The organism is Streptomyces sp. AB3(2024) (assembly GCF_041862025.1).
GTDB lineage: Bacteria > Actinomycetota > Actinomycetes > Streptomycetales > Streptomycetaceae > Streptomyces.
Window position 1 is genome coordinate 1 of record NZ_JBGWAB010000002.1, and the last position, 176,550, is coordinate 176,550.

The following is a 176,550-nucleotide window of genomic DNA, read 5'->3' on the forward strand; positions in this document are numbered from 1 at the left end:
GCCCGAGGCCTTGGTGTTGCGCTGGAAGATGCCGCCGTACCCGGCGAGCGCGGAGACGCCCTCCTGGATGCGGGCGCCCGCGCCGTCGTTGAGGGAGACCAGCGGGGCACCGGCCGCGATGGCCATGTCCATGATCTTGTGGATCTTCGTGGCGTGGGCCTCGCCCAGCGCGCCGCCGAAGATCCGGAAGTCGTGGGCGTAGACGAAGACCGTGCGGCCCTCGACGGTGCCCCAGCCGGTGATGACACCGTCGGTGTAGGGCTTCTTGGCCTCCAGGCCGAAGCCGGTGGCCCGGTGCCTGCGGAGCTGCTCGACCTCCTTGAAGGAACCCTCGTCGAGCAGGAGCGCGATGCGCTCGCGCGCGGTCAGCTTGCCCTTGGCGTGCTGCGCTTCGGTCGCCCGGTCGCTGGGGCCGCGCCGGGCGTCCTCGCGGAGGGAGTGCAGCTCGGCCACGCGCCCGCGGGCGTCCGTCGGCTCGCTCGGAGTCTGGTCCACAACGGTCATGTACCGACCTTACGAAGCCCGGCCATGAAAACCCTCCGTTGGTTCTACACAGTCTCGGGCCCCATCCGCTGTACGGGACGGACAGAACCTCCGAAGGATGTACGGACTCCCCCAGTGGGGACCGGCGCCCTTTGTGGGAGTCATACAAAACCACCCCCTTCGGCGGAAGGAAGTTGAAATTTGAACGGAATGGCCCTAGCCTCGCTCTAGTTGAAGTTTCAAGCATTTTCGTCGCAGAACCTTCCGAGGAGGAAGCCATGGGTCTCTTCACCCGCCGCAGCCAGACCACCCCCGTCGCCACCCTCGACGTGGACCCGGCGCTCGCCGCCCTCACCGGCGACTACACGATCGACCCCGCCCACAGCAGCATCGGCTTCACCGTGCGCCACGCCATGGTGACCAACGTCCGCGGCGGCTTCGCGGAGCACGAGGGCACGCTGCACCTCGACGGCGCGGACCCGTCCCGGTCCACGGCCGCCATCGACGTCACGATCGCCTCCGTCGACACCGGCATCGCCGACCGCGACGCGCACCTGCGGGGCGCCGACTTCTTCGACGCCGACCGCTTCCCCCTGATGCGCTTCCGCTCCACCTCGGCGCGGCGCGTCGGCGGCGACACGTACCGGATCAGCGGCGAGCTGACGATCAAGGACGTCACGCGCCCGCTCTCCATCGACCTGGAGTTCGCGGGCAGCGCGACCGACGTCTACGGCAACGAGCGCGTCGGCTTCGAGGGCTCGGCCGAGATCCTCCGCTCCGACTGGGGTCTGACCTGGAACGCGGCCCTGGAAGCCGGCGGCGTGATGGTCAGCGACAAGGTGAAGCTGACCTTCGACATCTCGGCGATCAAGCAGGCCTAGGCCCTGCCGGACGGCTCCGGACCAGGGGCGGCGGCTACCAGTCGCCCCCGCCACCGAAGTCGCCCCCGCCGTCGAACCCGCCCCCGCCACCGAAGTCGGACGGGTTGAAGTCCGCCCCGGAGACGTCGCCGCCCTCGAACCCGGAGCCCATGCCACCGCCGAAATCGGAGGCGTAGGCGGGAGAGGACATCATCGAACCGAGCATCGTGCCCATCAGCAGGCCGGGCAGGATGCCGCCGCCGAAGTAGCCGCCGGCCCAGGGACCGTACGCCGGGCCGGCGTCGTAGTACGGGCGCGGCCCGTGCTCGGTGTCGACGGTGCGGACGGCCGGGTCCAGGCCGTCGCGCAGCCGTACGGCGTCCGCCGCGCAGACCGGGACCGTACGCGGCGCCCCGCCGGCCGGCGCCCAGGCGGCGTCCTCCGTGCTGGGGCCGTGGCGCGGGTCGAAGAAGCAGGGCGAACGCCGCTCCGGCAGGGGCCGGCCCTGGCGGCGTGCGTCGAGGCGGGCCAGCGCGAAGCGGCCGTCCTCCAGCGCCTGGGTCACGCCCTGGACCTCCTCCGGGCGCTGCACGGAGGCCATGATCTGCTTGGCCTTCTCGTAGGAGTCCAGGCCCTGCTCGTAGTCCGCCCGCATCGCGTCGTCGGCGCCGGGCTCGCCCGGGTGGAAGTCGAGGCGGTCGAGCTCCTCGCCGAAGGCGGTGATGTCCTCGTCCACGACCACGCCCAGGCGGGCGATGGCCTCGCGGCGCGCCTCCTCCTTCTGCCGGCGGTTGCGCTTCACCAGCGCGTACGCACCGCCGCCGCCGACCAGCGCGACCGCGCCGAGTCCTATCAGCGCGCCGGTGGAGAAGCCGCCGTCCGCGGCGGCGCCGCCCCAGGACGCCGGGGCCGCGCCCTTGACCTGGGTGAGGGCCTGGTCGACGAAGTTGTTGAGCTGGGTGTTCGCGTCCACCGGGGTGCCGGTCTTGACGGCGCCGGTGAGGTTGCGGACGGCGTTGCCGGGCATCACCGTCCGGTCGGCGCCGGCGTTGAAGCCGTCGCCGAGGCGGACCGCGTACAGGCCGGTGATCCCGGTCTCGGCGCGGACGGCGCCGAGCACCTTGTCCTGCGGGAACTCGGCCGTGTTCGGGAGCACGGCGACGAACACCGGCTTGCCCGCGTCCTTGATCTTCTTCGCCAGCGCGTCGGCCTGGCTCTGGGACAGCTGCGCCCGCGCCCCGGGGTCGACGTAGACGGGCCCCTCCTTCAGGGCCTCGCCGACGGCGGAAACCCCGGTGGCCGCCGACGCCTGTGGGGCGACCGCGACAGCGGTCGCCGACAGGGCCAGCAGCAGGCCGGCCAGCAACGGTCGGAAGCGCACGGAAATCAGCCTGGTCCTCATGCCCAAGACGCTACCTGAACCGGATGTTTCCTGTGTGAGCTGGACATAAGGGAGCATCTACGACCCGGCATCCCGCCCCGGGGCGCCTACTCCGCCGGTTCGACGCCCGCGTGCAGGAGGCCGAAGGTGAAGGCGTCCTCCAGGGCCTGCCAGGACGCGGCGATCACGTTCTCGGCGACGCCGACCGTGGACCACTCCCGGGTGCCGTCCGTCGTGGAGATCAGGACGCGGGTCGTGGACTCCGTGCCGTGCTTGCCCTCCAGGATGCGGACCTTGTAGTCGATGAGCTCGAACTTGGCGAGCTGCGGGTAGAAGCGTTCGAGGGCCACGCGCAGGGCCCGGTCCAGGGCGTTGACGGGACCGTTGCCCTCCGCCGTGGCGACGATCCGCTCGCCCTTGGCCCACAGCTTGACGGTGGCCTCGTTGGCGTGGGTGCCGTCGGGGCGGTCCTCGACGATCGCGCGCCAGGACTCCGTACGGAAGTACTTGCGGGCCCGGCCCTCGACCTCGGCGCGCAGCAGCAGTTCGAAGGAGGCGTCGGCGGCCTCGTAGGTGTAGCCCTGGAGCTCCCGCTCCTTGACCCGCTCGACGACCCGGGAGATCAGCGCGCGGTCCCCTCCGAGGTCGACGCCGAGCTCCTTGCCCTTGAGCTCGATGGAGGCCCGGCCGGCCATGTCGGAGACCAGCATCCGCATGGTGTTGCCGACGCGCTCGGGATCGATGTGCTGGTAGAGGTCGGGGTCGACCTTGATGGCCGAGGCGTGCAGGCCCGCCTTGTGCGCGAAGGCGGAGACGCCCACGTAGGGCTGGTGCGTGGAGGGGGTGAGGTTGACGACCTCGGCGATGGCGTGCGAGATGCGGGTCATCTCGGCGAGGGCGCCCGCGGGGAGCACCTTGCGGCCGTACTTGATCTCCAGTGCGGCGACGACGGGGAAGAGGTTGGCGTTGCCGACGCGCTCGCCGTAGCCGTTCGCGGTGCACTGCACGTGCGTGGCGCCCGCGTCGACGGCGGCCAGGGTGTTGGCGACGGCGCAGCCGGTGTCGTCCTGGGCGTGGATGCCGAGGCGGGCCCCGGTGTCCGCGAGGACCGTCGCGACGACGGCGGTGATCTGGGCGGGGAGCATGCCGCCGTTGGTGTCGCAGAGGATCACGACGTCGGCGCCGGCCTCGTGCGCGGTGCGGACCACGGACTTGGCGTACTCGGCGTTGGCGCGGTAGCCGTCGAAGAAGTGCTCGCAGTCGACGAAGACGCGGCGGCCCTGGGCGACGAGGTGGGAGACGGTGTCCCGGACCATCTCCAGGTTCTCTTCGAGGGTGGTGCGCAGCGCGAGTTCGACGTGCCGGTCGTGGGACTTGGCGACCAGGGTGATCACCGGGGCGCCGGATTCCAGGAGGGCGCGGACCTGCGGGTCCGAGGCGGCGGAGCCGCCGGCCCGACGGGTGGCTCCGAAGGCGACGAGCTGGGCGTTCTTGAAGTCGATCTCGGCGCGGGCGCGGGCGAAGAACTCGGTGTCGCGGGGGTTGGCGCCGGGCCAGCCGCCCTCGATGAAGCCCACGCCGAAGTCGTCCAGGTGCCGTGCGATGGTCAGCTTGTCCGCGACCGTGAGGTTGATGCCCTCACGCTGGGCGCCGTCGCGCAGGGTGGTGTCGAAGACGTGGAAGCTGTCATCGAGGGCCGCTGTCGGCTCCGTCGCCTCTGTCGTCGTCATGCTGATCTGACTCCTGTCGGATGAGTGGTTCCGGAAGCCCGGGATCCACTGCCCCCATCATCGCGCGCTGCCGGCCCGGCGTGGTTTTGGAGCCGGGAAACGAAAAGACCCCTCGCGGGTGCGAGAGGTCTGCGCGCGGGTCTGGGGCACGGTGGCCGCTGCCGCGAAGGTCTTCCACGGTTTCAGCGGTCACAGAGGACCGGCGCGCTGCTGTCCATAATCATGAGCTGAGCAGGCACGCCCGCAGTGTGCCACACAGTCCGTCGCCCGTGGACGCCGGTCTCAGCATCCGGGCAGTCCCGTCCGGCAGCCGGGCCGGCCGCCCGGTCAGGCCTGCGCCACCAGGGCTTCCGCGAGGTACTCGGCCACGTGTCCGAGGATGTCCTCGCGCCCGATCCCCGGCAGGCCGACGGCCAGCTGGATGCTGAATCCGTCGAGCAGGGCCCGCAGGCGGGCCGCGACGCGCTCGGCGTCCACCGGGCGGAACTCGCCGCGCGAGATGCCCTCGGCGAGGAGGGCGACCAGGTCGCGGTGCCAGGCGCCCTCGATGGCGGCCTGCCGTTCGCGTTCCTGGGGCCCGGCGTTCTGGGAGCGGTTCCAGACCTCCAGCCACAGGGTCCAGTGCGGGTCCCGGGGGCCGTCGGGCACGTAGAGGTCCACGTAGGCCCCGATGCGGGCGCGTGCCGTGCCGGGACGGGACAGCAGGGCCCGCCGCTCGGTGCCCAGCGCCGCCTCGCTCCACTCCAGGGTCCGCAGCAGGAGCTCGTCCTTGCTGCCGAAGTAGTAGAGGAGGTGGCCGCTGCTCATCCCGACCTGGCGGCCGAGGCCGGCCATGGTCAGACCGTCCAGTCCGCGCTCGGCGATCGTGGCCATGGCGGCGACGAGTACGTCCTCGCGCGGGGGCGCGTTCTTGCGCGCCGCCCGTACCGGTACTCCACCCGCCACCATGGGCCACTCCTTCACGAGGTTCGCCTGCGGTCCGTGGGTCAGACCTTCGGCTGCTGCTGGGTGATGCAGTGGATACCGCCGCCCCCGGCGAAAATCGTACGTGCGTCAACGAGCGTCACGGTCCGCTCCGGGAACAGAGCGCGGAAGATTTCCGCGGCCTCCTCGTCACGCGGGTCGTCGAAGGAGCACAGCACCACGCCGCCGTTGCAGAGGTAGTGGTTGATGTACGAGTAGTCCACCCATTCCCCGTCCTCCTCCAGCACGGTCGGCGCGGGGATCTCCACGACCTCCAGCTGCCGGCCGCGGGCGTCGGTGGAGGCGCGCAGGATCGCGGCGATGGTCTTGCAGCGCTCGTGGTCCGGGTGGGCGGGGTCCGGCTGGGCGTGGACCATGACCACGCCGGGGCGGGCGAAGGCGGCGACGATGTCCACGTGGCCCTGGGTGCCGTAGGTGCCGTAGTCGCCGGCCAGGCCGTACGGGAGCCAGATGGCCTTGGTGGTGCCGAGGTGGGCGTGGATCTCGGCCTCGACCTGCTGGCGGGTCCAGCCGGGGTTGCGCCCCTCGCCGAGCTGCACGGTGTCGGTCAGGAGCACGGTGCCCTCGCCGTCGACGTGGATCGCGCCGCCCTCGTTGACCAGGCGGGTGCTGTACGTACGGGTGCCCGCGAGGTCGGAGACGTGCCGGGCGATCTTCTCGTCGTGGTCCCAGCGGGCCCACTCCTGGGCGCCCCAGCCGTTGAAGGTCCAGTCGACGGCCGCCAGCTCGCCGGCGTCGTTGGTGACGAAGGTCGGGCCGATGTCTCGCATCCAGGCGTCGTCGAGTTCCCGCTCGACCAGCTGGACGTCCTCGCCGACGATCGCGCGCGCCGAGTCGGCGTCGCCCGGGGAGACGACGAGGGTCACGGGCTCGTAGCAGCGCACCGCGCGGGCGACGGCGCCCCATGCCTCGCGGGCCTCGGCGAGCTCCCGCTCGTTGGTGAACGTGGGGTTGGGGCTGGGCCACGCCATCCAGGTGCGCTCGTGGGGGGTCCACTCGGCGGGCATCCGGAATCCGTCGGCGGTGGGCTTGTTCGTGGTCATGGCACGCGTCCTTACGGGCTTCACAGGAAGTACAGGCGGTTGAGGGAGACCGACTCGGCGGCTTCGGAGCGCAGCGGTTCTCCGTCGAGGGAGACCAGTCCGCTGCGCGCGTCCACATCGACCGCGCCCACCCGGGAGTTGAGGAGGAGGTCGCGGGGGCCGATGCCGCGGGTGCCGCGGACGGCGACCCGGCGGCGGCGGGTGGGCATCTCGTCGGAGCCGAGCGCAGCCGCCGCGGCGGAGACGAAGGCGACGGAGATGTCGGCGGCGGTGGCCCCGTAGGAGCCGAACTGCGGGCCGAGGACGAGAGGTTCGCAGGTGTCGGTGGCGGCGTTGGGGTCGCCGGTGACTCCGTACGCGGGGAAGCCGGACTTGAGGACCAGCTGGGGCTTGGCGCCGAAGAAGGCCGGGCGCCACAGGACGATGTCGGCGAGCTTGCCGATCTCGATGGAGCCGATCTCGTGGGCCAGGCCGTGGGCGATGGCCGGGTTGATGGTGAGCTTGGCCATGTAGCGCAGGACCCGGGCGTTGTCGTCGCCCTCGCCGTCGCCGTCCAGCGGACCGAGCTCGCCCTTCATCTTCGCGGCCATGGCGAAGGTGCGGCGGATCGTCTCGCCCGCGCGGCCCATGCCCTGGGCGTCGGAGGAGGTGATGCCGATCGCGCCCAGGTCGTGCAGGACGTCCTCGGCTCCCATGGTCCCGGCGCGGATGCGGTCGCGGGCCATGGCGGCGTCGCCGGGGAGGTCCGGCTTGAGGTCGTGGACGGAGACGATCATCCCGTAGTGCTCGGCGACGGCGTCCCGTCCGAAGGGCAGGGTCGGGTTGGTGGAGGAGCCGATGACGTTCGGCACGCCCGCCATCTTGAGCACGTTGGGGACGTGCCCGCCGCCGCAGCCCTCGATGTGGAAGGCGTGGATGGTCCGCCCGTCCAGGACGCGCAGGGTGTCCTCGACGGAGAGGCACTCGTTGAGGCCGTCGCTGTGCAGGGCCACCTGCACGTCGTGCTCCTCGGCCACCCGCAGCGCGGTGTCCAGCGCGCGGGTGTGCGCACCCATGTCCTCGTGGACCTTGAACCCGCACGCCCCGCCCTCGGCCAGCGCCTCGACCAGCGGAGCCGCGTCCGAGGAGGACCCGCGGGCCAGGAAGCCGATGTTGACGGGCCACGCGTCGAACGCGTTGAAGGCGTGCTTGAGCGCCCACGGGGAGTTGACGCCGACGCCCCAGACCGGGCCGAACTCCTGGCCGATGATCGTGGTGACACCCGCGGCGAGCGAGGCCTCCATGATGCGCGGGGAGAGCAGGTGGACGTGGGTGTCGACGGCTCCGGCGGTGGCGATCATGCCCTCGCCGGAGACGATGCTCGTGCCGGTGCCGACGACCACGTCGACCCCGTCGAGGGTGTCGGGGTTGCCGGCCCGGCCGATCGCGTGGATGCGGCCCTCGCGGATGCCGATGGACACCTTGCGGATGCCCAGCACCGCGTCGATCACGAGGACGTTGCTGATCACGACGTCACAGGTCTCGCGGACGGCGGCGGCCTTCAGGTGCAGGCCGTCACGGGCGGTCTTGCCGAAGCCGGCCAGGAACTCGTCACCCGGCCTCTGGGAGTCGGACTCCACCCGGACGGTCAGCCCCGAGTCGCCGAGCCGGACCCGGTCCCCGGCGCGGGGGCCGAAGACGGACGCGTACTCGTGCGGGTCGATGTGCCGGCTGCCGGGCGCGCAGTGCGCGCTGTGGTCGGTGTGGGGGGTCTGACGGCTCACGCCCGGTCTCCTTCCGGGGCGCCTCCGGCGGTGTCGGCCACGCCCAGGTAGCCGCAGGCAGCGGCCCGGCGCAGGGCCTCCGCCTTCGCGCCGGGGGCGTCCAGCGGGCCGTCGACCAGGCCCGCGAAACCGATCGCGATCCGGTCGCCGCCGATCGGGACCAGACCGACCTCGACCTCGCCGTGCGGGTCGAAGCGCACCGAGGACCCGGCCGGGACGCACAGCCGCATCCCGTAGGCCGCGGCGCGGTCGAAGTCGAGGCGCGGGTTGGCCTCGAAGAAGTGGAAGTGCGAGGTGACGCTCACCGGCACGGGGGCGGTGTTGCGCACCCGCAGGTGCAGGGCCGGCTCCGGCTGGGGGGCGCCGGGGCCCGGTACGACCGCGCCCGGGGCGTCCTCGCCGAGCGAGGCCGCGTCGCGGATCGGGGACGAGACCACCGCGAGGCGGGATCCGTCGTCGAAGACGGCCTCCACGTGCACCTCGGTGACCACGTCGGCCACGCCGGGCAGCACGTCGTCGGGGCCCAGGACGCTCCGGGCCTCCTCGATGGCCTCCGCCAGGCGCTTGCCGTCGCGCGCGGCCTCGCAGACCGTGTCCGCGACCAGCGCCGTCGCCTCGGGGACGTTGAGCCGCAGACCCCGGGCCCGCCGGGCCCTGGCCAGTTCCGCGGCGCTGCGCAGCAGCAGCCGATCGCGCTCCGTAGGGGTCAGCCGCACGCCGATCCACCACCTTTTGAGTCGATGGGTTAGAGCATCACTCTAACTCTTCATTTCCTCGCTGGGAATCATTGACCTGAGGGCAGGGCCTGAGTCACATTGAGTGTCGCTCAAACAATTGCGTGACCATCCCCCGCCCTGCCAAGGGAGTCCCCCCATGCCCATCGAACAGCGCGGAGTCGACACCATCCCGGAGGAGGAGCGGACGAGCGGTCCCCGTGACCTGATCTCGATCCTCCTCGGCTCCAACCTCTGCCTCGGTGTGATCGTCTTCGGCTGGCTGCCCCCGTCCTTCGGACTGGGGCTGTGGCCCTCGCTCACCGCCATCGTGACCGGCACCGTCGTCGGAATCGCGGTGACCGCGCCGCTGGCACTGGTGTCCCTGCGCACGGCGACGAACCTCTCCACCTCCAGCGGCGCCCAGTTCGGCGTCCGCGGGCGGCTCGTCGGCTCGATCGTGGGCCTGCTGCTCTCCCTCGGCTACACGGCGCTCACCCTGTGGATCGGCGGCGACGTGATGGCCGGCGTCCTGTCCCGGCTCATCGGGCTTCCGGACAACGGCGTCACGCGGGCCGCGATGTACGGCGTACTCGCCGCGTGTACCGTTGTCGGGGCCGTGTTCGGCTACCGGCTGCTGCTGCGCATGAGCAAGGTCCTGTCCATCGGCATGGTGGTCCTGCTGGCCATCGGCGTCTATGCCTACGCCCCCGACTTCACCACCGCCGCGCCGGAGGCCTCGTACCTCCTCGGCTCCTTCTGGCCGACCTGGCTGCTCGCCGCCGTCGCCGCCGGACTCAGCGGTCCCGTCGCCTTCATCACCCTCCTCGGCGACTACACCCGCTACGTCTCCCCCGCCAAGCACAACCCCCGCAAGGTGTTCTGGGCCACCGCCCTCGGCCTGCTGGTGGGCCTGCTCGTACCGCAGCTGTTCGGCACCTACACCGCGCTCGCCGCCAGGGCGGGCTCCACGGACTACGCCGGGCCGCTCGTCGCCGCCTCGCCGTTCTGGTACCTGCTCCCGCTGCTCGTCGCGGCCGCGGCGGGTTCCGTGGGCAACGCCGGACTGATGCTGTACTCCATGGGCCTCGACCTCGACGCGATCGTCCCCAAGGCCACCCGCACGAAGGCCACCGTGATCGCCGCCGCCGTCGCCACCGCCTTCGTCTTCGTCGGCTCCTTCGAGTGGAACGTGCAGTCCGCGATGACCTCCTTCGTCCTGCTGCTGACCGCCATCGGCACCCCGTGGGCCGTGATCACGCTGATCGGCTTCGTGCGCTGCCGCGGGCAGTACGACGCCGACGCCCTCCAGGTCTTCAACCGCCGTTCGGTGGGCGGGATCTACTGGTACCGCGGCGGCTGGAACCCGCGCGCCACCGCCTCCTGGGCGATCGGCGCCGGTGTCGGCCTGCTCGCCGTGAGCACCCCCTTCTACGAGGGCCCGCTGCTCGCCCTGACCGGCGGGGTGGACTGCTCCTTCATCTTCTCCGGCCTGGCCGGCGGCCTCGTCTACACGGCCCTGACCGCCCGCACCGCGCCCGCCGTCGCCCCCGCCCCGGCACCCGCCGTGGAGGAAGCGGCCACCGTGTGAGGCCCTCCCCCGCCGGACGTACGAAGGCCCGCGCCCCCGGATCGGGAGGCGCGGGCCTTCGTGCGCAACGGGTCCTTCGCGGTGCCTGGCCGTGCCTAGCCGAGCGGGTGCATCCAGCCGTGGGTGTCGGCGGTGCGGCCCGTCTGGAGGTCGAGGAGCGCCTTGCGGAGCTTCATGGTGACCTCGCCGGGCTCGCCGTCGCCCTGGGTCCAGTTGGCCCGCTCGGACTTGACCGAGCCGACCGGGGTGATGACGGCGGCGGTGCCGCAGGCGAACACCTCGGTGAGGGTGCCGTTCTCGTTGTCGCGCTTCCAGTCCTCGGTGGTGATGCGGCCCTCCTCGGCGGTGTAGCCGAGGTCGCGGGCGATGGTGAGGAGTGAGTCGCGGGTGATGCCCGGCAGGAGCGAGCCGGTCAGCTCCGGGGTGACGATGCGGTCCTCGTACACGAAGTACAGGTTCATGCCGCCCATCTCCTCGATCCAGCGGTGCTCGACGGCGTCCAGCCAGACGACCTGGTCGCAGCCGTGCGAGGCGGCCTGGGCCTGGGCGACGAGGGAGGCCGCGTAGTTGCCGCCGGTCTTGGCGGCGCCGGTGCCGCCCTTGACGGCGCGGACGTACTCCTCGGAGAGCCAGACGGAGACGGGCTTGACGCCACCGGGGAAGTACGCGCCGGCGGGCGAGGCGATGACCATGAAGAGGAACTCGTTGGCCGGGCGGACACCCAGGCCGACCTCGGACGCGAACATGAACGGCCGCAGGTACAGGGAGGCCTCGCCGGAGTCCGGCACCCAGGCGCTGTCCTGCTTGATGAGGGCGTCACAGGCCTCGATGAACAGCTCGGTCGGCAGCTCCGGCATCGCCATGCGCCGGGCGGAGGCCTGGAAGCGCTCGGCGTTGGCCCGGGGGCGGAAGGTGGCGACGGTGCCGTCGGGCTGCTTGTAGGCCTTGAGGCCCTCGAAGATCGTCTGCGCGTAGTGCAGGGTCATGTTCGCCGGGTCCATCGACAGCGGCGCGTAGGGGACCAGCTCGGCGTCGTGCCAGCCGCGGCCTTCCGTCCACTTGATCGTCACCATGTGATCGGTGAAGTGGCGGCCGAAGCCGGGGCTGGCCAGGATCGCCTCGCGCTCCGCGTCGGACAGCGGGTTCGAGGAGGGCTTGAGCTCGATCGTGGGCGTCGTCATGAGTGCTTGTCCTTCACCGTTGTGTATGGCGGACCGCGCTCATGCGTACCAGGACGTCCGAGCTTCCCCGTTTTCCGCGGCCTCGCGTTCGATTATCGCGCGCGAGGGGGCTCCGGTGAAACGGGGTGATTGCGGCCCAGGGGAGATGGTGGCACCCGGGGCCGCACAGGAGAAGCCGCCGGGTCCGGTGGTCGCGACCCTGCGGCTTCCTGAGGTGGAGCTGCCGGGTCAGCCGGCTACGCGTGCGGCGAGGGCGTCGCCGATCGCGTCGGTGGAGCGGAAGGTCCCGTCGCGCTCGGCCAGGTCGGCGGAGACGGCGTCCTCGATGCGGACGGCCTCGGCCTCGTGGCCGAGGTGGCGCAGCAGGAGGGCGACGGAGAGGATCGTCGCGGTCGGGTCGGCCTTGCCGGTGCCCGCGATGTCGGGGGCCGAGCCGTGGACGGGCTCGAACATCGACGGGAAGGCGCCGGTCGGGTTGATGTTCCCGGAGGCGGCCAGGCCGATCCCGCCGGTCACGGCGGCGGCCAGGTCGGTGAGGATGTCGCCGAAGAGGTTGTCCGTGACGATGACGTCGAAACGCTCGGGCTGCGTGACGAAGAAGATCGTCGCGGCGTCGACGTGCAGGTAGTCCGTGGTGACCTCGGGGTACTCCTGGCCCACCTTGTCGAAGATGTTCTTCCACATGTGGCCCGCGTACACGAGGACGTTGTTCTTGTGGACCAGCGTCAGCTTCTTGCGCGGGCGGGCATTGGCCCGCTCGTACGCGTCACGGACGACGCGCTCCACGCCGTACGCGGTGTTGATGCTGACCTCGGTGGCCACCTCGGCGGGGGTGCCGGTGCGCAGGCTGCCGCCGTTGCCGGTGTACGGGCCCTCGGTGCCCTCGCGGACCACGACGAAGTCGATCTCCGGACGGCCGGCGAGCGGGGTGGCCGTGTTGGGGAAGAGCTTCGAGGGGCGCAGGTTGATGAAGTGGTCGAAGGCGAAGCGGAGCTTCAGCAGCAGACCGCGCTCCAGGACGCCGGACGGGACCGAGGGGTCACCGATGGCTCCGAGCAGGATCGCGTCGTGGTGCTTGAGCGCTTCGAGCTCCGCGTCCGGGAGGGTCTCACCGGTGCGGTGCCAGCGCTGGGCGCCGAGGTCGTACTCCTTGGTCTCCAGCTTCGCATCCTGGGGCAGGACCGCGGTAAGGACCTTGAGGCCCTGAGCCACGACTTCCTGGCCGATGCCATCACCGGGGATCACTGCGAGATTGATGCTGGTCGACATGACGGAACCGTACTCCGTGTCCCAGCCCTCAGACATATCGCGTCCACCATGTGGACCAATGGTCCACCGTGGACGCGATGTGCCGCGGGCGGCCGGTGTGGCCGCGGGCCGGTGGGATCAGTGGGCGGGGTCCGCGGGCCCCTGGGATCAGTGGCCGGTCGAGCCGCCGTTGTCGCGGCGGTCCAGCGCGCGCTGGAGGGCGGCCGCGGCGTTCTTGCGGTCGGCGTCGGCCGGGGAGGAGTGGCGGACGCGACGGGTGGCGGCGGAGGTGGGGGTCATGGTGATCGACTCCTTGAGATCACGGCGTGGCGGGGCCACGGATGAGGGGTTCCTTCAAGGCGCCGGAAGAGGCGGGAAGCGGCGCGGCAGGGGTTGCCTGCCCAGGGGCGCGCGCTATCGACCGCCATTCGCTGGATCAGCGAGACGTTCGGCTTCTACAAAGCTAGGCCAGGTGCGGCTGTATGTCTCGGCAATTACTCGGACTTCCTACTATCTGAGACGCCCGAGCCCCCGGAAGACCCCTTCCGGAGGCTCCGCTCTCAGCCCCTGTCGGCCCTGAGTTCCCTGATCAGAGCCCTGACGGCGAGAGTCGACGCCAATTCCGGTGTGGTGACGTATCCCACGCATCTCACCGGCCCCTCAGGGCCCAATCCGGCGATCTCAACGGCGTCCGTGGCCTCGCGCAGCGACAGCTCCGGCAGGATCGCCATGCCCAGCCCCCGGCCGACCATGGTCAGCACCATGGCGTCGTCCTCGGCCTTCACGGTGGCCCGCGGGATCCAGTCCTGGGCCCGCCACCAGTTCCGGGTGTAGGAGCCGCAGTTCTCGTCCCAGTCCAGCAGCGGCAGCGCTTTCGGGTCGGGGTGCCCGAAGGGGTGGACGAGGGAGTAGGCCTCCCGGGTGAGCTCCCCGCTCAGCAGGCCGTCCGGCAGACCGGAAGGCAGCCCGGAAGGCTGACCGGTGGACGGCCCGGCGGACCCCCCGGCCGGCGGTACGTCGCCGGGCGCGCCCAGGGTCGCGATTGCGAGGTCCGCCCGCCCCGCCGCCACCTCCCCCGCGGTCCCGGCGCCGAGTTCGCGCACCACCCTGACCTCGGGCCGGATCCCGGGGTGCCGTGCGGTCAGCCGTTCCAGCGCGGGCGGCAGCAGGTGCAGGGCCGCGCTGCGGAAGGCGGCGATGCGCAGGACCCCGTCCGCCGCCGCCGGCCCGGCGGGGGCCCGGCCGGCGGCGCGGGCCTCCGCGCCCAGCACCTCGTAGAGCCGCAGGATGCGCCGGCCCAGCGCCACGGCCCGCTCCCCCGCCGGGGTGGGCGAGGCGCCGGTGCGCCCGCGGTCGAAGAGCACCGCGCCGACCTTGGCCTCGCTGCCGCGCACCGAGTGGGAGACGGCCGACTGGGTGATGCCGAGCCGGTTCGCGGCGGCGGAGAAGCCACCCGTCTCGGCGACGGCGACCAGCACCCTCAGTTCCTGCGGGGCGAGCTCGGTCACGGGGTTCCCACCTCGGCATATGAGCCGTGCTCATGGGTGCACGGCTTGCATGAGGCCAACCCCCTGCCCGGCCGCGGGATTCCTTCCTACGGTCGTCCCCATGACCACGCGCACCGCTTCCTCCGTCCACCTGACCGCCCGCCCCACCGGTTTCCCCTCCCCCTCCGGGTTCACCCACGTCTCCCATCCCGTTCCCGAACCCGCCCCGGGCACCGCACTGGTGGACAACCTGCTGCTGTCGGTGGACCCGTACCACCGGGGGATGATGGACGGGGGCGAGGGCGGCTTCGACCTCCACTCCCCCCTCGAAGGCCGCTCGGTGGGCCGGGTGACCGCCTCCCGCGATCCGGGCCTGGCCGAGGGCGACCTGGTCTTCCACCGCTCGGGCTGGCGCACCCACGCCCTGGTCACCCTGGGGGTGGACGGCACGCGCAAGCTGCGCGGCCACGCGGGCGTTCCCCTGGAGGCGTACCTGTCCGTCCTGGGCGGGACCGGCCTGACCGCGTACGCCGCGCTCACCCGGACGGCAGCCCTGCGCGAGGGCGAGGACCTCTTCGTCTCGGCCGCCGCGGGCGGGGTCGGCACGGCCACCGGGCACATCGCCCGGCTGCTCGGCGCCCGCCGGATCATCGGCAGCGCGGGCTCGGCGGCCAAGGTCCGCCACCTCACCGAGGTCCTCGGCTTCGACGCGGCCTTCGACTACCACGACGGGCCGGTCGGCGAGCAGCTGGCGAAGGCCGCCCCGGAGGGAATCGACGTCTACGTGGACAACGTGGGCGGAGACCACCTGGAGGGTGCGATCGATGTCCTGCGGGAGTACGGGCGGATCGCCTGGGTCGGCGGGATCTCGATGTACAACGGCGACCGTTCCCCCGCCGCACCCCGCAACCTCTTCGAGGTCGTACACAAGTCGCTTCGCCTGGAGGGGGTATTGGTTCGAAATCACACCAATCTGCAGGACGAGCTGGAGGACTTCCTGGTCCCCCACCTGCGCAGCGGGCGGGTGAGCACCGACACCACCGTTGTCCAGGGATTCGACCGGACCGTGGAGGCCTTCCTGGGCGTACTCCGTGGGGAGAACCTGGGCAAGATGCTGGTCCGTCTCAAGGACTGAATCCGGCCAGCCGGATGTTCACCGAGTTCTTACCGCAGGGATGTAGACCTTTGCAGGGGTTGCCGCCACGCTTGCCGTCAATGTGCCAGCGGGGCACTTGAGTTGGAGGCGAGCAACCAGTGACACCGATCAGCCGCAGAGGTTTCGTGGGAATCGGCGCCGGGCTCGTGGCAGGGGCGACCCTGCCCGCGATCACGCCGACGACGGCCGCCGCGGCCGCCGCGACCGGCACGATCACCGATGTGAAGCACGTGGTGATCCTGATGCAGGAGAACCGCAGCTTCGACCACTACTTCGGCAGGCTGAAGGGCGTCCGCGGCTTCGGCGACCGCGCCTCCGGCAACATCCCGGGCGGCTGGGGTACGTTCAACCAGCCCAACTGGGGCGGCCGCCAGTACCCGTGGAAGCTGTCCGCCACCCCGGCGGCCGGCGGCGCCGACGGCGAGACCCTGGCCCAGTGCACCGGCGACCTCCCGCACAGCTGGACCTCGCAGCACGCGGCCTGGAACAAGGGCCGGATGGACAACTGGGTCCTCGGCGTCGGCAAGACCCACACCCTCGGCTACCTGGACCGCGGGGACATCCCCTTCCACTACGGGCTCGCCGACAACTACACGATCTGCGACGCCTACTTCTGCTCCACTCTCAGCGCCACCGGCCCCAACCGCACCTTCCTGTGGAGCGGAAAGGTCGAGGCGGGCAGCAAGGACGGCGGCGAGGAGTCCGGGCTGACCTGGGAGACGTACGCGGAGGCCCTCCAGCGGGCCGGGATGACCTGGAAGGTCTACCAGAACGCGCAGGACAACTACGGGGACAACGGCCTCGCCTACTTCAAGCAGTTCACCGACGCCAAGCCCGGCGACCCGCTGTGGGACCGGGGCATGGCCTCGGTCCCCAAGGTCACCGGCTCCACCCCGGACGACATCGCCGCCGCCATCCGCGCCGACGTCGTCGCCGGCACCCTGCCGCAGGTTTCCTGGGTGGTGGCGAACGAGGCCTTCTCCGAGCACCCGTACGCCCCGCCCGGCGACGGCGCGCACTTCGTGGACCTGGTCTACAGGGCGCTCGCCGCGAACCCGGAGGTCTTCGACTCCACCGTCCTGTTCCTCAACTACGACGAGAACGACGGCTTCTTCGACCACGTTCCGCCGCCGGTCGCCCCGCCCGGCTCCGCCGGCGAGTACCTCGACGGCGTCCCGATCGGCCTCGGCTTCCGCGTCCCGATGCTCGTGATGTCGCCGTGGACCCGGGGCGGCTGGGTCAGCTCCGAGGTCTTCGACCACACCTCGGTGCTCCGTTTCATGGAGACCTGGACGACGGCCCTGGGCACTCCGGCCGCCTGTCCCAACATCAGCCCCTGGCGCCGCAAGGTGGTCGGCGACCTGACCGGCGTCTTCGACTTCGCGCACCCCGTCTACGGGGTCCCCTCGGGCCTGCCGTCGACCGCCAAGGTGATCGGGCAGGCGACCTGCGGCCCGCTGCCCAACCCGGCCCCCCAGGACAACTCCCTCCCGGCGCAGGAGCCCGGAACGCGCCCGGCGCGGGCGCTCCCGTACCAGGTCAACGGCAACCTGGACCGCTTCGAGTTCGGGACGGCCGGCCAGATCACGGCCTGGTTCTCGATGACCAACCAGGGCGCCCAGGCGAAGCAGGCGGCGCACTTCTCCATCCACCCGCACCAGTACCGGGACACCACCGCCTGGCAGTACACGGTCGACCCCGGCACCACCGCCGCGGACTGGTTCTCCATCGGCCTCGGCAGCGGATCCGGCAAGTACGACATCTCCATGTACGGGCCGAACCGCTTCCTGCGCCGCTTCATCGGCGACGCGACCAAGGTGGGCAAGTCCCTGGAGGTCGCCGCCCGCTTCGCGGTCGAGTCGGGCACCGGCAAGATGGCCATCTGGTTCAAGATGACGAACGCGTCCGCCTCGCCGGTCACCTTCACCGTCCGCTCGAACGCCTACCGCACGGACGGGCCGTGGACGTACACCGTCCCGGCGAACTCCTCGCGCGAGGACTTCTTCAACGCGGTCGCGTACAGCAAGGGCTGGTACGACTTCACGATCCTGGCGGACTCCGACGGCACCTGGTCGCGCCGCTACACCGGCCACATCGAGACGGGCGCCGCGAGCGTCTCCGGGTCCTAGCCGGGTCCTAGCCGGGTCTTGACCGGGCCCTGTCGGGTCTAGAGCACGTCGCCGTCGCGCCAGTCGAAGTCGAGCCGCCCGGCCGGGTCCAGCACGGCCCCGCCGGGCGGCGTCCACACGTACGTCGAGCCCTCCTCGTCGGGGAGCCGCACGGGGCCGTCCGGGCCGAGCACTCCGACGGGCCCGGGGTGGAGGCGCCAGCCGCGGCCCGCGTACAGGGCGGCCCCGGCCTCGGAGGCGGACAGGGCGCCGAGCACATGGGCCCGCCCGATCACCCCCTCCAGGCCGGCCATCACCGCCCCGCCCAGTCCGGCGCGGCGCAGACCGGGCCGTACCGCCACGGCCTCCACGTACCCGGTGCGCAGGGCGCGGCCCCGGTGCAGCACCCGGCGCTGGACGACGCTGCCGTGCGCGACGAGCTCCCCGTCCCGGTGGAGCAGGGCGTGCACGCCGCCGAGGGCGTGCTCGAAGTCCTCGTCGCCGAAGTCCCCCGCGAAGGCGACGTCGAGCAGCTCCCGGATCGCGCGCAGCTCCTCGGCGCGCAGTTCGGCGGTGTGGACGAGGCGTACGGTCACGGCGTCTCCAGCCAGTCGGTGTACCAGGTGCGGAAGTCGGGGGCGGCGGGGACGAATCCGCCCCAGTCCGGGTCCAGCCGCCACACCTGTCCGGCGTACGGGCCGTTCAGGACCAGCCTCAGGTACGTCCCGCAGCCCTCCTCGGCGAGGGTGAGCGTGCCCGCGGTCAGCTCCTCGGCCGCGCGGCCGAGGGGCCCGGTGCGCGGCGCGGCCGGCGGGAAGGGCGTCGCCGCACGGCCCGGCCGCCGGTCGTCCTTCCACTCCCCGTCCACCGCCCATTCCTCCCCGGCCGCCGCCTCCGGGCGCGGGGTGACCAGCGGCAGCAGCCCGTGGGCGGGCCCCGCCGGGGCGAGCGGGGCGGCCAGCGCGTACCGGTGCGTGCGCGCCCCGTGCCGGGTGTGCCCCGGGTCCAGCGCGGCCTTCTCCCGCAGCCGCTCCCGTACGGCGCGTGCGTCCCAGGTCTCCATCCGGGGACGGTATCAACGCCCCCGGAGCCTGCCGCGGAGCCGCCCCAGCTCGGCCCCGGTCAGGCCCGCCGCGCGCAGGTAGGCCTCCGCGTCCAGCCGGTGGGCGGCGTCGCGGGCGAGGGCGTGGGCGGTGGTGCCGAGTCCGGTGAGGTACTCCTCGATCCCGGTGGCGTCGTAGGGCCGGCCCTCGGCCGCGTACCGGGCGCGGACGCGCGGCTCGCTCAGCGCGTGGTCGTCGGCGATCTCCTCGGCGCTCGCGCCCGCGAGCCGCAGCAGGACGAGCGCGACGATCCCGGTGCGGTCGCGGCCCAGGCCGCAGTGGAAGACCACCGCGCCCGGCGGGGCGTCGGCGACGGCGCGCGCGACGGTGGCGACCCGGTCGGGGAAACGGTCCAGGAAAGGCCGGAAATACGCGGGGGTCGCGAAACCCGCAGTGCCCCACCACACGTCCCAGAAGTCCCGGTGCTCGATGCCGTCGAGCGGGATCGCCGACGTGTTGATCCCGGCCGGGCGGGGTACGTGGTCCACGCCCCGCTCATCGTCGTTGCGCAGGTCGATGACGGTCCGCACGCCGTGCGCAGCCAGGGTGGTCCAGCCCCGGGCGGTGAGCCCGTCGAGGCTGTCCGCCCGTACCAGGACCCCGGGTGGCAGGGCCCCGAGGCCGCCGAGGTCGCGGGCGTTGGAGCAGCCTTCCCACTCCACGAATCGACCGACGTTCGTCACGGTCATAGCCCCCCTGTCAGTACACATCGGACAGTCGTCAGGGACGCGACTCTGGCCTCAGGGGTTCCCTCCGCGTGAAGATCTGCCCATGTCGCCCCGTACCCAGCAGTGGACCCCGACCCATGGCCAGCCCTACCGGCCCGTCGCCTACCGTCCCGCGCGCATGCCGAGCGAGGAATCCCTCGCGCGCGCGGCGGAGCTGCGGGCCCGGATGGACGAGCGGCGCACCGTACGCCGCTTCTCCCCGGACCCGGTCCCCGACCGGGTCGTCCGCGACGCCGTCGCCTGCGCGGCCACCGCTCCCTCCGGGGCGCACCAGCAGCCGTGGACCTTCGTCCTGGTCAAGGACCCGGGGGTGCGCCGCCAGATCCGCGCCGCGGCCGAGCAGGAGGAGGAGATCTCCTACGACGGCCGCCTCGGCGACGAGTGGCTCGCCGCCCTGCGCCCGATCGGCACCGACGCGGTCAAGACCCACCTGACGGACGCCCCGGCGCTGATCGTGGTCTTCCAGCAGCGGTACTGGCTCGGCCCGGACGGCACGAAGCGCAAGCACTACTACGTCGACGAGTCGGTCGGCATCGCCGTCGGGATGCTCCTGTCCGCCCTGCACCTGTCCGGCCTGGCGGCCCTCATCCACACCCCGAGCCCGATGCGGTTCCTGGGCCACGTCCTGAACCGCCCGGAGAACGAGAAGGCCTTCGCGGTCATCCCGATCGGCTACCCGTCCGCCGACTGCGAGGTCCCGGACCTGATCCGCAAGTCCCTGGACCAGGTATTGGTGGAGGTCTAGCCGTCGCTGTCCGGCCCGGCGGGCGGTGGACCCGGCCGCCCGCCCAGTGCCTCCGCCAGCCGCATCCCGATCCGCACACGGTCCTCGGGCGTACCGGCGTCCATCGCGGCCCGCACGTGCCGCAGGATGAGCCAGTCCCGCACGACCTTGGCGACCCCGAGCACGGCCGCCGTCACGATCACTGCGGTCAGCATCACCGGTACCTCCGCTCGATCGACGCGGTGACCTCGGCGATCTCCCCGTCCCTGTGTACGAAGTCCATGCACCGAACGGTCACCTCCGCACCGCCGAGCCTGATCACGCCGGGACGGGCGGCCGGCCCACCCGGTTCGGGGTGCCCCCCTGCCTGGGGCTCGGCAAGACCGCTGCAGCGCAGCAACTGCTCCATCTCCGGGGCTCCAGGCGCGCAGCACCACTCCAGCACGAGGTCCTGGTACTGGTGGCGGTACGAGTTCACCCAGCCATGGGCGTTCCCCGTACGGTTGACCAACGCCGGACGGCGGAGCAGCCGGCTGAGCAGGTGGTCGCGGGAGGCAGGGTCCGGCCCGGCCATCGCGGTGCGCGTCCAGAGGTGAAGTTCCTCCAGCTCCGCAGGATGTGGCGCCCCGCCCGCGATGCGGCCCACGTACCGCAGCCCGTCGCCGTCGTCCGGAAGCCGCCAGGAGCTGGGGACGCCCCGAAGGCGGATGGTTCCGCCGCCGACGGCATCCCGCAGGGTCAGCCCCTCCGTGTCGGAGGTGACCCGCAGGCCGGGCACCCCGCGCAGGCCCCCGTACTCCTCGTCGAGGCGGGGCAGCAGCTCGGTGACGACCCCCCGGGCCATCCGCTCGTGGAGCCGGAGGGCGAGGCCGTCCGCCGACGGCACAGCGGCGACGACACCGAACACCGCCCCGTCGAGCTGTCCGTCGCGAAGGGCGTCGCCTGCGGTCAGCGTGACCATTGCTTCGAAGGCGCGCTGGGCCGAGTCGGCCGCGTCGGGCACCGGTCGGCGGCGGGTGATCAGGCCGGCTCCGGCCCAGCCGAGGCAGGTGCGGTGCGGCAGCCCGGTGGCTGCACGGCAGATGGACGCGGCACGGTGGTGATTGTCTGTACGCCTGGACATACGTCTCCCCGGGCGCCGGCCCCGGTACGGGCGCGTAGAGGTTGCGTATCTCCCAGCGGTCTGTCCCACCCCGTACGGGAACTCGTCAGAGCCCTTGGCTCCCTCGGGATACCGGGCCCGAGTGGCGGAGCTGGTCGCCGTACACGACAACTGTGTTCAGGCTAGCAGGAGTTGCCGAGGGGGGAAATGGATACCGCCCCCGCTCCGGACTTGGGGGTACCGGAGCGGGGGCGGGGTTCAGCGGGGGCGGGTCAGCCCATGTGGGGGTAGCCGTACTCGGTCGGCGGGACCAGGGTCTCCTTGATGGAGCGGGTCGAGGTCCAGCGCAGCAGGTTCGAGGCCGCGCCCGCCTTGTCGTTGGTGCCCGAGGCGCGGCCGCCGCCGAAGGGCTGCTGGCCGACGACGGCGCCGGTCGACTTGTCGTTGATGTAGAAGTTGCCCGCCGCGAAGCGGAGCTTCTCCATCGTGTCGGCGGCCGCGTAGCGGTCCTGCGCGATGACGGCGCCGGTCAGGGCGTACGCCGAGACGTTCTCCATCTGGGCGAGCATCTCGTCGTACTTGTCGTCCTCGTAGACGTGGATCGCGAGGATCGGGCCGAAGTACTCGGTCGTGAAGACCTCGTTCTCCGGGTCGGTGCACGCGATGACGGTCGGGCGGACGAAGTAGCCCTCGGCGTCGTCGTACGTGCCACCGGCGACGATCGTGCAGGTCGGGTCGGCCTTCGCACGGTCGATCGCGGCCTTGTTCTTCGCGAAGGAGCGCTCGTCGATGACCGCGCCGATGAAGTTGTCCAGGTCGCGGACGTCACCCATGGCGATGCCGTCGACCTCGGCCGCGAAGGCCTCCTTGAAGCCGTCGTTCCAGATGGAGGCCGGAACGTAGGCGCGCGAGGAGGCGGAGCACTTCTGGCCCTGGAACTCGAAGGAGCCGCGGGTCAGGGCGGTCTTCAGGATCGCGCGGTCCGCGGACGGGTGCGCGACGACGAAGTCCTTGCCGCCGGTCTCGCCGACCAGGCGCGGGTAGGAGCGGTACTTCTCGATGTTGTTGCCGACCGTCTTCCACAGGTACTGGAAGGTCTTGGTCGAGCCGGTGAAGTGGATGCCGGCCAGCTCCGGGTGGTTCAGGGCCACCTCGGAGACGGCGATGCCGTCGCCGGTCACCAGGTTGATGACGCCCTTGGGCAGGCCGGCCGCCTCCAGGAGCTCCATGAGGAGGACCGCGGAGTGGGTCTGCGTCGGGGACGGCTTCCAGACGACCACGTTGCCCATCAGGGCCGGGGCGGTCGGCAGGTTGCCGGCGATGGCCGTGAAGTTGAACGGCGTGATCGCGTAGACGAAGCCTTCGAGCGGGCGGTGGTCGCTGCGGTTCCACACGCCGGCGCTGTTCGCGGCGGGCTGCTCGGCGAGGATCTGCCGGGCGAAGTGGACGTTGAAGCGCCAGAAGTCGACGAGCTCGCACGGGGTGTCGATCTCGGCCTGCTGCGCCGTCTTGGACTGGCCCAGCATGGTGGAGGCGGCCAGCTTCTCGCGCCAGGGGCCGGCGAGCAGCTCGGCGGCGCGCAGGATGATCGCGGCGCGGTCGTCGAAGGACATCGCGCGCCAGGCCGGGGCGGCGGCCAGGGCGGCGTCGACGGCCTCCTGGGCGTCGGCCCCGGTGGCGTTGGCGTAGGTGCCGATGACGGACTTGTGGTCGTGCGGCTGGACGACGTCGAAGCGCTCGCCGCCGCCCATCCGCTTGACGCCGTCGATCGTCATGGGGAGGTCGATCGGGTTCTCGGACAGCTGCTTGAGCTGGAATTCGAGGCGCGTACGCTCCGGGCTGCCGGGGGCGTACGAGTGGACCGGCTCGTTGACCGGCGCGGGGACCTGGGTCACAGCATCCATGGGGCTGGTAACTCCTTGAGCTAGTGGGGTGCCTAGTTCTTGGTGATCATCGAGCGGAGGAAGAACAGCAGGTTGGCCGGCTTCTCCGCGAGGCGGCGCATGAAGTAGCCGTACCAGTCGGTGCCGTAGGCCGTGTAGACGCGCATCCGGTGGCCCTCGGCGGCCAGCCGCAGGTGCTCCTCGCTGCGGATGCCGTACAGCATCTGGAACTCGTACTCGTCCAGCTTGCGCCCTGCCTGGCGGGCCAGCTCCTGGCCGATGGCGATGAGACGCGGGTCGTGGGACCCGATCATCGGGTAGCCGTCGCCCTCCATCAGGATCTTCATGATCCGGACGTACGCCTTGTCGATCTCGGCCTTGTCCTGGTACGCGACCTCGGCCGGCTCCTTGTAGGCGCCCTTCACGATGCGGACGCGGCTGCCGGCGGCGGCCAGGCGGCGGGCGTCGGCCTCGGTGCGGAAGAGGTAGGCCTGGATCACGCAGCCGGTCCGCGGGAAGTCCCGGCGCAGCTCCTCGTGGATGGCGAACATCGAGTCGAGGGTGGTGTGGTCCTCGGCGTCCAGGGTCACGGTGGTGCCGATGGCCGCGGCGGCCTCGACGACCGGGCGGACGTTGGCGAGGGCCAGCTCGTGGCCGCCCTCCAGCGCCTGGCCGAACATGGACAGCTTGACGGACATCTCGACCGTCTCGCCCAGGCCCAGCGCGCCGAGGCGCTCGATGAGCTCCAGGTAGGCGTCGCGGGCGGCGTGGGACTGCTCCACGGCGGTGATGTCCTCACCGACGACGTCGAGGGTGATCTCCAGGCCGCGCTGCGTGAGGTCCTCGACGATCGGGATGACCTGGTCGACCGTCTCACCCGGGATGAAGCGGTTCACCACGGGCTTGGTCACGGGGGCGGCGGAGACGATTCGGCGCATCTTGTCGCTGCGCGAAGCGGCGAGGATCACGGGACCCAGCACGGGGCACCTCCAACGGGTGGCAGAAGCGGACTGCGGCCGCCGTGCGGGGTGGGCCGCGGCCGTAGGGAAAACGCAAGTAAAACCACCGTGAAACCTAAGGATCTCCACGATCCTCTGCCATCGACAGCTGTCACGCATCCGTGGTCCGGATGTCATACATCTGTCTGAAGAGCCGTGTGCGAGATGGGAGAATGGGCGCGTGAAGGGCGATTACCAGGACCTGGTCGACGAGATCTCGGCGCTGCTCGGCGCCCCGGCCACACTGGAGAACCGGGACTTCCGCCTCATCGCCTTCGGAGCCCACGACAGCGACGACGACCTCGTCATGGACCCCGTCCGCACCCGCTCGATCCTCACCCGGCAGTCCACGGCGGCCGTGCGGTCCTGGTTCGAGGCCTACGGGATCACCCGCGCGACCGGCCCCGTCCACATCCCGGCCGCCCCGGACGCGGGCGTCTTCCGCGGGCGGATCTGCCTGCCGGTGCGCTACCGGGGCATCGTGCAGGGCTACGTGTGGCTCCTCGACCAGGAGCCGGGCCCCGGGGCACAGGCGCTGGCCGCCGCGATGGAGGTGGCCGAGCGGATCGGGGTGCTGCTCGCCGAGGAGGCCAAGGCGGGCGCCGACCTGTCCCGGGAGTTCCTCGCGGTCCTCACCGCCGGGCGGGGCTGGCAGCAGGACATGGCGGTGGCCGCGCTGCGGGTGGCCCTGGGGCCGGGGGCCGAGGGACTGCACGCCGCCGTGTGCGTGGCGCCGTGGGCCGGGGAGGCTCCCGCGTCGGTGCCGGGGGCGGCGGCGGTGTGCGTCGTACCGGGTGACGCCGTCGGCGCGAACGGCGTGGCGGGTGCGTCCGGCGGGGGGCCCGGGGGCTCCGGGGGCGGGGCGCTCGCCGTCCTGCTCCGGCTGCGCTCGACGGACGCGCTGGCCCCGGCCCTGACCGCGGTGGGACGGCTGCTGCCGCGCCCCGGGGCGACGGGCACCGGCGCCGGGGCGGACGGCGCGCCGGGCCCCACCGCGGGCCTGTCCGACCCGGTCCGGACCCTCGCGGAGCTGCCCGCCGCCTGGGCACAGGCCACCGCCGCGGCCCGGACGGCCGCCGCCCGGCCACTGCCGGGGCCGGTGGCACAGTGGTCGGAGATCGGCCCGTACCGGATGCTGGCCGCCCTGGCGGCGGGCCCGGCGGACGACCCGGCGACCCGGACCCTGCTCGGCCCGGCCCACCGGGAACTGGCCCGTACCGCCGAGGTGTTCCTCGACTGCGCGGGCCAGGCGGGCCGTGCGGCGGCCGCGTTGGGCATCCACCGCCAGACCCTGTACTACCGGCTGGGCCGGGTGGAGCAGCTGACGGGGCTCGACCTGGACGACGGCGAGGACCGCCTGTTGCTCCACATGGCCCTCAAGGCCTCCCGACTGCACGGCTGACCGCCGGGAGCGGCGGAGACGGCGGGAGCGGCGGAGACGGCGGGAGCGGCGGAGACGGCGGGAGCGGCGGAGACGGCGGGAGCGGCGGAGACGGCGGGAGCGGCGGAGACGGCGGGAGCGGACGCAGGGGTTTGAGGGGCGCGCCCGAGGCCGCGTCGAGCAGCACCCGGGTCCCGAGGGGGCGGGTGAGGGTGACCGGGACCGTCTGCGACAGCTGGACCATCGGACACACGGCCTCCGGCTCCCCGGTCCGGCCCGGCAGCACCCGGCCGGTCAGGACCACCGTGTCCGCGTCCTCCAAGACGTCGACGGCGGCTCCCCCGTCGCAGGCCCCGTGGCCCGCGTCCGCGCTGAAGGCGGTGGCCCCCGGCCCGGCTCCGCGCTGCCCGGAGAGCGGGGCCGTGCCGGCTTCGAAGGGCTTCCGCGGGGCGAGCGGCACCCGGGGCGGGTCCTGCGGCAGCGTCGCGCGCCGACGAGCGGCGCCGCGTGGCCCTCCACCGTGAACAGCCAGGCGGGGACCCGCGCCGGGCCGCGGCTGGTGCGTACCCCGGTCTCGCCGAGGCGGACGCCCGTGACGGTCAGCGGCGGGGTGGGGCCGCGCCGTCGGGGATCCTGTCCACCGCGGCCGCCACCCCCGTCACCACGGCCCCGCGTCTCGCACCCGTCATGGGAACTCCCCCTCCAGCCGCTCCGGTTCGACTGCTGCGACGGTTGGACGTACGCGCCCGAGCGGCAGTTCCGGCTCCGGTCCGGCGCCGGCGCGTACCGGCCGGGGCCCTGCGGCGGGCGCCGCTCAGCCCTCGCCGCCCTCCGCCTCGGCCGTGACCCCCTCGGCCACCCGCCGCAGCCCCTCGGTGAACTCCTCCGCCGTGGCGGCGCTCGCCGGGTCGAACAGCCACTGGATCATCAGGCCGTTGAGCAGCGCCTGGTAGACGGTGCCGAGGGTGCGCTCGTCGCGCTCGGTCACCTCGTCCTCCGGGGTCCCGGTCAGCATCGAGATCAGGCCCCGGCGCCCCTCCCGCTGCGAGGCGCCGAGCATGGCCCGCAGCTCGGCGTGCCGGCCACGGCTCAGCGCGATCTCCAGGCTGGCCGCCCAGACGGGTGCGGTCTCCTCCTGCCGGTCCACGACCCCCTCCCACAGACCGTGCAGGCGCTCCAGCGAGCCTTCCGCACCGCCCAGGGCGCCCCCGAACCCCTCGCCCCATTCCTCCATCAGGGCGATGAAGGCCTGGGTGAGCAGGGCGTCTTTGGAGCCGTAGTGGTAGCCGATGGACGCCAGGTTGGTGCCGGAGGCGGTGACGATGTCGCGTGCGGTCGTCCGCACGAACCCCTTCTCGGCCAGGCACTTCTTCGCGCCTTCGAGCAGATCTTCGCGATGTCCCATGGCCTCACGGTAGCAAGACAACCGTCCTAGACATGAGTTCCATACATCCGTCATAGACAAGCGTTTATGACAGATGTACATTCCTTCTCATGACGAACCCCGCCGCTACTGCGCGCCTCGCCGGCCGCCGCGAATGGACCGCGTTCACGGTCCTGTTGCTGCCCCTGCTCCTGGTCTCGATGGACACCTCCGTCCTCTACTTCGCCATCCCGGCCATCACCCGGGAGCTCGACCCGAGCGCCACCCAGCAGCTGTGGATCTTCGACAGCTACGCCTTCGCCCTCGCCGGCCTGCTGATCACGATGGGCTCGCTCGGCGACCGGATCGGCCGCCGCAAGCTGCTGCTGATGGGGGCCGGCGCCTTCGGCCTCGCCTCCGTCGCCGCCGCCTACGCCACCAGCGCCGGGATGCTGATCGCGGCCCGCGTGCTCCTCGGCGTCGGCGGCGCGACCCTGATGCCCTCCACCCTGGCCCTCGTGCGCAACCTCTTCCGCGACGACAGGCAGCGCGGCAAGGCCATCGCCATCTGGTCCGGGGCCATGACCGGCGGCATCGCCCTGGGCTCGGTGCTCAGCGGCGTGATGCTGAACCACTTCTGGTGGGGCTCGGTCTTCCTGATCAACGTGCCGGCGATGCTGCTCCTGCTGGTCCTGGTACCGGTGCTGGTGCCGGAGTTCAAGGACCCGGCGCCCGGCCGCTTCGACCTGCTGGGCATCCCGCTGTCGACGGCCGCCGTCCTGCCGGTGGTCTACGGGCTCAAGGAGATCGCCGCCGAGGGCTTCGAACCCCTCTCCCTCGGCTGCCTGCTCGTCGGCCTGGCGTTCGGATACGCCTTCGTCCGCCGCCAGCGCCGCCACGAGGACGCGATGGTCTCGCGGGCGCTGTTCCGGGGGCGGGGCTTCGGGGCGGGCATCGGCCTGAACACCGTGGCCGCCTTCGCCATGATGGGCTCGGCCTACTTCACCACCCAGTACCTGCAGTCGGTGCTCGGCATGGGCACCCTGGAGGCGGCCCTGTGGAGCCTCGCGCCCTCCCTTTTCATCGGCGCCGCGGCCCCCGTCGGAGCGGCCCTGGCCCAGAAGACCGACCGGGCCCGCGTCATCGCCGGCGGCTTCGTCCTGGCCGCCGCCGGGTTCGGCCTGATCTCCCTGGTGGGCACCGACTCCCTGTGGCTGCTGCTGGCCGGTGCCGGGGTGCTGGCCTCCGGCATCGTGGTGGTGATGTCGCTGGTCTCCGACATGGCACTGGCCTCGGCCCCCGCCGAGAAGGCCGGCTCGGCCGCCTCGTTGCTGGAGACGGGCCAGGAGTTCGGCGGCGCCCTCGGCATGGCGCTGCTCGGCAGCCTCGGCACCGCCGTCTACCGCTCGGACCTGTCGGGCGCCGAACCCGCCGTCCGGGAGACCCTGGGCGGCGCGGTGGCCACCGCCGCGCAGACCGGCGGAGCGGCCGGTGCACAGCTGCTGGCCCTGGCCCGTGAGGCCTTCGTCCACGGAATGCAGTACGCGGCCTGGGGCGGTGCGGCGCTGCTCCTCGTGGCGGCGGCCGGCGCCCTGGCCCTGGCCCGGAGCGGGCGGGCCGCCGCCCCGGCCGCGGCGGAGCGGGCCGTCCCGGCCGCCGCGCCGACGGGCTGAGCCCCGTAGCGGCGGGAGAGAGGACGCGGAAGGGCCCGGGGAACACCCCGGGCCCTTCCGTATGCGGTGCGGCGGTCAGCCGAGGTTGACCGTACGGGCCGACGCGGCGCCGATCTCGGCGGAGATGGCCGCGAGGACGTCGACCGGGACCTCGGCGTCGACGGTGAGGACGACGAGCGCCTCGCCGCCCTCTTCGGCTCGGGCGACCTGCATGCCCGCGATGTTCAGACCGGCCTCGCCGAGCAGCTGCCCGACCTTGCCGACCACACCCGGGCGGTCGGTGTAGCGCAGCACGATCATGTGGTCGGCCAGGGCCAGGTCCACGTCGTACTCGCCCACGCCGACGATCTTCTGGAGGTGCTTGGGGCCGGCCAGGGTGCCGGAGACCGAAATCTCCTGACCGTCCGACAGGGTGCCGCGCACGGTCACCACGTTGCGGTGGTCCGGGGACTCCGAGCTGGTGGTCAGGCGGACCTCGACGCCGCGCTCCTGCGCGAACAGCGGGGCGTTGACGTAGGAGACCGTCTCGTCGACGACGTCCTCGAAGACACCCTTGAGCGCGGAGAGTTCGAGCACCTTGACGTCGTGCTGGGTGATCTCGCCGCAGACCTCGACATCGAGGCGGACCGCGACCTCGCCCGCGAGGGCGGTGAAGATGCGGCCGAGCTTCTCGGCGAGCGGCAGACCGGGACGGACGTCCTCGGCGATGACGCCGCCCTGGACGTTGACCGCGTCCGGCACGAGCTCGCCGGCGAGCGCGAGGCGCACCGACTTGGCGACCGAGATGCCGGCCTTCTCCTGGGCCTCGTCCGTGGAGGCGCCGAGGTGCGGGGTGCAGACGACCTGGTCGAGCTCGAAGAGCGGGGAGTCCGTGCAGGGCTCCTTCGCGTACACGTCGAGACCGGCGCCGGCGACGCGGCCCTCCTTGATGGCCGAGTACAGCGCGGCCTCGTCCACGATCCCGCCGCGGGCGGCGTTGACGATGCGGACGGACGGCTTCACCTTGTGCAGGGCCTCGTCCCCGATGAGACCGAGGGTCTCGGGGGTCTTGGGCAGGTGCACGGTGATGAAGTCGGCGACCTCCAGCAGCTCGTCCAGCGTCAGCATCTTGACGCCCATCTGGGCGGCGCGCGCGGGCTGCACGTAGGGGTCGTAGGCCGCGATCTTCATGCCGAAGGCGGACATGCGCTGGGCGACCAGGACGCCGATGCGGCCGAGGCCCACGACGCCGAGGGTCTTCTCGCTGAGCTCGACGCCCGTGTACTTGTTCCGCTTCCACTCGCCGTTCTTCAGGGCGGTGTTGGCCTGCGGGATGTTGCGGGCGGTGGCGACGAGCAGACCGCAGGCGAGCTCGGCGGCGGTGACGATGTTGGAGGTCGGGGCGTTCACGACCATCACGCCGGCCTTGGTGGCGGCGGATACGTCGACGTTGTCGAGACCGACACCGGCGCGCGCGACGACCTTCAGCTTCTTGGCGGCGGCGATCGCCTCGGCATCCACCTTGGTGGCGGAGCGGACGAGGATCGCGTCGACGTCGACGATCGCGGGGAGCAGCTCGGCGCGGTCGGCGCCGTTGACGTGCCGGATCTCGAAGTCCGGACCGAGCGCGTCCACCGTGGCGGGCGACAGCTCTTCGGCGATGAGTACGACAGGTTTCGAGCTCACGTGGGTCCTCACAAGTCCAGTGCGGACGGCCGTCCCGACGGCCGCAGGCGGTGGAGGGGGTAGCCGCGTGGAAGACGCACGACACTGTGGGCCTGACGCGTTGTGTTGTGCAGTGTAGTAGCGGATCCGAGCCGGAATTCCGCCTGTACGGAAGGATCACCCGTCCGAGATTGGCCGGGGTGGACAATCCGCGCTACACGAGGCCCACATTCCGGCCACCTCCACCCGTGGGGGCGGTGCGCGGCGAGGCCGGAACGACACGTCCCGGCCCCGCCGCGCACGAGATCAGCTCTCGTCGCTGTCGACCCAGCTCATCAGCTTGCGCAGCTTCTTGCCGGTGGTCTCCAGCAGGTGGGCCTCGTCCGCCTTCTTGTACTCGTTGTACTTCGGCAGACCCGCCTTGTACTCGGCCATCCAGGTGTTGGCGAACTCGCCGCTCTGGATCTCGGCCAGGACCTGCTTCATCTCGGCCTTGGTGGCGTCGGTGATGACGCGCGGGCCGGTGATGTAGTCGCCCCACTCGGCGGTCTCGGAGACCGACCAGCGCATCTTCTCCAGGCCGCCCTCGTACATGAGGTCCACGATGAGCTTCAGCTCGTGCAGGCACTCGAAGTACGCGATCTCCGGCTGGTAGCCGGCCTCGGTCAGGACCTCGAAACCGGCCTTGACCAGGGCGGAGGCGCCACCGCAGAGGACGGCCTGCTCACCGAACAGGTCGGTCTCGGTCTCCTCGGTGAAGGTAGTCTTGATGACGCCGGCGCGGGTGCCGCCGATGCCGGCCGCGTAGGACAGCGCCAGGTCGAAGGCCTTGCCGGTGGCGTCCTGCTCGACGGCGGCGATGCACGGAACGCCGCGGCCCTCCTCGTACTGACGGCGGACCAGGTGGCCCGGGCCCTTCGGGGCGACCAGGGCGACGTCGACGTTGGTGGGGGGCTTGATGAAGCCGTACCGGACGTTGAAGCCGTGGCCGAAGAAGAGCGCGTCGCCCTCCTTGAGGTGGTCCTTGATGGACTCCTCGTAGATCTCGGCCTGGAGCGGGTCCGGGGTCAGGATCATGATGACGTTCGCCCACTCGGCGGCCTCCGACACGGAGACGACCTTCAGACCCTGCTCCTCGGCCTTGGCCTTGGACTTCGAGCCCTCCTTGAGGCCGACGACGACGTCGACGCCGGAGTCACGGAGCGACAGCGCGTGGGCGTGGCCCTGGCTGCCGTAACCGATGACCGCGACCTTGCGGCCCTGGATGATGGACAGGTCGGCGTCGTTCTCGTAGAACAGCTCGGCCACTGGGATATCTCCTTGGTGCGCTGGTGTTGCTCCCACCGTACGGCGGGGAACGGAATCTGAGTTTGTCGGTCTCGCCATTCGAACCGGGGCATTCGCGCCCCGGAGCGCCGCGGTGGGCGGGCGACCGCGGCCGGGCTCTGGAGTCAGGAGCTGCGGTCAGGCACTGCGGTCGAGCGAGCGCAGGCTGCGGTCCGTGATGGACCGGCCGCCACGCCCTATGGCGATGGTGCCGGACTGCACGAGCTCCTTGATGCCGAAGGGCTCCAGCATCTTGAGCATGGCGCCCAGCTTGTCGGTGCCGCCGGTGGCCTCGATGGTGACGGCCTCCGGGGAGACGTCGACCGTCTTGGCGCGGAACAGCTGGACGATCTCGACGATCTGCGAGCGCGTCTCGTTGTCGGCGCGGACCTTCACCAGGACGAGTTCGCGCTCGATGGCATTGTGCGGCTCCAGCTCGACGATCTTGAGCACGTTGACCAGCTTGTTGAGCTGCTTGGTCACCTGCTCCAGCGGGAGGTCCTCCACGTTCACGACGATGGTGATGCGGGAGATGTCGGGGTGCTCGGTGACGCCGACCGCGAGGGAGTCGATGTTGAACCCGCGGCGGGAGAACAGCGCGGCGATCCGGGCGAGGATGCCGGGCGTGTTCTCGACCAGGACGGAGAGCGTGTGCTTGGACATGTGAGTCGTTCTCTCTCTCAGGCTCTCTCGGCTCAGTCGTCTTCGTTGTCGCCGAAGTCGGGGCGGACGCCCCGGGCTGCCATGACCTCGTCGTTGGAGGTGCCGGCGGCAACCATCGGCCACACCATGGCGTCCTCGTGGACGATGAAGTCGATCACGACCGGACGGTCGTTGATCGCGTTGGCCTCGGCGATGACCTTGTCCAGGTCGGCCGGGTCCTCGCAGCGCAGCGCGACGCAGCCCATGGCCTCGGACAGCTTGACGAAGTCCGGGACGCGGGTGCCCTTGCGGGGTGCGATGGACTCGCCGAGCTGGGATCCGACGGTGTCGTGGCCGGTCTCGTCCGCGTGCAGCACGGTGTTGGAGTACCGCTGGTTGTAGAACAGGGTCTGCCACTGGCGGACCATGCCCAGCGCACCGTTGTTGATGATCGCGACCTTGATCGGGATGTTGTTCAGCGCGCAGGTGACCAGTTCCTGATTGGTCATCTGGAAGCAGCCGTCGCCGTCGATCGCCCAGACGGTGCGCTCCGGCATGCCGACCTTCGCGCCCATCGCGGCCGGGACCGCGTAGCCCATGGTTCCGGCGCCGCCGGAGTTCAGCCAGGTGCGGGGCTCCTCGTACTTGACGAAGTGCGAGGCCCACATCTGGTGCTGGCCGACGCCCGCGGCGAAGATCGTGCTCGGCGGCGCGAGCGCGCCGATCCGCTCGATGACCTGCTGGGGGGACAGCATGCCGTCCTCGGGCAGGTCGTAGCCCAGCGGGTAGGTGTCGCGCCAGCGGTTGAGGTCCTTCCACCAGGCGGTGTAGTCGCCCGCGTTGCCCTCGGTGTGCTCGGCCTGGACGGCCTGGATCAGGTCGGCGATGACCTCGCGGGCGTCGCCGACGATCGGGACGTCGACCTCGCGGTTCTTGCCGATCTCCGCGGGGTCGATGTCCGCGTGGATGACCTTGGCGAACGGCGCGAAGCTGTCCAGCTTGCCGGTGACGCGGTCGTCGAAGCGGGTGCCGAGGGCGATCAGCAGGTCCGACTTCTGGAGCGCGGTGACGCCGGTGACGCTGCCGTGCATGCCCGGCATGCCGACGTGCAGCGGGTGGCTGTCGGGGAAGGAGCCGAGGGCCATCAGGGTGGTGCAGACCGGGACCCCGGTCAGCTCGGCGAGGACCTTCAGTTCGGCCGTGGCGCCGGACTTCATGACGCCGCCGCCGACGTACAGGACCGGGCGCTTGGCCTGACAGATGAGCTTGGCGGCCTCGCGGATCTGCTTGGCGTGCGGCTTGGTGACCGGCCGGTAGCCCGGCAGGTCCATGGACGGCGGCCAGGAGAAGGCGGTCTTCGCCTGGAGGGCGTCCTTGGCGATGTCCACCAGGACCGGGCCCGGACGGCCGCTGGCGGCGATGTGGAACGCCTCGGCGATCGTCCGCGGGATGTCCTCGGCCTTGGTGACCAGGAAGTTGTGCTTGGTGATCGGCATCGTGATGCCGACGATGTCCGCCTCCTGGAAGGCGTCCGTGCCGATCGCCTTGGAGGAGACCTGGCCGGTGATGGCGACGAGCGGGACGGAGTCCATGTGCGCGTCGGCGATCGGGGTGACCAGGTTGGTGGCACCCGGGCCCGAGGTGGCCATGCAGACGCCGACCTTGCCGGTGGCCTGCGCGTAGCCGGTGGCCGCGTGCCCGGCGCCCTGCTCGTGGCGGACCAGGATGTGACGGACCTTCTTGCTGTCCATCATCGGGTCGTACGCGGGGAGGATGGCGCCGCCCGGGATGCCGAAGACCGTGTCGCACCCCACCTCTTCGAGAGAGCGGATGAGGGACTGGGCGCCCGTGACGTGCTCAACTGCGGTGGGCTGGTGTCCACCCGTACGGGGCCGCGGCTGCGGATGGTGGGCCCCGGTGGCCTGCTCGGTCATCGGCATTCTCTTCTCGAAGCTGAGGGTTTTACGAGGGGCGGGGATCCCCCGGGTCAGGACCGGGGGCGTGTGCCAGTGCAACAAAAAACCCCTCGTGCCTGGTGGCAAGCGAGGGGAGCGCGTCGGTAGCGTTGAGCGGGGACATGGTGGTCCCAGCTTCAGCCGACGCGCTTTCCAAGTACGAGAATTCGGGTGCGCATGGCACTGACCCTCCCTCCGGCGGGAGGTCGATGTCAAGCGGGTGGGACGGGCGTCTCATTATTTGAGCCTCTACGGATGACCATCGAACCACCGGACGCGCCACCGGCCAAGGCCGGCTGGGCCGTACCGCCCGGTACTGGGAACGTACTCCTCACGAGCGCGCGCCGCAGCCTGTATTCGTCGAGTGGTCCGGAGAAGGCCGCTCCCTGGCCGTGGGTGCACCCCATGGCGCGCAGTGCCAGCACCTGCTCCGGCAGGTCCAGCCCGTCCGCCACGGACTGCATGCCCAGGTCATTTGCGATACGCAACAACCCTGCGGTGATCTTGTGCAGCCGGGCGGATTCGACCACCCCCTCGACCAGGCCCCGGTCGAGCTTGAGGAGGTCCACGGGAAGCCTGCGGAGGGCGCTGATGGCCGCGTAGCCGCTGCCGAAGCCGTCGAGGGCGATCCGGACGCCGAGCCGGTGCAGGGCCGTCAGGCGGCGCTCCAGCTCGTCGAAGGGCACTCTGGGGTCGGAGGCGGCCAGTTCCAGCACCAGCGCCCCGGAGGGCAGTCCGTGCCGGGCCAGCAGAGCCTCCACGGAACCGCGGGGCAGGGACCGGTCGAGCAGCCGCTGCGCGGTCATCCGTACGGCCACTGGTACGTCGTGTCCGGCCCGGTGACGCTCGGCGGCCCGCTCGACGGCCTCTTCCAGCAGCCAGCGGCCCAGTTCGGCGGTGCGCGCGGCGTCCTGCCCGGCGGCCCCCGCCTCACCGTGCTCGGCCACCCGGAGGAATTCGGCCGGGGTGAAGAGGATCCCCTGGGCGGACCGCCAGCGGGCCTGGGCGACCACCGCGGTGACCTCACCGGTGGCCAGCGAGACCACGGGCTGGTGCAACAGGGCGAACTCGCCCTCGTGGAGCGCGGTGCGCAGCCGGCCCGCCAGCTCGGCCTTGCGGACGACCTCGGCCTGCATTTGGGGGGCGTACAGCTCGACGCGGTCCTTCCCGCCGGCCTTGGCCCGGTACATCGCCAGATCCGCATTGCGCATCAGGTCCGAAGGGGTGATGCCGGGGTCGGCGAAGGCCACGCCGATGCTGGCGGCGACCCGGACCTCGCTGCCCGCGATGCTGTAGGGCTGGGAGAGGGTGCTGCGCAGCCGCTCGGCGATCTCGTGCACCTGGTACTCGCGGGCGCTGCGGTCGCGGCTGCCGTCGCCGAGGATCAGGGCGGCGAACTCGTCCCCGCCGAGCCGGGCGGCGGTGTCCCCCGCCCGGACGGCGTCCTGGAGGCGGTGGGCGGCCTCGACGAGCAGTTCGTCGCCGGCCTGGTGGCCGATGGTGTCGTTGACCGCCTTGAAGCCGTCGAGGTCGATGAAGAGCACGGCGGTGCTGTGGTCCCCGGCCCGGCGGCCGGTGAGCGCCTGGCGGACCCGGCGGGTGAACAGGGCCCGGTTGGGCAGGTCGGTGAGCGGGTCGTGCTCGGCGCTGTGCTGGAGCTGGGCCTGGAGGCGGACCCGCTCGGTGACGTCCCGGCTGTTGAGGATGAGCCCGCCCTGGTGCCGGTTGACGGTGGACTCCACGTTGAGCCATTCGCCGCTGCCCGATTCGAACCGGCACTCGATGCGGGTCGTGGGCTCCTCGGTGGGCGGTGCGGCCAGGAAGCGGCGCACCTCGTGGACCACGCGTCCGAGGTCGTCGGGATGGATCAGGCTGGCCAGCTCGCTGCCGATCAGCTCCTCCGCCTCACGGCCGTAGACCCCGGCCGCGGCGGGGCTGACGTAGCGCAGGGTGCCGGTGGGCGCGGCGATCATGATGACGTCGCTGGAGCCCTGGACCAGGGAGCGGAAGTGGTTCTCCTTCTGGGCCAGCTCCTGCGTGAGAGCGATGTTGTCGAGGAGCATGATGCCCTGGCGGATGACGAGGGCCAGGACCACGGTGCAGCCGGTGAAGACGACCATGCGGTCGACCTTCCGGCCGTCGACGACGTTGTAGAGGATCCCGAGGGTGCAGACGGCGGCGGCGAGGTAGGGGGTGAGGGCGGGCAGCGAGCCGGTGATGGGACGGCTGTGGGGCCGTTCCGGGCGCTGGGGCGCGGCCCGGTCGACGCCGTCGGGCCGACGGGCGCCCCAGGGCGCGTAGGCGAGCAGCAGGGAGCCGGCGAACCATCCGGCGTCGAGGATCTCGCCGGAGCGGTAGGTGGTGTTCAGCAGCGGCGAGGTGAACAGCGCGTCGCTCAGGACGGTCAGGGCGAGCGCCGCGATGGCCGTGTTGACGGCGGAGCGGTTGTTCGCGGAACGGCGGAAGTGCAGGACCAGGACCATCGAGACGAGCGCGATGTCCAGGAGCGGGTACGCGAGCGAGAGCGCGGCGCGCGGGACGCTGCCGGGCGCTCCGGACTGGGCGGTGCGCGCGGCGTTGGCGAGGGCCAGGCTCCACGACAGGGTCAGGAGCGAGCCGCCGATGAGCCAGGAGTCGAGTCCGAGACAGACCCAGCCGGCCCGGGTGACGGGGCGTTTGGCGAGGACGAGCAGGCCCACGATGGCGGGCGGGGCGAAGCAGAGGAAGGCGAAGTCGGCGAGGGAGGGCTCGGGGACCTTCTGGCCGAGGATGACCTCGTACCAGCCCCAGACGGCGTTCCCGAGGGCTCCCATGAGCGAGGAGAACGCGAACATCAGCCAGGCGGGGCGCTCACGCCGGTCGATCGTCCTGGCGTAGTGATAGCAGGAGACGGCGGCCAGTAACCCTGCCGTACTGAGTCCGAAGTCGCCCATGACCTTGGCGAGTTCCTCGGACCCCCAGCCGAGGGCGGCTCCCACGGCGTACCCGCCGCTGACCACCGCGAGGAGGAGCTGCGCCGCCAGGCCCCCACCGCCGCCCGCCACGGGCGGCCGGGTCAGCAGCGCCGCCCCCGGGGGGTTCACCGGTCCCCCTCGCCGGCTGGTTCCGGCGCGCCCCATCGTCGCCTCCGGCGGCTCTGCCGCATCGGATCCTTCGCCCATTGGCCGTGCATCGCCCGTCGCCCCCAAAGTGTCCGATCACTCCCCAGCGCCAGACGTACGTGGCGCAGCCCCTGGTTCCGGACGATACACCACTTTCGTCACTCAGCGACATAGTCTCTCTACTCTCCGTCACCACCAAGAGTGTTGTGGACACCCCGCGCATACGGGTGGTTGCGGACCGCGTACGGCGGGATCTAGTCCGTGACCAGGACGGTGTTGTCCACGGGCTCCCCGGCGGCGAACCGGGTGAGCTGGCGGGCGACCAGCCGCTTCGCCCTGGGTTCGAACGCCGAGCTGCTGCCGCCCACATGAGGGGTGATCAGAACGTTCGGGGCGTGCCAGAGCGGGTGGCCGGGCGGCAGCGGTTCGGGGTCCGTGACGTCGAGCGCTGCGCACAGCCGGCCGGGTCGCAGTTCCGCCAGGAGGGCCTCGGTGTCGACGACGGGGCCGCGCGCGACGTTCACGAGCAGGGCCCCGTCCTTCATCCGGGCGAGGAAGTCTGCGCCGGCCAGGCCCCGGGTGTCCTCGGTCAGCGGAGTGCACAGGATCACCACGTCCGCGTCCGGCAGCAGGCGGGGCAGGTCGGCGAGGGCGTGGACCGGGCCGTGCGGGGCGTCGCGGGCGGAGCGGGCCACACGGGTGACGGACCCGCATTCGAAGGGGAGCAGCCGGTCCTCGACGGCCGCGCCGATCGACCCGTAGCCGACGATCAGGACGGCCTTGTCGGCGAGGGCCCCGTAGAAGCCGCCGTGCCATTCCTCGCGGTCCTGGCCGCGCACCATGCCGGGGATGCCGCGCAGGGAGGCGAGGGTCAGGGTGAGGGCGAGCTCCGCGGTGCTCGCCTCGTGGACGCCGCGGGCGTTGCAGACCCGGACTCCGCGGGGCAGGCCGTCGAGGCCGCCGGCGAGGTGGTCGATGCCCGCGGTGAGCGTCTGGACGACCCTCAGGGCGGTCATCCCGGCGAGCGGGCGCAGGGTGACGGCCCGGGACTTCATGTACGGCGTGACGTAGAAGACACAGTCGGCGGGGTCGGCCGGGAACGATTCCTCACCGTCCCACCGTCGGTAGCGGAAGGAGGTGGGGAGACCCTCGATCTCCTCGGCGGGGAAGGGGAGCCAGACGTCCCCGGTCGCAGCAGTCATGATCACGAGGCTATGCGAAGGGAACTGGATCAAGCCGTTACTTTGAGGTCCGTACCGGGAGGGGGACGCAGGGGTGGAGCGCAGGGCGATCGGGGCCGGGCCGCTGACGGTCGGAGCCATCGGGCTCGGGTGCATGCCGATGAGCTGGGCCTACGCGCCTTCACGACGCCGCGGCGAGGAGTCACTGCGGACGGTGCACACGGCGCTGGACCTGGGGGCCAACCTCCTGGACACGGCTGACCTGTACGGGCCGTTCACCAACGAGCTGGTGGTCGGACGGGTGCTGCGGGAGCGGCGGGCCGAGGCCTTCGTGTCCGCCAAGGTGGGGCTGCGCGCCGGTGAGCAGCACGTGGTGGCCGACGGGCGGCCGGGGTACGTGCGCCGGGCGTGCGACGCCTCGCTGCGGCGGCTGCGGACCGACGTCATAGACCTGTACCAGTTGCACCGGGTGGATCCGGACGTGCCGGTGGAGGAGACCTGGGGCGCCATGGCGGAGCTGGTCGGCGCGGGGAAGGTGCGGGCGCTCGGGTTCTGCGCGCTGGGCGCGGGGGCCGGGCCGGGGGCCGGACGGCGCGGGGACCGGGGCTACCGGTCGACGGTGCGGCAGCTGGAGCGGGTCCAGCAGGTGTTCCCGGTGACCGCGGTACAGGCGGAGCTGTCGGTGTGGTCGCCGGAGGCCGCGTGGCAGCTGCTGCCGTGGTGCGCGGCGCGGGGCGTGGGGATGCTGGCGGCGATGCCGCTGGGGAGCGGGTTCCTGACCGGGACGCTGACGCCCGGGCAGGGGTTCGAGGACGCGGACGTGCGGGCGCGGCATCCCCGGTTCACGGCGCATGCCATGGCCTCGAACCAGGTGCTGGTGGCGGCGCTGCGGCGGGTGGCGCTGCGGCACGGACCGGAGGTCACGCCGGCGCAGGTGGCGTTGGCGTGGGTGCTGGCGCAGGGGCCGCACGTGGTGCCGGTGCCGGGGGCGGAGCGGGCGCGCTGGGCCGCGGAGAACGCCCGGGCGGCGGAGGTGCGGCTGACGGCCGGGGAACTGGCCGAGATCGCGGCGCTGCCGACGGCGGCGGGTGCCTGGGACTGAGCCGGGGAGCGGGCCGATCGGACGGCCCGGCCCGATCCCCCACAACCACTCGATCGGGTGTACGAGCGGTGGAACTTCCGGATGTGCCGGACCTGTTGAAAGGGATGGAAGGCGGGATCGGCGGACCGGAGGGGAGCGGGACCATGCGATACGGACGGAACCGGCGGGACGGGAGCGGGGCGTACGGGAGCGGGGCGCACGGGACCTCGGACGGCGGGATCGGAAAGACGGGGGACGGCGGGATCGGGGAGACGGGGGACGGCGGGGCGCGGGGCTCCGGTGCAGGGCGCCGCGCCGGATCGGGGCCGCGCGGGCGGGGCGTGCCGGTGGCACTCGCGCTGGCGGGGTGCGGGGTCTTGCTGACGGCCGGCTGTTCCTCCTCCGGCGGTGTGCCGGCGGGGGCGGGCGGCTCCCCGCCCGGGTCGCCGCCGGGGACGGCCTCGCCGGGGCCTTCGGGGACGGCGCGGGACCCGTGGGCACCCCCCGCCCGCGGCTCGGTGACGGTGTCGGGGGAGGTGGCCAAGGGCCTGGAGTCCCCCTGGGGAGTGGCCCCGCTGCCGGGCGGGGACCTGCTGGTCGCCTCCCGCGACAAGGGCACCATCAGCCGGGTCCGGACGGACACGGGGGCGGTGACGCAGATCGGCAGGGTGCCCGGGGTCGCGCCGGGCGGGGAGGGCGGGCTGCTGGGCCTGGCCCTGTCCCCCACGTTCGCCTCGGACCGGCTGGTGTACGCGTACTTCACGACCGAGTCCGACAACCGCATCGCCCGGATGCGGTACGACGAGCAGAGGCAGGCGGGGCAGCAGCTGGGCGCGCCCGACACGGTGCTGCGGGGCATCCCCAAGGGAGTCGTCCACAACGGCGGCCGGATCGCCTTCGGGCCCGACAGGATGCTCTACGCGGGCACCGGCGAGAGCGGGGACACGGCTCTGGCACAGGACAGGAAGTCGTTGGGCGGGAAGATCCTGCGGATGACCCCGGACGGACAGCCGGTGCACGGCAATCCGGAGGCCGATTCCGTCGTGTACTCGTACGGGCACCGCAATGTGCAGGGCCTCGCCTGGGACAAGGACAAACGGCTCTGGGCGGCCGAGTTCGGCCAGAACACCTGGGACGAGCTGAACCTGATCGAGCCGGGCGGCAACTACGGCTGGCCGGAGGTGGAGGGGAAGGCGGGCCGGGCGGGGTTCCGGGATCCGGTGGCGGTGTGGAAGCCGGACGAGGCGTCGCCGAGCGGGATCGCCTGGGCGCAGGGCTCGGTGTGGATGGCCGGGCTGAAGGGCGAGCGGCTGTGGCGGATCCCCTTGAAGGGTGCCGTGCCCGTGGCGGAGCCGGAGGCCTTCCTCCAGGGGAAGTACGGGCGGCTGCGGACGGTGGTGTCCCTGGGCGGGGACCGCTTGCTGCTGGTCACGAGCGAGACGGACGGGCGCGGGTCGCCGGAAGCGGGCGACGACAGGATGCTGACCCTGACGGTGCGGTGACCCGAGTGGCCCCGGAGGGGGGCGGAAAGGCACGGTGGGCACGGTGTTCAACGCGATCCAGGAGCTCTTCAACCCGGGTTCTCGGCATGTGCACGAGGAGCGCGAACGGCTGGAGCTGTCCCGGACCGACGTCGGTGACGGCGATCCGGGACGGGGCCCGATAGACCTCGACTCCGGCCGGGTGCTCATACGTCCGCGGGAGGACGGGCCGGAGGCGGACGCGGACGCGCCCTAGCCGCGGCCCGCCGAGGCGGCGGGTTCCGGCTCCACGGGGGTGAACAGGCGCAGCCTGTGGGCGAGTGCGGCGGCCTCGCCCCGGCCGGCGACGCCCAGCTTGGCCAGGATGTTCGAGACGTGCACGCTGGCGGTCTTCGGGGAGATGAAGAGTTCCTCGGCGATCTGCCGGTTGGTGCTCCCCGTGGCGACCAGGCGCAGGACGTCGCGCTCGCGGCTGGTCAGGCCGAGCGCTTCCAGGGGGTCGGCGGTGTCCCGGTCGGGCCGGTGCGGGCCGGTGTCGTCGGCGGTCAGCGGGAGCCGGGCGCGCTGGGCGAGCAGGGCCAGCTCCTCGCGGAGGCGGCGGGCGCCGAGCCGGTCGGCGGCGGCGTGCGCGTCGCGCAGCAGGTCGGCGGCCTCCTCCCGGTCGGTGCCGCGGGCCAGCATCGCCTCGGCGAGGCGGTGGCGGGCCCGGGCCAGCAGGTAGGGGCGCTGGAGGGGGCGGACGGCGGCCTCGACCGCGGTCCAGTCGGCGAGGGTGTCGCGGTCCTCGGCACGGAGCAGTTCGGCCCGCAGGTACTCCGCGTGGGCGGTCCACACGGGTGCCGGCGTGGGCAGGTCCTTGGCGCCGGTGCGGAGGGTCGTCAGGGCCGCCTCACGGCCCTCGTCGGCGGCGGGCAGGCCGCGGGCGTCGGCCTCGGCGGAGGCGGAGGCCAGCAGCAGCGGCCAGGCGTAGCGGTGCTGGCCGAGCGCGAACCCGAGGGTGACGGCCTCGGCGGTCTCGGCGCGGACGTCTGCGATCCGGCCTTCGCCCTCGGCGATGCCGATCGCCAGCCGGTAGAGCGGCAGCCGGTGCTGGGGCTGGGCGTCGTGGGTCCCGAAGTGGGTGTGGGCGGCGGCCAGCTGGTGGGCGGCCTCGGTCAGTTCGCCGCGGGCCAGGGCCAGGTGGACCAGGTGTGCGGCGGCGGTGCCGCGCGGGGGTGCGCCCTGGCCGTCGCGCAGGGTGCGGCGGGCCTCCGTGGCGGCCTCGTCCCACCGGCCGAGGCTGTACAGGCTCTCCGCCATGTTGCCGCGGAGCCAGGCTTCGGTGTCCAGGAGCCGGGATTTGGCGACGAGCCGGATTCCTTGTTCGGCCAGTTCCACCGCTTCCCGGGACCGGCCGAGTCCTTCGAGTTGAGAGCTGAGGTTGATGTGAGCACGACCGGCGAGCAGGGTGAATCCGAGTTCCGAGGCACGGAGCAGGACTTCGTGGATCTCGGCGAGTCCGGCGTCCGGGTCACCGGAGTCGGCGAGCAGGCTGCCGTGGGTGATCCGTGCGTTGAGCTCGGTCTCCTCGGCCCCGACCATCCGCGCGTACTCGACGGCGCGTTCGGCGGCGGCGAGGTTGGCGGGGCCGGGGTTGTGGAGCATGCCCCAGCCGGCGGCGCGGACCAGGACGTCGGCGTGCACCTGGGACGGGGGCAGCCCCTTGACCAGTTCCTGCGCCCTGGCGATCTCCTCCCAGCCGTCGCCCCGGGCGAGGTTGGCCACCAGCCGGGAGCGCTCGGTCCAGAACCAGGCGGCCCGCAGCGGGTCGGAGCCGTCCTCGTCGAGGATCCGCAGGGCGAGCTTGACGAGCTTCAGGGCGCGTTCGCGTTCGCCGCCGAACCGGGCGGCGACGGTGGCCTCGGCGAACAGGTCGAGGCGCTGGAGCGGAGTGGTCTCCGGGTCGCAGCCGCAGGGCGGGTACACGTCGGTGTAGTCCGCGGGGCGCAGTTCCTCCCGGACCTCTTCGGGGGTGCTCTCCCACAGTTCCATGGCTCGCTCCAGCAGGCTGAGCTGCTCGGAGTAGGCGTGCCGGCGGCGGGCGGTGACGGAGGCGGCGAGGACGGCGGGCAGGGCCTTGGCCGGGCTGTTCGCCGCGTACCAGTAGTTCGCCAGCCGGATGACCCGCTCCTCGGCGCGCACCAGGCTCTCGTCGGCCTCCATGGCCTCGGCGTAGCGCCGGTTGACGCGGGCGCGCTCGCCGGGGAGCAGGTCGTCGCTGACGGCCTCGCGGACGAGGGAGTGGCGGAAGCGGTAGCCGTCGCCGTCGGAGGTGGCGAGGAGGATGTTGGCGCCGACGGCCGCCCGCAGGGCCTCGATCAGTTCGTCCTCGCCGAGCTGGACCACGGCGCGCAGCAGGGCGTACTCGACGGTGGAGCCGCCCTCGGCGACGACGCGCACGACGCGCTGGGCGGCGTCGGGGAGGACCTCTACGCGCACGAGCAGCAGGTCGCGCAGGGATTCGGTGAGGCCGGTGCGGCAGCCGCTCTCACGGGAGGCGACGAGTTCCTCGACGAAGAAGGCGTTGCCGTCGGAGCGGTCGAAGACCGAGTCCACGAAGCTCTCTTCGGGCTGGGTGGCGAGGATCCCGGCGAGCTGGCGGCGGACCTCGGCCCGGTTGAAGCGGCGCAGTTCGATCCGCTGGACGGTGCGCAGCCGGTCGAGTTCGGCGAGGAGGGGGCGCAGCGGGTGGCGGCGGTGGATGTCGTCGGCCCGGTAGGTGGCGACGAGGACGAGACGTCCGCTGCCGAGGGTGCGCAGAAGGTAGGCGAGCAGGTGCCGGGTGGAGGTGTCGGCCCAGTGGAGGTCTTCGAGGACGAGGACGACGGTGCGGTGGGCGGCGAGGCGTTCCAGCATCCTGGCCGTCAGCTCGAAGAGCCGGGCGGTGCTCTCCTCGTCGTGCGGGCCGCGGGGGGTCTCGCCGAGTTCGGGGAGGATCCGGGCGAGTTCGTCCTCCTGGCCGGCGGCCGCGGCGGCAAGTTCGTCGGGCAGTTGGCGGAGCAGGGTGCGCAGGGCAGTCGAAAACGGGGCGAAGGGAAGGCCCTCCGCCCCGATCTCCACACAGCCTCCGACCGCCACCACGGCGCCGCGGCGGGCGGCCTCTCCGAGGAACTCCTCGGTCAGCCGGGTCTTGCCGACCCCGGCCTCTCCGCCGATGAGCAGGGCCTGCGGCTCCTGTTCGGCGGCGCGGGTCAGGGCGTCTACGAGTGCGGCCAGTTCGTCGGCTCGGCCGACGAACACCGGGCTGACGGATCTGGTTTCCACACCGCCGAGGATCGCACAGAGGTGCGGGTCGGCGGCACTGCTTATCGCTGCGCTCCTCATCACGCGTCAGCTCACCTGTTCCGCGACGCTGTTTACGCGGCGCGGGTGAAGAGGCTGCGGTGGCCTCTCGCCGACCTTTCGGATTCCTGGCCGCGGGAGGCGCGGTCGGCCTGCTTGGCCAGCTGGACCATCCGGAAGCGGTCGGCCTCGCGGATGAGGTCGGCGCGGCGGGCGGTGGCCATCTCGTACTCGAACATCTCGTACTCCCTTGTCGCGTTTCTCCGGCACCTCGTTCGGTGTGATCCAAGATTCGCTTCCCAGAGGGGTCCGCCGCATGGGGCTCATGCCGCATCTCTGCGGTGCGGGGGCCTTAGTACCGGACCCAGGATCCCCGAAGGAACTTAGGTCCGGCCTGAGTGGGAGTGGAGCGGGCGTAAGGCGGTGCCTACTGGGCGGCCGTCGGGAGGGCCACGAGGAGGTCGAAGTACATGAGGCCGAAGACCAGGACGCCGAGGACGCCGAGGGCGACGGCGGCCCAGGAGACGGAGCGGACCCACACCGGCAGCACCCGGCCGGGGGTGCCGAAGGCGGGGCGGGCGAGGACGAAGGCGGCGAGGAGGAGGGCGAGGGTGGACAGGACACCGTTGACGAGGGCGGTCATGTGCCAGGCGTCGCCGTACAGGGCGGCGATCTTCTCCTTGGCGGTGGTCGCGCTGACCGACTCGATCTGGCCGATGAGCGTCTGGCGTTCGGCGATCACGCGGGACACCCAGCTGCCGCTGAGGGCGACGAGCCCGAGGCCGGCGGCGACGATGGCGGAGGCCGCGGCCCCGACTCCGGAGCCCTGCCCGGAGTCCTCCCCGTCCTCCCCGTCCTCCCGGTCCGCCCCGTCCTCGTCGAACTCCTCGTCCGCGTCCCCGGCGGCCTCGGCGCCGCCCGGGGTTTCACCCTCGGCGGCGTCCCGTGCGGCGGACGCGGTGGTCGCGGCGGCGGGGGCGGCCTCGTCGGCCGCGGTGGTGGCGGCCGCGGTGTCCGGCGCCGCCTGCTCCTCGGCGGCGTCCGTCTCGGCGACGGTCGGGGCGAGGCTCTTCGTGGTGTCCATGGCGGGCACCGTAGGCGGCGTTTCTGAGAGGTTCCTGAGAGGGCTCACGGCACGGGCCGGCAGGCGGGCCGCGGGCTCGGTGGGACGCCCGCGGCCCCGGCGGCTAGACGGCGGGGCCGGCGGTCCATTCGTGGGCCAGGAGCGACCAGACCTCGGTGTCCTGGCGGACGCCGCGGTGCAGGTGGTTCTGCCGCATGACGCCCTCGCGGGTCATGCCGAGGCGTTCGGCGACCGCGATGCTCTTCTTGTTGCCGGTGGCGACGTGCCATTCCACTCGGTGCATGCCGCGCTCCCGAACGGCCCAGTCGATCAGGACCCGGCAGGCCTTGGTGACCAGGCCGCGGCCGGCCCCGGCGGGCTCCATCCAGCAGCCGACCTCGCAGTTGCCGGAGGCGGCGTCGAAGCTCGGGAAGAGGACCCCGCCGACGAGGGTGCCGTCCACGCGGATGCCGTACAGGCGGCGTCCGTCGGCGGCCGCGGACTCCGCGTTCGAGCCGAGCAGGCGGCGGGCGGATTCGAGGTCGGTGGCGCGGTCGGGGAAGCCGACGTACCGGCCGATGAACTCACGGCCGCGGTCGATGTGGGCCAGGAACTCCTCGGCGTGCCAGATCTCCAGCGGGAACAGCTGGGCGTCGTCGGCGAGGTCTATCGCGAACATGCGTGCTTCCTTGCGGCTCGTAACCGGTCAGCGGGAAAGGGGGGCCGAGGGCGCGTGGTCCGCGTTCGGCCGCTGCGTCGGAAGTGTCGCACGGGGGCGGCACTCCGGGGGTTCGATGCTGATGCGGGGCAGCCGGCGGTCCAGCCAGCGGGGTATCCACCAGTTCGCCCCGCCGAGCAGGTGCATGAGGGCGGGGACGAGCAGGGTGCGCAGGACGAAGGCGTCGAGCGCGACGGCGGCGGCGAGGGCGATGCCGAACATCGCGATGAGGCGGTCGCCGCTGAGTACGAACGCCAGGAAGACGGAGATCATGATGACGGCGGCGGAGTTGATCACCCGGCTGGTCTCGGCGAGTCCCACCCGGACGGCCCGCCGGTTGTCACCGGTCTCCAGCCATTCCTCGTACATCCGGCTGACCAGGAACACCTGGTAGTCCATGGAGAGCCCGAACAGCACCGACACCATGATCACCGGGAGGAAGGGCTCGATCGGGCCTGCGCTGCCGAGGCCCAGCAGCTCGCTCCCCCAGCCCCATTGGAAGATCACGACGACCACGCCGAAGGAGGAGGCGACGGCCGCGACGTTCATGGCGGCCGCCTTGAGCGGGATGCCGAGGGAACGGAAGGCCAGCAGCAGGAGCAGACAGCCCAGGGTGACGACCACCCCGACGAAGAGGGGCAGCTTCCCGACGATCACCCCGGCGAAGTCGTCGTAGCCGGCCGTCACCCCGCCGACGTGGGCCTCCATGGTGCTGCCCTGCCCGGCGCGCGGGATGACGTCCCGGCGCAGGGTGTCGACCAGCTCGCTCGTGGCCCTGGACTGCGGTGCGGACCGTGGTACGACCGTCAGGACGGCGGTGTCGCCGCTGCGGTTGAAGACGGCGGGACCGGCGGAGGCGACGTTCGCGGTGGCGCGCAGGGCCTCGGTCAGCCGGTCGACGGCGATGTGGTCGCCGGCCCCGTCGAGGCGGGCGACGATCGCGAGCGGGCCGTTCGTACCGGGCCCGAACCCCTCGGCCAGCAGGTCGTACGCCTTGCGGGTGGTGGATCCGGCCGGATTGTTGCCCTGGTCGGAGGTGCCGAGGTGGAGCGAGAGGGTGGGCAGCGCCAGCACCAGCATGACCAGCGTGGCGAGCAGGCCGAGCGGCTTGGGGTGGCGCTCCACGAAGGCGGACCAGCGGGCGGCGAATCCGGTGGGCGACTCCGGGCGGGGACCGTCGGCGGCGAGCTTGCGGCGTTCGCGGCGCGAGAGGGCCCGGGGGCCTATGTACGAGAGGAGGGCGGGCAGCAGGGTGACGGAGGCCGCCACCGTGAGGACCACGGTGAGGGAGGCCGCCAGCGCGACGCCGTCGAGGAAGTTCAGCCGCAGCACCAGCATGCCGAGCAGGGCTATGCAGACGGTGGCCCCGGCGAAGACGACGGCCCGGCCCGTGGTGGCGACGGCGTTCTCGGCGGCCTCGGCGACGGTGAGCCCGCGGGTCAGTCCCTTGCGGTGCCGGGTGACGATGAACAGGGCGTAGTCGATGCCGACGCCGAGGCCGACGAGGGTGCCCAGCATCGGCGCGAAGTCGGCGACGGGCATGGCGTGACCGAGGAGGGTGATCCCGAAGTAGGCGCTGCCGACGCTCACCAGGGCGGTCGCGATGGGCAGCAGGCTGGCGGCCAGGGAGCCGAAGGCGAGGAAGAGGACCGCGGCGGCGATGACGACGCCGATGACCTCGGCGAGGTGGGCGCCGGGCGCCTCGGTCAGCCCTATCGCGCGGCCGCCGAGTTCGACCTGGAGTCCGTCGGCCCGGGTGGCCGGGTCGCGGACCGTGTCCACGACCGCCTTGGCCTGGGAGCGGGGTACGGAGTCGGCCGGCCGGTCGAAGGTGACGACGGCGTAGGCGGTGCGGCCGTCGGGGCTGATCTGCGCGGCTCCTGCGGGGCCCGGCCCGTAGGGTCCGGCGACCGATCCGACGCCGGGCAGGGCGGCGACGGCGTCCAGGGCCCGGGTCATGCGCCGTTCGACGTCCGGGGTCCGCGCGCTCTGGTGGTCCGGGGTCCGCCACACGATGGTGTCGGTGTCACCGCCCCGGCCGTGGAAACCCTCCCGCAGGAGGGCGTTGGCCTTCGCGGATTCCGTCCCGGGAACCTCGTAGTCGTTGGAGAACGCGGTTCCGGCCGCGCCGGCCGCGGCGGCGGTGGCGCCGAGGGCGAGCAGCCAGATCAGGACGGTGACCAGTCGGTGCCGCATGCACCACCGTGCGATTGCTGCCAACGGACGTGCTCCCTGGTGGTTCGGATCTTCAGCGGGAGGCGGCCCGACGCAAAGAACGCTTGAACTCGTGAACTGCTGAACTTGTGAAAAGGCGGGGTGGTCTACACCTCAAAACGCCACGCTCTCAGCGTTCGGTGATCGTTGGCGCATTTCGTGTGCATCGTCACAGGCCGGCACGGGTACGGGGGACCTCCGTCAGGGGGCGGGCGGGACGGAAGGCGGGTCGGCGCGGTAGCCGGGGACCGAGGGCCAGCGCACGGTGAGGACCACCGCGTCCTCCTCGGCGTACCAGGAGTGGTCGACCCCGCGCCCCCACACCACGTAGTCCCCCTGCTCGGCGAGGACCACGGTCCGGCCGGGGAACTCCAGCCGGAACCGGCCGCTGATGAGGACCTGGAGCGCGGTGCGGTGTTCGCCGGTGACCCACCGGGAGCGTTCCTCGCCCTTGGGGTGGACGCCCCACTTGATCTCGACGTCCTCGCTGTGGCGGGGGTCGCCGGGCTCCTTGAAGTGGCCGAGGAGCCAGCCCCGGTCGGTGGCGGCGTCCGGCCCGGCCTTGCCCGTGTAGATCATGGTTTCGTCGTTCACGGGCCGAGGCTATTGCAGTTGTGGAAGCGGACCGACACCTGGTGAGCTGGCCCGATGACGATGGATCACGACGAACTGCTGAAGGTCCGCGACCGGTACGACGCGCAGATGCGGCGCGACACCGTGCCCGACGCCGCGAACGCGCGGGTGGAACGGGTGGGGGCGGTCGTCCGGCAGACCGTGCCGGGGCTCGGCTGGAACGGCGTGCTGTGGTCGGACCTCGACGCGGACACGGCGGACGCGGAGATCGCGGCTCAGGTGGCGTACTTCGGGGCGCGCGCGGACGCCGGGGGCGACGGGGAGTTCGAGTGGAAGCTCTACTCCCACGACCGGCCCGCCGACCTCGGGGACCGGCTGCGGGCGGCGGGCTTCGTACCGGAGCCGCCGGAGACCCTGCTGGTGGGCCGGTCCGATGAGCTCGCCGCACTGTCGGTGGAGCCGCCGGAGGGGATCACCCTCCGGGTGGTCACGGACGAGGCCGGGGTGGACCTGATGATGGAGGTCCACCGGCGGGCCTTCGGCAAGGAGCGGCCGCGGATCCGGGCGCAGATGCTGAGCCTGCTGCGGGACGAACCGGACACGATCGAGGCGGTCCTGGCGATGGCCGGCGACGTTCCGGTCAGCGCGGCCCGCATGGAGATGCGGCCCGGCTGCTCCTTCGCCGGCCTGTGGGGCGGCGGGACCGACCCGCAGTGGCGCGGGCGGGGCATCTACCGCCTGCTGGTGGCCCACCGGGCCCGCGTCGCGGCGGCCCGCGGCATCCCGTACCTCCAGGTGGACGCCTCGGACGACAGCCGCCCGATCCTGGTGCGCCTGGGCTTCGGGGTCCTGGGCGTCACGACCCCGTACATCCTGCGGCGCTGACGGGGGAACGGGATGACGGTGGGGACCGTCGCGAAGGTCCCGGACCGTCCCGGCCGGGGCCCACGACGGGCGCCCTCGGCCGGAATTCCCTTCCCCCGGTGGGGCCGAGGGGGCAGGATCGGGTGCATGGAACGCATCGGACCTCCCCTGACCGGGAACGAACGCGAGACGCTGCGCGCGTACCTCGACTTCCACCGGGCCACCCTCGCCTGGAAGTGCGAGGGCCTCACCGACGAGGAGCTGCGCCGCCCGACCTCCCCACCGTCCACCCTTTCGCTGCTCGGCCTCGTCCGGCACATGGCGGAGGTGGAGCGGCAGTGGTTCCGCCGCACGATCGGCGGGGCGGTCGTCCCGCACCTGTGGTCCGAGGAGCGCGACTTCCAGGCCGCCTACGACGCCTCCGGCTCGACCCGCGCCGAGGCGTTCGCCGCGTGGGAGGCGGAGGTCGAGCACTCCCGCGCCGTCGAGGCCGCCGCGGCGTCCCTGGACGTGACGGTGCACGTCCCGAAGTGGGAGGCGGACGCCTCGCTCCGGCTGGTGATGCTGCACATGATCCACGAGTACGCCCGCCACAACGGCCACGCGGACTTCCTCCGCGAGGCCATCGACGGCACCGTCGGGGCGTGAACGCCCGCGGCGCGGGCGCCCGGGGGGGCGGGCGCTCAGGCCGGGCGCCAGTAGCCCAGTCCGTGCACGCGCTGCTTCGGCAGGGCCAGGTCCTTGCGCAGGTACGCCGTCAGGGCGCGGGTGGTGGCGGTGTCGCAGGCCAGCCACACGTACGCCGAGGCCGGGTCCGGGCCGAGCAGCTCCGGCAGCTCGGCCCGGACCCGGTCGGCCAGGGCCGTGCCGCCGCGCGGCACCCGCCGGACCTCGCGCGGGGCCGCGCCGGCCCGTACGGGCAGCTCCGCGTCCGAGGGGTGCTGCGTCTCGAACCAGACGGTGGCCGGGGTCCTCGGGTACGCGTCCAGCAGGGAGTTGATCGCCGGCAGCGAGGCCGGGTCCCCTATCACGAGCAGCCGCTCCGGAGCGGGGACCGGTGCGTCGAAGCCCGTGCCCTGGACGGTGGCTTCGAGGGTGTCACCGGGCCGGGCCCCGCGCGCCCACCGGCTGGCGAGACCGTCGTGCAGGGCGAACTCGAAGGCGAAGGTCCCCGCGGCCGGATCGGGGTCGACCAGGGTGTAGGCCCGCTGGTGCGGCCTGCCGCCGCCCCCGAACCAGGCGCGGACCCACATCGTGGGGTGCGCGGAGCCCCCGACGGCCGCCAGCAGGCCGCCGTCGGTGAGGTGGACCCGGCGCACGTGCTCGGTGACCTCCTCCGCCCCGGTCACCGTGAACGTGAAGTCCTTGCCCCTCATGAGCTTGAGGACCACGCCCTCCCAGCCCTTGCCGACCGCCATGTCCGCCCCTCCCCCCAGCACCCTTATAGTTAGGGCAGCCTAACCTAAGACACTTGGGGAAGAGTGTGAGCAGTGTGACTACCGAGGCCTACGAGGTCTACCGCGACAGCTGGGGCATCCCCCACCTCCGCGCGTCCGACCCCCTCCGGCTCTCCTACGCCCAGGGCCGCGTCACGGCCGTGGACCGGGCCTGGCAGCTGGAGGTCGAGCGGCACCGCGCCCAGGGATCCAGCGCCGCGTTCCTAGGGCCCGACTGCGTCACCTGGGACCGGTTCGCCCGCCAGGCCCGCCTCGACGACACCGCCCGGCGCTGCCACGAGGCCCTCGACCCCGACACCGCGGCCTGGGTCGGCGCCTACGTCGACGGGGTCAACGCCGGCCTCGCCGAAGGCGCCGCCCGCGACGACCGGTTCGCGCGCGCCGCCCACACCCCCACCCCCTGGGAGCCCTGGGTTCCGCTCTCGATCTGGATCGGCACCCACATCCTCTTCGCGGGCTTCGCCACCAAGCTCTGGCGCGAGCGCGTGGCCCGCGTCCTGGGCCACGGGGCCACCACCCTCTTCGCGACGGACGGACCGGGCACCGCGGGCAGCAACGGCTGGCTGATCCCGGGCGAGCGGACCGCCACCGGCGCGGCGATCATCGCCGGCGACCCGCACCGGTTCATCGAGGACCCCGGTGTCTACCAGCAGATACGCCTGGCCTGCCCCGAGTACGACGTCCTCGGCCTGGCGGTCCCCGGCGTCCCCGGGCTCGGCCACTTCGGGCACACGGGCGGCGTCGCCTGGGCGATCACCAACGCCATGGCCGACTACCAGGACCTCTACGTCGAGCGGCTCAGGACCGCGGCCGACGGGGGCGGGGTGGAGGCCCTCGGCCCGGACGGCACCTGGGAGCCGGTGGCCCGGCACACGGAGACCGTCGCCGTGGCCGGGGGACCGGACGTGGAGGTCGAGGTCCTGGAGACCCGCCGCGGCCCGGTGATCATCCGCCCGGACGCCCCGGACGCCCCGGACGCCCCGGATAGCCCGGACAAACCGGACGCCCAGAACACCGCGGACGCCCCGAACACCACCGACACCACAGGAACCGCCGACGCCCCCCAGACCCTCTCCCTCCGCTACCCGCCCCGCGTCCGCGCGGACCTCGGCTTCGCCGCCCTGCCCGCGCTGCTCCGCGCCCGCACCGTCGCCGACGTCGACCGTGCCCTCGACGGCTGGGCCGAGCCCGTCAACGTCGTCCACGCCGCCGACACCGAGGGCGGCCTCCTGCACCGCGTCGCGGGCGCCGTCCCGCTGCGCGACCCCGCCAACCGGCTCCGCCCGGTGCCCGCCTGGGAGCCGCGGCACGCCTGGCGGGGCTGGACGCCCACCCCCGCCGAGCCGGTGCAGGGCTTCGCCGTCATGGCGAACGCACGCGGCATCGCCTCCCCCCTCGGCGTGGAGTTCGCGCCCCCGCACCGCGCCAACCGCATCCGCGCGCTGCTCAGCGGCTCGGCGGACTGGACGCCCGGCGCGATGGCCGACGTACACCGGGACACGCACCTCGCGTCGGCGGCGCCCCTGCTCGACCTGCTCCCCGCCCTCGACGGCCTCTCCCCCGCCGCCGACGGGCTCCGGGCCCGACTGCTCGCGTGGGACCGGCACATGGAGGCCGACAGCACCGACGCCACCGTCTTCTCGGCCCTGCGCACGGCGACCGTACGCCGTCTCGCGGCGGACCCGGTCTTGGCGGGCCTGGCCGGGGCCCCGGCCGGCCCGGACGTGTTCCACCCGTGGCTGTACCTGGTCCCGCGCGTCGGCTACGCCCTGGAGGGCCTGCTCACCACCTCCCTCCTGCCCGCCCTGGACCGGGCGGCACACGTCCGGGCCGCCCTGGAGGAGACGGCCGCCGCGGACCTGCCCGACACGCCCTGGTCCCGGGTGCACGTCCTCGCCCCGTGGCAGGCGGTCCCCGACCCGCAGGCGCAGTGGCCCGGCCTCGGCGGCGACCACGACTGCGTCAACGCCACCTCCTCCGTCCCCGGGTTCACCGACCGCACCGCCCGCGCCTCGGCCGCCCGCTACGTCTGGGACCTGGCCGACCGGGACAACAGCCTCTGGGCGGTCCCGCTGGGCGCGGACGGCGTCACCGGCTCCCCCCACCACCGCGACCAGCTCCCACTCTGGGCCGACTGCGTCCTCGTCCCCGTCGTCACCGACTGGGCCCTGCTCACCAAGGAAGAGTCCGCATGACCACCGCCTCCACCCGCACCCCCGTCCACACCCAGCTCGTCGAGGGCTTCGGGACGGTCACCATCACCCCCGTCGACCCCGCCGCCGATTCCGCGCTGATCCACAGCTGGGTCACCGAGGAACGCGCCCGCTTCTGGGGCATGGGCGAGGCCGGCCGCGAGCTGGTGCAGGAGATCTACGAGGACGTGGACCGCCGCACCACCCACCACGCGTTCATGGTCGGCCTCGACGGGGAACCGGTGGCGCTGTTCCAGACGTACGACTGCGCCGAAGACCGGGTCAGCGAGTGCTACGAGGTCCAGCCCGGGGACGTCGGCGTGCACCTGCTGATCGGCCCGAGCGGCGGCGCGGCCCGGCACGGCTTCACGGGAACGCTGATCACGACCTTCATCGCCTACCTGTTCTCCGACGCGGGCGCCCGCCGGGTGGTCGCCGAGCCGGACGCCCGCAACGCCAAGGCCATCGCCCTGCTGGAGCGCTCCGGCTTCGCGCTCGGTCCGGAGGTGGAACTCCCGGAGATCGACCTCCCCGAGGTCTACCTCCCGGCCAAGCCCGCCCGCCTGGCCTTCCTCAGCCGGCCCGCCGCTCACTGAGGAACTCCGTTACCACCGCGGCCCGTTCGGCCGGGCGCTCGGCGAAGGGGAGGTGCCCGGCGGGCGGTTCCGCGTGCCGGGCACCCGGCACGGCCTCGGCCGGCTCGCGTCGGAGGGCGAGCGGCACCAGCAGCCGGGCCGGCAGGTCGTTCTCGCCGCGCGCCGCCGGCCCCGGCCACAGGTCGGCGACCGGCTCCAGCCGGTTGCCGGCGTGGACGAAGGTGGCGGTGAGCACGAGCGCGGTCACCCGCTCGGGGTATCGGGCGGCGACCCTCAGCACGACGTTCCCCCCGACGGAGTACCCGGGCACGGCCTAACCCCTCCAGCCCCTCGGCGTCGGCGGCGGCCACCAGCCGATCGGCCGGCTCGTCCAGCCACAGCGGCTCCCGGGCCCGCGGAAGGGACCCCGAAAGCGGCGTGGGGGGCGCGCGCCCGCCGGGCGGGGGGGGGCCGGGCGGTGTTTGGTGGGGGGGGGGCCGCCCCCGGGTCGCCCCCCCCCCCCCCGGCACCCCCCCCCCCCCCCCCCCCCCCCCCCCCCCCCCGCGGCCCCCCCCACTGCGCTGTGAAGCGATCCGGTGGCTCAGCCCTCGGAGACGCCCAGGCGCTCCAGGATGAGCTCCTTGACGCGGGCCGCGTCGGCCTGGCCGCGCGTGGTCTTCATGACCGCGCCGACCAGGGCGCCGACCGCGGCGGTCTTGCCGCCGCGGATCTTGTCGGCGATGGCCGCGTTGCCCGCGATGGCCTCGTCCACGGCCGCGCCGAGCGCGCCCTCGTCCGAGACGACCTTCAGGCCGCGCTTCTCGACGACCTCGTCCGGGGTGCCCTCGCCGGCGAGAACGCCCTCGATGACCTGACGGGCCAGCTTGTCGTTCAGGTCGCCGGCCGCGACCAGGGCCGCGACCCGGGCCACCTGGGCCGGGGTGATCGGCAGCTCGTCGACGACGACGCCCTGCTCGTTGGCATTGCGCGCCAGCTCGCCCATCCACCACTTGCGCGCGGCGGCCGAGTCGGCGCCCGCCTCGATGGTGGCGACGATGGAGTCGACCGCGCCCGCGTTGAGGATGGACTGCATGTCGTGCTCGCTGACGCCCCACTCCTCGCGGAGCCGGTTGCGGCGCACACGCGGCATCTCGGGCAGGCCGCCGCGCAGCTCCTCGACCCAGTCGCGGGCCGGGGCGACGGGGACCAGGTCGGGCTCCGGGAAGTACCGGTAGTCCTCGGCGTTGTCCTTGATGCGGCCGGCCGTGGTGGAGCCGTCCTCCTCGTGGAAGTGCCGGGTCTCCTGCACGATCGTGCCGCCGGACGACAGCACGGCCGCGTGGCGCTGGATCTCGAAGCGCGCCGCGCGCTCGACGGAGCGCAGCGAGTTGACGTTCTTCGTCTCGCTGCGGGTGCCGAACTCGGACTCGGGGGTCGGGCGCAGCGACAGGTTCACGTCGCAGCGCATCTGGCCCTTGTCCATGCGGGCCTCGGAGACGCCGAGCGCCTTGATGACCTCGCGCAGCTCGGCCACGTACGCCTTGGCGACCTCGGGGGCGCGCTCGCCCGCGCCCTCGATCGGCTTGGTGACGATCTCGATGAGCGGGATGCCGGCGCGGTTGTAGTCCAGCAGGGAGTGCGACGCGCCGTGGATGCGGCCGGTGGCACCGCCGACGTGCAGCGACTTGCCGGTGTCCTCCTCCATGTGGGCGCGCTCGATCTCCACGCGGAAGATCTCGCCGTCCTCCAGCTGTACGTCGAGGAAGCCGTTGAAGGCGATCGGCTCGTCGTACTGGGAGGTCTGGAAGTTCTTCGGCATGTCCGGGTAGAAGTAGTTCTTCCGGGCGAAGCGGCACCACTCGGCGATCTCGCAGTTCAGCGCGAGACCGATCTTGATGGCCGACTCGATGCCGATCGCGTTGACGACCGGGAGCGAGCCGGGCAGACCGAGGCAGGTCGGGCAGGTCTGCGAGTTGGGCTCGGCGCCCAGCTCGGTGGAACAGCCGCAGAACATCTTGGTCTTGGTGCCGAGCTCGACATGGACCTCAAGGCCCATGACGGGGTCGTACGACGCGAGGGCGTCTTCGTACGACAGCAGTTCGGTGAAGGTGGTCACGGTGAAACTTTCCCTCTCAGCCCAGCAGGACGTCGTCGTCGCCCAGGCGCTTCAGCTCGCGGTACAGGATCGCGAGACCGGTGACGATGGCGGCGGCGGACACGACGGCGTCGACCAGCTTCAGCGTGTCGTGCTCGGTGCGGGCCTTGCGGGCCTGCTTGAGCACACTGATGGCACCGAAAGCGGTGGTGCCGATCGACAGGTACGTACCGGACTTGGACTTCTTGAAGCCCTTGGCCTTGGACAGCGCACTCGAACTCACAGCGACGGTGCCTCCTCAAGCAGCGGGTGCCCCCAGCGCTCGACGAAGGCGGCCTCGACGGCGGCACCGACCTTGTACAGCCGGTCGTCCTTCATCGCGGGGGCGATGATCTGCAGTCCGACCGGGAGACCGTCCTCCGGTGCCAGGCCGCAGGGGAGCGACATGGCGGAGTTGCCGGCCAGGTTGGTCGGGATGGTGCACAGGTCCGCGAGGTACATCGCCAGCGGGTCGTCGGTGCGCTCACCGATGGCGAAGGCGGTGGTCGGGGTCGTCGGGGAGACGATCACGTCGACCTGCTCGAAGGACTTCTCGAAGTCCTTCGTGATGAGCGTGCGGACCTTCTGGGCGGAGCCGTAGTACGCGTCGTAGTAGCCGGAGCTCAGCGCGTACGTGCCGAGGATGATGCGGCGCTTGACCTCGTCGCCGAAGCCGGCCTCGCGGGTCAGGGCGGTGACGTCCTCGGCGGACTTGGTGCCGTCGTCGCCGACGCGCAGGCCGTAGCGCATGGCGTCGAAGCGGGCGAGGTTCGAGGAGCACTCGGACGGCGCGATCAGGTAGTACGCGGCCATCGCGAGGTCGAACGACGGGCAGTCCAGCTCGACGATCTCGGCGCCGAGCTCCTTGAGGAGCTCCACCGACTCGTTGAAGCGCTGGACCACGCCGGCCTGGTAGCCCTCGCCGGCGAACTGCTTGACCACACCGACGCGCATGCCAGCGACGGAGCCGTTGCGGGCCGCCTCGACGACCGGCGGGACCGGGGCGTCGATGGAGGTGGAGTCGAGCGGGTCGTGGCCGGCGATGACTTCGTGGAGCAGCGCCGCGTCCAGGACCGTACGGGCGCAGGGTCCGCCCTGGTCGAGGGAGGAGGAGAAGGCCACCATGCCGTAGCGGGAGACGCCGCCGTAGGTGGGCTTGACGCCGACGGTGCCGGTGACGGCGGCGGGCTGGCGGATGGAACCGCCGGTGTCCGTGCCGATGGCGAGCGGGGCCTGGAACGCGGCGAGGGCCGCGGCGCTGCCGCCGCCGGAGCCGCCGGGGATCCGGGTGAGGTCCCAGGGGTTGCCGGTGGGGCCGTAGGCGCTGTTCTCGGTGGAGGACCCCATGGCGAACTCGTCCATGTTGGTCTTGCCGAGGATGACGACGTCGGCCTCCTTCAGCTTGCGCGTCAGGGTGGCGTCGTAGGGCGGGATCCAGCCTTCGAGGATCTTCGAACCGACGGTGGTCGGGACCCCGACGGTGGTGAAGATGTCCTTGAGCGCGAGCGGGACGCCGGCCAGCGGGCCGAGCTCCTCGCCGGCGGCCTTCTTGGCGTCGACGGCGCGGGCCTGCGCGAGGGCGCCCTCGCGGTCGACGTGCAGGAAGGCGTGGACCTTCTCGTCCGTCGCCTCGATCCGGGCCAGGTGGGCCTCGGTGACCTCGACGGCCGTGAGCTCGCCGGAGGCGATCTTCTCGGCGGTCTGCGCGGCCGTGAGCTTGATGATGTCGATCATGACTGTTAGTCCTCCCCCAGGATCTGCGGCACCTTGAAACGCTGCTGCTCCTGGGCGGGAGCGCCGGAAAGCGCCTGCTCGGGGGTGAGCGACGGACGGACCTCGTCCGCGCGCATGACGTTCGTCAGCGGCAGCGGGTGGGAGGTCGGCGGGACGTCTTGGTCGGCGACCTCGGAAACGCGGGCGACCGCGCCGATGATGTCGTCGAGCTGTCCTGCGAAGTGGTCGAGCTCTTCGCCGGACAGCTCCAGACGTGCCAGCCGAGCGAGGTGGACGACCTCCTCGCGCGTGATGCCAGGCATGCAGCGATCCTCTGGGGTTGGAGTTCTGGGCGTACGCCCAATCCTAGAGGGCACCACCGCCCGGAATCGCATCACATTCCCCGCCCCCGGGTCGGCGGGGACGCCGGGCGACGGTCCGGGGGCCTGGGCGGACTCGGTCAGGGGGCGCCGGTCGGGGTTTCGGCGGCGGCCGCGGCGGCGAGTTCCGCCGTGATGTCGGCCGGGCGGCGCCAGCCGCGTTCGCCGCGCGCCAGCAGCCAGGCCGTCGCCTCCTGGGGAGGCATGGCGGCGGCGACCAGCCAGCCCTGGACGGCGTCGCAGCCCAGGTCCCGCAGGCGTTCCCAGGTCTCGTCGTCCTCCACTCCCTCGGCGACGACCAGCAGCCCCAGGGAGTGCGCCAGGTCCACCGTGCACCGCACGATCTCCGCGTCCTGCGCGTCCACCGCCAGCCGGGCGACGAAGGACCGGTCGATCTTCAGCTCGCTCACCGGGAGCCGGCGCAGGTGCACGAGCGAGGAGTAGCCGGTGCCGAAGTCGTCCAGGGACATCTTCACCCCGTGGCCGGTCAGCCCGGCCATGGTGTCGGCCGCCCGCTGGGGGTCCTCCAGCAGCACGTGCTCCGTTATCTCCAGCTGGAGGCCGCTCGCCGGGACTCCGTGCCGGGCCAGGCGCGCGGCCACCGCTCCGGCGAAGCCCGGGGTGTGGACGTCGCGCGGGGAGACGTTGACGGCGACCGGGACCTTCAGGCCCTGCGCCCGCCAGCGCGCGACCTGCGCGAGGGCGGTCTCCAGGACGTACTCCGTCAGGTGCGGCATCAGTCCGGAGGTCTCGGCGATCGCGATGAACTCGTCGGGCGGGACCCTGCCCCGCTCCGGGTGCACCCAGCGGACGAGTGCCTCCAGCCCCGCCACCTGCCCGTCGAAGCGGACCTTGGGCTGGTAGTGGAGTTCCACCTCGCCGGCGTCCAGGGCCCGCCGCAGGTCGCCGAGGAGGCCGAGCCGGTCGGGGGTGTTGCTGTCGCGCTTGGACTCGTAGACCTCCACGCCGGTGCGGTCGCGCTTGGCCTGGTACATGGCCACGTCGGCCCGCCGCAGCAGCCCCTCCGCGTCCAGCGCGTGGTCGGGGAAGACGGCGAGGCCGGCGCTGGCCTCCAGGACGAGGGTGAGGCCGTCCAGGTCGAGGGGGGAGCTGAGCTCGGCGACCAGGTGGCGGGCGACCCGCTGGGCGCTGGTGGTGGAGTCCGCGAAGGGCAGCAGGACCGCGAACTCGTCGCCGCCGAGCCGGGCCGCCTCCGCGTCGGGCGGGAGGGCCTGGCGCAGCCGGTCGGCGATCTGGAGCAGCAGCCGGTCCCCCGCCAGGTGGCCGAGGGTGTCGTTGACGGCGCGGAAGCGGTCCAGGTCGATCAGCACCAGGGCCGACCGGGTGCCCAGCCGTTCGGCCTCGTCCAGCGCGGACCAGGCCCGCTCCAGCAGCCACTGCCGGTTCGGCAGCCCGGTCAGCGGATCGCGCAGCTGTTCCTCGGCGCGGGCCCGGGCGATCCACAGGGTGGAGTCGAGGGCGATGAGCGGTACCGCGAACAGCGGCAGCAGCACCGGCTGGGTACTGGCGACCACGCAGATCAGCGGGGCGATGCCGAGCAGGGCCGCGGCGACGAGCGCCTGCCGGATCAGGGCGGTACGGGCCACGGTGGGCAGCCCGCCGCCGCGCGGGGTCAGCGCGAACCACAGCAGGACCCGGGTGACGAGCAGGTAGGAGACGGCGACCAGGACCACCTCGGGGACGGCCGCGAGGTCCCAGGTGGTGGGCGACCAGGGCTCCCCGACGGTCGGGGCGTCGCCGAAGGCGGCCAGGACGAGGGCCCCCGCGCCGATGCCGAGGATGTCGACGGAGCCGTGCAGCAGGCCCTGGCGCCAGCGGTGCCGGCGGGCGGCGCCGACCAGGGAGACCACCGCGAGCGAGACGAGTCCGGCCGGGATCCACCCGTAGAGGATGAGCACGCCGAGGGTGAGGGCCGCGCCCGACCCGGTGCCGCCCCACCAGCGGTCCCGGCCCAGTGCCACGAGATGGCCGACGATGATGCCCGTGAGCAGGGCCAGCGCCCAGCCGACGGTGCCTCCGGGGAAAAGTGCCTGACGGTCGGTCAGTGCCAGGGCGATGCCGCCGAGGAGCACGACGGCGGACAGGCCCACGACGACGAGCGGCAGCACGGTGCGCCGCAGCCCCTGCCCCGTCCCGCCGCCCGATCCGGTGTCGAGGGCACGGGTCTGGGGTGTCCTGGCCCCCAGGACACCGAGCCGGCCCGCCCGCATGGGCGGGATGTCCCCGCCGAATTCAGGTGACGGGTCGGCGCTTTCGGTGGGTTTCATGCCCGTCCCTCTCACAGTCGGCGATGCCGATGTCACGCGATGGCCCCGATGTCATGCCATCACGGCCGAAAGCGCATCAGGCAGCCGTGCACGACAGGCGCACCCCACAACAGTAGGACGCGAGAGGCTCCCAGGGGCAGCTGTCGGCGGTGGTTGCCCGAATGCGACCCAGCCATCCTCATCAGTACGGTATCCGCCGAACGGGTGAGTTTGGACCAGGACCCCCGGCTCACCCATCCGATGATCCGACAGCTCACCACCCCAGGAACAGCCCTGTACCGGCCGTTTACCACCGGACTCCGCGCCGGGCGTGCGCCCGCCCGTACGGCCGCACGCCACGCATCCGTTCGCCTTCGCCACTCCTCGCGGGCGATTCCCGTTCGGGCTACTCCCCCGCCGCGCCCCCGCCCTCGATCGGCAGCGCCGCCTCGCGGGCCGCGTCCGGGCCCTGCTCCAGCAGGACGGCGAAGCCCGCGTCGTCGAGGACGGCCAGCTTGAGCTGCACCGCCTTGTCGTACTTGGAGCCGGGGTTGTCCCCGACCACCACGAAGGAGGTCTTCTTCGACACCGATCCGGTCACCTTGGCGCCCCGGCTCTGCAGGGCCTCCTTGGCGCCGTCCCGGGTGTGGCTCTGCAAAGTGCCGGTGACGACCACGGTCAGCCCCTCCAGCGGACGCGGCCCCTCCTCCTCTGCGGAACCTTCCTCTTCCATGCGGACACCGGCCTCCCGCCACTTGCGCAGGATCTCCTGGTGCCACTCGACGGCGAACCACTCCTTGAGGGAGGCGGCGATGATCGCCCCGACGCCCTCGGTGGCGGTCAGCTCCTCCTCGGTGGCCTGCTCGATGCGCTCGATCGAGCGGAACTCCCGGGCCAGGGCCTCCGCCGCGACCGGGCCGACGTGCCGGATCGACAGGCCGTTGATGAACCGGGCGAGCGGGCGCTCCTTGGCCGCCGCGATGTTCTCCAGCATGGCCAGGGCGTTCTTCTTCGGCTCGCCCTTCTGGTTGGCGAAGACCGTGACGATCTTCTCCTCGCCCGTCTTCGGATCCCGCTTGGGCAGCCCGCTGTCCTGGTCCAGGACGTACGCCTTGATGGGCAGCAGCTGCTCGATGGTGAGGCCGAAGAGGTCGCCCTCGTCGAGGAGCGGCGGCTCGGCGGGCTCCAGCGGGCCGGTGAGGGCGGCCGCCGCGACGATGCCGAAGTTCTCGATGTCCAGGCTCTGTCTGCCGGCGAGATAGTAGAGCCGCTGGCGCAACTGCGCCGGGCAGGACTGCCCGTTGGGGCAGCGGACGTCGATGTCCCCCTCCTTCATCGGCCGCAGCGCCGTCCCGCACTCGGGGCACTGCGCGGGCATCACGAACTCCCGCTCGCCGCCGTCGCGCAGGTCCACCACCGGGCCGAGGATCTCGGGAATGACGTCGCCCGCCTTGCGGAGCACGACGGTGTCCCCGATGAGCACGCCCTTGGCCTTGACGACCTCCTGGTTGTGCAGGGTCGCGAACTCCACCTCGGAGCCCGCCACCGTGACCGGCTCCACCTGTGCGTACGGGGTCACGCGCCCGGTGCGGCCGACCCCGACCTTGATGTCGATCAGCTTGGTGTTGACCTCTTCGGGGGCGTACTTCCAGGCGATCGCCCAGCGCGGGGCGCGGGCGGTGGAGCCGAGCCGGCCCTGGAGGGCGATCTCGTCGAGCTTGACGACCACTCCGTCGATCTCGTGTTCCACCGAGTGCCGGTTCTCGCCGAAGTACGCGATGAAATCGCGGACTTCGGCGAGCGAGGAGACGACCTTGTTGTGCCGGGCGGTGGGCAGGCCCCACTCGTGGAGCAGCTCGTACGCCTGGGACTGGCGCTCGATCTCGAAGCCCTCGCGGGCGCCGATGCCGTGCACCACCATGTGCAGCGGGCGGCTCGCGGTGACCTTCGGGTCCTTCTGGCGCAGCGAACCGGCCGCAGCGTTGCGCGGGTTGGCGAAGGGCTTGCCCTCGGCCTCCACGAGCCGGGCGTTGAGCTCCTCGAACTTCTCCATCGGGAAGAAGACCTCGCCGCGGATCTCGACGAGGGCCGGGATCCGCTCGCCCTTCAGCCGGTCCGGGATCTCGGCGATGGTGCGGACGTTGGGCGTGATGTCCTCACCGGTGCGGCCGTCGCCGCGGGTGGCGGCCCGGGTGAGGCGGCCGTTCTCGTAGGTGAGGTTGACGGCGAGGCCGTCCACCTTGAGCTCGCACAGGTAGTGGAAGTCCGGGGTGTTCACGTCGCGGGCCACGCGCTCGGCCCAGGCGGCCAGTTCCTCGTCGTCGAAGGCGTTGTCGAGGGAGAGCATCCGCTCGCGGTGCTCGACGGAGGCGAAGTCCGTCTCGTACGCCCCGGCCACCTTCTGGGTGGGCGAGTCGGGCGTGCGCAGCTCGGGGTACTGCTCCTCCAGGGCCTCCAGCGAGCGCAGCAGCCGGTCGAACTCGGCGTCGCTGACGACCGGCTGGTCGCTGACGTAGTACCGGAAGCGGTGCTCCTCGACCTGCTCGGCGAGCAGCGCGTGCTGTTCACGCACCGCCGTCGGTACCGCCGTGTCCTGCTGTTCGGCTGCCATGCCGTGTCCTCCCGTGGCCCGTCTCGACCGTCACTCAGGGTTGTCGGCGAGCGACCTCGCCGCCCTGACGCAATGGGCCTGCACCGCACGGGCGTACGCGGGCGATGCGCCCGCCAGACCGCACGAGGGGGTGACCACGACGGACTCGGCGAGAGTCCCCGGAGCCAGCCCCAGCCTGCGCCAGAGCTTCCTGACACCCATGACGCTACCGCCCGGGTCCGACAACGGGCCGTCGGTGCCCGGCACCACTCCGGCGAAGAGTTTCACACCGCCTTCGACGGCTTCGCCGATGGCGTCGTCCTCGCGCTCGGTGAGCAAGGAGAAATCGAACGACACGCCCGTGGCGCCCGCCCGGCGCAGCAGGCCGAAGGGGACCTCGGGGGCGCAGGAGTGCACGATCACCTCCCCGTCGTGGACGGCGAACAGGTCCCGCAGGGCGGATTCGACGACCTGCCGGTCGACGGCCCGGTAGGTGCGGTAGCCGCTGGCGGAGCGGACCCGGCCGAGCAGGACGGCGGTGAGCGAGGGCTCGTCGTACTGGAGGACGATCTCGGCGCCCGGGATCCGCTTGCGCACGTCGGCCAGGTGGCCGCGCAGGCCCTCGGCGAGGGATCCGGCGAGGTCCCGGCAGGCGCCCGGGTCCTGGAGCAGCGCCTCGCCGCCGTGCAGCTCCAGCGCGGCGGCCAGGGTCCACGGCCCGACGGCCTGGACCTTGAGCCTGCCGGTGTACCCCTGGGTGAACTCCTCCAGGGCGTCGAGGTCCTCGCCGAGCCACGAGCGGGAGCGGCGGGTGTCGCGGCCCGGTCGGTCGCTGATCCGCCAGCCGCTCGGCTCGACGTGGGCGTACAGGTCGACGAGGAGGCCGAGGGAGCGGCCGATCATGTCCGCGCCGGGTCCGCGTGCGGGCAGTTCGGCGAGGTAGGGGAACTCCTCGAAGGAGCCGGTGACGGTCTTGGCGGCCTCGCGGGCGTCGCCGCCGGGCAGCGAGCCGACGCCGGTGGCGCTCGCGGTCATCGGCCGGGCCTGACGCTCAGGTCGTTGACCTCGGCGTCGCGCGGGAGGTCCACGGCCATGACGATGGTGGTCGCCACCGACTCGGGGTCGATCCAGTGGGCGGGGTCGTACTCCTTGCCCTCCTGGGAGTGCACCTTGGCCTGCATCGGGCTGGCCGTGCGGCCCGGGTAGACGGAGGTGACGCGGATGCCGTTCGGCTTCTCCTCGGCGCGCAGGGAGTCGGCGAGGGCCTTGAGGCCGTGCTTGGAGGCGGCGTAGGCGCTCCAGTCCGCGTGGGCGGTGAGGCCTGCGCCGGAGTTCACGAAGACGACGGTGGCCTTGGAGGCCCGCAGGGTGGGCAGCAGCAGCCGGGTCACCTCGGCGGGGGCGATCAGGTTGACGTTGAGCTGCTGGTGCCAGGTCTTGGGGCGCAGCTCCGCGACGGGTCCGAGGTCGACGATCCCGGCGATGTGCAGGAGGGAGTCGATCCGCTCGGGGACGGGCTGCTTGGAGAAGGCCCAGGACAGCCGGTCGGGATCGGCGAGGTCGCCCACCAGGGTCCGCGCGCCGGGGTAGCGCTCGACGAGCTGCCGGGCGCGGGCGGCGTCGCGGGCGAGCAGGACGACGTCGTCGCCGCGGGCGTGCAGGCGGGCGGCGACGGCGGCGCCGATGCCGGATCCGGCACCGGTGATCAGGTGAGTAGCCATACGGACCATGCTCGCACCCCTTCGGGGCCCGGGGTCCGCCCGGTGCGCCGCCCCGGTCGCCGCCGCCGTCCCGGGAGCGGTCAGAGTCCGGCGGCCGCGCGCAGGGACGCGGCCGTCCTGGAGGCGTCGTAGCCGGCGGGGACGCCCTCGACGAGGACGGCCTCGCCCGGTATGTGGTCGGTGCGCAGCGGGAGGATGGCCCGGTAGGCGTCGGAGGCGTACCAGGCCCGGGCCCGCTCCATGTCCGGGAAGCCGATCACGACGACGGTGCCGGGGAAGGGGCCCTCCAGGACCTCGACCTCCTTGCCGTGCACGAGGAAGCGGCCCTCGTAGGGGTCCATGGTCGACTGGATCCGCTCGATGTATTCGAGGATCGCCCCGTTCACGGTCTCGGGACGGAGGTGGGCGATGGCGTACGCGGTCACGGTCTTCTCCCCTGCTGAGCGGTCGGTCGGTCTGTCGGTCCGATGCTGTCAGCGGGCGGGGGCCCGGTCGATTACCTCCGGGGTCATGCCGGGGCGGGATGCGCGGCCGGGTCGGCGGCGGGGCCGTGGAAGGTGCGGCGGTAGGCGATCGGGGACACCCCGAGGGCCGTGCGCATGTGCTGGCGCAGCGAGTTGGCGGAGCCGAAGCCCGCGCGGTGCGCGACCAGGTCGACGGGGAGGTCGCTGGACTCCAGGAGCTGGCGGGCGATCTCCAGGCGCTGGCCGGTGAGCCACTGGACGGGAGTCATGCCGACCTCGTCGCGGAAGCGCCGGGTGAAGGTGCGCAGGCTCATCCGGGCGTGGGCGGCCAGTTCGGCGAGGGTGAGGGGCTCGGCGAGGCGTTCCAGGGCCCAGGCGCGGGTGGCGGTGGTGGTGGCGACGGTGGGCGCGGGGACGGGCCGGTCGATGTACTGGGCCTGGCCGCCGTCGCGCCAGGGCGGTACGACGCACATCCGGGCGGCGCGGTTGGCGACGGAGCTGCCGTGGTCGCGCCGGACCATGTGCAGGCACAGGTCGACCCCGGCGGCGACGCCGGCGGAGGTGAGTACGTCGCCGTCGTCGACGAAGAGGACGTCCTCGTCGACGGTGACCCGGGGGTAGGCGCGGCGGAACTCGGGGGCGAGGTTCCAGTGGGTGGTGGCGGGTCGGCCGTCGAGGAGGCCCGCGGCGGCCAGTACGTAGGAACCGGTGCAGATGGAGACCAGGCGGGTGCCGGGGCGGATGCCCGCCACGGCGGCGGTGACCGCGGGGGGCAGGGGGCCGCCGCGGGCCAGTTCGGGCATGGCGTGGGTGGGCGGGACGATCACCGTGTCGGCGGCGGCGAGGGCCTCGGGCCCGGCGGCGGGCTGGACGGTGAACCCGGCGTCGCTGAGCACCGGGGCGCCGTCGGCGGTGCAGACGGTGACCTCGTAGAGGGCCGCTCCGGCCTCGTCCGTCGCGCTGCCGAAGACCCGGGACGGGATGCCCAGCTCGAAGGGCGGCACGCCGGGGAGGGCGAGCACCGCGATCCGGTGGAGTTCCCGTCCATCGGTGTCCGCTGTCGTCCCGCACTCCCTGCTCATGGCCAGATCCTGTCACAGGGTGGCCATCGGGCCAACACCACGGACCGCGGGACTGCCCGAACGTGGGGTGTGCGGCCGGGGAAGCCCCGGTACGCGACGGACCGACACCGACGGACGGAAAGAGGCGGACGGACATGCGCGCGATGATCGTGAAGGGCTGGGGCGGACCGGAGAACCTGGTCGAGCGGGAGCTGGAGCGTCCCGAGCCCGGCATGGGCGAGGTGCTCGTCCGGGTCCACGCGGCCGGGGTGAACCCGGTGGACTGGAAGACCCGCGAGAGCGGCGGCCTGATCCCCTGGGGTCCGGTTCCGGCGGTCGGCTGGGACGTGTCGGGCACCGTGGAGGCCGTCGGACCGGGCGTCACCCTGTACCGGGCGGGCGACGAGGTGTACGGGATGCCCCGCTTCCCGCAGCAGGCCGGCGCGTACGCCGAGTACGTGACCGCCCCCGCACGGCACCTCGCCCGCAAGCCGGCCTCGCTGAGCCACGTGGAGGCGGCGGCCCTGCCGCTGGCCGCGCTGACCGCCTGGCAGGCGCTGGTGGACACCGCCCGGGTTTCGGCCGGGCAGCGCGTCCTGGTGCACGCCGCGGCCGGTGGGGTCGGCCACCTCGCGGTGCAGATCGCGAAGGCCCGGGGCGCGTACGTGATCGGCACGGCGAGCGCCGGCAAGCACGGGCTGCTGCGCGGACTCGGCGCCGACGAGGTGATCGACTACCGCACCACCGACTTCGAGGACGCGGTCGCGGACGTGGACGTCGTCATCGACGCCATCGGCGGGAACCACGGGGAGCGCTCTTTGAAGGTGCTCAAGCCCGGCGGGCACCTGGTGACCCTGCCCGGACCGGACGGGCTCCCGGCCGACCCGCGGGGCGTGCACGCCTCCTGGGTCCTGGTGGAGCCGGACCTGAAGGGGCTGGAGGAGATCGCGGCCCTGGTCGAGCGGGGTCTGCTCAAGCCGCTGATCGACACGGTGCTGCCGCTGGAGGAGGCCGCGAAGGCCCACGAGATCGGCGAGCGGGGCCGCACCACCGGCAAGATCGTCCTGACCGTCGCCTGAGGGCGGCCGGCCCGGCCCGGCGGCGGTCGGGAGAGGGGCCGCCCCGCCGGCGCCCCGGACGGGCGGGGCGGGGCGGGACGGGACGCCGGGGTCAGACCGCGGCGGCCGCGGCCTTGGTGGTGGTGGCGATGGTGGCGGAGCCGACCACGCGGGTGCCGTCGTAGAGGACGATCGCCTGGCCGGGGGCCACGCCGCGGACCGGCTCGGTGAACGTGACGCGCAGCTCGCCGTCCACGACCTCGGCGAAGACCTCGGTCTCGCCGCCGTGGGCGCGCAGCTGGGCGGTGTAGGTGCCCGGGGCGGCGGCCACGGCTCCGCACCAGCGGGGGCGGATCGCGGTCAGGGCGCTGACGTCGAGGGCCTCGACGGGGCCGACGGTGACCGTGTTGTTCACCGGGGAGATGTCGAGGACGTAGCGGGGCTTGCCGTCGGGGGCGGGGTGGCCGATCCGCAGGCCCTTGCGCTGGCCGATGGTGAAGCCGAAGGCGCCGTCGTGGGTCCCGAGCTTCTCGCCGCTCTCGTCGACGATGTCGCCCTCGGCCCGGCCCAGGCGGTTCGCGAGGAAGCCCTGGGTGTCGCCGTCGGCGATGAAGCAGATGTCGTGGCTGTCGGGCTTCTTCGCGACGGCCAGACCGCGCTCCTCGGCCTCGGTGCGGATCTCGTCCTTGGTGGTGAGGGTGTCGCCGAGGGGGAAGAGGGCGTGCGCGAGCTGCTTCTCGTCGAGGACGCCGAGGACGTAGGACTGGTCCTTGGCCATGTCGGAGGCGCGGTGCAGCTCGCGGGTGCCGTCCTCGTTCAGGACGACGGTGGCGTAGTGGCCGGTGCAGACGGCGTCGAAGCCGAGGGCCAGGGCCTTGTCGAGCAGCGCCGCGAACTTGATCTTCTCGTTGCAGCGCAGGCACGGGTTCGGGGTGCGGCCGGCCTCGTACTCCGAGACGAAGTCCTCGACGACGTCCTCGCGGAAGCGCTCGGCGAGGTCCCAGACGTAGAAGGGGATGCCGATGACGTCGGCGGCGCGGCGGGCGTCGCGGGAGTCCTCGATGGTGCAGCAGCCACGGGCGCCGGTCCGGAAGGACTGCGGGTTCGCGGAAAGCGCCAGGTGGACGCCGGTGACGTCGTGCCCGGCTTCGACCGCGCGGGCGGCGGCAACGGCGGAGTCCACGCCGCCGGACATGGCGGCCAGGACGCGAAGGGGGCGGGCGGTGCGCGGCAGGTTCTCAGTCATAGCACCGTCCAGAGTACGGGGAACCGCGCGGGGTCACGGCGCGTTGTCGCCTGTGGGGGGTGGATCACATGACGGAGCAGGGGACGAAGGGTCCGGGGAAAGCGGGCGGGGGCCCGGCGGGCCGGACCCGCAGGGCGGTGCTCTTCGGCGGGCTCGGGGTGCTCGGGGCGGCGGCGCTCCTGAGCCGGGAGGAGATCGGGCGGGCCTGGTGGCTGCTGCCCGGCGTGCGCAAGCCGCGCAAGGAGGGTGAGCTGGACCACGCGGGGGCGAGCTGGACCGCGGCCTCCCCGGCGAACTGGCGGATGGCGGACCGGCCCGACGACTACCGGGTGGACCGGATCGTCGTGCACGTCACCCAGGGCAGTTTCGCGTCCTCCGTGGACGCCTTCAAGAATCCGTTCCACAAGGCGTCGGCGCACTACATAGTCCGCCAGGACGGCCACGTGGAGCAGATGGTGCGCGAGCTGGACGTGGCCTTCCACTCCGGGAACCGCTCGATGAACGAGCGCAGCGTGGGCATCGAGCACGAGGGTTTCGTGGACCGGCCGCAGGACTTCACCGACGCGCTGTACGCGGCGTCGGCCCGGCTGGCCGCCGATGTCTGCCGGAGGTACGGCATACCGGTGGACCGCACCCACGTCCTGGGGCACTCCGAGGTCCCGGGCGCCGATCACACGGACCCGGGCCCCCACTGGGACTGGGACCGCTACCTCGGGCTGGTCCGCGCCGAGCTCACGGCGACCGCCACGCCGGCCGCCGCTTCTCCCGGCCCTAGCTGAGCCCCGCCGTACGGGCGCGTTCGACGGCCGGGCCGATGGCGGCGGCCACCGCGGCGACGTCGTCGCGGGTGGAGGTGTGGCCGAGGGAGAACCGCAGGGTGCCCCGGGCCAGCTGCGGGTCCGTGCCGGTCGCCAGCAGGACGTGGCTGGGCTGGGCGACGCCCGCGGTGCAGGCCGAGCCGGTGGAGCATTCGATGCCCTGGGCGTCCAGGAGCAGCAGCAGGGAGTCGCCCTCGCAGCCGGGGAAGCTGAAGTGGGCGTTGGCGGGGAGGCGGTCCTCGGGGTCGCCGCCCAGGACGGCGTCGGGGACGGCCGCCAGGACGGCGCCGATGAGCTCGTCGCGCAGGGCGCCGACCTCGGTGGCGAAGCGTTCGCGCCGCTCGGCGGCCAGGGCTGCCGCGACGGCGAAGGCGGCGACGGCCGGCACGTCGAGCGTGCCGGAGCGGACGTGCCGCTCCTGGCCGCCGCCGTGCAGGACGGGGACGGGGCTCTGGTCGCGGCCGAGGAGCAGCGCGCCGATGCCGTAGGGTCCGCCGATCTTGTGGCCGCTCACCGTCATGGCGGCGAGGCCGCTGTCGCCGAAGCGGACGTCGAGCTGTCCGAAGGCCTGGACGGCGTCGGAGTGCAGCGGGATGGCGAACTCTGCGGCGATGGCGGCCAGTTCACGGACCGGCATGACGGTGCCGATCTCGTTGTTGGCCCACATGACGGTGGCCAGGGCCACGTCCTCGGGAGCCCGCTCGACGGCTTCGCGGAAGGCCTCGGGGTGGACCCGCCCGTGGCGGTCGACGGGCAGGTACTCGACCCGCGCGCCCTCGTGTTCGCCCAGCCAGTGCACGGCGTCGAGGACGGCGTGGTGCTCGACGGGGCTGGCGAGAATGCGGGTGCGGGCGGGATCTGCGTCGCGGCGGGCCCAGTAGAGGCCCTTGACGGCGAGGTTGTCCGCCTCGGTGCCGCCCGCGGTGAAGACCACCTCGCTCGGGCGCCCGCCGAGTGCCTCGGCGAGGGACTCGCGGGCCTCCTCGACGGTGCGGCGGGCCCGGCGGCCGGCGGCGTGCAGGGAGGACGCGTTACCCGTGGCGGCGAACTGCGCGGTCATCGCCGCAGCGGCTTCCGGGAGCATCGGCGTGGTCGCGGCGTGGTCGAGGTAGGCCATGATCCCCCGATTCTACGAGTCCCCGGGCGCCGGGTTCCCCGGGGTACGCGGGACGGGGACGGCCGGGGCGCGCGAGCGGGGCGCGACCCGGGCCTCGGTCCGGCCGCGGTCCGGGCCACGGGTCGCGCCGGGGCTACGGGCGCGGGGCGCGGGCCAGCTGGCGGGACTGGGCCACCAGGCGGTCGGCGGAGTCCCAGACCTCGGCGTCCTCCTCCAGGAAGCCGCCGGCCAGGTTGCGGGTGACGATGCCCACCCGCAGCGGACCGGGGGCCGGGCGGCAGCGGATGTGGGTGGTCAGCTCGACGGTCGGGGCCCAGCCCAGCAGTCCGAGGTCGAAGGCGGTCGGCGGGAGCGCGTCCACCGCGAGCAGCAGCGACAGCGGGTCGGGGTCGCGGCCGTCGGCCAGCTCGAACCAGGCCCGCATCTCGCCCTTCCCGGACGGTGCGCCGACCGCCCAGCCGGCGGTCGCCGGGTCCAGGCGCAGCCGGAGCCGGTCCACGATGGCGGAGCTGCCGGGGATCGGCGCCGGGCCGGCCTCGGCGCCGAGGCAGTCCTCGTAGGGCGGGATGACGGGCGGCCGCGCCACCGTGTGCACGGCGTCGGGGAGGGCGCCGAGGTCACCGTAGGAGGCGAGCACGCGGATGCGCTCGACCTCGGCGCCGTTCTCGTCGAACTGGAACAGGGAGGCCTGGCCCGTGGAGAGGTTCCGGCCGGCCCGGACGACCTGCGTGCGGATCACGGCGGGGCCGGGCACCGAGGAGGTCAGGTAGTGGGCCGAGACGGTGAAGGGGTCCGGGTGCGGCAGGGCCGCGGACAGGGCCCGGCCCACCAGGGCCAGCAGGTAGCCGCCGTTGACGGCGGTGATGATCGTCCAGCCGGCGGAGAGTTCCGCGTCGTACACCCCGGGCTCGCCCGCGCGCGGGGCGATGGTGGTGTCGCGGTCGAACTCGCTGTCGCCGATGGTGGCCTGGGCGGCTGTGTGTGACATGGCTCGAAGGTACACCTGCAAGCTACTAAGCGGTAGCTTTGTTTTGTGGGGTGGGGCCTTACTCGTCTAGGGCTCTTCGGCCACCGCGGAGCGGCGGTTCCATGCCAGCGGGGCCCGCCAGTGGTAGCGCATCGCGAGCAGCCGCAGGACGAAGGTGGTGACGATGGCGACTGCGGTCGTCACGGCGTTGAGCACCTCCAGACCGATGAAAACGGCCACCATCGAGGCGCCGACCATGGCCGGAACGGCGTACATCTCCCGGTCGCGCAGCAGCGAGGGCACCTCGTTGACGAGAACGTCACGCAGCACGCCCCCGCCGACGGCCGTGGCCAGGCCGAGCGCGGCGGACGCGGTCAGGCCCAGGCCGTACTCGTAGGCCTTGGTCGTGCCGGTGACGCAGAAGAGGGCGAGGCCGGCGGCGTCGCAGACGTTGATGGCCCGGTTGATCCGCTGCACCTCGGGGTGCAGGAAGAAGACGATCGCGGAGGCGATCAGGGGCGTGACGAAGAAGCTGAGCTGCCCGAAGGCGGCGGGTGGCACGGCGCCGATGACGAGGTCGCGGAAGAGGCCGCCGCCGAGGGCGGTGACGAGGGCGAGGACGGCGATGCCGAAGACGTCGAAGTTCTTGCGGACGGCGAGCAGGGCGCCCGCCAGGGCGAAGACGAAGATGCCCGCGAGGTCCAGTGCGTGCTGGACGTCGGGCGGGAAGAGATCGTGGAGCACCCCGCCATTGTCGCCCGGCGCGAGCCGGACCGACGCCGGTGGCTCCGCCGGTCGGCACGGGCGGCTCCGCCGGATCGCGCGGATGGCTCCGCCGGTAGGCACCGGTGGGGCACGCGGGGCTGCGCCCCTCCCCGCGGGTGACGACCACCCCGGCCGACGGGGGCCGGGCACGCGCGGGTGGCTCCGCCGGTCGCACGGTGCGGCGGAGCCGGTGGCACGGGCCGCGGGGACGGTGGCGCGGGGCTGCGCCGCCTGACACGGGGATGTGCCGCGTGTCCGGGGGGCCGGCACCGGGTCCGCGCAGGCGGGGACGGATTCCGGCGGGCATTGCCGGCCGGAGGGAATCGGCGGGGGGCCGCCGGGGGGGCCCGGCCCCCCCCCCGGGGGGGGGGGGGGGGGGGGGCCACTCCGCCCCCCCCCCCCCCCCCCCCCCCCCCCCCCCCCCCCCCCCCCCCCCCCCCCCCCCCCGGGGGGGGGGGGGGCCCCCCCCCCCCCCCCCCCCCCCCCCCCCCCCCACGACCGTCCCCGCCCGGGTCACCGCCCGGCCGGGGCAGGGGTTACTCGGAGGCCACCGCCACCGCCTCGGTCGCGCCCGGCAGGGCCGGGTCGCCCGGCGCCTGGTCGGGGGCGTTCTCCGGGTGGTGGCACGCCACCTGGTGCCCGGTCTTCAGGGCGACCAGCGGCGGGTCCACCTTGGTGCACATCTCCGTCGCCTTCCAGCACCGCGTGTGGAAGCGGCAGCCGGCCGGCGGGGAGATCGGCGAGGGCACGTCGCCCTTGAGCAGGATGCGCCCGCTCTTCGCCCCGCGCCGCCGCGGGTCCGGCACCGGCACCGCCGACATCAGCGCCGTCGTGTACGGGTGCATCGGGGCCTCGTACAGCGACTTCCGGTCGGCCAGCTCCACGATCTTGCCGAGGTACATCACCGCGATGCGGTCCGAGACGTGCCGGATGACCGACAGGTCGTGCGCGATGATCACGTACGTCAGGCCGAGCTCCTCCTGGAGGTCGTCCAGCAGGTTCACCACCTGGGCCTGGATCGACACGTCCAGCGCGGAGACCGGCTCGTCCGCGACGACGAGCTTCGGCTTGAGGGCCAGGGCGCGGGCGATGCCGATCCGCTGGCGCTGGCCGCCCGAGAACTCGTGCGGGTAGCGGTTGAAGTGCTCGGGGTTCAGGCCGACCAGCGACAGCAGCCGCTGGACCTCCGCCTTCAGGCCGCCCTCGGGGGTGACCTTCTGGAGCCGGAAGGGAGCGCTGACGATCGTGCCGACCGTGTGGCGCGGGTTCAGCGAGCCGTACGGGTCCTGGAAGATCATCTGCACGTCGCGGCGCAGCGGGCGCATGCCCGCCACGCCCAGGTGCGTGATGTCCTTGCCCTCGAACTCGATCCGGCCGTCGGTCGGTTCGAGCAGCCGGGTGATCAGACGCCCCATGGTGGACTTGCCGCAGCCCGACTCGCCGACGATGCCGAGGGTCTCCCCCCGCCGGACCTCGAAGTCGATGCCGTCCACGGCCTTGACGGCCCCGGCCTGCCGGCGCAGCAGCCCCTTGTTGATGGGGAAGTGCTTGACCAGCCCGGTCACCTTCAGGAGCGCGTCCCCGGTGTTCGTCTCGGGCGTCTCGGGCGACTCGGCCGCCCCGGGGGTTTCAGGCTTCTCGGTCACAGCTTCGGCGCAATCTCTTCGGTCCAGATCCGGGTCCGCTCCTCCTGCGACATGTGGCAGGCGGACCAGTGCCGGCTGTCGTCCTCGGTCAGCTCGGGGCGCTGGGTACGGGTGATGCCGCCCTTGGGCACGTCGGCGTAGGGGCACCGGGGGTTGAAGGCGCAGCCGCTCGGGATGTTGATGAGGCTGGGCGGCGAGCCCTTGACCGGGATCAGGCGCTCGGTCTGGTCGCGGTCGATCCGCGGCATGGAGCCGAGCAGGCCCCAGGTGTAGGGGTGCCGGGGGCCGTAGAAGACCTTCTCGGCGGTGCCGCGCTCGACGCACCGGCCGCCGTACATCACGAGGATCTCGTCGGCCATCTCGGCGACCACGCCGAGGTCGTGCGTGATCATGATGACCGCGGAGCCGAACTCCTTCTGGAGGTCGCGGATCAGGTCGAGGATCTGCGCCTGGACGGTGACGTCCAGGGCGGTGGTCGGCTCGTCCGCGATGAGCAGCTCGGGGTTGTTGACCAGCGCCATCGCGATCATCGCGCGCTGGCGCATGCCGCCGGAGAACTCGTGCGGGTAAGCGTCCACGCGCCGGTGGGGCTCCGGGATGCCCACGCGGTCGAGCATCTCGACGGCGCGGGTGCGGGCCGTCTTCTTGTCGACGTCGTGGTGGGTCCGGTACGCCTCGACGATCTGCTTGCCGACCGAGTAGTACGGGTGCATCGCGGACAGCGGGTCCTGGAAGACCATCGCCATCTTGCGGCCGCGCAGGCGGCGCACCCGGTCGGCGTCGGCGGCGACCAGGTCCTCGCCGTCGAGCACGACCTCGCCCGAGATGTGGGGGCGGCTGCGCGCGTTGCCGGTGCGGTGCAGGCCCATGATGGCCAGCGAGGTCACCGACTTCCCCGAGCCGGACTCGCCCACGATGCCGAGGGTCTTGCCGCGCTCCAGGTCGAAGGAGAGTCCGTCGACGGACTTCACCAGGCCGTCGTCGGTCGGGAAGTGCACGCGCAGGTCGCGTACGGAGAGGAAGGGGGCCGCGTCGCGCGGTCCGCCCTGCTCCGGGACGAAGGCGGGCTCGTCGGAAACGGTCTTGGTCACGTCAGCCTCACGCGCGGGTCGATGACGGCGTACAGCAGGTCCACGATCAGGTTGGCCATCACCACGAACAGCGCGGCGAGCAGGGTGACTCCCATGATCACGGGAAGGTCGCCCTGGCCGATGGCGGCGACGGCCGCCGTCCCCAGACCCTGGAAGTTGAAGGTCGTCTCGGTGAGCACCGCGCCGCCGAGGAGTCCGCCGAGGTCGAGGCCGAACATCGTGACGATCGGGGTGAGGGTGGAGCGCAGGGCGTGCTTGCGGATGACCACGCTCTCCTTGAGCCCCTTGGCGCGCGCCGTGCGGATGTAGTCCTCGCCGAGGACTTCCAGCATGGTCGCCCTGGTGATGCGGGCGTAGGTGGCGGCGAAGAGGAAGGCCAGGGTGACCCAGGGCAGGATCATGCTGTTGAGCCAGGCCAGCGGATCCTCGGTCAGGGGTTTGTAATTGGAGACGTCCAGCCAGCCGAGGCTGTAGACGAAGACCGCCGGGGCCACCATGCCGGTGAAGAAGATCGGCAGGGAGACGCCGGCGAGGGCGCCGACCATGACGGTGCGGTCGATGGCGGTCCGGCGTTTGAGCGCCGAGACCACTCCGGTGGCCACACCGGCCAGCACCCAGATGACCGCCGCGCCGAGGGCGAGCGAGAGGGTGACCGGCATGCGGTCGAGCATGGTCTGCCAGACGGGTGCCTCGCTCTTGAACGAGTAGCCGAAGCACGGCGCGGCGCAGTGTGTGACCTCGGTGCCCGCGTCGTAGTCGCGGCCGACGAAGATCCCCTTGAGGAACACCCAGTACTGCTCGGAGATCGGCTTGTCGAAGCCCATCTTGACCCGGATGCCCTGCAGGGCGGTCTCGCTGGTCTCACGGCCGGCGTACATGAGCGCGGGGTCGCTGCCGGTCAGCTTGGGGACCGCGAAGAAGATGCCGAAGGTGACCGCGGAGACCACCAGCAGCGTGGCGGCGACGTTGAAAAGCCGCCGTATGAGGTAGACGAGCACTGCAGTCGGCCGCCCGGGGCGGGCGGCTGCCGTCCCCCGTGGGGACGGCAGCCGCCGCCTGCGGCCTTCACCTGCCCTTCGGACTAGCGCACGTGCGGTGAAGGCACTTACTTGCGTACTTGCTTGGTTGCTGCTGCCTTACGGGCCCTCGCGGGCCGGTACTGCTTGTCTGACTGCCCGACTACTTGCCGACGCCCAGGACCGCGAGGTCGATGCGGCCCATCGAGTCGTTGAAGTAGACGTTGGTCAGACGCGGGCTGTGGTAGATCAGCGCCTTGTCGAAGTTGATCGGCAGGTAGAGCGCCTTCTCCATGACCTTCTTGTTGATCTGGCCGTAGAACGGGGCGGCGGCCTCGGGGGTGGCGGCGGCAGCGGCGGTCTTGAACAGGCCGTTGATCTCCGGGTCGTTGACCTCGGTGTAGTTGTTGTTGCCGTTCGGCAGGATGAACGATCCGTCGACCAGCGGCTGCAGGAAGCCCGAGCCGGAGTTGTAGTCGGCGCCCCAGCCCATGACGATGATGCCGTAGTTCTTCTTCTTCACGTTCTCGGGCGAACCGATCGTGGAGGAGGAGAGCTTGCCGTCGTACTGGTCGATCGTCGCCTTGACGCCGATCTTGGCGAGCGCGGCCTGGAGGGACTCGGCGCTCTTGACCTCGGGGGCGCGGTTGTTGCGCACCGCGATGGTGGTCTCGAAGCCGTCCGGCTTCCCACAGGCCTTGAGCGCGGCCTTGGCCTTGTCCGTCTGCGGCTTGCCGGCCGTCAGGTTGAACGGGTCGTACTTCTTGTCCGAGCCGGGGATGCCGGGCGGCAGCATGTTGGCGCCGAGGTCACCGCTGGTCGGGCCACCGCGGGCGTTCTGCAGCGACTTCGGGTCGGCCGCGTAGATGACGGCCTTGCGGCACTCGATGTTGTCGAACGGCGCGACCGTCTGCGGGAAGGCGAAGTAACGGATGTAGCCCGTGTAGGGGTTGTCCGCGTTCTTCTTGAGGTTCGAGTCCTTGAGGATCTTGTTCTTCGCGGCCTGCTGGACACCGGTGCCGTCGATGGCGAGGTCGATGTCGCCGGAGAGCAGGCGCTGGTCCATGTCGTCCGGGTTGGTGGTGACCGTGAAGGTGACCTTGTCCGGCAGACCCTTGCGGATCGTGTCGGTGGCCGGGTCCCAGTTCTCGTTGCGGACGAAGGTCGCGCCCTTGCCCGAGGCGAAGGACTCCACCTTGTAGGGACCGGTGGAGACCGGCTTGTTGGTGTAGGAGGCGCCCTCGTCCTTGCCCGCCGGGACCGGCGAGGAGGACGGCATGGCCAGCAGGTACTTGAAGTCGGAGTTGGCGCTCGCCAGGTTGAAGACGATCGTGTGGTCGTCCGGCGTCTCGACGGACTTCAGGCCCATCTTGTTCGGGTCGGTGTCCTTGTAGGGACCCGGGTACTTCTGGCCCTGGTCGAGCAGGTCGATCAGGTACGTCGGACCGCCGGACAGCACGTCCTGCGCGAAGACGCGCTCGATGCCGTACTTGAAGTCCTTCGCGGTGATCGCCGAGCCGTCGTCGAACTTCACACCGTCCTTGATCTTGACGGTGTACGTCTTGCCGTCGTTGCTCAGGACGGGCTCGCCCGCGGCGAGGTCCGGGACCAGCTTGGTGCCGGCCGCGCCGGGCTTGCTGTCGTACGCGTACAGCTGGCGGATGTAGAGGCGCTGCAGGTTCCACACGAAGCCGTAGTAGGCGCGCGCCGGGTCGAGGAAGTCGACGTCCTGCGGGGACCAGAGCTTCAGCTCGCCGCCCTTGGCGTCGGAGGCGTTGACCACGGCGGTGGTGGCGCCGCTGTAGCCCTTGTCTCCCTTGTCGTCGCTGCTGTCGGCCTTCTTGTCGTTGCCACCGCACGCGGCGGTCAGCGACAGGGCGGCGATCACGGCGGTGATCGCGAGTGCCTGCTTTCTGCGGATCACGGTTGTCCAACCTCCAGAGGTGGGTGAATCGAAGAAGCGGTTCAGCTGCCCTTGGGGTCGAGTGCGTCACGCAGCCCGTCCCCGAAGAGGTTGAACGCCAGGACGGTGATGAAGATCGTGATACCCGGGACCACCATGTACATGGGGTCGTCCTGGTAGATGGGGACGGCGTCGGAGAGCATCTTTCCCCACGAGGCCGTGGGCGGCTTGACACCGGCACCCAGGAAGCTGAGGGCCGCTTCCGTCAGGATGTTGGTCGGAATGATCAGCGTCGAGTAGACGAGGATCGGCGCGATCAGGTTGGGCAGCAGCTCCTTGATCAGGATGTAGCCGCGGCCCGCGCCGAGGCTGCGTGCGGCCTCGACGTACTCGCGTTCACGCAGGGAGATCGTCTGGCCCCGGACGATACGGCCGATGTACGGCCAGCCGAAGAAGCCGATGACGACGATCAGCACGCCCATCCGGACGCCCGAACCCTCGAACCCCCAGAGGGAGTTGGGGACAACGGAGACCAGGGCGATGGTGAACAGCAGCTGCGGGAAGGCCAGCAGCAGGTCCATCACGCGGCTGATGACGGCGTCGACCCAGCCGCCGAGGAAGCCGGCCAGGGCGCCGAGCAGGCTGCCCAGGACGACCGAGACGAAGGCCGCCAGGAAGGCGACGACCAGGGAGATGCGGGCGCCGTAGACGATCCGGCTGAACACGTCGCGGCCGTTGGTCGGTTCGACGCCCAGCAGGAAGTCGGAGCTGATGCCGCCGAAGGAGCCGAGCGGCGTGCCCAGGTCCGGGTCGATCATGTCCTCGTGGAACTCGTTGGGGTCGTGCCCCAGCAGGCCCACGATCAGCGGCGCGAAGACCGCCACCAGGATCAGGAGGATCACGACCACGCCGCCGGTCAGCGCGACCTTGTCGCGCTTGAGCCGCATCCAGGCGATGCGGCCGGGCGAGCGGCCTTCGATGGCCTTGGCAGGGACGTCGGCTACGGACACGGGTGCGGGCGTTTCCGCGCTCGTGTCGTGCTGTGGTGCCGTCATCGTGGTGGGGACCCCTCTCGGCCGACGGGTTGCCGGCCCATGCCCGCCGCTGTGGCGGCGTTGGTGCGGAGTGGCGCTCGGAGTGCTCGGGACACGTGGAACGCGTGCGAAGTGCGGTGGAAGGTGCGAACTGCGGACTGCGGACTGCGGACTGCGGACTACGGGGCAATGCGAACTGTTGTGCGAATTGCTGTGTGGAGCGAGGTGCGGTGCAGCCGAGGTACGGGAGGTGCGGGAAGTGCCGTGTGAAACAACAAGCCAAGTCCACGTGCCGAGCCGCGCCCTGGAGGACTGACCGGCTCTTGGGTGGGGAGTCTTCATCGGGCGCTCGACCAGCCGCCAGACCCGCAGATGAATGGATGCGCAACCGTGATCTGACGCCCCGGTTCCCGTTATCCGGACTCCGCTCACGGCTCAGCGGAGCAAGACCGTACGTTCGGTACGCAAACGGACATGACGCCCAACCCGCAGCAGGAGTGCGCCATTTGGGCGCCCAACAAGGGTGATATCCGGACAAGGAGAAAGCCGCCGGGAACCGTGGTTCCCGACGGCCGAAGGTCCGTCGAAGGTGCCCGTCTCAGGCTCCGGGCGCACCCGCGCGACTCCCTGTTGACGGGTCGGTACGGGGCCCCCGATCCGGCTCGGCGGAGCCGGTCAAGTGGTTTTCCGCGTGGGTCAGTACGCCGCGGCCTGGCCCTCGCGGTCGTAGAACGGCCTGGTCTGCGCCCGCAGCCACATCGCCACCGGGTCGTGCTCGTCCGCCAGCGCGACCGTGCACACCGGCACGCCCTCGGGGACGGCCCCGACCGACTGGCGCATCATCTCGCGTACGGATTCCAGCGCGGACGCGGAGGCGTCGTACAGGTCGAGCCCCACCGCGAGGTAGGCCGTCCCGAGCGCGGGCTGGACCCACGTGCGGCGCAGCGACCTGACGGCCGGCGTGCGGTGCGCGTGCCGGGTCAGCAGCCCGTAGAACTGCGGGAGCTCCAGGGCGGGCTCGGAGAGCCGCAGCGGGCCCGCGGGCATGCGGTCCAGGCCGGTGGCGACACGGCGCAGGTCGGCCCACGGCACGCCGAGGCCACCGCCCGGGGCGTGCGGGTTGACCCACAGCCCCCAGCGGTCGGGGTAGAGGGCGCGGGCGATGTCCCGGCCGGTCACGACCTCGTAGCCGCGGTTCCAGCCGCTGGCGGCCAGCTCCTGCGGCGAGGTCACGCAGGGCGCGTACCCGAGGCCCTCGACCTCCATGCCGCCGTACTGGGCGTCGGGTGAGCCCGGTTGCCCCTGCCACAGCAGCATCCACAGCCTGCCCTCGGCGAGGGCGTGCAGGAATGACTCATAACTCTCATAGCGCCCGGGAGTCACCTGGCGCAGCATGTGCTCGACCTGCCCGGCCTCGGCCGTGCCTGACGCACTCACCCGGTACCCCTCTTCGTCCGCCCGTCGTCCACCCGTACCAACCAGCTTAAGCGGCGCTAGGGAAGGTAGAAGGGGCGTACGCGCTCACGAATCCAGTCCGTGACCGGGTCCTCGGCCGCCTCCAGGAGGATCAACTGCACGGGCCAGGGCGCGGGTACGCGGGCCAGGGCGCGGCCGAGGGCCTCCAGCGGGGCGTTGCGCGTCTCGGGATCCCATCCCACCAGCTGGACGCCGATGTAGAGCTGCGGGGGGCCGGCCTCGACGCTGGCGAGGCAGCGGTGCGCGGCGGTGACCACGCCGGTGGCTCGGAACTCCTCGGCGGCGGCGGCCAGGAAGTCGACGGGGTCCTCCTGCCAGTCGGGCTCGAAGAGCCGGACGCGGCCGCCGGCGGCGGGGCCGTCGAGCGGGGTCCGGCCGGAGCGGCACAGCGCGGCGACGGCGGCGGGGGGCAGCGGCACCCCGACGGCGCCCTCGGGGTTCACGGCGATGCCGAGCTGCGGGGGCAGACCGCGGGCGAACTCGACGGCGGGGGCGATCGCGAAGTCCATGGCGGGGCCGGCGCCGTGCCGGAACTGGGCCTCCGAGCTGTAGACGGGGACGTACGCCTCCCCGCCGATCAGCATCGTCGGGAGGTCGAGGGCGGCGTGGTCGGGACTGCCGCCGTGGGGCAGGGGCACCCAGAGCCGGCTGCGGCCGAGGGCCTCCAGGATCTGCTGTCCGGCGTCCGGCCGGCCGAGCGCCGCCCCCAGGACCTGTTCCAACTCGTTCGCCGGCCAGCCGCTGCCCTGCATGTACCCCTGCCTCCGTACGGTCGCGCCCCGATGTCGCCCCGAGGCTACCGCCCCGCCCCGACCGCCCTTCGCGCGTCCCCACCCCCCCTGCCCCCCGGCTCTCAGAAGAACGAGATCCGGGTCACCGCCGCCGCCGAGCGGCGGTCCAGGATGACCGCGGAGTCGCATCCCGTCGGCAGGCGCCCCGCCTCGGCTTCCCGCAGCAGCCGCCCCACCGCACCCCGGTGCCGGGCGAAGGCGTACGCAGAGACCCGGCGCCCCCGCGCCTCCTGCCCGGAGCGGGCCTCCTCGGCCGTGGTGTCCAGCAGGAGCAGGTGCAGCGACCGGCCGCGCCGCCGGGCGGCGGCGGCGAGCATCCCCCGCACCCACATCTGGGTGCCGCAGTCGTGGACCACGACGGAGTCCCCGGTGCGCAGCCGCCGCCACAGGCCCCAGTAGTGCGCGGCCCGCACCAGCGGCCGGTACGCGGCGTACGGCAGCGCCCCCGGCATCCGGTGCTCCCAGCGCTCGCGGACGTCCTGGGAGTCGATGCCGCCGTCCTCGGCCGCCCGCTTGATCAGGGTGCTCTTGCCGCCGCCCGGCAGTCCGGACACCACCACGATGTCCCCGGCGGGGAATCCGAGCCGCCGCGGCCCGGCCACCGCCGCGCCGCGCAGGTCGCGGACCCGGCCGGCCGGCCGCGGCCGCGTACCGCGCTGTACCGGGACCCCGTCCACCGTTCCCGTCGCCGCCAGCACTCCGAATCTCCGCACAGTGATCGTCTCCCCCCGAATCGGGTCGCCTGGACCCCGTGCCCACTGAGTGTAAAGAGACGGTAATCCGGTGGCCTCGGTTCCGGTCCCGTCCGTTCTTCCAGGGCCCCACTGCCCGCTCCCGAGCGTCCCGTGCAATGATGTGCGCCATCTGGACACCAACTGCATACCGGCCGCTTGAATCCGCGCGGGAGAGTCCCGGCACGCCGTGAGGCCGTGCCCGGGCGCCGAAGGAGCAAGTACCTCCCTTGAATCTCTCAGGCCCCGTACCGCGTGGATGAGGCAGATCTGAAAAGCGAGCGACGACGTGTCCGTCCCCCGACGGCCGCCGCGCGCTCCACCCAAGGTGCAAGCCAGGGCGTCCCGCCGTGTCGCGGGAACTCTCGGCGAACCTCTCAGGTTCCGATGACAGATGGGGAGGATCGTCCTCGTCATGTCATGCCCTGGGACCCGGGAGCCACACCCATGAGCACTGCCCCCCGCCTGACCGCGCTCGACGCGCTGCACCGCTCGCTCGGTGCGACCATGACCGACTTCGCGGGCTGGGACATGCCGCTGCGCTACGCGAGTGAGCGCGACGAGCACAACGCCGTACGGACCAAGGCCGGCCTGTTCGACCTGTCCCACATGGGCGAGATCACCCTGACCGGCCCCGAGGCCGTCAAGGTCCTGGACTACGCGCTGGTGGGCAACATCTCCACCGTCGGCGTCGGCCGCGCCCGCTACACGCACATCTGTCAGGAGGACGGCGGGATCCTGGACGACCTGATCGTCTACCGCCTGGGCGAGACCGAGTTCATGGTCGTCGCCAACGCCTCCAACGCCCAGGTCGTCCTGGACGCCCTCACCGAGCGCGCCGCCGGCTTCGACGCCGAGGTCCGCGACGACCGCGACGCCTACGCGCTGATCGCCGTCCAGGGTCCGGAGTCCCCCGGCATCCTGGGGTCGCTGACCGACGCCGACCTGGACGGCCTGAAGTACTACGCGGGCCTGCCGGGCACCGTCGCGGGCGTGCCGGCGCTGATCGCGCGTACGGGCTACACGGGCGAGGACGGCTTCGAGCTGTTCGTCTCCCCCGAGCACGCCGTGGAGCTGTGGCAGGCGCTGACCAAGGCGGGCGAGGGCGTCGGCCTGGTGCCGGCCGGGCTGTCCTGCCGCGACACGCTGCGCCTGGAGGCGGGCATGCCGCTGTACGGGCACGAGCTGACCACCTCCCTCACCCCCTTCGACGCGGGGCTGGGCCGGGTCGTGAAGTTCGAGAAGGAGGGGGACTTCGTCGGCCGCGCCGCGCTGGAGGCCGCCGCCGAGCGTGCCGCCGGCAACCCGCCGCGCAAGCTGGTCGGCCTGATCGCCGAGGGCCGCCGCGTCCCGCGCGCCGGATTCCCGGTCGTCGCCGACGGACAGGTCGTCGGCGAGGTCACCTCCGGCGCCCCGTCCCCGACGCTGGGCAAGCCGATCGCGATGGCCTACGTCGACGCGGCGCACGCCGCGCCCGGGACCTCCGGCGTAGGCGTGGACATTCGCGGTACGCATGAGGCGTACGAGGTCGTGGCTCTGCCGTTCTACAAGCGGCAGAAGTAGTCACCACCGCCGTACGGCCGGCCGTGCGGCGGTGTTCCGGCGCCCCGGCGCCCGTCTCGGTCCGCGAGACCACTGTTCACATCCACTCCCCCGCATCCAGGAGAATCAGGTCATGAGCAACCCCCAGCAGCTGCGTTACACCAAGGAGCACGAGTGGCTGTCGGACGCCGTGGACGGCGTCGCGACGGTCGGCATCACGGAGTTCGCGGCCAACGCGCTCGGTGACGTCGTCTACGCCCAGCTCCCCGCGGTCGGCGACACCGTCACCGAGGGCGAGACCTGTGGCGAGCTGGAGTCGACCAAGTCGGTCAGCGACCTGTACTCCCCCGTCTCCGGTGAGGTAGTCGAGGCCAACCAGGACGTCGTGGACGACCCGGCGCTCGTCAACACCGCCCCGTTCGAGGGTGGCTGGCTGTTCAAGGTGCGCCTCTCGGAGGAGCCGAAGGACGTGCTCTCCGCCGACGAGTACGCCGCGCTCACCCACTCCGACAACTGACACCCCAGGGGATCCTGATGTCCGTTCTGAACACCCCCCTCCACGAGCTCGACCCGGACGTCGCCGCGGCCGTCGACGCGGAGCTCGTACGCCAGCAGTCGACCCTGGAAATGATCGCGTCGGAGAACTTCGCTCCGGTCGCCGTCATGGAGGCCCAGGGCTCGGTCCTGACCAACAAGTACGCCGAGGGCTACCCCGGCCGCCGCTACTACGGCGGCTGCGAGCACGTCGACGTGGTCGAGCAGATCGCGATCGACCGCATCAAGGCGCTGTTCGGCGCCGAGGCCGCGAACGTCCAGCCGCACTCCGGTGCGCAGGCCAACGCCGCCGCGATGTTCGCGCTGCTCAAGCCGGGCGACACGATCATGGGCCTGAACCTGGCCCACGGCGGTCACCTGACCCACGGCATGAAGATCAACTTCTCCGGCAAGCTCTACAACGTGGTCCCGTACCACGTCGACGAGTCGGGCCAGGTCGACATGGCCGAGGTCGAGCGCCTCGCCAAGGAGTCCAAGCCGCAGCTGATCATCGCCGGCTGGTCCGCGTACCCGCGCCAGCTGGACTTCGCCGCCTTCCGCCGCATCGCGGACGAGGTCGGCGCGTACCTGATGGTCGACATGGCGCACTTCGCCGGCCTGGTCGCCGCGGGTCTGCACCCGAACCCGGTGCCGCACGCCCACGTCGTCACCACCACCACGCACAAGACCCTCGGCGGTCCGCGCGGCGGTGTCATCCTGTCGACGCAGGAGCTGGCCAAGAAGATCAACTCCGCGGTCTTCCCGGGCCAGCAGGGCGGTCCGCTGGAGCACGTGATCGCGGCCAAGGCGGTCTCCTTCAAGGTCGCGGCCTCGCCCGAGTTCAAGGAGCGCCAGGAGCGCACCCTGGAGGGCGCGAAGATCCTCGCCGCCCGTCTGGTCCAGGACGACGTCAAGGCCGTGGGCGTGGACGTCCTCACCGGCGGCACCGACGTGCACCTGGTCCTGGTCGACCTGCGCAACTCCGAGCTGGACGGACAGCAGGCCGAGGACCGTCTCCACGAGGTCGGCATCACGGTCAACCGGAACGCGATCCCGAACGACCCGCGGCCCCCGATGGTCACCTCGGGTCTGCGGATCGGCACGCCGGCGCTGGCCACCCGCGGTTTCGACGCCGAGGCCTTCACCGAGGTCGCCGAGATCATCGCGCAGGCCCTGAAGCCGTCGTACGACGCCGAGGACCTCAAGGCGCGCGTCTCCGCGCTCGCCGCGAAGTTCCCGCTGTACCCGTCGCTCTAACCAGCCGCGGTGGGGCCCGGCCGCGTTTCCACGGGGCCGGGCCCCTTTCGTGACCTAAGTCCCTGGTGGACGCCACCTATCGCCTCTGAAACATCTAAAAAACGGCACATAGGGTCGCAATAAAGGCATCCCCCTCAGGACGGACACCCTCCATGGACATGAGCGCGGCGAACCGGAAGGGGCTCAGCCTCTTCGCGCTGATCATGATCGGCATCGGCTCGATCTTCGGCTCCGGCTGGCTCTTCGGCGCCGGCACGGCCGCCCAGGTCGCGGGCCCGGCGGCGCTCGTCGCCTGGGTCATCGGCGCGGTCTTCATCGGCATGATCGCCATGACCTACGCCGAGGTGGGCGCGGCCTATCCGATTCCCGGCGGCATGGCCCGCTACGGCGCCCTCTCGCACGGCCCGGTGCTCGGCTTCATCACCGGCTGGGCGGTGTGGATCGCGGTCGCCTCGCTGATCCCCATCGAGTCGATCGCCGCGACGCAGTACATGTCCTCGTGGAGCTTCGGCTGGGCCGGGGACCTGGTGGACGCCGGGTCACACGAGCTGACCGCCTTCGGCATGGCGGTGGCGCTCGCGCTGACCGTGCTGCTGTGGCTGTCCTGCTACTGGTCGGTCCAGCTCCTGGCGAAGATCAACGCCGGGCTGACCCTGGTCAAGTTCGCCATCCCGGTCCTCGCCGTGATCGCCCTGGTCGCCTCGGGCTTCCACACGGAGAACTTCAGCGCCCACGGCGGCTTCGCCCCGAACGGCTGGACTGCCGTCCTGACCGCCGTCACCACCTCGGGCGTCGTCTTCGCCTTCAACGGCTTCCAGGCCGTGGTCAACCTCGGCGGGGCCGCCAGGAACCCCGGCCGGGCCATCCCGATCGCCCTGGTCGGCTCGCTCTCCCTGGGCCTGGTGATCTACCTGGCCCTGCAGACGGCCTTCCTGGGATCCGTACCGCCGGAGCACCTGACGCAGGCCGGCGGCTGGGCGGGCGTGAACTTCAACAGCCCCTTCGCCGAGCTCGCCAAGCTGCTGATGATCCACTGGGTCGTGGTGATGCTCCAGTTCGGCGCCTTCATCTCCCCCGCCGGCTCCAACATCGCCAACGTGGCCTCCGCCGCGTACATGGTGCAGAACCTCTCCGAGACGGGCTTCTTCCCCAAGCGGCTCAAGGAGACCCACCCGGTCTACGGCACCGCCCGCCCGGCGATGTGGATGAACCTGGGCTTCTCCGTCCTCCTCCTGGTGACCGTCGGCCACAGCTGGAAGACCCTGGCCCCGGTCATCTCGGCCGCGATGGTGATCTCGTACCTGATCGGGCCGGTCGCGGTCGGCGTCCTGCGCCGCACCAGGCCCGGCCTGCCCCGCCCCTTCCGGCTCCCCGCCGCGAAGGTCCTCTGCCCGCTGACCTTCGTCTTCGCCGCCTGCGCCCTCTACTGGTCGCAGTGGCCCAACACCGGCATCGTCACCGCCCTGACCCTGCTGGCCGCCCCGATCGCCGCCCTGGTCCTGTCCCGCAAGGGCGAACGGGACCTCCTCCGCCAGTTCGCCCCGGCCTGGTGGATCGTCTTCTTCCTGGGCGCCCTGTCCCTCCTGTCCCTCCTCGGCTCCACCGACTTCGGCGGCCGCGGCGTCCTGCCCGGAGGTGTCGACATCGCCCTGGTGGCCGCCATGGCGCTCGTCACGTACTTCTGGGCCGTCCGGGCGGGCGTCAGGGCCCACCGGGCGGGCCTGATCGGCCCGGACCCGCTGCCGGACCGCACCGCAGGCCCCGCCGGGGGCTCCACGACACCGGAGCGCGAGCTGTCTCACGTCTGACGGACCCGTCCGGGAGCCGAACCGTTCATCTCCACGCGATACGCTCGACTGCCGGACAAAATCCGCGGATCCACCCCTCTGATCCACCCCCGGATCCATCTCTCCTGCCCCCCTCCCCACCCACGAGCAGACAAGGGAGTCCGCCAGTGGCCATCTCCGTCTTCGACCTCTTCTCCATCGGCATCGGCCCGTCCTCCTCCCACACGGTCGGCCCGATGCGTGCGGCGCGCATGTTCGCGACGCGGCTGAAGAAGGACGGCGTCCTCGCCCAGACCGCGTCCGTGCGCGCGGAGCTCTTCGGCTCCCTCGGCGCGACCGGCCACGGCCACGGCACCCCCAAGGCGGTCCTGCTCGGCCTGGAAGGGCACTCCCCCCGCACGGTGGACGTCGAGAGCGCCGACGCCGAGGTGGAGCGCATCCGCCAGAGCGGCCGGCTGCGGCTGCTGGGCGCGGAGATAGGCGACGGGCACGAGATCGCCTTCGACGAGCCGAACCAGCTGATCCTGCACCGCCGCCGCTCGCTGCCGTACCACGCGAACGGCATGACCCTCTTCGCCTACGACGAGTCCGGCGCGCCCCTGCTGGAGAAGACGTACTACTCGGTCGGCGGCGGCTTCGTCGTGGACGAGGACGCGGTCGGCGAGGACCGGATCAAGCTCGACGACACCGTGCTGAAGTACCCCTTCCGCTCGGGTGACGAGATGCTGCGGCTCGCCAACGAGACGGGCCTGTCGATCTCCTCCCTGATGCTGGAGAACGAGAAGGCCTGGCGCACCGAGGAGGAGATCCGCGAGGGCCTCCTGGAGATCTGGCGCGTCATGCAGGCCTGCGTCTCGCGCGGCATGTCCCGCGAGGGCATCCTGCCCGGCGGGCTGCGCGTCAAGCGCCGCGCCGCCTCCACGGCGCGCCAGCTGCGCACCGAGGGCGACCCGATGATGCACCGCAGCGAGTGGACGACGATCTACGCGATGGCGGTCAACGAGGAGAACGCGGCCGGCGGCCGGGTCGTCACCGCGCCCACGAACGGCGCCGCGGGCGTCCTGCCGGCGGTCCTGCACTACTACACGAACTTCGTGCCGGGCGCCGACGAGGACGGCGTGGTCCGCTTCCTCCTCGCCGCGGGTGCGATCGGCATGCTCTTCAAGGAGAACGCCTCCATCTCCGGCGCCGAGGTCGGCTGCCAGGGCGAGGTCGGCTCGGCCTGCTCCATGGCGGCCGGCGCCCTCGCCGAGGTCCTGGGCGGCACCCCGGAGCAGGTCGAGAACGCGGCCGAGATCGGCATGGAGCACAACCTCGGCCTGACCTGCGACCCGGTCGGCGGCCTCGTCCAGATCCCCTGCATCGAGCGCAACGGCATGGCCGCCGTGAAGGCCGTCACCGCCGCCAAGATGGCGATGCGCGGCGACGGCAGCCACAAGGTCTCCCTCGACAAGGTCATCAAGACCATGAAGGAGACCGGCGCCGACATGAAGGTCAAGTACAAGGAGACCGCGCGGGGCGGCCTCGCGGTCAACGTCATCGAGTGCTGACCCCGCTGCCGTAAACGGCGGTGGCGCCGTCTGCCGCCGCAGGCCCGTCGAGCCCGCTCTCCCCCGGAGGGCGGGCTCGTGCGCGTCCCGGCTACGATCGGGCCCCACCAGCGAGGAGGCAGTCATGAACACGGCAGAAATGGCGTCAACCGCACTGGATACGGGGGCCTTTGAGCGGTGCGACCCGTTCGCTCCGGCCTCGGCGGAGGCCTTCGGGGGTCCCGGAAACGGGCCCTGCGGCCCGTCCGGCTCGGGACCTTCGGCCCCGGGGAGCGCCGCGAGCGTCGGCTAGCGTGCCCGGAGGGGGTTCGTGAACGCCACCCGCGCGAAGAGAGGCAGAGCCAGCATGGCCACCACCGAACACCGCGTCCTGCCGCTCAGGCTGGAAGCCGCGCCGCTGTCCGTCCCCCTGGTCGGCGCCTTCGTCTACCGCACGGACCGGCCGTACGAGCTGGCCGTCGACTTCCGCGGCGCCGGGGCCCACCTCGCCCACTGGGTGTTCTCGCGCGAGCTGCTGCTCGACGGGCAGACCTGCGCCACCGGCGAGGGCGACATACAGGTGTGGCCGCTGCGGCGGGGCACCGAGCCGCGCGTGTTCCTCGCCTTCAGCAACGGCGTGCAGAGCTGTGTGGTCTCCGCCCGCGCCAAGGACGTGCGCGAGCTGTGCCGGCGGCTCACGGAGCTGGTCCCGCGGGGGCAGGAACGGCGCCACTACGACCTGGACGCGGAGCTGAGCGCCCTGCTCGCGCACTGAGGGAACCGCGGGGCGCCCCACGGGTGTCCTATCCGGTGACAGCCTGTCCCCGTCTCACGAGAATCGGGGGGACGTCATGCGTCACCCGAACCGCCCGCACCGCCGCCGGGCCGTGGCCCTGGCCACGGGTGCCCTGCTCACCGCCGGGCTCGCGCTCGCCGCACCGGCCTCGGCCGCCGCGTCCGCCGCTCCGTCCGCGCGCACCGTGACCCCGCTCGTCGTCAACGCCCGCTGGGGCGGTCACTGCACGTACGACCGGATCGTCATCGACCTCCGGGGCTCCGTGCCCCCGGTCACCGTCACACCCGTCTCCCAGCTGGTCTACGACGGGTCCGGCAAGCCCGTCCCGCTGGCCGGGAAGTACTTCCTGGAGATCCGCCTGCACCCCGCCGCCGGTCACGACGACGCGGGGCAGAACGTCTACCAGGGCCCCAAGCTCCAGAAGATCTCCCTCAGCAAGCTCAAGGGCCTCGCCCTGACCGGCGACTACGAGGGGTACGTGACCTTCGGCGCCGCCTTCGACACCAAGCCCGCCTTCACCACCTCGGTCCTCCACTCGCCCGAGCGGTACGTGGTGGACGTCGCGCACCCGAACACCTGCTGAACCCGGCGGCCCGGCCCGGGACGCCGCACCGCTAGCGGTGTTCCGGGTTCGGGAAGTCGAAGCGGCAGCCCGCGTCCCACAGGGAGCGCTGGTTGCCGTGTGCGGGGATGCCGCCCGCGCGCTTGAGGAGGGCGGCGAGGTGCATGAGGTTCCAGGACATGAAGGCCGTGTTGCGGTTGGTGAAGTCGTTGTCGGGGCCGCCTGATCCGGGATCCAGGTAGGAGGGTCCGGGGCCGGCCTCGCCGATCCAGCCCGCGTCGGCCTGGGGCGGAATGGCGTAGCCCAGGTGCTGGAGGCTGTAGAGGACGTTCATGGCGCAGTGTTTGACGCCGTCCTCGTTGCCGGTGATCAGCGCTCCGCCGACCCGCCCGTAGTAGGCGTACTGGCCGCGGTCGTTGAGCAGGGAGGAGCAGGCGTAGAGCCGCTCGATGACCTGCTTCATGACGGAGCTGTTGTCGCCGAGCCAGATCGGCCCGCAGAGCACGAGGATGTCGGCGTCCATGATCTGGCTGTAGAGGACCGGCCACTGGTCGCTCTCCCAGCCGTGCTCGGTCATGTCCGGCCAGACCCCGGTCGCGATGTCGTGGTCGACGGCCCGCACCAGTGAGGTCCGGGCGCCGGCCGCCTCCATGACGGCACGGCTCTTCACGATCAGGCCCTCGGTGTTGCTGGTCTCGGGCGAGCGCTTGAGGGTGCAGTTGACGTAGACGGCGGAGAGGTCCGAATAGTCGAAGCCCTGGGTGTCGGCAGCCATGCGCCCCACCCTTCCCGGGGCCGGCGGGGGCCGCCAGCGGACCGCGTCCGTCCGGGCCGCGCCGGGTGACGCCCGTACCGGATCCGGCCACCCGAACGGCCGAATCGAGGCGGGTTGTTACCGGTCCGCCCCGGCGACTAGGGTCAGCTGGCCTTGGTGTTCGGGAAACCGGTGGGAAACCGGTGCGGCCCTCGCCACTGTGATCGGGAAGTCCGGCTCTACTCCTGCGGGAAGCCACTGGGCCCGCGCGGGAGACCGCACGGCCCCGGGAAGGCGGAGCCAGGGCATCAGTACCCGTGAGCCAGGAGACCGGCCGGGGCGCGTCGTCCATCCACGAGGTGCTGGAGAGGTCTCTCTACCCATGCATATAGCCGAGGGGTTCCTGCCCCCCTTGCACGCGGTCGCCTGGGGCGCCGCGTCCGCCCCGTTCGTCGTCCACGGAGTCCGCGCCCTCACCCGCGAGGTGAAGGCCCATCCGGAGAGCACGCTGCTGCTCGGGGCCTCGGGGGCGTTCACCTTCGTCCTGTCCGCGCTCAAGATCCCCTCGGTGACGGGCAGCTGCTCTCACCCGACCGGTACCGGGCTCGGCGCCATCCTCTTCCGGCCCCCCATCATGGCGGTGCTCGGCACGATCACCCTGCTGTTCCAGGCCCTGCTGCTGGCGCACGGCGGGCTCACCACCCTCGGTGCCAATGTCTTCTCCATGGCCATCGCCGGACCCTGGGCCGGCTACGCCGTCTACCGGCTGCTGCGGAAGTCCGGTGCGCCGCTGATGGTGACCGTCTTCCTGGGGGCCTTCTTCGCCGACCTCGTCACCTACTGCGTGACCTCCGTCCAGCTGGCGCTGGCCTTCCCGGACCCGGGCAGCGGCTTCCCGGGCGCGCTGGAGAAGTTCGCGGGGATCTTCGCCCTGACGCAGATCCCGCTCGCGGTCAGCGAGGGGCTGCTGACTGTGCTCGTGATGCGCCTGCTGATGCAGTCCAGCAGGTCGGACCTGGTCCGGCTCGGGGTCGCGAAGCTGACCGGCGCGGCCGGCGCGCAGCAGGGGGCGGCGGTCCGATGACCCGCAACGCGAAGATCAACACCCTGCTGCTGTTCCTGGTGGCCGCCCTGGCCGTGCTCCCGCTCGCGCTGGGGCTCGGCGACGGCAGGGAGGAGCCGTTCGCGGGCGCCGACGCGCAGGCGGAGTCGGCCATCACCGAGCTGAAGCCCGACTACGAGCCCTGGTTCTCGCCGCTGTACGAACCCCCGTCCGGGGAGATCGAGTCGGCGCTGTTCGCCCTCCAGGCGGCGCTCGGCGCGGGCGTGCTCGCGTACTACTTCGGCGTGCGCAAGGGTCGCCGGCAGGGCCTCGCCCAGGCGGCCGCGGCCTCCGCGGCCCCGGGCGGGCCCGCCACCGGGTCCGCCACCACGACCGTGGCGGAGTCGTAAGCGGTGCTGCCGATCGACGTGGCGGCGCACGGCAGCCGCTGGCGGCGCCGTCACCCCCTGGAGAAGGCCCTGCTGGGACTCGGCCTGACCGTCACCGCCGTGTGCCTGCCGCCCTGGCCCGGCGGGCCGCTGGTCGCCGCGGCGACCCTGGCCGTGCTGCTCGGCCCGGCCGGCGTGGCGGGGCGGCAGCTGTGGCGGGCCTTCCGGGTGCCGCTCGGCTTCTGCGTGACCGGGGCGCTGCCGCTGCTGGTGTCGCTGGGCGGGCCCGCCGGATTCGTCTCCCTGGCGCCGGACGGACCCCGGCACGCCGGGGAGCTGCTGCTGCGCACCTCGGCGGCCTCGCTCGGCGTGCTCCTGTTCGCGTTCACCACCCCCGTCTCGGACGTACTGCCACGTCTGGTGCGGGCGGGGGTGCCCGCCCCCGTGGTGGACGTGGCCCTCGTGATGTACCGGATCGGCTTCCTGCTGCTGGACTCGATGGCGCAGGTCCGCCGGGCGCAGGCGGCCCGGCTCGGGCAGAGCGGCCGGGCGGCGGTGTGGCGTTCCCTGGCCGGGCTCGCGGCGACCTCCTTCGTCCGGGCCTTCGACCGCGCGGGCCGGCTCCAGGAGGGGCTGGCCGGGCGCGGCTACGACGGCGCGCTGCGGGTGCTCGTCCCGCGAGCGGCGCTGTCCTGGCGGTTCCTCGCGGCCACCGCCGCCCTGCTGACCGTCCTGGTCGCGGGGACCCTCGTACTGAAGGAGCTGTGGCTGTGACCGTGGTGGTGGAGCTGGCCGGGGCGGGCTATGCCTACGAGGACGGGCCGGCCGTGCTGTCCGGCGTGGACTTCGGGATCGAGCGGGGCCGCGCGCTGGTCCTGCTCGGCCGCAACGGCAGCGGCAAGACCACGCTGATGCGGCTGCTGAGCGGGGGCCTGCGGCCCGGTACCGGCGAGCTGCGCCTGGACGGCGCGCGGGTGGCGTACGACCGGGCGGGGCTGACCCGCCTGCGGACCTCGGTGCAGCTGGTGGTCCAGGACCCGGACGACCAGCTGTTCGCGGCCTCCGTCGAACAGGACGTTTCCTTCGGTCCGATGAACCTGGGGCTGGCGGAGCCGGAGGTCCGCGCGCGGGTCGACGCCGCCCTGGCCGCCCTGGACATCACCGCGCTGCGGGACCGCCCCACCCACCTGCTCTCGTACGGGCAGCGCAAGCGCGCGGCGATCGCGGGGGCGGTGGCCATGGCGCCGCGGGTGCTGATCCTGGACGAGCCGACGGCCGGGCTGGACCCGGACGGTCAGGAGCGGCTCCTGGACGTGCTGGCGGGGCTGCGGTCGGACGGCACCACGGTGGTCATGGCCACGCACGACGTGGACCTGGCGGTCCGCTGGGCGGACGACGCGGCGGTGCTGACCCCGTCGGGCATCCGGACCGGCCCGGCTCCCGAGCTGCTGTCGGATCCGGGGCTGCTGGCCTCGGCGGGACTGCGCCAGGCCTGGTCCCCGGCGGTGACGGCCTTCCTGCGCGCCCGCGGCCTGCTGTCCGAGGACGCCCCGGGCCCCCGCACCCCGGAGGCCCTGGCGGGCTTGCGTCCCTGACGGGCGCGCCCCCGACCGTAAACTCCCCCCATGTCGCTGCCGCACGCCATCCTCACCGCCCTGCTGGAGAAGCCCTCGTCGGGGCTGGAGCTGACCCGGCGGTTCGACAAGTCGATCGGGTACTTCTGGTCGGCGACCCACCAGCAGATCTACCGGGAGCTCGGGCGGCTGGAGGAGGCCGGGCTGATCCGGGAGCTGCCCAGCGAGGTCCCGGTGCGGGGGCAGAAGAAGGAGTACGAGGTGCTGCCCGACGGCAGCGCGGAGCTGGCCCGCTGGGTGGACGAGAGCCAGGACCCCAAGCCGATGCGTGACGCGCTGCTGTTGCGGCTGCGCGCGGCGGGGGTGGTGGGGCTGCAGGGGCTCGGTCCGGAGCTGCGGCGCCATCTGGAGCTGCACCGGGAGCAGCTGGCGAAGTACGAGGCGATCGAGGCCAAAGACTTCCCGCCGGGCCGGGACGCGGTGGAGGACCGGCTGCGTCGGCTCGTGCTGCACGGCGGCATCGCCCTGGAGGGGTTCTGGCTGAGCTGGCTGCGGGAGGCCCTCGCGGAGGTCGAGGCCATGGAGGGCACGTCCGGGGCCTGACGTGCGCGGAGGGCTCGGACGGCGCGGGGCCGGACCGCGCCCCCGCCCCGGCAGGGGGGCGGGGGCGGCGCGGGGCCTACTTGTTCAGGGCGGCCCAGAACTCGTCGAAGCTCATCAGGCCGTCGCCGTTGGAGTCCTTGGAGGCGATCACGGCGTCCGCGACCGAGGCGGTGACGAACGCGTCGCCCATCGCCTTCATGGCCGCGCTGTACTCGTCGGCCGTGACGAAGCCGTCACCGTTCACGTCGAACTTGTTGAACGTCGCCCGTGCGCTCTCGATGTCCGCCACTGGGTCCACCCCTTCTTGGTGCTTGTTGACCGGCTCAGGGTAGCGGCACCCCGGAGGGGGCGTCGCCGCGGGTCCCGTTCGACCGGCAGAAAGAAATTCAATTACCCTTCCGTAACGCGGAAGCGATAATTCCAGCCAACAATTCCGCCGAACACTTGTCACGCTCCGGGATCACGGCATAACGTACCGACATTGCCGCCACACCAGGAGCGCAGGGCTCCCAGGGACAAGCAGCAACAAGGGCGATCAAACAGGTGACGATCACAGCTGACGCATCATTCGAAGTTCTGCCCTTCACCCGCACCTGCCGCCACATCTGGGAAGACGGCGACCATGTGCTGATCGGAGTGAGCCCCGGCAACAGCTACTTCAGCTCCGAACGCATATCAAGCCTCGCCAGATGGGCCACGACCCGCTTCGCGCAGGTCGACTTCGTCTACGCAGACCTCCATGTAGACCGGATGTTCGCCGCTTTCGGCTACACCCGCGAGCATGCGGAGAAGCGTTCGGCGAAGGAAATCAAGGCGGTCCGGAGAAGGATTCTCAAAGGCGTCGAGGAATCAGGACCTCAGCATGCCGAGATCCGGGTGAGGGCCCTTTCGGAGTTCCAGTCGAACCCCGTTTACCAACTACTGCACCGACGCGTTCTGTACTTCTTGGAGACCGACGACGTATTCCGCAAGGGCTGCGAGGAGATGGCCCTTCATTTTGTCGGCTCGAAGTTGCCGGAAGGTGAATCCATCACCGACGCGCAGTTGCAGGTCTGTTTCGATTACATGGCGGCGGAGCTGCCCTTCTTCGTGGACACCCCGAGCATTCTCGACGTGCCGTCCTCGGTGGCGGCCTACCACGTCAAGATGCCGATGACCGACGTCCTCTTCGCGCGGGGCGGGGGCCTGCGCGCGACCCGCAACCAGGCGTACGCCGTCGTGCGCCCCGAGGCCGACGGGTCCACGCCCCCCGCACCGCCGCACGACACCACCGCGCGGGACACCACCCCCGCGCAGAGCACCGCACCGACCGAGAGGACCGTCGATGAGCGTCGAGCAGCTTGAGGGCACGGAGGAGCGGGAGCCCCTCCTGGACTTCCCCCTCTCCCGGCGCGGTGACGTGCTCCCCGAGGAGTGCTCCTGGCTGCGCGAGAAGGCTCCGGTCGCCCGGGTCCGGACCCTCACCGGGGACCCGGCCTGGCTCGTGAGCAGCTACGCGCTGGCCAAGCAGGTGCTGGAGGACGAGCGCTTCAGCCTCAAGGACACCGCCAACGCCGGGGCGCCCCGCCAGTACGCGCTGACGATCCCGCCCGAGGTCGTCAACAACATGGGCAACATCAACAGCGCCGGGCTGCGCAACGCGGTGATGAAGGCGCTCAACCCGCGCCAGAAGGGTCTCCAGGACTTCCTGCGCGCCACGGCCGGGGAGCTGATCGAGGCCCTGGTCGCCGAGGGCGGGCCGGCCGATCTCCGGGCGGGGTTCGCCGACCCCTTCTCGGCGGCCCTGCACTGCCAGGTGCTGGGCGTGCCCTTCGAGGACTGGCGGCGGCTGATGTCGGGGCTGGACGTCGCGTTCATGACCGCCCGCGAGCCCTTCGCCGACTCCGCGCTCAACTGGTACAAGGACGTCGGCTACTTCGCCGACGCGTTCAGGGCGCAGCTGGCGCGGCCCGCCGAGGAGCGTACGGGGCTCCTCGGAAAGTTCGCCGGACTGCGGGAGGCCGACCCGGAGTCGGCCCACCTGACGGACGAGATGTTCGCGACGGTCGCCGTCTCGCTCTTCGGCGCGGGCGCGGTCTCCACGTCCGCGTTCCTGGTCCTGGCGGTCCTCGCCCTGCTCCAGCGGCCGGAGCTCATCGGGTACCTGCGCGAGCACCCGGAGCGCATGGGCAAGGCCGTGGACGAACTGCTGCGCTGGAACCTGTCCGTGGGCGACGGCCTGCCTCGCCTCGCGATGGCGGACGTCCAGGTCGGGGACGTGCTGGTGAAGGAGGGCGAGCTGGTGCTCGTCCTGCTGGAGGGGGCCAACTTCGACCCGGAGGCCTTCGAGCGCCCGGACGAGCTGGACCTGGAGCGGGAGAGCGCCAACACCCACCTCGCCTTCGGCGCCGGCCGGCACTTCTGCCCGGCGTCCGCGCTGGGCCGCGCGCACGCGGAGATCGCCCTGGAGGTGCTGGTCGAGCGACTGCCCGAACTGCGCCTGGCCGTGCCCGCGGAGAACCTCGTCTGGCGGACCGGGTTCATCAAGCGGCTGCCCGAGCGGCTGCCCGTCGCCTGGCAGTGAACCTCATGGAGCCGGTGTCCCGGGAGCTGTGCGAGCTCCCGGGGCACCTCCGTGCGTCCGGGTCTAGCGGAAGATGCCGGTGTGGCCGAGGGAGTAGCGGCCGGGCTGCGGGTACACGGCGAGGCCGTGCGGGCCGCCGCCGACCGGGATCCTGGCCAGCTCCTTGCCGGTGACGGTGTCGATCGCGTAGACCTCGGAGTTGTAGCGGCCCGACAGCCAGAGCACCTTGCCGTCCGCGGAGACCCCGCCCATGTCGGGGCTGCCGCCGTCGGGCAGCTCCCACTTCTTGGTGAGCTTGTTCTGCTTGAAGTCGAAGACGGAGATGGTGCCCTCACCCCGGTTGGAGACGTACATCTCCCTGGAGTCGCGGCTGACGTACAGCCCGTGGCAGCCCTTGCCGGTGGGCAGCAGCTTGGGCACGTCGAACTTGTCGCCGCTGAGCACCCACATGCCGTGCGCCATCATGTCCGCGACGTAGAAGGTCTTTCCGTCGGGGGAGATCTTCACGTCCTGCGGCATCGCTCCCTCGAAGGGGAGTTTCTGCTGGCCGACGACCTCCATCTTCTCGGTGTCGACCTTGAGGAGTTCTCCGGAGAACTCGCAGCTCACGATGAAGTAGCGGCCGTCCGAGGAGAAGTCGGCGTGATTGACGCCGAAACAGGTCACCGGGACGGTTTTCACGCGGTTCATGGTGTGCGGATCGCGGAAGACCAGTTCGCGGTCCATGGACGCCATCACGACGGCGTACTTCCCGTTCGGGGTGAAGTACAGGTTGTACGGGTCGTGCACCTCCACGGGTTCACCGGCCTCGCCGGTGGCCGGGTTGATCGGGGTGAGGGTGTGGCCGCGGTTGTTGTTGACCCACAGGGTCTTCATGTCCCAGGACGGCACCACGTGCTGCGGCTGGACGCCGACCGGAATGGTGTCGATGACCTTGTAGGTGGCCGGGTCGATGACGGACACCGTGTTGGAGTTGGTGTTGGGGACGTAGACGCGGGACGGGAAGTCCTTGACCACCGGGGACAGCTGGTTCGGCCGGTCCGCCGCGTACACGTCGTTGGGGTCGAGCACCGGAGGCATCCCGGGCAGTCCGGGCGGGACGGCCGGGACGGCCTTGACCGGTTGGGCCGGCCCCTTGGAACCGAGCGCCTCGGGCTCGCCCTTCCCGCCGGATCCGCAGCCCGCCAGGGCGGCGAGGACGAGTCCGGCGAGGAGCGCGGTGGCCTTCCGTGGAAGGCGGTTCGTCGTCATGAGGTCAGCAGCTCCGTGGTGGTCACCGCGCGCAGCTTGCGGCGCGCGAGTTCTTCGAGGAGGGGCGGCATCGCGTCGACCGTGTCCGCGTAGCCGAAGTGCAGGCTCACCACCGATCCGCCGTGGATCGTCCCGGTGACGTTGCGGATGACGGCCGCGGCACCGGGTGAGGTGAAATCGAGTGAGTCCACGTCGTACGAGAGGACGTGCGGGTACCCCGCCCGCTGGGCCAGCTTCTGGACGAGCGGGGAGGCGTACTGGGTCTGGGAGGGGCGGAACCAGGTGCCGATCGAGCCGGTGAGGCGCTTGAGGCGCTCGGCGCAGCCGGTGATCTCGGCGTAGGCCTCCGCCTCGGGCAGGTCGTTGACGGCGAGGTGGCGCTGGGTGTGGTTGCCCAGTTCGTGGCCGCCGTCCAGGACGCGGCGGGCCATGTCGGGGTGGGCGTCGAGCCAGGTGCCGATGGCCAGGACGGTGACCCGCGCACCCCCCTTCTCCGCCTCGGCGAGGACGGCGCGGGCGATGGCGGGGTCCCCGTTGCCGTGGAAGGTCAGGGCGACCTCCGGACGGTCGCGCGGACCGTGCCCGATCTCCACGGGCTGGCCGGCGAAGCGGCGGGGTGCGGGGGCGGGGCCGGCCGGGGCGGGCTTGGCCCGGACCGGGCCGGCGGACGGTGCGGGACCCGTGGCGGGCCGGTCCGCGGCGCAGCCGGCGGTGAGGCCGGCCAGGACGGCGGTGCCCGCGCGCAGGGCCGCGCGGCGGCCTGGAGGTGAGAACACCTGCCCATTTAAGAGGTGAATGGGCGAGAAGATAACGATTGACCCAATTCGGGACCCATGCGGCCCGCGTGTCGGGAGTACGACTGTCCGCTATGTGATCAACGATTTACGCAGGGCGGTCGATATTTATTCACTGAATGAGAGGTGAGTGGCTCACCTCACCTAAGATTTAGATGAATACTCTTAGGATATGCACACTTATGTCCGAGTAGGGACTTTTGGCGTTTGGACCCTCGTCTGCCATAGTCGGAACCACGGCTTCCCTTTGACCCGAGCGAAGTCTTCCGCCGAGGATCACACACCCCATCGATCCTCGGCGCACCCATGGAACCCCCGCAGCGCCCCATCACGGCGACAGGGGGTTTCTGGCGTTTCAGGGGTCCCTGGTGCTGTGGCCTAGCGGTCGGCGACGCGCATCTCGAACCAGGTGATCTTGCCCCGCGGCAGCAGGTCGGCGCCCCAGCGGTCGGACAGCTTGTCGACGAGGAAGAGCCCGCGGCCCGTCACGTCCAGCTCGTGGACCGGCATCAGGCAGGGCAGCCCGCGCGAGGGGTCGCGCACCTCCACGCGGATCCAGCCGCGCCGGCGCAGCATCCGTAAGCCGAAGGTGCGCGCCCCGGTGTGGCGCACGGCGTTGCCGACGAGCTCCGAGACCAGCAGGACGGTGTGCTCGGCGATCTGCGGCGAGAGGCCCCAGAAGCGGATCACCACGCTCTGCGTCAGCCGGCGGGCCGTGCTCGCCGACTCCGGCATGGACGGCAGCGTCACTTCGCCCTCGGCCGGATTCCCGTACCTCTCCAGCGCCTTGAGGCCCAGTTCCTCCTCGACCGCCGCCGTGAGCCGCACGGCCGGCGCGCCGACGCGCTGCCGCGGTTGTTCCACACCCTCCAGGCCCGCCATGCACCCATCATGGACGGCCGACGCACCCGTCCGGGCCGTTCCACGGGAAAACACCCCCCGGGATCAGCCCTCCCGGAGGGTCGCCACGGCATATGCACTGGGCAATCGGAGGCCCGTGTGGTCGACTTGACCTGCGATGACAGTCCGCTGTGCCGTGATCACCGCCAGTGGATCAAGCGTTCTGCTTAAGGGTGCCTTAAGGCCTGGCTAATCCACCCGCAGGGGTTCTCCGCCACCGCGCCCCGACGGCGCCGGCTAGACGAACTTGGCTTTGCCCGGGCCCTCTTCGACGAAGCTGCGCATGCCGCGCTCGCGGTCCTCGGTGGCGAACAGGCCCGCGAACCAGTTGCGTTCGATGGTCAGGCCGGTGTCGATGTCGGCCTCCAGGCCCGCGTCCACGCACTCCTTCGCGGCGCGCAGGGCGATCGCCGGGCCCTGGGCGAGCTTCGCGGCCCACGCATGCGCCTGCTCGTACACCTCGGCGGCGGGCACGATCCGGTCCACCAGACCGATTGCGAGGGCCTCGTCGGCCTTGACCATGCGGCCGGTGAAGATGAGGTCCTTGGCCTTGGACGGGCCGACCAGCCGGGACAGCCGCTGGGTGCCGCCGGCGCCCGGGATCAGGCCCAGCAGGATCTCGGGCTGGCCGAGCTTGGCGTTGTCGGCGGCGATCCGGTAGTCGGCGCAGAGCGCGAGCTCGCAGCCGCCGCCCAGCGCGTATCCGGTGATCGCGGCGACGACGGGCTTGGGGATCCGGGCGACGGCCGTGAAGGCGTCCTGGAGGGCGCGGGACCGGGCGACCATCGCCGCGTGGTCCATCGTCTGCATCTCCTTGATGTCCGCGCCGGCCGCGAACACCTTCTCCCCGCCGTAGAGGATCACCGCGCGCACGTCGGCGCGGTCGGTGGCCTCCACCGCGAGCTCGCGCAGCCGGTCCTGGGTGGCGATGTCCAGGGCGTTCATGGGCGGGCGGTCCAGCAGGATGGTGCCGACGCCTTCGGAGACTTCGAGAGAGATGGTCATACGGGGAAGGTTAGCGCCGGTTAACGTCAGGTGGCCCGGTGCTGTGGGTCACAGCACCGGGCCACCTCGACTACGTGGGGAGGGGTACTACTTGGTCCACTCCGCCCAGTCCATGTTCCAGCCGTTGAGGCCGTTGTCCGGGGCGATCTGCTTGTCCTTGGAGTTCTTCACGACGACCACGTCGCCGATCAGGGACTCGTTGTAGAACCAGGCCGCGGGGGTGCTGTCGTCACCGGCTCCGCGCTCGTCCTCCAGGCCGACGCAGCCGTGGCTGACGTTCTCCGAGCCGAAGGTGCTGGAGGGGGCCCAGTAGTTGCCGTGGACGAAAGTGCCGGAGTTCGACAGCCGCATCGCGTGCGGGACGTCGGAGATGTCGTACTCGCCGCCGAAGCCGACGGTGGCGCCGTTCATCCGGGTCACCTTGTACTTCTCGCTGATGACCATCTGCCCGTTGTAGGTGGTCGTCGCCGGGGCGCCCGCGGTGATCGGGATGTCCTTGAGGACCTGGCCGTCACGGACGACCTGCATGGTGTGCGCGCTCGCGTCGACGGTGGTGACCTGCGAGCGGCCGACGGTGAAGGTGACCGTACGGGTCTGCTTGCCGTAGACCCCGGGGCGGCCCTCGACGCCGTCGAGGGCGAGCTTCACGGTGACCTTGGTGCCCGCGGCCCAGTACTTCTCGGGACGGAAGTCGAGCCGGTCGTTGCCGAACCAGTGGCCCTCGACCTTCACGGACGGCTCCGCCGTCACGGTGATGGCCTTCTCGACGGCCTCCGTGTTGGTGATGCCGCGCGTGAAGTTGATGGAGACCGGCATGCCCACGCCGACGGTCGAACCGTCCTCCGGCGTGTAGTGGCCTACGAAGGTGTTCTGGGGGGTGAGGGTGGTGAAGGTGGTGTCCTTGGCGGACTCCCGGCCGGCCTCGTCCTTGGCGACCGCGTGCACCTTGTACTCGGTGGCGGCGGCCAGGTTGCGGGCGGGCTCCCAGCTCGCGCCGTCACCGGCCAGCTTGCCCTCCACCGCGTTGCCCTTGGTGTCGGCGACCGTCACCGTGGTCAGCTTGCCGCCGGCGCTGGAGATCTTCAGGATGCCGCTCGTCGCGACCTCCTTGGCCCCGTCGTCCGGCTTGACGCTCACCACGGCCTTGGACGCCTCGGTGCCGGTCTTGGCACCGGCGACCGTCCCCTTGGCGTCGTTCCCGCCGCTGCCCCCGCTGTTGCTTCCGCCGCCGCCGCTGCAGGCGCTGGTGAGCAGCAGGGCCGCTCCCAGCAGAAGGGCCGGCAGGCCGGTGCGGGCGCGGCCGCGTATCGGCTGCAGGTTCACTCGTGTTCTCCCCATGTCCCCCGCGCGCGGGCAGTCGCGCGCATGTCGACAGGAAATCACATGGGTGAACCACGAAAAGGCACGGTCATGTCACCGTTCCGTCCCAAGTGGGACGTACGGCGGTGTGTCAGCCTTCGGTCCCGGGCTTGGTACCCCAGACGTAGACCACGTCCCCCTCCGTCAGCAGGTTCCACAGACGTTCGGCGTTCGCGAGCGAGAGGTTGACGCAGCCGGCCGATCCGCCGTGCGCGTACAGGTCGCCGCGGCGCCCGTGCAGGGCCTGGCCCCCGTCGAAGAACTGGGCGTACGGCATCGGGGAGTCGGGGTAGAGCGTGGAGACGTGGTCCTTGTGCCGCCAGTAGATCTCGTGGCGGCCGGTACGGGTCTCCTGGTCGTCGCGGCCGGTACGGACGGGCACGGGCGCGAAGACCACGCGGCGGCCCTCCTGGACCCACAGGAGCTGGCGGTCCAGGTCCACGCACGTGACGCGGTCCTCGTCGACGGGGCAGCGGCCCGCGGCGTTGGGGGTCGCGCGGGCGGCGACGGCCGTCATCGTGCGGAACGTGGCGAGGCCGGCGTAGCCGTCGGCGGGGGTGAGGCGGTTCGCGCGCTGGAAGGCGCGGACGGCGGTGCAGTCGCCCGGCGACTGCACCCCGTCGACCTTCCGGTGCAGGTGGGCCTCCAGCTCCCGTTGGTAGGGGCCGGTCCCGGCGGTGCAGGCCGTCTCGGGGTCGGGGGCGGCTGCGAGCGCCGGGCCCGGCAGGACCAGGAGGGCGAGGAAGGCGGCCAGGACGGCCGTGGATCCAGTCGCCTGACGTACGGTCATCGGTCCTCCTCGGGTCCGCCCGCCGGACCTCGCGACCCAGCCAACCCGCGCGGGCGGGGAGCCGCCCGCGCGGCTGCGCCGGTGGGGTCAGGGGTCCACTCCACCGGCGCAGCGGGAGGCCGGAGGGCCGTGCGCGGGACGCTCAGGCGCCGGGGCACTTGTCGTGCTCCTTGCCGTGCTCCTTGCCGTCGTGCTTGCCGTCGTGCTTGCCGTGTTCCTTGCCCGGGTCCTTGCCGTGCTCGTCCCGCTTGTTCTGGAGCGTGACCACGACGCGGCTGCCGGGGGCCGCCGCCGTGACGCGTACCGGGCCGGTCACCCGGTCGCGCGGCAGCACGTAGCCCTCGGGGACGTCCGTCTCGACCAGGTAGTACAGGCCTTCGGAGAGCCCGTCGAAGTCGCAGACGCCGTTGCGGTCGGTCGCGCGGCCGTCCTTGACCTTCTGGTCGGCGTTGACGCCGCGGGTCTGGAGGCCGTCGGTGTGGTTGGTCTCCTTCCAGAGCTCGAACACCGCGCCGCGCAGCGGCCGCTTCGTCTTGGCGTCCTTCTTCACGAGGTGCAGGGAGCCGGGGTGCTCCGTGTTCTCCTTGCGGTTCGCGACGGTGACGACGATGCCCTGGACGAGGTCGCCCCGTGTCAGGTCGAACGGGGTGACGGGGTCGGCGGGCCTCTCGTAGCCGGCCGGGAAGCCGGTCTCCCGCCAGTAGTACGTCTCGTCGACCGGGAGCTCGACCGTGCAGGTGCCCTGGGCGTCGGTCACGCAGAGCCCGTCCAGCCGCTCGTCGGCGTCGGCGCCGGTGGTCTGGAGGCCGGTCCGGTCGTTGGTCTCGCGCCACAGCTCGAAGCGGACGCCGGGCAGCCCGGCCCCGGTGTCCCGGTCGGTCTTGCGCAGCACGACCCTGGCGCCCGGCGTCTCGGTGCGGGTGTTCACGGCCCGTGCCTCGACCCCGGCCGCGGCGTTCTCGCGGGTCAGCGTCAGCTCGAAAACCGGGTTCGCGGGCAGGTCGTGGCCCGCCGGCGGCGCCGTCTCGCGCCAGTAGTAGGTACCCGGCGCGGCGCCGGTGTGCTCGCAGCGGCCGGTGGCCGGGGTGGTGCAGTCGGCCACCTTGGTGTCGGGGGACGCGGTGTCCGTCTGGAGACCCGGCACCCCGTTCGTCTCGTGCCACAGCTCGAAGCGGGCGCCGCCCAGGGAGCGGCCCTCACCGTCCACCTTCGCCACCGCCACCGTGCCCGTGGGGCCGGGGGCGGGGCCGCAGTCGGGGAGGTCTCCGGTGAAGGGGTAGGCGTGGAACTCCTGGCCGCCGCCCCCGATGGTCTCGCTGCCGTGGGTGACGGAGCCCGTGCTGAAGAAGCGGCCGTTGATCCCGGGCAGGGTGACCAGGGTCTCGGAGGCCTGGTTGCCGATCAGGAAGCTGCCCTGGAACTGGCCGCTGCCGTTCAGGTTGACCGCCGAGGCGTCCGGGAAGTTCCACAGCAGCCGCTCGCGGTACGCGTTGAGCGGGTCGCCGCCCTGGTCGACGAGCGTGCCGCTGTAGGTGTTGAGGGTGCGGGTACCGGTGCCCAGGACGTTGACGAGGATGGTCGCCGTCGGCGGGATCTGAGCGAAGCGGATGCCCTGTGCGCCGCCTCCGGCGGGGTTGACCAGGTCCGCGTTCACGTTGAAGACCTGGAGCAGGTCGCGGTTGTTGCCGGTGAACAGGGTCTCGAAGCCGTTGTTGACGACGGTGCCGGTCGGCGGGCGCGGGCTGCCGTCGACCTTGGCGTAACACTGGCTGGCCGCGCCGAGCCGGTCGCGCAGGCCCGCGTACGGGGCGACGGCGTTCGCGTCGGGGGTGCGGGTGCCGGTCACGGTGCCGGTGAGCGTGCCCCCGTAGCGGACCACGCCCCGGTCGGCGATCAGGGTCTCGCCGGTGGCGACGGTGACGTCGGCGCCGGTGGTGAGGAAGTCCGCACCGTCGGGGGGCGGGACCAGCGAGCCGGCGCCGACGATGCCGACGTTGTAGCGGGAGTGCCCGCCGGCCACCTTGTCCTGGTCGAAGCCGCCGAGGACGACCAGCCGGCCCTCGGCCTCCGAGGCGCGCCCCCGGACCCGGAACTGACCGCCGGCGAAGATGTTGACGGCGTTGTCGCGGCCCTTGATGCTGCCGTCGCTGCCGATCGGCGGGAAGGGACGGGGACAGTCGCCCGGGACGCACGGGCCGAGTCCGCCGGGCAGCGGGGCCCGCAGGGTGTGGGCCCCGCTGCCCGGGGGGCCGGGGGCGGGAGCCGCCGCCAGGGCCGTGGGGGACCCGGCGGCCAGTACGGCCCCGATCGCGAGTCCCAGGGTCCAGTTCCTTGCTGACATGACGCTCCGTCCGTATCCGCGCTGATCGCCCCGCCAGCCTCTGGGGGCCCGGTTCCGGGCGCCCCCAGTTCTAGGACAGGGCGTCGGCGCGGCGGACGCAGGACACTCTCGCGCCGCGGCATCGCGGTCCGACAATCACTCGATTGCGGGGTCAGCTGACGGCGGATCCGGCGACCCAGTCGGCCCAGGACATGTTCCAGCCGCCCAGTCCGTTGTTGGCGGCCACGACGCGGTCCTGCGAGTTCACGACCTCCACCACGTCCCCGACCAGCGTCCGGTCGAAGAACCAGCCGGCCGGGGTGTCCGAGCCGCCGCCCTTGTCGTCGCGCAGGCCCACGCAGCCGTGGCTGGTGTTGCTGGAGCCGAAGGTGTCCGGGCTGGCCCAGTAGTTGCCGTGCAGGAAGGTGCCGGAGTTGGTGAGCCGCATGGCGTGGGGCACGTCAGGGATGTCGTACTCGCCGCCGAAGCCGACGGTCTGGCCGTTCATCCGGGTGACGTCGAACATCTCCATCACCACCATCTTCCCGTTGTAGGTCGTGTTCTTGGGCGCCCCGGCGCTGATCGGGATCGTCGACACCAGCTGACCGTCCCGGCGGACCTCCATGGTGTGCGCGGCGGCGTCGACGAGGGAGACCTGGGAACGGCCGACGGTGAAGCGGACGGTCTTGTCCTGGATCCCGTACGAGCCGGACGCGCCCTCGACGTCGCGCAGGTCCATCTTGACGGTGACCTGGGTACCGGGCTTCCAGTACTCCTTGGGCCGGAAGTCGAGGCGCTCGTCGCCGAACCAGTGTCCGACGACCGGCACGGCCGGGTCCGAGGTGACGGTGATGGCCCGTTCCACGTCGGCCCGCTGCTTGATGGCGCGGCTGAACTTGAAGGAGACGATCATCCCGGTGCCGACGGTGGAGCGGTTCTCGGGCTTGAAGTAGCCGATGAACCTCTCCTCCGGGACGTAGGTGGTGAAGGTGGTGTGCCGGGCCCGGCGGCGGTCGTGCCCGTCCCGGGCGACGGCGTCGACGGTGTACTTGGCGGCGAGCGAGAGCCGCCCGGCCGACGGCGCGGGGCTCCAGCTGAGCCCGTCGGGGGCGATGGACCCGGGGACCTGCTCCTCCTGGGCGTCCTCCACCTTGGTGACGACGACCCGTTCCAGCCGGCCCTCGGGCACGTTCACCCGCAGCGGCCCCTCGGCCGGGACCCCCTTGGCGTTGTCCGCGGGCGTGATCCGGATGGCCTCGTCCGGCAGGCGGGGTTTGCCGGGCAGGGCGATCTCCACCGGGGATCCGCCGTCCTTGGTGCAGCCGGTCAGCCCGCCCAGCAGGCCCGCCCATGCCGCCACGGCGGCCAAGCCCGCCCCTGCCCGCCTCGTCAGAAGAGTCACGCACCGTCCAACGACCGGCCCCCTCCGGGGGAAACGTGAGGGCCGGGCACGTTCCGGGCAGAACTGTTCGGGCAGAACAGTGGGAAGGACCAGACGGGGGCGGGCCAGGCCGGGACGCCGGGCCGCACTCCCCCGCCGGTACCAGGAGCCGTGGAGGCGGGCAGTGTCGAGCGCAGCCGAGCAAGAGGCGGTGGATGCCGCCGCCAGCAATGCCGTGAGCGGCCCCGAGGCCAGGGACGCCATGGACTCCGTGCGCCAGCGGGTCCAGGCACAGGTCTTACGGGCCGCCGCGCACCCGGCGCCACCCGTGTGGCCCGGGTCCGCGCATCCCCTGGGGGCCCGCTTCCACCCGGGCCCCGGCGGGGTCGCGGGCACCAATTTCGCGCTCTGGGCGCAGGGCGCGGAGGCCGTGGAACTGTGCCTCTTCGACGGGGACGGGGTCGAGACCCGCTGCACCCTCACCGAGCTCACGCACGAGATCTGGCACGGCTTCGTACCGGGGGTCCGCCCCGGACAGCGGTACGGCTTCCGGGTGCACGGCCGCTGGGACCCCTGGACGGGCGCCCGGTACAACCCGGCGAAGCTGCTCCTGGACCCGTACGCGCGCGCTGTGGACGGGGACTTCGCCCTGCCGCCGGAGGTCTACGGGCACGTCCGGGACTGGCCGCAGCAGTACATCGCCGACACCGTGCGCGACGACCGGGACTCGGCCCCGTTCGTCCCGAAGGGGGTGGTCGTCCACGATGACGACGACTGGGCGGACGACGTCCGGCCGAAGACCCCCTGGGCCGATTCGGTGATCTACGAACTGCACGTGCGCGGCTTCACGATGAGCCATCCGGGTGTTCCCGAGGAGCTGCGCGGCACGTACGCGGGGCTGGCCCATCCGGCGGCGGTCGAGCACCTGACGGGCCTCGGCGTGACGGCGGTGGAGCTGTTGCCGGTGCACCAGTTCGCGCACGAGGACCACCTGCTGCGCCGGGGCCTGCGCAACTACTGGGGCTACAACTCGGTCGGCTACTTCGCCCCGCACGCCGGGTACTGCGCCAGCGGGACCGCCGGGCAGCAGGTCGGCGAGTTCAAGCGAATGGTGAAGGCCCTGCACGCGGCCGGGATCGAGGTCATCCTCGACGTGGTCTACAACCACACTGCGGAGGCCGGGGAGCTGGGACCGACGCTGTCGTTGCGCGGGGTCGACAACCGGGGCTACTACCGGCTCCAGTCCGACCAGCGGCGCTACGCCGACTACACGGGCTGCGGGAACACCCTGCACGCCGGGCGGCCGCACGTGCTGCGCCTGATCACCGACTCCCTGCGCTACTGGGTGACGGAGATGGGGGTGGACGGCTTCCGGTTCGACCTGGCGGCGGCGCTGGCCCGCTCGATGCACGACGTGGACATGCTGTCGCCGTTCCTCGCGGTGATCGCCCAGGACCCGGTGCTGCGGCGGGTCAAGCTGATCGCGGAGCCCTGGGACGTGGGGTCGGGCGGCTACCAGGTGGGGGCGTTCCCGCCGCTGTGGACGGAGTGGAACGACCGCTACCGCGATGCCGTGCGCGACTTCTGGCGGGGCGCGCTGCCCGACGTACGGGACCTCGGCTACCGGCTGTCCGGCTCCAGCGACCTGTACGCGTGGGGCGGGCGGCGGCCGTACGCCTCGGTGAACTTCGTGACGGCGCACGACGGGTTCACCCTGCGGGACCTGGTGACCTACGAGCGCAAGCACAACGACGCGAACGGCGAGGAGGGCCGCGACGGGACGAACGACAACCGGTCGTGGAACTGCGGGGCGGAGGGCGAGAGCGCGGACCCGGGGATCGGGGCGCTGCGCCGGCGCCAGCTGCGCAACCTGCTGACCACGCTGCTGCTGTCGACCGGGGTGCCGATGCTGGTGGCGGGCGACGAGTTCGGGCGCACCCAGGGCGGCAACAACAACGCGTACTGCCAGGACAACGAGACGGGATGGGTGGACTGGTCGCTGCTGGAGGACCCCGCCTGGAAGGAGCTGTTCGCGCTGACCCGGCGGCTGATCGCGCTGCGCCAGGCGCATCCGGTGCTGCGGCGGCGGGCGTTCTTCTCGGGGCGTGCGCAGGGCGCGGACGGGCTGCGGGACCTGGCCTGGTTCACCCCGGCGGGCACGGAGATGACGGAGCGGGACTGGTACGCGCCGGCCGCCGCGGTGGGGCTGTACCTGTCGGGGCGGGACATCCCGGGCCGCGACGAGCGGGGTCTGCAGGTGACGGACGACAGCTTCCTGGCGCTGCTGCACGCCGGGGACCGGCCGGTGGAGTGGATCCTGCCGGGCCCGCCGTGGGCGGGGACGTACGAACTCGTCCTGGACACCTCCCGGGAGGCGCAGGCCGAGGCACCGGCGGGCCGGCACCGGGGCGGGGAGCGGCTGACGGTCCCGGCGCGGTCGGTGCTGCTGCTGCGGGTGGTGTCGTAGGGAGCCGCTGCGCGGGTGGTGCCGTACGGCGGCCGCGCGCGGCTGCCGCGCCGGTTCCGGACGGATCGGCCCGTCCGGAACCGCGGTCCGCGGCCGTCCTGCGATGATGTGCCCCTCATACGAACACCCGTGCATTCGTGCACGTGTGCCATCGCCGGGGATCAGGGGAACGCATGGCGAGAGTCGGGACCGCGCTGCTGGAACTGCGCGGGGCGCAGAAGTCGGCCAAGGGGGTGTCGCTCTACTCACGGTTCGTCAATCGGCCCGCCGGGCGGTACCTGGCCGCGGGATCGTACGCGCTCGGGCTCACGCCGAACCAGGTGACGCTGGTCAGCGCCGCCTCCAGCTTCGCCGCCGTGGCGTCCGTCGCGCTGGCCGCGCCCTCCTGGGGGCTCGGCGTCGCCGTATGGGCCGCGCTCGCCGTCGGCTTCGCCTTCGACTCCGCCGACGGGCAGTTGGCCCGGCTGCGCGGGGGCGGCAGCGCGGCGGGCGAGTGGCTCGACCACGTCGTGGACGCCGCCAAGCTGACCGCCCTGCACGCGTGCGTGCTGATCGCCTTCCACCGCTTCCCCGAGCAGTACGGGACCGGCTCCGACGGCTGGCTGCTGGTGCCGCTGGGCTTCCAGTTCGCCGCGGTCGTCACCTTCTTCGGCGGTCTGCTGACCGAGAAGCTCAAGCCGAAGCCGGCTCCCGGCAGCCCCGCCGCCGCGCCGTCGACCCTGCGCGCGGTGGCCCTGCTGCCCGTGGACTACGGGGTGTTCTGCCTGGTGTTCCTGCTGCTCGGCGGCGGGGCGCTGTTCCGCTGGGCGTACGCGGGCCTGGGCGCCGTCGCCGCGCTCTTCCTGCTGGCGTTCCTGGCGAAGTGGTTCCGGGAGCTCAGCGCCGTTCGGCGGTGAAGGGTTCCGCCTGGGGCTGCGCGAGCGCGTCCAGGGCCCGGCGCAGCTGGGTGCTGGACGTGTGCACGGTGTAGGGGAAGTAGACGACGTCGACCCCGTGGCCGGCGAAGTCCCGCTCCAGCCGGTCGCCCTTGGGGGTGCCCCGCCAGTCGTCGCCCTTGAAGATCACGTCGAAGCGGACCTGCTTCCAGGTCTCGACCTTGTCCGGGACCGTCTCGACGAAGGCGGCGTCGACGTACTTGACGCTGCGGACGATCTCCAGCCGTTCGACGAGCGGGATCATCGGGCGGCGGCCCTTGGCCAGTTCGGCCATCTCGTCCGAGACCACGCCGGCGACGAGGTAGTCGCACCGGCTGCGGGCGTGGCGAAGGATGTTGAGGTGTCCGATGTGGAAGAGGTCGTAGGCTCCGGGCGCGTAGCCCACCCGGTACGGCCTGCGCGCCGCCGAACCGCGCTCGGACATGTCGTACTCCGTCATCAGTTACCCCCCAGCGGCCGCACCCCCCGGTGCGGCGGATTAGCAGACAATAGCGCGCACGTTCCCCGCCCTGCGGGTGAACGAATAGGGTGACGTGCGCATCATCCAGGGGAGAAGGGGACGTTCAGTGTCCACATCCGGTCACCGGCGCCTGCTGCTGGTTTCCACCAACTACGCCCCGGAGCACGCGGGCATAGGCCCGTACGCCACCCAGATCGCGGAGCACTGGGCCGAAATCGGCCACGAGACGCATGTGTTGGCGGGGATGCCGCACTATCCGGCCTGGTCCGTCGAGCCGGAGTACAAGGGGGCGCTGCGGCGCACGGAGCAGCGCGCGGGGGTCACCGTGCACCGGCGTGCGCACACGGTGCCGCCGCGTCAGACCGCCGTCAGGCGCGCCCTTTTTGAAGGATCGATTCTTCTGCACGGCGCGGTGGCCCCGCCCCGGATGCCGAAGCCCGACGCGATCCTGGCCCAGATGCCCAGCCTGGCCGGCGGGGTGCTCGCCGCCCGGCTCGCGGCGAAGTGGAAGGTCCCCTACGTCCCGGTCGTCCAGGACCTCATGGGCGCCGCGGCCGCGCAGAGCGGGATCAGCGGCGGCGACAAGGCCGCCGCGTTCGCCGGGCGCGCGGAGGCGTACGCCCTGGGGCGCGCCACCCTGGTCGGCGTCATCCACGAGACCTTCGTGGACCGGGTCGTCGGCATGGGCGTGGACCCGGCGCGGATCCGGCTGGTCCCCAACTGGTCCCACGTGCCCCGGCCCACCAAGCCCCGCGGGGAGACCCGCCGTCACCTCGGCTGGGCACCCGGCCAGACCGTGGTGCTGCACTCCGGGAACATGGGCCTCAAGCAGGGCCTCGACGTCCTCGTCGGCGCGGCCCGGCTCGACCCGCGGGTCCGTTTCGTCCTCATGGGCGACGGCAGCCAGCGCGCGGCCCTCGCCGACCTCTCCGCCGACGTGCCGAACCTGGACATCATCCCCCCTGCCGCCGACGGCGAGTTCCCCGATATCCTCGCGGCGGCGGACGTCCTCGCGGTCACCCAGCACGCGGCCGTGCTCGACATGAGCGTCCCGTCCAAGCTGACCTCCTACTTCCAGGCCGGCCGGCCCGTCGTCGCGTCCGTCGCGGCCGAGGGCGGGACCGCCCAGGAGGTGGAACGTTCCGGCGCGGGGGTGCTCGTACCCCCGGAGGACCCCGCGGCCCTGCTGAAGGCCGTACGGGCCCTGGCCGAGGACCCCGAGGGCGCGGACGCGCTGGGCGCCGCCGGGCCCGTCCACGTGGCGGCCCACCTGAGCCGTGAGGCGGGCCTGGCCCGCATCGACGCACTGATCGACGAAGCACTTGGGGGTCTCCAGCCGTGACCGAGACGAACCGCCCGGCAGCGGCCCCGGCCGACGACGAGCCGGACCTCCTGCGGGACCAGTTCAAGCAGCTCCTGCGCTACCGCCGGCTCCTCGGCGCAGGCGTGGGCATCGGTCTGCTGGGCGGCGTCTACCTCGGCATCTCCACCGCCGACACCTATGTCGCAATCGCCGACGTCGTGCTGCGCGCCCCCACCGACGACCCGTTCAACCCGAGCCTGGCCCCCGACAAGGCCATCAACATCGGCTCGGAGCGCCAGGTCGCGCTCTCCAGCTCCACGGCCGAGCAGGCGGCGAAGAAACTGGGCGTCGCCGACAAGGACTTCGCCGCGCTGCGCGGCGGCCTCCAGGTGACCAACCCGCCGCAGACGATGGTGCTCCGCTTCACCTACACCTCGGCCTCCCCCAAGGAGGCCGCCAAGCGCGCGAACGCGCTGACCGCCGCCTACCTGCTCAAGCGGCAGGAGGCCCTCGACGCCACGCGCGACAAGATGGTCAAGGGCTACGAGGACCAGCGCGACCCGGTCGCCAAGCAGCTCGACGAGACGGCCCGGCAGGCCAACAACCTGCCCTCCGGGACGGCCCGCGATTCGGCGCTGTCCTCCAAGACCGACCTGCAGAGCAAGGTCAACGCCCTCAACGGCAACATCGCCAAGCTCGCGGCCCTGGACATGACCCCGGGCCGGGTCACCAGCCCCGCGACCCCGCCCGCCGCGCCCGACGGGCCGGGCATCCCCATGTCGCTCGCGCTCGGCGCTGCCGTGGGCCTGGCGCTCGGTCTGCTCGCCGCCTGGGTGCGGCTCGTCTTCGACCCGGCCCCGCGTTCCGAGGGCGACGTGGCCAGGGCACTGCGCGCACCCGTCCTGGGCTCGCTGCCCCGGGACAAGACCGGCGGCGGGCCGCTGCTCGCGGCCGGCGAGGCCGATCCCCGGCTCGCCGAGGAGTACCGTTCGGTGGCCTTCCGCCTCGCCTACGACTCCCGCTTCGCCGACCGGCGCCGCCTGCTGGTGGTCGCCCCGCGCGGCAGCAGCGAAACCGCCGCCGCCGTGGCCGTGAACCTCGCCGCCTCCTTCGCCGAGACCGGCAAGGACGTCCTGCTCATCGAGGCCGACCTGCGCACCCCCGTACTGGCCAGCCAGCTGCCCACCGACGCGGGCGGGCGGCCCCGCTGGAGCCAGCCGGGCGGCGCCGGAACGGGCGGGGAAGCGGACTGGCCCGACGGCCGGCAGCTCGTCGTGGACGCCGCCGAGTCGGGCTCCTTCGACCTGATCCCCGGCGATCGGGTGCGCAACGTCCCCCGCGCGCTGACCTCCCCGCGCGCCACCCGGCTGATCTCCGAGGCCGACTCCCCCAACTCCACCGTCGTGGTGCTCGCTCCGCCGGTGCTCTCCTACGCCGACGCCCTCGCCCTCGTCGACCGCGTCGACGGCGTCCTGGTCGTCTGCGACCCGCGCGCGGTGCACCGCAGCGACCTGTCCCGGATCCGCGAGCTCATCGGCGGCGCGGGCGGCACCGTCCTCGGCGCCGTCCTGCACACGCCCCTGGTCACCGAGAAGCGCGGCGGGCGGGGCACCTCGAAGAAGGCCGGCGACGCCACCGGCGCGGGCCCGGACCCGCAGCCGCTGACGCGGCAGCCCGCCGACCCCGGGCCGCAGATCACGGGCGACGGCGGCGACACCGTCGCCCTGCGCACGGTCCGCTCGGGCCGGCGGTGAGCCGGCGGGGCCTCGGCGCCGTCGCCTCCGTCCTCGACCAGGCCGCCTCCAGCGCCACGAACATCCTGGTGCTGGTGCTGGCGGCCCGGCTGTCCTCGGCCTCCGGCTTCGCGGACTTCTCGATGGTGTACGTGGCCTTCAGCGTGCTCCTCGGCCTGAACATGGCCTACGTCGGCCAGACCGTGGTCCTGGAGAAGGGCGAGGGGCTCCCCCCGGACGAGGTCCGGGGACGGCTCGCGACGGTGTGCCGCTCCTCCGTGCTGTTCACCGCGGCCGCGTCGGCGGTGGCCGCCGCGGTGCTGGCCGTCGTGGGCCTGGTCCTGGCCGGGGCCGCCGGGTGGGCCTTCCTCGCCCTGGGCCTGGTCCTGCCGCTGGTCCTCGTCCAGGACGGACTGCGCTACTGCTTCTCCGCGCTGCGGGTGCCCCAGCGGGCGCTGGCCGCGGACTCGCTGCGGCTGCTGTGCGTGGTCGCGGCGCTGGCGGCGCAGCCGGCCGGGGCGTCGGCCGGCCGGCTGGTGCTGGTGTGGGGGCTCTCGGCGCTGCCCGCGCTGGGGCTGGGCCTGTGGCTGCTGCGGCCCCACGTGCGGGGGGCGCGGGCCGAGCTGCGCCCGTACCTGCGGCGCGGGCACCTGGGGCAGCGGTTCGTGGTCGAGTTCGCCGTCGGCAACGGCTCCAGCCAGCTCGCGGTGCTCGGGCTCGGGGCGTTCGCGACCCCGCTGGCCGTCGGTGCGCTGCGCGGTGCGACCACCCTCTTCGGTCCGCTGAACGTGCTGTTCAACTCGGCGAACGCCTTCGGGCCGCCGGTGGTCGGCCGGGCCCGCGGCAAGCGGGGCGTGGTCCGGCTGACCGCCCTGATGGGCACCGCCCTCGCCGTGCTCGGCGCCGGCTGGGCGGCCGTCCTGTACGCGCTGCCCGACCGGCTGGGCCGTCATCTGCTCGGCGACACCTGGGCGGCGGCCGCCGCGCTGCTCCCGGCGACGGGCGCGCAGTACGCGGTGATGGGACTGGGGACGTGCGCCCTGCTGACGCTGCGGGTGCTGAACCCCAGGGCCACCCTCTCCCTCCAGATCGTCTTCTCCCTGCTGTCGGTGGCCCTGCTGCTGGGCGGGTACGCCGCGTGGGGCGTGGCGGGAGCCGCCTGGGGCCTGGCCGTGGGTTCGGCGGCCAAGGCGGGCGCGGGCTGGCTGCGGGTGGCCCGGCTGGAGGCCCCCGCCCCCGAGGTCGCCACCGCCGCCTGAACCACCCGGGTCTTCGCCGGGCCGGAAGGGGTCACCTCCGCCGAGACCGCGCTGCTGATGCGGACGTACAAGCGCGCGGGCATCGTGGAGCCGCAGGGCCGTTGATCGCAGGGTTGCTGACCGCGGGGCCGTTGACCGCGGGGCCGTTGACCGCGGGGCCGTTGACCGCGGGGCCGTTGACCGCGGGGCGCCCGCTCAGCGCAGGGTCGTGCCCCGGTCGTGGCGGTACGTCGCCACGAGCGCGAGGCACATCCCGGCGATGGCCACGCGTCCTGACGCCTGGAGGAGCGGGCCGCGCAGCAGGATGAAGGAGTACCCGGCGACCAGCGGGACCACCGTGGAGATCAGGCTGCCCGGCGGCGATCGGCGCGTGGCGCGCTTGGCGTACCGGCGGTCGACGCGGGCGGCGGCGTAGCCCATGGCGAGGAGTCCGGCGCCCATGCCCAGCGGCCCGAAGTCGAGCCACAGCTCCGCCCAGATCGGGGAGGAGAGGTTGGTGTTGACCGTGCCCATCCACTGACCGACCATCACGCCCGTATCGCGCGGCTTGCCCGGCCACACCGAGCGGGGCACCGCGAAGAAGACGGACCCGGCGAGCTGGCGTCCGTAGAAGTGGCCGGGACCGGAGTTGGAGAAGGTGATGGTGTTGGCGAACATGCCGATCTGGTCGTAGTCCTTGAGCGCCATCGGCTCCAGGAACGAGGTCGTCTCGACGGGCTTGTAGTTCTTCTCGTCGTAGCGGAAGCGGTCCGCGAAGGGGAAGACGAGCAGCGCGATCACCACGGCCATCGACAGGGCCACCCGGTACATCGCGGCGCTCACCGGGAAGACCGTGAAGAGCAGCGCGAACAGGACGGTGAGGAACCAGTAGCGCGGGTTCGAGACGGGGTTGTTGACGATCAGGTTCAGGGCGGCGAGGGCGGCCGTCGTGGCGATGACCGAGACCTTGCGGCGGGCGTACCGCGAGGTGATCAGCCAGCGCGTGTACAGGAGCAGGGCGAGCAGGGCCGGCACGGTGCCGAAGCCGCGCAGCAGCGCCTGGCCGGCCTGGCCGTCACCGTTGGAGACGCCCGCCTCCTGGATGCCCGCGATGATCTCCTGGCGGCTGGAGAAGAAGACCGCCGGTCCCCCCAGCTTCATGATGAAGGCCGCGCTGCCCAGGAAGGCGAACAGGGTGAGCAGTTGGAGGCGCCGCCGGTGGACCATCACCGGTCTCGGCTCCTTGCGGGAGCCACCCGTGCGGCGTGCCGCCGGCCGGTGACGGGCCAGCAGTACGCCGACGTCGAAGGCCGTGCAGCCCAGCAGCACCAGGCCGATGGCGACGGTGAGGTCGGAGCGGGGGCCGACGACGGGCGTGGGGACCCGGCCGAGGACGGCCTGGGCGAGGGGGGCCACGCCCATGGCCATGTAGACGAACAGCCAGAAGGAGCCCTGCAGCAGCTTGCGGCGGCTGGTCAGCACCATGGCCGAGAGCCGCGCGCCCGCGTACATGGCCAGCAGCAGTTGCAGCCAGAAGGCGGCGTCGCGCTGGCCGTCGCCGGACTGGGCGGCGACGAAGAACGGCAGGAAGACGGTGAACCCGAGGGCGAGGGGGACCGAGAGCGCACGGGAGAGCAGGGTGCGCGGGGTGGTCACCCGGCCCCACGTCGACTCGCCCGGTACGGGGGGCCGTTCGGGGGCGGCCGAGGGCTTGCGAACGTCCGTCACCACTGTTGCCCCCACCCCTGTGCGCGATCCGCGCGCAGTCTAGTCTGAGCGTTCCGCGCCCGGGGAGGCGCGTCGGGGTGGACGACTAGGGGCGACTGTTGCGTGATCTTCCTGCCTTCACGCTGGCCGGCTATGACAAGGGGCGCGGTCTGCTGACCCAGGCCCTGTGGTTCGCGGTGATGAACACGCTGTTCATGGCGTGGTTCTGCCCCGCCCGGCTGCGGGTCGCGCTGCTGCGGGCGTTCGGGGCCCGGATCGGCGAGGGGGTGCTGATCCGCCACCGGGTGCGCGTGCTGTGGCCGTGGAAGCTGACCGTCGGGGACCACACCTGGATCGGCGAGGGCACCTGGCTGTTGAACCTGGAGCCGGTGACCATAGGCGCGAACGTGTGCCTCTCGCAGGAGTCGATGCTGTGCACCGGCTCCCACGACCACCGCGCCGCCGACTTCCGATACCGCAACGCCCCGATCGTGGTCGAGGACGGCGCGTGGGTGGCCGTACGGGCGACCGTGCTGGCGGGCGTGACCGTCGGGCGGTGCGCGGTGGCGGGCGCCGGATCGGTGGTCCACAAGGACCTGCCGGAGCTGACCCTGCAGACCCAGGACGGGCGTCGCCGCCCGGTGGAGGAGCCCGAGTGAGTACCGCCCCGAAGGTCCTGCACGCCGTCACCCTGCACTCCCCCTCGCACGCCTTCGGCGGGCCGGTACGGGTGGCGCTGAACCTGGCCAAGGGGCTGCGGGCGCGCGGCCACGAGGCCCGGCTGCTGGCGCTGGGCGAGGGCTTCGACCCGTGGCCGGACTCCGTGGAGGGGGTGCCCGCCAAACTGTTCCCCGCCCGGCGGATCCTGCCGCTCGGCTTCAGCGGGATGACCTCGCCGGCCCTGCTGGCGTCGGCGGGCCGGCTGGTGCGGGAGGCCGACCTGGTCCACGTCCACCTCGCCCGGGACCTGGTGACCCTGCCCGTGGCGCTCGCCGCGCTGCGGGCCGGCAAGCCGCTGGTGCTGCAGACCCACGGGATGGTGGACCCGAGCGCGAAGCCGCTGGCCAAGGTGCTCGACGCGGTGGCGGTACGCCGCCTGCTGCGCGGCGCCGACGCCGTGCTGTACCTGACCCCGCACGAGCGGGCGGGGCTGGAGGCGGTGGTGGGGGCGCCGTCGCTGCGCACCGTACGCCTGGTCAACGGCACGCCGGCGCAGGAGGAGCGGCCGGCACCGTCGGGCCCGCCGCGCGTGCTGTACTCCGCCCGGCTCCAGGCCCGCAAACGGCCCGTCGACTTCGTGGACGCGGCGCCCGCGGTGCTCGCCTCCCACCCGGACGCCCACTTCGTGGTGGCGGGCCCGGACGAGGGGGAGCTGGCGGCGGTCCGGGCCCGGATCACCTCCCTCGGCCTGTCGGACCGGTTCACGGTGCCCGGGGCCCTGTCCGGCGCCGAGGTGCTCGCCGAGCTGCGCCGGGCCCACGTCTACGTACTGCCTTCGGTGGACGAGCCGTTCCCGATGTCGGTGCTGGAGGCCCTCGCGGTCGGAGTGCCCCCGGTGGTGACCCACTCCAACGGCCTGGCCCGCGACATCGCGGCGGCGGGCGCGGGCCGGGCGGTGGAACCGGGCCCGGAGGGCGTCGCCGGGGCGGTCCTCGACCTGCTGGACCCGGCCGCGAACGGGGCGGCCTCGAAGGCGGCCCGCGAACTGGCCGCCTCCTCCTTCTCGATGGACTCGGTCCTCGACACCCTCCTGGGGATCTACGGGGGCATCACCCGCTGAGCGCGGGAACGCCGCCGCCGCACCGTGGTCCGGTGCGGCGGCGGCGTTCTCGCGTACGGGCCCACGGGGCGGGGTGTTACGCGGGCACCCAGGCGTAGCAGCCCGTCGAGCGGAACTCGGAGGTGCCGGACGGGACGGTGGCCGTGATCCTGTCACCGGCCTTGGGCGGGGTTTCGGGGCCCGAGGCCAGGACCGCGCCGTCCTCGCCCTTCGCCTCCCAGGTGCAGGTGGTGCTCTGGGTCAGCGCCCGGTAGGTACCGGGGGCCGGGGTGGTCCGGGGGGAGTCCCCGAAGCCCTTCTCCGCCACCGCCAGCACCGGCTTCTGCTCCGGGCACAGGAGGTTGATGGCGTCCTTCGCCCCGGTGACGTCCCCGGAGATGATGGCCGCGGCCGCCGCGTCCTTGTCCCGCTTCGCGGTGCGCTCCACCCGCTGGCAGGTCTCCTGACCGGTCTGCAGGACGGCCGCCGGATCCATCTTCTCCGGAACGCGTCCGCTGAGGTACTGCTTCTCGTTCTCCTTGAAGGTGCCCGTCTTCGGGGTCAGCTTCGCGTCCGGCAGGACCGGCCCCGTCGGCTTCGCGTCGGGCGACGCGGCCGTCGTGGGCGCCGTGGAGGCGTCCGCCGGGTCCGGGACCGGACTGGAGGCCGGCGGCTTCGGCTTGCCCGCCGCGTCGGCGGAGGCCTTGCCGTCGCCGTCGGAACTGCAGGCGGTCAGCGTCAGGGCGGCGGCCAGGAGGACGGCGGCCGCGGCGGAGCGTCGGTACATCAGGTGGCTCCCCTACGGGGTCGGAAAGGCGTACGGGGCCCGCCGTGTGCCGGCCGGGCCCCGTACGCCGTCAGGCGGTTACTTCGGGCCGAAGGTGAGGATCAGCTGCGGAGCGGCGTCCGCGGCCGTCGACTCCGCGGACCACAGCCACATCGCGTCGGTGCCCGTGCTCGTCAGGCCGAGGCTGTAGCTGCTGCCCAGCACGGCGGAGACGGCGGTGGTGTCCAGCTCGACGTTCTGCACGGCCGAACCGTCCGGCACGCCCGAGATGGAACCGAGCGGGGTGGTGCCGAGGGTGGGCTTGGTGGCGAACGTCGTGCCCGTGCCGCTCCAGGTACCGGTGACCGGGACCACGGAGACGGTGTCGGCGGTGCCGGCCCCGGCCTGCGTGGAGGTCTTGAACTGGAGGGAGGCGCTCTTGAGGACCTGCCCGGACGGAGCCGCCGGGAGGGTGAAGCGCAGGTACGACTCGTACGCCGAGGTACCGCGCACCGCGAGCTGGGTGGAGGTGCCGTAGGCGGTGCTCGGGGCGCCCTGGTTGATGTAGGTGTCCTCGGTCGCGACGACCTTGGAGACCGTGTCGACGGCGGCCTTGGCCAGGTCGAAGTGGGACTTGACCTGGGCCTGGGTCAGCGCAGACGGGTAGACGGCCGTCTCGTCGATGCTGCCGGCGAAGAAATTGCTGATCGGACGGTTCGGCCAGCTGCTGAGGTTGTCGCCGCCCACGTGCCAGAAGCCGGCGTACGAGGTGGAGTTGGTGGCACTGTTCGTGCCCTTGTTCTGACCGTCGACGTACAGCGTCATGCCGCCGGGGCCCTGCGTACCGACGACGTGGTGCCACTTGTTGTCGTTGTACGTCTCGAACAGCCCGGTGGAGATGGTGCGGGCGGAGCCGTTGTAGACGCCGAAGACCAGACGACCGGTGTTGGTCATGTAGATCTGCTTGTCGTGCGAGCCGCTGCTGTTGACCGTGTTGTTGCCGAAGCCGATCAGCTTGCCGCCGCGCGTGGTGCCGGTCTTGAACCAGGTCTCGATGGAGTACGCGGCACCGACCGTCTGGCGGTGGTCGCTGTACACCTGCTGGCTGGTGCCGTTGAAGCCCATCGCCGTGCTGGTGCCGGTGAGGGCGCCGGGGCTCTGGCCCAGGGCCGGGGCACCGACCTGGATGCCGCTGGTGTTGCCGGAGACCGAGGAGTCGGCCACGTACGGGCTGACGGTGTCGTCGTAGCGCCAGTAGAGGTTGGCGCCGTCCGCGCGGACCTTGTCCGGGTAGGCCTGGACCGAGGCCGGGACGGTCACGGAGACGTTCGCCGACAGGGCGCTGGTGTTGCCCGCGCCGTCGGTGGCGGTCACCCGGTAGCTGTAGGCCTGGCCGGCCTTGACGGTGGTGTCGGTCCAGGAGGCCTGCGGGCGCTCCCACTCCAGGGAATCGGCCGAGACCGTGGCGATCGGGGTGCCCGAGCCGTTGCGGTAGATCCGGTACGTCAGCTTGCTGTCGTCCTGGTCGTAGCTGGTGCGCCAGCGGACCTGGACCTCACCGGGCTTGACGCTGCCGGCACTGGCGATCGGGGTGGTCGGGGCACCGACGTCACCGGTGGAGGCGAAGCGGGTCAGGCCCTGCTGCGCACGGCCGTTGATGAGGGTGAACTCACCGCCGACCCACATGTACTTGACGTCGTCCTTCTCCGCGATCGACATGACGCGCGGGCCGATGCCCTCGCCGATGCCGTCGTTCGCGGTGGGGTGCCATCCGAGCTTCGGCGGGCTCTGCACGAAACCGTCCACGGGCGCGGGGGCGGCACCCTTGTAGTCGGTCTGCTGGGCCAGCAGGAAGTTGCGCTTGCCGTCGGGGAACTGGCCCTCCAGCGAGCAGTCGTGCGCGTGCGAGGAGCTGTAGAGCACCCCGTCGTACGGCAGCACGTACTGGGTGGCGCCCATGCAGCGGTCGCGCCACTTCTCGTTGAAGTTGGTGTCGAGGCCGATGCGGCCGTCGAAGACGCCGCCGCCCGAGCCCTCGTTGCCGGTGTAGTAGCCCGTCGCGTCGGCCGCGATGTGCTTGACCACCGAGTTGGAGGGGATGGTGGAGTAGGTCTTGGCGACCGCGCCGGTCGTGGCGTCGACCACCGCCAGCGCGTGCGTGTTGGAGCCGTTGACCGAGAAGAAGTCGCCGCCGAGCAGGACGTTCTTGCCGTCGTTGCTGACCTGGATCGCCCGGCCCGGCTCGTCCGCGTTGGCGGTGAAGGGCTTGAGCGCGCCGGAGCCCGCCTCGACCGCGGCGAACCGCTCGCGGGTCTGCCCCTCGACAGTGCCGAAGTCGCCGCCGATGTAGAGGGTGTCGTCGGTGACGGCGAGCGCCCGGACGGTGGCGGGGACGCTCGGGTGGAACGAGGCCTTGGGGGCGCAGGTCTCGATGTCGATCGCCGCGAGGCTGGAGACCGGGGTTCCGTTGACGGCGCCGAAGTAGCCGCCCGCGTACAGGGTCTTCTTGTCCTTCGAGACGGCCAGCGCCCGCACGGTCGCGGTGCCGTCGCCGACGGTGAAGGCCAGCTTGCAGGAGGTGGGGTTGCCGGTGGCGGCGTCGAGCGCCACGAAGTTCACGGCTTCCTGCTCCGTGCCGGCCGCGGCGTCGGGCGGGCGGACCGCCGAGAAGGTGCCGCCGGCGAAGACGGTGCCGTTCGCCTGCTCCATGGCGAAGACGACGCCGTTCGGCTGCCACGTGGGCAGTTCGTCGGCGGTGAACGCCACGGGCGGCGTGATGGCGGACGCCTCGGGCATCAACACCAGGCCTATTCCGGTACCGGCGCCGGCCAGTGACAGGGCGAGGGCAGCAGTCAGCCCTCTGGATCTACGCATGAGCCCCCCAGGGCAATCGCCCGGCTTGATGGCTGGAACTATCCGAACAGCCATATGTATTGGCGCAGACTAGGGCTCACGCGTCGCCCTGGTCACCTCAGTTGACCCCTTGCATACCAAATTGGAACCAACAGGGTTCAACGCGGAGGACACACTTCAGACATACGGCAGGTTTGTCCCGGCCAAGACCGCGGAAGGTCGCGGTGATGACCGGGACACGGCAAATCGTAGGCGAAGCGCAGGGCCTCAGCGGTCGATACGGACGCTCGCGCCCGCCAGTTGGTCCTCGACCTGACGGATGTCGGCGTCCACCATGATCCGCGCCAGTTCCGGCACCAGGACCGACGGCTTCCAGCCAAGGAGCTCCTGCGCCTTGGAGGCGTCGCCGATGAGCGCGTCGACCTCGCTCGGGCGCTCGTACTTGGGGTCGTAGCGCACGTGTTCGTTCCAGTCGAGGCCCGCGTGCGTGAAGGAGGATTCGACGAACTCGCGGACGGTCGCCGCGACTCCGGTGGCCACCACGTAGTCGGTCGGCTCGTCCTGCTGGAGCATCCGCCACATCGCGTCGACGTACTCGGGGGCGTAGCCCCAGTCGCGGACGGCGTCGAGGTTGCCGAGGTAGAGGTGGTCCTGGAGGCCGGCCTTGATGCGGGCCACCGCCCGGGTGATCTTGCGGGTCACGAACGTCTCGCCGCGGCGCGGGGACTCGTGGTTGAAGAGGATCCCGTTGACCGCGAACATGTCGTACGCCTCGCGGTAGTTGACCGTGGTCCAGTACGCGAACACCTTCGCGGCGCCGTACGGGCTGCGCGGATGGAAGGGGGTGCCCTCGTTCTGCGGGGGCGGGGTCGCGCCGTACATCTCGGAGGACGAGGCCTGGTAGATCCGGGTGTCCACACCACTGGCCCGGATGGCCTCCAGCAGCCGCAGCGCGCCGAGGCCGGTCACGTCGCCCGTGTAGAGGGGGGCGTCGAAGGAGACCCGGACATGGGACTGGGCACCCAGGTTGTAGACCTCGTCGGGGCGTATGTCACGGAGCAGGTTCACCAGGGCCACGCCGTCGGAGAGGTCGGCGTGGTGCAGGACGAAGGACCGGTTCGCGGTCTGCGGGTCCTGGTAGACGTGGTCGATCCGCTCGGTGTTGAAGCTGGAGGACCGCCGCACGAGCCCGTGCACCGTGTAGCCCTTGGAGAGCAGGAGCTCGGCGAGGTACGAGCCGTCCTGTCCGGTGACGCCGGTGATCAGTGCGGTCTTGCCCATGGGGTCCCCCAGGTTGTCGTTGCTGTCGTTCGTGTTCAGGCTGTGTCTGGCCTGGCAGGCCGGGTGTGAGGTGCGGGAACCCGCCCTCGGCCGAGGCTGGATGCGTACCGTACTGCCCTGTCGGGGCCCCTTCGCCTCCGGGGCGCCGATGCCGCCGGGCCGGCGAACCGTCAGGAGCCCGCACGTGGACGGGAACCGGCCCCGGGAGCGGGTCCGGGGAACGCCGCGGCAGCGGGCTGGCATCATCGGCGGTATGACAAGTTCGCCGCTCCTGCCCCCGCACGCCCGCGTCTTCGTCGCCGGACACCGTGGCCTCGTGGGGTCCGCGGTGGCCCGCCGGCTCACCGCCGACGGCCACGAGGTACTCACCCGCGGCCGGGCCGACCTCGACCTGCGCGACGCCGCCGCCACGGAGGCCTACCTGCGCGACGCGCGCCCGGACGCGGTCGTGCTGGCCGCCGCCAAGGTCGGCGGGATCATGGCCAACAGCACGTACCCGGTGCAGTTCCTGGAGGACAACCTCCGGATCCAGCTCAGCGTCATCGCCGGCTCGCACGCCGCCGGGGTGAACCGCCTGCTCTTCCTCGGGTCCTCCTGCATCTACCCGAAGCTCGCCCCGCAGCCGATCCACGAGGACGCCCTGCTGACGGGCCCGCTGGAGCCCACCAACGAGGCGTACGCCCTCGCGAAGATCGCCGGCATCGTGCAGGTCCAGTCCTACCGCAAGCAGTACGGGGCCTCGTACATCTCGGCCATGCCCACGAACCTCTACGGTCCGGGCGACAACTTCGACCTGGAGTCCTCGCACGTCCTGCCCGCCCTCATCCGCCGCTTCCACGAGGCCGCCGCCGAGGGCCGCGACGAGGTCACGCTGTGGGGCAGCGGCACCCCGCGCCGGGAGTTCCTCCACGTCGACGACCTGGCGGCCGCGTGCGCGGTGCTGCTGGAGCGCTACGACGGGGACGAGCCCGTCAACATCGGCTGCGGCGACGACCTGACCATCAGGGCGCTGGCCGAGACGGTCGCCGAGGTGACCGGCTTCGAGGGCCGGCTCGCCTGGGACACGTCCAAGCCGGACGGGACCCCGCGCAAGCTGCTCGACGTCTCGCGCCTGACCGCGCTGGGCTGGAAGCCGGGCATCCCGCTGCGGGACGGCATCGCCGCCACCTACCGCTGGTGGCTCGACCAGGGCCACAAGGGCTGACTCCACCACGGCCCTCAGTACGCTCCGCGGCCGTCGACGACGGCGCGGAGCGTACGGCCCATCACGTCGACGTCGCTGGTGAACGACCAGTTGTCGACGTACTGGAGATCAAGCTGAATCGTTTCGTCCCAGGAGAGGTCCGACCGCCCGCTGATCTGCCACAGGCCGGTCATCCCGGGCCGTACGGTGAGCCGGCGCAGCTCGACCTCGTCGTACTCCGCCACCTCCTCCGGCAGCGGCGGGCGCGGGCCGACCAGGGACATGCTGCCGGTCAGCACGTTGACCAGCTGGGGGAGTTCGTCCAGCGAGGTGCGGCGCAGCAGGCGGCCCACCCGGGTCACCCGGGGGTCGCGGCGCATCTTGAACATCAGGCCGTCGTTCTCGTTGGTACCCGCCAGCTCGGCCTTCAGCCGGTCGGCGTCCACCACCATCGTGCGGAACTTCCACATGACGAAGGGTTCCCCGTCGCGGCCGATCCGGCGCTGGCTGTAGAAGGCCGGGCCGCGCGAGCCGAACCGGACGGCCAGCACGACGGCCAGGAACAGCGGCGACAGCAGGAGCAGTCCGACACCGGCGCCGAGACGGTCCAGCACCGACTTGAGCAGGGTCTGCACCCCGCGGCGCACGGGCGGCGCGACCCTCAGCACGGCGAGTCCGCCCGCGGACCGGGTTTCCAGCCGCTTCACGGATATCTCCACCAGCCCGGGGAACACGGCGAGTTCGAGGCCCTCGTCGTGCAGGACCCAGGCCACCCGGCGCAGCCGCTCCCCCGAGATCCGGGCGCCCGGCGCCACCAGCACCAGGTCGGCGTGGTGACTGCGGACGGCGCCCAGCACCGGGGCCCAGTCGCCGTTCGGGGCCTCGGGCATCCCGCGGTCCAACCGGGCCGCGACCGGGACGCCGCTGGTCAGGGAGCCGTCGCCGACGGCGACCACGCCGACGACGACGTACGGGTGGTCGGTGCGCGCGGCGAGGTGCGCGATGACGTGCTCGGCGGCCTCGGGCTCGCCGATGACCAGGACCCGGCTGACGGCCTGGGCCTCGCGGCGGGCGGCCGACAGGTGCCGGTAGGTGAGCTTGTGGCAGGCGACGGTGACGAGCAGGGCGGGCAACAGCGCCCCGAGGGCGGCCAGTCGGGGGGTGCTCTCCCCCGTCATCACCCGGGCGACGGCCAGGATTCCGATCAGAATCAGCCAGTCGTGCACGACGGGCAGCACTCCGCGGGATTCTCCGAGCGCCCGGGAGGAGTAACGTCGTCGCAGGCCCTGCACGCCGGTCCACGCGAGGGCGGCGGCGAGCGCGCAGGAGACCGGCCTGGCCTGCTGGGCAGCGTCGAAGACCAGGCCGACGGGCATCGCGGCCCCGACGAAGTCGGCCGTCACCGCGGCCGGCAGGTACCAGCGGGCCTTGTCACCGAGGCGCCGCGCAGGGGCGGTTGTCGTCCCCTCCACATCCGCGGCCGCTCCGGCCGCTCTTTGCGCAGGAAAACGGACATGCCTCATGGGCCCCCCTGGCACGTGGTCTATGTCGGTGGTGCCTGCCCGCGGCTTCCCCTGGCAACGGGCGTCTGTCGCACCGGGAAACAGTACGACAAACACCCGTACGTTTAATGCCGTTCGGGTGAACGAGGCCTCTCGTTGCCCAAGCGTTAAATACCGGTATCAACTATTCCGGATCCCGGAGCCCTTCTTCCCACACGAAGGTGAATGGTTCGGATACCGGATACGTCTCTTCGGACAACGGACTGTTTCCGGCCAACCTTTTGACGCGGCCCTGACATCACGGCCAACTGATGGCACTCTTCGATCCGTTCATCGCATCAGCCCTGATCTGCCCGGAGGCCCACCCAGCCATCCGGAACCCCCCTTGCAGAAGGAGTCTGCGTTGAGTTCCACCCCCCAGAGGCGTGCCACTGCGGCCGGAGCGTTCGTAGCCGCGGCAGCCCTGCTCGCCGTAGGTATACAGGCCGGTACCGCCACCGCCGACGCCACCGCGTCGCAGGCCGCCAAGGTCGCCCAGCCCAATCCGGGCGCGACCAATCTCGTACTCAGCGCTTCGGAGCGTGCGACGCTCCTGGCAGACGCCAACTCGACCACCGTGCAGGCCGCCAAGGCCCTCGGTCTCGGCAGCGGCGAGAAGCTCGTCGTCCGCGATGTGGTCAAGGACGCGGACGGCACCACGCACACCACCTACGAGCGGACCTACAACGGCCTGCCCGTCCTCGGCGGTGACCTGACGGTCCACGCCAAGGGTGGTGTCACCAAGAGCGTCACCAAGGCCACCAACCACGAGATCAAGGTCGCGGACACCTCCGCCACCGTGACCCCGTCGGCCGCCGAGGGCACCGCCTTCGCCGCGCTGTCGGCCGCCGGCGGCAAGGACGCCAAGGCCGAGCAGGGTGCCCGCAAGGTGATCTGGGCCGCCGAAGGCGCCCCGGTCCTCGCCTACGAGACCGTCGTCGGCGGCTTCCAGAGCGACGGCGTCACCCCGAGCAAGCTGCACGTGATCACCAACGCCAAGACCGGCGCGAAGATCACCGAGTGGCAGGCCATCGAAAAGGGCATCGGCAACACCGAGTACAGCGGCCAGGTCACCCTGGGCACCTCGCAGTCCGGCAGCAGCTACACGCTGACCGACGCGGGCCGCGGCGGCCACAAGACGTACGACCTCAACGGGGGCAGCTCCGGCACCGGCACGCTCTTCACGAGCACGTCCGACACCTGGGGCAACGGCCTTCCCTCCAACCGTCAGACCGCCGGCGCCGACGCCGCGTACGGTGCGCAGCTGACGTGGGACTACTACAAGAACGTGCACGGCCGCAACGGTCTGCGCAACGACGGCGTGGCCCCGTACAGCCGGGTCCACTACGGCAACGCGTACGTCAACGCGTTCTGGGACGACTCCTGCTTCTGCATGACCTACGGCGACGGCACGGGCAACAACCACCCGCTGACCTCCATCGACGTGGCCGCGCACGAGATGACCCACGGCCTCACCTCGGTCACCGGCAACATGACCTACAGCGGTGAGCCCGGCGGTCTGAACGAGGCGACCTCCGACATCATGGCGGCGAACGTCGAGTTCGCCGCGAACAACCCCAACGACGTCGGTGACTACCTCGTCGGCGAGAAGATCGACATCAACGGCGACGGCACCCCGCTGCGCTACATGGACAAGCCGAGCAAGGACGGCGGCTCCAAGGACGCGTGGTACTCGGGCATCGGCTCCATCGACGTCCACTACTCCTCGGGCCCGGCCAACCACGTCTACTACCTGATGTCCGAGGGCTCCGGCGCCAAGGTCATCAACGGGGTCAGCTACGACTCGCCGACCTCGGACGGCCTCCCGGTCACCGCGATCGGCCGCGACGCCGCCGCGAAGATCTGGTTCCGCGCGCTGACGGTGGGCTACTTCAAGTCCAACACCAACTACGCGGCCGCCCGTACGGCGACCCTCCAGGCCGCCGCCGACCTGTACGGCCAGGGCTCGACCACGTACAACAACGTGGCCAACGCCTGGGCCGGCATCAACGTCGGTGCGCGCATCGTCTCCGGCGTCTCGGTCACCCCGATCGCCAACCAGACCACCCAGATCAACACCGCCGTGAGCCTGCAGGTCCAGGCCACCAGCACCAACCCGGGTGCGCTGAGCTACGCGGCGACCGGCCTGCCGGCCGGCCTGTCGATCAACTCCTCCACCGGCCTGATCTCGGGCACGGCCACCACGGCGGCCACGTCCAACGTGACCGTCACCGTGACCGACTCCGCGGCCAAGACCGGTACGGCGTCCTTCACCTGGACGGTCGGCACCTCCCAGCAGAACGTCTTCGAGAACACCAACGACTACGCGATCGACGACAACGCGACGGTCGAGTCCCCGATCACCGTGACCCGCACGGGCAACGCCCCGAGCACCCTCAAGGTGGACGTGGACATCAAGCACACCTACGTCGGTGACCTGCGGGTCGACCTGGTCGCCCCCGACGGCACCGTCTACAACCTGCGCAACCGCACCGGCGGCAGCGCGGACAACATCCTCCAGAGCTTCACCGTGAACGCCTCCTCCGAGGTCGCCCAGGGTGTCTGGAAGCTCCGTGTCGCGGACCTCGCCTCCGCCGACACCGGCAAGATCGACAGCTGGAAGCTCACCTTCTGACCCCCACGAGGGGCACCGGTGAACCAGAGCTGAACCGCTAGATCACGGGGCCGCCCGGGAGAGAGACCTCCCCGGGCGGCCCTGTTCCATGCGGCCCGGCACCCCCCTTGGGGATGCCGGGCCGTGTCGCGCCGGGGCGGGATCAGCCCCGCGGGCCGATGACCCGGCCGAAGAGGTCGCCCGCGCGGTCCCGCACGGTGCGCGGGCCGGCGCTGCGGTCCTCGTCGCCCCAGTCGTCGCCGTCGTGGTGGCCGTGGTGCCCGTCGACCGGCTTGAAGTAGACCGACCTGGCGTTGAGGTTGTTGGCCCGGTCGCCCGGGAACAACGTCTCCTCGGCCTCGCCGCCGCAGTTGCCGTTGCGGTAGACCAGCGCCAGGGAGTCCGTCTCGTTCTTCGCGGCGTACGCCGGGTGGCGCTGGGCGTGGGTGAGCTGGTAGCAGGTGTCGTTGTCCCCGGGGTGGATCTGGCCGGTGCGGGATTCGCCGTCCCCGTCGGTGAAGCGGTAGAAGAAGGTGCCGAGGCTGTCGTGGTGGGGGTCGTGGCCGAGGGCCAGGGACTGGCCGGCCGTGGGGAGGACGAGTGCGAGGGACGCGAGCAGCCCCGCCGCGGTGGTACGAAGACGCATGATCGTTCCGTTTCTCGGGTTCCGGCGGTGCCCGGGTCGGGTGGGCACCGCGGGCAGCGTAGGAGCGGACCCGAGGGCGGAACCGGCGCGGCATGCGCAGTGCGTTCGAAGGTTCACCCTCACGGAACGCCCCTGAGCCATCCGCCTTCCTCAGGCCGAGGTCCGCTGCGGGGCGGCGTCCGCCGCGGCGGAGGCCTGGGCCGGGACCCGGGCGTCGGCGGCCGGGCGGCGGATGAGCAGCGCCACCGCCAGCGCGCCCGCCAGCCCCATCACCCCCGAGGCCAGGAACGTCTCCCGCAGCCCGCTCGCGAAGGCGGCCTCCACCCACGGCGCCGCGTCCGGGGCCTCGGCGAGCAGCCGCCCCGCCCCGCCGGAGGCCAGTACGTCGGCCGTCCCGCGCGGGCGGTCGCCGAGCCCGGATGCCAGCCCGGCGTGGAACACCGCGCCCAGCACCGCGATCCCGAGGGCGTTGCCCAGCTGCCGGGAGGTGTTCAGGGCGCCGCCCGCCATGCCGGCACGGGCCGGCGCCACCGAGGCCATCGCGACGGCCGCCAGCTGCGGGGTGGCCATCCCGACGCCGACGCCGGTCAGCGCCAGCCCCGGCACCAGCGCCGTCCAGCCGTCGCCGGCGTCCGTCATCCAGGCCTGGAGCAGCGCACCCGCACCGATCAGCAGCAGTCCGCCGGCGATGGTCAGCCGCGGCGGAGCCGCGTGCAGCAGCCGCCCGGCGAGCGCCGAGACGACGAAGGCGGCCAGGCTCATCGGCACCAGCACCAGACCCGCCTGGACCGGCCCCATGCCCTCGGCGGACTGGAGCCACAGGGAGACGTACATCAGGTACGAGAAGGCCGCGCCGGACAGCAGCAGGCCGCCCGTCATGACGGCGACGAAGCTCGGGCTGCGGAAGAGCGAGAGGTCCAGCATCGGCTTGGTGCTGCGCAGTTCGACGAGGACGAACGCGGTGAAGGCGAGGGCGGCCAGCGCCAGCAGGCCGAGGGTGGCGGCGGAGGTCCAGCCGTTCTCGCCGACCCGGATCAGCGCGTAGGTCAGGGCCCCGGCGCCCGCCGTGAAGGCGGCCATGCCCGGCAGGTCCAGGCCCGTGGCCCGCGGGTTGCGGGACTCGGCCACCGCCTTGAGCGTCACGTAGACGGCCAGGGCGCAGAAGGGCAGGTTGATGAAGAAGATCCAGCGCCAGCCGAAGTGCTCGGTCAGCAGCCCGCCGACGATCGGCCCGGCCGCGGCGGCCGCGCCGTTGACCGCTCCCCAGACGCCGAAGGCGATCCCGCGGTCGCGGCCCTGATAGGCGGAGCTGAGCAGGGCCATGGTGGTGGCGAACATCGCCGCGCCGCCCAGTCCCTGGACGGCGCGGAAGGCGATCAGGGCCCCCGGACCGGTCGCCAGCCCGCAGGCGAGGGAGGCGGCGGCGAAGACGGCGAGACCGCCGAGGTAGACGCGGCGGCGGCCGATCCGGTCGGCGAGCGAGCCCGCGCCGAGCAGGAGGGCGGCCAGGGCGAGGGCGTAGACGTCCATCACCCACTGGAGTCCGGCGAAGCCGGTGTTCATGTCCTCCGCCATGTCCGGCAGGGCGACGGTCACGATCGTGACGTCGACCAGCAGCATGAAGGCCCCGAGGCACACGGCCGTCAGGGGGAGCCATTTGCGCATGGGGTTCTCCTCGGTCGCTGATCCCGGGAAAGGTGTGGATCCCGGTGCCCCAAGGTCTCAGCACCCCGCGCCCGCCCCCCACCCAGTGGGCCCGTCCTGCCGGATTTCCCTCATCGAAACGCCTGCGATGATGGAAACCGTGAGCGATGTGGAGCTGGATGCCCTCGACCAGTCCCTGGTCCAGGCCCTCGTGATCGACGGCCGGGCCCCCTTCAGCCGGATCGCCGAGGTGCTTGAGGTCTCCGACCAGACGGTCGTACGACGCTACCGGCGCCTGCGGACCGACGGCCTGGTCCGGGTCGTGGGGCTGCCGCAGGGCAGCCGCATCGGCCTGTTCGAGTCCTGGTTGCGGGTGCAGTGCGCCCCCGACGCGGCGCTCCCGGTGGCGGAGGCGCTCGCCCGCCGTCCGGACATCGCGTGGGTGACCCTGAACTCGGGCGGTACGGAGATCCACTGCATGACCCGGGCCCGGACCCGCAAGGACCGGGACGCCCTGCTGCTGGAGAAGCTGCCGCGCACCCGCCGGGTGACCGGCATCAGCGCCCACACCATCCTGCGGAAGTTCTTCGGCGGGCCCGACGCGTGGGCGGGCGTGGACGTGCTGCGGCCCGACCAGATCGCGGCGCTGGCACGGCCCCCCGTCGAGCCCGGTCAAGAGCGGTACGTCCTGGACGAGACGGAGCTGACCCTGCTCTCGCTGCTGGGCCGGGACGGCCGCGCCGGGTATCCGGACCTGGCCCGCGCCACCGGTCTGTCGGAATCGACCGCCCGGCGGCGGGTGGAGCGGCTGCGCGATCTGGGAGCGCTCTTCTTCGACGTGGAGTTCGTCCCGTCGCTCTTCGGCTACGAGGCGGAGGCCACCTTGGCGCTGACCGTCCCGCCGGCCCGGCTGGCGGAGGTGGGAGCCGCGCTGGCGGGCCACCGGGAGGTGCCGTTCGCGGCGGCCGTGACGGGGGCCGCCTCCCTGATGGCCGTGGTGGTGTGCCGGGACACCGACGCGCTCTACACGTACCTGACCGAGCGGATCGGCGCCGTGGACGGCGTCGGCCAGGTGGAGGTGATCCCGACCCTGCGCAGCGTGAAGCGGGCCGGGATGCTGGTGGAGGACGGGCAGCGGCTGGTGGACCCGCCGCCCGCCCCCTGACGTCACCGCGTCAGCGCGGCGCCGCTCCGGCGCGGCGCCGCGTCAGCGCAGCACCACGCTGCCCACCGGTTCGGCGTCCACCGGGGCGGCGACCAGTCCCAGTTCGGCCGCCGTCGCCAGCAGCGGGTGGCTCGGCAGGACCCGCACGGTGTAGCCGAAGGGCCCCGTGCGGTCGAGGGCGAGCGGGCCCTCGTAGACCCAGCGGCCCTCCAGGTCCGGGCCGGCGGCGGGCTTGAGCGGGAAGGTCCGCGCGTCCCGGATCACGTCCTGCGCGTCGACCCGGCCCGCGACGGCCTGCACCTCCACGTCATCGGGTGCCAGCGAGTCCAGCGCCACCCGGACCCGCAGGGTGAGGGTGGCGCCCAGCTCGGCGGTGCCCCCGACGGGCGCCGCGGCGACGGCCTCCACGTGCTCGACCGCCACCCGCGGCCAGGCCGCCCGTACGCGCCCCTTCCACCAGGCGAGGTCCCGCGCGGCGGCGGGGTCCAGGGCCCGGTGGGAGAGGGCGGCCGGGGCGTAGAGCCGCTCCACGTACTCCCGCACCATCCGCCCCGCGAGGACCTTCGGCCCCAGGGACACCAGGGTGCGGCGGACCATCTCGATCCACCGCACGGGCAGCCCGGTCCGCCCGGTCCGGTCGTAGAAGCGGGGTGCGACGCGGCTCTCGATCAACTCGTAGAGGGCGCCCGCCTCCAGGTCGTCGCGCCGGTCCTCGTCGGTGCCGAGCCCGTCGGCGGTGGGGATCGCCCAGCCGAAGTCGGGCTCGAACCACTCGTCCCACCAGCCGTCGAGGACGGAGAGGTTGAGGCACCCGTTGAGGGCCGCCTTCATCCCGCTGGTGCCGCAGGCCTCCAGCGGCCGCAGCGGGTTGTTCAGCCAGACGTCGCAGCCCGGGTAGAGCTTCTGGGCCATGGCCATGCCGTAGTCGGGCAGGAACACGATCCGGTGGCGCACCCGCGGGTCGTCGGAGAAGCGCACCAGCTCCTGCACCAGCCGCTTCCCGCCGTCGTCGGCCGGGTGCGCCTTGCCCGCGACGACGATCTGCACGGGCCGGTCGGGGTCCAGGAGCAGCCGGCGCAGCCGCTCGGGATCGCGGAGCATCAGTGTGAGCCGCTTGTACGAGGGCACCCGGCGGGCGAACCCGATGGTGAGCACGTCCGGGTCGAGGACGGAGTCCACCCAGCCCAGTTCGGCGTCGGCGGCCCCGCGCTGCTTCCACGAGGCCCGCAGCCGGTCCCGCACCTCCTGCACCAGCTGCTCGCGCAGGGCCCGGCGTACGTCCCACACGTCCTGGTCCGCGATCTGCGCGACCGCGTCCCAGCGCGGCGAACCGCCGACCGCGAGGGCGTCCTCGGTGCGCCCGGACCCGATCTGGCGGGCGCCGAGCCGCATCACCTCGGGGGCCACCCAGGTCGGGGCGTGCACCCCGTTCGTGACGGACGCGATGGGCACGTCGGCCGCGTCGAAGCCCGGCCAGAGCCCGGCGAACATGCCGCGGCTGACCGCCCCGTGGAGGGTGGAGACCCCGTTGGCGCGCTGGGCCAGGCGCAGCCCCATGACGGCCATGTTGAACACCCCGGGGTCACCGCCGGGGAAGGTCTCGGCCCCGAGCTCCAGGATCCGGTCGACCGGTACGGAGGGCAGCTCGCCGCCCTCGCCGAAGTGCCGGGCGAGCAGGGACCGCTCGAAGCGGTCGATGCCCGCGGGGACGGGGGTGTGCGTGGTGAACACGGTCCCGGCGCGCACCGCCTCGACGGCGGCGTCGAAGCCGAGCCCCTGCTCCCCTTCCAGTTCCCTTATGCGCTCCAGGCCCAGGAAGCCGGCGTGGCCCTCGTTGGTGTGGAAGACCTCCGGGGCGGCGTGCCCGGTGATCCCGCAGTAGGCGCGCACGGCGCGGACGCCGCCGATGCCGAGGAGCATCTCCTGGAGCAGGCGGTGGTCGCTGCCGCCGCCGTAGAGCCGGTCGGTCACCTCGCGGGCGGCGGCGTCGTTGTCCTCGACGTCGGAGTCGAGCAGCAGCAGCGGCACCCGCCCGACGCGGGCCTGCCAGATGTGCGCGTGCAACGACCGCCCGCCCGGCAGGGTGAGCGACACCCGGGCGGGAGTCGTGTCCTCGTGGCGCAACAGGGTCAGGGGCAGCTCGTGGGGGTCGAGGACGGGGTAGTGCTCCTGCTGCCAGCCGTCGCGCGAGAGGGACTGGCGGAAGTAGCCGTGCCGGTAGAGCAGCCCGACACCGATGACGGGGACGCCGAGGTCGCTGGCGGCCTTGAGGTGGTCGCCGGCCAGGATCCCGAGGCCGCCCGAGTACTGCGGCAGCGCGGCGGTGATCCCGAACTCGGGGGAGAAGTAGGCGATGGCGGCGGGGAGCTCGGCGGTGTTGTCCTGGCTCTGGTACCACCTCCCGCCGTGGACGTAGTCGTCGAGGTCGGCCACGGCGACGGCGAGCCGCCGCAGGAACCGCCGGTCGGCGGCGAGTTCCTCCAGCCGGGCGGCGGGCACGGACCCGAGCAGCCGGACGGGGTCACCGCCGGCGGCCTGCCAGCCCTCGGGATCGACGGATTGAAAGAGTTCGCGGGTTTCCGTATGCCACGACCAGCGCAGGTTGCGCGCGAGTTCGGCGAGCGGCATCAGGGGTTCCGGGAGGACGGGGCGCACGGTGAATCGACGGATGGCCTTCACGTGTACCACCTTCGCAGGGGATGACGGATAGGAGCGGCCGCACCACGCTGTGCACCCGCGCAACGCCCCCGGAAGGCTAGCGTCGGCTCCGGCCGCGGGCCATCCCGCCTCAGTCCGTGCGGTGCGGACCCAGCAGTGCGTCCAGGCAAGTGCGGTGCCGGGCGGGGAGGGTGGCGGGGTCCAGGGTGTGCAGGAGCGCGAGGGCCGGGGGGCCGAGGAAGGGAGACAGGCTCAGCAGGGCCGCGAGCTCGGACTCCAGGGCGGCCGGGTCGGGCTCGTTGGCGGCGGCGCGGGCCAGGGCGGCGCAGAGCATGCCGCCCGTCTCCGGGTCCGCGGCGGCCTCGCCCGCCCAGCCGGTTGCCGCGGCTCCTCCCGGTCCCGCCGCCCCGGCCGCCCCGGCGGCGGCGAGGGCGCGGACGCGGGGGTCGGGTGCGCGCAGCCCGCGTACGCACTCCCGCGGGCGGGGGTCGGCGTCGAGGCGCTCCCACTCCCCCAGGCCGCGGGCCCCGGGGCCGGAGAGCAGCACCCGCCCGGTGCACCCTGAGTCGAGGCGGTCGACGGCCCGGCCGTAGAGCTCGATGCGCTCCAGCACCGTCCACGCCCCGTCCGGGGTGCGCAGCCGCAGCCCGGTGCGCGGGGCGCCGCGCAGGCAGCGCACGACGGCCAGGGTGGCGGCGCCGCTCGGCCGCACGGGCGCGGAGATCTGGAGCCGGCCGGCCCGCGCGAGGAGCCGGGCGAGCACGGGGGCTTCGGAGCGGACCAGGCCGAGCCGGTGCAGGCCGTCGTCGGTGAGTCCCGCTTCGACGGCGGGCAGCGCGTCGAGCTGCGCCGCGAGCGCGCCGGGTTCCGTCTCCGCGCCGACGGCCAGCACGAGCGCGGCGCCGATCGCCTCCTCCGCCTCCGGCTCCCACACCCGCCGCGCCACCCGGCGTGCGGCGGCCTCCCGTTGCCGGGGGTCGGGATGTCCGAGCTGCTCCGTCAGGCCCATGCCGGGCATTGTCCCGCGTGCGCGGGGCGCGCCGGACCGCCGGCGTCAGCTCCCGTGGCCGACGTTCCATTCGGGTGGCAGCTCTGCGTCGCACAGGGCGCACACGTACCAGTCCTCCCGGACGACGTTGCACTCCCGGCAGCTCTCGCACCGGCGGAAGACCACCGCGTGGGTGAACCCCTCCGGGCGGTCGGTCCCGGCCCGGTCCAGGGCGGCCGCGACGGCCCGCCAGGCCGTCAGGTCGGGGCAGTAGCCGGTGGACAGGTTGCTCACCGAGTCCACCGTCCACGACCCGGTGGCGGTCCGCCGGAAGCCCATCTCCCCGGCCGCCCGCACCGGTTCGCCGCCCGCGCAGACGACGTGCTCGCTGCGCCGGGGGGCGATCCGCAGGACCCCCTCCCGGTCGACCACGTAGGTGCAGGGCTCGCCCGGGTCGCCGGGGAGGGGGTCCAGGTCCCGCGGGCCGCGCACGGCGCGCCCGCGGACCCCGGGCCGGGCGAGGGCGGCCGGGCCCGGCGGGCCGACGTACGGGAACAGCGGCGGCGGTGCGGCGCCGGGGTCGGGGTCGGGGTCGGGGTCGGGGTCGGCCACCGGCTACACCGTCTCCGTCTCCGGATCCGTCGCCAGCCGGGCGTGCAGGTGCTCGTCGTGCCAGCCGTCCGCGTGGTGGAGGGCGCCGCGCATCGTGCCCTCCAGGGGGAAGCCCGCCCGGACGGCAACGGCGCAGGAGGCCGGGTTGGCCACGGAGTGGCAGATCCGCAGCCGGTGCAGGCCGAGGCCGTCGAAGGCCCACCGGGAGACGGCCCGTACGCCCTGCACCGTCGCGCCGCGCCCGCGCCCGCGGGGCAGCAGCCAGTACAGGAACTCCGCGCTGGCGCCGCTCACATCGATGTCGCCGAGGCCGACGAGCCCGACGGCCGGCGCCGGGCCCGGGTCGGCCAGCGCCCACACCGCGGCCTCCCCCGCCTCCCAGCGCAGGCCCCAGCGCCGGACGCGGGCGACGGCCGACTCCGGGGATTCCGGCTCGGGCCTGTTCCAGTGCCGGATGCCGGGGTCCCCGTAGGCCTCCACGAGGACCGGGGCGTCCGCCTCCCGCCAGGGCCGCAGCTCCATCCCGCAGGGCAGTGCGAACACCGGCTGTGGGGCCCTGGTGGCGGATGGTGCGGGGGATGTCTCGCTGTACAACGGCTGCTCCCGGCCGACTTGACGCAGCCTCGGTGGATGTCGATCCATCCCTTGGAGTTCCGCGTGCCACTACGTACGAGTAGTTAACCAACAGCACGGATTGGGCGGGGTGTGAGTGGGGCAGGGCTCTGCGGGTACGCGCGGTACACGCACGGCGCACCCGCCCCCAACCTTTCCCCGCCACCCGAGTGAACGCGGACAGGAGCGGCCATGCCCGCAGCCCAGCCGTCTTCCGAGCGGCTAGAAACAGAGCGAACAGAGCGTGCACTACCAGCCGCCATCGCGGCTGGCCTGTTGTCACCGAGCCCTGCGAACTGCCCCCAGGTGATCCCATCATGATCGGTCGCATTCCCGTGCTGGACGTCCGCCCTGCCGTCGACTGCGGCGCCAGACCCGCCAAGGCGGTCGTGGACGAGGTCTTCGAAATCTCCGCCACCGTGTTCCGCGAGGGCCACGACGCCGTTGCCGCGCACGTCGTCCTGCGCGATCCCAGCGGGCGGCTGCGCCCGCCCGTCCCCCTGAACGAGCTCGCCCCCGGCACCGACCGGTGGGGGGCCCGGGTGTCCGCCGAGATCGAGGGGAGGTGGACCTACACCGTCGAGGCGTGGAGCGATCCGGTCGCCACCTGGCGCGCACACGCCGCCATCAAGATCCCGGCGGGCCTCGACACCGGGCTGACCCTGCTCGAAGGCGCGGAGCTGTACACCCGCGCCGCGGCCAAGATCCCCAAGCGCGACGGTCGCGAGGCCGTACTGGCGGCGGCCGACGCGATGCGCGACGAGGACCGGCCGGTGGAACGGCGGTACGCGGCCGCGCTCGCCCCGGCGGTCGACGCGGCGCTCGCCAAGCGCCCCTACCGGGAGCTGGTCACCGCGGCCAAGGCGCTGCCCCTCCAGGTCGAACGCAAGCGGGCCCTCTTCGGTTCCTGGTACGAGATGTTCCCGCGCTCGGAGGGCGCGGTGGTCGAGCCGGGCGGGGCTCCGGTCAGCGGCACCTTCCGGACGGCCGCCGAGCGGCTGCCGGCCATCGCCGCCATGGGCTTCGACGTGGTCTACCTGCCCCCCGTCCACCCCATCGGGTCCACCTACCGAAAGGGCCCCAACAACACTCTCTCGGCAGGAAGTTGGGACCCGGGCGTGCCGTGGGCGATCGGCTCCACGGAGGGCGGGCACGACGCCGTCCACCCCGAGCTCGGCACCATCGAGGACTTCGACGCCTTCGTCGCGCGCGCCCGCGAGCTGCGGATGGAGATCGCGCTCGACTTCGCGCTCCAGTGCTCCCCGGACCACCCCTGGGTGGAGAAGCACCCGGAGTGGTTCCGCCACCGCGCGGACGGGACGATCGCCTACGCCGAGAACCCGCCGAAGAAGTACCAGGACATCTACCCGATCCACTTCGACGCCGACATGGCAGGCATCGTCGCGGAGACGGTCCGGATCCTGCGGCACTGGATGGAGCACGGCGTCCGGATCTTCCGCGTGGACAATCCGCACACCAAGCCGGTCGTCTTCTGGCAGAAGGTGATCGCGGACATCAACAAGTCCGACCCCGACGTGATCTTCCTGGCGGAGGCCTTCACCCGGCCGGCCATGATGCGCGCGCTCGCCGCGATCGGCTTCCAGCAGTCGTACACGTACTTCACCTGGCGCAACACCAAGGCGGAGCTGACCGAGTACCTGACGGAGCTGTCCGGCACCCGTTCGGCCTCCGTGATGCGGCCGAACTTCTTCGTGAACACGCCCGACATCCTGCACGAGTACCTGCAGAAGGGCGGCCGGCCGGCCTTCGAGGTCCGGGCGGTCCTCGCCGCCACCCTCTCCCCCACCTGGGGCGTCTACGCCGGCTACGAGCTCTGCGAGAACGAGCCGGTGCGCGAGGGCAGCGAGGAGTACCGGAACTCCGAGAAGTACGAGCTGCGGCCCCGCGACTGGGCCGCCGCCGACCGCGAGGGCCGCTCCATCGCCCCGCTGATCACCACCCTGAACCGGCTGCGCCGACGCAACCCCGCCCTCCAGCAATTGCGCGACATCCACTTCCACACGACCGACAACGAACAGGTGATCGCCTTTTCGAAGCACGCCGGAGCCAATTCCGTACTGGTGGTCGTCAACCTCGATCCGCACCACACCCAGGAGGCGACGGTCTCGTTGGACATGCCGGTACTCGGCCTCGACTGGCACGGGTCCCTCGCGGTGCGCGACGAGCTCACCGGCGAGACCTACCACTGGGGCAGGGCGAACTACGTGCGCCTGGAACCGGGCCGCACGCCCGCGCACGTACTGGCCGCCCTGCGACCGTCCCCGCCCACCGGAGGGTCACCCACCACATGATGATCAACGATCCCGTCCACGACACCTTCGAGGACACCCCCGCCAAGGACCGCGATCCCGACTGGTTCAAGCGGGCGGTCTTCTACGAGGTGCTCGTCCGCTCCTTCCACGACAGCAACGGCGACGGCGTGGGTGACCTCAAGGGGCTCACCGCGAAGCTGGACTACCTCCAGTGGCTCGGCGTCGACTGCCTGTGGCTGCCGCCGTTCTTCGCCTCGCCCCTGCGCGACGGGGGCTACGACGTCTCCGACTACACGTCCGTGCTGCCCGAGTTCGGCGACCTCGCCGACTTCGTGGAGTTCGTCGACGCGGCCCACACCCGCGGCATGCGGGTGATCATCGACTTCGTCATGAACCACACGAGCGACCAGCACGAGTGGTTCCAGCAGTCGCGCAAGGACCCGGACGGACCGTACGGCGACTACTACATGTGGGCCGACAACGACAAGCAGTACCAGGACGCCCGCATCATCTTCGTCGACACCGAGACCTCGAACTGGACGTACGACCCCGTACGCAAGCAGTACTACTGGCACCGCTTCTTCTCGCACCAGCCGGACCTCAACTACGAGAACCCGGCGGTGGTGGAGGAGATCGTCTCCGCCCTGCGCTTCTGGCTGGACCTGGGCATCGACGGCTTCCGCCTCGACGCCGTGCCCTACCTGTACGCCGAGGAGGGCACCAACTGCGAGAACCTGCCGAGGACCCACCGGCTCCTCAAGCGGGTCCGGGCGGAGATCGACGCGCACTACCCGGACACGGTGCTGCTCGCCGAGGCCAACCAGTGGCCCGAGGACGTCGTCGACTACTTCGGCGACTACGCGAAGGGCGGGGACGAATGCCACATGGCGTTCCACTTCCCCGTCATGCCGCGCATCTTCATGGCGGTCCGAAGAGAGTCCCGCTACCCCGTCTCCGAAATCCTGGCCAAGACCCCGGCGATCCCGGACCGCTGCCAGTGGGGCATCTTCCTGCGCAACCACGACGAGCTCACCCTCGAAATGGTCACGGACGAAGAGCGCGACTACATGTACGCCGAGTACGCCAAGGACCCGCGGATGCGGGCCAACATCGGCATCCGGCGCCGGCTCGCCCCGCTCCTGGACAACGACCGCAACCAGATGGAGCTGTTCACGGCCCTGCTGCTGTCGCTGCCCGGCTCGCCGGTGCTCTACTACGGCGACGAGATCGGCATGGGCGACAACATCTGGCTGGGCGACCGCGACGGGGTCCGCACCCCGATGCAGTGGACCCCGGACCGCAACGCCGGTTTCTCCTCGTGCGATCCGGGCAGGCTGAACCTGCCGGTCATCATGGACCCGGTCCACGGGTACCAGGTCACCAATGTCGAGGCGGCCATGGCGTCGCCCTCCTCACTGCTGCACTGGACCCGGCGGCTGATCGAGATCCGCAAGGCGAACCCGGCCTTCGGACTCGGCTCGTACACCGAACTGCCGTCGTCGAACCCGGCGGTGCTCGCGTTCCTGCGCGAGTACGGGGACGACCTGGTGCTGTGCGTGCACAACTTCTCGCGCTTCGCGCAGCCCACCGAGCTCGATCTGCGGTCGTTCAACGGGCGGGTCCCGGTGGAGCTCACGGGTGACGTGCGCTTCCCGCCGATCGGCGAGTGGCCGTACCTGCTGACCCTGGCGGGCCACGGCTTCTACTGGTTCCGCCTGCGGAGCGAGAAGCGCGCCGACTGACGGGGCCGATGTACGGGGCGGGCACTCATTCGGGTCAATCGCCCGCCCCTGTACGGATCATCCTGACCCGACACTCGCCCATACCGGAGAAGCATCTGCCGCGCATCCGGGACACTCTGCGCATTCTGTGACGGCCCGGGGAAAGGACGCGACGCCATGTCGGAGGCTGCATCCGCCCGGAGCCGACTGACGGCCGACCGGGCCGCCGGGATCGCCCCGCTGGAACCGATGCTGCGGGCCTGGCTGCCCGCCCAGCGCTGGTTCGCGGGCAAGGGCCGCGCCATCAGCAGGCTCAGGACCGTCTCCGCGGCCGAGCTGCTGCCGCCGGGATCCACCCCCGGACTGCTGCACCTGCTCCTCGACGTGGACGGGGACTGCTACCAACTCCTGCTCGGGATCCGCCCGTCCCCCCTGCCGCCCGCCCTCGGCCCCGCCCTCATCGGGCACGTCGAGTCCGGGCCGCACACGGGCCGCACGGTCTACGAGGCTCTGGGCGACCCCCGGCTCGCCTCGATGCTGCTGGAGCGGCTGCGCTCCCCCGGCACCCTGGGTCCGCTGCACTTCGACCGGGACCCCGGGGCCCCGGTCCCGGCCGGGCTCACCCCCCGGCCGCTGTCCGGGGAACAGACCAACTCCTCGCTGATCTACGGGGATTCGTACATCCTGAAGGTGTTCCGCCGGGTCGGCCCCGGGGTCAACCCCGACCTGGAACTGCCCAGAGCACTGGCCGCCGCCGGCTGCGCCCGGGTGCCCGCGCCCGTCGCCTGGTACGAGGCCGAGCTGCCCGGTGGAGAACCGTTGACCCTGGGCGTCCTCCAGCCCTACCTGCGCGGCTCCGACGACGGCTGGCAGCTGGCGCTGCGCCGGCTCGGCGCCGGGGCCGACTTCACCGCCGAGGCGCACGCGCTGGGCCGGGCCACCGCCGAGGTGCACAGCGCCCTGGCCGCCGCCCTGCCGACCCTGGCGCTCGGCCCCGAGCAGACGGCCCGGCTCGCCGCCGGGATGACCGCGCGGCTCGCCGCCACCGTCCGCGAGGTACCCGCCCTCCAGCCCTACGAGGCCGGGCTGCGCGGGGCCTTCGACGCCCTGGCCGCCTCCCGGGGCGCCGGGGTCCCCGCCCAGCGCATCCACGGCGACCTGCACCTGGGACAGACCCTGCGCACCGCCGACGGCAGCTGGGCGCTGATCGACTTCGAGGGGGAGCCCGCGCGGCCGCTGGCCGACCGGCGCCGGCCCGAACCGGCCGTGCGCGACATCGCCGGGATACTGCGCTCCTTCGACTACGCCGCCCGCTCGCACCGGCCGTTCGCCCCCGCCTGGGCGGACGCCTGCCGGTCCGCGTTCTGCGAGGGCTACGCCCGCACCACCGGCCGCGACCCCCGCGAGGACCCGGTGCTGCTGCGCGCGTACGAGACCGACAAGGCGGTGTACGAGGCCCGTTACGAGTCCCGGCACCGCCCCGACTGGCTGCACGTCCCGATGGCGGCGATCCGCCGGCTGTCGGAACCCCAGCGACCCGCCCACCGCATGCCCCCGCCGGTCACCCCCGGCACCACTCCCCACCCGAAGCCCCCGAGGAGGCCGCTCGCGTGAGCGCCGCACGACAGCCGTCACCGACCGTCCGCGACAAGGCCGCACCCGAGCCCGCCGCTCCGGCCGCGCCGAAGGGGTCCCGCACCCCCCGGGCCCGCCGCGCCGCCCCGCCCCACGGGGTGCGGCCGGCCCCCGCGCTGGCGGCGGAGGAACGGGCCCGGCTGCTGGAGGGCCGCCACCACGACCCGCACGCGGTGCTGGGGGCCCGTACGCAGCGCGGCGGGGTGGCCTTCCGGGTGCTGCGCCCGTACGCGAAGGCCGTCACGGTCGTCGCCAAGGGGCTGCGGGCGGAGCTCTTCGACGACGGGGACGGGCTGTTCTCCGGGCTGCTGCCGCTGACCGGGGTGCCGGACTACCGGCTGCTGGTGACGTACGACAGCGACGAGATCGAGGTCCACGACCCCTACCGGTTCCTGCCCGCCCTCGGCGAGCTGGACCTGCACCTGATCGGCGAGGGCCGGCACGAGGAACTGTGGACGGCGCTCGGCTCGCAGCCGATGGAGCACCAGGGGGTGGCGGGCACCCGGTTCACGGTGTGGGCGCCCAACGCCCTGGGCGTGCGGGTGAGCGGGGACTTCTCGTACTGGGACGCGGTCGCGTACCCGATGCGCTCGCTGGGCGCGAGCGGCGTGTGGGAACTGTTCCTGCCGGGGGTGGCCGAGGGCGCCCTGTACAAGTACGAGATCACTCGCCCGGACGGCGGCCACACCCTGCGCGCCGACCCGATGGCCCGGTACGCGGAGGTCCCGCCGGCCAACGCCTCGATCGTGACCGCCTCCCGGTACGTGTGGCAGGACGCGGAGTGGATGGCGCGCCGCGGGGCACTGGCGCCGCACCAGGCGCCGCTGTCGGTGTACGAGCTGCACCTGGCGTCCTGGCGGCCGGGGCTCTCGTACCGGCAGCTGGCGGAGCAGCTGCCGGTGTACGTGAAGGAGCTGGGGTTCACGCACGTGGAACTGATGCCGGTCGCCGAGCACCCCTTCGGCGGGTCCTGGGGCTACCAGGTCACCGGGTTCTACGCGCCGACCTCGCGGATGGGCACGCCGGACGACTTCCGCTTCCTCGTCGACGCGCTGCACCGGGCCGGGATCGGGGTGATCGTCGACTGGGTCCCCGCGCACTTCCCGCGCGACGACTGGGCGCTGGCCGAGTTCGACGGGCGGCCGCTGTACGAGCACCAGGACCCGCGGCGGGCGGCGCACCCGGACTGGGGGACGCTGGAGTTCGACTACGGCCGCAAGGAGGTCCGCAACTTCCTGGTCGCCAACGCCGTGTACTGGTGCCAGGAGTTCCACGTGGACGGGCTGCGCGTGGACGCGGTGGCCTCGATGCTGTACCTGGACTACTCGCGCGACGAGGGCGACTGGTCGCCGAACGCGCACGGCGGCCGGGAGGACCTGGACGCGGTGGCGCTCCTCCAGGAGATGAACGCGACGGTGTACCGGCGCTGCCCGGGGGTGATGACGATCGCGGAGGAGTCGACGGCCTGGGACGGGGTGACGCGGCCGACGGACGCGGGCGGGCTGGGCTTCGGGCTGAAGTGGAACATGGGCTGGATGCACGACACGCTGCGGTACGTGTCGAAGGAGCCGGTGCACCGCAAGTACCACCACCACGACATGACCTTCGGGATGGTGTACGCGTTCAGCGAGAACTACGTGCTGCCGATCTCGCACGACGAGGTGGTGCACGGCAAGCGTTCGCTGGTGTCGAAGATGCCGGGCGACTGGTGGCAGCAGCGGGCCACGCACCGGGCGTACCTGGGCTTCATGTGGGCCCATCCGGGCAAGCAGCTGCTGTTCATGGGGCAGGAGTTCGCGCAGGGTTCGGAGTGGTCGGAGACGTACGGCCCGGACTGGTGGGTGCTGGACTCCTCGTACCCGGCGGCCGGTGACCACCTGGGCGTACGGAGCCTGGTGCGCGACCTGAACCGCACGTACACGGCCTCGCCGGCGCTGTGGGAGCGCGACAGCGTGCCGGAGGGCTTCGCGTGGGTGGAGGCGGACGCCTCCGACGACAACGTGTTCGCGTTCCTGCGGTTCGCGCGGGACGGCTCGCCGCTGCTGTGCGTGTCGAACTTCTCCCCGGTGGTGCGGCACGGCTACCGGATCGGGGTGCCGCAGGAGGTGGGCCAGTGGCGCGAGGTCCTCAACACCGACCTCGAACCGTACGGCGGGAGCGGCGTCCACCACGCCCGTGCGCTGCGCCCCGAGCCGGTACCGGCCCAGGGGCGTGCGGCGAGCCTGCGGATGACGCTCCCGCCGATGGCGACGGTCTGGCTCAGGCCCTAGCGGCCGGCCGCTGCTCCAGGTGCTCTTCGAGTTCCTGGAGCAGCTTCCGCTTGGCGCGGGCGCCGACGAGCTGGCGGACGGGTTCGCCGTCCCGGAAGACGAACAGCATCGGGGTGGCCAGGACTCCGTAGCGGGCGGCGGTGGCCGGGTTGCGGTCGACGTCGATCTGGACGACCTTGAGCCGGTCCGTCTCCTCGGCCGCGACGGCGGACAGGACGGGGGCGAGCTGGCGGCAGGGTCCGCACCAGTCCGCGGTGAACTCCACCAGGACGGGACGGCCCCGTTCGTCCAGTACCTCCGCGGTGAAGTCGGCATCGGTCACTTCGGGTACGCCCTGGGCGTGGATCATGTGGTTCCCCTCTCGTGGGGGTGGTTCGGTCGGAGGTCGGCCGGTGGGTCGCCGGCCGGCCGGTGATCAGCCGGTCGAGGATCAGCCGGTCATCTCGCAGCGCGGCGCGGGCGGTTCCCCGCCGCTCTCCCCGGCACCGGCACCGGCCCCGGCACCGGCCGCTTCCTCGGCGGCGACCAGCTGCCGGGCGACCTGCTCGCGGACACCGGCCAGCTGGCCGATGAGGCCGTCGAGCTCGTCGAGTTTGCGCCGGTAGACGGCGAGCGAGGCGGGGCAGGAATCCCCGGCCGGATGGCCGGCGCGCAGGCAGTCGACGAAGGGGCGGGTCTCCTCCAGTTCGAAGCCGAAGTCCTGGAGGGTGCGGATCTGCCGCAGCAGCCGCAGGTCGTCCTCGCCGTAGTCGCGGTAGCCGTTGCCGGTCCGCCGGGCGGCCAGCAGCCCGCGTGATTCGTAGTACCTGAGGGTCCGTGTGCTGGTCCCGGCCCGCTTCGCCAGTTCGCCGATGCGCATGGACCGACCGTAGGGCTTGACGCCGACGTCAAGGCAAGGGCGGGCGCGGGCCGGAAATCCGGGGGACCCTCGCCACCCCCGTGTGCGAGGGTCCCCGATATGGATCACGTGCGGGGTGGATGTCCGGTTCGGGGCCTGTGACGGGGATCACTCCACGAGTATGCGGAAGGCACCTGAAATGGGGTGGCCGAATCCGTACGCTGATATTGGATCTTCACCAAATCCGATTACCGGACAGTCGCCGCGAAAACGACCCAAAGCATCAAACTCCATAGGACTTTCCTACGAGTTATGAGCTTGTTTGATTGGTTGGTAGTCGCCGCGCCTCGGCCACTCCTACGGTGTGCCGTGTGCACTCCAGCCCACCTTTCAATGCCCCCGCCGCGCGTCGCCTGCGCGCGGCCCTGGGCATGGCTCCCGGTCATGTCGCCTATGGCCTGCGCGCCCAGTACGGCCTGCTCGTCGCGCCCGAAACCGTGATGGCGTGGGAGCGGGGGGAACAGTCCCCCACCTCCGCCGAGCTCACGGCGCTCGCCGGCGTGCTCTGGTGCGCCCCCGGCGAGCTGCTCGCCGAGCCCGTCTCCCTGCGCGAACACCGCATGGCCCGCGGCCTGGACCCCGACGACCTGGCCCGGCGGATCGGGCTGGACGCGAACGCGTACCAGAAGATGGAGGACACCGGGCGCTGGAAGGGCAACGAACGGCAGTCCGCGGCCCTCGCCTCGGTGCTCGGCCTGACCCTGGCCCAGTTCGTGGCGGCGACCGGCAAGGAGGAGGAGCTCGCCGGACTGCTGCGCAGCGCGGTCACCACCCGCTGGCAGGCGTACACGAAACCGCTGGCCAAACTGCTGCCGGTGCCCAAGGCCCATCTGGAGCGGGTCCTGGAGACGATGCACAACGACTACCAGTCGCGGATGGTGGCCACCCTGAGCTGGGGCGGCGGCGGGGGCGCGGCCGGGACCGGGGACGCGGGCCGGGAGTTCCTCGCGGAGATCGTGGACCGGTTCTGGGCACTGGCCGGCGGTGCGGGATAGGCCACACCCCCTCCTGCGACGAAACGGCCCCGGGCGCTCCGCGAGGGAGACGCCCGGGGCCGTTCGGCGCGCAAGTGGGGTCGAAGGTCCCGACGGGCGGGGCCTGCCGGACCGGGTCAGAAGACCGACTCGGCCTCGTACATCCGGTTATCCGGGACGGTCTTCAGCTCGGTGACCGCCTGGGCGAGCGGGGCCATCACGATGTCGGTCCCGCGCAGGGCGGTCATGTTGCCGAACTCGCCGCGGTGGACGGCCTCCACCGCGTGCCAGCCGAAGCGGGTCGCGAGGACGCGGTCGTAGGCGGTGGGGGTGCCGCCGCGCTGGACGTGGCCGAGGATGACCGGGCGGGCCTCCTTGCCCAGGCGGTGTTCCAGCTCCACGGCGAGGCGGTTGCCGATGCCGGCGAAGCGCTCGTGACCGTAGGCGTCGATCTCGCCCTTCTCGTACGGCATGGAGCCCTCGGCCGGGTGCGCGCCCTCCGCCACGCAGATGACGGCGAACTTCTTACCCCGGGAGAACCGTTCCTCCACCATCTTGGCCAGGGCCTCCACCTCGAACGGGCGCTCCGGCAGACAGATGCCGTGGGCGCCGCCGGCCATGCCCGACTCCAGGGCGATCCAGCCCGCGTGGCGGCCCATGACCTCGACCACCATCACACGCTGGTGCGATTCGGCGGTGGTCTTGAGGCGGTCGATGGCCTCGGTGGCGACCATGACGGCGGTGTCGAAGCCGAAGGTGCGGTCGGTGGCGGAGATGTCGTTGTCGATGGTCTTCGGCACACCGACCACCGGCATCCCCGCTTCGGACAGCATCCGGGCGGCCGTCAGGGTGCCCTCGCCGCCGATCGGGATCAGCGCGTCGATCTCGTAGCGCCGGGCCAACTCGGCCGCGTTCTCGGCCGCTTCGTGGAGCCGGGCGCGCTCCATGCGCGCCGAGCCGAGGATGGTGCCGCCGCGGGCCAGGATGCCGCTGACGGCGTTGATGTCGAGGGGGCGGTAGTGACCGTCGAGGAGGCCCTTGAAACCATCTTCGAAACCGATGACCTCGTCCCCGTGACCGACCACGGCGCGGTGTACGACCGACCGGATGACAGCGTTCAGGCCCGGGCAGTCGCCGCCTGCGGTGAGAACTCCGATACGCATCGTGCTGTGTCTCCTGCTCCTGGTCGTACCCGGCCGGGCGCGTGCGGGCGTACGGCCGTACAAGATGAAGGGCGTAATGGTGAACCCTGTCCGATTGTTCCACGGTCCGAGGAGGGTGCGCTCGCCGCGCCGATCCGCCCACCGGGCCTTTCGGCCCTCCCGGCCAGGCCTTTTTCCCGGGGGGCGTCCTATCCAGCCGCAGAGGTATTGTCAAGAGGTCAAGCCCGCACCAATCGGGACAACCGGGTCGAAAATCTCCCCGCTCCGCGGCGGGGCCGGCCCGGCACACACATCATGGGACGGAGAGCACGCGTGACGCGCAGCGTGTACGTGACCGGTATCGAGCGGGGGGACGGCCGCCAGGTCGTCGAGCTGGGGATCATGGAGCTCCTGACCCGTCAGACAGGCCGGGTCGGCGTGTACCGGCCGCTGCTGCACGACAGCCCCGACCGGCTCTTCGACCTCCTCAAGGCCCGCTACCGGATCGACCAGGACGCCGCGACGGCGTACGGCATGGAGTACGAGGAGGCCTCCGCGATCCTCGCCGAGAAGGGCACCGACGAGCTGGTGTCCCGGCTGGTCGACCGCTACCACCGGGTGGCCCGCGACTACGAGGTCATGCTGGTCCTCGGCACCGACTACGCCGACACGAACCTCCCGGACGAGCTCGCGCTCAACGCCCGGCTCGCCAACGAGCTCGGCGCCGTCGTCGTCCCCGTGGTGGGCGGCACCAAGCACCCCGCCGAGGCCGTGCGCGCCGAGGCGCGCAACGCCCACCGGGCCTACGAGAGCCTGGGCTGCCACGTCGTGGCGATGGTCGTCAACCGGGTGGCCGCCGAGGACCGCGACGTCATAGCCGAGCGGCTCGCCGCCCGCCTGCCGGTGCCCTGCTACGTGCTGCCCGACGACAAGTCCCTGTCGGCCCCCACCGTCGCCCAGATCACCCGGGCGCTCGGCGGCGAGGTGCTCCTCGGCGACGAGGCCGGGCTGGCGCGCGACGCCCTGGACTTCGTCTTCGGCGGCGCGATGCTGCCGAACTTCCTGAACGCCCTGACCCCCGGCTGCCTGGTCGTCACGCCCGGGGACCGCTCCGACCTGGTCGTGGGGGCGCTGGCCGCGCACGCCTCCGGAACCCCGCCGATCGCGGGCGTGCTGCTGACCCTGAACGAGCGGCCGACCGACGAGGTCCTGACCCTGGCCTCGAAGCTGGCACCGGGCACCCCGGTGGTGTCGGTGGCCGGCAACAGCTTCCCGACGGCCGCCGAACTCTTCTCGCTGCAGAGCCGGTTGAACTCCGCGACCCCGCGCAAGCTGGAGACGGCCCTCGGCCTCTTCGAACGGCACGTGGACATCGCCGAGCTGCGCGGGCTGCTGTCCGTGGCCCGGTCCGAGCGGGTCACCCCGATGATGTTCGAGCACGAGCTGCTGGAGCGGGCCCGCTCCGAGCGGCGTCGCGTCGTACTGCCCGAGGGCACCGAGGAACGCGTGCTGCGCGCGGCCGATGTGGTGCTGCGCCGCGGGGTCTGCGACCTGACCCTGCTCGGCGAGGAGCAGGCGATCCTGAAGAAGGCCGGCGACCTGGGCCTCGACATCTCGGGCGCACAGCTGATCGACCCGGCGACCTCCCCCCTGCGGGAACGGTTCTCCGAGTACTACGCCCAGGCCCGCGCCCACAAGGGCATGACCGTCGAACTGGCCGGCGACGTGGTCACCGACGTCAACTACTTCGGCACCCTGATGGTCCAGCAGGGGCTCGCCGACGGCATGGTCTCGGGCTCGGTGCACTCCACCGCGGCGACCATCCGCCCGGCCTTCGAGATCATCAAGACCAAGCCGGAGGCCTCCATCGTCTCCTCGGTCTTCTTCATGTGCCTGGCCGACAAGGTCCTCGTCTACGGCGACTGCGCCGTCAACCCGGACCCGAACGCCGAGCAGCTCGCCGATATCGCCGTCCAGTCCGCCGCGACCGCCGCCGCCTTCGGCGTGGAGCCGCGGATCGCGATGCTCTCGTACTCGACCGGCACCTCCGGTTCGGGCGTGGACGTGGACAAGGTCCGCAAGGCCACCGAGATCGTCCGCGCGCAGCGCCCCGATCTGGCCGTGGAGGGTCCGATCCAGTACGACGCCGCGGTGGAACCGTCGGTCGCGGCGACCAAGCTGCCGGACTCCGAGGTGGCCGGCCGGGCGAGCGTGCTGATCTTCCCCGACCTCAACACGGGCAACAACACGTACAAGGCCGTGCAGCGTTCGGCGGGCGCCGTCGCGGTCGGCCCGGTCCTCCAGGGTCTGCGCAAGCCGGTCAACGACCTCTCGCGGGGCGCGCTGGTGCAGGACATCGTCACCACCGTGGCCATCACCGCGATCCAGGCGCAGTCCCAGGGCGCGCCGGCCGCCACCGCCTGACCCCCCTCCGTCCGCAAGAAGGAAAGACCGCAACCGTGACCGCATCGCGCGTACTCGTCCTCAACTCCGGCTCCTCGTCGGTCAAGTACCAGCTCCTCGACATGGCGGACCGGTCCCGCCTCGCGATGGGCCTGGTGGAGCGGATCGGCGAGGAGACCTCCCGGCTCGTGCACGAACCGCTCGCCGGCCCCGGCGCGGAGGCGGGCAGGCGCGAGCGGCTCGGCCCGATCGCCGACCACGAGGCCGCCCTGAAGGCGGTCGCCGCGGAGCTGGCCGCCGACGGCACGGGCCTGGACTCCCCGGAGCTGGCCGCGGTCGGGCACCGGGTGGTGCACGGCGGGACCCGGTTCACGCAGCCGACGGTGATCGACGACGAGGTGCTCGCGGAGATCCGCAGCCTGATCCCGCTGGCCCCGCTGCACAACCCGGCGAACGTGACGGGCATCGAGGTGGCCCGCTCGCTGCGCGCGGACGTCCCGCAGGTCGCCGTCTTCGACACGGCCTTCCACTCGACGATGCCGGAGCACGTGGCCCGGTACGCGATCGACGCGGCGACGGCCGACAAGTACGCCATCCGCCGCTACGGCTTCCACGGCACCTCGCACGCCTACGTCTCCCGGGCGACGGCGGCGCTGCTGGGCAGGCCGGTCGAGGACGTCAACGTGATCGTGCTCCACCTGGGCAACGGGGCCTCCGCCTCGGCCGTCCGGGGCGGGGTGTGCGAGGAGACCTCGATGGGCCTGACCCCGCTGGAGGGTCTGGTCATGGGGACCCGTTCGGGCGACGTGGATCCCGCGGTCGTCTTCCACCTGGCCCGGGTCGGCGGCCTGTCCGTCGACGAGATCGACTCGCTGCTGAACAAGAAGAGCGGTCTGCTGGGTCTGTGCGGCGACAACGACATGCGCGAGGTGCAGCGGCGGGCGGACGGGGGCGACCCGGCGGCCCGGCTCGCACTGGCGGCGTACGTCCACCGTCTGAAGAAGTACATCGGCGCCTATACGGCGGTACTCGGCCGGGTGGACGCGGTGGCGTTCACGGCGGGCGTCGGGGAGAACGCGGCCGGCGTCCGGGAGGCTGCGGTGGCGGGACTGGAGCAGCTGGGTCTCGCGCTGGACCCCGAAGCCAATGCCGTCCGGTCCGACGGGCCCCGGCTGGTGTCGGCGGAACACTCCCGGGTGGCCGTGGCCGTGGTCCCGACCGATGAGGAACTGGAGATCGCGACCCAGGCGTACGCGCTGGTTACCCAGTAGTCACTTGGACTTTCCACCAGACGGAATATTCCGCTACGAAACAAACGGATAGGATCCGCTTCATGCGCCGTTCCAAAATCGTCTGCACGCTGGGCCCCGCCGTCGACTCGTATGAGCAGCTGAAAGCGCTCATCGAGGCAGGTATGAACGTGGCCCGATTCAACTTCAGCCACGGATCCCAGGCAGAACACCAGGAGCGGTACGACCGCGTCCGGCAGGTCTCCGAGGACACCGGGCGCGCGGTCGGCGTGCTCGCCGACCTCCAGGGCCCGAAGATCCGTCTGGAGACCTTCGCCGAGGGTCCCGTCGAGCTGGTGCGCGGTGACGAGTTCACCATCACCACCGAGGACGTCCCGGGCGACAAGTCCATCTGCGGCACCACCTACAAGGGCCTCCCGGGCGACGTCGCCAAGGGTGACCAGATCCTGATCAACGACGGCAACGTCGAACTGCGGGTGACGGAGGTCGAGGGCCAGCGGGTCAAGACCATCGTCATCGAGGGCGGTGTCATCTCGGACCACAAGGGCATCAACCTGCCGGGTGCCGCCGTGAACGTCCCCGCCCTGTCGGAGAAGGACGTCGACGACCTGCGCTTCGCCCTGCGGATGGGCTGCGACATGGTCGCCCTCTCCTTCGTCCGCGACGCCAACGACGTCAAGGACGTCCACAAGGTGATGGACGAGGAGGGCCGCCGCGTCCCCGTCATCGCCAAGGTCGAGAAGCCCCAGGCCGTCGAGAACATGGCGGCGGTCGTCGACGCCTTCGACGCGGTCATGGTGGCCCGCGGCGACCTCGCCGTCGAGTACCCGCTCGAAAAGGTCCCGATGGTCCAGAAGCGGCTCATCGAGATGTGCCGCCGCAACGCCAAGCCGGTGATCGTCGCGACCCAGATGATGGAGTCGATGATCACCAACTCCCGTCCGACCCGCGCCGAGGCCTCCGACGTCGCCAACGCCATCCTCGACGGCGCCGACGCGGTCATGCTGTCGGCCGAGTCCTCGGTCGGCGCCTACCCGATCGAGACCGTCAAGACGATGTCGAAGATCGTCGCGGCGGCCGAGGAGGAGCTCCTCGCCAAGGGCCTCCAGCCGCTGGTCCAGGGCAAGAAGCCGCGCACCCAGGGCGGCTCCGTCGCCCGCGCGGCCTGCGAGATCGCGGACTTCCTCGACGGCAAGGCGCTCATCGCCTTCACCCAGTCCGGCGACACGGCCCGCCGCCTGTCGCGCTACCGCGCCACGCAGCCGATCATGGCCTTCACCACGGACGTGAACACCCGCAACCAGCTCACCCTGAGCTGGGGCGTCGACTCCTACGTCGTCCCGCACGTGGACAACACGGACGCGATGGTCGACCTGGTGGACGGCGAGCTGCTCAAGCTGGGCCGCTACGCCGCCGGCGACACCATGATCATCACGGCCGGCTCGCCCCCCGGCGTCCCGGGCACGACCAACATGGTCCGCGTCCACCACCTGGGCAACCCCACGCAGGCCTGACCCACCGGCCCGCCTCTGCCGCACAGAGACCGAGGGCGGCGCCCCCGACTCCCCCACCGGGACCGGGAGCGCCGCCCTCGGTGCGTTTCCGGGATCCGGAGGAATCCTGTGGATTCCCTGTGCATTTCCTACTCTCGGGTAGACATGGCCGGAAACGTGCTACCACGGGTAAGGCTGATCATGAAGCTGTCGGTTCACGCCTTGGGGGAAGGCAAAGAACACATCACTCGCGCCTGACCAGCGCCCATACATCCGCACGCCTTCCTTCGGGCTGTCCGCTTCGCTCCGAAGAACAGGCAAACACGTGCAAAGATCGACCCTCTTGAGGGGCAGGAGCCCAGGCATTCGGGCCTCCGTACGCCGCGGCCTCGCCGGCACCGCCCTCGCCACCAGCACCGCCCTCCTGGCAGGCCTGATCAGCGCCGCCCCGGCCTCGGCGATCGAAATCCCGCCGGACGACGAGCCGGCGTACCGGCCCATCAGCCTGGGCGAACAGGCCCGTCTGGACCGCTGTTCCGCCGGGGTGGCGCTCCACATGGGCGGGCCCGAGGCCAAGAGCGTCGCGGCCAAGGCACTCACAGGTACGGCTCAGGAACTCGCCACTGCGACCGATCCGGTAACGGGCATGTTTCCGCTCGCCGAGGCGCGGATAAAGGACCGCGATGCCTACGGGGGCGCGATCGCCTCAGTCGACCGCCGTAAGCGCTGGGAGGCGTCGAACTACGTCTATTGGGAGACCGGGAACCGTGGTGGAGTCGCCCATGACGCCCCACAGTTCGACCAGGACATCGTCGCCTTCTCCGGCATCGAACGCGAGCTCGCCTACAAGATCGGCTCTGACGGTCACGCCGTGGCGTCCAAAGAGTCGGCCGACCGCGCGACGGCGCTTGCCGCCGAGCTCAAGGGCAAGGACCTCAACAACGACTTCGTCACCGATTCCCTGCTGCGGGATGCGACGAAAACCGAGTACAACTACCGCAGCACGACCGCCGGCGACATCGCACGCTACCTGCGCCTCGGCGGCTTCATGGCCACGGCGCCAGCCGAGGACTCGGTCGAGTTCCGCCTTGAGGTCGAGGCGCTCAAGGTCGCCTGGGGGGGCGTGCGACAGCCGCAACCCTGTCGACTTCTACCGTGTCATGTCGCCGATGGTCGTCACTGCACACCTGGAGTGGGAGCAGGAGTACGCCGCGCAGGCCACGCCGCGCGCCGAGATCATCAACGCCGACGTTGCCGGAGCCGCCGAGGTCCGCAAGGCCACCGGCGCCATGATCGAGGCCATGGGCCAGGCATGGCTCGCTGACCAGATACTCACCTGGCAGAAGTACTGGGCGGGCCAGCCCGCGAACGCGAGCAACAGGCCGGCCGGCTCCGTGTTCACCCAGGCCAACAAGGATCTCGCGACGGCCCGTACGCGGGCCGCCGATCAGGCGAAGCTCGCGGCGGCCTCGTCGACGGCCGCCAAGACCGCCTCGGACAAGGCGAGCGCTGCTCAGAACTCTGCGTGGGCCATTGCCGACGCGGCCAAGACCCCTCGCGGGCGCGGCCTCCTGTTCGCGCAGCAGTCCGTCCAGGTCGCGAAGGCCTCGGCCGCGGCTGCCGAAGCGGCCTCCAAGGCCACTCTGACCGCGTCGAACGCCGCGAAGGCGACCGTCGCGGACAGCAAGACCCTGTATGCCCTGGCCCAGACCCAGTCGCATGCGGTTAACACCGAGTTCCGCCGCATCGCCGCGCAGGAAGCAGCCGCGCAGGCCAAGGCAGCGGCCGACTCCGCCGCCGCCCAGGCCAAGGAAGCCGCGGACAACGCCACCAAGGCGAAGGCCGCCCAGACGAAGGCGGAGACCGCCCAGGCCTCCGCCAAGACCGCGGCGGAGAACGCCAAGGCGCAGCGCGTCAAGGCGGAGCAGGAACGCGACGTCGCCAAGGCCGAGCACGCCAAGGCGACGACGGCACGGAACAAGGCCCTGGCGGCCGAGGGCCGGGCCACCACCGAGCGCGAGGCGGCTGCCAAGGCCCGGACCGCGGCCGAGAACGCGGGTGACACCGCGGCGGACAAGCGGGACGCCGCCGAGGAAGCCGAGATCAAGGCTGCGCTCGCCCGCGACGACGCGGCCGAGGCCGAACGTACGATGCGGGCGACGGACGCCCGTGCCGCCGCCCTGGAGTCGGCGGCGGCCGCCGCCGAGGGCACCACGGCAGCCGGTGACAGCCGCAAGGCCGCCACGGAGGCCCGTACCGCCGCCAACGACGCGAAGGGCGCGGCTGGGCGGGCCCGTAGCGCCGCCAACGAGGCGGGTACCGCGGCGGTCGACGCCCGTGCCGCCGCCACCCGCGCCGAAGGCGCCGCCGCCCGCGCGCAGGCCGCCTACGACAACGCGAACTCACAGTGGTGGACCAGCTACGCCGCTGCGCAGACCGCGCACGCCGCGGCCGCCGAGGCCATCGACGCCTCGGACGCCGCCTCCGCGAACGCCGTCAAGGCCGAACAGGAGGCCAAGAAGGCCCAGGCCGCCACGGTCCAGGCCAGGAAGGACGCCACCGCTGCCAAGACCGAGGCCGAGAAGACCTCGGCATGGTCCGGGGTCACCGCCGGGCATGCCTTCGCGACCGCGCAGGCGGCAGCGGCGGCCCGCGACTCCGCTGCGGAAGCGGTCAAGCCGGCCAACACGGCCATCTCGACGGGCACCCCGTACCGGGAATCGGACTCGGCCGCGGCCTTCGCGGTCCTGATCGGGCAGACCACGAAGCCCCTGGCCGACCAGCAGGCGGCCGCGGCCACCGCCAAGTCCAACGAGGCCACGAAGGCGGCCGCCGATGCCAAGGCACTCGCCGACAAGGCGAGCGGCGATGCCAAGCTCGCCGCGCAGGCGGCCGCAGCCGCTGCCGCGGACACGGCCGCAGCCCTGAAGTCGGTGGCCGCGGCGCGCGCCTCCGCCGTTACGGCGGCGACTGCTGCTGCCGCCGCGAAGACGGCGGACACCAAGACGGCGGAGTACAACTCCCAGGCCGGAGCCGAGGTCGTCCTCGCCGGCAACGCGTCGAGGGATGCGGCGAGCGAAGCGGCGGGCGCGAACAACGAGGCCACCGAGGCCGAGAAGAGCGCCACCAACGCGCGTACCGCGGCGAACGCCGCGACCGCGGACGCGAACGCCGCGAGCAGCACGGCCACCAAGGCCGAGTCCGACGCGACGGCCGCCGAAGGCGCCGCCGCCAACGCCCAGCAGTCCGCGAAGGACGCGGACGCGTCGGCGGACCGGGCGGAAGAGGCCTACCGCAAGTGGGAGGAAGAGCTCCGCGCCGCGCAGCTGGCCTCCGCGAAGTCCAACGGCGGCCCTGGATACGGTGGAGCCGACCTGAGCCTGAGCGAGGAGGACGCACTGCGCAAGGCCTGTGGACAGGCCTGCGTTGACGAGTACCGCGCCGCCCTGGCCGCGGCCAACAAGGACGTCATCGACTGGGCGGTCGAGAACGGCGGCCAGATCCTCCTCGACATCCTGGGGGTCACCGACGCGAGGAAGTGCTTCTCCACGCTGGACGTGGAGAGCTGCCTGTGGACGGCACTCAACGTCGTCCTCATCGGCGCCGCGGTACTAAAGATCCCCCAGGTCGCGGTGGCCGTAGCCAAGATCGCCACCGGTCTGGGCAAGTTCTTCGCCTCAACGGCGGCCGCCGCCCAGACTCTGGCACGGCTGAAGCCGATCGCGGTCGTCAGCGCACACGTGGAGTTCAGTGCCATCCGCGTCACCAGTGCGGCAGGCATCAGTCCCACACTCCTCAAGCGGGCCATCGAAGCCGGCGGCTGGAAGTGGACGGTCAGCACGGGCCACGCGTTCCACCGGGCCCACAAAGCCAAGAAGGGCGAGGTCTCCTTCCCGGCGCTGGACACGACTCACCTGAACCCCGACGACATCGAGAAGGCGCTTATCCTCAAGACCCTGGAGCACATGGGCATGGGCGGAAGTATGGAGGGACTGCAGAAACTGACGGTCACGGTCGACGGCATCCAGATCACGGGACACATCTTCAAGGTCGCCGACGACGTCATCTCCATCTCGACGTATTTCCGGAGCGCATAGTGACGGAGCAGGGAATCACCGTGACAGATCTGATGAAACTGGGGCGCGGAGTCGTCCCCGAGGACAACCCCGATGTGACGCCCGAGCAGTTCGGCCTCGCCGAGTTCGAGTACGTCGAGACGATCATCTACGCCGGCCCGGACGAGATCCTGTCGATGCTGCGCACGCTGAAGGCGGAGAATTTCATCGGGCTGCCGCCGTGGGCCCGTAACCTCGCCTACCGGATCGCCTGCCTGCAGCGACCGGACGACGCGGCGCTACTGCGTGAGGCCGCGGACGACCTCCTCGCCTTCGGTCCCGACTGGGACGACATCGCCGAGGACCTCCAAGCGAAGGCCGACCTCCTGGAGCGACCGAACGGAGCTGGGGCCGCTTCCTGACCCTGCCCCGCAACGGGCTGTGGCCCGCACCCCCTCAGAGGTGCGGGCCACTTCCGTGTGCGGCGTGCGGGACTACTTCTCCGCCGGGCCGATGTAGTTCTTCAGGCCCGGGACGGTGAGGTTGCCGCCGAACTGGCCGGCCTGGACGACCTTGACGTGCGTGAAGAACGCGAAGGGGACGTTCAGGGGCGGCGGGCTGTTCGGGGTGAACTCGATCGGGATGAGGCCGAAGAGGTTGCCCTTGAGGCTCTCCGTGTACATCGTGACCTTGCCGTCGCGGATCTTGGACGTGGACCCGGGGCGGGACTTCAGGTGGGCGATGTTGTCGCCCGTTCCGACCGTTTGGTACAGGTCCTTGATGTCCAGGGAGTCCGCGGTGAACTTCAGGACCTTCTTGACCTTGCCGCCCGCCGTCTTCACCTCGACGATGCCCGCGTAGTCCAGGCCGTAGAGGGTCAGCAGAGAGCTGTCCAGGTACCACGGCTCGTCCGGCAGGAGCGGGATGCCCGGCTCCAGCTTCGCGTCGGCCAGGGCCTTGGCGTCGAGGGTGGGGCACGGGAAGGGCTGCTTGCCGTCCGGGTCCGTGGTCGCCGAGGCCGAGGGAGAGGGCGACGGCGAGGCACCGGGGTCGGTCTCGTCGGCGGTCTTCTTCGGGTCGGCGGCCTTGCCCGTCTCGTCCTTCGGGGTCTTGACGGTGTCCTTGACGTCCTGGGGCAGTTCCTTGACCTCGACGCCGGCCTTCTTCGCCGCCTCGCGGATCGCGTCCGCGGCCGGGTCCGTGGTCTTCGTCGCGCCGCTCGGGGTGGGCGCGGGCGTCGGGGTGGCCGGTTTCTGCGCGTCCTTGATCGGCCTGCCGAGCGAGTCGACGAGGCCCTTGAGGGCGTCGCCCACTCCCAGCGGGTCGAGCGGGTTCGTGCTCTTGGTCGCCGAAGGGGACGGGGAGGGCGAGGTGCTCGCGCTCGCGGACGGCTTGGGGGCCGGGGGCACCTGCTTGTCCGCTTCCTTCTTGGGGGAGCCGGACGCGGAAGGCGCGGGGACGGTGACCGGCTTCGGGCTCCCGCTCGCACCCGGCGAGGGCGTCGCGGTGGGCGACGTGCTCGGCGAAGGCGTCTTGGAGGGCGACGGCGAGGCCGATTCGGCCGGCTCGTCGGACCGGGTCACACAGGGGCCGGGCGCGAAGGGGATGTCCTTCTCGTCGGCCAGGGCCATCTTCGGGGCCATGCCCATCCCGACGAACACCGCCGTCGGCATCGCAGCCAGCGCCATCGTCTTGCCGACGGGTATCTGGAGCTTGTTCAGCAGCGACTTCCTGGGCGCCGCGTGGCGCGGGCCCTTTCTCTCACGGGACTCTGCGCCTGGGGCCACGCCCCGCTGCGTCTCGTCACCCCGCACTGTTCCTCCCGCCATCGGCGTGGGCATTCGTCTCGGTCACGCGTGCCGTTTCCGTGTCGCGGGGAGCCGGGATGCCCTGGAAGGCGTCCGCCATCTGCTGCGCCTCGCCGTCCGCCTCGGGGGTCTCCTCCACCGGGACGCCGGGCGCCCAGGACAGCGCGAGGGCACCACCGAGCAACGCGGCGATGAAGCCCAGGAAGAAGCCGCCGAGGTTCGACACCGGGAGCGAGACCAGCGCCAGCAGGATCGTGGCGACACCGGCGAAGACCCGGACGTTCTGCTGGAACCAGAGCGCCAGGCCCAGGGTGACCAGCAGAATGCCTATGACCAGCGAGGTGGAGCCCGTGGTCGTCGCCATGGCCAGGCTGATGTTGCCCAGCCTGAGGTCCGCGTACGGGAAGTACATGATCGGGATGCCGCCGAGAAGGGTGAACAGCCCGGCCCAGAACGGGCGCCGGCCTCTCCAGGCACGGAAGTGGAGGCGTCCCACGGTGAGCCAGTGGGCGTCTGCGTCTGCGGCGCGAACCGGGGCCTGGGGGTTCATGGACAACAGCTCCCTGGAAACGGTGGTACGGAGAACTCTGTGGAGCCCGGACGGGCGGGCGGCGACGGCCGCCCGCCCGTCCGGTCACGACCTGGACGGACCGGCTACTTCTCGTCCTGGTAGCACGGCTCGTCGCCACTGAGCAGGCGCAGCTTGAGGTCGGGCAGGGTGAAGGTACCCGCCGTCGTCGCCCACGCCTTCTGACGCACGTGCGTCAGCGTGGCCGTCTTGGCCCGCTGCGAGAACAGACCGCCGTCGGCGACCGTGCCGGGAACCGGCTTGGTCGTGTGGCTGCCGTCGCCCACCGCGACACCGATGTCGAGCGAGTCGAACTTGGCGTCCGCGTCCAGCTCGGCGACGTCGAGGTAGAGCTTCTCCGCCACCGCGGGACGGCCCTTGTTGCCCGTCCGCAGCTGCAGGGTGATGTTGCCGAGACCGGGCACCGGGGTGACCAGGGACTGGCACATGTTGGTGATCTTGGCCGAGCTGAAGCCGGAGATCGTAACCGGGTGGTACGACTTCTTGTCGGAGCCCAGAGTCGCGCCCTGCGCCACGCTGCCGTACTGGATCAGATCCTGACCGACGAGCTCATCGGCCGAGACCTTGAAGTCCTGGCCCGAGACGCTGAAGGACGCCGCGAGGGCACCCTGCGCCAGACCCACACCGACCGCGGCCGTGGCCGCGATGCTCGGCACCATGACAAGCGCGAAGCGCTTCCATCTGGTCCCGCCACGAACCTGAGAACTCATATCGTTCCTCCTTCTCGGACGTACATCTCCGGTCCGGGCCGTGCCCGTCCTGGGATGGGAGAAGTGCTACGTCCTCGGGAAGGAGCGCAGGAGGCCGGGTGTGGCTGGGCCACGTCCCGTACACCGGCGATCACCCCCGAGCGACAACCACTGGGCCACGCGTTCGCGCAACCTGGAGGACAGGCTCCGCCGGGTGTGGTGGAGACCCCCCTGTCCCACGGCCGGTGCCACTGCCACCGGCCGGCCCGGTGGGGACCCTCCACCGCGGCTCCGGATGAGCGGCTCTGCGGGAAGGACCGAGCGTCGCCGATCGTGGTCCATTCGCGGCCGGGGCACAAGGGGGTTCGTTACTGGCGGGTAACGGCTGGATAACCGGGGTGCGACCCGGCGCCGTCGAGTGGCCACACAGGGTGTCACCCAGGGCCACGACAGAAGGGGAGAAGAACGAACCAACCGGACAGTTCACGGGGTTCGCTTTACTGCGAGTAACAGCGGCCGCGATTACCAAGTTTTGGTAAAGCGCGGCCGCTGTTTATCTACGTGTCAACAAATCGTCGGCGCCCGGAGGGGCGCCCGGCACCTGCCTAGAACAGCACGCGCGCCAGCGCGGTACGGGCGGCGGCGACCCGCGGGTCGTCCGCGCCGATGACCTCGAAGAGCTCCAGGAGCCGGACCCGCACGGAGTCCCGCTCGTCACCGAAGGTGACGCGGACCGTGTCCACCAGACGCGCGAAGGCGTCGGCGACGTGGCCGCCGGCCAGGTCCAGGTCGGCCGCCGCCATCTGCGCGGCCGGGTCCTTCGGACGCTCGGCCGCCTCGGCGCGCACGGTCTGCGGGTTCAGGTGCTGCACCCTGGACAGCAGCTCGGCCTGGGCCAGGCCGAGCTTCGCCTCGGTGTTGGCCGGGTCGTCGGCGAGCACGTTCTTGTACGCCTGCACGGCCCCGCCCAGGTCACCCGCGTCCAGCGCGACGACGGCCGCTTCCAGCAGGGCGTCGTACGGACCGGCCGGCTCGGGGGCACGCTCGGCCGCCACGCCCTCCGCACCGGGGTCCACCTGGAGGCCGATGAGACCGAAGCGCTCCTCGGCGACCTGGACCAGCTGGGCGAGGGTCTCGCGGATCTGCTGCTCCGGGGCCACGCCCTGGAACAGCGGCAACACCTGGCCGGCGACGACGGCGAAGACGGCCGGGATGCCCTGGATGCCGAACTGCTGCATCAGCATCTGGTTGGCGTCGACGTCGATCTTCGCCAGGACGAAGCGGCCGTTCGCTTCGGCGGTCAGCCGCTCCAGGAGCGGGCTGAGCTGCTTGCACGGCTCGCACCACTCGGCCCAGAAGTCGAGGACGACCGGGACCTCGTTGGAGAGCTGGAGGACATCGCTTTCGAAGCCGGCCTCGTCGACGTCGATCACGAGCGCGGACGGCGGTACGGCGCCACCGGGCACGGCGCCCGCTCCGGCGCCGCCCTGCCGGGCGGCCTCCGCACGCGCCTGCTCGGCCTTGGCCTTGGCCTCGCCGGCCGCCTTCACCGCGGCGAGGTCGACGACGCCGCTCATGGACATGTTTCTGGGCTGCATGCGTACATCCTCCCCCGTGTGCGCGCGCCGACGAAAAGGATCCCGAAAGATCGTCCCGCTGATCGGTCGAACCGTTGTGCGGCGCCGGGTCCCCACCTGGCGCCAGTAGCCTTCGCGTGGTTGTCGCTCTTTCGCTACGAGCCGTAGCGTAACTCCCCCGGGCCCCGGGCGCCCCGTGATCTGAACCACAGCGAACGACCCCCCGCCGGTTCCGCTACTGACGGGTATGGTCTCGGCCATGCGCAACCCCAGCCCTTGTACGAGCCCCCCGCGTACGAGCCCCCCGCCCGGCCGCACCGGCCGCCCCCGCAGCGCGGCGGCGGACGCCGCGATCCTGGCGGCGACGCGGGACGCGCTGGTGGAGCTGGGCTGGTCGAAGCTGACGATGGGGGACGTCTCGGCCCGTGCGGGCGTCGCGAAGACCACCCTCTACCGCCGCTGGGCGGGCAAGAGCGAGCTGGTCGTGGACGCGGTCGCGGAGCTGTTCGACGCGCTGGAACTCCCGGACCGGGGTTCGCTCGAAGCCGACATCGAGTACGTGGTCCTGCAGTTCGCGCAGCTGCTGCGGCGCCCCGAGGCGCGTACCGCCCTGATGGCCGTGGTCGCCGAGTCCACCCGGGACGAGGCGCTGCGGGGGCGGATCCGGTCGGCGATCGTGGACCGGCAGAAACGTCTCGTCGTACTGGGTCGCGAACGTGCCCAGGAGCGCGGGGAACTTCCGTACGAGGAGGACGAGGCCCTCTCCGGCCTTGCCACGGACCTGATCTTCGACGTCATCGCCGGCACGGTGGTGCACCGCGCCCTGGTCAGCTGCGAGCCGGTGGACGAGCTGTGGGTGTCCGCCTTCACCTCGCTGCTGATGCACGGCCTGCGCGGCGCCGCTTCCGCCTGAGGCCCCGTCGGCCCGCCCTGACCCCGGCCCCGGGGACGCGAAAGGCCGGCCACCGCCCCCGCCGTGCGGCGGGGGCGGTGGCCGGCCTCGCGGACCGTCCGTCAGAAGCCGGGCGGCTCGGTGTAGGTGCCCCACTCGTCGCGCAGGACGTTGCAGATCTCGCCGAGCGTGGCCTCGGCCCGTACGGCGTCCAGCATGGCCGGGATCATGTTCGAGCCGTCGCGGGCGGCGGCCAGCATCTCGTCGAGCGCCGCGCTCACCTTGGCGTCGTCGCGGCGGCCCTTGCGTGCGGCCAGCTCCTGGACCTGGACCCGCTCCACCTCGTGGCTGACCCGGAGGATCTCCAGGTCGCCGGTGACCGAGCCGTGGTGGACGTTGACGCCGACGACCCGCTTGTCGCCCTTCTCCAGGGAGCGCTGGTACTGGAAGGCCGACTCGGCGATCTCCCCGGTGAACCAGCCGTCCTCGATGCCGCGCAGGATGCCCGAGGTGATCGGCCCGATCGGGTGCTGCCCGTCCGGGTGGGCGCGCAGGCCGCGCTCCTTGATCTGCTCGAAGATCTTCTCGGCGTCGGCCTCGATGCGGTCGGTGAGCTGCTCGACGTACCAGGAGCCGCCCAGCGGGTCGGCCACGTTGGCGACGCCGGTCTCCTCCATCAGCACCTGCTGCGTGCGCAGCGCGATCTCGGCGGCCTGCTCGCTGGGAAGGGCGAGGGTCTCGTCGAGGGCGTTGGTGTGCAGGGAGTTGGTACCGCCGAGGACGGCCGCGAGGGCTTCGACGGCGGTGCGCACGACGTTGTTGTACGGCTGCTGGGCAGTGAGGGAGACACCGGCCGTCTGGGTGTGGAAGCGCAGCCACATGGCCTTGTCGGACTTCGCACCGTAGACCTCCTTCATCCAGCGGGCCCAGATGCGGCGGGCGGCGCGGAACTTGGCGATCTCCTCGAAGAAGTCGAGGTGCGCGTCGAAGAAGAAGGAGAGGCCCGAGGCGAAGTGGTCGACGTCCAGTCCGCGGGAGAGGCCGAGCTCCACGTAGCCGAAGCCGTCGGCGAGGGTGTAGGCGAGCTCCTGCGCCGCCGTGGCCCCGGCCTCTCGGATGTGGTAGCCGGAGACGGACAGCGGCTTGTAGGCCGGGATGCCGTTCGCGCAGTACTCCATGAGGTCGCCGATGAGGCGCAGGTGCGGCTCGGGTTCGAAGAGCCACTCCTTCTGGGCGATGTACTCCTTGAAGATGTCGGTCTGGAGCGTGCCGTTGAGCACGGCCGGGTCGACGCCCTGGCGCTCGGCGGCGACCAGGTACATGCAGAAGGCGGGTACGGCGGGTCCGGAGATGGTCATCGAGGTGGTGACGTCGCCGAGCGGGATGTCCTTGAAGAGGACCTCCATGTCGGCGGCGGAGTCGATGGCCACGCCGCAGTGGCCGACCTCGCCGAGGGCGCGGGGGTCGTCGGAGTCGCGGCCCATGAGGGTGGGCATGTCGAAGGCGACGGAGAGGCCGCCGCCGCCGGCGGCCAGGATCATCTTGTAGCGCTCGTTGGTCTGCTCGGCGTTGCCGAACCCGGCGAACTGCCGGATGGTCCAGGTCCGGCCGCGGTAGCCGGTGGCGTGCAGTCCGCGGGTGTAGGGGTACTCCCCGGGCCAGCCGATGCGCTCGAACCCCTCGTACGAGTCGCCGGGGCGGGGCCCGTAGACGGGGTCGACGTCATCTCCGGAGAGCGTCGTGAAATCGGCCTCGCGCTTGCGGGCCTTGTCATACCGGGCCTGCCAGCGACGGCGGCCCTCCTCGATGGCGTCAGCGTCCATACCGAAGAATTTACTAGGACGTCCTAGTAAATGTCGATGGGAAACCCCGGGGAGTCCTTCCCCGGGGCGTCCGGCCGAGTGGGGCTCTAGGCCTTCGCGGGCGCGAGGGCGTCCTCGACCAGCGGTTCGACGTCGGCGCGGACGGTGCGCTCGACGAAGAAGGCCGCCAGCGGGATGGTTCCCGACGCCAGCACCCACAGCAGCTTGCCGAAGGGCCACTTCGCCTTGGAGCCCAGGTCGAAGGCGAAGACCAGGTAGATCATGAAGAGCACACCGTGGACCTGCGAGACCGCCAGGGTCAGGTCGGCGCCGGTGTCGAAGCCGTACTTGGCCACCATGCAGGCACAGAGGATCAGGAGCATGACCGCGGTCACGTAGGCCATGACGCGGTAGCGGGTCAGCACGCTTCGTTTCATGGCCACGAGCCTAACCGTCCGTTTTGCGCGATCTTGACGCGGCCCCGGCCCGGGGCTGGTTCTCCTCGAAGTCCGCGGCCGCCACCCGCAGCGGGCGCAGCAGCGCGAAGATCTCCGCGCACTCCTCGGCGTCGTACGCGCCCAGGCCGAAGTCGATGCCCATCAGGTCCTTCGTCGCCGCCTCGACGACCTCCCGGCCCTTCTCCGTGATGGACGCGAGCGTGCCGCGGCCGTCCTGCGGGTTGGGGCGCTTGGCCACCAGGCCGGACCGCATCAGCCGGTCCACGGTGTTCGTCACCGAGGTCGGGTGGACCATCAGGCGCTCACCGATCTTCGACATCGGGAGCTCCCCCGCCTGGGAGAAGGTCAGCAGCACCAGCGCCTCGTAGCGGGCGAAGGTCAGTCCGTACGGCTTCACCACCGCGTCGACCTCGGCCAGCAGGATCTGGTGGGCCCGCATGATCGAGGTGATCGCGGCCATGGAGGGCACGGGACCCCAGCGCCGGCGCCAGAGTTCGTCGGCGCGCGCGATGGGGTCGAAGGGGAGGCTGAGCGGCTTGGGCATCCACCAGACCCTACCGGGCGGTCATTTGGCGGTCAGCCCCGTCTCACTCCTCGGCCTGGGGCGCGCGGAGCGCACGGGGCGCGGTGGGCGCACGGGGCGCGGTGGGCGCGCCGGGCGCGGTGGCGCGCAGCCCGGAGAGCAGGAGCAGGACGACGGCCGTGCCGAGCACGGCGGCGCCGGTGACCACCGCGTGCGGCGGGAGGAACTCGGCGGCGGCCCCGGCGAGCGCCATGCCGACGCCCTGGAGGGTCATCAGGCCGGTGCTGAGCAGGGTCATCGCCCGGCCGCGCAGCGCGTCGGGGACGGCGTCCACGTACATCCGGTCGAGGCCGATGGTGTAGGCGTGGGTGAGCCCGGACAGGAGCAGCGCCCCGAGGAGGACGGGGGCGCCGGGCCGGACGGCGTAGACGAGGAGCGGGAGGAACGCGACGGCGGCCAGCGGGGCGGTGATCCGCGAGCGCGTCTGTGCGGTGAGGGCCGAGCCGGCCCAGAGTTCACCGGCGACGGCGCCGACGGGCAGCGCGCACATGAGCACCCCGAGGGTGGCGGTGCCGGCCCCGATGTCGTGCGCGTACGGCGTCAGGAGGGCCTCGGGCACGACGGCGAAGGAGGGCGGCAGCCAGCACAGCAGGGTCAGAACGCGCAGCCGCCGGTCCCCGAACACGGCGCGGAGCCCGTCGAGGGGGGACCCGCCGACACCGGCCCCGGCGGTGGCGGCGCGGGCGGGCCGGTCCCGGGTGCCGAGGCGCAGCAGCAGCGCGGAGGCGAGGAATCCCGCCGCGGTGAGGGCGATCGCCCCGCGCGGGGCGAGGACGGTGAGCAGGAGCCCGCCGAGGCCGAAGCCGGCGAGCTGGGCGCCCTGGGAGACCATGCGCAGCAGCGAGCGGCCCAGGACGAAGGCCTCGCCGGTGCCGAGGATGTCGGCGAGGGAGGCACTGCGGGCGCCCTGGAACAGCGGGGCGACGAAGGCCATGGCGCAGCGCAGGACGAGGATCCCCGCGACGGGCGTGCCCGGCCAGACCATCGCCGCCGCGCAGCCGGCGCACAGCAGGTCGCAGGCGACGAGGAGCCGGCGGGCGGGGTGGCGGTCGGCGAGGGGGGCGAGGAGGGTGCCGCCGAGGGCGTACGGGAGGAAGCCGAGGGCGAAGGTGAGCGCGCTCATCAGGGCGGAGCCGGTGGCGCGGTAGACCAGGACGGTGAGGGAGATCTCGGCGATGACGACCCCGAGCAGCGACAGCAGGTGCGCGAGGAACACGAACCGGAACTCCCGGACCCGGAACGCCGCCCGGTACCCCTCGCCCCGACGGCCCGGTACGGCCCCGGCGCCGGGGGTCGGGGCGGGGGCCGGGGCGGGCGCCGGGCACGGTGGGGCGGGTGGTCGGGCGGGGCCACGGGGAGGGGTGGGAGTGGACATGGGGGTCAGCCTCGGCCCGCCTAGGGTGGGCCGGTAGACATTCGGCACCGGGCGAATCGAAGGGGCGGCCATGGGGAACCACTTCCGCTTCGGCCCGGCCGATCTGCTGCGCTGCCGCTTCGGGATCTCCCCGCGCTGGGAGACGCAGGAGGCGGTACGGGTCCTGATGCGCCCGGACCGGCAGGCGTACCACCTGCCCTGGCTGAGCCGGATCCGCTCCGCCGCGGCCGGCCTGGACCTGCGTCCGCTGTGGCTGCTGATGCCGCGCCGGGGGCACCACCCCGACCTGCTGAGCCCTCCCCCGACGGGCCCGTCCCCGGCCTTCGAGGAGGAGATGGCGCGGGTGCGCGCGGCGGCCGGGGACCCGGAGGCGGCCCACGAGGACCTGCGCCGCTCCCTGGCCTGCACCCCGGGCGCCCTGGAGAGCGCCGCCGGGCGGCGGATGCTGGCGGATCCGGGCCGGGCGGTGGCGGAGCTGGCCGATCTGACCGAGGCGGCCTGGCGGGCCCTGGTGGCCCCGCACTGGCCCCGGCTGCGGGCCCTGCTGGAGGCCGATGTCCTGTTCCACTCCCGGCGGCTGGCGGCGGGCGGGCTGGAGGCGTTGTTCGACGGCCTCCACCCCGATCTGCGCTGGGACGGCGGGACGAACACGCTGACCGTCGAGCGACGGGCCCACCACGACCGCGAACTCGGCGGCCAGGGGCTGCTCCTGATGCCGAGCGCCTTCGTCTGGCCGGAGGTGGTCGGCGGCTACGACCCCCCGTGGCAGCCCACGCTGGTGTATCCGGCCCGGGGCGTCGGCGCCCTGTGGACGGCCTCGGACGGACCGGCCCCGAGCGCGCTGGCCGGGCTGTTGGGCCGGGCCCGTGCCGAGGTGCTGTGCGCACTGCACGAGCCCGCCTCCACGACGGCCCTCGCGCACCGCCTGGGCCTGGCGCCCTCGACGGTCTCGGCCCACCTGAAGGCGTTGCGCGCGGCGGGGCTGCTGATCCCGTCCCGCCACGGCCACCAGGTCCTCTACGAACGCACGCCCCTGGCCATCGCACTGGCGACCGGCTGCGCCCCGTAGCCGGCGCGCCGCGGCGCCCGGCCCCCGGCGCGGAGGGGGTCAGCCCTCGGCGAGGTGGCGTTCCACCGTCTCGATCTTCGAGGTCATCCCGTCGGTGACGCCGGGCCGGATGTCGGCCTTGAGGATGAAGGACACCCGCGGGGCCTTCGCCTCGACGGCGGCCACCGCGCGCCGGACGACGTCCATGACCTCGTCCCACTCGCCGGAAAGAGGGCACCTCTGACAACACACTCTGACAACATGGTGATCCCTGTTCTGGGGTGGGAGGGGATTGAGGAATGCGCATTGCGATCTATCTGCGGCTGTCCCGGGAGGCTGAGGACTCCGCGTCGCTTGATACGCAGCGAGAGGCGGCACGGCGGTGGCTCACGGCGAATGGGTACGACCCGAGCGACGCCGTGGAGTACTCCGACGCCAACGTGTCGGGCGCCAAGCCACTTGAAGCGCGACAGCAGATGAGTGCGCTCATGGCCGCCCGGCCTGACCTCGTGATCGCGTGGAAGCTGGACCGGTACGCGCGCAGCGTTTCCGAGTTCCTGCGGCTCGTGTCATGGGGCGAGCGCTACGGCGTCAAGATCGCCACGACCGACGGCACGATCAACACCCTGACCCCCACCGGCCGCATGGTCGCCGTCGTACTGGCGGCACTGGCCGAGTGGGAACGCGAGATGATCAAAGACCGTATCACGGAGGGCCACGCCACGCGCCGCCAGCAAGGACGCTGGGCTTCAGGACGCGCACCTCGCGGGTACCGCATCGTGCGACGTGACGACGCCGCCTACCTGGAGATAGACCCCGAGCAGGCAGCACAGATCCGGGACGCTGTGGCCACCCTGGCCAACGGCGGAACGGTGGCTGGCACGGCGAGGATCGTGGGTGTCAGCGAGCCGCAGTGGCGACGCCTGCTGAAGGCACCGACGCTGCGCGGCCAGCGCAACCACAAGGGAAAGCTGATCACGGGGGCCGACGGCGTCACCCCGGTCCAGTTCGCAGAGCCCATCCTGTCCGCTGCGGAGCTGCGGGCGGCGCGGGACCGTATGGAGGCCCTGGCGACCGGCAGGAACCGCGCACCTCGACGCGCCACGCCGATGTGCTCCGGCATGGCCGGCTGCTATCGCGGTTGCAAGCTGAACGGCGGAACGTCGGACAAGGGCGTCCCGCTCTACCGCTGCAAGGCAGGCCACACCACCATCTACGCCGAGACCCTCGATCAACGCGTGGAGCACGAGTTCCTGACCGTGTTCGGCAGGTTCAACGAATGGCATGTTCGCCTTGAGGGCGGCAACGACTTGTCGGCCGAGATCGAAGAGATCCAGGAGCAGGCCGAACGGGTGGCGGAGCGCATGGCCACCGCCGGTGCGCTGATGCTGCCGATCCTTGAGCGCAAGGCGGCGGAGCTGGAAGCCGCATACACCCGGCTGCAAGCCGAACACGACCCGGAGACCCGCGAGGTGTCCGTTCCGACCGGACGCACGATGGCGGAAGCGTGGGAAGCGGAGGACGAAACCGGCCGCACACACCTTCTCCGGCTGATGAACATGCGCGTGACCCTGCACCCGCGCGGAGTCGCGGACCGCCTGTCTTTCACGTGGGGACCGGCGACCGGGGAAGAGGCTCACGCTGCGGAGCTGGCCGCCATCGCCAGGGTCGAGACCGAGGCTGCGTAGGTCATCCAACACCCGCTCACGGCCCGTTGCCGGAAGTCTGGCAGCGGGCCGTTGCATCGTCACGCCGCCACTTCGCCACTCCCCGGTCCCGTCGGCAGGCAGCCCAACCACAGCGTCGATCACGTCGCGCCACGAAGCCTCCGCCATCGCCACCCTCCGCGTCGAAGGAGGTGCCAACTGACGAACCTGACCCCTATTTCTCAACTCTCTAATGCGCGTTAAGGAGAAAAGGAAAAGAGGGTTCAGTTCGACACTTTGGACCAGGGGGACGACCCCGGCCGACGTATGAGGGGACCGTCAAGTGGCTGACCCTGCCGGGACGTACGGGTCTGGCGACCCAGAAAGTGCCAGAGCGTGACCAGCGAGCGGCGTCTCAGAAACGATGGTTTACGAGACGGCGGGGAGGAGGCGCCCCAGACCTTCGAACCGTGCCTCAAAACCCGTCTCAGAACCTCTCAAAACCCGTTGATATTTTGAGACGGGTTCTGAGACGATGGGCGTATGACGACGACCACGGGACACCTGATCGGGTACGCGCGAGTCTCCACCGATGACCAGGAAGCACTGTTGCAGCACGACGCGCTGACGCTGGCCGGCTGCGCCCGGATCTTCACGGACAAGGCGAGCGGCAAGAACACCGACCGGCCGGAGCTGACGGCCGCACTGGACTACCTGCGCCCCGGGGACACCCTGTGCGTGTGGAAGCTGGACCGGTTCGCGCGATCACTGATCGACCTCGTGACGCTCGTGGACTCGCTCACCGTCCGTGGGATCGGCTTCAAGGTGCTGACGGGGGCCCTGGCGAGCATCGACCCGAACACGCCGGACGGACGGCTCATGCTTCAGGTGGTGGGAGCCATGGCGGAGTTCGAACGCAGCCTGATCAAGGACCGCACCCGCGCCGGACTGGACGCCGCCAGGGCACAGGGGCGTACCGGCGGACGCCCGGCCGTCATGGACGCGGACAAGCTCGCTGCGGCCAAGGCCCGCCGCGACAAGGGCGAGAGCGTTACGGCCATCGCCAAGGCCCTCGGGGTCTCCCGCGCCACGCTCTACCGGGCGCTGAGTGACACGGCCTGAGAGCAGCAGCCCGACAGGTGCGGTGTTGCGGTGATTCTTTGGATTTTTCTGAATGCATATAGAAACTCTTAAGGCAAACCAGATTCTTCAAAGATCCACCGCAACACCGCAGGGAGGGGTAGGGCGGCGCCAAAGTTCAGGAGGCAGCGCACGCAGCGATCCCGGCACAAGCTCGCAGTGCGCGCGCTGGGTGCACCGCCGTTTTTCGCCCCTTGCTTGGCGCTGACCAGCTGAAACGACTCCGCCACCACCCAACAACGGCCCCGCGATGGGGTGAGGAGGACCCTGAATCACCCTGCTCAAGGGCCGGAAGACGGTGGCAGTCCTGCCCGGCCGTCAGGTCTGTTCGATCTCCGCCATGAGCAAGCGCAGCGTCAGGGAGTGCTTCTCCGGCGGCAAGGCGTCCAGCGCTGTCCGGGCGTAGTCGGCTCCGCCCAAGAGGTCTCCGGACCGGGCGAGCATGAGCCCCCGGGGCATCTCTAGGTGTGTCGTGAACCGGGGCAGTTCTGCGGGGAGTTCCCGGCGTGCTGCTTCCTGCGCTTCCACGGCTCCCCGTTCGTCTCCCAGACGGGCCAGGAGGAGGGACAGGAAGACGTTCATCCGCCACCAAGGCACGGCGTAGTCACTGGTCTGCTCGTGCGACCCCGCCTTGTCGAAGATGCGCCGGCCACGGTCCGCCAGGTGGAGCGCTGTTGTCCGATCCCCTCGGATCGCTGCCGTGTGCGCCTTGCCCATCACGGCGTTGAGGAGGCCCAGGGAGGGGCGACCCGATATCGCCATGGCTTGGTCGGCCAGTACGTCAGCGACCCCGAGGGACGCGCCTTCGTAGCCCAGGGCGATAGCCGCACGGCCCCGGACCCACACGCGCGCTTCGTCGTTGCCGGACTCGTCAGCAGCCGTCGCTGCCATCCGGTACCAGTGCACCGCCTTGGAGCCGTCCGACCCCGGGAACGTCTTCGCGTAGAGGGTCATCAGGCGGGAGGCGACCGACCACAGCCGGGGGTCATCGAGTTGCTGTTGCATGGTGACAAGTTCGCCGGAGACCCGACGTTGAATGTCCGCCGCACCCATGGACATGTACTGAGTGCCGTACGTCGCGAGCTTGGCCTCCCATTCGTCTGCTGACGGCCCTCCACGCAACCGGGCGGCGAATCCTGCGCTGATCAGATCGGAGGCGACGACAGGGGCTATGGCGGCCCGGCCACGTCGGTTAGGAACTCGCGTCGGTCCACTTCACCTTCAAGGACAGCTAGGGGAACGTCGAGCACGGCAGACAGCGCGGCCAAGTAGAACGGTCCCGGCCTGACCTTAGAACGCTCCCAGTTGCTCACGTACTCCCGGGTCAGCGTCGTGCCGTGAACCTTGTTGATCTCCGAAGCTAACCGCCCCTGGCTCCAGCCACGAGCCGTGCGGAGATCTCGAATCAGCTCCCCGATGTCCATGCGGCCATCTTGCTACTAGCCATGCCACTAGACAGAGGGATTCCGGGGCCAGGAGGTCGTTGCCACTACGGATCACACTAGGCCGAGCCTCCCGGCGGCGTAACGATGCCCGCACCGAGGGTGACGCGGAGGTACATCATGGCGACGGCCGCACGACAGGAAGCGACCCGGCCGGAGGCTTCGGAGCCTCCCGCCCATGAATGCGGAGTGTGCCGCGCGCTGGACGCTGATCTAAAGGTGGCCGAAGCGGTCGGAAACCTGGGCGCTGTCGAGTCGCTGCGTACCGAGCTGCGCAACCACTCCCGCGACAGGGGCGCGGCATGACCGTTCGAGCCGTCCTCCGCTTCGTCCACTACGTGATGCACCGCCATCCGTCGGCGGAGACGACCGCCACGGCACGGTGCCTGAACCCGGGCTGCCAGTGGGCGGCCGCTCCTACGGGCAACGCGGACGTCTGCACCGACATGTGCATTGAGCACACGGGGCGGACGGGGCACATGACGTTCTTGCGGGAGTTCTCGGAAGTCGCCGTGGTGGAGCGGGTCCGGTGAGGGGGCGGTCCCGGCTGACGGTCCGCGTCCTCAGCGGGGGCTCAGCCGGCCCCGCGCTGGTCTTCCGGTCCGGTGACCCCGTGCGCCCGCTGGTGCGCGACCCAATCGACGTGGCGCGCTTCCGCCGTGAGGGCTACGGGGAGGGCTTCGGGGACGTGTTCCCGCCTTGTGAGTGCCTGCGCTGCCTACAGGCCATGTGGAACTGCGAGACTCACTGCCCGTGACGGGTTGGGCGTACATGCACGACGGCGCGGGGACCGCACGTACTGGACGATCAACCGGGGCCTGAACCGCTGAGCCCGTCACGAGCCCCGTCCGGCACATGTCACAGTCGGGCGGGGCTCTCATGTACTCAGAGGTACACTCGTTCGCCTTCGACGGTGGTGAACATGGCGTCGGTGCGGTTCGCCAGCCCGGACTCGCGCACCACGCGGACCGCGTCGGCGACGTACTCGCCGACCTCTTCACCGACCCCCAGCGGGGTCACCGAGAACGCGACGATCACGCCTGGGCCGCCTCACGGGCGCGGGCCGCGATGACGCTGTCGGCCTCGTCGCGCTTGAGCAGCTTGTCCCCGTACAGGCCGCCGAAGGGCAGCAGCGCGAACAGGAAGAACAGGGCCACCTTCTTGGCCGGCCACTTCGCCTTGTTCCACACGTCGAGCAGGAAGATCGCGTAGATCACGAACAGGATCCCGTGCAGGATCCCGAGCGGCATCATCAGGTAGTCGATGTCCGACACCCGGCTGAGCACCGAGCCGAAGATCAGCAGCGCCGGGAACGACAGGGCTTCCGGAACGGAGATGAGGCGCAGCCGGTGCAGGGCGGAAGCGGTCTGGATGTCCACGTGGAACCTTCGCGGGAGGAGGCCGGGGGTCCTTCCCAGTGTCTCAGCCGTCACGGAAGATCTTGTGGCGGGTCCCCCCGGATCCCCCGGAGTCGGGAGAGTGTGGCGCATATCGGCCACGGGACCCTGTTCGGGCCCGCCCGCTGCCGATACCTTCGTCCCCGTGGCTCAGTTCCGACTCCAAGGCAGCAAGGTGCTCGCCGTCGACCTGACCGGTGACGCCGTGAAAGCGAAGAACGGCGCCATGGTCGCGTACGACGGCCAGATGGCCTTCAAGAAGATGACCGGCGGTGGCGAAGGCCTCCGCGGAATGGTGACCCGTCGCCTGACGGGTGAACAGATGACCGTGATGGAGGTGCAGGGACACGGCACCTGCTACTTCGCGGACCGGGCGAGTGAGATCAATCTGGTCAATCTGCGCGGCGAGAAGCTCCACGTCGAGTCCAGCAACCTGCTGTGCACCGACGCCGGCCTGCGCACCGGCACCACGTTCACCGGCCTGCGCGGCGCGAGCACGGGCAACGGTCTGTTCACGACGACCGTCGAGGGCTCGGGCCAGGCGGCGATCATGTCCGACGGCCCGGCGGTGGTGCTGCGCGTCAGCGCCCAGTACCCGCTGTCGGTGGACCCCGGCGCGTACATCGCGCACACCGGGAACCTCCAGCAGTCCTTCCAGTCCGGCGTGACCTTCCGCACCCTGATCGGCGAGGGGTCCGGAGAGGCCTTCCAGATCCGCTTCGAGGGCGAGGGCCTGGTCTACGTGCAGCCCAGCGAGCGCAACACCGTCGGGGGCGACGTCTGATGCCGTTCCGCGAGATCAACTCGAAGATGATCGAGGCCCAGGTCATCCCCGGGCAGAGGCTGTACAGCCAGCGCGGGGCGATGCTGGCCTACCGCGGCGACGTCTCCTTCACCCCGAGCCTGACGGGCGGTCAGGGCGGCGTGATGGGCATGATCGGGCGCCGCGTGGCGAACGAGCAGACGCCGCTGATGGCCGTGGAGGGCAGCGGCACCGTGATGTTCGGCCACGGCGGCCACCACGTCCAGGTCGTCAACCTCTCGGGCGAGACCCTCTACGTGGAGGCCGACCGGCTGCTCGCCTTCGACGGCACCCTCCAGCAGGGGACGATGTTCATGGGCTCGCAGGGCGGCGTCATGGGCATGGTGCGCGGCCAGGTGACCGGCCAGGGCCTGTTCACCACCACCCTCAAGGGCCACGGCGCGGTCGCCGTGATGGCCCACGGCGGAGTCCTGGAACTCCCCATCACCCCGAACCGGCCGGTCCACGTCGACCCGCAGGCGTACGTGGCCCACCACGGGGACGTCAGGAACAAGCTCTCCGCCGCCCTGGGCTGGCGGGACATGGTCGGCCGCGGTTCGGGCGAGGCGTTCCAGCTGGAGCTGTCCGGCCAGGGCGCCGTCTTCGTACAGGCCTCGGAGGAGAAGCTGTGAACTTTGGTCCCGTGACCGGTGGACCGGGCGGCCCGGCGGTCTTCGACCCGCACTCCCTGCCCTCCGACGACAACGTGAACTCCTACACCTTCTGCGTGGAGCTCAAGGGGAGCCAGTGGTTCCTCCAGAAGGGCAAGATGATCGCCTACTACGGGCGCATCGAGTTCAACGGCATCGGCAACGGCCGCTTCGACCGGCTGCTGCGCACCAGCTTCCACTCGCCCCTGCACGCGAGCGACTGGGTGGTGGCCGAGGGGCAGGGCAAGATGCTCCTGGCGGACCGCGCCTTCGACGTGAACTCGTACGACCTGGACGAGGGCAACCTGACCATCCGGTCGGGGAACCTCCTCGCCTACCAGCCCACGCTCGCCCTCAAGCAGTCCATCGTCCCGGGTTTCCTGACGCTGATCGGAACCGGGAAGTTCGTGGCGGCGTCCAACGGACCGGTGGTGTTCATGGAACCGCCGCTGCGCGTGGACCCGCAGGCCCTGGTGGGCTGGGCGGACTGCCCGTCCCCGTGCCACCACTACGACCACGGATACATGACGGGCGTGATGGGCGGACTGCGCTCGCTCACGGGACTCGGCGGCACCTCGGGAGAGGAACACCAGTTCGAGTTCGTCGGGGCGGGGACGGTACTGCTCCAGTCGTCGGAGATGCTGATGGCGGAGCAGTCGGTGGGCGCGGTGGGCGCCGGTGCGGCCACGGGCAACACCCAGGGCGTTCCGGGGGCCGGCCAGGGCCCGCTGGGTCAGCTGGGCGTGCCGCGGATGCCGGGGCAGCTGGGCGACCTCCAGCGGCGACTCGGACTGTGAGACTCCGCACATCTTCCTATTTTTGTACGTAATTCAACTTCTTAGGTAGAGTTCATTCATGGAGACCATCGAGACCGAGACGGCCACCCGCTGGCTGACCGACGCCGAACAGTGCGCCTGGCGCACCCATCTGGACGTCAGCAGACTGCTGATGCACCAGCTGGAAAAGGATCTCCAGCCCTTCGGGCTCACCAACAACGACTACGAGATCCTCGTGAACCTCTCGGAGTCGGACGGCCACCGGATGCGCATGAGCGATCTGGCCACCGCCACGCTGCAGTCCAAGAGCCGGCTGTCCCACCAGATCACCCGCATGGAGACGGCGGGCCTGGTGCGCCGGGTGAACTGCGAGTCCGACCGCCGCGGCCTGTACGCGGTGCTCACGGACGAGGGCATGGACACCATGCGCAAGGTGGCCCCGCACCACGTGGCATCGGTGCGGGAGCACTTCATCGACCTGCTGCCGCCGCAGGCCCTGACGGCCCTGCGCGAATCGCTGCGCCCCGTCGCGGAGCACCTGCGCGAGAACCGCGGGAAGGTGTAGCCGGATCCCCTCGCGCTCCGGCCGGCGCCGGACCTCCGCCGCGCCGAGCCGGACGAGCGGCCGCAGAATGGGCGGGTGACACCGGCAGGTACCGCTCACCGCCGGCCGCCCCCGGGCCGGCCGAGGAGGTCCAGCGATGAAGCGCACCCCGTACGTCCCGGCGGCCGCGGCCGCGGCTCTTCTGCTCGGCGGTCCGGCCGCGGCCCAGGCTGCCGCCGGCCCGGCCGTGGCCGCCGCGCG

The 176,550-nt window shown here is 71.9% G+C and carries 151 protein-coding genes, 2 pseudogenes and 2 riboswitches; of the genes and pseudogenes, 59 read left to right on the top strand and 94 right to left on the bottom strand.

Going from position 1 to position 176,550, the window contains the following annotated elements; all coding sequences use genetic code 11:
• Window positions 1-504 (bottom strand): carboxyl transferase domain-containing protein (locus tag ACEPPI_RS00950; RefSeq protein WP_373913332.1); only part of this gene is annotated, 504 nt, incomplete at its 3' end.
• 257 nt (window positions 505-761) lie between these two features.
• Between ACEPPI_RS00950 and ACEPPI_RS00955 the strand changes: the two genes are divergently transcribed.
• Window positions 762-1,364: a YceI family protein gene (locus ACEPPI_RS00955; protein WP_373913333.1), complete on the top strand. Its 603-nt coding sequence runs from the start codon at window positions 762-764 to the stop codon at window positions 1,362-1,364.
• 34 nt (window positions 1,365-1,398) lie between these two features.
• On the opposite strand, the gene ACEPPI_RS00960 is transcribed toward ACEPPI_RS00955, so the two are convergent.
• From ACEPPI_RS00960 to ureA, 6 genes are all read right to left on the bottom strand, one after another.
• Entirely contained in the window at window positions 1,399-2,745 is a 1,347-nt protein-coding gene (locus ACEPPI_RS00960) for a hypothetical protein (RefSeq protein ID WP_373913334.1), read from the bottom strand.
• A gap of 86 nt (window positions 2,746-2,831) precedes the next feature.
• Window positions 2,832-4,454: a citramalate synthase gene (cimA, locus tag ACEPPI_RS00965; protein WP_373913335.1), complete on the bottom strand. Its 1,623-nt coding sequence runs from the start codon at window positions 4,452-4,454 to the stop codon at window positions 2,832-2,834.
• A gap of 327 nt (window positions 4,455-4,781) precedes the next feature.
• Complete coding sequence (locus ACEPPI_RS00970) at window positions 4,782-5,402, bottom strand: TetR/AcrR family transcriptional regulator (protein ID WP_373913336.1); 621 nt, start codon at window positions 5,400-5,402, stop codon at window positions 4,782-4,784.
• A 38-nt stretch (window positions 5,403-5,440) separates the two neighbouring features.
• Window positions 5,441-6,481, bottom strand: a complete 1,041-nt coding sequence (locus ACEPPI_RS00975; protein WP_373913337.1) for an agmatine/peptidylarginine deiminase — start codon at window positions 6,479-6,481, stop codon at window positions 5,441-5,443.
• 20 nt (window positions 6,482-6,501) lie between these two features.
• Window positions 6,502-8,184, bottom strand: a complete 1,683-nt coding sequence (locus ACEPPI_RS00980; protein ID WP_373913458.1) for an urease subunit alpha — start codon at window positions 8,182-8,184, stop codon at window positions 6,502-6,504.
• 56 nt (window positions 8,185-8,240) lie between these two features.
• The gene (ureA, locus tag ACEPPI_RS00985; RefSeq protein WP_373913338.1) at window positions 8,241-8,960 is read right to left on the bottom strand and encodes an urease subunit gamma; all 720 of its coding nucleotides are present in this window, start codon (window positions 8,958-8,960) and stop codon (window positions 8,241-8,243) included.
• A 157-nt stretch (window positions 8,961-9,117) separates the two neighbouring features.
• Here ureA and ACEPPI_RS00990 point away from each other — a divergent pair, with 157 nt between their 5' ends.
• On the top strand, window positions 9,118-10,548 hold the full coding sequence (locus tag ACEPPI_RS00990) for a cytosine permease (protein ID WP_373913339.1): 1,431 nt from the start codon (window positions 9,118-9,120) through the stop codon (window positions 10,546-10,548).
• Between the two features lie 95 nt (window positions 10,549-10,643).
• Here ACEPPI_RS00990 and ACEPPI_RS00995 read toward each other — a convergent pair whose 3' ends face one another.
• The 4 genes from ACEPPI_RS00995 to ACEPPI_RS01010 form a co-directional block, all read right to left on the bottom strand.
• Window positions 10,644-11,729, bottom strand: a complete 1,086-nt coding sequence (locus ACEPPI_RS00995; RefSeq protein WP_373913340.1) for a branched-chain amino acid aminotransferase — start codon at window positions 11,727-11,729, stop codon at window positions 10,644-10,646.
• A gap of 228 nt (window positions 11,730-11,957) precedes the next feature.
• Complete coding sequence (locus ACEPPI_RS01000; protein ID WP_371676516.1) at window positions 11,958-12,998, bottom strand: 3-isopropylmalate dehydrogenase; 1,041 nt, start codon at window positions 12,996-12,998, stop codon at window positions 11,958-11,960.
• Window positions 12,999-13,145: 147 nt separating this feature from the next.
• Window positions 13,146-13,277, bottom strand: a complete 132-nt coding sequence (locus ACEPPI_RS01005; RefSeq protein WP_256462237.1) for a hypothetical protein — start codon at window positions 13,275-13,277, stop codon at window positions 13,146-13,148.
• Between the two features lie 260 nt (window positions 13,278-13,537).
• On the bottom strand, window positions 13,538-14,485 hold the full coding sequence (locus tag ACEPPI_RS01010) for a LysR family transcriptional regulator (protein WP_373913341.1): 948 nt from the start codon (window positions 14,483-14,485) through the stop codon (window positions 13,538-13,540).
• Window positions 14,486-14,585: 100 nt separating this feature from the next.
• On the opposite strand from ACEPPI_RS01010, the gene ACEPPI_RS01015 reads away from it, so the two are divergent.
• Together ACEPPI_RS01015 and ACEPPI_RS01020 are read left to right on the top strand one after the other, a co-directional pair.
• Window positions 14,586-15,599 (top strand): NADP-dependent oxidoreductase, encoded by a 1,014-nt coding sequence (locus ACEPPI_RS01015; RefSeq protein WP_373913342.1) that lies wholly within the window; start codon window positions 14,586-14,588, stop codon window positions 15,597-15,599.
• A gap of 119 nt (window positions 15,600-15,718) precedes the next feature.
• Window positions 15,719-17,749: a phosphocholine-specific phospholipase C gene (locus ACEPPI_RS01020; protein WP_373913343.1), complete on the top strand. Its 2,031-nt coding sequence runs from the start codon at window positions 15,719-15,721 to the stop codon at window positions 17,747-17,749.
• Between the two features lie 38 nt (window positions 17,750-17,787).
• On the opposite strand, the gene ACEPPI_RS01025 is transcribed toward ACEPPI_RS01020, so the two are convergent.
• From ACEPPI_RS01025 to ACEPPI_RS01035, 3 genes are read right to left on the bottom strand one after another with little or no spacing between them, the layout of a single operon-like run.
• Window positions 17,788-18,324, bottom strand: coding sequence for a GNAT family N-acetyltransferase (locus ACEPPI_RS01025; RefSeq protein WP_373913344.1), 537 nt, complete (start codon window positions 18,322-18,324; stop codon window positions 17,788-17,790).
• A complete protein-coding gene (locus ACEPPI_RS01030; RefSeq protein WP_373913345.1) occupies window positions 18,321-18,791 on the bottom strand; it encodes an SMI1/KNR4 family protein in 471 nt (156 codons plus the stop codon). The genes ACEPPI_RS01025 and ACEPPI_RS01030 overlap by 4 nt, the downstream gene beginning before the upstream one ends.
• A 12-nt stretch (window positions 18,792-18,803) precedes the next feature.
• Complete coding sequence (locus ACEPPI_RS01035) at window positions 18,804-19,520, bottom strand: tyrosine-protein phosphatase (protein WP_373913346.1); 717 nt, start codon at window positions 19,518-19,520, stop codon at window positions 18,804-18,806.
• Window positions 19,521-19,602: 82 nt separating this feature from the next.
• Between ACEPPI_RS01035 and ACEPPI_RS01040 the strand changes: the two genes are divergently transcribed.
• Window positions 19,603-20,304: a nitroreductase family protein gene (locus ACEPPI_RS01040; protein WP_373913347.1), complete on the top strand. Its 702-nt coding sequence runs from the start codon at window positions 19,603-19,605 to the stop codon at window positions 20,302-20,304.
• Here ACEPPI_RS01040 and ACEPPI_RS01045 read toward each other — a convergent pair.
• The 4 genes from ACEPPI_RS01045 to ACEPPI_RS01060 all read right to left on the bottom strand — a co-directional run bounded on the left by ACEPPI_RS01045 (window position 20,301) and on the right by ACEPPI_RS01060 (window position 24,248).
• Window positions 20,301-20,498, bottom strand: a complete 198-nt coding sequence (locus ACEPPI_RS01045) for a hypothetical protein (RefSeq protein ID WP_373913348.1) — start codon at window positions 20,496-20,498, stop codon at window positions 20,301-20,303. The genes ACEPPI_RS01040 and ACEPPI_RS01045 overlap by 4 nt on opposite strands.
• The gene (locus ACEPPI_RS01050) at window positions 20,498-21,406 is read right to left on the bottom strand and encodes a hypothetical protein (RefSeq protein ID WP_373913349.1); all 909 of its coding nucleotides are present in this window, start codon (window positions 21,404-21,406) and stop codon (window positions 20,498-20,500) included. The genes ACEPPI_RS01045 and ACEPPI_RS01050 overlap by 1 nt, the downstream gene beginning before the upstream one ends.
• Window positions 21,407-21,657: 251 nt before the next feature.
• Window positions 21,658-23,289 (bottom strand): L-glutamate gamma-semialdehyde dehydrogenase, encoded by a 1,632-nt coding sequence (pruA, locus tag ACEPPI_RS01055; RefSeq protein WP_373913350.1) that lies wholly within the window; start codon window positions 23,287-23,289, stop codon window positions 21,658-21,660.
• Window positions 23,290-23,321: 32 nt separating this feature from the next.
• Entirely contained in the window at window positions 23,322-24,248 is a 927-nt protein-coding gene (locus ACEPPI_RS01060) for a proline dehydrogenase family protein (RefSeq protein WP_266842495.1), read from the bottom strand.
• Between the two features lie 199 nt (window positions 24,249-24,447).
• Between ACEPPI_RS01060 and ACEPPI_RS01065 the strand changes: the two genes are divergently transcribed.
• Window positions 24,448-25,668: a PucR family transcriptional regulator gene (locus tag ACEPPI_RS01065; protein WP_373913351.1), complete on the top strand. Its 1,221-nt coding sequence runs from the start codon at window positions 24,448-24,450 to the stop codon at window positions 25,666-25,668.
• Here the strand turns inward: ACEPPI_RS01065 and ACEPPI_RS01070 are convergent.
• Together ACEPPI_RS01070 and ACEPPI_RS01075 are read right to left on the bottom strand one after the other, a co-directional pair.
• Window positions 25,643-26,107 (bottom strand): hypothetical protein, encoded by a 465-nt coding sequence (locus ACEPPI_RS01070; protein WP_373913352.1) that lies wholly within the window; start codon window positions 26,105-26,107, stop codon window positions 25,643-25,645. The two genes, ACEPPI_RS01065 and ACEPPI_RS01070, sit on opposite strands and share 26 nt — an antisense overlap.
• A 354-nt stretch (window positions 26,108-26,461) precedes the next feature.
• Complete coding sequence (locus tag ACEPPI_RS01075; RefSeq protein WP_373913353.1) at window positions 26,462-27,052, bottom strand: TetR/AcrR family transcriptional regulator; 591 nt, start codon at window positions 27,050-27,052, stop codon at window positions 26,462-26,464.
• Window positions 27,053-27,141: 89 nt separating this feature from the next.
• On the opposite strand from ACEPPI_RS01075, the gene ACEPPI_RS01080 reads away from it, so the two are divergent.
• Entirely contained in the window at window positions 27,142-28,683 is a 1,542-nt protein-coding gene (locus ACEPPI_RS01080; RefSeq protein WP_373913354.1) for an MFS transporter, read from the top strand.
• Window positions 28,684-28,758: 75 nt separating this feature from the next.
• On the opposite strand, the gene serA is transcribed toward ACEPPI_RS01080, so the two are convergent.
• The 6 genes from serA to ACEPPI_RS01110 form a co-directional block, all read right to left on the bottom strand.
• Window positions 28,759-30,348, bottom strand: a complete 1,590-nt coding sequence (serA, locus tag ACEPPI_RS01085) for a phosphoglycerate dehydrogenase (RefSeq protein ID WP_373913355.1) — start codon at window positions 30,346-30,348, stop codon at window positions 28,759-28,761.
• Window positions 30,349-30,633: 285 nt separating this feature from the next.
• The gene (gene ilvC, locus ACEPPI_RS01090; protein ID WP_373913357.1) at window positions 30,634-31,635 is read right to left on the bottom strand and encodes a ketol-acid reductoisomerase; all 1,002 of its coding nucleotides are present in this window, start codon (window positions 31,633-31,635) and stop codon (window positions 30,634-30,636) included.
• 156 nt (window positions 31,636-31,791) lie between these two features.
• A complete protein-coding gene (ilvN, locus tag ACEPPI_RS01095; protein ID WP_030236168.1) occupies window positions 31,792-32,316 on the bottom strand; it encodes an acetolactate synthase small subunit in 525 nt (174 codons plus the stop codon).
• Between the two features lie 32 nt (window positions 32,317-32,348).
• A complete protein-coding gene (locus ACEPPI_RS01100) occupies window positions 32,349-34,235 on the bottom strand; it encodes an acetolactate synthase large subunit (protein ID WP_373913358.1) in 1,887 nt (628 codons plus the stop codon).
• Between the two features lie 227 nt (window positions 34,236-34,462).
• Complete coding sequence (locus ACEPPI_RS01105) at window positions 34,463-37,369, bottom strand: putative bifunctional diguanylate cyclase/phosphodiesterase (RefSeq protein ID WP_373913359.1); 2,907 nt, start codon at window positions 37,367-37,369, stop codon at window positions 34,463-34,465.
• A gap of 236 nt (window positions 37,370-37,605) precedes the next feature.
• Complete coding sequence (locus ACEPPI_RS01110) at window positions 37,606-38,553, bottom strand: 2-hydroxyacid dehydrogenase (RefSeq protein ID WP_373913360.1); 948 nt, start codon at window positions 38,551-38,553, stop codon at window positions 37,606-37,608.
• 73 nt (window positions 38,554-38,626) lie between these two features.
• Between ACEPPI_RS01110 and ACEPPI_RS01115 the strand changes: the two genes are divergently transcribed.
• From ACEPPI_RS01115 to ACEPPI_RS01125, 3 genes are all read left to right on the top strand, one after another.
• On the top strand, window positions 38,627-39,634 hold the full coding sequence (locus ACEPPI_RS01115; RefSeq protein ID WP_373913361.1) for an aldo/keto reductase: 1,008 nt from the start codon (window positions 38,627-38,629) through the stop codon (window positions 39,632-39,634).
• Between the two features lie 143 nt (window positions 39,635-39,777).
• Window positions 39,778-41,115: a sorbosone dehydrogenase family protein gene (locus tag ACEPPI_RS01120; RefSeq protein WP_373913362.1), complete on the top strand. Its 1,338-nt coding sequence runs from the start codon at window positions 39,778-39,780 to the stop codon at window positions 41,113-41,115.
• A gap of 43 nt (window positions 41,116-41,158) precedes the next feature.
• Window positions 41,159-41,350 (top strand): DUF6191 domain-containing protein, encoded by a 192-nt coding sequence (locus ACEPPI_RS01125; protein ID WP_373913363.1) that lies wholly within the window; start codon window positions 41,159-41,161, stop codon window positions 41,348-41,350.
• Here ACEPPI_RS01125 and ACEPPI_RS01130 read toward each other — a convergent pair.
• The 6 genes from ACEPPI_RS01130 to ACEPPI_RS01155 form a co-directional block, all read right to left on the bottom strand.
• Complete coding sequence (locus ACEPPI_RS01130; RefSeq protein ID WP_373913364.1) at window positions 41,347-44,457, bottom strand: AAA family ATPase; 3,111 nt, start codon at window positions 44,455-44,457, stop codon at window positions 41,347-41,349. The genes ACEPPI_RS01125 and ACEPPI_RS01130 overlap by 4 nt on opposite strands.
• Window positions 44,458-44,489: 32 nt before the next feature.
• Window positions 44,490-44,654, bottom strand: coding sequence for a hypothetical protein (locus ACEPPI_RS01135; protein ID WP_373913365.1), 165 nt, complete (start codon window positions 44,652-44,654; stop codon window positions 44,490-44,492).
• A 188-nt stretch (window positions 44,655-44,842) separates the two neighbouring features.
• Window positions 44,843-45,499 (bottom strand): hypothetical protein, encoded by a 657-nt coding sequence (locus tag ACEPPI_RS01140; RefSeq protein WP_373913366.1) that lies wholly within the window; start codon window positions 45,497-45,499, stop codon window positions 44,843-44,845.
• 103 nt (window positions 45,500-45,602) lie between these two features.
• Window positions 45,603-46,157, bottom strand: a complete 555-nt coding sequence (locus ACEPPI_RS01145; RefSeq protein ID WP_373913367.1) for a GNAT family N-acetyltransferase — start codon at window positions 46,155-46,157, stop codon at window positions 45,603-45,605.
• Between the two features lie 27 nt (window positions 46,158-46,184).
• Window positions 46,185-48,416 (bottom strand): MMPL family transporter, encoded by a 2,232-nt coding sequence (locus ACEPPI_RS01150; RefSeq protein WP_373913368.1) that lies wholly within the window; start codon window positions 48,414-48,416, stop codon window positions 46,185-46,187.
• 195 nt (window positions 48,417-48,611) lie between these two features.
• On the bottom strand, window positions 48,612-48,989 hold the full coding sequence (locus ACEPPI_RS01155; protein ID WP_373913459.1) for a signal peptidase I: 378 nt from the start codon (window positions 48,987-48,989) through the stop codon (window positions 48,612-48,614).
• Window positions 48,990-49,064: 75 nt separating this feature from the next.
• Between ACEPPI_RS01155 and ACEPPI_RS01160 the strand changes: the two genes are divergently transcribed.
• On the top strand, window positions 49,065-49,868 hold the full coding sequence (locus ACEPPI_RS01160) for a GNAT family N-acetyltransferase (protein ID WP_373913460.1): 804 nt from the start codon (window positions 49,065-49,067) through the stop codon (window positions 49,866-49,868).
• Window positions 49,869-49,994: 126 nt separating this feature from the next.
• Window positions 49,995-50,495, top strand: a complete 501-nt coding sequence (locus ACEPPI_RS01165) for a DinB family protein (RefSeq protein ID WP_373913369.1) — start codon at window positions 49,995-49,997, stop codon at window positions 50,493-50,495.
• Between the two features lie 35 nt (window positions 50,496-50,530).
• Here ACEPPI_RS01165 and ACEPPI_RS01170 read toward each other — a convergent pair whose 3' ends face one another.
• Window positions 50,531-51,265, bottom strand: a complete 735-nt coding sequence (locus ACEPPI_RS01170; RefSeq protein ID WP_373913370.1) for a siderophore-interacting protein — start codon at window positions 51,263-51,265, stop codon at window positions 50,531-50,533.
• Window positions 51,266-51,330: 65 nt separating this feature from the next.
• On the opposite strand from ACEPPI_RS01170, the gene ACEPPI_RS01175 reads away from it, so the two are divergent.
• Window positions 51,331-53,499 carry a penicillin acylase family protein gene (locus ACEPPI_RS01175; RefSeq protein ID WP_373913371.1) on the top strand — a complete coding sequence of 723 codons (2,169 nt, stop codon included), beginning with the start codon at window positions 51,331-51,333 and terminating at the stop codon, window positions 53,497-53,499.
• Complete coding sequence (locus tag ACEPPI_RS01180) at window positions 53,496-54,092, top strand: GNAT family N-acetyltransferase (protein WP_373913372.1); 597 nt, start codon at window positions 53,496-53,498, stop codon at window positions 54,090-54,092. The genes ACEPPI_RS01175 and ACEPPI_RS01180 overlap by 4 nt, the downstream gene beginning before the upstream one ends.
• On the opposite strand, the gene ACEPPI_RS01185 is transcribed toward ACEPPI_RS01180, so the two are convergent.
• The 11 genes from ACEPPI_RS01185 to ACEPPI_RS01235 form a co-directional block, all read right to left on the bottom strand.
• Window positions 54,070-54,402, bottom strand: coding sequence for an alpha/beta fold hydrolase (locus ACEPPI_RS01185; RefSeq protein ID WP_373913373.1), 333 nt, complete (start codon window positions 54,400-54,402; stop codon window positions 54,070-54,072). The genes ACEPPI_RS01180 and ACEPPI_RS01185 overlap by 23 nt on opposite strands.
• Window positions 54,403-54,672: 270 nt before the next feature.
• Entirely contained in the window at window positions 54,673-56,187 is a 1,515-nt protein-coding gene (gene gatB / locus ACEPPI_RS01190; protein WP_373913374.1) for an Asp-tRNA(Asn)/Glu-tRNA(Gln) amidotransferase subunit GatB, read from the bottom strand.
• Between the two features lie 16 nt (window positions 56,188-56,203).
• Complete coding sequence (locus ACEPPI_RS01195; RefSeq protein WP_280916273.1) at window positions 56,204-56,449, bottom strand: hypothetical protein; 246 nt, start codon at window positions 56,447-56,449, stop codon at window positions 56,204-56,206.
• Entirely contained in the window at window positions 56,446-57,939 is a 1,494-nt protein-coding gene (gene gatA / locus ACEPPI_RS01200; RefSeq protein ID WP_030236122.1) for an Asp-tRNA(Asn)/Glu-tRNA(Gln) amidotransferase subunit GatA, read from the bottom strand. The genes ACEPPI_RS01195 and gatA overlap by 4 nt, the downstream gene beginning before the upstream one ends.
• 5 nt (window positions 57,940-57,944) lie before the next feature.
• Window positions 57,945-58,241, bottom strand: a complete 297-nt coding sequence (gene gatC / locus ACEPPI_RS01205) for an Asp-tRNA(Asn)/Glu-tRNA(Gln) amidotransferase subunit GatC (protein ID WP_266842456.1) — start codon at window positions 58,239-58,241, stop codon at window positions 57,945-57,947.
• A gap of 137 nt (window positions 58,242-58,378) precedes the next feature.
• A complete protein-coding gene (locus ACEPPI_RS01210) occupies window positions 58,379-60,586 on the bottom strand; it encodes a putative bifunctional diguanylate cyclase/phosphodiesterase (protein ID WP_373913375.1) in 2,208 nt (735 codons plus the stop codon).
• A gap of 385 nt (window positions 60,587-60,971) precedes the next feature.
• Complete coding sequence (gene ligA, locus ACEPPI_RS01215) at window positions 60,972-63,176, bottom strand: NAD-dependent DNA ligase LigA (protein ID WP_373913376.1); 2,205 nt, start codon at window positions 63,174-63,176, stop codon at window positions 60,972-60,974.
• 30 nt (window positions 63,177-63,206) lie between these two features.
• A complete protein-coding gene (locus ACEPPI_RS01220; RefSeq protein WP_373913377.1) occupies window positions 63,207-64,190 on the bottom strand; it encodes a methionine synthase in 984 nt (327 codons plus the stop codon).
• A complete protein-coding gene (locus ACEPPI_RS01225) occupies window positions 64,187-64,876 on the bottom strand; it encodes an SDR family oxidoreductase (RefSeq protein ID WP_373913378.1) in 690 nt (229 codons plus the stop codon). The genes ACEPPI_RS01220 and ACEPPI_RS01225 overlap by 4 nt, the downstream gene beginning before the upstream one ends.
• Window positions 64,877-64,956: 80 nt before the next feature.
• Window positions 64,957-65,301, bottom strand: coding sequence for a DUF1330 domain-containing protein (locus ACEPPI_RS01230; protein WP_373913379.1), 345 nt, complete (start codon window positions 65,299-65,301; stop codon window positions 64,957-64,959).
• Window positions 65,302-65,384: 83 nt separating this feature from the next.
• Window positions 65,385-66,422: a GlxA family transcriptional regulator gene (locus tag ACEPPI_RS01235; RefSeq protein WP_373913380.1), complete on the bottom strand. Its 1,038-nt coding sequence runs from the start codon at window positions 66,420-66,422 to the stop codon at window positions 65,385-65,387.
• Between the two features lie 134 nt (window positions 66,423-66,556).
• Here ACEPPI_RS01235 and ACEPPI_RS01240 point away from each other — a divergent pair, with 134 nt between their 5' ends.
• A complete protein-coding gene (locus tag ACEPPI_RS01240) occupies window positions 66,557-67,480 on the top strand; it encodes an NADP-dependent oxidoreductase (protein ID WP_373913381.1) in 924 nt (307 codons plus the stop codon).
• Window positions 67,481-67,571: 91 nt separating this feature from the next.
• Here ACEPPI_RS01240 and mnmA read toward each other — a convergent pair whose 3' ends face one another.
• A complete protein-coding gene (gene mnmA / locus ACEPPI_RS01245) occupies window positions 67,572-68,705 on the bottom strand; it encodes a tRNA 2-thiouridine(34) synthase MnmA (protein ID WP_373913382.1) in 1,134 nt (377 codons plus the stop codon).
• A gap of 68 nt (window positions 68,706-68,773) precedes the next feature.
• On the opposite strand from mnmA, the gene ACEPPI_RS01250 reads away from it, so the two are divergent.
• Entirely contained in the window at window positions 68,774-69,484 is a 711-nt protein-coding gene (locus tag ACEPPI_RS01250; RefSeq protein WP_373913383.1) for an N-acetylmuramoyl-L-alanine amidase, read from the top strand.
• Here ACEPPI_RS01250 and ACEPPI_RS01255 read toward each other — a convergent pair.
• The 11 genes from ACEPPI_RS01255 to ACEPPI_RS01305 form a co-directional block, all read right to left on the bottom strand.
• Window positions 69,477-70,640, bottom strand: a complete 1,164-nt coding sequence (locus ACEPPI_RS01255; protein ID WP_373913384.1) for a cysteine desulfurase family protein — start codon at window positions 70,638-70,640, stop codon at window positions 69,477-69,479. The two genes, ACEPPI_RS01250 and ACEPPI_RS01255, sit on opposite strands and share 8 nt — an antisense overlap.
• Window positions 70,641-70,773: 133 nt before the next feature.
• Window positions 70,774-71,628 carry a thioesterase family protein gene (locus ACEPPI_RS01260; RefSeq protein ID WP_373913385.1) on the bottom strand — a complete coding sequence of 285 codons (855 nt, stop codon included), beginning with the start codon at window positions 71,626-71,628 and terminating at the stop codon, window positions 70,774-70,776.
• 66 nt (window positions 71,629-71,694) lie between these two features.
• Complete coding sequence (locus tag ACEPPI_RS01265; protein WP_373913386.1) at window positions 71,695-72,351, bottom strand: trimeric intracellular cation channel family protein; 657 nt, start codon at window positions 72,349-72,351, stop codon at window positions 71,695-71,697.
• A 557-nt stretch (window positions 72,352-72,908) separates the two neighbouring features.
• Window positions 72,909-74,018, bottom strand: coding sequence for an ABC transporter ATP-binding protein (locus tag ACEPPI_RS01270; protein ID WP_373913387.1), 1,110 nt, complete (start codon window positions 74,016-74,018; stop codon window positions 72,909-72,911).
• Window positions 74,015-75,109 (bottom strand): ABC transporter ATP-binding protein, encoded by a 1,095-nt coding sequence (locus tag ACEPPI_RS01275; RefSeq protein WP_373913388.1) that lies wholly within the window; start codon window positions 75,107-75,109, stop codon window positions 74,015-74,017. The genes ACEPPI_RS01270 and ACEPPI_RS01275 overlap by 4 nt, the downstream gene beginning before the upstream one ends.
• Window positions 75,106-76,107, bottom strand: coding sequence for an ABC transporter permease (locus ACEPPI_RS01280; RefSeq protein WP_373913389.1), 1,002 nt, complete (start codon window positions 76,105-76,107; stop codon window positions 75,106-75,108). Before ACEPPI_RS01280 ends, ACEPPI_RS01275 begins: the two co-directional genes overlap by 4 nt.
• A 181-nt stretch (window positions 76,108-76,288) precedes the next feature.
• Entirely contained in the window at window positions 76,289-78,049 is a 1,761-nt protein-coding gene (locus ACEPPI_RS01285) for an ABC transporter substrate-binding protein (RefSeq protein ID WP_373913390.1), read from the bottom strand.
• Window positions 78,050-78,090: 41 nt separating this feature from the next.
• On the bottom strand, window positions 78,091-79,083 hold the full coding sequence (locus ACEPPI_RS01290) for an ABC transporter permease (RefSeq protein ID WP_030236075.1): 993 nt from the start codon (window positions 79,081-79,083) through the stop codon (window positions 78,091-78,093).
• A 675-nt stretch (window positions 79,084-79,758) separates the two neighbouring features.
• On the bottom strand, window positions 79,759-80,499 hold the full coding sequence (locus ACEPPI_RS01295; RefSeq protein WP_373913391.1) for an enhanced serine sensitivity protein SseB C-terminal domain-containing protein: 741 nt from the start codon (window positions 80,497-80,499) through the stop codon (window positions 79,759-79,761).
• Window positions 80,500-80,555: 56 nt separating this feature from the next.
• Entirely contained in the window at window positions 80,556-81,290 is a 735-nt protein-coding gene (locus ACEPPI_RS01300; RefSeq protein ID WP_373913392.1) for an enhanced serine sensitivity protein SseB, read from the bottom strand.
• 101 nt (window positions 81,291-81,391) lie between these two features.
• On the bottom strand, window positions 81,392-82,048 hold the full coding sequence (locus tag ACEPPI_RS01305; RefSeq protein WP_373913461.1) for an AAA family ATPase: 657 nt from the start codon (window positions 82,046-82,048) through the stop codon (window positions 81,392-81,394).
• 172 nt (window positions 82,049-82,220) lie between these two features.
• Window positions 82,221-82,324: riboswitch (glycine riboswitch) on the top strand.
• A gap of 183 nt (window positions 82,325-82,507) precedes the next feature.
• On the opposite strand from ACEPPI_RS01305, the gene gcvT reads away from it, so the two are divergent.
• The 7 genes from gcvT to ACEPPI_RS01340 all read left to right on the top strand — a co-directional run bounded on the left by gcvT (window position 82,508) and on the right by ACEPPI_RS01340 (window position 90,088).
• A complete protein-coding gene (gcvT, locus tag ACEPPI_RS01310) occupies window positions 82,508-83,623 on the top strand; it encodes a glycine cleavage system aminomethyltransferase GcvT (protein WP_373913393.1) in 1,116 nt (371 codons plus the stop codon).
• Between the two features lie 112 nt (window positions 83,624-83,735).
• Window positions 83,736-84,119, top strand: a complete 384-nt coding sequence (gene gcvH, locus ACEPPI_RS01315) for a glycine cleavage system protein GcvH (protein WP_030236063.1) — start codon at window positions 83,736-83,738, stop codon at window positions 84,117-84,119.
• Window positions 84,120-84,136: 17 nt separating this feature from the next.
• Window positions 84,137-85,393: a serine hydroxymethyltransferase gene (gene glyA / locus ACEPPI_RS01320; RefSeq protein WP_373913394.1), complete on the top strand. Its 1,257-nt coding sequence runs from the start codon at window positions 84,137-84,139 to the stop codon at window positions 85,391-85,393.
• 152 nt (window positions 85,394-85,545) lie between these two features.
• Window positions 85,546-87,201 carry an APC family permease gene (locus ACEPPI_RS01325; RefSeq protein WP_373913395.1) on the top strand — a complete coding sequence of 552 codons (1,656 nt, stop codon included), beginning with the start codon at window positions 85,546-85,548 and terminating at the stop codon, window positions 87,199-87,201.
• A 146-nt stretch (window positions 87,202-87,347) separates the two neighbouring features.
• A complete protein-coding gene (locus ACEPPI_RS01330; protein WP_373913396.1) occupies window positions 87,348-88,730 on the top strand; it encodes an L-serine ammonia-lyase in 1,383 nt (460 codons plus the stop codon).
• A gap of 346 nt (window positions 88,731-89,076) precedes the next feature.
• Window positions 89,077-89,484 carry an SsgA family sporulation/cell division regulator gene (locus tag ACEPPI_RS01335; RefSeq protein WP_373913397.1) on the top strand — a complete coding sequence of 136 codons (408 nt, stop codon included), beginning with the start codon at window positions 89,077-89,079 and terminating at the stop codon, window positions 89,482-89,484.
• A gap of 76 nt (window positions 89,485-89,560) precedes the next feature.
• Window positions 89,561-90,088, top strand: a complete 528-nt coding sequence (locus ACEPPI_RS01340; protein WP_373913398.1) for a hypothetical protein — start codon at window positions 89,561-89,563, stop codon at window positions 90,086-90,088.
• Between the two features lie 31 nt (window positions 90,089-90,119).
• On the opposite strand, the gene ACEPPI_RS01345 is transcribed toward ACEPPI_RS01340, so the two are convergent.
• The gene (locus ACEPPI_RS01345) at window positions 90,120-90,842 is read right to left on the bottom strand and encodes a flavodoxin family protein (RefSeq protein ID WP_373913399.1); all 723 of its coding nucleotides are present in this window, start codon (window positions 90,840-90,842) and stop codon (window positions 90,120-90,122) included.
• A 114-nt stretch (window positions 90,843-90,956) separates the two neighbouring features.
• Window positions 90,957-91,175, top strand: a riboswitch (cobalamin riboswitch).
• A 28-nt stretch (window positions 91,176-91,203) separates the two neighbouring features.
• Here ACEPPI_RS01345 and ACEPPI_RS01350 point away from each other — a divergent pair.
• The 5 genes from ACEPPI_RS01350 to ACEPPI_RS01370 are packed head-to-tail and all read left to right on the top strand — an operon-like array spanning window position 91,204 to window position 94,429.
• Window positions 91,204-91,905, top strand: a complete 702-nt coding sequence (locus ACEPPI_RS01350) for an energy-coupling factor ABC transporter permease (protein ID WP_373913400.1) — start codon at window positions 91,204-91,206, stop codon at window positions 91,903-91,905.
• Window positions 91,902-92,273: an energy-coupling factor ABC transporter substrate-binding protein gene (locus ACEPPI_RS01355; RefSeq protein WP_373913401.1), complete on the top strand. Its 372-nt coding sequence runs from the start codon at window positions 91,902-91,904 to the stop codon at window positions 92,271-92,273. The genes ACEPPI_RS01350 and ACEPPI_RS01355 overlap by 4 nt, the downstream gene beginning before the upstream one ends.
• Before the next feature lie 3 nt (window positions 92,274-92,276).
• Window positions 92,277-93,026 (top strand): cobalt ECF transporter T component CbiQ, encoded by a 750-nt coding sequence (cbiQ, locus tag ACEPPI_RS01360; RefSeq protein ID WP_373913402.1) that lies wholly within the window; start codon window positions 92,277-92,279, stop codon window positions 93,024-93,026.
• Window positions 93,017-93,847: an energy-coupling factor ABC transporter ATP-binding protein gene (locus ACEPPI_RS01365; protein ID WP_373913403.1), complete on the top strand. Its 831-nt coding sequence runs from the start codon at window positions 93,017-93,019 to the stop codon at window positions 93,845-93,847. Before cbiQ ends, ACEPPI_RS01365 begins: the two co-directional genes overlap by 10 nt.
• A gap of 30 nt (window positions 93,848-93,877) precedes the next feature.
• On the top strand, window positions 93,878-94,429 hold the full coding sequence (locus tag ACEPPI_RS01370; RefSeq protein ID WP_356209809.1) for a PadR family transcriptional regulator: 552 nt from the start codon (window positions 93,878-93,880) through the stop codon (window positions 94,427-94,429).
• Window positions 94,430-94,505: 76 nt separating this feature from the next.
• On the opposite strand, the gene ACEPPI_RS01375 is transcribed toward ACEPPI_RS01370, so the two are convergent.
• Window positions 94,506-94,718, bottom strand: a complete 213-nt coding sequence (locus ACEPPI_RS01375; protein WP_373913404.1) for an EF-hand domain-containing protein — start codon at window positions 94,716-94,718, stop codon at window positions 94,506-94,508.
• A gap of 254 nt (window positions 94,719-94,972) precedes the next feature.
• Here ACEPPI_RS01375 and ACEPPI_RS01380 point away from each other — a divergent pair, with 254 nt between their 5' ends.
• Both ACEPPI_RS01380 and ACEPPI_RS01385 read left to right on the top strand, forming a co-directional pair.
• Window positions 94,973-95,773, top strand: a complete 801-nt coding sequence (locus ACEPPI_RS01380) for a tRNA-dependent cyclodipeptide synthase (RefSeq protein WP_373913405.1) — start codon at window positions 94,973-94,975, stop codon at window positions 95,771-95,773.
• Window positions 95,754-96,992 (top strand): cytochrome P450, encoded by a 1,239-nt coding sequence (locus ACEPPI_RS01385; protein WP_373913406.1) that lies wholly within the window; start codon window positions 95,754-95,756, stop codon window positions 96,990-96,992. The genes ACEPPI_RS01380 and ACEPPI_RS01385 overlap by 20 nt, the downstream gene beginning before the upstream one ends.
• A gap of 63 nt (window positions 96,993-97,055) precedes the next feature.
• Here ACEPPI_RS01385 and ACEPPI_RS01390 read toward each other — a convergent pair whose 3' ends face one another.
• The 8 genes from ACEPPI_RS01390 to ACEPPI_RS01425 all read right to left on the bottom strand — a co-directional run bounded on the left by ACEPPI_RS01390 (window position 97,056) and on the right by ACEPPI_RS01425 (window position 106,780).
• On the bottom strand, window positions 97,056-98,243 hold the full coding sequence (locus ACEPPI_RS01390) for a YncE family protein (protein WP_373913407.1): 1,188 nt from the start codon (window positions 98,241-98,243) through the stop codon (window positions 97,056-97,058).
• Window positions 98,240-99,019 carry a polysaccharide deacetylase family protein gene (locus ACEPPI_RS01395; RefSeq protein WP_373913408.1) on the bottom strand — a complete coding sequence of 260 codons (780 nt, stop codon included), beginning with the start codon at window positions 99,017-99,019 and terminating at the stop codon, window positions 98,240-98,242. Before ACEPPI_RS01395 ends, ACEPPI_RS01390 begins: the two co-directional genes overlap by 4 nt.
• Before the next feature lie 396 nt (window positions 99,020-99,415).
• The gene (locus ACEPPI_RS01400) at window positions 99,416-99,919 is read right to left on the bottom strand and encodes an ATP-binding protein (protein ID WP_356209796.1); all 504 of its coding nucleotides are present in this window, start codon (window positions 99,917-99,919) and stop codon (window positions 99,416-99,418) included.
• A 255-nt stretch (window positions 99,920-100,174) separates the two neighbouring features.
• Complete coding sequence (locus ACEPPI_RS01405) at window positions 100,175-100,942, bottom strand: enoyl-CoA hydratase/isomerase family protein (protein ID WP_373913409.1); 768 nt, start codon at window positions 100,940-100,942, stop codon at window positions 100,175-100,177.
• Between the two features lie 87 nt (window positions 100,943-101,029).
• Window positions 101,030-102,280 carry an Ig-like domain-containing protein gene (locus tag ACEPPI_RS01410; RefSeq protein ID WP_373913410.1) on the bottom strand — a complete coding sequence of 417 codons (1,251 nt, stop codon included), beginning with the start codon at window positions 102,278-102,280 and terminating at the stop codon, window positions 101,030-101,032.
• Window positions 102,281-102,392: 112 nt separating this feature from the next.
• Window positions 102,393-103,091: a L,D-transpeptidase family protein gene (locus ACEPPI_RS01415; protein WP_373913411.1), complete on the bottom strand. Its 699-nt coding sequence runs from the start codon at window positions 103,089-103,091 to the stop codon at window positions 102,393-102,395.
• A gap of 142 nt (window positions 103,092-103,233) precedes the next feature.
• Window positions 103,234-105,432 carry a choice-of-anchor A family protein gene (locus tag ACEPPI_RS01420; protein ID WP_373913412.1) on the bottom strand — a complete coding sequence of 733 codons (2,199 nt, stop codon included), beginning with the start codon at window positions 105,430-105,432 and terminating at the stop codon, window positions 103,234-103,236.
• A gap of 151 nt (window positions 105,433-105,583) precedes the next feature.
• Window positions 105,584-106,780, bottom strand: a complete 1,197-nt coding sequence (locus ACEPPI_RS01425) for an Ig-like domain-containing protein (protein WP_373913413.1) — start codon at window positions 106,778-106,780, stop codon at window positions 105,584-105,586.
• Between the two features lie 274 nt (window positions 106,781-107,054).
• Between ACEPPI_RS01425 and glgX the strand changes: the two genes are divergently transcribed.
• Both glgX and ACEPPI_RS01435 read left to right on the top strand, forming a co-directional pair.
• Entirely contained in the window at window positions 107,055-109,259 is a 2,205-nt protein-coding gene (gene glgX / locus ACEPPI_RS01430; RefSeq protein WP_373913462.1) for a glycogen debranching protein GlgX, read from the top strand.
• Between the two features lie 173 nt (window positions 109,260-109,432).
• Window positions 109,433-110,155 (top strand): CDP-alcohol phosphatidyltransferase family protein, encoded by a 723-nt coding sequence (locus ACEPPI_RS01435; RefSeq protein WP_373913414.1) that lies wholly within the window; start codon window positions 109,433-109,435, stop codon window positions 110,153-110,155.
• Here the strand turns inward: ACEPPI_RS01435 and ACEPPI_RS01440 are convergent.
• Window positions 110,136-110,633: an adenylyltransferase/cytidyltransferase family protein gene (locus ACEPPI_RS01440; RefSeq protein ID WP_373913415.1), complete on the bottom strand. Its 498-nt coding sequence runs from the start codon at window positions 110,631-110,633 to the stop codon at window positions 110,136-110,138. The genes ACEPPI_RS01435 and ACEPPI_RS01440 overlap by 20 nt on opposite strands.
• Window positions 110,634-110,790: 157 nt before the next feature.
• On the opposite strand from ACEPPI_RS01440, the gene ACEPPI_RS01445 reads away from it, so the two are divergent.
• From ACEPPI_RS01445 to ACEPPI_RS01455, 3 genes are read left to right on the top strand one after another with little or no spacing between them, the layout of a single operon-like run.
• Window positions 110,791-111,996, top strand: coding sequence for a glycosyltransferase family 4 protein (locus ACEPPI_RS01445; protein WP_373913463.1), 1,206 nt, complete (start codon window positions 110,791-110,793; stop codon window positions 111,994-111,996).
• Window positions 111,993-113,711: a lipopolysaccharide biosynthesis protein gene (locus tag ACEPPI_RS01450; RefSeq protein ID WP_373913416.1), complete on the top strand. Its 1,719-nt coding sequence runs from the start codon at window positions 111,993-111,995 to the stop codon at window positions 113,709-113,711. Before ACEPPI_RS01445 ends, ACEPPI_RS01450 begins: the two co-directional genes overlap by 4 nt.
• Window positions 113,708-114,949, top strand: a complete 1,242-nt coding sequence (locus ACEPPI_RS01455) for a hypothetical protein (RefSeq protein ID WP_373913417.1) — start codon at window positions 113,708-113,710, stop codon at window positions 114,947-114,949. The genes ACEPPI_RS01450 and ACEPPI_RS01455 overlap by 4 nt, the downstream gene beginning before the upstream one ends.
• A gap of 195 nt (window positions 114,950-115,144) precedes the next feature.
• Here the strand turns inward: ACEPPI_RS01455 and ACEPPI_RS01460 are convergent, their stop codons facing one another.
• Complete coding sequence (locus ACEPPI_RS01460) at window positions 115,145-116,659, bottom strand: hypothetical protein (protein ID WP_373913418.1); 1,515 nt, start codon at window positions 116,657-116,659, stop codon at window positions 115,145-115,147.
• Window positions 116,660-116,754: 95 nt separating this feature from the next.
• Between ACEPPI_RS01460 and ACEPPI_RS01465 the strand changes: the two genes are divergently transcribed.
• Window positions 116,755-117,294: a WcaF family extracellular polysaccharide biosynthesis acetyltransferase gene (locus tag ACEPPI_RS01465; RefSeq protein ID WP_373913419.1), complete on the top strand. Its 540-nt coding sequence runs from the start codon at window positions 116,755-116,757 to the stop codon at window positions 117,292-117,294.
• Window positions 117,291-118,415 (top strand): glycosyltransferase, encoded by a 1,125-nt coding sequence (locus ACEPPI_RS01470; protein ID WP_373913420.1) that lies wholly within the window; start codon window positions 117,291-117,293, stop codon window positions 118,413-118,415. Before ACEPPI_RS01465 ends, ACEPPI_RS01470 begins: the two co-directional genes overlap by 4 nt.
• A 76-nt stretch (window positions 118,416-118,491) precedes the next feature.
• Here ACEPPI_RS01470 and ACEPPI_RS01475 read toward each other — a convergent pair whose 3' ends face one another.
• From ACEPPI_RS01475 to gmd, 3 genes are all read right to left on the bottom strand, one after another.
• Window positions 118,492-119,181: a hypothetical protein gene (locus ACEPPI_RS01475; RefSeq protein WP_373913421.1), complete on the bottom strand. Its 690-nt coding sequence runs from the start codon at window positions 119,179-119,181 to the stop codon at window positions 118,492-118,494.
• Between the two features lie 78 nt (window positions 119,182-119,259).
• Complete coding sequence (locus tag ACEPPI_RS01480) at window positions 119,260-122,034, bottom strand: LamG-like jellyroll fold domain-containing protein (protein ID WP_373913422.1); 2,775 nt, start codon at window positions 122,032-122,034, stop codon at window positions 119,260-119,262.
• A gap of 246 nt (window positions 122,035-122,280) precedes the next feature.
• Window positions 122,281-123,294: a GDP-mannose 4,6-dehydratase gene (gmd, locus tag ACEPPI_RS01485; RefSeq protein WP_030235965.1), complete on the bottom strand. Its 1,014-nt coding sequence runs from the start codon at window positions 123,292-123,294 to the stop codon at window positions 122,281-122,283.
• A gap of 253 nt (window positions 123,295-123,547) precedes the next feature.
• Here gmd and ACEPPI_RS01490 point away from each other — a divergent pair, with 253 nt between their 5' ends.
• Entirely contained in the window at window positions 123,548-124,498 is a 951-nt protein-coding gene (locus tag ACEPPI_RS01490; RefSeq protein WP_373913423.1) for a GDP-L-fucose synthase family protein, read from the top strand.
• A gap of 14 nt (window positions 124,499-124,512) precedes the next feature.
• On the opposite strand, the gene ACEPPI_RS01495 is transcribed toward ACEPPI_RS01490, so the two are convergent.
• A complete protein-coding gene (locus tag ACEPPI_RS01495; protein ID WP_373913424.1) occupies window positions 124,513-126,000 on the bottom strand; it encodes a sugar transferase in 1,488 nt (495 codons plus the stop codon).
• Between the two features lie 382 nt (window positions 126,001-126,382).
• Between ACEPPI_RS01495 and ACEPPI_RS01500 the strand changes: the two genes are divergently transcribed.
• The gene (locus tag ACEPPI_RS01500) at window positions 126,383-128,653 is read left to right on the top strand and encodes a M4 family metallopeptidase (protein WP_373913425.1); all 2,271 of its coding nucleotides are present in this window, start codon (window positions 126,383-126,385) and stop codon (window positions 128,651-128,653) included.
• Window positions 128,654-128,795: 142 nt separating this feature from the next.
• Here ACEPPI_RS01500 and ACEPPI_RS01505 read toward each other — a convergent pair whose 3' ends face one another.
• Window positions 128,796-129,278 carry a hypothetical protein gene (locus ACEPPI_RS01505; RefSeq protein ID WP_373913426.1) on the bottom strand — a complete coding sequence of 161 codons (483 nt, stop codon included), beginning with the start codon at window positions 129,276-129,278 and terminating at the stop codon, window positions 128,796-128,798.
• A gap of 150 nt (window positions 129,279-129,428) precedes the next feature.
• Window positions 129,429-130,943 (bottom strand): MFS transporter, encoded by a 1,515-nt coding sequence (locus ACEPPI_RS01510; protein ID WP_373913427.1) that lies wholly within the window; start codon window positions 130,941-130,943, stop codon window positions 129,429-129,431.
• 130 nt (window positions 130,944-131,073) lie between these two features.
• Here ACEPPI_RS01510 and ACEPPI_RS01515 point away from each other — a divergent pair, with 130 nt between their 5' ends.
• Window positions 131,074-132,087 (top strand): Lrp/AsnC family transcriptional regulator, encoded by a 1,014-nt coding sequence (locus ACEPPI_RS01515; protein ID WP_373913464.1) that lies wholly within the window; start codon window positions 131,074-131,076, stop codon window positions 132,085-132,087.
• Between the two features lie 42 nt (window positions 132,088-132,129).
• Here the strand turns inward: ACEPPI_RS01515 and glgP are convergent, their stop codons facing one another.
• The 4 genes from glgP to ACEPPI_RS01535 form a co-directional block, all read right to left on the bottom strand.
• Entirely contained in the window at window positions 132,130-134,766 is a 2,637-nt protein-coding gene (gene glgP / locus ACEPPI_RS01520) for an alpha-glucan family phosphorylase (RefSeq protein ID WP_373913428.1), read from the bottom strand.
• Window positions 134,767-134,875: 109 nt separating this feature from the next.
• Window positions 134,876-135,754, bottom strand: a complete 879-nt coding sequence (locus ACEPPI_RS01525; protein ID WP_373913429.1) for a hypothetical protein — start codon at window positions 135,752-135,754, stop codon at window positions 134,876-134,878.
• 45 nt (window positions 135,755-135,799) lie between these two features.
• Window positions 135,800-136,345 (bottom strand): hypothetical protein, encoded by a 546-nt coding sequence (locus ACEPPI_RS01530; RefSeq protein WP_373913430.1) that lies wholly within the window; start codon window positions 136,343-136,345, stop codon window positions 135,800-135,802.
• A gap of 3 nt (window positions 136,346-136,348) precedes the next feature.
• The gene (locus ACEPPI_RS01535; RefSeq protein WP_373913431.1) at window positions 136,349-136,888 is read right to left on the bottom strand and encodes a GNAT family N-acetyltransferase; all 540 of its coding nucleotides are present in this window, start codon (window positions 136,886-136,888) and stop codon (window positions 136,349-136,351) included.
• 386 nt (window positions 136,889-137,274) lie between these two features.
• Between ACEPPI_RS01535 and ACEPPI_RS01540 the strand changes: the two genes are divergently transcribed.
• From ACEPPI_RS01540 to glgB, 4 genes are all read left to right on the top strand, one after another.
• A complete protein-coding gene (locus ACEPPI_RS01540; RefSeq protein WP_373913432.1) occupies window positions 137,275-139,269 on the top strand; it encodes a maltotransferase domain-containing protein in 1,995 nt (664 codons plus the stop codon).
• The gene (treS, locus tag ACEPPI_RS01545) at window positions 139,266-140,972 is read left to right on the top strand and encodes a maltose alpha-D-glucosyltransferase (protein WP_356209727.1); all 1,707 of its coding nucleotides are present in this window, start codon (window positions 139,266-139,268) and stop codon (window positions 140,970-140,972) included. Before ACEPPI_RS01540 ends, treS begins: the two co-directional genes overlap by 4 nt.
• 156 nt (window positions 140,973-141,128) lie before the next feature.
• Window positions 141,129-142,565: a phosphotransferase gene (locus ACEPPI_RS01550; RefSeq protein ID WP_373913433.1), complete on the top strand. Its 1,437-nt coding sequence runs from the start codon at window positions 141,129-141,131 to the stop codon at window positions 142,563-142,565.
• Window positions 142,562-144,856 (top strand): 1,4-alpha-glucan branching enzyme, encoded by a 2,295-nt coding sequence (gene glgB / locus ACEPPI_RS01555; protein ID WP_373913434.1) that lies wholly within the window; start codon window positions 142,562-142,564, stop codon window positions 144,854-144,856. Before ACEPPI_RS01550 ends, glgB begins: the two co-directional genes overlap by 4 nt.
• Here glgB and ACEPPI_RS01560 read toward each other — a convergent pair.
• Both ACEPPI_RS01560 and ACEPPI_RS01565 read right to left on the bottom strand, forming a co-directional pair.
• Window positions 144,846-145,205 carry a thioredoxin family protein gene (locus ACEPPI_RS01560; RefSeq protein ID WP_373913435.1) on the bottom strand — a complete coding sequence of 120 codons (360 nt, stop codon included), beginning with the start codon at window positions 145,203-145,205 and terminating at the stop codon, window positions 144,846-144,848. The genes glgB and ACEPPI_RS01560 overlap by 11 nt on opposite strands.
• 81 nt (window positions 145,206-145,286) lie before the next feature.
• Window positions 145,287-145,715, bottom strand: a complete 429-nt coding sequence (locus tag ACEPPI_RS01565) for a MerR family transcriptional regulator (protein ID WP_373913436.1) — start codon at window positions 145,713-145,715, stop codon at window positions 145,287-145,289.
• Window positions 145,716-146,125: 410 nt separating this feature from the next.
• Between ACEPPI_RS01565 and ACEPPI_RS01570 the strand changes: the two genes are divergently transcribed.
• A complete protein-coding gene (locus ACEPPI_RS01570; RefSeq protein WP_373913465.1) occupies window positions 146,126-146,749 on the top strand; it encodes a helix-turn-helix domain-containing protein in 624 nt (207 codons plus the stop codon).
• Window positions 146,750-146,865: 116 nt separating this feature from the next.
• Here ACEPPI_RS01570 and ACEPPI_RS01575 read toward each other — a convergent pair whose 3' ends face one another.
• The gene (locus ACEPPI_RS01575; RefSeq protein ID WP_373913437.1) at window positions 146,866-147,891 is read right to left on the bottom strand and encodes an ATP-dependent 6-phosphofructokinase; all 1,026 of its coding nucleotides are present in this window, start codon (window positions 147,889-147,891) and stop codon (window positions 146,866-146,868) included.
• A 312-nt stretch (window positions 147,892-148,203) separates the two neighbouring features.
• On the opposite strand from ACEPPI_RS01575, the gene pta reads away from it, so the two are divergent.
• The 5 genes from pta (at window position 148,204) to ACEPPI_RS01600 (ending at window position 157,493) form a co-directional block, all read left to right on the top strand.
• Window positions 148,204-150,294: a phosphate acetyltransferase gene (gene pta / locus ACEPPI_RS01580; RefSeq protein WP_373913438.1), complete on the top strand. Its 2,091-nt coding sequence runs from the start codon at window positions 148,204-148,206 to the stop codon at window positions 150,292-150,294.
• A gap of 35 nt (window positions 150,295-150,329) precedes the next feature.
• Complete coding sequence (locus ACEPPI_RS01585; RefSeq protein ID WP_373913439.1) at window positions 150,330-151,544, top strand: acetate kinase; 1,215 nt, start codon at window positions 150,330-150,332, stop codon at window positions 151,542-151,544.
• 62 nt (window positions 151,545-151,606) lie between these two features.
• A complete protein-coding gene (pyk, locus tag ACEPPI_RS01590) occupies window positions 151,607-153,037 on the top strand; it encodes a pyruvate kinase (protein WP_373913440.1) in 1,431 nt (476 codons plus the stop codon).
• A 1,148-nt stretch (window positions 153,038-154,185) separates the two neighbouring features.
• Window positions 154,186-157,113, top strand: coding sequence for a hypothetical protein (locus ACEPPI_RS01595; RefSeq protein WP_373913441.1), 2,928 nt, complete (start codon window positions 154,186-154,188; stop codon window positions 157,111-157,113).
• Between the two features lie 20 nt (window positions 157,114-157,133).
• Window positions 157,134-157,493, top strand: coding sequence for a hypothetical protein (locus ACEPPI_RS01600; RefSeq protein WP_373913442.1), 360 nt, complete (start codon window positions 157,134-157,136; stop codon window positions 157,491-157,493).
• A 72-nt stretch (window positions 157,494-157,565) separates the two neighbouring features.
• Here the strand turns inward: ACEPPI_RS01600 and ACEPPI_RS01605 are convergent, their stop codons facing one another.
• The 4 genes from ACEPPI_RS01605 to ACEPPI_RS01620 form a co-directional block, all read right to left on the bottom strand.
• Window positions 157,566-158,885, bottom strand: coding sequence for a hypothetical protein (locus ACEPPI_RS01605; RefSeq protein ID WP_373913443.1), 1,320 nt, complete (start codon window positions 158,883-158,885; stop codon window positions 157,566-157,568).
• A complete protein-coding gene (locus ACEPPI_RS01610) occupies window positions 158,875-159,429 on the bottom strand; it encodes a DUF6114 domain-containing protein (RefSeq protein ID WP_373913444.1) in 555 nt (184 codons plus the stop codon). The genes ACEPPI_RS01605 and ACEPPI_RS01610 overlap by 11 nt, the downstream gene beginning before the upstream one ends.
• A 104-nt stretch (window positions 159,430-159,533) precedes the next feature.
• Complete coding sequence (locus ACEPPI_RS01615; RefSeq protein ID WP_373913445.1) at window positions 159,534-160,178, bottom strand: DUF6230 family protein; 645 nt, start codon at window positions 160,176-160,178, stop codon at window positions 159,534-159,536.
• Between the two features lie 584 nt (window positions 160,179-160,762).
• Window positions 160,763-161,755, bottom strand: coding sequence for a tetratricopeptide repeat protein (locus ACEPPI_RS01620; protein WP_373913446.1), 993 nt, complete (start codon window positions 161,753-161,755; stop codon window positions 160,763-160,765).
• Window positions 161,756-161,993: 238 nt separating this feature from the next.
• On the opposite strand from ACEPPI_RS01620, the gene ACEPPI_RS01625 reads away from it, so the two are divergent.
• Complete coding sequence (locus ACEPPI_RS01625) at window positions 161,994-162,647, top strand: TetR/AcrR family transcriptional regulator (RefSeq protein WP_373913447.1); 654 nt, start codon at window positions 161,994-161,996, stop codon at window positions 162,645-162,647.
• A 101-nt stretch (window positions 162,648-162,748) separates the two neighbouring features.
• Here ACEPPI_RS01625 and ACEPPI_RS01630 read toward each other — a convergent pair whose 3' ends face one another.
• From ACEPPI_RS01630 to ACEPPI_RS01645, 4 genes are all read right to left on the bottom strand, one after another.
• Window positions 162,749-164,449 carry a methylmalonyl-CoA mutase gene (locus ACEPPI_RS01630; RefSeq protein WP_373913448.1) on the bottom strand — a complete coding sequence of 567 codons (1,701 nt, stop codon included), beginning with the start codon at window positions 164,447-164,449 and terminating at the stop codon, window positions 162,749-162,751.
• A gap of 86 nt (window positions 164,450-164,535) precedes the next feature.
• Window positions 164,536-164,865: a DUF3817 domain-containing protein gene (locus ACEPPI_RS01635; protein ID WP_030235898.1), complete on the bottom strand. Its 330-nt coding sequence runs from the start codon at window positions 164,863-164,865 to the stop codon at window positions 164,536-164,538.
• Window positions 164,866-164,875: 10 nt separating this feature from the next.
• Window positions 164,876-165,430, bottom strand: coding sequence for a MarR family transcriptional regulator (locus ACEPPI_RS01640; RefSeq protein ID WP_356209683.1), 555 nt, complete (start codon window positions 165,428-165,430; stop codon window positions 164,876-164,878).
• Window positions 165,431-165,473: 43 nt separating this feature from the next.
• Window positions 165,474-166,844: an MFS transporter gene (locus ACEPPI_RS01645; RefSeq protein ID WP_373913449.1), complete on the bottom strand. Its 1,371-nt coding sequence runs from the start codon at window positions 166,842-166,844 to the stop codon at window positions 165,474-165,476.
• Between the two features lie 70 nt (window positions 166,845-166,914).
• On the opposite strand from ACEPPI_RS01645, the gene ACEPPI_RS01650 reads away from it, so the two are divergent.
• Window positions 166,915-167,913 carry a DUF5937 family protein gene (locus tag ACEPPI_RS01650; RefSeq protein ID WP_373913450.1) on the top strand — a complete coding sequence of 333 codons (999 nt, stop codon included), beginning with the start codon at window positions 166,915-166,917 and terminating at the stop codon, window positions 167,911-167,913.
• A 39-nt stretch (window positions 167,914-167,952) separates the two neighbouring features.
• Here the strand turns inward: ACEPPI_RS01650 and ACEPPI_RS01655 are convergent.
• Window positions 167,953-168,123 (bottom strand): annotated as a pseudogene (locus ACEPPI_RS01655) (MTH1187 family thiamine-binding protein); the annotation flags it as partial.
• 68 nt (window positions 168,124-168,191) lie between these two features.
• Between ACEPPI_RS01655 and ACEPPI_RS01660 the strand changes: the two are divergent.
• Both ACEPPI_RS01660 and ACEPPI_RS01665 read left to right on the top strand, forming a co-directional pair.
• Window positions 168,192-169,580 (top strand): recombinase family protein, encoded by a 1,389-nt coding sequence (locus ACEPPI_RS01660; protein WP_373913451.1) that lies wholly within the window; start codon window positions 168,192-168,194, stop codon window positions 169,578-169,580.
• A gap of 501 nt (window positions 169,581-170,081) precedes the next feature.
• Entirely contained in the window at window positions 170,082-170,660 is a 579-nt protein-coding gene (locus ACEPPI_RS01665) for a recombinase family protein (RefSeq protein WP_373913452.1), read from the top strand.
• Window positions 170,661-170,996: 336 nt separating this feature from the next.
• On the opposite strand, the gene ACEPPI_RS01670 is transcribed toward ACEPPI_RS01665, so the two are convergent.
• Both ACEPPI_RS01670 and ACEPPI_RS01675 read right to left on the bottom strand, forming a co-directional pair.
• Window positions 170,997-171,683 (bottom strand): XRE family transcriptional regulator, encoded by a 687-nt coding sequence (locus tag ACEPPI_RS01670; RefSeq protein ID WP_373913453.1) that lies wholly within the window; start codon window positions 171,681-171,683, stop codon window positions 170,997-170,999.
• A gap of 164 nt (window positions 171,684-171,847) precedes the next feature.
• Window positions 171,848-172,102 (bottom strand): helix-turn-helix domain-containing protein, encoded by a 255-nt coding sequence (locus ACEPPI_RS01675; protein ID WP_373913454.1) that lies wholly within the window; start codon window positions 172,100-172,102, stop codon window positions 171,848-171,850.
• A 320-nt stretch (window positions 172,103-172,422) separates the two neighbouring features.
• On the opposite strand from ACEPPI_RS01675, the gene ACEPPI_RS01680 reads away from it, so the two are divergent.
• The gene (locus ACEPPI_RS01680) at window positions 172,423-172,653 is read left to right on the top strand and encodes a hypothetical protein (protein WP_373913455.1); all 231 of its coding nucleotides are present in this window, start codon (window positions 172,423-172,425) and stop codon (window positions 172,651-172,653) included.
• 367 nt (window positions 172,654-173,020) lie between these two features.
• Here ACEPPI_RS01680 and ACEPPI_RS01685 read toward each other — a convergent pair.
• Together ACEPPI_RS01685 and ACEPPI_RS01690 are read right to left on the bottom strand one after the other, a co-directional pair.
• Window positions 173,021-173,158: pseudogene (locus tag ACEPPI_RS01685) on the bottom strand (MTH1187 family thiamine-binding protein); the annotation flags it as partial.
• Window positions 173,155-173,499, bottom strand: coding sequence for a DUF3817 domain-containing protein (locus tag ACEPPI_RS01690; RefSeq protein ID WP_373913456.1), 345 nt, complete (start codon window positions 173,497-173,499; stop codon window positions 173,155-173,157). The pseudogene ACEPPI_RS01685 and the gene ACEPPI_RS01690, both read right to left, overlap by 4 nt.
• Window positions 173,500-173,662: 163 nt before the next feature.
• Between ACEPPI_RS01690 and ACEPPI_RS01695 the strand changes: the two genes are divergently transcribed.
• From ACEPPI_RS01695 to ACEPPI_RS01710, 4 genes are all read left to right on the top strand, one after another.
• Window positions 173,663-174,301: an AIM24 family protein gene (locus ACEPPI_RS01695; RefSeq protein WP_373913457.1), complete on the top strand. Its 639-nt coding sequence runs from the start codon at window positions 173,663-173,665 to the stop codon at window positions 174,299-174,301.
• Entirely contained in the window at window positions 174,301-174,951 is a 651-nt protein-coding gene (locus ACEPPI_RS01700; RefSeq protein WP_356209668.1) for an AIM24 family protein, read from the top strand. Before ACEPPI_RS01695 ends, ACEPPI_RS01700 begins: the two co-directional genes overlap by 1 nt.
• Before the next feature lie 11 nt (window positions 174,952-174,962).
• Window positions 174,963-175,766 (top strand): AIM24 family protein, encoded by an 804-nt coding sequence (locus ACEPPI_RS01705; RefSeq protein WP_373913466.1) that lies wholly within the window; start codon window positions 174,963-174,965, stop codon window positions 175,764-175,766.
• A gap of 67 nt (window positions 175,767-175,833) precedes the next feature.
• The gene (locus tag ACEPPI_RS01710) at window positions 175,834-176,310 is read left to right on the top strand and encodes a MarR family winged helix-turn-helix transcriptional regulator (protein ID WP_373913467.1); all 477 of its coding nucleotides are present in this window, start codon (window positions 175,834-175,836) and stop codon (window positions 176,308-176,310) included.
• Window positions 176,311-176,550 lie beyond the last annotated feature (240 nt).

Bases quoted from the DNA above. Each gene is read 5' to 3' on its own strand.
- glyA (WP_373913394.1), top strand. From the start codon at position 84,137: ATGTCCGTTCTGAACACCCCCCTCCACGAGCTCGACCCGGACGTCGCC.
- ACEPPI_RS00975 (WP_373913337.1), bottom strand. From the start codon at position 6,481: ATGACCACGAACAAGCCCACCGCCGACGGATTCCGGATGCCCGCCGAG.
- ACEPPI_RS01035 (WP_373913346.1), bottom strand. From the start codon at position 19,520: ATGACCGTGACGAACGTCGGTCGATTCGTGGAGTGGGAAGGCTGCTCC.
- ACEPPI_RS01475 (WP_373913421.1), bottom strand. From the start codon at position 119,181: ATGTACCGACGCTCCGCCGCGGCCGCCGTCCTCCTGGCCGCCGCCCTG.
- ACEPPI_RS01120 (WP_373913362.1), top strand. From the start codon at position 39,778: ATGCGATACGGACGGAACCGGCGGGACGGGAGCGGGGCGTACGGGAGC.
- pyk (WP_373913440.1), top strand. From the start codon at position 151,607: ATGCGCCGTTCCAAAATCGTCTGCACGCTGGGCCCCGCCGTCGACTCG.
- ACEPPI_RS01235 (WP_373913380.1), bottom strand. From the start codon at position 66,422: ATGAGCAGGGAGTGCGGGACGACAGCGGACACCGATGGACGGGAACTC.
- ligA (WP_373913376.1), bottom strand. From the start codon at position 63,176: ATGGCAGCCGAACAGCAGGACACGGCGGTACCGACGGCGGTGCGTGAA.
- gcvT (WP_373913393.1), top strand. From the start codon at position 82,508: ATGAGCACTGCCCCCCGCCTGACCGCGCTCGACGCGCTGCACCGCTCG.
- ACEPPI_RS01415 (WP_373913411.1), bottom strand. From the start codon at position 103,091: ATGACCGTACGTCAGGCGACTGGATCCACGGCCGTCCTGGCCGCCTTC.
- ACEPPI_RS00960 (WP_373913334.1), bottom strand. From the start codon at position 2,745: ATGAGGACCAGGCTGATTTCCGTGCGCTTCCGACCGTTGCTGGCCGGC.
- ACEPPI_RS01250 (WP_373913383.1), top strand. From the start codon at position 68,774: ATGACGGAGCAGGGGACGAAGGGTCCGGGGAAAGCGGGCGGGGGCCCG.
- ACEPPI_RS01680 (WP_373913455.1), top strand. From the start codon at position 172,423: ATGACCGTTCGAGCCGTCCTCCGCTTCGTCCACTACGTGATGCACCGC.
- ACEPPI_RS01410 (WP_373913410.1), bottom strand. From the start codon at position 102,280: ATGGGGAGAACACGAGTGAACCTGCAGCCGATACGCGGCCGCGCCCGC.
- ACEPPI_RS01145 (WP_373913367.1), bottom strand. From the start codon at position 46,157: ATGTTCGCGATAGACCTCGCCGACGACGCCCAGCTGTTCCCGCTGGAG.
- ACEPPI_RS01100 (WP_373913358.1), bottom strand. From the start codon at position 34,235: ATGCCGATGACCGAGCAGGCCACCGGGGCCCACCATCCGCAGCCGCGG.
- pruA (WP_373913350.1), bottom strand. From the start codon at position 23,289: ATGGATGCTGTGACCCAGGTCCCCGCGCCGGTCAACGAGCCGGTCCAC.
- ACEPPI_RS01225 (WP_373913378.1), bottom strand. From the start codon at position 64,876: ATGGCTACTCACCTGATCACCGGTGCCGGATCCGGCATCGGCGCCGCC.
- ACEPPI_RS01355 (WP_373913401.1), top strand. From the start codon at position 91,902: ATGACCCGCAACGCGAAGATCAACACCCTGCTGCTGTTCCTGGTGGCC.
- ACEPPI_RS01435 (WP_373913414.1), top strand. From the start codon at position 109,433: ATGGCGAGAGTCGGGACCGCGCTGCTGGAACTGCGCGGGGCGCAGAAG.
- ACEPPI_RS01015 (WP_373913342.1), top strand. From the start codon at position 14,586: ATGACCACGCGCACCGCTTCCTCCGTCCACCTGACCGCCCGCCCCACC.
- ACEPPI_RS01670 (WP_373913453.1), bottom strand. From the start codon at position 171,683: ATGCAACAGCAACTCGATGACCCCCGGCTGTGGTCGGTCGCCTCCCGC.
- ACEPPI_RS01540 (WP_373913432.1), top strand. From the start codon at position 137,275: ATGATCGGTCGCATTCCCGTGCTGGACGTCCGCCCTGCCGTCGACTGC.
- ACEPPI_RS01610 (WP_373913444.1), bottom strand. From the start codon at position 159,429: ATGAACCCCCAGGCCCCGGTTCGCGCCGCAGACGCAGACGCCCACTGG.
- ACEPPI_RS01370 (WP_356209809.1), top strand. From the start codon at position 93,878: ATGTCGCTGCCGCACGCCATCCTCACCGCCCTGCTGGAGAAGCCCTCG.
- ACEPPI_RS01525 (WP_373913429.1), bottom strand. From the start codon at position 135,754: ATGGGCCTGACGGAGCAGCTCGGACATCCCGACCCCCGGCAACGGGAG.
- ACEPPI_RS01510 (WP_373913427.1), bottom strand. From the start codon at position 130,943: ATGCGCAAATGGCTCCCCCTGACGGCCGTGTGCCTCGGGGCCTTCATG.
- gcvH (WP_030236063.1), top strand. From the start codon at position 83,736: ATGAGCAACCCCCAGCAGCTGCGTTACACCAAGGAGCACGAGTGGCTG.
- ACEPPI_RS01420 (WP_373913412.1), bottom strand. From the start codon at position 105,432: ATGTCAGCAAGGAACTGGACCCTGGGACTCGCGATCGGGGCCGTACTG.
- ACEPPI_RS01700 (WP_356209668.1), top strand. From the start codon at position 174,301: ATGCCGTTCCGCGAGATCAACTCGAAGATGATCGAGGCCCAGGTCATC.
- ACEPPI_RS01075 (WP_373913353.1), bottom strand. From the start codon at position 27,052: ATGGGACATCGCGAAGATCTGCTCGAAGGCGCGAAGAAGTGCCTGGCC.
- ACEPPI_RS00990 (WP_373913339.1), top strand. From the start codon at position 9,118: ATGCCCATCGAACAGCGCGGAGTCGACACCATCCCGGAGGAGGAGCGG.
- ACEPPI_RS01140 (WP_373913366.1), bottom strand. From the start codon at position 45,499: ATGGACACCACGAAGAGCCTCGCCCCGACCGTCGCCGAGACGGACGCC.
- ACEPPI_RS01340 (WP_373913398.1), top strand. From the start codon at position 89,561: ATGCGTCACCCGAACCGCCCGCACCGCCGCCGGGCCGTGGCCCTGGCC.
- glgX (WP_373913462.1), top strand. From the start codon at position 107,055: ATGGACTCCGTGCGCCAGCGGGTCCAGGCACAGGTCTTACGGGCCGCC.
- ACEPPI_RS01335 (WP_373913397.1), top strand. From the start codon at position 89,077: ATGGCCACCACCGAACACCGCGTCCTGCCGCTCAGGCTGGAAGCCGCG.
- cimA (WP_373913335.1), bottom strand. From the start codon at position 4,454: ATGACGACGACAGAGGCGACGGAGCCGACAGCGGCCCTCGATGACAGC.
- ACEPPI_RS00995 (WP_373913340.1), bottom strand. From the start codon at position 11,729: ATGACGACGCCCACGATCGAGCTCAAGCCCTCCTCGAACCCGCTGTCC.
- mnmA (WP_373913382.1), bottom strand. From the start codon at position 68,705: ATGACTGAGAACCTGCCGCGCACCGCCCGCCCCCTTCGCGTCCTGGCC.
- ACEPPI_RS01210 (WP_373913375.1), bottom strand. From the start codon at position 60,586: ATGAAACCCACCGAAAGCGCCGACCCGTCACCTGAATTCGGCGGGGAC.
- gatC (WP_266842456.1), bottom strand. From the start codon at position 58,241: ATGCCTGGCATCACGCGCGAGGAGGTCGTCCACCTCGCTCGGCTGGCA.
- ACEPPI_RS01630 (WP_373913448.1), bottom strand. From the start codon at position 164,449: ATGGACGCTGACGCCATCGAGGAGGGCCGCCGTCGCTGGCAGGCCCGG.
- ACEPPI_RS01345 (WP_373913399.1), bottom strand. From the start codon at position 90,842: ATGGCTGCCGACACCCAGGGCTTCGACTATTCGGACCTCTCCGCCGTC.
- ilvN (WP_030236168.1), bottom strand. From the start codon at position 32,316: ATGTCCAAGCACACGCTCTCCGTCCTGGTCGAGAACACGCCCGGCATC.
- ACEPPI_RS01505 (WP_373913426.1), bottom strand. From the start codon at position 129,278: ATGCGTCTTCGTACCACCGCGGCGGGGCTGCTCGCGTCCCTCGCACTC.
- ACEPPI_RS01495 (WP_373913424.1), bottom strand. From the start codon at position 126,000: ATGAGGCATGTCCGTTTTCCTGCGCAAAGAGCGGCCGGAGCGGCCGCG.
- ACEPPI_RS01180 (WP_373913372.1), top strand. From the start codon at position 53,496: ATGACCACCGCCTCCACCCGCACCCCCGTCCACACCCAGCTCGTCGAG.
- ACEPPI_RS01005 (WP_256462237.1), bottom strand. From the start codon at position 13,277: ATGACCCCCACCTCCGCCGCCACCCGTCGCGTCCGCCACTCCTCCCCG.
- ACEPPI_RS01300 (WP_373913392.1), bottom strand. From the start codon at position 81,290: ATGCAGGGCAGCGGCTGGCCGGCGAACGAGTTGGAACAGGTCCTGGGG.
- ACEPPI_RS01440 (WP_373913415.1), bottom strand. From the start codon at position 110,633: ATGACGGAGTACGACATGTCCGAGCGCGGTTCGGCGGCGCGCAGGCCG.
- ACEPPI_RS00955 (WP_373913333.1), top strand. From the start codon at position 762: ATGGGTCTCTTCACCCGCCGCAGCCAGACCACCCCCGTCGCCACCCTC.
- ACEPPI_RS01255 (WP_373913384.1), bottom strand. From the start codon at position 70,640: ATGGCCTACCTCGACCACGCCGCGACCACGCCGATGCTCCCGGAAGCC.
- ACEPPI_RS01000 (WP_371676516.1), bottom strand. From the start codon at position 12,998: ATGTCGACCAGCATCAATCTCGCAGTGATCCCCGGTGATGGCATCGGC.
- ACEPPI_RS01625 (WP_373913447.1), top strand. From the start codon at position 161,994: ATGCGCAACCCCAGCCCTTGTACGAGCCCCCCGCGTACGAGCCCCCCG.
- ACEPPI_RS01565 (WP_373913436.1), bottom strand. From the start codon at position 145,715: ATGCGCATCGGCGAACTGGCGAAGCGGGCCGGGACCAGCACACGGACC.
- treS (WP_356209727.1), top strand. From the start codon at position 139,266: ATGATGATCAACGATCCCGTCCACGACACCTTCGAGGACACCCCCGCC.
- ACEPPI_RS01615 (WP_373913445.1), bottom strand. From the start codon at position 160,178: ATGAGTTCTCAGGTTCGTGGCGGGACCAGATGGAAGCGCTTCGCGCTT.
- ACEPPI_RS01170 (WP_373913370.1), bottom strand. From the start codon at position 51,265: ATGGCGGTCGGCAAGGGCTGGGAGGGCGTGGTCCTCAAGCTCATGAGG.
- ACEPPI_RS01030 (WP_373913345.1), bottom strand. From the start codon at position 18,791: ATGGAGACCTGGGACGCACGCGCCGTACGGGAGCGGCTGCGGGAGAAG.
- ACEPPI_RS01640 (WP_356209683.1), bottom strand. From the start codon at position 165,430: ATGCCCAAGCCGCTCAGCCTCCCCTTCGACCCCATCGCGCGCGCCGAC.
- ACEPPI_RS01490 (WP_373913423.1), top strand. From the start codon at position 123,548: ATGACAAGTTCGCCGCTCCTGCCCCCGCACGCCCGCGTCTTCGTCGCC.
- ACEPPI_RS01080 (WP_373913354.1), top strand. From the start codon at position 27,142: ATGACGAACCCCGCCGCTACTGCGCGCCTCGCCGGCCGCCGCGAATGG.
- ACEPPI_RS01160 (WP_373913460.1), top strand. From the start codon at position 49,065: ATGGATCACGACGAACTGCTGAAGGTCCGCGACCGGTACGACGCGCAG.
- gatA (WP_030236122.1), bottom strand. From the start codon at position 57,939: ATGATCGACATCATCAAGCTCACGGCCGCGCAGACCGCCGAGAAGATC.
- ACEPPI_RS01665 (WP_373913452.1), top strand. From the start codon at position 170,082: ATGACGACGACCACGGGACACCTGATCGGGTACGCGCGAGTCTCCACC.
- ACEPPI_RS01040 (WP_373913347.1), top strand. From the start codon at position 19,603: ATGTCGCCCCGTACCCAGCAGTGGACCCCGACCCATGGCCAGCCCTAC.
- ACEPPI_RS01350 (WP_373913400.1), top strand. From the start codon at position 91,204: ATGCATATAGCCGAGGGGTTCCTGCCCCCCTTGCACGCGGTCGCCTGG.
- ACEPPI_RS01675 (WP_373913454.1), bottom strand. From the start codon at position 172,102: ATGGACATCGGGGAGCTGATTCGAGATCTCCGCACGGCTCGTGGCTGG.
- ACEPPI_RS01220 (WP_373913377.1), bottom strand. From the start codon at position 64,190: ATGACCGCGAGCGCCACCGGCGTCGGCTCGCTGCCCGGCGGCGACGCC.
- gmd (WP_030235965.1), bottom strand. From the start codon at position 123,294: ATGGGCAAGACCGCACTGATCACCGGCGTCACCGGACAGGACGGCTCG.
- ACEPPI_RS01645 (WP_373913449.1), bottom strand. From the start codon at position 166,844: ATGTCCACTCCCACCCCTCCCCGTGGCCCCGCCCGACCACCCGCCCCA.
- ACEPPI_RS01240 (WP_373913381.1), top strand. From the start codon at position 66,557: ATGCGCGCGATGATCGTGAAGGGCTGGGGCGGACCGGAGAACCTGGTC.
- ACEPPI_RS01660 (WP_373913451.1), top strand. From the start codon at position 168,192: ATGCGCATTGCGATCTATCTGCGGCTGTCCCGGGAGGCTGAGGACTCC.
- ACEPPI_RS01570 (WP_373913465.1), top strand. From the start codon at position 146,126: ATGGCTCCCGGTCATGTCGCCTATGGCCTGCGCGCCCAGTACGGCCTG.
- ACEPPI_RS00970 (WP_373913336.1), bottom strand. From the start codon at position 5,402: ATGGTGGCGGGTGGAGTACCGGTACGGGCGGCGCGCAAGAACGCGCCC.
- ACEPPI_RS01560 (WP_373913435.1), bottom strand. From the start codon at position 145,205: ATGATCCACGCCCAGGGCGTACCCGAAGTGACCGATGCCGACTTCACC.
- ACEPPI_RS01385 (WP_373913406.1), top strand. From the start codon at position 95,754: ATGAGCGTCGAGCAGCTTGAGGGCACGGAGGAGCGGGAGCCCCTCCTG.
- ACEPPI_RS01105 (WP_373913359.1), bottom strand. From the start codon at position 37,369: ATGGGGCGCGCCGGAACCAGCCGGCGAGGGGGACCGGTGAACCCCCCG.
- ACEPPI_RS01405 (WP_373913409.1), bottom strand. From the start codon at position 100,942: ATGACCATCTCTCTCGAAGTCTCCGAAGGCGTCGGCACCATCCTGCTG.
- ACEPPI_RS01135 (WP_373913365.1), bottom strand. From the start codon at position 44,654: ATGTTCGAGTACGAGATGGCCACCGCCCGCCGCGCCGACCTCATCCGC.
- ACEPPI_RS01390 (WP_373913407.1), bottom strand. From the start codon at position 98,243: ATGACGACGAACCGCCTTCCACGGAAGGCCACCGCGCTCCTCGCCGGA.
- ACEPPI_RS01045 (WP_373913348.1), bottom strand. From the start codon at position 20,498: ATGCTGACCGCAGTGATCGTGACGGCGGCCGTGCTCGGGGTCGCCAAG.
- ACEPPI_RS01110 (WP_373913360.1), bottom strand. From the start codon at position 38,553: ATGACTGCTGCGACCGGGGACGTCTGGCTCCCCTTCCCCGCCGAGGAG.
- ACEPPI_RS01550 (WP_373913433.1), top strand. From the start codon at position 141,129: ATGTCGGAGGCTGCATCCGCCCGGAGCCGACTGACGGCCGACCGGGCC.
- ACEPPI_RS01650 (WP_373913450.1), top strand. From the start codon at position 166,915: ATGGGGAACCACTTCCGCTTCGGCCCGGCCGATCTGCTGCGCTGCCGC.
- ACEPPI_RS01325 (WP_373913395.1), top strand. From the start codon at position 85,546: ATGGACATGAGCGCGGCGAACCGGAAGGGGCTCAGCCTCTTCGCGCTG.
- ACEPPI_RS01290 (WP_030236075.1), bottom strand. From the start codon at position 79,083: ATGACGGCACCACAGCACGACACGAGCGCGGAAACGCCCGCACCCGTG.
- ACEPPI_RS01165 (WP_373913369.1), top strand. From the start codon at position 49,995: ATGGAACGCATCGGACCTCCCCTGACCGGGAACGAACGCGAGACGCTG.
- ACEPPI_RS01400 (WP_356209796.1), bottom strand. From the start codon at position 99,919: ATGGCGGGCCTGGAGGGTGTGGAACAACCGCGGCAGCGCGTCGGCGCG.
- ACEPPI_RS01635 (WP_030235898.1), bottom strand. From the start codon at position 164,865: ATGAAACGAAGCGTGCTGACCCGCTACCGCGTCATGGCCTACGTGACC.
- ACEPPI_RS01130 (WP_373913364.1), bottom strand. From the start codon at position 44,457: ATGAGGAGCGCAGCGATAAGCAGTGCCGCCGACCCGCACCTCTGTGCG.
- ACEPPI_RS01480 (WP_373913422.1), bottom strand. From the start codon at position 122,034: ATGCGTAGATCCAGAGGGCTGACTGCTGCCCTCGCCCTGTCACTGGCC.
- ACEPPI_RS01595 (WP_373913441.1), top strand. From the start codon at position 154,186: ATGGTCGTCACTGCACACCTGGAGTGGGAGCAGGAGTACGCCGCGCAG.
- ACEPPI_RS01155 (WP_373913459.1), bottom strand. From the start codon at position 48,989: ATGATCTACACGGGCAAGGCCGGGCCGGACGCCGCCACCGACCGGGGC.
- ACEPPI_RS01575 (WP_373913437.1), bottom strand. From the start codon at position 147,891: ATGCGTATCGGAGTTCTCACCGCAGGCGGCGACTGCCCGGGCCTGAAC.
- ACEPPI_RS01050 (WP_373913349.1), bottom strand. From the start codon at position 21,406: ATGTCCAGGCGTACAGACAATCACCACCGTGCCGCGTCCATCTGCCGT.
- ACEPPI_RS01260 (WP_373913385.1), bottom strand. From the start codon at position 71,628: ATGTCACACACAGCCGCCCAGGCCACCATCGGCGACAGCGAGTTCGAC.
- ACEPPI_RS01515 (WP_373913464.1), top strand. From the start codon at position 131,074: ATGGAAACCGTGAGCGATGTGGAGCTGGATGCCCTCGACCAGTCCCTG.
- ACEPPI_RS01620 (WP_373913446.1), bottom strand. From the start codon at position 161,755: ATGCAGCCCAGAAACATGTCCATGAGCGGCGTCGTCGACCTCGCCGCG.